This window comes from Shewanella maritima (assembly GCF_004295345.1).
In the GTDB taxonomy this organism is placed as follows: domain Bacteria; phylum Pseudomonadota; class Gammaproteobacteria; order Enterobacterales; family Shewanellaceae; genus Shewanella; species Shewanella maritima.
This window is the reverse complement of the sequence record NZ_CP036200.1, coordinates 3,864,215-4,094,900: the sequence shown is the minus strand read 5'-3', so window position 1 is coordinate 4,094,900 and position 230,686 is coordinate 3,864,215. Positions and strand designations below refer to the sequence as shown.

At 44.3% G+C, this 230,686-nt stretch carries 176 protein-coding genes, 10 tRNA genes, 1 other RNA gene and 5 pseudogenes (2 of these 192 cut by a window edge); 86 read left to right on the top strand and 106 right to left on the bottom strand.

Going from position 1 to position 230,686, the window contains the following annotated elements; translation table 11 throughout:
• Nucleotides 1–652 carry the 3' portion of a DUF6445 family protein gene (locus tag EXU30_RS17340; RefSeq protein ID WP_210147229.1) on the top strand. 80 nt of this gene lie to the left of the window's left edge, so 652 of the gene's 732 nt are visible here — the last part of the coding sequence; its start codon lies beyond the left edge, outside the window; its stop codon occupies nt 650–652.
• On the opposite strand, the gene EXU30_RS17335 is transcribed toward EXU30_RS17340, so the two are convergent.
• The 4 genes from EXU30_RS17335 to EXU30_RS17320 all read right to left on the bottom strand — a co-directional run bounded on the left by EXU30_RS17335 (nt 638) and on the right by EXU30_RS17320 (nt 3,932).
• On the bottom strand, nt 638–1,486 hold the full coding sequence (locus tag EXU30_RS17335; RefSeq protein WP_130602147.1) for a CPBP family intramembrane glutamic endopeptidase: 849 nt from the start codon (nt 1,484–1,486) through the stop codon (nt 638–640). The two genes, EXU30_RS17340 and EXU30_RS17335, sit on opposite strands and share 15 nt — an antisense overlap.
• Before the next feature lie 131 nt (nt 1,487–1,617).
• Nucleotides 1,618–2,634, bottom strand: a complete 1,017-nt coding sequence (locus EXU30_RS17330; protein ID WP_130602145.1) for a LytTR family DNA-binding domain-containing protein — start codon at nt 2,632–2,634, stop codon at nt 1,618–1,620.
• Nucleotides 2,635–2,770: 136 nt separating this feature from the next.
• Nucleotides 2,771–3,319, bottom strand: a complete 549-nt coding sequence (locus EXU30_RS17325) for a hypothetical protein (protein WP_130602143.1) — start codon at nt 3,317–3,319, stop codon at nt 2,771–2,773.
• Nucleotides 3,320–3,374: 55 nt separating this feature from the next.
• The gene (locus EXU30_RS17320) at nt 3,375–3,932 is read right to left on the bottom strand and encodes a tRNA-uridine aminocarboxypropyltransferase (protein WP_130602141.1); all 558 of its coding nucleotides are present in this window, start codon (nt 3,930–3,932) and stop codon (nt 3,375–3,377) included.
• Nucleotides 3,933–4,032: 100 nt separating this feature from the next.
• Here EXU30_RS17320 and EXU30_RS17315 point away from each other — a divergent pair, with 100 nt between their 5' ends.
• Nucleotides 4,033–4,725 carry a LysE family translocator gene (locus tag EXU30_RS17315; RefSeq protein ID WP_130602139.1) on the top strand — a complete coding sequence of 231 codons (693 nt, stop codon included), beginning with the start codon at nt 4,033–4,035 and terminating at the stop codon, nt 4,723–4,725.
• Between the two features lie 294 nt (nt 4,726–5,019).
• Nucleotides 5,020–5,583, top strand: coding sequence for a hypothetical protein (locus tag EXU30_RS17310; RefSeq protein WP_130602137.1), 564 nt, complete (start codon nt 5,020–5,022; stop codon nt 5,581–5,583).
• An 89-nt stretch (nt 5,584–5,672) separates the two neighbouring features.
• On the opposite strand, the gene EXU30_RS17305 is transcribed toward EXU30_RS17310, so the two are convergent.
• The 3 genes from EXU30_RS17305 to EXU30_RS17295 all read right to left on the bottom strand — a co-directional run bounded on the left by EXU30_RS17305 (nt 5,673) and on the right by EXU30_RS17295 (nt 10,824).
• On the bottom strand, nt 5,673–7,190 hold the full coding sequence (locus tag EXU30_RS17305) for a sigma-54-dependent transcriptional regulator (RefSeq protein WP_130602135.1): 1,518 nt from the start codon (nt 7,188–7,190) through the stop codon (nt 5,673–5,675).
• A gap of 44 nt (nt 7,191–7,234) precedes the next feature.
• The gene (locus EXU30_RS17300; protein ID WP_165399043.1) at nt 7,235–7,498 is read right to left on the bottom strand and encodes an Hpt domain-containing protein; all 264 of its coding nucleotides are present in this window, start codon (nt 7,496–7,498) and stop codon (nt 7,235–7,237) included.
• Nucleotides 7,499–7,620: 122 nt separating this feature from the next.
• A complete protein-coding gene (locus EXU30_RS17295; protein WP_242620253.1) occupies nt 7,621–10,824 on the bottom strand; it encodes a PAS domain S-box protein in 3,204 nt (1,067 codons plus the stop codon).
• A gap of 375 nt (nt 10,825–11,199) precedes the next feature.
• Here EXU30_RS17295 and EXU30_RS17290 point away from each other — a divergent pair, with 375 nt between their 5' ends.
• From EXU30_RS17290 to EXU30_RS17265, 6 genes are all read left to right on the top strand, one after another.
• Nucleotides 11,200–12,528 carry a fused response regulator/phosphatase gene (locus EXU30_RS17290; RefSeq protein ID WP_130602131.1) on the top strand — a complete coding sequence of 443 codons (1,329 nt, stop codon included), beginning with the start codon at nt 11,200–11,202 and terminating at the stop codon, nt 12,526–12,528.
• Between the two features lie 30 nt (nt 12,529–12,558).
• Nucleotides 12,559–12,948 carry an ATP-binding protein gene (locus tag EXU30_RS17285; protein WP_130602129.1) on the top strand — a complete coding sequence of 130 codons (390 nt, stop codon included), beginning with the start codon at nt 12,559–12,561 and terminating at the stop codon, nt 12,946–12,948.
• Nucleotides 12,949–13,334: 386 nt separating this feature from the next.
• A complete protein-coding gene (locus EXU30_RS17280; RefSeq protein ID WP_242620252.1) occupies nt 13,335–13,700 on the top strand; it encodes an STAS domain-containing protein in 366 nt (121 codons plus the stop codon).
• 47 nt (nt 13,701–13,747) lie between these two features.
• Nucleotides 13,748–15,043, top strand: coding sequence for a polysaccharide biosynthesis/export family protein (locus EXU30_RS17275; protein WP_130602127.1), 1,296 nt, complete (start codon nt 13,748–13,750; stop codon nt 15,041–15,043).
• A 10-nt stretch (nt 15,044–15,053) separates the two neighbouring features.
• A complete protein-coding gene (locus EXU30_RS17270) occupies nt 15,054–16,625 on the top strand; it encodes a GumC domain-containing protein (RefSeq protein WP_210147230.1) in 1,572 nt (523 codons plus the stop codon).
• Nucleotides 16,565–17,833: an O-antigen ligase domain-containing protein gene (locus tag EXU30_RS17265; RefSeq protein ID WP_130602125.1), complete on the top strand. Its 1,269-nt coding sequence runs from the start codon at nt 16,565–16,567 to the stop codon at nt 17,831–17,833. Before EXU30_RS17270 ends, EXU30_RS17265 begins: the two co-directional genes overlap by 61 nt.
• 1 nt (nt 17,834) lies before the next feature.
• Here the strand turns inward: EXU30_RS17265 and EXU30_RS17260 are convergent, their stop codons facing one another.
• Nucleotides 17,835–18,080 (bottom strand): hypothetical protein, encoded by a 246-nt coding sequence (locus EXU30_RS17260; protein WP_130602123.1) that lies wholly within the window; start codon nt 18,078–18,080, stop codon nt 17,835–17,837.
• Nucleotides 18,081–18,637: 557 nt separating this feature from the next.
• Between EXU30_RS17260 and EXU30_RS17255 the strand changes: the two genes are divergently transcribed.
• Nucleotides 18,638–18,994, top strand: coding sequence for a DUF4870 family protein (locus tag EXU30_RS17255; RefSeq protein WP_130602121.1), 357 nt, complete (start codon nt 18,638–18,640; stop codon nt 18,992–18,994).
• A 108-nt stretch (nt 18,995–19,102) separates the two neighbouring features.
• On the opposite strand, the gene EXU30_RS17250 is transcribed toward EXU30_RS17255, so the two are convergent.
• Entirely contained in the window at nt 19,103–19,471 is a 369-nt protein-coding gene (locus EXU30_RS17250) for a hypothetical protein (RefSeq protein WP_130602119.1), read from the bottom strand.
• Nucleotides 19,472–19,859: 388 nt separating this feature from the next.
• Here EXU30_RS17250 and EXU30_RS17245 point away from each other — a divergent pair, with 388 nt between their 5' ends.
• The 6 genes from EXU30_RS17245 (at nt 19,860) to EXU30_RS17220 (ending at nt 28,281) form a co-directional block, all read left to right on the top strand.
• On the top strand, nt 19,860–21,257 hold the full coding sequence (locus EXU30_RS17245; RefSeq protein WP_130602117.1) for an oligosaccharide flippase family protein: 1,398 nt from the start codon (nt 19,860–19,862) through the stop codon (nt 21,255–21,257).
• Nucleotides 21,254–22,312 carry a glycosyltransferase family 2 protein gene (locus EXU30_RS17240; protein ID WP_130602115.1) on the top strand — a complete coding sequence of 353 codons (1,059 nt, stop codon included), beginning with the start codon at nt 21,254–21,256 and terminating at the stop codon, nt 22,310–22,312. The genes EXU30_RS17245 and EXU30_RS17240 overlap by 4 nt, the downstream gene beginning before the upstream one ends.
• 385 nt (nt 22,313–22,697) lie before the next feature.
• Nucleotides 22,698–24,755: a WecB/TagA/CpsF family glycosyltransferase gene (locus EXU30_RS17235; RefSeq protein WP_130602113.1), complete on the top strand. Its 2,058-nt coding sequence runs from the start codon at nt 22,698–22,700 to the stop codon at nt 24,753–24,755.
• A 64-nt stretch (nt 24,756–24,819) separates the two neighbouring features.
• A complete protein-coding gene (locus tag EXU30_RS17230) occupies nt 24,820–26,292 on the top strand; it encodes a sugar phosphate nucleotidyltransferase (RefSeq protein ID WP_130602111.1) in 1,473 nt (490 codons plus the stop codon).
• Between the two features lie 47 nt (nt 26,293–26,339).
• On the top strand, nt 26,340–26,753 hold the full coding sequence (locus EXU30_RS17225) for an adenylyltransferase/cytidyltransferase family protein (protein WP_130602109.1): 414 nt from the start codon (nt 26,340–26,342) through the stop codon (nt 26,751–26,753).
• Nucleotides 26,754–26,877: 124 nt separating this feature from the next.
• Complete coding sequence (locus EXU30_RS17220) at nt 26,878–28,281, top strand: CDP-glycerol glycerophosphotransferase family protein (RefSeq protein WP_165399042.1); 1,404 nt, start codon at nt 26,878–26,880, stop codon at nt 28,279–28,281.
• 227 nt (nt 28,282–28,508) lie between these two features.
• On the opposite strand, the gene EXU30_RS17215 is transcribed toward EXU30_RS17220, so the two are convergent.
• From EXU30_RS17215 to EXU30_RS17200, 4 genes and pseudogenes are all read right to left on the bottom strand, one after another.
• Nucleotides 28,509–28,709 carry a tautomerase family protein gene (locus EXU30_RS17215; protein WP_242620251.1) on the bottom strand — a complete coding sequence of 67 codons (201 nt, stop codon included), beginning with the start codon at nt 28,707–28,709 and terminating at the stop codon, nt 28,509–28,511.
• A gap of 215 nt (nt 28,710–28,924) precedes the next feature.
• The gene (locus EXU30_RS17210) at nt 28,925–32,134 is read right to left on the bottom strand and encodes a DEAD/DEAH box helicase (protein WP_130602103.1); all 3,210 of its coding nucleotides are present in this window, start codon (nt 32,132–32,134) and stop codon (nt 28,925–28,927) included.
• 284 nt (nt 32,135–32,418) lie between these two features.
• Nucleotides 32,419–32,670 (bottom strand): hypothetical protein, encoded by a 252-nt coding sequence (locus tag EXU30_RS17205; RefSeq protein ID WP_130602101.1) that lies wholly within the window; start codon nt 32,668–32,670, stop codon nt 32,419–32,421.
• A 514-nt stretch (nt 32,671–33,184) separates the two neighbouring features.
• Nucleotides 33,185–35,139: pseudogene (locus EXU30_RS17200) on the bottom strand (monovalent cation:proton antiporter-2 (CPA2) family protein).
• A gap of 157 nt (nt 35,140–35,296) precedes the next feature.
• Between EXU30_RS17200 and dgcS the strand changes: the two are divergent.
• Complete coding sequence (dgcS, locus tag EXU30_RS17195) at nt 35,297–36,178, top strand: diguanylate cyclase DgcS (RefSeq protein ID WP_130602099.1); 882 nt, start codon at nt 35,297–35,299, stop codon at nt 36,176–36,178.
• Between the two features lie 71 nt (nt 36,179–36,249).
• Here dgcS and tilS read toward each other — a convergent pair whose 3' ends face one another.
• The 17 genes from tilS to rpsB all read right to left on the bottom strand — a co-directional run bounded on the left by tilS (nt 36,250) and on the right by rpsB (nt 56,443).
• A complete protein-coding gene (gene tilS / locus EXU30_RS17190) occupies nt 36,250–37,896 on the bottom strand; it encodes a tRNA lysidine(34) synthetase TilS (RefSeq protein WP_165399041.1) in 1,647 nt (548 codons plus the stop codon).
• Nucleotides 37,897–37,918: 22 nt separating this feature from the next.
• Entirely contained in the window at nt 37,919–41,395 is a 3,477-nt protein-coding gene (gene dnaE, locus EXU30_RS17185) for a DNA polymerase III subunit alpha (RefSeq protein WP_130602095.1), read from the bottom strand.
• A 198-nt stretch (nt 41,396–41,593) separates the two neighbouring features.
• Nucleotides 41,594–42,217 carry a ribonuclease HII gene (gene rnhB / locus EXU30_RS17180; RefSeq protein WP_130602093.1) on the bottom strand — a complete coding sequence of 208 codons (624 nt, stop codon included), beginning with the start codon at nt 42,215–42,217 and terminating at the stop codon, nt 41,594–41,596.
• An 89-nt stretch (nt 42,218–42,306) separates the two neighbouring features.
• Nucleotides 42,307–43,449 carry a lipid-A-disaccharide synthase gene (lpxB, locus tag EXU30_RS17175; protein WP_130602091.1) on the bottom strand — a complete coding sequence of 381 codons (1,143 nt, stop codon included), beginning with the start codon at nt 43,447–43,449 and terminating at the stop codon, nt 42,307–42,309.
• Nucleotides 43,450–43,458: 9 nt separating this feature from the next.
• Nucleotides 43,459–44,229 carry an acyl-ACP--UDP-N-acetylglucosamine O-acyltransferase gene (gene lpxA / locus EXU30_RS17170; protein WP_130602089.1) on the bottom strand — a complete coding sequence of 257 codons (771 nt, stop codon included), beginning with the start codon at nt 44,227–44,229 and terminating at the stop codon, nt 43,459–43,461.
• Nucleotides 44,226–44,687: a 3-hydroxyacyl-ACP dehydratase FabZ gene (gene fabZ / locus EXU30_RS17165; protein ID WP_130602087.1), complete on the bottom strand. Its 462-nt coding sequence runs from the start codon at nt 44,685–44,687 to the stop codon at nt 44,226–44,228. The genes lpxA and fabZ overlap by 4 nt, the downstream gene beginning before the upstream one ends.
• 97 nt (nt 44,688–44,784) lie before the next feature.
• Complete coding sequence (lpxD, locus tag EXU30_RS17160; RefSeq protein WP_130602085.1) at nt 44,785–45,804, bottom strand: UDP-3-O-(3-hydroxymyristoyl)glucosamine N-acyltransferase; 1,020 nt, start codon at nt 45,802–45,804, stop codon at nt 44,785–44,787.
• Between the two features lie 5 nt (nt 45,805–45,809).
• The gene (locus tag EXU30_RS17155) at nt 45,810–46,307 is read right to left on the bottom strand and encodes an OmpH/Skp family outer membrane protein (RefSeq protein ID WP_130603577.1); all 498 of its coding nucleotides are present in this window, start codon (nt 46,305–46,307) and stop codon (nt 45,810–45,812) included.
• Nucleotides 46,308–46,370: 63 nt separating this feature from the next.
• A complete protein-coding gene (gene bamA / locus EXU30_RS17150; RefSeq protein WP_130602083.1) occupies nt 46,371–48,854 on the bottom strand; it encodes an outer membrane protein assembly factor BamA in 2,484 nt (827 codons plus the stop codon).
• A gap of 31 nt (nt 48,855–48,885) precedes the next feature.
• A complete protein-coding gene (rseP, locus tag EXU30_RS17145; protein ID WP_130602081.1) occupies nt 48,886–50,250 on the bottom strand; it encodes a sigma E protease regulator RseP in 1,365 nt (454 codons plus the stop codon).
• Nucleotides 50,251–50,268: 18 nt separating this feature from the next.
• Nucleotides 50,269–51,459, bottom strand: coding sequence for a 1-deoxy-D-xylulose-5-phosphate reductoisomerase (gene ispC / locus EXU30_RS17140; RefSeq protein WP_130602079.1), 1,191 nt, complete (start codon nt 51,457–51,459; stop codon nt 50,269–50,271).
• 2 nt (nt 51,460–51,461) lie between these two features.
• Entirely contained in the window at nt 51,462–52,322 is an 861-nt protein-coding gene (locus EXU30_RS17135; RefSeq protein ID WP_130602077.1) for a phosphatidate cytidylyltransferase, read from the bottom strand.
• Nucleotides 52,323–52,356: 34 nt separating this feature from the next.
• The gene (gene uppS, locus EXU30_RS17130) at nt 52,357–53,175 is read right to left on the bottom strand and encodes a polyprenyl diphosphate synthase (protein ID WP_130602075.1); all 819 of its coding nucleotides are present in this window, start codon (nt 53,173–53,175) and stop codon (nt 52,357–52,359) included.
• An 81-nt stretch (nt 53,176–53,256) separates the two neighbouring features.
• Nucleotides 53,257–53,814 carry a ribosome recycling factor gene (gene frr / locus EXU30_RS17125; protein ID WP_130602073.1) on the bottom strand — a complete coding sequence of 186 codons (558 nt, stop codon included), beginning with the start codon at nt 53,812–53,814 and terminating at the stop codon, nt 53,257–53,259.
• Nucleotides 53,815–53,939: 125 nt separating this feature from the next.
• Nucleotides 53,940–54,680: a UMP kinase gene (gene pyrH / locus EXU30_RS17120; protein WP_130602071.1), complete on the bottom strand. Its 741-nt coding sequence runs from the start codon at nt 54,678–54,680 to the stop codon at nt 53,940–53,942.
• A 68-nt stretch (nt 54,681–54,748) separates the two neighbouring features.
• A complete protein-coding gene (gene tsf, locus EXU30_RS17115) occupies nt 54,749–55,600 on the bottom strand; it encodes a translation elongation factor Ts (protein ID WP_130602069.1) in 852 nt (283 codons plus the stop codon).
• Between the two features lie 114 nt (nt 55,601–55,714).
• Nucleotides 55,715–56,443: a 30S ribosomal protein S2 gene (gene rpsB, locus EXU30_RS17110; protein WP_130602067.1), complete on the bottom strand. Its 729-nt coding sequence runs from the start codon at nt 56,441–56,443 to the stop codon at nt 55,715–55,717.
• 364 nt (nt 56,444–56,807) lie between these two features.
• Here rpsB and map point away from each other — a divergent pair, with 364 nt between their 5' ends.
• The 3 genes from map to dapD all read left to right on the top strand — a co-directional run bounded on the left by map (nt 56,808) and on the right by dapD (nt 61,105).
• On the top strand, nt 56,808–57,620 hold the full coding sequence (gene map / locus EXU30_RS17105) for a type I methionyl aminopeptidase (protein WP_130602065.1): 813 nt from the start codon (nt 56,808–56,810) through the stop codon (nt 57,618–57,620).
• A gap of 77 nt (nt 57,621–57,697) precedes the next feature.
• The gene (gene glnD / locus EXU30_RS17100) at nt 57,698–60,271 is read left to right on the top strand and encodes a bifunctional uridylyltransferase/uridylyl-removing protein GlnD (protein ID WP_130603575.1); all 2,574 of its coding nucleotides are present in this window, start codon (nt 57,698–57,700) and stop codon (nt 60,269–60,271) included.
• Nucleotides 60,272–60,280: 9 nt separating this feature from the next.
• The gene (dapD, locus tag EXU30_RS17095) at nt 60,281–61,105 is read left to right on the top strand and encodes a 2,3,4,5-tetrahydropyridine-2,6-dicarboxylate N-succinyltransferase (RefSeq protein WP_130602063.1); all 825 of its coding nucleotides are present in this window, start codon (nt 60,281–60,283) and stop codon (nt 61,103–61,105) included.
• A 78-nt stretch (nt 61,106–61,183) separates the two neighbouring features.
• On the opposite strand, the gene EXU30_RS17090 is transcribed toward dapD, so the two are convergent.
• On the bottom strand, nt 61,184–63,667 hold the full coding sequence (locus EXU30_RS17090) for an ABC transporter permease (RefSeq protein ID WP_130602061.1): 2,484 nt from the start codon (nt 63,665–63,667) through the stop codon (nt 61,184–61,186).
• Nucleotides 63,667–64,422 carry an ABC transporter ATP-binding protein gene (locus EXU30_RS17085; RefSeq protein ID WP_130602059.1) on the bottom strand — a complete coding sequence of 252 codons (756 nt, stop codon included), beginning with the start codon at nt 64,420–64,422 and terminating at the stop codon, nt 63,667–63,669. The genes EXU30_RS17090 and EXU30_RS17085 overlap by 1 nt, the downstream gene beginning before the upstream one ends.
• Nucleotides 64,423–64,465: 43 nt before the next feature.
• Here EXU30_RS17085 and EXU30_RS17080 point away from each other — a divergent pair, with 43 nt between their 5' ends.
• From EXU30_RS17080 to EXU30_RS17065, 4 genes are all read left to right on the top strand, one after another.
• Complete coding sequence (locus tag EXU30_RS17080; RefSeq protein ID WP_130603573.1) at nt 64,466–65,044, top strand: arylesterase; 579 nt, start codon at nt 64,466–64,468, stop codon at nt 65,042–65,044.
• Between the two features lie 218 nt (nt 65,045–65,262).
• Nucleotides 65,263–66,330, top strand: coding sequence for a DUF3083 family protein (locus tag EXU30_RS17075; protein WP_130602057.1), 1,068 nt, complete (start codon nt 65,263–65,265; stop codon nt 66,328–66,330).
• Between the two features lie 420 nt (nt 66,331–66,750).
• Complete coding sequence (locus tag EXU30_RS17070; RefSeq protein WP_130602055.1) at nt 66,751–69,399, top strand: parallel beta-helix domain-containing protein; 2,649 nt, start codon at nt 66,751–66,753, stop codon at nt 69,397–69,399.
• A 138-nt stretch (nt 69,400–69,537) separates the two neighbouring features.
• Nucleotides 69,538–70,752 carry an SO2930 family diheme c-type cytochrome gene (locus tag EXU30_RS17065; protein WP_130602053.1) on the top strand — a complete coding sequence of 405 codons (1,215 nt, stop codon included), beginning with the start codon at nt 69,538–69,540 and terminating at the stop codon, nt 70,750–70,752.
• A gap of 98 nt (nt 70,753–70,850) precedes the next feature.
• Here the strand turns inward: EXU30_RS17065 and EXU30_RS17060 are convergent, their stop codons facing one another.
• From EXU30_RS17060 to EXU30_RS17050, 3 genes and pseudogenes are all read right to left on the bottom strand, one after another.
• Nucleotides 70,851–71,867 carry an AraC family transcriptional regulator gene (locus EXU30_RS17060; protein WP_130602051.1) on the bottom strand — a complete coding sequence of 339 codons (1,017 nt, stop codon included), beginning with the start codon at nt 71,865–71,867 and terminating at the stop codon, nt 70,851–70,853.
• 64 nt (nt 71,868–71,931) lie between these two features.
• Nucleotides 71,932–72,942 (bottom strand): protease SohB, encoded by a 1,011-nt coding sequence (gene sohB, locus EXU30_RS17055; RefSeq protein ID WP_130602049.1) that lies wholly within the window; start codon nt 72,940–72,942, stop codon nt 71,932–71,934.
• Nucleotides 72,943–73,105: 163 nt separating this feature from the next.
• Nucleotides 73,106–75,609, bottom strand: a pseudogene (locus EXU30_RS17050) (VolA/Pla-1 family phospholipase).
• Nucleotides 75,610–75,868: 259 nt separating this feature from the next.
• On the opposite strand from EXU30_RS17050, the gene EXU30_RS17045 reads away from it, so the two are divergent.
• Nucleotides 75,869–76,606 (top strand): YciK family oxidoreductase, encoded by a 738-nt coding sequence (locus tag EXU30_RS17045; protein ID WP_130602047.1) that lies wholly within the window; start codon nt 75,869–75,871, stop codon nt 76,604–76,606.
• Between the two features lie 124 nt (nt 76,607–76,730).
• Here the strand turns inward: EXU30_RS17045 and EXU30_RS20715 are convergent, their stop codons facing one another.
• From EXU30_RS20715 to pspA, 6 genes are all read right to left on the bottom strand, one after another.
• The gene (locus EXU30_RS20715) at nt 76,731–77,111 is read right to left on the bottom strand and encodes a ComEA family DNA-binding protein (protein ID WP_130602045.1); all 381 of its coding nucleotides are present in this window, start codon (nt 77,109–77,111) and stop codon (nt 76,731–76,733) included.
• A 330-nt stretch (nt 77,112–77,441) separates the two neighbouring features.
• Nucleotides 77,442–78,587, bottom strand: a complete 1,146-nt coding sequence (locus EXU30_RS17035) for a TIGR01620 family protein (protein WP_130602043.1) — start codon at nt 78,585–78,587, stop codon at nt 77,442–77,444.
• Between the two features lie 8 nt (nt 78,588–78,595).
• Nucleotides 78,596–80,023, bottom strand: coding sequence for a YcjX family GTP-binding protein (locus tag EXU30_RS17030; RefSeq protein WP_130602041.1), 1,428 nt, complete (start codon nt 80,021–80,023; stop codon nt 78,596–78,598).
• A 48-nt stretch (nt 80,024–80,071) separates the two neighbouring features.
• The gene (gene pspC, locus EXU30_RS17025; protein WP_130602039.1) at nt 80,072–80,464 is read right to left on the bottom strand and encodes an envelope stress response membrane protein PspC; all 393 of its coding nucleotides are present in this window, start codon (nt 80,462–80,464) and stop codon (nt 80,072–80,074) included.
• Entirely contained in the window at nt 80,451–80,690 is a 240-nt protein-coding gene (pspB, locus tag EXU30_RS17020) for an envelope stress response membrane protein PspB (protein WP_130602037.1), read from the bottom strand. The genes pspC and pspB overlap by 14 nt, the downstream gene beginning before the upstream one ends.
• A 17-nt stretch (nt 80,691–80,707) precedes the next feature.
• Nucleotides 80,708–81,391 (bottom strand): phage shock protein PspA, encoded by a 684-nt coding sequence (pspA, locus tag EXU30_RS17015; protein ID WP_130602035.1) that lies wholly within the window; start codon nt 81,389–81,391, stop codon nt 80,708–80,710.
• Nucleotides 81,392–81,565: 174 nt separating this feature from the next.
• Here pspA and pspF point away from each other — a divergent pair, with 174 nt between their 5' ends.
• From pspF to fabV, 7 genes and pseudogenes are all read left to right on the top strand, one after another.
• Nucleotides 81,566–82,645, top strand: coding sequence for a phage shock protein operon transcriptional activator (pspF, locus tag EXU30_RS17010; protein WP_130602033.1), 1,080 nt, complete (start codon nt 81,566–81,568; stop codon nt 82,643–82,645).
• 129 nt (nt 82,646–82,774) lie between these two features.
• Complete coding sequence (locus tag EXU30_RS17005; protein ID WP_130602031.1) at nt 82,775–84,436, top strand: ABC transporter substrate-binding protein; 1,662 nt, start codon at nt 82,775–82,777, stop codon at nt 84,434–84,436.
• Complete coding sequence (locus EXU30_RS17000) at nt 84,436–85,467, top strand: ABC transporter permease (protein WP_130602029.1); 1,032 nt, start codon at nt 84,436–84,438, stop codon at nt 85,465–85,467. The genes EXU30_RS17005 and EXU30_RS17000 overlap by 1 nt, the downstream gene beginning before the upstream one ends.
• The gene (locus EXU30_RS16995) at nt 85,454–86,344 is read left to right on the top strand and encodes an ABC transporter permease subunit (protein WP_130602027.1); all 891 of its coding nucleotides are present in this window, start codon (nt 85,454–85,456) and stop codon (nt 86,342–86,344) included. The genes EXU30_RS17000 and EXU30_RS16995 overlap by 14 nt, the downstream gene beginning before the upstream one ends.
• Before the next feature lie 2 nt (nt 86,345–86,346).
• On the top strand, nt 86,347–87,357 hold the full coding sequence (locus EXU30_RS16990) for an oligopeptide/dipeptide ABC transporter ATP-binding protein (RefSeq protein ID WP_130602025.1): 1,011 nt from the start codon (nt 86,347–86,349) through the stop codon (nt 87,355–87,357).
• Nucleotides 87,338–88,122 (top strand): annotated as a pseudogene (locus EXU30_RS16985) (peptide ABC transporter ATP-binding protein). Before EXU30_RS16990 ends, EXU30_RS16985 begins: the two are co-directional and overlap by 20 nt.
• 106 nt (nt 88,123–88,228) lie before the next feature.
• A complete protein-coding gene (fabV, locus tag EXU30_RS16980) occupies nt 88,229–89,431 on the top strand; it encodes an enoyl-ACP reductase FabV (RefSeq protein ID WP_130602023.1) in 1,203 nt (400 codons plus the stop codon).
• 111 nt (nt 89,432–89,542) lie between these two features.
• Here the strand turns inward: fabV and EXU30_RS16975 are convergent, their stop codons facing one another.
• Both EXU30_RS16975 and EXU30_RS16970 read right to left on the bottom strand, forming a co-directional pair.
• On the bottom strand, nt 89,543–89,989 hold the full coding sequence (locus EXU30_RS16975) for a tetratricopeptide repeat protein (protein ID WP_130602021.1): 447 nt from the start codon (nt 89,987–89,989) through the stop codon (nt 89,543–89,545).
• Between the two features lie 550 nt (nt 89,990–90,539).
• Nucleotides 90,540–92,315, bottom strand: a complete 1,776-nt coding sequence (locus EXU30_RS16970) for a flavocytochrome c (RefSeq protein WP_130602019.1) — start codon at nt 92,313–92,315, stop codon at nt 90,540–90,542.
• 369 nt (nt 92,316–92,684) lie between these two features.
• On the opposite strand from EXU30_RS16970, the gene EXU30_RS16965 reads away from it, so the two are divergent.
• The 3 genes and pseudogenes from EXU30_RS16965 (at nt 92,685) to EXU30_RS20710 (ending at nt 96,114) form a co-directional block, all read left to right on the top strand.
• Nucleotides 92,685–93,758, top strand: coding sequence for a porin (locus EXU30_RS16965; RefSeq protein ID WP_130602017.1), 1,074 nt, complete (start codon nt 92,685–92,687; stop codon nt 93,756–93,758).
• Nucleotides 93,759–93,980: 222 nt separating this feature from the next.
• Nucleotides 93,981–94,886 carry a LysR family transcriptional regulator gene (locus EXU30_RS16960; RefSeq protein WP_130602015.1) on the top strand — a complete coding sequence of 302 codons (906 nt, stop codon included), beginning with the start codon at nt 93,981–93,983 and terminating at the stop codon, nt 94,884–94,886.
• Nucleotides 94,883–96,114, top strand: a pseudogene (locus EXU30_RS20710) (DUF819 family protein). The gene EXU30_RS16960 and the pseudogene EXU30_RS20710 overlap by 4 nt, the downstream one beginning before the upstream one ends.
• Nucleotides 96,115–96,186: 72 nt before the next feature.
• On the opposite strand, the gene EXU30_RS16945 reads toward EXU30_RS20710, so the two are convergent.
• The 3 genes from EXU30_RS16945 to EXU30_RS16935 form a co-directional block, all read right to left on the bottom strand.
• The gene (locus EXU30_RS16945; RefSeq protein ID WP_130602009.1) at nt 96,187–97,164 is read right to left on the bottom strand and encodes a helix-turn-helix domain-containing protein; all 978 of its coding nucleotides are present in this window, start codon (nt 97,162–97,164) and stop codon (nt 96,187–96,189) included.
• A 196-nt stretch (nt 97,165–97,360) separates the two neighbouring features.
• On the bottom strand, nt 97,361–97,990 hold the full coding sequence (locus EXU30_RS16940; protein ID WP_130602007.1) for a hypothetical protein: 630 nt from the start codon (nt 97,988–97,990) through the stop codon (nt 97,361–97,363).
• A 93-nt stretch (nt 97,991–98,083) separates the two neighbouring features.
• The gene (locus EXU30_RS16935) at nt 98,084–100,054 is read right to left on the bottom strand and encodes an alkyl sulfatase dimerization domain-containing protein (RefSeq protein ID WP_130602005.1); all 1,971 of its coding nucleotides are present in this window, start codon (nt 100,052–100,054) and stop codon (nt 98,084–98,086) included.
• 214 nt (nt 100,055–100,268) lie between these two features.
• Between EXU30_RS16935 and EXU30_RS16930 the strand changes: the two genes are divergently transcribed.
• The gene (locus EXU30_RS16930) at nt 100,269–101,165 is read left to right on the top strand and encodes a LysR family transcriptional regulator (RefSeq protein ID WP_130602003.1); all 897 of its coding nucleotides are present in this window, start codon (nt 100,269–100,271) and stop codon (nt 101,163–101,165) included.
• A 229-nt stretch (nt 101,166–101,394) separates the two neighbouring features.
• Here EXU30_RS16930 and EXU30_RS16925 read toward each other — a convergent pair whose 3' ends face one another.
• The 9 genes from EXU30_RS16925 to EXU30_RS16885 form a co-directional block, all read right to left on the bottom strand.
• Nucleotides 101,395–103,266 (bottom strand): SurA N-terminal domain-containing protein, encoded by a 1,872-nt coding sequence (locus tag EXU30_RS16925; RefSeq protein ID WP_130602001.1) that lies wholly within the window; start codon nt 103,264–103,266, stop codon nt 101,395–101,397.
• A 206-nt stretch (nt 103,267–103,472) separates the two neighbouring features.
• Complete coding sequence (gene hupB, locus EXU30_RS16920; protein WP_130601999.1) at nt 103,473–103,745, bottom strand: nucleoid-associated protein HU-beta; 273 nt, start codon at nt 103,743–103,745, stop codon at nt 103,473–103,475.
• Between the two features lie 259 nt (nt 103,746–104,004).
• Entirely contained in the window at nt 104,005–106,356 is a 2,352-nt protein-coding gene (lon, locus tag EXU30_RS16915; protein WP_130601997.1) for an endopeptidase La, read from the bottom strand.
• 151 nt (nt 106,357–106,507) lie between these two features.
• Nucleotides 106,508–107,785, bottom strand: coding sequence for an ATP-dependent protease ATP-binding subunit ClpX (gene clpX / locus EXU30_RS16910; RefSeq protein ID WP_130601995.1), 1,278 nt, complete (start codon nt 107,783–107,785; stop codon nt 106,508–106,510).
• A gap of 125 nt (nt 107,786–107,910) precedes the next feature.
• A complete protein-coding gene (clpP, locus tag EXU30_RS16905; protein WP_130601993.1) occupies nt 107,911–108,522 on the bottom strand; it encodes an ATP-dependent Clp endopeptidase proteolytic subunit ClpP in 612 nt (203 codons plus the stop codon).
• A gap of 90 nt (nt 108,523–108,612) precedes the next feature.
• Nucleotides 108,613–109,917 carry a trigger factor gene (gene tig, locus EXU30_RS16900; RefSeq protein ID WP_130601991.1) on the bottom strand — a complete coding sequence of 435 codons (1,305 nt, stop codon included), beginning with the start codon at nt 109,915–109,917 and terminating at the stop codon, nt 108,613–108,615.
• A 305-nt stretch (nt 109,918–110,222) separates the two neighbouring features.
• A tRNA-His gene (locus EXU30_RS16895) sits at nt 110,223–110,298 on the bottom strand.
• Nucleotides 110,299–110,306: 8 nt separating this feature from the next.
• A tRNA-Arg gene (locus EXU30_RS16890) sits at nt 110,307–110,383 on the bottom strand.
• Between the two features lie 91 nt (nt 110,384–110,474).
• Nucleotides 110,475–110,551 (bottom strand) — tRNA-Pro (locus tag EXU30_RS16885).
• Between the two features lie 384 nt (nt 110,552–110,935).
• On the opposite strand from EXU30_RS16885, the gene folD reads away from it, so the two are divergent.
• Entirely contained in the window at nt 110,936–111,790 is an 855-nt protein-coding gene (gene folD / locus EXU30_RS16880; RefSeq protein ID WP_130601989.1) for a bifunctional methylenetetrahydrofolate dehydrogenase/methenyltetrahydrofolate cyclohydrolase FolD, read from the top strand.
• 414 nt (nt 111,791–112,204) lie between these two features.
• Here folD and cysS read toward each other — a convergent pair whose 3' ends face one another.
• Nucleotides 112,205–113,584 carry a cysteine--tRNA ligase gene (cysS, locus tag EXU30_RS16875; RefSeq protein WP_130601987.1) on the bottom strand — a complete coding sequence of 460 codons (1,380 nt, stop codon included), beginning with the start codon at nt 113,582–113,584 and terminating at the stop codon, nt 112,205–112,207.
• A gap of 149 nt (nt 113,585–113,733) precedes the next feature.
• Between cysS and EXU30_RS16870 the strand changes: the two genes are divergently transcribed.
• Both EXU30_RS16870 and EXU30_RS16865 read left to right on the top strand, forming a co-directional pair.
• Nucleotides 113,734–114,228: a peptidylprolyl isomerase gene (locus EXU30_RS16870; protein ID WP_130601985.1), complete on the top strand. Its 495-nt coding sequence runs from the start codon at nt 113,734–113,736 to the stop codon at nt 114,226–114,228.
• 3 nt (nt 114,229–114,231) lie between these two features.
• A complete protein-coding gene (locus EXU30_RS16865) occupies nt 114,232–114,951 on the top strand; it encodes a UDP-2,3-diacylglucosamine diphosphatase (protein WP_130601983.1) in 720 nt (239 codons plus the stop codon).
• Nucleotides 114,952–114,954: 3 nt separating this feature from the next.
• Here the strand turns inward: EXU30_RS16865 and miaE are convergent, their stop codons facing one another.
• Complete coding sequence (gene miaE / locus EXU30_RS16860; protein WP_130601981.1) at nt 114,955–115,725, bottom strand: tRNA isopentenyl-2-thiomethyl-A-37 hydroxylase MiaE; 771 nt, start codon at nt 115,723–115,725, stop codon at nt 114,955–114,957.
• A 417-nt stretch (nt 115,726–116,142) separates the two neighbouring features.
• On the opposite strand from miaE, the gene EXU30_RS16855 reads away from it, so the two are divergent.
• Nucleotides 116,143–116,739: a Yip1 family protein gene (locus EXU30_RS16855; RefSeq protein ID WP_130601979.1), complete on the top strand. Its 597-nt coding sequence runs from the start codon at nt 116,143–116,145 to the stop codon at nt 116,737–116,739.
• A 359-nt stretch (nt 116,740–117,098) separates the two neighbouring features.
• Nucleotides 117,099–119,105, top strand: coding sequence for a TonB-dependent copper receptor (locus EXU30_RS16850; protein ID WP_130601977.1), 2,007 nt, complete (start codon nt 117,099–117,101; stop codon nt 119,103–119,105).
• Between the two features lie 107 nt (nt 119,106–119,212).
• Here EXU30_RS16850 and glnS read toward each other — a convergent pair whose 3' ends face one another.
• From glnS to EXU30_RS16820, 6 genes are all read right to left on the bottom strand, one after another.
• Nucleotides 119,213–120,880, bottom strand: coding sequence for a glutamine--tRNA ligase (gene glnS, locus EXU30_RS16845; protein ID WP_130601975.1), 1,668 nt, complete (start codon nt 120,878–120,880; stop codon nt 119,213–119,215).
• A gap of 174 nt (nt 120,881–121,054) precedes the next feature.
• The gene (gene feoB, locus EXU30_RS16840; RefSeq protein WP_130601973.1) at nt 121,055–123,364 is read right to left on the bottom strand and encodes a Fe(2+) transporter permease subunit FeoB; all 2,310 of its coding nucleotides are present in this window, start codon (nt 123,362–123,364) and stop codon (nt 121,055–121,057) included.
• On the bottom strand, nt 123,357–123,596 hold the full coding sequence (locus EXU30_RS16835) for a FeoA family protein (protein WP_130601971.1): 240 nt from the start codon (nt 123,594–123,596) through the stop codon (nt 123,357–123,359). The genes feoB and EXU30_RS16835 overlap by 8 nt, the downstream gene beginning before the upstream one ends.
• 239 nt (nt 123,597–123,835) lie before the next feature.
• Nucleotides 123,836–124,372 carry a GNAT family N-acetyltransferase gene (locus tag EXU30_RS16830; protein ID WP_130601969.1) on the bottom strand — a complete coding sequence of 179 codons (537 nt, stop codon included), beginning with the start codon at nt 124,370–124,372 and terminating at the stop codon, nt 123,836–123,838.
• Between the two features lie 88 nt (nt 124,373–124,460).
• Nucleotides 124,461–124,739: a peptidylprolyl isomerase gene (locus EXU30_RS16825; RefSeq protein ID WP_130601967.1), complete on the bottom strand. Its 279-nt coding sequence runs from the start codon at nt 124,737–124,739 to the stop codon at nt 124,461–124,463.
• 140 nt (nt 124,740–124,879) lie between these two features.
• The gene (locus tag EXU30_RS16820) at nt 124,880–126,715 is read right to left on the bottom strand and encodes a DUF885 domain-containing protein (RefSeq protein ID WP_130601965.1); all 1,836 of its coding nucleotides are present in this window, start codon (nt 126,713–126,715) and stop codon (nt 124,880–124,882) included.
• A 73-nt stretch (nt 126,716–126,788) separates the two neighbouring features.
• Between EXU30_RS16820 and EXU30_RS16815 the strand changes: the two genes are divergently transcribed.
• Complete coding sequence (locus EXU30_RS16815) at nt 126,789–127,301, top strand: diguanylate cyclase domain-containing protein (protein ID WP_130601963.1); 513 nt, start codon at nt 126,789–126,791, stop codon at nt 127,299–127,301.
• A 270-nt stretch (nt 127,302–127,571) separates the two neighbouring features.
• Here the strand turns inward: EXU30_RS16815 and EXU30_RS16810 are convergent, their stop codons facing one another.
• From EXU30_RS16810 to EXU30_RS16765, 10 genes are all read right to left on the bottom strand, one after another.
• On the bottom strand, nt 127,572–128,816 hold the full coding sequence (locus EXU30_RS16810) for a tetratricopeptide repeat protein (RefSeq protein WP_130601961.1): 1,245 nt from the start codon (nt 128,814–128,816) through the stop codon (nt 127,572–127,574).
• Between the two features lie 10 nt (nt 128,817–128,826).
• Nucleotides 128,827–129,441, bottom strand: a complete 615-nt coding sequence (locus tag EXU30_RS16805; RefSeq protein WP_130601959.1) for an energy transducer TonB — start codon at nt 129,439–129,441, stop codon at nt 128,827–128,829.
• A gap of 1 nt (nt 129,442) precedes the next feature.
• Nucleotides 129,443–129,847, bottom strand: coding sequence for an ExbD/TolR family protein (locus EXU30_RS16800; protein WP_130601957.1), 405 nt, complete (start codon nt 129,845–129,847; stop codon nt 129,443–129,445).
• A gap of 14 nt (nt 129,848–129,861) precedes the next feature.
• Nucleotides 129,862–130,389 (bottom strand): MotA/TolQ/ExbB proton channel family protein, encoded by a 528-nt coding sequence (locus EXU30_RS16795; protein ID WP_130601955.1) that lies wholly within the window; start codon nt 130,387–130,389, stop codon nt 129,862–129,864.
• Nucleotides 130,389–131,744, bottom strand: a complete 1,356-nt coding sequence (locus tag EXU30_RS16790) for a MotA/TolQ/ExbB proton channel family protein (RefSeq protein ID WP_130601953.1) — start codon at nt 131,742–131,744, stop codon at nt 130,389–130,391. Before EXU30_RS16790 ends, EXU30_RS16795 begins: the two co-directional genes overlap by 1 nt.
• Nucleotides 131,744–132,526 (bottom strand): DUF3450 domain-containing protein, encoded by a 783-nt coding sequence (locus tag EXU30_RS16785; RefSeq protein ID WP_130601951.1) that lies wholly within the window; start codon nt 132,524–132,526, stop codon nt 131,744–131,746. The genes EXU30_RS16790 and EXU30_RS16785 overlap by 1 nt, the downstream gene beginning before the upstream one ends.
• 287 nt (nt 132,527–132,813) lie before the next feature.
• On the bottom strand, nt 132,814–133,455 hold the full coding sequence (locus EXU30_RS16780) for a TIGR02466 family protein (protein WP_130601949.1): 642 nt from the start codon (nt 133,453–133,455) through the stop codon (nt 132,814–132,816).
• A gap of 213 nt (nt 133,456–133,668) precedes the next feature.
• Nucleotides 133,669–136,539, bottom strand: a complete 2,871-nt coding sequence (locus EXU30_RS16775) for a TonB-dependent receptor domain-containing protein (RefSeq protein WP_130601947.1) — start codon at nt 136,537–136,539, stop codon at nt 133,669–133,671.
• A 631-nt stretch (nt 136,540–137,170) separates the two neighbouring features.
• Entirely contained in the window at nt 137,171–138,343 is a 1,173-nt protein-coding gene (locus tag EXU30_RS16770; RefSeq protein ID WP_130601945.1) for a porin, read from the bottom strand.
• A 220-nt stretch (nt 138,344–138,563) separates the two neighbouring features.
• Nucleotides 138,564–140,978, bottom strand: a complete 2,415-nt coding sequence (locus EXU30_RS16765) for a DNA polymerase II (RefSeq protein ID WP_242620250.1) — start codon at nt 140,976–140,978, stop codon at nt 138,564–138,566.
• Nucleotides 140,979–141,068: 90 nt separating this feature from the next.
• Here EXU30_RS16765 and dinG point away from each other — a divergent pair, with 90 nt between their 5' ends.
• From dinG to EXU30_RS16735, 6 genes are all read left to right on the top strand, one after another.
• Nucleotides 141,069–143,141 carry an ATP-dependent DNA helicase DinG gene (dinG, locus tag EXU30_RS16760; protein ID WP_130601941.1) on the top strand — a complete coding sequence of 691 codons (2,073 nt, stop codon included), beginning with the start codon at nt 141,069–141,071 and terminating at the stop codon, nt 143,139–143,141.
• Nucleotides 143,142–143,149: 8 nt separating this feature from the next.
• Nucleotides 143,150–143,923 carry a TSUP family transporter gene (locus tag EXU30_RS16755; protein WP_130601939.1) on the top strand — a complete coding sequence of 258 codons (774 nt, stop codon included), beginning with the start codon at nt 143,150–143,152 and terminating at the stop codon, nt 143,921–143,923.
• 16 nt (nt 143,924–143,939) lie between these two features.
• Nucleotides 143,940–144,617 carry a primosomal replication protein gene (locus EXU30_RS16750; RefSeq protein WP_130601937.1) on the top strand — a complete coding sequence of 226 codons (678 nt, stop codon included), beginning with the start codon at nt 143,940–143,942 and terminating at the stop codon, nt 144,615–144,617.
• Between the two features lie 9 nt (nt 144,618–144,626).
• Nucleotides 144,627–145,343, top strand: coding sequence for a DUF2057 domain-containing protein (locus EXU30_RS16745; protein ID WP_130601935.1), 717 nt, complete (start codon nt 144,627–144,629; stop codon nt 145,341–145,343).
• Nucleotides 145,343–146,254, top strand: coding sequence for a histone deacetylase family protein (locus EXU30_RS16740; protein ID WP_130601933.1), 912 nt, complete (start codon nt 145,343–145,345; stop codon nt 146,252–146,254). The genes EXU30_RS16745 and EXU30_RS16740 overlap by 1 nt, the downstream gene beginning before the upstream one ends.
• Nucleotides 146,255–146,368: 114 nt before the next feature.
• Complete coding sequence (locus EXU30_RS16735) at nt 146,369–146,665, top strand: late competence development ComFB family protein (protein WP_130601931.1); 297 nt, start codon at nt 146,369–146,371, stop codon at nt 146,663–146,665.
• Between the two features lie 78 nt (nt 146,666–146,743).
• Here EXU30_RS16735 and ffs read toward each other — a convergent pair.
• Nucleotides 146,744–146,840, bottom strand: an RNA gene (gene ffs, locus EXU30_RS16730) — signal recognition particle sRNA small type.
• Nucleotides 146,841–147,506: 666 nt separating this feature from the next.
• Here ffs and EXU30_RS16725 point away from each other — a divergent pair.
• The 8 genes from EXU30_RS16725 (at nt 147,507) to panP (ending at nt 161,366) form a co-directional block, all read left to right on the top strand.
• A complete protein-coding gene (locus EXU30_RS16725) occupies nt 147,507–149,681 on the top strand; it encodes an OmcA/MtrC family decaheme c-type cytochrome (RefSeq protein ID WP_130601929.1) in 2,175 nt (724 codons plus the stop codon).
• A gap of 287 nt (nt 149,682–149,968) precedes the next feature.
• The gene (locus EXU30_RS16720; protein WP_130601927.1) at nt 149,969–151,933 is read left to right on the top strand and encodes an OmcA/MtrC family decaheme c-type cytochrome; all 1,965 of its coding nucleotides are present in this window, start codon (nt 149,969–149,971) and stop codon (nt 151,931–151,933) included.
• An 89-nt stretch (nt 151,934–152,022) separates the two neighbouring features.
• Nucleotides 152,023–153,009, top strand: a complete 987-nt coding sequence (locus EXU30_RS16715; RefSeq protein WP_130601925.1) for a DmsE family decaheme c-type cytochrome — start codon at nt 152,023–152,025, stop codon at nt 153,007–153,009.
• Nucleotides 153,010–153,020: 11 nt separating this feature from the next.
• A complete protein-coding gene (locus EXU30_RS16710; RefSeq protein ID WP_130601923.1) occupies nt 153,021–155,108 on the top strand; it encodes an MtrB/PioB family decaheme-associated outer membrane protein in 2,088 nt (695 codons plus the stop codon).
• Nucleotides 155,109–155,421: 313 nt separating this feature from the next.
• Nucleotides 155,422–156,570 carry a sugar diacid recognition domain-containing protein gene (locus EXU30_RS16705; protein WP_130601921.1) on the top strand — a complete coding sequence of 383 codons (1,149 nt, stop codon included), beginning with the start codon at nt 155,422–155,424 and terminating at the stop codon, nt 156,568–156,570.
• 273 nt (nt 156,571–156,843) lie between these two features.
• A complete protein-coding gene (locus EXU30_RS16700) occupies nt 156,844–158,199 on the top strand; it encodes a GntP family permease (protein WP_130601919.1) in 1,356 nt (451 codons plus the stop codon).
• 18 nt (nt 158,200–158,217) lie between these two features.
• A complete protein-coding gene (locus EXU30_RS16695; RefSeq protein WP_130601917.1) occupies nt 158,218–159,375 on the top strand; it encodes a glycerate kinase in 1,158 nt (385 codons plus the stop codon).
• A 335-nt stretch (nt 159,376–159,710) separates the two neighbouring features.
• The gene (panP, locus tag EXU30_RS16690; RefSeq protein ID WP_130601915.1) at nt 159,711–161,366 is read left to right on the top strand and encodes a pyridoxal-dependent aspartate 1-decarboxylase PanP; all 1,656 of its coding nucleotides are present in this window, start codon (nt 159,711–159,713) and stop codon (nt 161,364–161,366) included.
• Between the two features lie 103 nt (nt 161,367–161,469).
• On the opposite strand, the gene EXU30_RS16685 is transcribed toward panP, so the two are convergent.
• Nucleotides 161,470–161,988, bottom strand: a complete 519-nt coding sequence (locus tag EXU30_RS16685; RefSeq protein ID WP_130601913.1) for a GNAT family N-acetyltransferase — start codon at nt 161,986–161,988, stop codon at nt 161,470–161,472.
• Between the two features lie 589 nt (nt 161,989–162,577).
• Here EXU30_RS16685 and EXU30_RS16675 point away from each other — a divergent pair.
• Nucleotides 162,578–164,068, top strand: coding sequence for an aminotransferase-like domain-containing protein (locus EXU30_RS16675; RefSeq protein ID WP_130601911.1), 1,491 nt, complete (start codon nt 162,578–162,580; stop codon nt 164,066–164,068).
• A 284-nt stretch (nt 164,069–164,352) separates the two neighbouring features.
• Here the strand turns inward: EXU30_RS16675 and EXU30_RS16670 are convergent.
• The 9 genes from EXU30_RS16670 to EXU30_RS16630 all read right to left on the bottom strand — a co-directional run bounded on the left by EXU30_RS16670 (nt 164,353) and on the right by EXU30_RS16630 (nt 170,501).
• Nucleotides 164,353–164,438 (bottom strand) — tRNA-Leu (locus EXU30_RS16670).
• A 48-nt stretch (nt 164,439–164,486) separates the two neighbouring features.
• Nucleotides 164,487–164,560 (bottom strand) — tRNA-Cys (locus tag EXU30_RS16665).
• Between the two features lie 2 nt (nt 164,561–164,562).
• Nucleotides 164,563–164,638, bottom strand: a tRNA-Gly gene (locus EXU30_RS16660).
• A 157-nt stretch (nt 164,639–164,795) separates the two neighbouring features.
• Nucleotides 164,796–165,344: a CDP-diacylglycerol--glycerol-3-phosphate 3-phosphatidyltransferase gene (gene pgsA, locus EXU30_RS16655; RefSeq protein WP_130601909.1), complete on the bottom strand. Its 549-nt coding sequence runs from the start codon at nt 165,342–165,344 to the stop codon at nt 164,796–164,798.
• Between the two features lie 44 nt (nt 165,345–165,388).
• Nucleotides 165,389–167,221, bottom strand: coding sequence for an excinuclease ABC subunit UvrC (uvrC, locus tag EXU30_RS16650; RefSeq protein WP_130601907.1), 1,833 nt, complete (start codon nt 167,219–167,221; stop codon nt 165,389–165,391).
• A 51-nt stretch (nt 167,222–167,272) separates the two neighbouring features.
• Nucleotides 167,273–167,917 (bottom strand): UvrY/SirA/GacA family response regulator transcription factor, encoded by a 645-nt coding sequence (gene uvrY, locus EXU30_RS16645; RefSeq protein WP_130601905.1) that lies wholly within the window; start codon nt 167,915–167,917, stop codon nt 167,273–167,275.
• Nucleotides 167,918–168,138: 221 nt separating this feature from the next.
• Nucleotides 168,139–168,561 carry a secondary thiamine-phosphate synthase enzyme YjbQ gene (locus EXU30_RS16640; RefSeq protein ID WP_130601903.1) on the bottom strand — a complete coding sequence of 141 codons (423 nt, stop codon included), beginning with the start codon at nt 168,559–168,561 and terminating at the stop codon, nt 168,139–168,141.
• 229 nt (nt 168,562–168,790) lie between these two features.
• On the bottom strand, nt 168,791–170,029 hold the full coding sequence (locus EXU30_RS16635) for an HlyD family secretion protein (RefSeq protein ID WP_130601901.1): 1,239 nt from the start codon (nt 170,027–170,029) through the stop codon (nt 168,791–168,793).
• A 381-nt stretch (nt 170,030–170,410) separates the two neighbouring features.
• A tRNA-Ser gene (locus EXU30_RS16630) sits at nt 170,411–170,501 on the bottom strand.
• A 545-nt stretch (nt 170,502–171,046) separates the two neighbouring features.
• Between EXU30_RS16630 and EXU30_RS16620 the strand changes: the two genes are divergently transcribed.
• Nucleotides 171,047–172,792, top strand: a complete 1,746-nt coding sequence (locus tag EXU30_RS16620; RefSeq protein ID WP_130601899.1) for a Lon-insertion domain-containing protein — start codon at nt 171,047–171,049, stop codon at nt 172,790–172,792.
• Nucleotides 172,793–172,886: 94 nt separating this feature from the next.
• Nucleotides 172,887–173,402, top strand: a complete 516-nt coding sequence (gene fabA, locus EXU30_RS16615; RefSeq protein WP_130601897.1) for a 3-hydroxyacyl-[acyl-carrier-protein] dehydratase FabA — start codon at nt 172,887–172,889, stop codon at nt 173,400–173,402.
• 131 nt (nt 173,403–173,533) lie between these two features.
• On the opposite strand, the gene rmf is transcribed toward fabA, so the two are convergent.
• The 5 genes and pseudogenes from rmf to rlmKL all read right to left on the bottom strand — a co-directional run bounded on the left by rmf (nt 173,534) and on the right by rlmKL (nt 180,816).
• Nucleotides 173,534–173,710, bottom strand: a complete 177-nt coding sequence (gene rmf, locus EXU30_RS16610) for a ribosome modulation factor (RefSeq protein WP_130601895.1) — start codon at nt 173,708–173,710, stop codon at nt 173,534–173,536.
• 744 nt (nt 173,711–174,454) lie between these two features.
• On the bottom strand, nt 174,455–176,374 hold the full coding sequence (locus EXU30_RS16605; RefSeq protein ID WP_130601893.1) for a DUF3466 family protein: 1,920 nt from the start codon (nt 176,372–176,374) through the stop codon (nt 174,455–174,457).
• Between the two features lie 24 nt (nt 176,375–176,398).
• Nucleotides 176,399–178,317, bottom strand: a pseudogene (locus EXU30_RS16600) (ABC transporter ATP-binding protein).
• Nucleotides 178,314–178,562 (bottom strand): glutaredoxin family protein, encoded by a 249-nt coding sequence (locus EXU30_RS16595; RefSeq protein ID WP_130601891.1) that lies wholly within the window; start codon nt 178,560–178,562, stop codon nt 178,314–178,316. Before EXU30_RS16595 ends, EXU30_RS16600 begins: the two are co-directional and overlap by 4 nt.
• Before the next feature lie 118 nt (nt 178,563–178,680).
• Nucleotides 178,681–180,816 (bottom strand): bifunctional 23S rRNA (guanine(2069)-N(7))-methyltransferase RlmK/23S rRNA (guanine(2445)-N(2))-methyltransferase RlmL, encoded by a 2,136-nt coding sequence (gene rlmKL, locus EXU30_RS16590; protein WP_130601889.1) that lies wholly within the window; start codon nt 180,814–180,816, stop codon nt 178,681–178,683.
• Nucleotides 180,817–181,118: 302 nt separating this feature from the next.
• Between rlmKL and EXU30_RS16585 the strand changes: the two genes are divergently transcribed.
• The 3 genes from EXU30_RS16585 (at nt 181,119) to EXU30_RS16575 (ending at nt 181,449) form a co-directional block, all read left to right on the top strand.
• Nucleotides 181,119–181,195: transfer RNA gene (locus EXU30_RS16585), tRNA-Met, on the top strand.
• Nucleotides 181,196–181,256: 61 nt separating this feature from the next.
• Nucleotides 181,257–181,333 (top strand) — tRNA-Met (locus EXU30_RS16580).
• Between the two features lie 39 nt (nt 181,334–181,372).
• Nucleotides 181,373–181,449: transfer RNA gene (locus EXU30_RS16575), tRNA-Met, on the top strand.
• Nucleotides 181,450–181,902: 453 nt separating this feature from the next.
• Here the strand turns inward: EXU30_RS16575 and EXU30_RS16570 are convergent.
• The 6 genes from EXU30_RS16570 to prmB form a co-directional block, all read right to left on the bottom strand.
• Complete coding sequence (locus tag EXU30_RS16570; protein ID WP_130601887.1) at nt 181,903–182,427, bottom strand: RNA methyltransferase; 525 nt, start codon at nt 182,425–182,427, stop codon at nt 181,903–181,905.
• Nucleotides 182,428–182,522: 95 nt separating this feature from the next.
• On the bottom strand, nt 182,523–182,798 hold the full coding sequence (locus tag EXU30_RS16565; RefSeq protein WP_130601885.1) for a YfcL family protein: 276 nt from the start codon (nt 182,796–182,798) through the stop codon (nt 182,523–182,525).
• Nucleotides 182,799–182,801: 3 nt separating this feature from the next.
• Entirely contained in the window at nt 182,802–184,043 is a 1,242-nt protein-coding gene (locus EXU30_RS16560; protein WP_130601883.1) for an ATP-NAD kinase family protein, read from the bottom strand.
• A gap of 103 nt (nt 184,044–184,146) precedes the next feature.
• Nucleotides 184,147–185,337 (bottom strand): MFS transporter, encoded by a 1,191-nt coding sequence (locus EXU30_RS16555; protein WP_130601881.1) that lies wholly within the window; start codon nt 185,335–185,337, stop codon nt 184,147–184,149.
• On the bottom strand, nt 185,338–186,432 hold the full coding sequence (aroC, locus tag EXU30_RS16550) for a chorismate synthase (protein WP_130601879.1): 1,095 nt from the start codon (nt 186,430–186,432) through the stop codon (nt 185,338–185,340).
• Between the two features lie 74 nt (nt 186,433–186,506).
• On the bottom strand, nt 186,507–187,451 hold the full coding sequence (gene prmB / locus EXU30_RS16545; RefSeq protein ID WP_130601877.1) for a 50S ribosomal protein L3 N(5)-glutamine methyltransferase: 945 nt from the start codon (nt 187,449–187,451) through the stop codon (nt 186,507–186,509).
• 76 nt (nt 187,452–187,527) lie between these two features.
• On the opposite strand from prmB, the gene smrB reads away from it, so the two are divergent.
• Nucleotides 187,528–188,058 (top strand): endonuclease SmrB, encoded by a 531-nt coding sequence (smrB, locus tag EXU30_RS16540; RefSeq protein WP_423213387.1) that lies wholly within the window; start codon nt 187,528–187,530, stop codon nt 188,056–188,058.
• Between the two features lie 146 nt (nt 188,059–188,204).
• On the opposite strand, the gene sixA is transcribed toward smrB, so the two are convergent.
• Nucleotides 188,205–188,675, bottom strand: a complete 471-nt coding sequence (gene sixA / locus EXU30_RS16535) for a phosphohistidine phosphatase SixA (RefSeq protein WP_130601873.1) — start codon at nt 188,673–188,675, stop codon at nt 188,205–188,207.
• A 165-nt stretch (nt 188,676–188,840) separates the two neighbouring features.
• Here sixA and EXU30_RS16530 point away from each other — a divergent pair, with 165 nt between their 5' ends.
• From EXU30_RS16530 to EXU30_RS16520, 3 genes are all read left to right on the top strand, one after another.
• A complete protein-coding gene (locus EXU30_RS16530; protein WP_242620249.1) occupies nt 188,841–191,633 on the top strand; it encodes an insulinase family protein in 2,793 nt (930 codons plus the stop codon).
• 287 nt (nt 191,634–191,920) lie between these two features.
• Nucleotides 191,921–196,231, top strand: coding sequence for an EAL domain-containing protein (locus tag EXU30_RS16525; protein WP_130601869.1), 4,311 nt, complete (start codon nt 191,921–191,923; stop codon nt 196,229–196,231).
• A 114-nt stretch (nt 196,232–196,345) separates the two neighbouring features.
• The gene (locus EXU30_RS16520) at nt 196,346–197,089 is read left to right on the top strand and encodes a hypothetical protein (RefSeq protein WP_130601867.1); all 744 of its coding nucleotides are present in this window, start codon (nt 196,346–196,348) and stop codon (nt 197,087–197,089) included.
• A gap of 258 nt (nt 197,090–197,347) precedes the next feature.
• Here the strand turns inward: EXU30_RS16520 and EXU30_RS16510 are convergent, their stop codons facing one another.
• The 3 genes from EXU30_RS16510 to fadI form a co-directional block, all read right to left on the bottom strand.
• Complete coding sequence (locus tag EXU30_RS16510; protein WP_242620248.1) at nt 197,348–197,557, bottom strand: hypothetical protein; 210 nt, start codon at nt 197,555–197,557, stop codon at nt 197,348–197,350.
• Nucleotides 197,558–197,861: 304 nt separating this feature from the next.
• Nucleotides 197,862–199,985, bottom strand: coding sequence for a fatty acid oxidation complex subunit alpha FadJ (gene fadJ, locus EXU30_RS16505; protein ID WP_130601863.1), 2,124 nt, complete (start codon nt 199,983–199,985; stop codon nt 197,862–197,864).
• Nucleotides 199,986–199,991: 6 nt separating this feature from the next.
• A complete protein-coding gene (gene fadI, locus EXU30_RS16500; RefSeq protein WP_130601861.1) occupies nt 199,992–201,302 on the bottom strand; it encodes an acetyl-CoA C-acyltransferase FadI in 1,311 nt (436 codons plus the stop codon).
• Nucleotides 201,303–201,564: 262 nt separating this feature from the next.
• Between fadI and EXU30_RS16495 the strand changes: the two genes are divergently transcribed.
• From EXU30_RS16495 to EXU30_RS16430, 14 genes are all read left to right on the top strand, one after another.
• Nucleotides 201,565–202,521, top strand: coding sequence for an AAA family ATPase (locus EXU30_RS16495; RefSeq protein ID WP_130601859.1), 957 nt, complete (start codon nt 201,565–201,567; stop codon nt 202,519–202,521).
• Nucleotides 202,522–202,525: 4 nt separating this feature from the next.
• On the top strand, nt 202,526–203,458 hold the full coding sequence (locus EXU30_RS16490; RefSeq protein ID WP_130601857.1) for a DUF58 domain-containing protein: 933 nt from the start codon (nt 202,526–202,528) through the stop codon (nt 203,456–203,458).
• A complete protein-coding gene (locus EXU30_RS16485; RefSeq protein WP_130601855.1) occupies nt 203,455–203,961 on the top strand; it encodes a DUF4381 domain-containing protein in 507 nt (168 codons plus the stop codon). Before EXU30_RS16490 ends, EXU30_RS16485 begins: the two co-directional genes overlap by 4 nt.
• Nucleotides 203,955–204,953 (top strand): vWA domain-containing protein, encoded by a 999-nt coding sequence (locus EXU30_RS16480; protein ID WP_130601853.1) that lies wholly within the window; start codon nt 203,955–203,957, stop codon nt 204,951–204,953. The genes EXU30_RS16485 and EXU30_RS16480 overlap by 7 nt, the downstream gene beginning before the upstream one ends.
• Nucleotides 204,950–207,016, top strand: coding sequence for a VWA domain-containing protein (locus EXU30_RS16475; RefSeq protein ID WP_130601851.1), 2,067 nt, complete (start codon nt 204,950–204,952; stop codon nt 207,014–207,016). Before EXU30_RS16480 ends, EXU30_RS16475 begins: the two co-directional genes overlap by 4 nt.
• A 20-nt stretch (nt 207,017–207,036) precedes the next feature.
• Nucleotides 207,037–208,635, top strand: coding sequence for a BatD family protein (locus EXU30_RS16470; RefSeq protein WP_130603569.1), 1,599 nt, complete (start codon nt 207,037–207,039; stop codon nt 208,633–208,635).
• Nucleotides 208,636–208,975: 340 nt separating this feature from the next.
• A complete protein-coding gene (locus EXU30_RS16465; RefSeq protein ID WP_130601849.1) occupies nt 208,976–209,539 on the top strand; it encodes a sigma-70 family RNA polymerase sigma factor in 564 nt (187 codons plus the stop codon).
• Nucleotides 209,532–210,239, top strand: coding sequence for a DUF3379 domain-containing protein (locus EXU30_RS16460; RefSeq protein WP_130601847.1), 708 nt, complete (start codon nt 209,532–209,534; stop codon nt 210,237–210,239). The genes EXU30_RS16465 and EXU30_RS16460 overlap by 8 nt, the downstream gene beginning before the upstream one ends.
• A gap of 312 nt (nt 210,240–210,551) precedes the next feature.
• The gene (putP, locus tag EXU30_RS16455) at nt 210,552–212,015 is read left to right on the top strand and encodes a sodium/proline symporter PutP (protein ID WP_130601845.1); all 1,464 of its coding nucleotides are present in this window, start codon (nt 210,552–210,554) and stop codon (nt 212,013–212,015) included.
• A 737-nt stretch (nt 212,016–212,752) separates the two neighbouring features.
• The gene (locus EXU30_RS16450; protein WP_130601843.1) at nt 212,753–214,009 is read left to right on the top strand and encodes an OmpP1/FadL family transporter; all 1,257 of its coding nucleotides are present in this window, start codon (nt 212,753–212,755) and stop codon (nt 214,007–214,009) included.
• A gap of 342 nt (nt 214,010–214,351) precedes the next feature.
• Nucleotides 214,352–215,542 (top strand): efflux RND transporter periplasmic adaptor subunit, encoded by a 1,191-nt coding sequence (locus tag EXU30_RS16445; protein ID WP_242620246.1) that lies wholly within the window; start codon nt 214,352–214,354, stop codon nt 215,540–215,542.
• 2 nt (nt 215,543–215,544) lie between these two features.
• Nucleotides 215,545–218,808 (top strand): efflux RND transporter permease subunit, encoded by a 3,264-nt coding sequence (locus EXU30_RS16440; RefSeq protein WP_130601841.1) that lies wholly within the window; start codon nt 215,545–215,547, stop codon nt 218,806–218,808.
• Between the two features lie 17 nt (nt 218,809–218,825).
• A complete protein-coding gene (locus EXU30_RS16435) occupies nt 218,826–219,056 on the top strand; it encodes a YgaP family membrane protein (RefSeq protein WP_242620245.1) in 231 nt (76 codons plus the stop codon).
• A gap of 25 nt (nt 219,057–219,081) precedes the next feature.
• Nucleotides 219,082–219,552 (top strand): rhodanese-like domain-containing protein, encoded by a 471-nt coding sequence (locus EXU30_RS16430; protein ID WP_242620244.1) that lies wholly within the window; start codon nt 219,082–219,084, stop codon nt 219,550–219,552.
• 256 nt (nt 219,553–219,808) lie between these two features.
• Here the strand turns inward: EXU30_RS16430 and EXU30_RS16425 are convergent, their stop codons facing one another.
• From EXU30_RS16425 to EXU30_RS16405, 5 genes are all read right to left on the bottom strand, one after another.
• On the bottom strand, nt 219,809–220,297 hold the full coding sequence (locus EXU30_RS16425) for a GNAT family N-acetyltransferase (RefSeq protein ID WP_242620422.1): 489 nt from the start codon (nt 220,295–220,297) through the stop codon (nt 219,809–219,811).
• Between the two features lie 70 nt (nt 220,298–220,367).
• A complete protein-coding gene (locus EXU30_RS16420; RefSeq protein WP_130601839.1) occupies nt 220,368–220,910 on the bottom strand; it encodes a YaeQ family protein in 543 nt (180 codons plus the stop codon).
• Between the two features lie 232 nt (nt 220,911–221,142).
• Entirely contained in the window at nt 221,143–222,054 is a 912-nt protein-coding gene (locus EXU30_RS16415) for a precorrin-2 dehydrogenase/sirohydrochlorin ferrochelatase family protein (protein WP_130601837.1), read from the bottom strand.
• A gap of 7 nt (nt 222,055–222,061) precedes the next feature.
• A complete protein-coding gene (locus tag EXU30_RS16410) occupies nt 222,062–222,421 on the bottom strand; it encodes a rhodanese-like domain-containing protein (RefSeq protein ID WP_130601835.1) in 360 nt (119 codons plus the stop codon).
• 136 nt (nt 222,422–222,557) lie between these two features.
• The gene (locus EXU30_RS16405; protein WP_130601833.1) at nt 222,558–222,875 is read right to left on the bottom strand and encodes a putative signal transducing protein; all 318 of its coding nucleotides are present in this window, start codon (nt 222,873–222,875) and stop codon (nt 222,558–222,560) included.
• Between the two features lie 596 nt (nt 222,876–223,471).
• Here EXU30_RS16405 and EXU30_RS16400 point away from each other — a divergent pair.
• Together EXU30_RS16400 and EXU30_RS16395 are read left to right on the top strand one after the other, a co-directional pair.
• On the top strand, nt 223,472–225,304 hold the full coding sequence (locus EXU30_RS16400) for a putative bifunctional diguanylate cyclase/phosphodiesterase (RefSeq protein WP_242620421.1): 1,833 nt from the start codon (nt 223,472–223,474) through the stop codon (nt 225,302–225,304).
• 129 nt (nt 225,305–225,433) lie between these two features.
• Nucleotides 225,434–226,081 (top strand): Type 1 glutamine amidotransferase-like domain-containing protein, encoded by a 648-nt coding sequence (locus EXU30_RS16395; protein ID WP_130601829.1) that lies wholly within the window; start codon nt 225,434–225,436, stop codon nt 226,079–226,081.
• Here EXU30_RS16395 and EXU30_RS20325 read toward each other — a convergent pair.
• Nucleotides 226,078–226,221, bottom strand: coding sequence for a hypothetical protein (locus EXU30_RS20325; RefSeq protein ID WP_165399039.1), 144 nt, complete (start codon nt 226,219–226,221; stop codon nt 226,078–226,080). The two genes, EXU30_RS16395 and EXU30_RS20325, sit on opposite strands and share 4 nt — an antisense overlap.
• A 48-nt stretch (nt 226,222–226,269) precedes the next feature.
• On the opposite strand from EXU30_RS20325, the gene EXU30_RS16390 reads away from it, so the two are divergent.
• Both EXU30_RS16390 and EXU30_RS16385 read left to right on the top strand, forming a co-directional pair.
• On the top strand, nt 226,270–226,530 hold the full coding sequence (locus tag EXU30_RS16390) for a hypothetical protein (protein ID WP_130601827.1): 261 nt from the start codon (nt 226,270–226,272) through the stop codon (nt 226,528–226,530).
• A 402-nt stretch (nt 226,531–226,932) separates the two neighbouring features.
• Complete coding sequence (locus EXU30_RS16385; protein ID WP_130601825.1) at nt 226,933–228,966, top strand: PhoX family protein; 2,034 nt, start codon at nt 226,933–226,935, stop codon at nt 228,964–228,966.
• 180 nt (nt 228,967–229,146) lie between these two features.
• Here EXU30_RS16385 and EXU30_RS16380 read toward each other — a convergent pair whose 3' ends face one another.
• Nucleotides 229,147–229,659: a peroxiredoxin family protein gene (locus EXU30_RS16380; RefSeq protein ID WP_130601823.1), complete on the bottom strand. Its 513-nt coding sequence runs from the start codon at nt 229,657–229,659 to the stop codon at nt 229,147–229,149.
• Between the two features lie 253 nt (nt 229,660–229,912).
• On the opposite strand from EXU30_RS16380, the gene EXU30_RS16375 reads away from it, so the two are divergent.
• Both EXU30_RS16375 and EXU30_RS16370 read left to right on the top strand, forming a co-directional pair.
• On the top strand, nt 229,913–230,341 hold the full coding sequence (locus tag EXU30_RS16375) for a hypothetical protein (protein WP_130601821.1): 429 nt from the start codon (nt 229,913–229,915) through the stop codon (nt 230,339–230,341).
• Between the two features lie 194 nt (nt 230,342–230,535).
• Nucleotides 230,536–230,686, top strand: the start of a protein-coding gene (locus tag EXU30_RS16370) for an acyl-CoA dehydrogenase C-terminal domain-containing protein (protein ID WP_130601819.1). The gene runs 1,640 nt beyond the window's last position; the window shows 151 of its 1,791 coding nt (coding positions 1–151); its start codon is at nt 230,536–230,538; its stop codon lies off the right edge, out of view.

Genomic DNA, 230,686 nt, shown 5'->3' with positions numbered 1-230,686 from the left:
TGTGATCATCATTGACGATTTTTGCCATGACTTAAGTTTGCTGCAACAAATAGCCGCAGATGCTCCGTTTGCACCCGACTCACATACTTTTTACCCAGGGCTGCGAGCACCGCTACCCAAAGATTACAGTATTGAAGTCATCAACTACCTGTTCCAAATGGTGTATGACGTTTATCGAATTCCGCACTCATTGCGCCTAACGCCGCAAAACCTGGTGTTTTCATTGCTGACTAAAACAGCAGACCAGCTGGCTCCAGCCCAGTGTATGCCGCACTTTGACACACCAAGCCCTTATTACTTTGCCATTTTGCATTACCTAAACGACAGCTCACACGGCGCGACAGGTTTTTTCCGTCATAAATCAACAGGTTTAGAGCGAATCGACCAGCAGAATATGCAGCATTACTTTAACCAGTTAGACAAAGAAAATGCGCAGCAAGCCCAGCGCAATGATTGCGAGCCAACCCCAGCCTACTGCACTAACAGCAATCACAGCTTTGAGCTCTACGATCAAATCGAGTACAAGCAAAACCGCATTGCCATCTATCCCGGCAATTTGCTGCACTCAACATTGGTAGACCCACAAACAGACATTGATGCCAACCCTGAAACGGGCAGACTCACTGCTAATTTGTTCTTACATTTTAAGTAAATGAGATGACTGACAACTGGAAGGTTTTGGTGAGGTGGTAGCGTCACAGCGTAAATAAGCTTTGTTAACCCAAAGATTTCTTGTTGTTATTTCACGCGGTTTGCCTTTGCGAATAAGCCAGCCAACATAAATTAAGCTCATGATAATCGCCATTGCGCGATACAGGTTTGCATCTAACTGCCCTACCGCACCACCTGACATTACAAAGAAGTTGTACGCTGCATTCATAAAGAGGTGCATCCACATCGGAAACCAAATTCGATAATTACACTCACAATATAGCCACGCAAACCAAGTTCCTCCGACAGCAGTAATGGCGAAGGCCAATAATGCTGATATTGCATCGTTACCTTGATAAATATGCGCTAAACCAAATACGCTGGCGCTGACCAATGCCGCTGGCACAAACCCGAGGCCACAATAGCGAAATAGCACACCAAATAACGCTGCGCGAAATATCACTTCTTCAAAAAAGCCCGCATACACCGAGCCAATCATAAAATCGACAAATGACGAGTTAATCTCGTGGCTGAGGTACCAGTATCCGGCAAACATAGGCAAACAACAAACGATAGCGGCCAGGCCATAATTTAGCACCCCGCGAGGTTTAAGGCCTAATATCTCAAGCCAACCTGCACGCTTAAACATCCAGTAAGCACATAACAACATAGGCCCATAAATAAAGGTAAGGATTATGGGTTTACGTAAGAGGTTTGTTTGGCCATCAATATTCAGCAGATATTCAGACCAATTTTCTCCCCATAGTTGCTTCATGAAAAAGTGGCACAGTGCGAATACCAAAATGAACAGAAGTGCTTTTGTATTTCTTGTCATAGCGAAAACCTTTTAACGTATATATTGAACACACGAAAAGGTTGTCACTTATATAGAGTGAGTTCGACAGCTAAGGGATAAACACTTAACTAAAGGGCTATTTGGCAGGTTTGAGGGACATATGACAAGACTCAAGGGCTGACTGACAATGCCGCTTTAATGTCATTAACATAACGCCGAGAGACTGGAACCGATAAATCACATGCATCTGTCTGCAATGATAAACCTGCAGCGTTACCTGAATATGCAGTCACTTGTTCAACATTAACTGCATAAGAGCGATGACAGCGCATCACTTTAACATCTGCCGGAGTTTGCTCGAGTAGTTTGGTCAACGAGGTTCTCAGTAATACACTTTGTTGCGATGCGGCTTTTTTCTCACTAACCTGGAGTTCGGGATTCTCGTCATATTGCAGTAAATAAACTACCTCACAATAATTTTCAGCTGCTTTGATATAAACAAGTTGAGATGCACTGATTTCTAGTCGCTCGGCTTTATTATCGCCAACGAGGGCGATTAGATCGCTTGACACAGACTTACTATGGGCCTGCTTAGCTAAATCAGAAACGGGATGGGTTGACTCATCGAGGTTCTCAGGCTGGACATCGTCAATACTCATTGAGCCTGCGTCAAGCTGTTGATTAGTTCGCTGATGCTTACTGTGATCAAGACTACTGTAATCTAGGTGACTGTGCTCACGATTACCGACCTTATTCTTACTGTTGTTGACTACCAAAAACGCGACTGGGAAAATCGCGACCGCTCCAACATACAAAAAAAACAATAGCTGATTTTGCCAATGCCAGGCACCAAGCACAGAAACGGCAAAATACCCGTGATTAAATATTGCCGCGCACGTAACGTACAATAAAGGCACAATCCAGAAACGATGGCGCTTATACTTCTCCAATTGAGTAAACGTTTGAGGATTAAGCAACATCAGTTCTAGCAGCCCAGCCAACACTATGGCGCAAAACGTTACTGCGCCATAACCAAATAGCTTCAAGTACTTATAGGAGATATCTGCCTCAAAAGTCCCGAAGGGCTGAAATACGAACAAAATCAGCAAAGTGATAGCGGCTACGAACAAGCCACTTTGAATAATGTCCTTATAAGGGTTGTTGCTCTTTTCTAATAACATCAACATAAGATAATACTAATCCATTAATATCTAATAATATTAGCATCTAGGTGTCAGCACGCAAATACTAGAGTGTGTACGGCAAGACGAACTTGAGCTTTAGCAGTAATTGACCGCTTTGTGCCTGTACGCTTCATCTATTTTAAGCTGCTGTATTAACAGATAATTTAAAGCGTCTACCAAGCAGTAAAACGATAATCAACGCGTACCCATCAAGCATCCAACCTTGCCCCAAGCTAAAATCTCCCACACTAAAGGCTAGTGCAATAGGCGCGCCGAGATAATCAGCCCATAGCCATTGCGGACGAGCAACCAAAAATAGAAAACCAAGGAAGGACAAACCTAGCAACCAGCTGATATAGAAATGAGTACCATGCCTTATGTTTTTTAAACCAGCGTTTTCTAGACTATTGTGTTCGTTAGAAGGGGCTTGTTGAACAGCAACAGCAATCATGCCTGCCCATGGCGTAAGACAATAACATAGCGCCATTAGACACAATAACCCAAGCTTGATATTACCTAGCGCCAAATAATCATCGATGGCACTAACAAGCATCAAAACACCTATGCCGCCATAAAGACCAAGACACACTACCATCATCCATTTGCCCACAGTCTGCACAGCGGTTAATGCTGGTTTATGTGGATTAAGCTGAGAACTGTTTAGTTGAACGTGTTTTGACGCTTTCATGTTTTCCTGAACATTCACTGTAAATTCATCCTGAAAGTAAAATAACTGCTAGTTTCTAAGCGTTAGGAGCTTGCTGCATCTTGGCAAGTTTAGCCAGTATGTTATCTGACGATTGTTGCTGACCAACGATAGCCAGCAAGTGCGCGGCGCACTCAGCAGTGCACAAACCGCCGTCAACCTGATTGCGCCTAAGCTGATATGACGACTCAGTTTCGCTCGCGATATATACGTGAGCTAAAGAGTGTAAATAAGGGCTTTTATTGTAGATTTTTCTCGCTTCTTGCCAGGTACTGTCAATAATCACCACGCCTGCAAATTCTTGCCATGATACTGAACTTGCAGCAACAGATTCTGTAATCGGCTGAATCGAGCGACTAACCTCACTAGGCTCAGCACCATTTTCTGCACTATGCTCTTCACTTGAACTAGCTCTATCATCCTTATATACCAGTGCATACTTGCCAGTTTGCAAGCGAGCCAATAAATTTTGATCAGGCTCTTTGCGCTGCCACTCAACGACCAAGCAATCGCAATACACTTCTGCGACCAATTTTCCGGTATTGCTTGGGCGCATTAACTCCCTTGAGTGAGTCAGCAAGATAATTTCAAACATAAGTTATATATGCCTTCGCCAATAGTTGATAGCTGGTTACTACAATTTAGGTGAAAATTTATTAGAGTAATGAATCAGTTAAGAGTGGTATTATACTTCAATGCAAGCCCATCACTACCTAAACTTATTTATCGCCATAATTACGCTAGCTGTCATTCCCGGCCCTTGCGTGCTCGCCATTGTATCTCGAGCAATGAGTCACGGCTTTGGTGCGGCTGCGTTAATGACGCTGGGCGTGGCGCTGGCTGATGTGGTATTTATTTTACTCGCCGTACTGGGGCTTAGCGCACTGGCAAGCATGTTGGGCAGTGCCTTTGTTGTGATTCAATATTGCAGCGCTGCTTATCTGATTTATCTAGGCGTAGGTTTAATATATGCCTCATTAAAAATGCAGCATGGAGTTGCAAGTATCAAACGCAAACAAGAGTGCCAACACCAGCGAGATGAAGATAAACCATCAACAAGCTCTGTAAAGGCAAATAAGCCTACAACTCACCTGCTAACTGGGCTCGCGATAGCCATGAGCAACCCTAAAGCAATAGTGTTCTATGTCAGTTTTTTCCCTGCATTTGTGCCAGTAACACAACTTGGCTATATGGACATTTTGGGGTTAATGCTGCTATCTATTGCTGGTTTTGGTGGTACCAACCTTTGTTACGCAGCTTTAGGAGCCAGCGCACAAAAGCTGCTAACATCAGCCAAAGCGGTAAAAATAATGCAGCTTGTATCGGGAATAATTATGCTCTGTGCAGGCTTTGCCATCAGCTTTGTTATAAGTCAAACAGCTCTCTAATCGAAAGTTCCCTTAACAGGTTTTAGCTCAACTTAGCTAATGAGCCAGATTCTCATAAACAAACACCTTATTAAGCAAAGGCTAAATTTGTTAACAAGTTAGATCATCAAGGTTAACCCGGTTGCAATTACGTACCGCGTCGCAACCTGCTTGTTAATCCTGAGTAGTATTTGCTCAATAACACCCGCCAATAAATGAACAATTTTTAGCTATTCGCTAGGCTAAGACTATCAATTAACCCGCTTGGGCATCCAAAAATAAAAGCACAAGTGGATTAGTCTAGATGGAGCGCATATGGCACTTTCAACATTAAATAGTCAAGCACAGGTTTCTGCGGCTCAGGCTTACCTGACCCAATACCAAACTGATAATAATCAGCAACAGGTGCAGTCGGTTAAAAAGGTCAACCAAACCAATGCAACTCGCTCAGCTAATGAAAGTGGCTACCAGGCGACCCGCGCTCAGCAGCAAGTTAAAAATCGCGAACTACCGCAACCTTCAACCTCAGTAGCCATCAGTAAGCAAGCACAAGAGAAGCTTGCCGCCGAGCTAGCGAGGGAAATAGACGAAAAACATGAAGAGTTTATCACTCCTCTTGAGCCTACCTTACCGAATGAAGGTGAGAAAATTGAAGACTATCTGGCATTCAAGAAAGGCATAAAGCAGTACCAGATATATGCAGACCTCGCCAATATTGCCACAGGCTCGAATCAACACATGTCAGCGTCCACAGCATACTATTTATCAAATAATGACGGAGCCCGTAACGCGACGGTTAACGTGATGAATAAGAATATGCAGATGGCAGCGATGCAAACCTACTATGACACGACTCAGGCTATTAACACTGAAGCCTAGCTTTCAGTCTGCTCATATACTCAATAAATGAAAAACGCCGCTTGATGATATTCAAGCGGCGTTTTTGCTATTTTTTACGACGAATCGAATTAAGACTCAGCAGCTTCCATTTCATCCCATGACTGCTTTTTACGATAAATCGTTGATGGGCTGATATCCAATAACGCTGCTGCTTTTGGAATATTGCCATCGCACATGGCAATGGCATGCTCAATCGTACGTTTCTCAGTTTTCCACAATGCCTCAATCTGCTCATTAGTAATGGATGAAACTTGTTGATTTGGCATTGCTTGCTCAGGCGTATTTTGATACTCACTTCCAACCTCTAGCTGAGCTTGGTCAGCAAACGGCTCGACAGGGTTAGCATGGGCCAGCTGCGTACTAACTTGCACTGTCTCACTTGCATTCGAAACAGGTTTAGCCGTTTGACTTAGTTGAGTTTTGACCTGCTGTGGCAGCATTTCAAATTCGACCTCAGGAGCATCATTTAACACCACAATCTGCCTGATCACATTTTGTAGTTGCCTGACATTGCCAGGCCATGGGTACTGACACAGTGCCGTTTGCACCTGTTTACTGAATCCTTTAAACGGCTTGCTCTCTTCCGTCGCATATTGGCGCAGCAATTTTTTAGCAATCAACAGCACATCTTTTCCGCGCTCTTTTAGCGGTGGCAGTTCTACTGGGATAACATGCAAGCGATAATATAAATCTTCCCTAAACTCGCCTTGTTGCACCTGCTGCCAAGGATCTTTGTTAGTAGCACTAATAAAGCGTACGTCTACTTTTTCATCTTTAGTTCCACCCACACGACGAAACACGCCGGTTTGAATAAAACGCAATAATTTACTTTGAAGCTCAAGCTCCATTTCGCAAATTTCATCAAGGAACAAGGTGCCACCATCGGCCTGGGTTGCTGCGCCATCACGCTGATTAACCGCGCCAGTAAATGCACCTTTGGTATGACCGAATATTTGACTTTCGATTAAGTCTTTAGGAATGGAGGCACAATTTAGCGCGATAAAAGGTTTTTCTGCGCGTTTACCTGCTTTATGAATCGCTTCTGCGCATACTTCCTTACCTGTACCACTTTCGCCGACAATGAACACTGATGCCTTACTATCAGCAACACAGTCAATTGTTTTATATACAGTTTGCATCGCAAGAGACTCACCTATAAAGCCTTGATAGTTAGCTTTAGGTAAGCTTTTTTCATAATCGCCAACTAGCTTCAACAAGCGTCTTTGTTTCAGTGCATTGCGCACGGTAATTGACAATCGTTTGCCATCAAACGGTTTAACTAAAAAGTCAAAAGCGCCAGCTCGCATGGCATCAACGGCTATATCTATCGAGCCATGGGCGGTGATCATAATCACTGTGATATCGGGATGGGTTTGCTGCACTTGGGCAAGAATATCCATTCCTGACATATCTGGCAGTTTAATGTCTAACACCAGTAAGTCCGGTGGTTGCCGATTAATTTCTTTAAGCGCCTCTTCACCTAGCTGGACTAGCTTGACATCACCACCTTCACTGCACAAAAACTCACTGTATAGCGCCCCTAATGACATACTGTCTTCAACTAAAATTACGCTAAATTCTGCCATTTACTCTGTCCTTAGCCTGTTATTCTTTTTCACTTACACGCAGCTTATTCGTTGAGTCGGAGCTTAAGCGCTTTAATACTCATTGTTGCGAGATGCACACATTCATCAATGGCATCCTTGCTTACCTGTTTATCTCTGGCTTGCTGCTCAAGTACTTTCGCTGATGCCGATAAGGCTTTGGCTCCAAAACTACCTGCGCTTGATTTAATAGTGTGGGCCTGCGTTTCAATTTGCTCAAAATCTTCATCATTCAAGCTAACACTGGCAAACTCACTTAAGGTGTTTGCACGCATTTGTGTCTCATCCATAAACACACCGAGCATTTTCGCGAGGCTCGAGACACCTATTGCTTGCTCTAGATCATAGATAATCGCTTCGTCTATAAGTTCATGATTTGGCTCATGAGTTATTTCCTTCTGGTCACTTTCAACTACTTGCGAGCTTTCAGCATCAACTGAAGAGCCTTCTGAGTTGGGTAAGTCCCCCTCAGAGCTAACTGTCTCCCCATGCTTTCTGTAGTTTGAAAAGCATCTGATGCATTACCCGTTAGCAATGAAGTTGATTCTTTTTGCTCTATATTCTCATCAGATTGCTCATTAGCAGCATTGATATCAAGAGACATTGCGGTCGTCATCGCCGCTTGCACTGGCTTTACATTAGCCCAGCGAGCCACGCTGGAAATCAAGTCATGACGAGTGACGGGTTTACCAATGAAGTCTTTCATCCCTACAGCCATGCAAGCTTCAATTTCTTCTTTAAAAACGTTGGCCGTCATAGCCAAAATAAGTTGCTGCGGCTTTTGTGCAAGAATACGCCGAGTAGCTTCAAGACCGTCCATTTCTGGCATACGAATATCCATTAAAATAAGGTCGTAATCTTTACTAAGCGCCATTTCCAACGCTATTGCACCATTATTAGCATACTCAATATCTGCGCCGTATTTATCTAACATGGCGCCTGCAACCATCTGATTTGCTGGGCTATCTTCTGCAAGCAATATGGTCAAGCCCTGAGGTAGACTTAGCTCCGACTTGGCTTCAGTGGTAATACTGGTTTGCGAAGTCGCGCCGCTGATTAAACTGAGCAACATAGAGCGACTGAGTGGTTTATTCACCACTTGCTCAATGCCCATTTGAGCTAAAACTGAAGATAACTCTGGATTGACACCATCACTCAACACAGCAAGTAAACCGCTATCAAAGACATAGTCATTGGTCAGCATTTGAATAGATTTATCATCCATTTCAGTCAGATTTGAATCATCAAGAAGTAATAGGTCAAAACGCCCTTTAACTTTTGATATTTTAAATACATCTTTAATATCAGTAACATAAATAGTACTTACACCATACTGAATGTACTGTTTCTTGACCATCTTACAAAGGGTTGGGTCTGGATGAACTAACAGCACGCGACTGTGCTCAGGCAAATGCACATGATGAGTTTGGCTGTCGCTACTTTCATCTAGGGTCACATACAAGTTAAAGCTACTGCCCTTGCCAGGTTCACTGCTGACCTCTATATCACCACCCATCATGCGTACTAACTCAGCGCAAATAGCCAGTCCTAACCCCGTACCCTTGTAGCTTGTACTGTGGGTATCATGGACTTGCGAAAACTCTTGAAACAGCTTTTGCTGAGCATCGCCACTGATCCCAATACCCTGATCGGTCACGCGGCAACACAGCTCCACTCTCGCTTGGTGGTTATTGGGGATCCACACTTCGACTGTGATGCAGCCCGAAGTCGAGAACTTAATCGCATTGTCCACAAGGTTATGGATCACCTGCCTAAGTCGCTGCGGATCGCCTACCAAAGATTGCGGCACATTGCGATTAATAAAGCTGGCTAAATGTACGCCTTTATCAGCCGCTTTAGTCGCCAAAATTTGCAGCACCTGTGCCACCAGCTTATCGGGCTCAAATTCGTGAGATTCAAGTACCATTTGCCCAGCCTCAATTTTAGAAAAATCGAGAATATCGTTAATTGTATTGAGTAGCGCATCACCGGCTTCTTTGGCTGTATTGGTGTATATTCGTTGCTCAGAACGCAACGGCGAGTCAAGCAGCAGCTCAACACTGCCCAGCACAGCATTAAGCGGCGAGCGGATTTCATGGCTCATGGTGGCTAAAAAGCGAGACTTAGCTTTACTGCCCGCTTCGGCTTGCTCTTTGGCTTGCTTAAGCTCTTCCTCTCGAGATTTTTGCTCGGAAATATTGCGCAAAAATGCGGTAAACAAAAGCTCATCACCCAGTTGAATTGGAATAACCCTAAGCTCAACTGGAAACTCCTTACCACTTTTATTCACCGCTGGCACTTCAATTCGCTTATTAAGCACCGGGCCTTCACCAGTGCGGCGATGGTGCTCCATCCCCTTACGGTGAGGGTCACGAAACCCGGATGGAATGATTAAATCTTCTAACATCTCACCAAGCGCTTCTTCGCGGCGGTAGCCAAATAACTCAACGGCTGCAAGGTTAAACTCTTGCACCCGCCCAGTGATATCAATCGAGATAAGCGCATCCTGGCTAGCTTCAAGGGTAGCCAGCAAAATCGACTCAGAGCGCGCGGCTTCTGCCTCGTTAGTTTTAATCTCAGATAAGTCTTTTACAAAGCCAAGGAAGAAGGTCTCGCCGTCTATCTCCATGCGAGAAACCGATAATTCAATTGGAAATTCTTGCCCAGATTTGGCTTCAGCAACTAGCTCTCGGCGCGTATCAACAACACGCTTTTCGCCAGTATCCAAAAAGCGTTTAATAAAACCATCATGTAAATGTCTGCCCGCCATCGGCGTTAAAATAGCAACATTCTCACCAATTAATTCATCATGTTGATAGCCAAACATCTGCGCAACGGCAGGGTTTGCATCGGTGATAATGCCGCTAACATCAATGATCACAAAGCCATCAATCGCTGATGCTAGTATGGTATTCAGGCGCACATTAGCAGATTCTAACGCTTGGTTGCGGGCATCTATATTTTCTACCATCTGGTTAAATGCCTTGGCTGTTTGTGCTAATTCATCAGTGCCAACCACCGGAATTTGCACCCCAGATTCACCATTTAAAATTCGCTTTGATGCCTGCTTTAACAAAGTAAGGTTTTTGGTGAGATACATACCCAACAGCCAAGAAAACAACGCCACGAGTATCATTTCGAGGCCGGCTATAGACAAAAACTGACGCGATGCTTTGGCTAAAAATGAGTCGAACTCACTGCGATCGAACCCCACTTCAATTGTCGCGATAGCTTGCCCATCAAACACAATCGGATTAGTAATGTTTAGAAGCGCGCTAGATGAGGTGTCGATAGTATGGGTCGCTTGCCCCCAGATTGGAGCGGCCATGCCCTTACCCATACCAACAAGTAAAACGTCATTGTGGTAGATATTGATATGGTTAATTTCGCTTTGGTGACTAAGCGTTTCAGATAACACCGTCAAACGCGTTTGGTCATCATTTTGCACGGCATCTTTTACCGCGAGTGAGAATATATTCGCGATATGACTGGCGCGTTTTTGTAGCTCATCCTGGTTGGACTGCTCAAGGTAGTCGATGCTGGTATACACCAACATTAACAGTAATATCCCCTCAATAATGGCAATTCCAACTATGGTTTTTAATCTAAAGGACAAATCCATTCTCCTTTACTGCTACCGTGATTAAATACACTCACAGCAGCTCATTATTTATTGTGAGACCCAAAGTGCTTTTAGCAAAAAGGTCTTTGTTACTCAGTACTTGGTTTCGAGTATTAAAATTAAAACAACTCGCAAATACAGCATGAAACATGCGCCAACTAAAACTATGAGCTAGGTCTTTGCATTTTGCAATTAAAATCAGATTGCAATGTTCGTTACTCATCCCCTAAAAGCTCACCTGTCGCTAACAAATTGATATTTATATATTAAGCCAACACGGCATACTCCTTGCTGCATCCTAATATTCGCGGCTTTTTTGCTCTCGCATTTTGCAATTAGCCAACGTTAAACTGCCAAGTAGGTGCTGCCATGACACTCGATAACTCGTTTCATATCCTGATTGTTGAAGACAGCAACAGTGAGCGCATGTTTATTCACTCGGTAATCAACGCCATCGAGTTTGAACATGGTGATATTCATATTCAAAGCTGTGCAGACGGCGAACAAGCTCTATCACTTTGTCAGCAAGCTAAGTTTGATCTGGTCGTAAGCGATTGGCGTATGCCAAAACTCACTGGTATCGACCTATGCGTTGCATTGAAGCAGCAAAAGCAGCAGCCTTATGTTCTATTGCTGACAGGTAATAGTCAGGACGACGATCTTGTGTTTGCAATGTCGTCTGGCGCAGATGACTACTTAAGTAAACCTTTCGCACCTAAGGTGTTGCAAATACGCGTCATTGCAGCTTTGAGGATAATTGTGTCGCAGCGCAGCTTGCAACTGCAGCAACGTCAGTTACAACACACACTCAACCTCAATCAAACTCAATTACAGAGTAAACAGTTAGAACTTCAGCAAGCAGCACAACTGCAACAATCACTGCTACCTGAGCACAGTTTCAAACATAATAATTGGCAAGCTCATCACTGCTTTATGGCAGCAAATGAACTTGCCGGAGACATGATGCAGTGCATTGCTATCGATGAGCAGCACCTTGGCTTTTTTATTGTTGATATCACTGGTCATGGCGCAGGGCCTGCAATGCTAAGTTTTACTCTGACCCAACAACTAAGTCCAAATCAAGTTGATTGGCAGAAAACGCCAGCAGAGCTAATGCGCCACCTCAACCAACGTTTTGTGGACCCAGCCGAACAAGGCACCTTTGCCACAGTACTGATTGGCAAGCTCAACACCCTTACCGGTGAGCTGCAGCTAAGCAATGCAGGCCATCCTCGACCTATGCTAATCACGCCTCATGGAACCGAAGAAATTAACATGCCATCTCATTTACCTATTGGCATTTGTGACAGCACCGAATACCGCAACTGGACCGGACAAATCAATGTGCAGGATAAGCTAATGATATTTTCAGACGGAGCTTACGAAGTACAGCATCAACGCCACGGCATGTTTGGCTTACAAAGATTAATTAAGCTATGCCAGGCTGCGGCAGCCGAAGCACCGGAGCAACTGTTGTCGCAACTTCGATATTACTGGAAGCTTTGGCAACAAGGTGAGCAGCAAGATGATATTTCCGTGCTGCTGCTTAGTCCCCTAGTAAAATCTGCTAGCTCTGAGCCTAAGCAGCATCCACATAGAACTGAGTCAAACGCAGAAAATCAAGCATTGCAGCAAATACCTGCAAAGCAAATTACGACAAAAGAACAACCGTTAAAAAAGCTACAGAACGCTAGTTAACCGTATTAGGCATACAAAGAGGATAAGATTATGAATACCTTACAATTAAGTCTTTCGGCAAAGCTACTAGACAATAGCTGTCATTTAAAAGAGCTTGAACAATTCATGTGCCTCAATGGCGTCAAAGAGGGGCAACGCTTTAAGTTGATCACCTGTACGATGGAAGGACTCAACAATGCATTAATGCATGGTGGAGATAAGCTAGAAAATATCATTTTGATGGCACATTGCAGCCAGGACAAAGTGATGATCGATCTTCTTAATCAAGATGATTACCAACCTCTACCTGAGGTCAATGATTACCCTAACCCTAATGATGAAGGTGGCCGCGGCCTATGGATTATGCTCAATTGGATGGATCAGGTCACCTACGAGCCCTCGGTGCTCGGCACTCATTTAAGAATGTGCCTGCTGCGCTAAAAGAACCTATGAAGATTAAGCTAAACTCTACGCTAGCATATCTAAGCCATTCATTCGCGCACCTCTCCTGTCCAAAATTTTTTGTTGGGCAGGAGCGCTCCCTTTAAAGCCACTTTTGCCAGCCTTCCTGACTGCTCGTCGACTCACAACTAGTTAATTTTGAGTCCCTACTTCACAAAAAGAATGTTCCCCGCTGTTCACTAATGCCAATTTGCAATCTGCAACTGTTCGACTTTCGATTTGCAACAACAGCAAACCTTTAACACTTACCACCTCACAACAATAACACCTAAACCCTTGATATAAAACAAAAATAAAAGTTGGCACGGCTTTCGCTTTATCCAAGTACGAGTACACTGATATCTAATCCACTAAGCGAGGCCATTATGATGAAATTTGAAGCAAAACCTAACATGCGTGCCAGCCTTGTTCGTCTTCCAGAAACAATGGTAATGGCTCAAACACCAACTTATCGTGCGGCAATTATCGATTATATCGACCGTGGTAATACCCGACTAGCCATCGATATGAGTGAGCTGCAATACATTGATTCGAGTGGTTTATCGATTCTTATCTCGGCTCGTAATCAAGTTAAAAAATACTGTGGGGAAATTGTACTGCTTAACCCTAACCCAAGTGTAATGGCGCTACTTGAGCTCACTCGTTTACATCACATCATGGATATTTATCAAGACGAGTCCCAAGCTTTGATCGACCTGAGATTTAGCAAGACTACCAAACAAGCAAGTTAGTTCGCAGATGTAGATTTTCAACAAAAACCAACAAACGGAGATGGCACATGAGCTTATTTAACCCACTAACCAAATCGCTATTTAAGCCAACATTGACCATCTTCGTTTGTATGGGATTAACAGCTTGCGTAACGCCAATGGTGCCGACCCAGAATAATATTTGTGAAGCAGACGATCAAAGCGCGACTCATATGACTGTCGCGAATTCACAAGTAAACACAGCCCACTCAAGCAACTGCCACTATTTTGGTCAGCACACGCCATACCTACGGACCCAAAGTGCGCAAACAGATAAACTAATCGCGCCGTTCGAGTCTGCAAAAACAACCGATTTACCCGTCACTGTGGTAACGACAAACTCACAAACAAGTCAAACCTTGACCTTATCGGCAGGTGATAAAATCGATATCAAAATCTTAAATGGTGAAGACTTTAGTCAAGCTGTTGAAGTTGATGCCGATGGCTTTATCTATCTACCCTACCTGCCAGCAATTAAGGCGAAAGACTTATCTATTGCTGAACTGAATCAAGCAATTAAACAAACCTTGATTAATGAAGACATGATGCGCGCCCACGCAATTCGCATCAGCATTTTACCTATCAGCTGGGCGCCGATTAATATCATCAGCTCAGGCGCACTGTTTGAGCCTGGTCAGCACATGATCAACAAAAAACTTCCCGTTGAAAACATCGATGATGGTAGTAACTATAGTGGTGATTTAGCCAGTAACCGCTCGATTGCAGCAGCGCTAAAATCATCTGGCGGTGTGCGCCCTGATGCAGACTTGTCTAGAGTGACGGTAACACGTGATGATAAGGTATTTTTACTCGACCTAAGCGGTATTTTATCGGGAGAGCAAACACAGGAATTCATGTTAGTGAGCGGCGATAGAATTCACGTGCCTAGCACTTATCGCTTTGACGACAAGCTAGTTAGACCATCACAAATCACGCCACCTGGTATTAGAGTGTTTATTTCTAATCTGACTCAGCCAGCAAGTTCAAACAGCCAGTCAGCAGTTGACCGTGAAGCCACTCGCTTTCCTTATGGTACCCGTTTATTGAATGGTGCTATCGCGGCGAACTGTGTTGGCGGCGCTCAATCGACTAATGCGTCTCGATACGTGATTTTGGTGACTAAAAACCCACTTTCAGACGAGCTAGATGTTGTTGAACGCTCAATAGACGACCTAATTCGTAACGCATGGCAACCCAATTTTAATCCTGTATTACTACCGGGCGATGGTCTTGCTTGCTATGACTCTAGAATAACCAATGGCCGCGAGATATTTAGAAGCATCACAGATGTTGTGATCCCTTCAAGCCTGCTAGGCTGGTTATAAGGAGGCGTAGATGAGTAAAACTAACAAACAAAATGATGCGCCAGTTCAAGATGCAACAACTCATGATACGACAACTAGTGATGCATCAAATAATGCGCAGTTATTCGACTTAAATGAGCAGCAAGCACAGAAAACAGATACCCAAAGCATCACAGAGCTAGCCTATCTTTTATGGCTAAAACAGGCTGTTGTTGAAGGTAGTAAGCTAACTCATGCCTCCCGTAAACGCCTGTATTTTCAAACAGCTGCCGCTGCGTTGCTTGTTATCTGGGTAGTAGCTGGCATGCTGATAATTATGGCGCCAACGAAATATGTCAGTAAGTGGACAGTGATTTTACCTGGCAATGGCGCTGGCGCTCTGGTTAATCTTGAAAGTTTAGGCCAGGCAACAACGTCATCAAGCTCACCTTATTTAAGCTCTGCCATCGACCCTAGGGAGAACTATAAAGCGATTGCTAATAGCGAACTACTGCTTATTCGTGCAGGCCAGCTTGCAGGGCTTGGCACAGGAAAAATTGAGAAACCAAAGCTTAAACTACCGACCCAAACAGGATTGATGGAGTTTAGTATTTCAGCCAAAGATCCAGCGACCGCTCAAGCAAAAGCGTGGGCACTATACCGTAGTTTACAAGCTATGTTGGATGATTTACGTGCTGATGAAGTTGCCATGCGTGAAAGCGGCATTCGCCGCGGTTTAAGTGGCTTTTCAAACAAAGTCGACTTAACTCAAAAAGCGATTTTGGACTTTCAATCAGACAAGGGATTAGTGTCACTAGACCAGTTTAAGGAGTTAGCAATCACTATCGAGCGTTTACGTCACAGCCGCGTAACGCAAGTCGCTAAACTAAATGGTTTAAAAGCAAAAGAAAGTGCATTGGCAACAAGGCTAAATACTGATGCAAAGCTTGCGGCTAAGCTATTGAAACTACACAACGACAAACTGATTGGTCAAATGGTCGCAAGTTATAACTTAATCCAGACACAGCGTCATGAAATGTCAGCGCATTATGGTAGTAACCATCCGCAAATGACAACCTTGGCCGCAGAGAAAGCTGAACTATATCAGGCACTAAATGATCAAGTTAACGCACTACTGGCAATATCTTCACAAGGGACTAGCAGCGCACAACTGGTTGATATACTCACCATTGATGATATTGATGGTCGTGCAGAGTTATTTGAAACCTTAATTGCAATCAATGCCGAGCGAGAAGGCCTAGAGCAAGAGCTTGACAAACTAGATCGTGAGATCCTTGAGTGGGAGCAACGTCTTGAATACAGCAATGACGATGCAGCTAAGCTTGAAGATTTGCACCGCGAGCACCAACTTGCCACTGCAATTTTAACTTCAGCGATCGCCAAAATGGATGTTAGCAAAGCGGACGTGTTTACTGCTTACCCTATGTTACAGTTGCTTTCGCCACCAACATTGCCTGCAAAGCCAAATAATCTAACTATGATTTTATTGGTTGTGGCAGCACTTGGCGCCTCATTAATGTCAATCACAGGACTGTGCATTTTATGGATACGCAAACCCTTACTCCGCAAAATGTTGACGAAAAAGCCGTCTATGGCGCAATAGTCTTCAGCCATGTGTTCTGGCTACTTGGAGCGCTTTACGCCATAGCACCAATTCTCGCGTGGTTGCTGTTTATAAAAATGGTCAGCGCTAAGATGTATCGCCAACCTCTTAAAGCGCTAACTGGCCTGCACTACCTATGGTTTGTTGGTATGTGCTTTATGTTACTGGCATTGGTGATTGGCCATCTTGAGCAAGGGTTAGGGATTGCCAAGTTAATCAAGTCCAGTATAGGTTGGGCTAAAGGTTGGGCGCTTTTGGCAATATTCCCAGCACTAAGTTGCCTCAATATCCGCGTAGAGATCATCTATCGCGCCGCATGTAAGGTGTGTAAATATACTGTCATGCTGTTGCCAGTATTCATTCTTGCCTGGCTAGTTGGCTTACCAAAGACGCTGTATGTCTCACCACTGAGTATCATTGGAGGCCCTGGCCCAGAGTTCTTTTCAGTCAGCTTGTATGAAATCGACCCTGGCAGTGGCTTACCACGCTGGCGACTCTTTACCCCGTGGGCACCAGCACTTGGCATGCTTGGCAATTTGTACTTTATCTTTGCACTGCAAGAGAAAAGCTACAACTGGCGCATGTGGGGTATCGCAGGCAGTTTATTGATGGTGTTAATGAGCGGCTCTAGGCTTGGTATTGTGTGTTACATCACCTTGTTTGGTTATTTTAGCTGCTTGCACTGGGTTCGCTCGCCTGTCATGTACTTTCTAATAAGCCCAGTGCTGTTGGCAGCAGGTGCTATTGGCGACAAAATTATTGAAGCAATCACAGGCACCATAACGGCTTTTAAGTCTGCAAGGGCTGACTCAAGCCGCGTACGTGAAGCACTTGCAGATATCGCAATTGAACGCTGGTGGAACGAAGCTATCTTTTTTGGTCACGGCATAGTACATCGCGGTCCCCATATGGTCGAATACATGCCAATTGGCTCCCACCACACCTGGTATGGTTTATTGTTCGTTAAAGGCATCGTTGGTGCAATCGCACTATTCGTGCCGATGATGCTAACCTTTTGCGCATTATTGCTGCGCATCTTCAACAGCCAAATAGCCAAGGTTGGGTTAGCTATTTTGATGCTACTAACTTTGTATACCTTTGGTGAAAACCTGGAGATCCTTGCTTACCTTTTCTGGCCAGGGTTACTGGTACTTGGTATGGCTTTTCATACGGAGTCAGACAATGAACAAACAATGGTAACTGGCTAACTTAGGATTGAATATTCATTTCCTCAAAGTAACTGTCAAGAGCAGATTTGAGCTTTACAGGATCAACTAAGTCCCCAAAACAAACCTTTAGCACTTTTTTACCATTTAAATTCTCATTAGACATAGAAATCGAAATGCGATGAAAACCACACATATAATCGCTTAAATCAAACATATCATCTACGTCATTCACAAACATGAATGCTTCACCGTCTTCGAAAAATAACTCATTGATTTTACTGTTCATGACTCCAACACTCGCTTTTAACAAACTCACTGTCTTCTGGATTTGGTTCAGGTCTATCTTAATATTATCATTTTCTCAACTGTATCATCAGCATCGCGTATTTTTAGCATATGGATTTTCACGTTTATCACCCTACCAATCAACGTTGTCAGTTTTATCCCTTATGTTGCTCTAAAGAGCATTGGCTCTTGTTCATATAAGTATCAACCATGATTTAATAGATAGGCTTAATTGCACCGGCAATATCACTCCAACGACACTCATACTTATTATCAACCTATGCGTCAGCTAACACTTTACAAAAAATCCCTTTACTTCATTAACATAGTGCTTCGCCGTAAAACCAAGGCCTAAATACCATACGGTAAATCAAGCTGCCAAAACTTCATCAAATGGTCACTTTTTCGCATTGCTTGAAGGTTTGTTCACTGCTAAGTTATTGATTGCTTGCCTAAGTTTCATCTAGCAGGGATAAATTTGGCGGCAGAGATTTTAAAGTAAAACAATAATTATTGCGCAACCATGGCTGCGCAAAGTAAAAACTTGTAGGAGATACAATGAGTGAAATAGAGGCAGGAAGCGGCCAAGAACAACTTAAAAACACCACCAAAATTGCATATATCTTATATTTGGTTAGCTTAGTGTTTGGTGTAACGAGCATTATAGGTGTTGTTATCGCGTACATTAATAAGGGCGAGGCAAAGGGCTATCTTGAAAGCCACTATCAGTTCTTAATTCGTACATTCTGGATTGGCTTTTTGTACATTTTCATCGGCACACTCACCGCCATTTTGATTATCGGCTGGTTCATTTTACTGTTTACCGCGATTTGGTTAGTCGTTCGCTGTATCAAAGGGCTTAAAGCACTTGATGCAAATCAGCCAATTGACAACCCAACTAGCTGGATGTTCTAAGGCGCTAATAGCAATTGACCATTAAGGCTAGTTGCAAAAGGCAAAAGGGCAATCATGATGATTGCCCTTTTGTATACTAGCTCATTTATCCGACTTTTAATCTTTCTGCTATTCAGCCATATGCACTTGCTTAGCAAGCATTTGTTGATGCATATAGTCACACCACTTGTCTGTGCCGCGCTCAGGTAATGAAGCATTTGACTGAATATCAAGCTTAAACTCAATTACGCCAAACCACTCGTCGCTACCAATGTCTGGGCCATGACCATGACCGTCTTGACTACTTAAACCTTGTTCAAGTTTCTCAAGAACCTCGTATGTACACGTAATGGGCTTAGCATTTGCCAGCAAACTAGGGTCGTCACTTATCGGAGAGCGCTTAATTATTGGCTCTTCACTACAACCGACCGTGAGCAGTGCTACCAATGCTAAGGTCAACACGATCGTCGTCACAAAAGTTAAATTTACAGATCTCAAATGTTACCCCTAACACCTTGCTTGCTTTGATCTTCGAAAGCGCTTAACAACCTCAGTCCTTCACAGTCCATGCAATTTGCAATTTGCGAACAATTTGCAATTTGTTTGCAACACTCAATATTTCTGGCTATTTGCAGCATGAAACCAAACGGCTTAAATCATCGAAAAACATGAAAATCTTTTTAAATACAATGCTTTGAATGATAAGCACCAATGTTGGCACGAAACATGATAACTCAATAGCATGTCACTAAGCTATTAGCAATAATCGTACAGTTTAAGTCATCAGCAGATTCATACAGCTTAAGCCTTTAACAACGTAGCTTTTGTGCCGGTCATCGTAAACCACAGATGCTAACAAGACTAATCGAGAATGTAAGGAATTGTTATGTTTTTAGCCTCAAAATGGCAAACTTGCCGCCAAACCAGTCGACGCGCGTATAGCCAGGCTATCGCGGGCTTTTCTGCACTTGGCAAAAGTATGCTTTGGTTAGGCAGCGCACAATTTAGTGGCCGACTAGTCCGGGTTGTTTCTAGCATTTTACTGGCGCGAATTTTTACGCCAGAAATCTTTGGTCAGGTTGCCATTATCGTCACCAGCTTTGAGCTCATCTGTACGCTTACCAGACGCATTACCTCGGTCACCTTAATCCGCATGAACGATGAAGATTTTGCTAAACATTTAAGTAGTGCCAATTGGGTCAACATCATCGTTTGCGTTTTTGCGTTGCTATTGATGGTCATCGTTGGCTTTGGGCTTGTTTACTATTACCAAATGCCGTCACTGCTTTGGCCCATGATCGTCATGTCAGCAAGTTTTCTATTGCTGCCCTTAGGGATGAATTACGCCACTCTAAACCTTCGCAACAACAATATGCGCATAGTTGGTCGCGCCAACCTTTGGCAAACAATATCCGATGGCGTATTAACCGCACTACTGGCCATAGCAGGCATGGGAATTTGGGCAGTTATCATACCGAAAGTGTTGGTCATTTTTGTATGGATAGCCGTTCATCGTTATCAAAATCCATTGCCCTCGCACGGCAATGCAAAGCGCAAGTTCCAGACTGGCTATTCAGCAGCCAAGTTCAATACTGCGAAGTCACAGTGCACTATGTTGCTTCGAACTGGTGTCCCTGTGGTATTAAGCGATGTCGTCATCGCCTTAAGACAGCATATTGACTACTTGCTAATTGGCTACTTTTTGGGGTTAGAAGCGCTGGGTGTCTACTTCTTTGTTTACAACATTAGTCTAGGAATAAGCCTTGGCCTAGTTAACAGTTTTGGCACCGCATTTTATAGCTATATCTGCTCACACAGCAAAAGCAAACTTCAGGCATTAAAGCCCGAAAATACGCAAGACTGTCAGCGCAGAAAATTCATCAATAGCAGCTTTGCCATCATGGCTGTCACCAGCGTCATTATTATTAGTCAAACGGCATTAGCTCCTTGGTATGTGCCCTTTATTTACGGTGACAAATGGTTAGCTACGGACGCCTTGAGCCTGTTTACTTTTTTATGCTTGAGCGGGCTTACAAGACCATTAGCAGAAGCGGCAAGCCAGCTGTTATTGGCAAACAACCTGGGCAAGCTCAACCTCAAGATCAACTTATTTTTAACAGCGACGCTAGCCGCAGCCATCATAGTAGGAGCACAAATATCCACGCTCGCGGTAGCGCAAGCTGTCATGCTGTGCTGTTTAACATTGATGCCAGCAGTGTTCTATTTCAGCTACAACAAGGTTTTTCGTACTAACGCTCACCTTTCGATAGGAGAATCATTATGAGTGCAAAAATTTCAGTGGTAATGCCAGTCTACAATGTAGAAAAATTCGTAAAACAAGCGATTATTTCAGTATTAGAACAAACGCTTACAGACTTTGAGCTACTAATCGTAAATGACTGTGCAACCGACAATAGCCTGAGCATTTGTGAGTCATTCTCTGATCCGAGAATTCGTATCATTAATCATCCTGTCAACCGCGGCTTAGCGGCAGCGCGCAACACAGGTATTCGCCATGCCATCGGTCGTTATGTCGCCTTTATCGACAGTGATGATCTATGGCATCCAACTAAGCTTGAAAAGCACGCCAAGCATTTAGATGATAACCCAAAACTTGGCCTTAGCTTCTCTCGCAGCGCGTTTATTACTTTTGACGGTGAGCCGATGGATTTTTACCAAATGCCAAAGCTAACCGATATTGATGGTGCGCACTTACTATGTCGCAACCCTGTGGGTAATGGCTCCGCACCAGTTTTGCGTCGCAGTGCATTAAATGACATTCGTTTTGCACATCATGGCAAGCAAGCATATAGCTGTTACTTTGATGAAGACTTCAGACAATCTGAAGATATTGAGTGCTGGTTTAGATTGATCACTACAACTAAGTGGAAAATGGAAGGCTTACCTGAGCCACTAACCTTTTATCGCTTAAACCATGGTGGTTTGTCTGCCAACTTATTAAAGCAGTTAAAGTCTTGGGAGCAAATGGTTGCAAGGGCAAGGATATACGCACCTAAAGTGCTAGCTAAGCATGAGCAAACAGCTAGAGCATACCAACTAAGGTATCTTGCAAGACAAGCCATTCGTATTAACGATGGCAAAATGGCTGCAACCCTAGTTACACGTGCACTTGCGACATCACCAAGAATCATCGTTGATGAAACTAGCCGTACCTTCACGACATTGTCGGCAGCATACTTACAATGGTTGTTACCTCAATTTTGCTACCAGTATTGTGAGCAACTAGGACAACGTATGATTGGTAGCTTGCAAAAGTATCGTATCAACCGCGAAGCCGGTACAAAAGTAACCAATTCGCTCGGTAAAGCAGATAGTTAAGTCAATAACTAAACCGATAACGAAGCACATTACTTGAATGATTACGACTATGGTTCTTTCAATCCTCACTGATACAAGCACTGTTAACTAAGTTAACCTAGATTTTAAGTTAACAGTGCTTTCTATCGTTCAACTTACTTTCATATATTGGTAAAGCAAGGTTCTTGCTTGTCGCAAATATTTTTTTGCATAGGCATATCTAAATTCGCAGCTTGCAAGATGCCTATCAAAACTATTCGCAAATTCAAAAACACTTCAATACCTTCAACTATCAGAAAGCATAAAAATCAAAATAAAATCAATAAAAACAGTGCATTAACAAACATGGCACATTCTTAGCTAATCTACTGTATCAAAGTACAACTACAGCTAAGCAGAGGTCATTATGCGTACTCATATTAATCAAATAGCCTTCAGCATTCGGGTATTTGAAATCATCAGCGCGATGATGCTTTTAATCGTGCTTAGCCCACTATTGATAGTCAAAGCACTTTACTTACTCGCTCGAGGAGAGCAGGTATTCGAACAAATCCAATTTCATGGTCACATGGATATGTTCAACCAGTATCAGTTCACGCGTGGCAGATTCTCAGGTATTTTGCATCTGCACAATGTCCTGACTGGTGACATGGGTTATGTTGGTAGTAGAGCTCAATATGCAGTGATTGAAGCAACGCCTTATACAGTGCGTCCTGGTTTGATGTCATTTGAGAAAATGCATCAACAGATGGGCATTTGTTACGACAAGTTTACTGACGATCCTCACCTAAATCACAGCATTAGCAACTACTTAGTCACTCTTGGTCGATGCATCATCGGCTACGCTCTAGCTTTAACCAAATCAAAGCTCAGCATTGAACCACAAGTCATGAATGAACCCAAAACGGATCCAAAGCCGGTTGAAAATAAGTTCGAGATATTTAAGGTTCGCATCGACAACCTGACGATGACGCAAGCCATCAACAGCGTAGTCAACACAGCAAAGGATAAGCAACCCAACATATTTGAAGGGCTGCGCTCAACCCCTAACCAATGTCAGCAATTTTGTTTCGTAAACACTGACTGTTTGAATACTGCATACAAAGATGATCCATACCGCCAAACGCTAGCTCAAGCCAACAAGGTTTTTGCTGATGGCAGCGGTATTCGCTTAGCGAGCAAGTTATTAGGGTTTACCGTCAAGGACAATGTCAACGGCACAGATATGTTACCGCTGCTATGCCAAAAAGCAGCCAAGCAACAACTACCACTCTTCTTACTTGGTGCTAAGCCAGGCGTTGCCCAGCAAGCCGCCAATAAGCTTGTTGCTGCCCACCCAGGGCTGGAAATCGCTGGCACTCAAGATGGATATTTTGATGAAGCGAAAATCGATGAAGTTATCACTACGATAAATCAATCCGGCGCGAAGATTCTTTTAGTTGCCATGGGCGCGCCAGTTCAAGATAACTGGATTGCTAAGTACCAACATCGACTGCAAGTACCTGTTGCCATGGGCGTGGGTGGGTTATTCGACTTTTATGCAGAGCGAGTTAGCCGTGCCCCCGTTGCAATTCGTCAAATTGGTATGGAATGGACGTGGCGCTTGATGCAGGAACCTGCCCGCATGTGGCGTCGCTATCTTATTGGTAACCCTTTGTTTGTTCTGCGAGTTATCGAAACAAAATTTAAACTGAAAACAGGTTTAGAAGCCGTCAGTAAAGCACTTAGTACAACAAGTACGCCGCAATCGGATGATGACAAAGTTGGCAACGCTATTGAAACCAACCCAATTGGTCACTTTAGTCACCACAAATTGAAATATGCTTCACGTCGTAAGCAGCGTTACTACTTAAAACTACTAGCAGCCAAAGTCGCAAAACGCAGCTTTGACATCGTCGCCTCCGCTATTTTGATGCTGTTATTAAGCCCACTGCTATTAATCACAGCACTGCTAATTCGTATTGAATCACCGGGCGCGATTTTATTTACCCAGACTCGTGCTGGGCTTAACAATCAGCCTTTTACCATGTGGAAGTTTCGCTCGATGTTTATTGATGCAGAAGCAAGGCTTGCCAAATTGCAACAGCAAAATGAAATGCGTGGTGGCGTGATCTTCAAAATGAAAAGCGATCCAAGAGTAACCCGTGTTGGACGTTTTATTCGCAAAGCCTCTATTGATGAGCTTCCGCAGCTTTGGAACGTATTTATTGGCGAAATGTCACTAGTTGGCCCAAGACCTGCACTACCTAGTGAGGTAAGCCAATATCAGCCTTCAGATCATCGCAGATTGCTAACTAAACCTGGCATCACTTGTATCTGGCAGGTTTCTGGACGCTCAGATATCCCTTTTGACCGTCAAGTAGAACTAGATGTTGATTACCTTTATAAACAGTCATTTACACAGGATTTTAAGTTGTTATTGAAAACCATACCGGCAGTTTTATTCGCCCGTGGAGCATACTAACTCAAGTAGAGCTTAAGACAATTCAATAACGTAGGCTGACTCATACTCACTAGGAGGTCGCATAATGCAAGCCATCATATTTGCAAATCGCAACGGCAATGAACTTGCTCCGCTAAACGATTACTTTTGCCCAGCACTTATGAAAGTGGCAAATAAAGCGGTTGTTGAGTACACCCTAGATAATTTGAAACAAGCAGGGTTTTCGCGCGCGACACTGGTAGCCGCTAATGACATCAGCAAACTAAAAGACCACTTACAAGACGGCAGCCGCTGGGGCATTGAGATTGACTATGTGCTGAGTAAACCCCAAGAGTCAGTCGCGTCCGTATTGAATAAACTCAAGCTTGATACTAACACCAAGAATTTATTGATCCGTGGCGACATGATTATCGCCGCCTCTATTTCAGAATATATAGAGTTGTGTCAGCACATGCCGAGCACCTTTATTAGCGCCAAGCTTAATGGCGCAAACCCCGGCATCTTGATGCTGCCTGCAGCGAAAGAGCATCTTTCAATGCTGGACTGGCCGTTGACAACTAACCATCAAGCAGCAGCGACTTGTGGGTCAACTGTAGAAAAAGCCAGTGTTAGCCAGATATTACATGGTGAGTGTTTCTACCTAGATAACTTCGCCAGTATCATCGCCGCCAATCGTTATATTTTGACGCATCCTCTAAAATTTACCTTATCAGGTAGGCAGGTAAACCCAAATAAAAACCAATGGCTTGAACATCAAGTGCATTTAACTTCACCGCAGCATTTCAATGGCAGTGTTGGTGCTTTTAGCCATATCGATGCCAACGCAAAAATCAGCGGTTATGTCAGCCTAGGACAACACACTTATGTTGGTGAATCGAGCATTAAAGACAGCATAGTGATGGACAACACCAGCATAGGTGACGGCCTAAATTTAGATAATATGATCGTAGTTGAAAACACCCTTATCAATGCAATCTCTGGTCAAGTTGTCACCATTCATGATGACAATATTATCGCAGCGGTTAACTCACCTACTCTACAAGGTCAACATCTTGCCCACCAAAACCTAACAGCTGCACATATCAATGGTGAGCAAACTGGGCTTAACCCAAGTCAAAGCGTCAGCGCAGGACAAAAGCTATGTTCATTAATGCTGCTGCTTTTAAGCTTACCGGTCATGGTAATAAGCATTTTTCAGGGCATAATGAAGGGTCAGCGCAATATTTGGATTAGCTACAAGGCTCAAGACAACCAAAGTGGCAGTATCAAAATGTTTGAGCTTAACTGCAAAAATCCTCTCGTGCGCCACCTTCCTAAGCTGCAACACGTACTAAGCGGCAAACTGCAACTGTTTGGCGCCGCTCCCGAATTAACAGACAAAGACGCAAGCTTTGATAGTTCAGCGCCGCAAAAACCAATCAAACGATACGGCGTTTTTGGTCCCGTACAGTTGTTTTTAAACAAACCACCTAAAGAAGAAGTAGATTTAATCGAGCTTGAATATGCCAATTTATCCCAATGGGGATACCTGCAAAAGCTGTTGGCAACCCGTTCTTAGGGCAAGAAAGACAAATCAGTTGCATTTAACCGTTTGAGGACAAGGCTATGAAAACTATTATTACCTACGGCACCTTTGATTTATTCCACATTGGCCATATTCGCTTATTCAAGCGCTTAAGCAAACTTGGCGACAAATTAATCGTTGGCGTATCAACTGACGAGTTTAATGCTATGAAGAACAAAGCGGCTTACTTTAGCTACCAAGAACGCCGAGAAATAGTTGAAAGCTGCAAATACGTGGACATGGTAATTCCAGAGCAAGACTGGCAACAAAAGCGCGGCGACATTATACGTTTAAACGCCGATATTTTTGCTATTGGAGATGACTGGCTAGGCAAGTTTGATGACTTAAGCGATATCTGTCAGGTCATGTATTTGCGCCGAACTCAAGCAATCTCCACTACAGAAATTAAGGCGTCACTAGCAACTTTTAATCCGGCTCAAGCCCTAAGCGCCTAAACTGGAAGTTATTAGACAGGGAATGCTTAAACGAAAGAGCTTGAGCAACAATAAACTATTGAACACTAGTCAAAAGGGACAGACTATGAGGTTTATGCAGCACATTCCAAGCAGCATAAAAACAATGATGACATTATCAAAGGCATCGCTTAAGTGCACTATTGTAACGGTTTGCCAAGCTTTAACCTGGATAATTCCACGTCAACACAAGGCTGTCTGCGGTTGTTATAAAAACAAGTTTGCTGATAACAGCAAGTACCTTTATTTGCACTGGCTGCAGCAAAAAAATATCAAAGCTATTTGGATTTCTGGCGACAAACAGTTGATACGTGAACTTAACCAGCAAGGTCTAACCGCCTACTACCGTTGGTCGTTATTGGGCGTCTTCCACTCGGTTACCGCTAAATACTATGTATATAACAGTTATATTGGCGATGTGAATCAATACCTTGCCAATGGTGCAGTTAAAATCAACCTATGGCATGGTTCTCCACTAAAGCGCATCGAGCACGATATTAACAATGGCCCGTTAAACCACGTATTTAAGCCGCGTAATTGGCAACAACACCTGATTGCTAGTGGCTTATACCATCAGCAACATACTAGACCTGATTTGATGTTAGCACCAAGCCCTTTGGTTGAAGCTCTATTCTCTAGTGCATTTGAAATAAATGCTGATAACTTTCTACGCTGTGGCAATCCCCGTACAGACTTTTTCCAGCGCTATTCTCACCTTAAAAACAAACAGCAAATGCCAGAAACGTTAAAAAGCATCATTGATGCGGGCACAGCAGCAAGTGCTGTTAAGCAACCTCAGTTAGTACTGTATGCACCATCATGGCGAGACAGCTTACTAGATGGCAATGGTTCCAACCCCTATCTTGCCGCGATAGACTTTAAGCAACTCAACCTGGCTCTTAAACAAAACAATCAGCTGATGCTATTGAGATTACACCCTAATGAGCAACATCTTGCCGCTGATTTTGGTCACCACGATCACATTATTGATATATCACACTGGCAAGATATTTATGCCATTTTGAATGACATTGACGTGTTGATTTCTGACTACTCATCAATCTTTATTGATGCACTCGCGAGCGACGCGCATTGTTGCTCTGCTGAAGTTGACGACTCACAAGTCGAGTTCGTGAATAAGAGAAAAACGGCCATTGCTTTGTTCAAGTTCGATGAGCAAATGTTCACTCAGGACTGCCGGTCACAATATGATTATGTTGCAAGCATGCCTGCGGTCGGCCCAACTTTAACGGATTTTGCGGCGTTAACTGAATATCTAGCACATGTAGCAAAAGCTAACTCAGAGGAGGAACAGTTACTAAACAAGAAGTTACAAGCTGAGCTAACTCAGATGTTCTGGCAGCATGGCAACATCTCAAGTTTCGAGGCTATAGACAATTGGTTAGCAAAGCAGCAAGGTCAAGCTCCAAGTTCTGAGACTCCCCCAAACTCCAGGTCTCGTTATCGCTCTAAAGGTAAGCGAGCCAAGTGGTGGCAAATTTACGGTTGAGCACTAGTAAGCTTTTAATTGTGTCACGCTAGAAACTGTGTAGCTAAGAGCTTAACGGCCAACCGTAATATAATTGCCAGCAACTTATGTCGTTACTGAGGTGCGGTATCGTCAAACGCCATTTCTAATTGAATAGGTTTTACTAACACCACCAAATATTGACAAGATTAATTAACCGTCAACGCATGAGTTTTTGTCACTACAAATAACCAAAGCACTTTATCTGGTCATTCTTGTTGTTTAAGCCAATCATCTGTGAGCATACCGGCAAAGCCCCAGTCTTGAGGTTCAATTTCCTGAATGACAATATGAGTATGCTGCGGCTTTTTACCTAATACCCGTTGCAAAGAGTCAGTAATATCTTTAACTATCTCAGCTTTTTGTTCGCGACTTGCACCTTTGGTGATCTGCACATTGACGTATGGCATGGCTTTCCCTTTCCTCATCGAATTAACGCTCGGTTCAAACATTGATTGAACTCAGGTTAAGCAGTTTTAAACCGCAATGGTCTCACTGTATATAGCACCAAGGGTGGAACTTGTCGTTGCCAACAAATTAATTCTGACGATTAGCAGATTTCCATAAAAACGCCGACATTAACGTCGGCGTTTATCAAACATGATTGGCACTATTCACCAAGCTATTAACTCAACAAAGATAGAAGGTCCTCAGCACTACCTTGCCACGGGCCTTTAGCGGTATCAGATAAAATTCTGTCTGCTAGCCCTTGCTTATGCACCTGCATCTCCTGAATCTTCTCTTCCACTGTACCTTGAGCAATAAGCTTGTACACAAATACAGGGTTTTGTTGCCCTATGCGATGAGCACGGTCTGTCGCCTGACGCTCTGCGGCTGGATTCCACCATGGGTCGAAGTGAATAACCGTATCTGCGGCAGTAAGGTTAAGCCCTGTGCCACCCGCTTTTAAGCTAATCAAGAACACTGGAATATCGCCATCTTGAAACGCGTCAATTTGCGGCTGTCTGTCCCGCGTTTGCCCAGTAAGCTTACTATATGGAATATTGAGCGCTTCCATCTCCTGCTCAATGTAATGCAGCATAGAGGTGAACTGACTAAAGATGAGGATTTTACGCCCTTCTTCTACCATCTCGGGTAGGTTTTGTTTAAGCCAAGTAAGCTTGGCGTTATCTTGCACTAATTGAGCTTGTTCAAGCTTAACCAGCCTAGGATCGCAGCACGCCTGACGCAACTTAAGTAGTGCATCTAAAAACTCAATCTGACTGCTAGACACGCCTTGTTTAGCAAACAGCTCGCGCAGCTTTTTCTCCATCACTAAACGAATAGACTCATAGAGGTTACGTTGATCTTTCTCAAGGGTTAGCGACTGCACAATTTCGGTCTTTTGTGGCAGCTCTGCCATCACTTCTTTTTTAGTGCGGCGCAGCATAAATGGCGCGACACGCTGAGTGAGTAACTTACTTTGCTCAATATCACCTTGCTTTTCAATTGGACCTCTAAAATGCTTCTGGAAGAAAGTTTGCTGACCAAGCAGCCCTGGCAGGCAAAAGTCCATTAACGATTTTAGCTCGCCTAAATGGTTTTCAAGCGGCGTACCTGATAAACACAACCTAAACTGACCGCGAAGGGTTTTGATCACCTGAGTCACTTTGGCTTGATCGTTTTTAATCAACTGGGCTTCATCCAGCACAATGTGCTCAAATACAATATGTTCGTACGACTCATAGTCGCGCAGTATTAGCGGATAAGTAGTAACAATGACATCAAATGATTCAAGGTTTTCTAAATACTGCTGACGCTTAGCGCCATGAATAACAGCAACCTTAAGCGATGGGGTAAACTTGTTCGCTTCTTTTAACCAGTTACCCACAAGGCTCGTAGGACATACAATGAGACTTGGTGATGTCTCGTGAGCGGCTTGCTTGTCACGCAGCAAAAACGCCAATGTTTGTAAGGTTTTACCTAACCCCATGTCGTCAGCCAAGATGCCGCCAAGTTGATACTCTCTTAAAAAGCATAACCAGTTGTAGCCTTGCTTTTGGTAATCGCGCAGCTCGGCATTCAAGCCTTGTGGCAATGGCACATCTTGCACGCCGTTAAACGACTTTAGCTTGGTGGCTAATTTTCGTACCCGTTCACCATTAAGCAATCTCACTTCGCTTTCTGATAATTCATTAAGCAAATGGGCACGGTTACGTGGCACCTCAAGCACTTCTTGATTGTGGCGTGTAAACAGCTCTTGAATGATAGAAACCAAAGGTTTAATCGCTTTGGCTTTGACCTTAATGAACTGACCATTTGGGCCTGGCAACAACAGGGCTTGCTCATCGTCAGGCTCACCGTTTTGCTGTAGCCAGCGCGCAACAAGCGCGAGCAGCGGCACGTTTTGCCCTTCGATATCAGCATTAAGTGACAGCGAGAACCAACCCGACTCATCTTCATCAACTAAATCGACATCAAGCTTGGCATCAATAATATTTAGGTCAAAAGCATCATCAAAGACCACTTCAACACCGATTGACTCTAGCCAGTCAACACCTTGATGAGATAACTCTGACCAAGCAAAAATCCACTCTGGAATATAACCCGCGGTGAACAGCAACCCTTGCTGATTTGATGGGTACAGCTTTTTATCGATAACGGTGAGCGAGTGCTCTAAAAACTGCTGAATGAGCGCTTGCTCTTCGGTAACATTGCGATGAATTTGGTATTGAACATTACCTTTTTTAACTAGAGAAATACGCTCTGAGTGCAAACTTGCAGCAACACTCACACCACCGTATTTAAAGCTTAATGCCAGCACAGGTTGCACTGTGTCATCGTTGCTTAACTTAGCCATGGTAAAAGTCGCTACAGCTTGCAACGGCTCATCAATCTCGTAAAACTCAATATCGCTTGGCACAGGCACTGTTTTAGGCGAAAAGTGGCGCAGCATTGTATGACTGATGCTTTCTAGCTGAGCGACAGGCACGGGCGGCATATGCTGCAATAACTTGAGTTTGTCTACGGTCAACTCGGTTTGAATATGCCCCATTTTTAGGTAATCAAGCTCAACAAACATTGCCGGCTCTGTGGCTACAAATTCCCAGTTTTCCAAACCTGGCATGCTCATTTGCATTTGCGTTTGTTTTTTATCTAACTCACACCAAACAAACTCTGGCGCGATGGCCGGGCTCCAGCTTATTGGCGTGCGGTTTTCTTCCCAAAACCCGACGCCCTGAGCAAGAATTTTACCTAAAGCAAGGTAAGCAAACTCACCTTCAAGATAAACCTTAGAGCCACTGCTGCCACCTAATAGTAAATGGATGATTTGCTTGTCTTCACTATCAACCCAGCTAGGAAGCTTCTGCTTTAACTCTAACAAAGGCAATTTACTGCCCTTGTTATACAAGCCTTTTTTATTCAATCGCGAGCGCTTAAATTCGACAAATACACCATGGGGATCACTTGAGAATATATAAATAACCCGGTCTAGCTCTTGCTCAAACTCAGCATCTTGTTGCTGCGCACTGTTAAGTTCATCAAGCTGTTTCAGCCACTGATTCAATCTTTGCTCTTCAACTGGCTTTTTATCGATTAACGCCAGCATCGCGGCTGCGACATGCTTACAGTTGGTGCGCACAGGACAAGTACAGTGTGAGCGCATCACCACCTTGTGGTTAACATTTACTAGGGTAATTTCTTGACGATAGGCTTCATCGGCTGAGCCTTGCACATAGGCTTCAATATTGTGATTACCTTTGCTGGCAGTGACTTCAAGCACTCGCCCTTGAATAAGATAATTTTGCGCTTTTTGAATTTGAATCGCGCTGAAAAGCTTTGCCACCAACTCATGTGACAATTTGATAGGAAGGTTGAACAGTTTTGCCGACATCTAAACACCAACACAAATGACGCAGTTACCCTGCTTGCGAAATCGACGGTCATCGACTCTCACAAACACAAAAAAATTTACGCGCGTCTGAAAAAGTTAACTATCCATTTTATGGAAGATGGCGTGCAATAGCTATAGCTAATATCCGCCTTCGCAATGATTTTGTGAGCTAAAATCGATAAATAGTTAAGTCTTTAAATTCATGAGAAAAGTACATAAAAAATGGACAGTTTTTATAACTGTCCATTAGTTGATCACGGCAATGAGTTAGGTACTGAAACGACTTAGCTCTTGAACTGGAACTTAGATAACCTCGCCATCGACACCGCCATCCACATCACTGCGCCGACCAAAATAAACGCCATTACCGCAGTTTGTGCTCCGTAAACAAAACTCAACATAGATAGCGCAACAATACTTAAACTTGAAGCGAGGAGTAATCTTACTGGCACTGTAAGCACTGACTCACGCTCTTTCATCACCCACACCGCAGCAAAACAAATTAGACTAGCTAACACTACAATTGAAATTTGCATATCGACCTCGGCTATTTAACTAGGGCGTGTTGATCTTTGCTGATTAGAATTTGTTCGAATTAAAAGTACTTTAATCGCGGCGTGAGCGATGACGTCTAGTCACCTAAACAAACTCGCTCACAACAAAGAGTAAAGTGCTTTTAAACGAACCGTTCCGGCAGCGCTTGTTGTCATTTCTACTGTGTTAACGACTTATCATGTGGAATAACCACACATCAAAGTCGTTGCCTTGTATAAATATCCAACAAGCAGCTGCAAAAATAATCTTGAAAGATCAACACGCCCTAGGCATGTAAATCTAAGTTAATGCCAGTAAATTACCTCAATAACGAAATAGATGCAAATGATAATGATTTTTATTTATGAAGGGTGGGCGTTAACAATGAAATCATAGAGACTGCCGATTAAAACAACTCCAAGTAAACTAGTTAATCAATGACAACATCAAAATCAACAACATCTAAAGCTAGCTGTCGCCAAAATAATTAATAGCAAGCACCATATCTGAACTGCACTAATTCTGTAATAGATACTCTTCAGCTTTTTCAATACTGCGGGGCTTGCCCACTAGCATCAGAATATCATTTTTGGCCAATACCCAATCTTTTGTCGGTGAGTTCACTTCCTCGCCGCGACGGCGAATAGCACGCAGTTCAACCCCAAGGCTGCGCCAAGGAATACTCGATAGCTCACGCCCGACAACAGTTGCCCCGAAGGTAATGGCACCGCGTGCATGGTGTCTAAAGTGAAATCTGTCTCAGCGCCAGTAAAAAATCCATGTAAATACTGGTAGTGATTGCGCCGCTCAGACTCCAAACGCTTGATAATACGAGGTAGCGGCACGCCGCATTTATACAAAACTTGCGATACCAACATCAGGCTGCCTTCAAGCGATTCGGGAATAACCTGAGTCGCCCCAGCCTCTTTTAACTCACCTAAGTACTCATCATCTTTGGTGCGCACCAGTATCTTCGTTTCTGGTGCGAGCTTGCGGCAAAGTGATAGCGCCTCTTCAGCTTGCCTTGGTTCACCAAACGTCACCACCACCAAATTGGCTTTACGGATCCCAGCTTGCTTTAGAATACTCATACGACAAGCATCGCCAAAATAGACTGGCTCGCCAGCGGCTTTGGCTTCACTCACCCGCTTAGGGTCGAGATCAAGCACTAAGTAAGGCACATCTTCAGTTTTCAGAAAGCGCGAGATTGTCTGACCGACGCGGCCATAACCAAGGATGATAACCAAGTCACTTTGCTGTTCAATAACTGGAAAGTCAGCTTGCTCTAACTGCTGATTTTGCTTCGCGATATGACCAACAAAGCGCTCGGCAATATCAATGCTGTGGCGCACTAGCCAAGGGGCGATAGACATAGACAGCACTGCCACCGCAACCAAAATAGTGCTGACTTCAGCGGCCAGTAATTGGTAGTTCACCGCAAGTGCTAACACAACAAAGCTAAACTCACCGACTTGGCCAAGGCTTAATGCTGAACTTAAGGCAACTTTGGCGTTCTCCCCCGCAAGACGCAGCAAGCCAAATACCACGGCAACTTTAGTAAATAACACTACAACTAAAGTCAATAAAATTTGCCACCAGTATTGGATTACCAAGCCAAAGTCCAGCAACATGCCGATGGAGATAAAGAATAAGCCCATCAGCAGATCACGAAACGGTCTGATGTCCGCCTCTAACTGACGGCGGTATTGACTCTCACCAAGTAGCATGCCTGCGATAAAGGCGCCCAACGCCATCGACAAGCCCAGCCATTGAGTAAAAGCACCAGTAACTAACGCAACCACCAAGGTTGATAACACAAAAAGCTCATTAGTACGGGAACGCGCAACTTCATCGAATATGCGAGGCAATACCCACTTACCAAAAGACATCAAGGCGATAAATGCCAAAATACCGGTAAATAGGCCCCAGGCGAGTTCTCTAAAGCTAACCTGAGAGCCATCAGTGGCGAGTAGTGGCAATAGAATAAGTAATGGGATAACCGCTAGGTCTTGAAATAGCAATACACTAATAGACAGCTCACCGTGGCGGCGACGCAGCCATCCTTGCTCGTTGAGCAGTTTCAATACAATCGCGGTCGATGACAGCGCGATAACAGAGCCAATTACAATGGCGGCAACCATGCCCTGCCCGACTAGCAACGCCATACCGCCAGCAATTAGCGCAGTAATGGTCATCTGCATGCTACCTAAACCAAATACAGTTCGGCGCATTGACCACAACTTAGGTACAGAGAATTCAAGGCCAAGGGTAAACATCAATAGCACCACACCTAACTCAGCTACAGAGTGCATTTGATGCTGGGTAAACCAATGGAACCCGGCTGGGCCACTGACAACACCTGTCAGTAAATAAGCAAGAATAGGCGGTAAACCAATACGACGAAGTAAGGCGATAGCAACAATGGCGATCACCAGCATGGCTAAAATATGAATGAGCAAGCCATGTTCCATGTCAGTCTACCTCCGTCAAAAATTCGCCATTGGTCACAGTAAGATTATTATCAAAAATACGCACAAATAACAAACTACTAATAAATATAGAAAAAACCTTTGTGGCACAAGATGTGCAAGTTTGTATCAAACCCCATGTGTTTTTCGGAGCATGATTATGGATTTTGCCTCAGTAACTGAACTTTACCCCGACGACCAATGGTATCGCGGCGACGTTTATGAGCAATTAACCCCAGAAATTGACCAAGTACAAATTATGCAAATGCTACATGCCAGCCTTGATCCTAGGACGGTATTTTCCTGCTTCGGCAACATTGTCGGACAGCATTTGCCGCTGTCTGGGGTTCAGCTAAATATCAACCAGCATCAATTTGCCTGGGGTCGTCGCCGTGGTATTGAATTTCAGCGCTCAGTTGAAGAGCATCAGACAAAGTACCAATTTATCTATCAGCTTACGCAAAAACTAAGTGCAGCTGACGTTAAAAAGCTCAAACAAATTGAGCAGTTAATGATCCAGCCTCTCAACAATGCCATTAAATACCAAGCCATGTCTAATCAGGCTATGTTTGATGACTTAACTAAGCTGGGCAACCGCCATTACTATCAGCAAGCAATCAAGCATGCGATTGCCAGAAGTGAACGCAAACTGGATGACATGACATTAATTGTGGCAGACCTAGACAGGTTTAAACAACTAAACGACAACTACGGTCACCAAATTGGCGATTGTATGCTGCGCAACTTTGCAGATTTATTACAAAACGCCACTCGAAGTACCGATCAGGCGTTTCGTCTCGGTGGCGATGAGTTTGTGATTATTACCCAGGGTGACATCAGTGCCGCGCAGATTATATGCCAGCGCATCATAGATGCTGCGGCTGAAGATACACAAATGTGTCGCTATGATGTGAAATGCAGTCTAGGTATTGCCCAGGCGCAACATAAGGTGAGTGCAGATATGTTATTTGATCGCGCTGATCGCGCTATGTACAGTGCAAAAGCAGCCGGTCGTAATACTTACGAGGTATTTAGTCACTAGCCAGCAAACAACTCGCTTGTCACTCTAATAGTGATAGCTATTGATGGATGTCCGCGATAATACCGATTGGGTTACTTATCAAGTAGCTCAATCACAATCCCCAACTCTTCATCTAAAGCGCAAAAGCGTTTATCGACCCACAAGCCCATTACCGCCACTAAATCGTTACCATAAAACACTATTGGCAGTTGATTGCGCCTCCATGGTGGCACTTGGCACTCTTGCCATAGTTTTTTAAGCTCACGGGGTTTATTACGATAACTATGAACAAACGCTGGCTGACACTTGAGCTTACCACTGGCGGCGCCGAAGCTCACTTCTACATTTTCGCCGTTCTTGGGTAACCTTAAGCGCGTACCTGCTGTGGCAATACTAAGTTGATAGTGAGATTCGCCAGCGACTTCATTTGTGGCATTCACTGCGACGTTATCTGAGGCGTAGGTTACGCCAGACACAGTTGCGGGATCGCACAGAGATGATAAATGCCCTGCGATTGCATTAGCCAGCTCACCCTGAGCTTGCCAGTTGAGCACATCATTACTCACCAAGTATGCGCAATGATTAAATCGTTTGATTACTGCGTTACCACATTGAATTTCAATATTGGCATCTTGCTTAGCCTGCGCTAACTGAGTTAACACTTGCGATAGCACCAGCTTGCTTGGCAATTCAGCACCTGTGTTTAACTGCTTAGCTTGGATAAATTGCCTTAAAATAGCGGCCTGCCATTGGGGTGTTTTCGCAAACAGCAATTCAAGTGATAAACCTTGATTTCCAAATAATGTGTCTTCGAGGCTTTGCTGAACGTTGCCACTCTGGTTGCTCAGCATGTGGTTTAGTCGCAGCTTAGCTTCATTCTCGATCATCTGCTGCTGCTCAGCACACAAGCTTGCACTGCGTGATGCGGTCACAGCAATACTAGGCCAGCGCGCTTTTAAAAGTGGGATAACTTGGTTGCGCAGAAAGTTACGGTCGAACTTATCATCACTGTTACTCTCATCTTCAATATGAGTGATGGCAAATGTTTGCGCGATTTGCTCAATATCATCCCGGCTCACATCTAACATTGGTCTTGCATGCCATATACACGCTCGCGCAGTATCTGGAGCTTGCAAAGCCTCAACAGCTTCGTTGCCTGCCGATATAGCAAGCGGCTGCAACTTCCCCATGGCCGCCAAGCCTTTTGGCCCCTGACCGCGTTTTAACGCAAGCAGCAGGGTTTCAAGTTGATCATCTTGATGGTGGGCGGTGAGTAATACATCACCTACATTGAGGTGTTTATTGATAGCTTGGTAACGGGCACTGCGTGCTAATGCTTCTAGGCTTTGCCTTGGCGCTTTAGTAATTGTGACTTGCTCAATTGCAATATCGAGCTGATAGTGCTGCGCCTTTGCTAAACAATGCGCCGCCCAGGTATCAGCATTTGGGCTTAGACCGTGGTGCACATGAACCAATTTGATTGGCACTGGGTAGATAAACTTAAACTTAGCAAGTACATAGCAAAGTACTTGTGAGTCCAGACCGCCACTGTAAGCCAGTACTAACTTATTACCTAGACCTGCGCTACACTCTTGCTCAGGGCTGCTTGTTTGCCCAGAGCATGACGACTCACCTGCATTATCAAGAAGCCCTGTTTGTTGACAAAGCTGTGCTATCTCACTGACTAACTGAGTAACTAGAGCCTCACCTTTGGTTGCCGTTTCCTTGCCTGTCGTCATGGTCATTTCGCTACAAGCTAGCCTAGTTAAAGGAAATTTTAACGTTCGCGGAGCCTACCAGAGTTTCTAAATCTAGCATTAACTCGTCAGTTGGGTTAACTCGCCATTGCTCGCCTAACTGCAATTGCCCCTGAGCACTATTTTGAGAGTAAGTGATCACTACCGGCACGGCGCCGCCACGCCAAGGTGTGAGGGTTTGTTCAAAGTCGGTTAACCACTTTGGGGTGACTTGCTCTGCTTGCAGGTTGATTTCAACGGCTTTTGCAAAGTGACTGCGGGCTTCGCCAATCTCGATAATATTGCGCGCGTTCATGCGATTGCCACCAGAGAAGTCATCAACGGCGACTTCACCCTCACAGATCAAGATTTTATCTTTTTCTAGCAGATGACCGAACTTCTCAAACGCTTCGGTGAATAACATCACTTCAAGGCGAGCACTTTTATCATCAAGCGTCACTAGCCCCATTTTTGAGCCACGTTTAGTCACCATCACACGTGTACCCACAACCAGACCAGCAACCTTAATGGTTTTACCGCGACCTGTCGGGTGCGCATCTTTAAGGCGCCCAGAAGTGTACTGCCTTAACTCTTTAAGATACTGATTAATTGGATGGCCGGTTAAATACAAGCCTAGGGTCTCGCGCTCACCTTCTAACCAAACCTTGTCAGGCCACGGCGTGCACTCAACAAACTGCTGCTTAGAATCCTCTGGCGTGTCGTTCAGTAGGCCAAACATATCACTTTGACCAATAGACTCAGCTTTTGCATGTTGCGCTGCGGCGCTTATTGCCTCTGGCAGAGTTGCATGCATTGCAGCGCGGTGCGGACCTAAACTATCAAGGGCGCCAGCGGCAATCAGTTTTTCAATCACGCGCTTGTTAAGCTTTTTAAGATCAATGCGGGCACAAAAATCAAATAGGTCTTTAAATGGACCGTCTTTGCGTGCTTCAAGGATAGAGTCAACCGGACCTTCACCTACGCCTTTAATCGCGCCGATGCCATAAACAATGTTCTGTTCATCATCAACGGTAAACTTGAATAAGCCTTTGTTCACATCAGGTGGAATAAGCGGTAAGCCCATACGCTCACATTCATCGACTAGGGTAACAATCTTGTCGGTGTTATCCATATCGGCAGACATTACCGCCGCCATAAACTCAGCTGGGAAGTGAGTTTTCAACCACAAGGTTTGGTATGAAACCAGTGCGTACGCCGCCGAATGCGACTTGTTGAAACCATAACCTGCGAATTTCTCTACCAGGTCGAAGATTTTCATCGACAGTTCGCCATCAATATTGTTATTGATCGCGCCCTCTTTAAAGGTACCGCGCTGCTTAGCCATTTCTTCTGGCTTTTTCTTACCCATAGCGCGACGCAACATGTCCGCGCCACCTAGGGTGTAGCCTGCCATAACCTGAGCGATCTGCATCACCTGCTCTTGATACAAGATAATACCGTAAGTTGGCGACAACAGCTCTTTTAGACACTCATGCTGATATTGCTGATCTGGATACGATACTTCTTCACGGCCGTGTTTACGTTCAATAAAGTTATCTACCATGCCCGACTGCAGTGGCCCTGGGCGGAACAGCGCTACCAGTGCGATCATGTCTTCAAAGCAATCTGGCTGCAGGCGTTTAATCAGATCTTTCATACCGCGAGATTCCAGCTGGAACACCGCTGTAGTTTCATAACGTTGCAGCAGTCTGAATGATTTGAGATCGTCCAGTGGAATCGCCTCAATGCGGACCGGCTCTTTCCCTTCACGCGCTAGGCGCGGGTTAATCATCTGCAGCGCCCAGTCGATAATGGTAAGTGTACGTAACCCTAAGAAGTCAAACTTAACCAGTCCCGCTGTTTCTACGTCGTTTTTATCAAACTGAGTAACTGGATTTAACCCTTCACTGTCGCAATAAAGCGGCGCAAAATCGGTAATGGTGGTCGGTGAAATAACCACGCCACCTGCGTGTTTACCCGCATTACGTGTCACACCTTCGAGGCGGCGACACATGTCGATAAGCTCGCGCACATCTTCATCTGCGTCATAAGCTTCAGGCAGTGATGGTTCAACCTCAAAGGCTTTGGCAAGTGTCATCCCAGGCTCTGCTGGGATCATTTTAGTTAAGCGATCAACAAAACCATAAGGATGCCCAAGCACCCTGCCCACGTCACGCACAACCGCTTTTGCAGCCATGGTACCAAAGGTGATAATTTGCGATACCGCATCACGGCCATATAGCTCAGCTACGTGGTCAATAACTTCATCACGTCTATCCATACAAAAGTCGACGTCAAAGTCGGGCATAGATACACGTTCAGGGTTCAAGAATCGCTCAAACAGTAAGTCAAATTCGAGTGGGTCAAGGTCAGTAATCTTAAGTGCGTAAGCAACCAAAGAGCCCGCACCTGAACCACGCCCTGGTCCTACGGGAATATCGTTATCCTTACTCCATTGAATGAACTCCATTACGATAAGGAAGTAACCAGGGAAGCCCATATCGTTAATTACTTTTAGCTCAATTTCCAAACGCTCATCATATTCAGGACGTTTTTCAGCGCGCTCTTGTTCATCAGGGAACAAAAACTCTAAGCGTTCTTGCAGACCTGTGCGCGACACTTCAACCAGATAATCATCAATCGAAAGATCACCAGTTGGAAAATCAGGTAGGAAGTACTCGTGTAATTTAACCGTCGCGTTGCAACGCTTGGCAATTTCGACAGTATTGCTTAAGGCTGATGGAATATCGTCAAATAAGGCGCACATTTCATCAGCTGTGCGTAGATATTGTTGTTCACTGTATTTTTTAGGGCGACGGGGGTCGGCTAGCGTAAAGCCATCATGAATCGCAACACGGATTTCGTGAGAATCGAAATCTTCTGCTTTTAAAAATACCACTTGGTTGGTCGCAACAACAGGCAAGCCCACTTCAGAGGCCAGCTCCACTGCCATTTGAATATAACGCTCTTCATCTGCTCGACCAGTACGAATAAGCTCAAGATAATAACGGTCAGCGAAATGCTGCTGATAGAACTCAACCAGCTCATGAGCCTGAGTCATATTGCCTTTAATTAGGGCCTTACCAATGTCGCCGTCTTTGCCACCAGATAGCAGTAAAATGCCGTCGTTGTATTTGCGCAGCCAGTCTTGATCAATAACGGTTTTACCGTCAATTTGCCCTCTTGAGTAGGCCTCACTGATCAGCAATTTAAGGCTTAAATAGCCAGCATCATTCATGGCAATGACAGTCAATGCACAAAAATCATTATCAAAGCCTGGCACCTGCATCCAAAAATCAGCGCCAATAATGGGTTTAATGCCTTTGCCATGACAACCGTCATAAAACTTCACTAACCCGCACAAGTTATTCTGGTCAGTTAACGCAATCGCTGCCATCTGTTGCTCTTCAGCGGCGGCCAAAATGGGTTTAACCTTGGCGACACCGTCTGACATGGAAAAGTCACTGTGAACACGTAAATGGACGAAACGAGGATCTGTCATGGCAATATTTTTGGATTCGTTATTTTTATTAAGCTTGGTGAATGCTGAACTAGAGATAATAAGTTCAGACAGATGGATTAGACTATCAAACTACGTGGGTAATAACCAACAAAGCCACAGCTATTTGTGGCTTTATTGTGCGCTATCACCAAGGCAAACAATTGGGGTAAAAAGCCATCTTTATGGCAATTCGAGTGTTTATTTTTCAAGCTGCTCTGCAACGGGTCTAAAGCTTTTTCTATGCTCATCGAGCACGCCGTATTGCTCTAATGCTTCAAAGTGCGCTTTGGTTGGGTAGCCTTTGTGATTAGCAAAGCCATATTGCGGGTAACGTGCATCAAGGGCTTTCATTTCTTCATCACGGGTGACTTTAGCAATAATCGATGCAGCACTAATCGCTGCGACCAAACCATCGCCTTTTACCACGGCGTGAGATGCAATACCGAAATCCGGACTGCGGTTTCCATCGACCAAGACTTTCTCAGGTTTAACACTGAGTCCTGCAACTGCGCGCTGCATCGCCAGCATAGTGGCATGAAGAATGTTCAACTCGTCAATCTCATGCGGCGAGCAGCGACCGACACTTATCGCAAGCGCTTTATCGCAAATCTCGTTATAAAGTGCCTGACGTTTTTTCTCGCTCAATTTTTTCGAGTCATTTAGCCCAGCAATCGGCTGGCTCGGGTCAAGAATAACGGCTGCAGTAACCACATCGCCTACTAACGGCCCACGGCCAACTTCATCAACGCCAGCAACTAATCCGCTAGACAAAAGCTCGGCTTGCTCAGGGGTAAGCCCTTTAATAACGGCAGGGAATTGCATGGTATATGGTTACTCTTTGGTTTTACTGTGCATTTTACGTTGCAACGCTTTTGTTGTGCAGCCGTGCTACGCCGCGATGATAATCGCTACTAGTCAACAAGCTCAATAACAGCCTTAGCGGCCTTGGCACTGGCGTCTTGTCTTAACTGCTTATGCAGTTCAACAAACTTGTCATACAATGGCGTAAAGTCACAATTCATTTGCTTAATGACGGCATCAGCTATGTTATCTGGTGTGCAATTATCTTGAATGAGCTCAGGAACAATAGTCTCGCCTGCAAGCAGATTTGGCAGTGAGTAATTACTAATAAGCATCATGCGCTTAGCAATATTGTAAGTAATTGGGCTAACGCGATATGCCACCACCATCGGGCGCTTAACCAGCATGGCTTCTAGCGTCGCTGTACCTGATGCCAGCAAAATGTAATCAGCAGCGGCCATCACTTCTCGAGACTGACCATCAATAAGCTCAATCTCCAAATCTGGGGCATATTGATTTAATGCTTCCAGGTACTGGTTTTTACGCGCTTCATTAACCAGTGGCGTGACAATTTTTACGTCAGGATATTGCTGCTTAACTAATGCTGCAGCTTGAACAAATGGCTCAGCCAGCTGTTTTAACTCACCACCGCGTGAGCCTGGCAATACAGCTAAATACTCAGCTTGTTTATCAAGTCCAAGCTGCTTACGAGCGGCAAGCTTGTCACTTTCAAGAGGGATATCATCAGCAAGTGTGTGACCAACAAAAGTACAAGGCACTTGATGTTTATCGTAAAACGCTTTCTCAAAAGGCAATAGCGACAGCACCATATTGGTTGCCTTGGCTATTTTGAAAATGCGCTTTGGACGCCATGCCCACACTGACGGACTGACATAATGAACCGTTTTAATTCCTCGGTTTTTAAGCTTAAGCTCTAAACCAATATTAAAATCTGGCGCGTCAATTCCGATAAAACAATCTGGTTTGGCAGCGACAATTTGCTCAATAAGGCTGGCGCGAACTTTTATCAGCCGAGGCAAGCGAGAGAGCACCTCAACAATCCCCATCACTGCTAGCTCTTCCATTGAGAATAAACTCTCAAATCCCTCAGCTTGCATACGTGGACCACCAATACCAATAAACTTGGCATCTGGGTAGGTTTGTTTCAGCGCTTTGATTAATCCAGCACCTAAAATATCGCCGGAGATTTCTCCGGCGACTAGAGCAAATACTTTTGCGTTGTTGGTGCTCATTAAAAGCCTTTAACGAATAATGCCACGGGAAGAGCCTTGTACGAAGTCGATCATCTTTTGAATATGCTTGTCGTGCTCAGCATCAACTTGCATTTCTGCAATCGCTTCTTCAACAGTAAGGTTCTTACGGTAAAGTGCTTTGTAGGCGCGGCGAATAGCGTGCTGAGTTTCTTTAGCAAAACCGCGACGTTTAAGACCTTCAGCATTTAAGCCGCGTGGAATAGCCGGGCTGCCAGACGCCATCACAAACGGGGGCACGTCTTGGAAAATAGTCGACGAGCCAGCAGTAAACGCATGATCACCAATATGAACAAACTGATGCACACCAGTCATGCCACCAAGAATAACTGAGTTACCAACGTGAACATGACCTGCAATAGAGGCGTTGTTTGCCATAATGACGTTGTCACCAACCACACAGTCATGAGCAATATGCACATAAGCCATAAACAGGTTGTTTGAGCCGATGCGAGTCTCGCTGTTGTCTTGCACTGTACCGCGGTGAATTGTGACTGACTCACGCACGATATTGTTGTCACCCATGATGAGTGTTGTTGGCTCACCGGCGTATTTCAAGTCTTGGCAATCTTCACCTACTGAGGCGAATTGGAAAATGCGGTTTCCTTTGCCGATAATACTTGGGCCTTTCACCACAACGTGTGAACTGATCCAAGTATCGTCACCGATTTCAACGCCTGCGCCAATGTAGCTCCAAGGGCCGATGGTGACATTGTTGCCAATTTTGGCATCAGGATGTACAAACGCGAGTTTATCTATCACTTTTCAATCTCTCTGCGTGCACACATGATTTCAGCAGAACAAACTAGTTCGTCATCTACGTATGCTTCACCTTCAAAAACGCCAATCCCGCGGCGTTCCTTGATCATTTTCACTTTAAAGTGGATTTGATCACCAGGACCAACAACTTGCTTAAAGCGCGCTTTGTCGATACCTGCAAAATAATATAGTACATTTGCCGATGGTTCAGTACTCATCGTCTTGAATGCCAATAGACCAGTAGCTTGTGCCATTGCTTCTAAAATCAACACGCCAGGCATGACAGGCTGCACTGGAAAGTGACCTTGGAAAAAAGGCTCGTTGATAGTGACATTCTTAATCGCATGTAGGCTGTCACCGACTTGGTAATCTAACACCCTATCGATCAATAAGAATGGATATCTATGAGGCAGATACTTCAAAATCTCTTGGATATCCATGGTGTTTAGTTCATTTGACACACTAAATCCTTTGGGAGCAATTCGCTCTACATCTTACAAAGTTTGTTGTTTAGCGCTCGCGCTGCTTCGTGCTAAACAAGCAAGCCTAATACTTGCTTTAATCTTTTAACGACTTCTCGATGGTTTTAACTCGAGTAAATAAGTCATCTAACTGGCGTAGCCTTACTGTGTTGCGACGCCATAGCTTATTATCGGTGGCAACTGTGGCTGAGGAATACACACCTTTCTCACGCACAGTGTGAGTAATATTGGTGCTACCAGTGACGTGTACACCGTCAGTAATGGTCAAGTGTCCTGAAATACAGCACCCACCACCAATCACACAGTACTTACCAATAGTAGTACTACCAGCAACAACTGTTGCGCCGGCAATTGCGGTATTTTGGCCAATCACCACGTTATGAGCGATTTGTACCTGATTGTCTAAAATCGCGCCATCGTGAATTTCAGTATGAGACAAAGCACCACGGTCGATACTGGCACAAGCACCAATTTCAACTCTGTCGCCAATACGTACACCACCAATTTGCGGAATTTTAATCCATTGCCCTTGCTCGTTGGCATAGCCAAAGCCATCCGAACCTATCACAGTCCCTGACTGCACTAGGCAATTCTGCCCCATATGGACATCATGGTAGACAGTAACGTTTGCCCACAATCTGGTGTTTGAACCTATGATTGAATCATTACCAATCACAGTGCCGGCGCCAAGTTGTACGTTCTCGCCGATAATGACATTGGCACCAACGACGACATTAGCCGCAATTGCAGCGCCAGCGCCAACCTGAGCTGTAGCATGGATCACTGCACTTGGGTGAATACCCGATTCTTCATCAGGTGTGGTATCAAGTAGCTGAGTCACCTTTGCAAACGCGACATAAGGGTCTTTTGCAATAATGGCATTGCCAGCAAAGCCTTGTGCATCAGCCTCTGTGAGTAAAACAGCGCTTGCTTTGGTTGCTTCTAACTGAGAGCGATACTTACTGTTGGCAAGAAAGGTGATTTGCCCTTCTACCGCATCAGCCAAGGTTGCAACAGCTGAGATAACAATTGACTCGTCACCTTTAACCGTTGCGCCTAAATGCTCAGCAAGTTGTTGTAACGTTACTGCTTGCATAAATCTTATTGGCCTTTGCTTAGTGCTTCAGCAACCTTGTTGCTAATGTCTGCTTCAGGCTTAACAAATACCACTGCACCACGTTGTAAAACAATGTCGAACTTTTCTTGTTCAGCAATCGTGTTAATTGCAGTTTGAACCTTGATCAGCAACTTGTTTTGCTCTTCACCTTGGCGACGACGCATGTCTTCATCAAGTGCCTTACCTTTTAGTTGTAGGTCAGCTTGAAGGCCTTCTAGTTCACGTTGTAATTCAGTCTTTTGAGCTTCTGACATAAGCGCGCCGTCACGCTGACCTTTTTCAGCTAGCGTGCGCATCTTCTCTTGCATCTGTTGCACTTCAGCAACACGGTCACCAAATTCCGATTTTAGTTGCTTTGAGATTTGCTCGCGCTGTGGCAACTGCTCAAAAACGGCGCCCATATCGACTACTGCAATTTTCTCTGCGTGAGCCATCATAGGTGCTGCAAGGAATGCCAGTGTAACTAAAGCGCGATTTACCATCTTGTTCAAAATAAACTCCTTTAAATTGTTATTTTTCAGCTCAAGGTGCTGAGTGTATTGATTTTAGAATGTTTTGCCAATATTAAACGAGAAGATCTCAGTTTCATCATCAACTTGTTTCTTAATTGGCCAAGCTAAGCTAAACACCATAGGTCCCATAGGTGAAAGCCACTGAACACTCATACCCCAAGAGGCACGAATACGGGTTGGGTCACTATAGTCCGCTAGCAGATCAAACTGCTCGGCTGGTAAGAAGCGATAGCTGTCATAGTCAAATTCAGTATCCCATACGTTACCGGCATCAACGAAGAAACTGGTACGTACTGAGTTTGAGTATGCTTCATCCAAAAACGGAGTTGGTACAATAAACTCAGCGCTTAAGGTCGCAATTGCATTACCACCAATCGAGTTACCGCTAGTGACTGTCACGCGATTTGGCTCACCCGGGATGCTACAACCGTTACCAGATGGATCTGGCGAACATGGCTCACTGCCGCGGAATAAGTAGAAAGATCGCGGACCAACTGAGTTAGATCTAAAGCCGCGTAGCGAGCTGCTACCACCTGAGTAGTAGTTTTCCCAGAAAGGCAGGATTTGATCGTTCTCATTAAACTTGCCATAACCATTACCGTAACCCAGACGAGCACGGGTTAAGAACACCCATTTATGGCTGCGGCTTAGTGGGAAGTAGAAATTAGTATCGAAATCTGCTTTAAAGTACTGAAGATCAGAGCCTGGTACCGTCATCTTACCGGTCAAGCGCTGCGAGGAACCTGCACTTGGGAAAGTACCACGGTTTAGACTACTACGGGACCACCCCAGAGATAGCTCAAAGTTGTTGAAGCTTAAATCCTGGTTCGGATCGTCAGTGCTGCGGTAGATGTTATAGAAGCGTACCGCCTGCTCGTACGATGAAATCTCAGAAATCGTATTGTGACGGAAGCCAATACCACCGTTAATACGGTTGTATTCATTAATTGGGAAGCCTGAGTTTAATGCCACACCGTAAGACTTATTCTTATAGCGCTCAAGGTTAGCTTCTTCTGCGTCAAACTCATTCCAGTAGATACTACCACCAAGGCTCACGCCATCTTTGGTAAAGTATGGGTCAGTGAACGACACGTTCGCACTCTTAGAGTACTTGTTGGTGTTAATACTGACACCAGCCTGGTTACCTGTACCTAAGAAGTTACTTTGTTGAACACCAAATTGCAGGCTCAGTCCGGACTCAGTACCATAACCCACACCAGCGTTAAATGAGCCTGATGGCTGCTCTTTTACGCTCACTTCAATATCAACCAGGTCATCACTACCTGGCACTTGAATGGTTTCAGTATCTACCGTTTCAAAATAACCTAGACGGTTAAGGTTAGCTTTTGACAATTCAACTTGCTGTGAGTTTAACCAAGCACCTTCCATTTGACGAAGCTGACGACGCATCACTTCATCTTTAGTGACCTGGTTACCGGTAAAGTTAATTGAGCGCACGTATACGCGCTTACCCGGATCGATATTAATGTTTAGGGTAACTTCTTTATTTTCATCATCGATTTCTGGGAAGGTTTTAACTTCTGGATAAGCATAACCAAAGCGGCCTAAGTATTTGCTGTACATTTCTTCAGCAAAAGTAACTTCACCACCGTTGTATGTAGTACCGCTCTTAATCGGTAAGATTGCTTTAAGCAGCTCTTCGCGGCCCATTAACTCACCAGTTAAGTTGACGTCCTTAACGGTGAATTTCTCGCCTTCATCAACGTTGATTGTGATGTAAAGGCCTTTACGGTCTGGTGTCATCGCGACCTGAGTCGACGTCACCTGAAATCGAATATAACCTTCGTTTTGATAATGCGTGGTAATGGTTTCTAGGTCAGCTTGCAGCTTTTGCTTTTGATAACGACGCTCACCGAAAATATCCCACCAAGCGACATAATCTTTTAGCTCAAGCATGCTGATAAGCTCTGAGTCTGAGAATACCGTATTACCTACCACGTTAATCTGGCGGATTTCAGCTGCTAAACCTTCTGTGAAGTTAAAGCGAAGCTCAACACGGTTACGAGGCAAGTTGATAATTTGCGCTTCAACCTTAGCGCCGTATTTACCCACACCGTAATAGAAATCTTGCAGACCCTTTTCAATGCCAGACAGCATGGTTCTGTCTAACGACTCGCCAACTTTCACGCCCGAGCCGTCAAGACTTTCTTGCAACTGCTCGTCTTTAATGTCTTTGTTACCTTCAAAGGTAATCGAGCTAATCGTTGCGCGCTCTTGTACTTGAACATATAGCACGCCATCTTCATGGCTTACACTGATCTGCTCGAAGTTAGTTGAGCTGTACAAGGTTTTAATTGCTTGTTGCAATCTTACCTGATCGACAGTATCACCCACTTTAATCGGGATATTAAGCAGTGCTGCACCAAGTGCAACACGCTGCAAGCCTTCAACCTGAATATCCTTGACTTCAAATGGCTCGAAAGGCTGCGCTAACGCGTTCCCTGAAAATGTGGCTCCGACGAATAACATCGAGGCAAAAAGTTTATTAAATCTCATAGAGCTCTTCTAATTATTTGTCTGTCCTTGCTCAGAGTCGGGCAAAATCGTTAAAGAGCGATAAGCTCATTAACATCAGCAGTAATACTGCCCCAATCCTGAATCCTACTTCCTGCACCTTTTCTGGCACAGGTTTACCTGAAATTGCTTCAAAGGTGAAAAACATTAAATGGCCGCCGTCCAAAACCGGCAATGGCAATAAATTAATAATGCCCAAATTGACACTAATTAGTGCGACAAAGCCTAAAAAGTATGCGAGACCAACATTGGCACTTGCACCCGCACCTTGGGCTATCGAAATTGGCCCACTTAAACTCTTAACCGACACATCACCAGTAAACAACTTGGCAATGGTAGAAAAAGTTAACGAGGTTAACTCCCATGTAGCTTTAAACGCTTCAGTAACCGAAGTAAGCGCGCCATATTGCAAATCAAATTGCATAGCTTCAGGCCATTGCCCTGCTGTTGGGCTAATACCTATCATTCCCACAGGTTTACCAGAAGCATCTTGTTTGGTTTGCGGGTAAACATCAAGCGATAATTGCTCGCCATTGCGAATAATATCAAGGCTAACCTTAGTATCAAGGGCGCGTTGTACTACCTCAACAAAGCTCGGCCAATTAACGTATGGTTGACCATTAATCGCAACGATTCTGTCGGCGACCTTTAAGCCTGCCACTTGTGCTGCACTGTCTTTGGCAACATTTGCGATAATAGGTTCAATATCAGGGCGAAATATCCCCAAACCAATGGCACCAATTGGCGATTGCTTGTCTGGATCGAAACGCCACTGGCTAATATCAAGCTGATATTGCTTACCTTGATAATTTGCCGGGCTATCTATCTCTCCGATACCAATTGACACCTCATTGGCGCCAATTTTGCCAACTAAGGCGAAGTTAACATCTTCCCAGGTGCGAACTTGTTTACCATCGACGCTGAGAATACGCTGCAAACCATCTACCTGTATCACACTAGCGGGCGAGCCATCACGGGTAGAATCGATAACAGGTAACAGTGACGGTACGCCAATTAAAAATTTAAGGTAGAGCGCAAAAAAAGCAAAAATAAAATTAGCTAAAGGGCCTGCTGCAACAATAGCAAAACGCTGCCACACGCTCTTGCGATTAAAAGCTTGGTGCTTTAATGACTCAGGGACATCTTCGACACGCTCATCAAGCATCTTAACGTAGCCACCAAGCGGTATAAGTGCGACGACATACTCAGTGCCATCTTTACCCACTTTACGCCAGATTGCTTTACCGAAACCAACTGAAAAGCGTTCGACCTTAACGCCACAGCGTCTCGCGACCCAAAAGTGCCCATACTCATGCACTGTCACCAACACACCTAGGGCGACAATAAAAGATGCTAAATTCCATAAAAAATCAAACATGCGAGTAGAGTTAGTTCCTTAAGTTAAGCAAGCGATCACTTGCTCTGCAACGTGCCGAGCTTTAGCGTCGAGTTCAAGAATGGCTTCAATGGTATCTAGCTTTTGCGCACTAACCTGCTCTAAGCTAGCACGATTTACTTTAGCAATATCGGTAAACGCAATCTGATTATCGAGAAATGCAGCTACAGCAACTTCATTAGCAGCGTTAAGCACTGTGGTGGCTTCTTGCCCTTGAGCACAGGCATCAATAGCCAGCTTTAAGCATGGGAAACGCTCAAAATCTGGTTCACAAAAATTGAGCTGACCCAACTTGAAGAAATCGAGCGGCTCAACCCCCGCCTTAATGCGTGCTGGATAGCTCATACAATGGGCAATGGGAGTGCGCATATCAGGGTTCCCCAGCTCTGCTATCACTGAGCCATCAGTATATTGCACCATTGAATGAATAACGCTTTGTGGGTGGATAACCACTTTCAGCTGTTCAGATTGAGTATTAAACAACCATTTAGCTTCAATATACTCCAAGCCTTTGTTCATCATAGTGGCAGAGTCAACCGAGATTTTCGGGCCCATTGACCAATTAGGGTGATTGCAGGCTTGCTCTGGTGTCATTGATGCAAGCGTAGCGATGTCAGATGTTAAAAATGGCCCGCCAGAACCTGTCAGTAAAATATGACTGATACCAGCTTGAGTTAAGTCACAATGGCCTAGATTATCTTGCACCGACTGTGGCATAGACTGAAATATGGCGTTGTGCTCACTATCAACAGGTAAAATTGTTGCCCCAGATTGTTTAGCTGCATCCATAAATAGCTGACCAGACATAACCAAGGCTTCTTTGTTTGCCAGTAGCACGCGTTTACCTGCTTTTACTGCAGCAAAAGTCGGCACTAAACCGGCAGCACCAACAATGGCGGCCATCACGGTATCAACTTCAGTCGAGGTCACTAGCGAAATTAATGCATTCTCACCTGTGGTAATTTGTGTTGTGAATGATTGCGGCAGACGCGCTTTAAGCTCTGCTGCAGCATTTTCATCAACCATGTGTGCCACAACTGGTTGATGAGTCGCGATCAGCGTAAGCATTTTGTCCACACTGGCATTGGCCACTAACGCATAAGCGTTAAATTGCTGCGGGTTTCTTGCAATCACATCAAGGGTGCTGGTGCCAATTGAGCCCGTTGCCCCTAAAATCACCATATTTTGCATGATTATGACATCCACATAGCGACATAGATAAAGGCGAATACTGGCAGTGCTGCAGTAAGGCTATCAATACGGTCTAAAATGCCGCCATGGCCGGGTAAAATGTTTCCTGAGTCTTTAATATTGGCGCTACGTTTGAACATGCTTTCAGACAAGTCACCAAATGCAGAAGCGACGGCTGTCACTAGCGTCACGGCAATCACTAAACCCAGCTCTTGCTCTGGAGATAAATACATCACACCAGCCACCACAACCATGGTGGTTAACAAACCACCTAATAAGCCTTCAATGGTTTTAGCAGGGCTAACATTCGGCATAAGTTTATGCTTACCAAAACTCTTACCTGCGAAGTACGCGCCGGTGTCAGTTGCCCATACGACAAGCATGACTAGAAACACTAGGCTACCGCCAAAGTATGGATCTACTTGATCGTTAACGGACTTAAGTGCAATTAATGCGGTAAAACATGGAATAAGGGTCAGTTGACCAAACATGGATTTAAATAGTGAGCTTTTTTGCCATAATTTGCCGCTATTTGGGTAAGTAAAGACCAGCAAGGTACTTGCCCCCCACCAAAGGACACCAGTTGCGATAATCGCTTCATAAATAGGATGTAGCCTACTGTTAAACCACAGTGAGTCGACAGGTACAATAATGTTTAATGCAACGAGAATAGCTGCAATGGTAAACGTGAAAGTCCATTGGGTAATGTTGCACTTACTATCAATGAGCCTACCCCACTCTTTTGCCGCTATCATAAAAATAGGCACAAGCGCCCAGGCAAAGTAGTTAGCAGGCAGCAGAAAAATGCCTCCCATCACAACAGGAATTAAGCATAGTGCGGTGATGATTCGTTGTTTTAGCAAAAGCTAATCCTCTTTAAGGTTTTTATTTTTATTATTAAAGTGCGCGAATTTGTTCAATTTGGCAGCCCGTTAAGCCAAAACGGCGCTGGCGGCTGGCAAAAGTAATTAACGCTTGCTTGAACACATCTTCGTCGAAATCAGGCCACAAGGTCTCAGTGAAAATTAATTCAGCGTAGGCAGCCTGCCATAGAATAAAGTTACTGATGCGATAATCGCCGCCAGTACGGATCATTAAATCCACCTCGCTTTGACCTTGCATACTCATTTGCTTGTTTAAGGCACCTTCGGTGACATCTTCAGCGCTCATTTCGCCGCTAGCAACTTTGGCAGCTAAAGCTTGTGCAGCTTGGGCAATATCCCAACGGCCGCCATAATTTGCCGCGACATTAAGCACCAAGCCTGTGTTGTCTTTGGTTTTAGCTTGCGCGGTGGTAATTTGCTTTTGCAGTCGCTCTGAAAACCGACTAATATCGCCAATAATATTCAGCCTGACGCCGTTTTTATTTAACAGTTTCAATTCACGCTGCAGCACAGTCATAAATAATTCCATCAATAAACTGACTTCTTTATCTGGTCTGCGCCAATTTTCACTTGAAAAAGCAAATAAGGTTAGCGACTCAATTCCCAACTGACTAGCTGTGCTTACCGCTCTTCTTACGGCTTTCACCCCAGCTTTATGACCACTTACACGGGCCTTGCCTTGCAACTGCGCCCAACGGCCATTGCCGTCCATAATAATCGCAACATGCTTTGGCAGTGACTGTTTGACCACATCTGAAAGCTCACAAGGTAGCGCTGTAGAATTTTCCAGCGACTCGCGAGGAGCTTGGTCAAACTCGGAGGGTGATGACATTAATTACGACCTTAAAATAAACAAACGCCGTGTAGTATACCCTTACACGGCGTGTTAACTCTAGTTTTAGAATTTAAGCGCTTAGACTTCCATCAACTCTTTTTCTTTAGCGGTCAAAACTTCTTCAATTGTTTTGATATTTGCGTCAGTATACTTTTGAATTTCATCTTCACTGCGACGAACGTCATCTTCAGTGCACTCTTTCGCTTTCTCAAGCTTTTTCACTTCGCTAATAGCGTCGCGGCGCACATTACGTACAGCAACACGGCCATTTTCAGCTTCAGCACGTACCACTTTGATGAAGTCTTTACGACGCTCTTCAGTTAGTGCTGGTAGTGGGATGCGCATGATGTTACCCGCAGTCATTGGGTTCAAACCTAAGTCTGAACTCATGATTGCTTTTTCTACTGCTTGAACCATAGATGGATCAAATACAGACACGGTTAAGGTGCGTGCATCTTCAATATTGATGTTAGCAACTTGCTTCAGTGGCGACATAGAGCCGTAGCAAGATACTTGAATAGAGTCTAGTAGGCTTGGGTGTGCACGACCTGTGCGAACTTTTGCCATTTGATTCTTAGTTGAATCAACACATTTGCCCATGCGCTCTTGCGCATCTAACATAATTTCATCAATCACAATAATATCCTTTTCGTCTCTTTCTTTAGAGTGCTTGGCATTAAGTTAAGGATGACATAAGCCCGATTTGAGCTCAATTACTTAATGCCAATTACGATAACTTAGTATCAAAAAAGCGCTAGCTATTAGCCTTCTTGTTTCTTATCGCTAATAATCGTGCCTTCTTGCTCACCCATGATCACGCGGCGCAGCGCACCAGGCTTATTCATGTTAAACACAAGTAGCGGCATTTGATGGTCGCGAGCCAGCGTAAATGCGGCTAGGTCCATCACTTTTAATTCGGATTCCAACACATCTGAGTAGCTCAACTGGTCATGCTTAACTGCATCAGGGTCTTTCATTGGGTCGGCTGAGTAAACACCATCGACTTTAGTGCCCTTTAGTACCACTTCAGCTTCAATCTCAATACCGCGCAAACATGCAGCAGAGTCTGTAGTGCAGAATGGGTTACCTGTACCCGCAGCAAAAATCACAACGCGGCCAGATTTTAATAAACTGATTGCTTCAGCCCAGTTGTAGTCGTCACAAACACCTTTTAGTGGGATTGCCGACATCAGGCGAGCATTAACATAGGCTCGGTGCAGCGCATCACGCATTGCTAGGCCATTCATTACTGTGGCTAACATACCCATGTGGTCACCAACAACACGGTTCATACCCGCGTTAGCTAAGCCTTCACCACGGAATAGGTTACCACCACCAATTACCACACCAACTTGAATACCGAGTTCAACAAGCTCTTTCACTTCTTGAGCCATGCGATCAAGTACTTTAGGGTCAATGCCGAAGCCTTCTTCGCCCATTAATGCTTCGCCGCTTAATTTAAGCAGGATACGTCTAAATGCTGGTTTTGGATTGGTGCTCATAATGTTTTTCCTGATCATAACAAAACCGCAGCGGATGCTGCGGCTTTAGGGTATTTAGAAATTCGCGATTAAGCGTTTTTAGATGCTTCGATTTGCGCGGCAACTTCAGCTGCGAAATCTTCTTCTTTCTTCTCGATACCTTCACCAACTTCTAAACGAATGAAGTTAGCTACAGAAGCGTTCTTCTCTTTTAGGAAGTCGCCAACAGTTTTCTTTGGTTCCATGATGAACGCTTGACCAGTAAGAGAGATCTCACCAGTAAACTTCTTCATACGACCAGTAACCATCTTCTCAGCGATTTCTTGAGGCTTACCTTCGTTCATTGCGATTTCAACTTGAAGAGTCTTTTCTTTCTCAACAACATCAGCAGGAACGTCAGATGGGTCAACATACTCAGGCTTAGAAGCAGCTACGTGCATAGCAACGTGTTTTAGTGTTTCTGCGTCAGCATCACCAGAAACAACAACACCGATACGGTCGCCATGACGGTAAGAAGCTTGAGTTGCACCGTCGATGTACTCAACGCGACGAACGTTGATGTTTTCACCGATTTTAGCAACAAGCGCAACACGAGTTTCCTCGAACTTAGCTTTTAGCTCTTCGATAGAAGCTTTAGATGCTACAGCAGCGTCTAGTACTTGGTTAGCGAAACCTAGGAAGTTGCTGTCTTTAGCAACGAAGTCAGTCTGACAGTTAACTTCTAATAATGCAGAGAAACCTTCGCCAGCTTTGATAAGGATAGTACCTTCAGCAGCAATGTTACCTGCTTTCTTAGCAGCCTTAGCAGCACCACTCTTACGCATGTTATCAATCGCTAGATCGATATCACCGTTAGTTTCAGTAAGTGCTTTTTTACAATCCATCATGCCAGCGCCAGTGCGGTCACGAAGTTCTTTAACTTGGGCAGCAGTAATTGCCATTGTTAAATCCTCTAATTAAATTCGACTAATATTGCATCTATAAAACAGGGGCCTACAAGGCCCCTGCTCACCAACTATTTATTGGCTAATAAGGGCGATAAATATCACGCCTTATTAAACAGCTTCAACGAAACCGTCTTGCTCAGCTTGTACAGCTAGATCTTGACCACGGCCAGAGTTAGCGGCAGCAGCAACAGAGCTAGTGTATAAACGGATAGCGCGCATCGCGTCGTCGTTACCAGGAACGATGTAGTTAACACCGTCTGGTGCAGAGTTAGTATCAACAACTGCAACAACTGGGATACCTAGGTTGTTAGCTTCTTTAATAGCGATATGCTCGTGGTCAGCACCGATTACGAATAACGCATCTGGTAAACCGCCCATGTTTTTGATACCACCTAAAGATTTCTCTAGCTTATCAAGCTCACGAGAACGCATTAGTGCTTCTTTCTTAGTTAGCTTGTCGAAAGTACCGTCTACAGACTGGCTTTCTAGCTCTTTAAGACGCTTGATAGATTGACGAACAGTTTTCCAGTTAGTCAACATACCGCCTAACCAGCGGTGGTCAACGTAGAACTGATCACAAGAAACAGCAGCTTCTTTGATTGCTTCGCCAGCGGCACGCTTAGTACCTACGAAAAGGATTTTGCCTTTCTTAGAAGCTACGTTGCTGATGAAAGCAAGTGCTTCATTGAACATTGGCACAGTATGCTCAAGGTTGATGATGTGAACACCGTTACGAGCACCAAAGATGAATGGCTTCATTTTTGGATTCCAGTAACGAGTTTGGTGACCGAAGTGAACACCAGCTTGTAGCATATCGCGCATTGAAACAGTAGTCATGATTTTTACCTTTTAAAAGGGGTTAGACCTCCACGCATCCCATTGTTTCGACCTTCGACTAAAAAGGCACCCCGAAAAATGTGTCGATACGTGTGTGATTTAGTATTTAAGTTAATTGCTATGTATAATAGCCGGCAAATTTTACGCCTTTAAGACAAACTATTTAAGCGACATATAAGGGATGAACACCCCAACTATGCACTTTAAGCCGAAAGTCAAATAAAGGGCTTAACCAACTAATTAAACATAACGGCGCGCTTTATACCATAATCAGCCTTTAAACACAAATTTTATAGTGTAAAATAGCCGTCAGATATCCGTTAATTTGCTAGTGCGTGACTAGCCAAAAAACAAAGAGAAATTCATGAGTATTGTCATTAAGACCGCTGAAGAAATTGAAAAAATGCGCGCTGCTGGAAAGCTTGCGGCTGAAGTATTAGAAATGATTGCGCCGCACGTAAAAGCTGGCGTGACCACCGATGAGTTAAATGACATTTGCGCTAAATACACAGAAGAGCACGGCGCGATTTCTGCCCCACTTAATTACCATGGTTTTCCTAAGTCAATTTGTACTTCAATTAATGAAGTGATTTGTCACGGCATCCCAAGTGCGCGCAAGCTCAAAGATGGCGACATCATTAACATCGACATTACCGTGATAGTTGATGGCTACCACGGTGATACCTCACGTATGTTCTACATTGGTGACGTATCTCCTGCTGACAAGCATCTGTGCACTATTACTCAAGAAGCACTTTACGAAGCGATTAAGATTGTTCGCCCTGGTACTAAGGTTGCCGACATTGGTGAAACTATCGAAAAGTTCATCAAGCTTAAAAACAAAAATCGTCCAAACAAATACAGCATTGTGACGGATTTTTGTGGCCATGGTATCGGCGCAGGTTTCCACGAAGAGCCTCAAGTGATGCACTACAAAGAAAAGTTTGGTAAACCAGACAAGCGCGTATTACGCCCAGGTATGTGCTTTACCATCGAGCCAATGATTAACGCTGGTAAAAAGCACTGTTATGTTGATGCCGATGATAATTGGACGGCATACACAAAAGATGGTAAAAATTCTGCTCAGTGGGAACATACCCTATTGGTCACAGAAACTGGCGTTGAAGTATTAACCTTACGTAGCGACGAAAGCTTACCTAGGCATATTAATCACTAAGTAATCACTTAGGCTTCAACGACTATGGTTTAATTTGTGCGCCTTTTGGCGCACTTTTTATGGAAGTCACAAAGCCGATGAATCAAGCGCTGGAAGCAAAACAACAACTTCAACAAATCACCGCGCATCTTGAATCCCAATTCCAGCAACAAGTGCCCATTGCTGAACTCATTAAACAACGCGCCATTGCTGTCGACGAACTACTGACTCAAGCATGGCTACACTATGGACTAGACGCGCTACCAATATCTCTAGTAGCGGTTGGCGGCTATGGCAGACAAGAACTACACCCTCGCTCCGATGTCGATTTATTGATTCTAACCGAAACCACGAATGTTTCGCCCAAAGCCCAAGCCGCGATTGGCGAATTTATTACTCACTTGTGGGATACCGGGCTTGAAATAGGTCACAGCGTAAGAAATGTTGAGCAGTCTATCGAACAAGGGCTTGCTGACATTACTGTTGCTACCAACTTAATTGAAGCTAGGCTAATTAGCGGTAATGAAGCAGAGTTTGACCGCCTTTATCAGCAAGTCAGACAAAAAGATTTTTGGTCATCCGCCGACTTTTACTTGCAGAAAAAGCAAGAGCAAGTCGAGCGCCACGCAAAAGCCAATGCCTTCGATCTTGAGCCCAATTTAAAGAACTGCCCTGGCGGACTGCGCGATATTCAAACCATTGCTTGGGTGACCATTCGTCACTTCAACGCGGCAAACTTGCACGAATTAGTTGAGAACTACTTTTTAGAACAAGCTGAGCTTAATGAGCTTATCGAATGTCGCGATTTTCTTTGGCAGATCCGCTTTGCACTGCACTCCATCGCCAACCGCGACGAAAACCGCTTACTGTTCGACCTACAACGGCAAGTAGCAGATTTTCTCGGTTATGAAGATAAAACTCAGCTGGCGGTAGAGCAGCTAATGAAGAAGTACTATCGCACCGTTCGCCGAGTGATGGAGCTTAACCAGATGCTATTGCAGCTGTTTAAGCGCGCCACTCTTGGGCATATTCAAGCGCTGCAAGTACAACCGATTAATAGCCAATTTCAACGTCGTGGCCGCTACATAGAATTGTTAGAACTTGGACTATTTAAAAAACAAACCTCATCAATCCTGACGTTATTTTTGAACGTCGCTAAAAACTCCAACATCCAAGAAATCTACGCACCAACGCTGCGTGAACTGCGAAATGCCCGCAGGCAACTGCAAGGCCCACTGCAAGATGATGCAGAATGTCGCAAGGTGTTTATGGATATTCTAAAACACCCTCGTGGCATCGCGGCGTTATCCTTAATGCACAAACACGGCATTTTATCGTCCTATTTGCCCGCATGGCGCAAAATTGAAGGCCAGATGCAGTTTGACTTGTTCCATGCCTACACGGTTGATGAACACACTCACAGGCTACTACTCAACATTGAGCGGTTTTCACAAAGCGATCAAAAAGATGAATTCCCGCTGGGCGCGGTGCTGATTAATCAACTGCCTAAAAAAGGCCTACTGGTACTCGCTGCGATTTTCCACGATATTGCCAAAGGTCGCGGCGGCGATCACAGTAAGCTTGGCGCAACTGACGCGCTGGAATTTTGTAAGTTGCACGGACTGAATGACCATGATGGTCGCCTGGTTGCTTGGCTAGTTGAGCAGCATTTAGTGATGTCGGTCACCGCGCAGCGCCGCGATATATCAGACCCAGATGTGGTATCAGACTTCGCCGATAAAGTACGCGATGCAGTGCATTTAAGCTACCTGTATTGCTTAACCGTGGCAGATATTTGCGCCACCAACAACAAAGCTTGGAATAACTGGAAAGGCTCACTGCTTAGAGAGCTATATTTCTCAACTCAAAGGGTGCTGGCGCGCGGTAAAGAAGTCCCTATTGATGCCGCTGAGCGCGTTGAAGAAGCGCAAGCAAAGGCTAAAAAAGAGTTACTACGCCGCGGCGTGCGCGAGAAAGATCTAGACACACTATGGCAACGCTTTAAGTCTAAGTACTTTTTGCGCCATCAGCCCAATCAAATTGCCTGGCACTCAGAGGCAATACTTAAACATAAATCGGATGAGCCACTGGTGTTAATCTCAAAGCACACCACTCGCGGCGGCACCGAACTGTTCATTTATAGTAAAGATAAGCCGAAACTGTTCGCCACTGTGATGACAGTGCTGGACAACAAAAACATCAATGTGCATGATGCCAATATCATGACCTCGAAAGACGACTATGCCCTCGACACTTTCGTGATCTTAGAGCAAGACGGCGAAGCGGTTACTCAGTTATCTCGTATTCAGAGTATCAAAAAAGCACTAAGCAAAGCCTTAGCCAATGAAAATCCAAAATTGCCTAAGTTCCGTAAGTTATCGCGGATCATGAAACCTTTTAATGTAGCAACCCATGTCAGTTTCTTAGACGACACCAACCGTGGTACAAGTATGATGGAGCTGCAAGCTCTTGACTCACCTGGACTACTGGCTAAAGTCGGCGAAACCTTTTTCCGCTGCCAAGTAAGGTTAATTTCAGCCAAGATCACTACTATTGGTGAACGCGCTGAAGACTTTTTTATTTTACAAACCCTTGATGGCCAAGCATTGAATGAAGCGCAGCAACAACAGCTGGCTCATGCGATGCAATTAGCCTTAAAGCAATCTAATTAGGAGTATCCAATGGAGGCATTACGCCAACGAATTGAAGCGGCTTTTGAAGCACGCCAAGATATCACCCCAGCCACAGTAGACCCGAGTGTTCGCGCTGACGTAGAAAAAGCGATCGACATGCTGGATAAAGGTGAAGCGCGCGTAGCCGAAAAGATTGACGGCGAGTGGCATGTGCACCAGTGGCTAAAGAAAGCAGTATTATTATCGTTCCGTATTTTCGACAATGAAGTTGTAGACGGCGGCGACACTAAATACTTCGACAAAGTCGCGCAAAAGTTCGCTGATTATGATGAAGCGCGATTCAAGCAAGAAGCTATCCGCGTAGTCCCACCAGCAACCGTGCGTAAAGGCTCATTCATCGGTAAAAACACCGTATTAATGCCATCTTACGTAAACCTGGGTGCATTTGTTGATGAAGGCACTATGGTCGATACCTGGGCAACCGTTGGTTCATGTGCGCAAATTGGTAAAAACGTTCACCTATCTGGCGGCGTTGGCATTGGCGGCGTATTAGAACCACTACAAGCAGGCCCAACTATCATTGAAGACAACTGTTTCATCGGCGCGCGCAGTGAAATCGTTGAAGGCGTTGTAGTTGAAGAAGGCAGCGTTATCTCAATGGGCGTATACATTGGCCAAAGCACTCGAATCTTTGATCGTGAAACCGGTGAAATCCACTACGGCCGCGTCCCTGCTGGCTCTGTGGTTGTATCTGGTAACCTACCTTCAGCTTGTGGCACTTACAGCTTGTATGCAGCAATCATCGTTAAAAAAGTTGATGCGAAAACGCGCGGCAAAGTTGGCATTAACGAGCTACTGCGTATCGTTGACTAATTGAAACAAAGTTAACGTGCAAGTACTAAAAAGAGGCCAATCGGCCTCTTTTTTTAATTTTACTTTTAAATTCAATCGTTAGCCCGCTTTTAGCAGATCAGCGCAGGATTGATTAAGTAACTGACGACACCGCCACATACCGAGTGTTGCAACAACGATTGCGCCAGCAAGCGGAGAAATCCCCCACCAAGGCCAGTGCATATAAACCACTAGCTCAAACACCTGGGTTTTCAGCATGTACAGGGCAAACTCAGCAACAATCACAGCCAACAGGCCTGCAATTGCGCCTAGCAGAGCAAACTCAAATCCGGTTGCGGTGCGCAGCAGCCAGCCAGAGCCGCCAAAGGTGCGCAGCACAGCAAGCTCACGTTGACGTGTTGCCATGCCAGCTTCAGTTTGCGCAATCAGTACTAAGGCACTTGCCAGTAATACTAATGCCAATACCAAAGACAATGACAACGATACCTGATCAATAATCTGCCGTAACTGCTCAACCATAGCGCCAACATCAATCACAGAGATAGTTGGGAATTGCTGAATAAGCTGCAATACAACCTGGTTAGCAGTCAGCTCACTGCCCTGCGCAGCTAACTTGGCATTGTCTAAATGAAAGCTCGCCATCGAAGTATATGAAAAATCCTGCAAGGCTTTAGGGCGGAAAATCATAAAGAAATTTGGCTGCAAGGTTTCCCACTGCACTTGACGGAAACTTGCTACTTTAACTTCGACTTTTTGATTTTCAAGACTGTAGGTCAAAGTATCACCTAGCTTCAAGCCTAAACGTTCTGCGACTTCTGACTCGACTGACACTTCATCATCAGCTTGATTCCACTTACCCTCAACAATGTCATTATTCGGCGGTAAGGTTTCTCTATAGGTAAGATTAAGCTCACGTGAGATCCCCACACGTCCTTCAACACCGTTTTTCTCTTGCTCGCGCGAAATAAGCTCTTCACCATTGATATGGGTTAAGCGTCCGCGGATCACTGGATAAATATCGGTGGCCAATATTTGATGCGAGTCTAAAAACTGGTTGAGCGGCTGAGTATCTTCCGGCGCAATATTAACCAAAAAATAGTTAGGGGCGTTTTCTGGTAGCTGCTTTTGCCACTCATTAAGTAAGTCCTGACGCAGCGCAAGAATTGTCAGTAGCAATACTAGTGCACTGCTAAAACCAACCAGCTGCACAGCGTTTTGCCGTGCGCGGCGTCTAAGCCCTGCCAAAGCTAGCTGCAATGGGTTTGTGGTTCGCATGCCCACACCATGCCCAAGCCTGATAAGTGCAAAGCCAAGCACACTCAACAATGCGCCTAGCAGCAACACAGCCGATACCACCGTCATAGTGAGCGGCCAACTTTGCGAGTATAAATACCCAAGTAGCGCCATTGCTGACAAGCTGAGTAACAGATGCAGCCACATGCCTGCCTGAATACCCTCAAGCTGATTTTGCAACACCCGTAGTGGCGGAATGGACAACAGCCTTAGTAACGGATAAGCAGAGAACATAAAGGCGCTAATTAGGCCGGTTGTCACGCCGAGTAACACTGGGCGCAGATAAGGCGGCGAGTAAGCAGCAATTTCTGCAGGCAAGAACCCATTAATGACACTATCAAGAATGAAGCCACCAATTAGACCTAACACCACACCAAGGGCTGTCACCAACAATAAGTGCATGGCAAAAATCTGCCTGATTTGCTTGCCCGATGCACCAAAGGTTTTCAGCATGGCAACCACATCATAATGGCGCTGACAATAACGCTGCGCCGCAATACCAATGGCGGCGCAGGCAAGTGCAATACCCAACAAACTGGCCAGTAATAAGAAGCGCTCAGCGCGTTTAACGGCGCTCGCGATAGGTGAGTCACCACTTTGTACATCTACCCAGCGCTGCGAGTTATTTAGCATCGGCTTAACGGCTGTTTCAAACTCTGCAAGCACCTCGGCATCACCACTAAACTGATAGCGATATGTCACGCGGCTACCAGGCTGAATAATACCGGTCGCAGCCACATCGGCTAGGCGAATAAGCAACACAGGAGAAGACGCAAACGGGTTAAATCCACCGTCTGGCAAACGGCTGATCTCTTCGCTCATAGCAAAGTTGACTTCACCTAGCTCGATTTGTTGTGGGTAACCTAACAGGCCACCAAGGCGGTTCTCATACCAGGCTTCTAGCTCAGCCGGTAAAGCTTGCGTCTCACCTTGAGTAAGTTCAATCGCGCCTTTAAGCGGGTATTTATCTCCAACTGCTTTAATCGTCACTAACTGAAAGTTATCGCCGGCATAAACCATGGAGTTAAACTCCATATTCGTCACATGCTCAAGACCTAACTCAGTTGCTTTAGTTAAAATGCTAGGGTCAATTTCAATTGGAGAATTAATAATGCGGTCAGCTGCGATAAAGTTTGCCGCTTCGCCATTAATTGCCACTTGCAAACGCTCACTCACGCGAGCAAGTCCGCTTACAGACAATACCGCCAGTGTAATCGCCAGCACAATCAACACTAACTGCCCTTGTGCTAGCTCACGTTTAAATAATCGCCATGCTAATTGCCACGCCATTACACCGCCTCCGCTGCAACAGCTTGCCCTGTCGTATCTTGCTCGTTTGCTGCTTGAGACTCGGTTGTTTCAGTCAACACGCCGCTATCCATGGTTAGCTGACGAGCACAACGCTTGGCAAGATGTAGATCATGGGTAACCAGTACCAAAGTGGTGTCAGACTCCTGGTTTAATGCAAACAGCATATCGGCAATTTTATCGCCATTAGCGCTATCAAGGTTACCTGTTGGTTCATCGGCAAATAACACCTTAGGCTCGCAAATAAACGCGCGGGCAATTGCCACCCTTTGTTGCTCGCCACCTGAGAGCTGTTTCGGTAAATGGGTTAATCTGTGCCCTAAGCCAACGCGCTCTAGCATTTGCTCAGCTTTAGTTTTGGCATCGTTAACGCCTGCAAGCTCTGCCGGCAGCATCACGTTTTCCAGCGCGGTTAGGGTATCGACCAGCATGAAAGATTGAAAAATGAAACTGACTTTTTGCTTACGCAATGCGGCTTTTTGCTCTTCATTAAGGTTAGAAAGCCCAACACCATCAAGCATAATCTCGCCTTCAGTGGGTGTGTCTAGGGCGGCAAGCAACCCAAGTAAAGTTGACTTGCCAGAACCAGAAGGGCCGAGAATCGCCACACTCTCGCCTTGCTTGACATCCATATTAATGCCCTTGAGGATAGTAAGCTCTCCCTCTTGGGTTTCTACAGATTTTTTGAGGTTAGTAACGCGAATGGCACTTGCAATTAACTCACTGTTAGTCGACATACAATCCTTCTTTGTTTTATCTATTAAGCGTTTAGCGCTGGCTATGGCTGTCATCTTAAGCCTGATAGCTCCAACCCATGCTGCCACGATTTTAATCTTAGGTGATAGCTTAAGTGCTGGATACGGCATCGATGAAGATCAGGGTTGGGTATATTTGTTACAGCAAAACCTACCTCAACATCAAGTCATAAATGGCTCGGTGAGTGGCGAAACAACGGCAGGCGGATTGCGCAGACTGCCTAGCCTGCTTGACTCTAGCCAAGTTGACCTTGTGGTCGTTGAGCTTGGAGGAAATGATGGCCTGCGCGGCTTCAACCCTAAACAACTGAAATCAAATCTTACAAAAATCATTGATACCTCAATTAACGCAGGTGCTGAGGTATTACTTACCGAAATCATGGTGCCGCCAAACTATGGGCCGCGTTACGCTAAAATGTTTAATCAGGTTTATCATCAATTAGCTGATGATTATGACCTAACACTGGCACCATTTTTTATGCAAGAAATAGCACCTAACAAAGATTTAATGCAGCGCGATGGCATCCACCCCAATGCCAGCGCTCAACCGCAAATCACCCAATGGATGCAGCCCTATATCGAGCAGGTACTTGAGGCTAAATAAGCTCAGGTCGTATGCAATTCCCCCTACTTTGCTTGAGTCACTTGCCTTATATTTTGGCCGTGATTCAAGTTTCAATTTTGTCATCAAGTTGTCAATATCTTTACAAAAGTCATATTATTTTAAGGTTAATCCAGTAACATACGCTTAGCTTTTATATTGCTACACAATGTTTCGGCTAACCCTCACGTACAAGGGTCTCACGACTAAAAGGAAATAACATGTCAGTCAGTCGTCAAAAGAAAGTCTATTTACCGACCACGGCGCGAAAGAATCAGTACATTACCGTTGGCTTCCCACTTACCGATGAATTTTTGAGTCACTATAAAAGTATTGATGACTGTTACCGTGAATTCAGCAACCTAGTATTTAGCAAAGCCGAAGAATTTGAGCTCTACAATGTCCACGTTGTGGCAAGCGATAAATTGCCAGTAGTGCGTTTTCATACTGACTCATACTACTTCTCAACCCCTGAGCAGCTCAGGTTGTTTTACAACCCGGCGCACCATGAGGCAAACCGTTTATATACCACGCCAAATCATCGCGCTAAAAAGCTCAAAGTTGTGTTTTTATCAACGGGTGAAGACTTACGTAACAATGCTGCGCGCTTCCACGCGAAAATCCAGCAATTTACTAAAGCACTGATGGCAGAGCTACCAACTGTGCAGCTTGCGACTAAAATCCGAGATCACCAACATATCTCTTATGATTTCTTCGCCAAAAATAAAGGACGTAAAGAAACGTACGCTTACAAGCTTAGAAAGCTCAACAGTCGTTATCAACGCAGAGAATGCCAGCTACCTGAAAGTGTTAGCAGTCTCAACTATGTGATGATTACCCTACCAGTTGACCGTAAAATCAAGCGTCAATTCGTCACCGATAACGTCACTGACTATAACGAAAGCTATCAGCTAGTGAGCGATAAATTTGTAGAAGCAGCCAAGTCAAAACAGCTTAATCGTGTGGCTGTGATAGCCAATGATAAATTCCCGTTAGTTCGTAACAGTAAATACGATGAACTAACTAGCACTGACGAATTGCAAATGATTGGTTTTGATCCAGCTGACAACAACCCTGACCCGGTTTGTCATTGGGACGGTAGCCAGCTCGTTGAAGCGTTACGTTTTGTGATTGTAGCGGGTAAGGATGACGTGATTGATGAAGGTTATGGCCGCTTTATGAATCAGGTTGAAGATGCTCTGCGCAAATTTATTGGCGAATTTGATTTCGACAAAGAGCACATCGACTTAACTGTACGTTTCCACCAGCACTTAAGTTACAAAGCTTAAAGTAATGGTGCAATAGCGGGCAACTTAGCCTGTAGGCTAAGCTAGTCGCGACAAGTTTGTAGTAATACGTTAGTCGCGATAAGAGCGTTGTGATTATCTTCAAAGCCGACCTACAAAGGTCGGCTTTTTGTTTGACTATCAGAAGTTTGACAAACGCGGCACGTCACCCATGTTTCCCCCTCGAGCCCACTACGATCTTGCAAGCTCCCCTCACATATTCGCCTGACATTTACCTCCTGACACACAACCCTTACAAAAAGTGTGGCCACTTTTCACATTGATCTAAATCACATTCCCAAGGCATGTTGTTACTTAAGTGTTAAATGGCATTTACCTGTGCCTGCAGCTTTAACATTGTCTCTCTACAAATAAAAACTAAAGCAAAAACAAATAGCAGATAATAAAAAAGCAGGAGATGCTATGTTCAACAATAAATTAGCCTGGCTAATACCTACCATGGTTGCCACGGCTGTCAGTGTGGGGCTGACAGGTTGTGGCTCAGATGATGACGATACGCCCAAAGTGGACACCCCTGTGGTTCAGCCACCAGTATCGGGTCCAACTTTCCCTGAAGGTGCAATTATGGTTGACCCTGGCGACAACCTCACCATCAGTATTCAAGAAGCATTGATTAACGCCCAGTCAGGCGATGTTATCGTACTGCCAAAAGGTAACTTCAAGATTGAGTCAACCTTACTGTTTGACGGTGATGTCGACGGTGATGGTACCTTTGCGAAAAACATTACCATTATGGGTTATGGTCAGGATGAGACGATTTTAGACTTCTCCGAGGCAAACTCTGGTGATGGTATCTTTGTGCAAAACGCAGTTAATATCATCATTCAAGACTTATCGGTAAACGAAGCGAAAAACAACGGTATCAAGCTTAAAAATACCAATGGCATTATTCTGCGCCGCCTAGCTACAATTTGGGAAGGTGAGCTTGATCAAGACAATGGCGCGTATGGTCTCTACCCAGTTGAATGTCAAAATATCCTTATTGAAGACACCTATGTACGTGGTAGTGCTGATGCCGGTATCTATGTGGGTCAATCTGAGTACATAGTCGTTAGACGTAATATCGCCAAAGAAAACGTCGCCGGCATTGAAATTGAGAACTCAAAGTACGCCGATGTTTACGACAACGAAGCCATGGGCAATACCGGCGGTATCTTGATTTTTGATCTACCGATTAACAACCATAGATACGGCTCAAGCGTCCGGATATTTAATAACAAGGTTTACGATAACAACACCTTGAACTTTGCTAACGCGTCGTCAAACCCTGCAGGGGTACACATTGTGCCACCGGGAACAGGCGTAATTGTACTATCGACTGATGATGTTGAGATCTTCAACAACGAAATAACTAACCACGATACGGTTGGTCTAACCGTTTCAAGTTTCTTTATTGCTGAGCCTGATATTAGCACCTTTGTCGGTAACTATGGCCAACCAGGTCAAGCCATTGAAGATGGCTGGCGCCCAACGCCGCGTAATATCTTTATCCATGACAATAAAATCGAGAACTATGGCAGCAAGCCAAAAGGCTATTTGATTGAAGATGTGATTAAAGCTTACCTGTTTACCCACGGCAGCATGCCAGGCATCTTGTATGACGGTCTAGGAGAAATGCTTTCCAATAACGGCACTGCCGCTTACCTTGGCCTACAAGAAATGCCATTTGCGCAAGATGGTAGCGAGAATGTCTGTGCGCAAAACAATGGTGATGTAAGTTATGGTCGCCTGTTTGCCAACAGTAATACTGACATGAACGTGCCTGATACCTTGTATGAGGCAAAGCAAGCAGAAATCATGAACTGCTCGCAAGTTAGCCTACCTGTTCATACCGTTACCTTCGGAGAGGAGATCTTTGGTTGCGGCGTTGATGATGATACCGAAGGCTGTGATGGTGGCGTACTTATTGGCGGTGGCGGCACCATTGGTGAAGGTGAAGGTGGCCTAGAGGGCGATGGCGACCTAAGCCTTTGTGAAACGACCGGTAGCGAAGTTAACTGGTCAGCACTGACTGGGGCAAACTGCCCGAAATTGTCAGACTACAACCTGTTTGCCGATGCGAGCAATCCAACTGCCGCGCCAAACTCAGGTGGCCTACCGTATGATTTGAATAGTCCGCTATTTACCGATCATGCATCTAAGTATCGTTTTGTATACGTACCTGATGGCCAAAAAGCGAGCTTTGACGCAAACGAGGCATTTGACTTCCCAGTTGGCACCGTCATTAGTAAAACATTTGCGTTACCTGTAAATACCAATAATCGCGGTTTTGCTAACGAAGATTTAATTGAAACTCGCTTGCTTATCCGCCGTGAAACAGGCTGGAGCGCATTGCCTTATGTTTGGAATGCTGAAAAGTCAGATGCCATGCTGGCAAAAGCCGGTGCGATTCAAGGTAAAACACTCACGCACAAAGGCGAAACTTTTGACTTTGATTACGTGGTTCCTAGCATGAACCAATGTAAGCAGTGTCATCAGTTCAAAGCCAATGAAGACAGCAATGCTGTGTTTATGCCGCTAGGGCCAAAAGCGCGTCATTTAAATCGCACATATGCCTATAGCGATGGCAGCATGAATCAGCTGAGTAAATGGCAAGCTCATGGGATTTTAGACGGTGTACCTGCGCTAGATACAGTAGATAAAGTACCTGAGTTCCTCGATGACACTATGCTTGATTACGCCTCTATGTCAGATGCAGAGTTAATGAACACAGCTAAAGGTTACCTAGATATCAACTGTGCTCACTGTCACCGCCCAGAGGGTAATGCATCCAACACAGGTCTTAAGCTTGAATACTTTAGAGCTTATGACGAGGATGCTGGTTTCTCTCACGGTACCTGTAAGTCACCAGTTGCATACGGCGGCGGCAGTTTAGGGTTTGATATCGTGCCGGGCAGCCCAGAGGAGTCGATTTTACACTTCCGTATGGCAAGCAATGACCCGGGTGATCGCATGCCAGAGATTGGCCGCAGCCTATCTCATGAAGAAGGCGTAGCGCTCATTGCTGAGTGGATTAAACGCCTACCAGCGGCGTCATGCTCACCGCAATAAAATAAATCACACTTGAGCTGACATAAGTGTTCGCAGCCGCCTTGTTTATCCCAACAAACTTGGCGGCTGCTTTTATTTAGTTGCAGTGATTTAACCACCTAACCCATTTCCTCAGCTTGATGCCTTAGGGATCAATATATGCAAAACCTTCAGCTAACTCGTTTTACCCTTTTAGTCACCCTCTCAATTGTACTCACAGGGTGTGGCGGAGGAGGCGATGGTACTGCTGACACGCCAAGCGCCGTCTCACCGCCAGACAACAGTGCGGGTGACAATAGCGGCGGCACCGGTAGTGGCAATAACAGCCTGTGTGATGTGAATGCGACTAGCGTTAACTGGCAAGCGCTGATGCAAGAAGACTGCGACAGTCTTGCAGGCTATGGATTATTTGCAAGCCCCATTGAAGTGACCAAGGCACCTAACGCACCTGGGCTCGCCTACAAGCTCACTACTGAGCTATTTTCCAATTACGCCAGCAAATATCGCTTTATCTTTGTACCAGACGGGCAAAGCATGCAATATTCGCCTAACTCAGTATTTGACATGCCCCAAGGCACAGTACTCGTTAAGACCTTCGCCCTCCCTTTCGACACCCAAAAACTAGGTGCAGACAATGAGGTCAAAATCGAAACCAGGCTGCTTATTCATCGCGATTCAGGTTGGCAAGCACTGGCATATCAATGGAATCAAGAACAAACTCAGGCCAATCTAACTGTCGCTGGCGCAAATGTCAGCCACACCATGAACCATCAAGGCCAACAACTTAGTTTTGACTACCATATTCCCAGTAAAGCTGAATGTAAGATTTGTCATCAATCTTCTCTGGGCGAGCAAAGTAAAATCATCCCTATTGGCTTAAAAGCACATTTGCTCAATATGAGTCTTGGGAGCAATCAGGAAAACCAGTTACTACACTGGCAACAAACTGGCCTGCTCGAGATGCTTCCTGACATAGCGCAAGTCGCGCAAGCTTACGGACTAGATGATGAGTCAGCCTCGCTAAGTAGTCGCGCAAAAGGCTACCTAGATGTTAACTGCGCCCACTGTCACAACCCAACAGGGTTTGCCAGCATCTCAGGCTTGCGACTGGGCTTTGATGTTGATCATACAAGCTTTGAATATGGCATTTGCAAACAACCTCCAGGCTGGGATGGCGGCCCAGATGGGCTAGCTTATGACATAGTACCCGGCAATGGTAAGCGCTCTATTGTTCATAACCGCCAGGTGTTGTCTGAACCTAAAGATAAAATGCCGCCCCTAGGACGTGAAATCGTGCATACAGAAGGCGTTGACTTAATTGAGCGTTGGATAGACAGTTTGTCGCCGTCACTGGGCAGCTGCGTTGATGGTTAGTGATTTGTAGTAGCATGGCACTAACAGCGTCTTGCTGCTGACATAAAGCGCTGTGCTGCTACCATTAAGCGCTATGTTTTCAGATAACAAAGGTGTGTTTACGAGTTTAGTCTCAAGAAGTGCCCAGGCGGTAATCCGAGCCAGTGTTTGAAGCTTTGACGAAAATGGCTAGGGTCACTATAGCCAAGCAGTTCAGCGATTTGCTCTACCGTGAGTTTATCTTCAAGAATGAGTTTTATCGCTTGCTGGCTTCTGGCTAGGTCAACTAACTTCTGGTAACTGCTACCAGCTTGAGCTAGCTTGCGCCTTAAACTTCGATCGCTCATGTGCAACTCAGTCGCTGCTTCACCTAGCGCAGGTATCGCACTAATATTGCCCTTAATTAAATAGAGCACCTCGTCGATAAGTGATGGCTCAAGCGAAGCTGCTGATTTATCCGGCGAAGCATTAAAGTCATAATTAAGCGGCGTATCTAGGGTGTTCAGCGCGACAGCCCACTCAAAAAACTCACAACCATGCTGCACCCTCGCCCCTGTATAATCCTTAAGAAAGTGATGCTCTAATTCTTGCTGGGCTAAATGAATATCGGTCAACTCGATGGGCACATCAACAAGCTGGCGCGCCAGTGAAAGCAACGAGCACACAGAGTGCTGAAACTGAAACGCAAATGTCTCGGTATCCGCCTTGCCCGTGTTTAACCAGCGACACCAAAGCTTACCTTGCTCGACTCTAACAACATAGTCGCTAAAACTGCCCACAAGCTCTGGGTGCTTGAGTGCAAAACCAAGGCACTCGTTTAAACGGGTAAACCCGCGCAAATGTGGCAACAGTACATCTAAACTTTCAACAGTATTGGCTGCACCAAGCCTAGCGCCAATATCAGTATCTTTACTCAAGGTTCTCAGTGCTTCAAGGGCATACTCAACTTGCCATACATAGACAAAATGCACACTGTTAAGCTCAGCAACGCCTAAACCAATTTGCTGATATACATCAAGTACAGCACTCTCACCAAGCTCGGTTTGAATAAACTGCATCAGATTTCGAAGCTCAAATGCGGGATAACATTGATCGCCAAGCATTTTATTCGCTTGATATCCGGCGGGTACAGGCATGAATAGTTCCTTGAAACTAGGCTGAGCAAGCTCAGCCTAAAGTAGGTAAACAGCACATTCAGACTTAAAGCGTGTTATTACGCTCTGCGAGTCGATTGAAAATGGCATTGATACTTAACGATGCTCCATGAGCAATCTTATCTGCCAGCTTCTTTTTAGTTTGATATTTGATGCGCAGCACTTGATGTGTTTTTGCAAATTTAAGCAATAAGTCGTCACTGGTTGCAATTTCATCCACAAGGCCAAGCTCAATTGCTTGCTGACCATACCAATGCTCACCAGTAGCCACTTTGGCAATGTCCATATCAGGGCGGTATTTACCCACAAACTCTTTAAACAGCACGTGGGTTTCTTCAAGCTCTTGCTGGAATTTGCCGCGACCTTCATCTGTATTCTCACCAAATACCGTTAAGGTGCGTTTAAAATCACCCGCTGTGTGCTGCTCATAGTCAATATCATGCTTTTTCAATAAGCGGTTAAAGTTGGGCAACTGAGCAACCACACCAATAGAACCAACAATGGCAAACGGCGCTGAATAAACCTTGTTAGCCACACAAGCCATCATATAGCCGCCAGATGCTGCTACTTTATCAATACAAATCGACAGTGGAATATCAGCACTACGCAAACGGTCAAGCTGACTTGAAGCAAGACCATAGCCGTGCACCATGCCACCACCACTTTCTACATTAACCAGAACTTCGTCGTCTTTGTCGGCAATGGTCAAAATAGCCGTAACTTCTTCACGCAACGATGCCACTTCGTGAGCATCAATACTGCCTTTAAAATCGACCACAAACAGTTTCTTGCGTGCTTCTTCCTGCTTATCTTGCGCTTTTTGCTCTTCCTTACGCTGTTTTTGGTACGCCTTGAATTGCTTCTTAGTTAATAACTCTTCTTTCAAGCCATCAGTTAACTCTTCAAGCTGCTCTGATACATCAGTGAGCTTCAATTCGCCCTTATCAGACTTTTGCTTAATACTTGATGCTAAAGTCACAATGACTACCGCTAATATAGCTACCACTACAGTCACGGCTTTCGCGAGAAACATGCCGTACTCTGATAAAAATTCCAAACTTGACTCCGTTAACTAATAATCATTTCTAATATCTGAACCAGCCGACATACTAGCAGCTATCACTAGGGACATAAATAATGGATACGTTTTGCAACAAAATAGTACCCTAGACACGAAAAAGCCCAGCATAGCTGGGCTTTTGATTATTGTGTTCTACGCATTAACCGCCACAACTTTGAAGCACGCTAGTATCGCTTACCACAACCGTCGCTGAACCTAAGCCAGCAGTTTGCGCGAAGCGTGAAACTTGCTGCTGCATTTCGATGGTAGCTGCTTCAGCTTTGCCATCTGTGACACCAGGGATTTCACTTGGGCTAACCAGTGAACTATGGTGACCTTTTGCAAAGCGTACTGCGCTTGAACCTGCAGCAGTGCTATCAGCACAACCTAAGCCTAAGCCTGAAATTAATGGCTCAGTACCAGATAGCGGGAAGCCTTCTACGCGATTAGGTAGAACTTGATCTGGTAGGTTAGTTGCATCACCCACTACTTCAATTAAGTGAACAGGAAGGTTAGTTGCCGCTAACTGAGTTGCATGGTTAATTGGATCTGCACCATCTACCGCAGTTTGCACTGCAAGTGCAAATGATGGGATAAAGCCAGCATACACTGCGTTAACCAAGGCTTCGTACTCAGGTGTGCCTGGTTGATAACCGGCAGTATTCGCTTCATCAACCAAAGCTTGGAACTCTGCAGTGCCTAAAACGGTTTGATAAAGGATAGGACCGAAGGTCTCTGAACCGACGAACGTACCTGCAAGGCCACCAGAAGGAGCAACTAATGATGCCGCATTAACTGCGTATGCATTTGGCAGTGCAGTACCCGTCGCAGGGTCAACTAGACCAGTACTTGCATAGGTAGAAGTTGTCGAGCCAACAATTGCACCTAAGCTAAGACCTTGCAGGCTAACTTTACCGATATCAAACATCTGCGGCGCACCGGCTTGCGCTAGTTGCTGATACAGACCTGTTAATAATAAACGTAGGCCTAAGTGATCCATTGTTGCTTGGCGGAAGTTATCACGTACAGTCAGCGTACTTGCGATATTGACGAATACTAGTGGGTTACCATTAGCAAACTCAGCTTCTTTACCAATACTTGCAGCAAACTCTGGTGACGTTGCAGACATTTCATAAATGCCGTCGCCATTAGCATCATAAGAGCGCTCGCCATGAAGCGGCATATCAATAGCAATTGTCGCTATACCTGCTGCTGCATACATACCCGCATAGGCTAGAGACATTTCTTTACCGCCGCCTAAACCGTGCATTGCGATGGTTGCAGGCCAGCCGTTTGTAGGTGCAGTAAATTGCAGGCTATTAGCTGTATTGAACGCCTCAACCTTAGCTGCATTTGGCATAGAGATAAGTACATTCACTTCTTCGTAGTGAGTCACTTTAGCTACTGGGTTGAATTTAGTCAGATGCTTAGTTGCATCGACTGGATTACCGTCATCTAATTGCCATTCATAACCGACTAACACTGCTGGGTTGGTAAGTGCCTCACTTGGGTCGATACCATAACCCGACGCTTGCTGGATGAAGTTTGACTGTGACAATGTGCCTGCTTCAAGCGCTGACAAAACGGCAATTGGGCTATCACCACGCGCCATCCAACGACCATTTGGTGCAGTTGGCGCACCATCTACAATCGGGATAACACAGTCAGTCGATGAACAATCACCATAAATTGGTAGATTGATTTTCGCTGTATACACATCAGCAAGATCCGACAATACATATGCTAGACCATCAGTTGGTGATAAACCTGCAGCTTGCGCCACGGTAACCACGCCACCAAAGCCGTTGTCCATCGGCATCGGAGGTTGAACAAATGAAGGTGTATAACGTGGATCGCCAGCCATTAGCAACTTAGTGGTTTCATACACATCTGCCACTGCTTGCGTGGTAAATAAACCAGCGTAAGTAATAGATGCAGCATCAACACCATGCGCTGCAGCCATGCCCTTTTCGTAACTGTTTACTAGACCTTGTAAGAACAACTGATCTGGCGTTTCAAGGGCTTAGTATCGATATCAAGCTTCAACAAGTTATAGGTCGTTGATGGCTCAATTGCGCGGCCAAGCGAATCTTCAATTAAGCGCGTCGTCGCATAGATATAAGATTGATTTGGTTTAAGCGCTTTTAGTGGAATAACGGCAATGGTGTCGCCCACAGCTTGCGTCACAAAATCAACGCCAAACTGCAGCTCGGCGCCAACTTTACACGCTGACACACTCAGAGCGCCGGTACACTCAGGGTCTGTTGATAATGGACCGCCAACGGTTGCTTCAAACATACGCACGGCACCAGGCTGTTCAACTGAGGCTTTGCTCAGTGTTAATGGCGTACCGTTATTGTCGGCTAAGTCCAATTCAATAGAGATTGGAGAAGTTGTCGACCAACCGTCAAGCGCACCAATTGCGAGTAAAGGGTCAAGGTAATCGGTACCATCTTCACCTGGCATGTTAATCGTGCCATCAGTGGTGCCGTTAAAAAGTAGGTCATTTGGAACGGGTAGTTCACTATTGGCAGGATCGAACACCATGTGAGAAGAAGGCACTAAGGTTTCAGTATTATTTCTTGCTTTGTTGAAACTGTCTTCTGAGCAGGCTGTGAGTCCAAGAGCAGATGTTATTGCAACACCCAACATGAGTCTTTTCATCTTTTTTCCCCAAATCTTGTTGTAATTGTTTTGTTTCCCCAAAAAATTGGTCACAATAGTGCAACTCTATGACCAAAAGGACATATTTTTATCCTTATTAGCACTCAAGTTAACGCAAAATTAGCGACTTAGCTACAAGTTTGTTACATAAGAACCGGCTTGCTGTGCTTTTTTATCAGTCATTTGTTTTAAACAGTTGTTTATCGCCATTGTAAATATAGATTTGATGGGCTTTTGAGCCCTTAGGAATGATTTGAAGATGTTGGAATTTCAAGCAACAAAAGATTTGTTAATTAATAAAACGATCCTAGTAACTGGCGCTGGCGACGGTATTGGTAAAGCCGCTGCGCTGAGTTATGCCAAATATGGTGCAACGGTTATCTTGCTAGGTAAAACAGTGAAAAAGCTTGAAACTGTCTACGACCAAATCATCGCTCAAGGCTCACCACAACCGGCAATTATTCCGCTCGATTTAAAAGGCGCAACTGAGCAAAATTATAAAGATATGGCTGAAACAATTGAGGAGCAATTCGGCCATTTAGACGGCGTATTGCATAACGCCTCACTGCTAGGTGCGCTTGGGCCATTTGAGCATCTAGATGCTAAGTCACTAGAAGATATTATGAAGGTCAATGTCACAGCGCCTGCCATTATGACCAAAGCATTACTGCCAGTGCTGCGTAAAGCGCCAAATGCATCAATTATCTTCACCTCAAGTGGTGTTGGCCGTAAAGGCCGTGCATTTTGGGGGCCATATAGTTTCTCTAAATTTGCCACAGAAGGCATGATGCAAGTACTTGCTGATGAATGTGATGAAACCTCGGTTCGCGTTAACAGCATCAACCCAGGCGCAACCCGCACCGAAATGCGCGCTAAAGCTTACCCAGCTGAAGATCCGATGGCACTAAAAACACCAGAAGACATTATGCGTACTTACTTGTACTTGATGGCAGATGACTCAAAAGCGGTTAACGGTGAGGCGCTAAGCGCTCAGTAACGCATATTCTCCTGCTGCATTTAGCGCTAAATTAAATGTACAAAACATAAAAAAACCGAAGCGATATGCTTCGGTTTTTTACTTGTTGGCAAATATAATTTGCTTAGCTTAACGCATATGCAAGCTACAAACTGATGCGCTGGGCATTTTGGGCGATGAGTTTCTCACCTATACCTTTCACCTGCGTGAGTTCTTGCTTACTCTTAAACTTACCGTGAGCTTTACGATACTCAACAATCGCTTTGGCTTTCGCTTCCCCAATCCCTTTTAGCGTTTGCAACTGGGCGACACTAGCCTTATTGATATTCACTGATGCAAGCTTTGCATCGTTAACTGCAGACTTCATCTCTTTGCTGGCATTGGCAGGCACTGCTGCTTGAGCTGATTTTTTGAGTTGCGTAGATTGAGTTGCTTGTTTCTCTAAGCCTGCTTGAACGCTGGCCGTATAAGTCATCGCGCAGCTTAAAGCTAAAGCCAGCGCACTAGTGATCAAAAGTGATTTCATTATGTCTCCTAATATCCTTTAGTTAACACTGCTCTGTAATCCTTATCCCTGAGCGGTGCAATTTTTATAGCTCGATAATTTTGAGCCAAAGTGAGTGAGCTGAACTGAAAAGCGTTATATTAAGCAAACACTAATACAAGCCAGCAGCAACTAAAGTTAGACGACATTTTTGAAAGTGCAAATTACCGCACTCCAAACTAAAAAAGATAAAGAACCTACCTTCCAAATAAGGTTGCTTTGCTTTACCCCACAAAAGGGGCCTAGTCTAACTGGCTTAAGTTATCATCTTGAGTTGCAAATTATTAAAGCAGCCATATATGGAAAGCTAAGCTAGCGCGCCAGCTTATCGCTATCAGGCTGCTTGTTATCCACGGAGCTCGTGGCAGATAAACTCTCTTTGGTAAAAGCTTTAAGTTCAGAAAGCAATTGCTGATAAACCTTACGCAGCTTGGGTCTTTTGTTTTCGCTAAACGCTACCGGTCTACACAAGCCCATTGCTTGATAGCCTAAACGCGCGGTAAGCAAGCCGCCACCTATGCCCTGCGCTACTCGTGTAGATAACTTACCAGTGACTTCCATTGACATCATTTGCGTGCCCAAATCGGTGACAACTTCGCTGGCACCCGCGTAAATAATGTTCGTCACAATGGCGCGAATAAGCTTAATACGGCTCCAGTAGCCTAACTCTATGCCATAGATTTGCGCGATTTGACTGATCATTTTCTGGTTGCGCCACAAAATAATTGCCATATCTAGCGCTGCAAGGGGGCTTGCAGCTAACAATACAGCGGCTTCTGCAGCAAAGCGGCTCACCACTTTAGATGCTTTGGCATCTCGTTCTTCAACTACTACTGATTCAAATAACGCGAGTTTTTCCGCATCATTATGCTCCGCGGAAATACTTGAGGCATATTTGCTTACCGCAGCAGACTGGCCATATTGCTTAAGTAATTTATTAATAAACTTATCTGCTTCGCCAGTTTGTACGCTTTGCGATAAACGCTGCGCAACTTGTTGATGTTGGTCGATATCACGTAGCTGTTTTAGCTTGCGATACTCAATCAAGGCTCCCCTTCCCGCCCAGGCTGAGACAATTGCGAGTACAAAAGCATAAAAGCCAAACAACCAAGGGCTTTGTGAAGCTGCCGTAACGAGCGCCAATACCGTTTGCACCACGACTAAACTGAGTAAGCTCAATAAGGTTAATTTAGTTAGTTTAGATACGCCCTTTACTGGCGTCACCACTCCAGGAGGGATGTGCTTATCTAGTGTTTCAATAAGTTGCTGCTCACTGACAAACTCATCGCCAGTAAATGCTTGTTGCGGCTTTAAGCTGTGATTAGTGTCAGCAGCTTCATCAGACATCAAATGACTTTTGCTCTCTGTGACTGAATTTGGAGAGGCTTTAGCTTTAGTTTCAGCCTCATCTAAAATGACCTGGTCATTGGACTCAAATACTTGTTGTTTTTTAATCATCGCTACACCTATAACAACTTGTCGCCGAGCAGGTACTCAAGTAAATGATCAAGACGAATGTGATCAAAGTGACCATCACTACTAGCAGGCTGCGGGTTAAACTCAGTAAAGTTGAAACCTTGCTGTTGCCAAAAGTCAGTCTTAGGTAACCGACTTGGCACCTCGCCCGGATACACTGTCAAACTTTGGTTATCTCTAGTGAATCCATTCACCACTTCTTGTTGACCATTTGCGGTTTTCACCATGCCATGTTTAGTGGCCTTAATGGCGCTAATCGCCATGGTTTCGACATCACAGCCCTCAAATGTCGCTAGGTGATGGCTCTGTTTTAGCATGTCATTGAGAAGCTTGAGCAGATTACCTTGTTGATCGCGCGTCACTCTATCCACCTGACTGGCGCAAAAAAGTAACTTATCAATTTTGGGTGAAAACAAACGCCGTAATAGGCTCGATTGACCAAACTGGAAACTTTGTAAAATGTGGTTAAGCGCCTGTCCCATATCATCAAATTGACCACGACCTTTATTTAACGCGCTCAAGCAATTGACCAAGACCACTTGGCGGTCAAACTTTGAAAAATAATCTTGATAAAACGGTTTCACCACCTGTGATACGTATTCCTGATATCGCTGCTTAAGCACTTGGTAATAGCTGTCGCTAGCGTATTCATTAGCCTTTTGATGCTCGCTATCGCTTAACGCTAACAATGGAACAAAGGCGAGTAATGGTGTGTTTTCAAACTCTCCCGGTAATAGCATTCTTCCTGGCTGCGCATTATAAAAGCCTTTGTTTCGCACCAGATCCACCAGCAAAGTTTGATACAACTCGGCAAGCTGCTTCAACACTTGTTCATCTGCCTGCTCATTAAGTGGTAATTGACTTGCCTGCTTGCTAAAGGCTTCATAATACTCGCTTTGCTTAAGCAGCTCAGTGCGGCTAGCCTGGGATAAACACCACTGACTAAAGCTTAGTTGCATCATAGGTAAATCAAGCAACCATTCGCCTGGATAATCAATAATGTCAACATACAAAGTCGCGGTATCGGTTAGCTTGGCTAATACGCCTTGCTCTGGGCGATAGCGAATAGCTAAACGCAGCTCAGTAATATTGCGGGTCGATGCTGGCCATAAAGGGGTATCTGATTGCAAACTGGTTAGCGCGCCATGATAATCAAAGCTAGCAATACCTAAATCTGGCTGCAGGGTTTTCTTAACCCCAAGCAGTCGTGACTCACGACTGACTTGCCAAAGCGGTAGCTTATTTTGTGAGGGGCCACAGCTATTAAGCATTTGATTGACAAGGCCAGTAATAAATGCAGTTTTTCCTGCGCCAGAAAGGCCTGTCACCGCAAGGCGAACATGGCGGTCTGTGGTGCGATTGATAAGAGATTGAGTTTGAGCAGTCAGTTTATTTAGCGAACGGTCAAGCAGACTCATTAAGATACCTATAAAAACAAAGGGCGGATAAACCGCCCATTAGAATGACTATAGATTGTCGATTTGCCGTTTTAGATCAAAGTTGTCTGAGGTGACATGTCGCTCTAATCTTTGTAGGCGGATCTCCAACTGTCTGAAATTACGATTAACATCAAACAGTGCTTTTTTTGCTGGTTCACCAGCTTGCCATACCTTCTTTTTTAACTCGATATCTGAAGCTTGCTTTGGCTGCGCCTCAGAGGGTTTGGTATCAAGTATCATCCACAATGCAATATAGATGATAAATACAAAGCCCGAACCACCTAATAAGAAGATAGAAACAGCTAATACGCGCACTAACCAGGTTTCAAAGTTGAAGTAGTCAGCAATACCTGCGCAAACACCGGCAATCTTCCCTGATGTCGGGTTACGGTAGAGTGTTCTACCATTAGTTGTGCTCATGTTTTGCCCTCCACTCTGGAGACTCAGAATCTAGAATCGCTTCTAATGTCTCAATGCGTTGACCCATTTTATCTGCTTGGTCAATTAGCTCGTTTAACTGTGCAAATTCTTCCTCTGTGAGTCCCTGGCTCACTTGTCGCTTACTGCGATAATGAAGAATCAACCAAATTGGCGCCACAACTACTAGAAAAATGATAATTGGGGCAATAAGTAGATCCAGATCCATAACTCACCTCGAAAAAATTAAGCTTCAGTTTTAGTTGATTTTTTAGATTTCACCTTGGCTTTAAGTGCTGCCAACTCGTCATTGATAGAGTCTTCAGCTTCTAATGCAGCAAACTCATCGGCTAAGGTGTTCTTCTTACCTACATCGTAAGACTCAACTTGCGCTTCTAAACCTTCAACGCGGCGCTCATATTGCTCAAACTTAAGCATCGCATCATCAATTTTGCTTGAATCAAGCTGCTTTTTTACTTCAAGGCGCGAAGTCGCAGTTTGATTACGCATAATGATGGTCTTTTGACGAGCACGCGCATCATTTAGCTTCTCTTGTAGTTGTGCAACTTCGTCTTTTAGACGCGTGATATGCTCTTCAACTACTTGTAGCTCCATTTCTAATGTTTCAAGCAAGGTTACGGTTTTTTGCTTTTCCATTAGTGCCGCTTTTGCTAAATCTTCACGGTCTTTCGACAGTGCTAGTTCAGCTTTTGCTTGCCAGTCTTGAACCTGCTGTTGCACTTTACCAATGCGGCGCAGTAGTTCTTTCTTTTCAGCTAACACTTTTGCTGAAGTTGAGCGTACTTCAACTAAGGTGTCTTCCATTTCTTGGATGATAAGGCGAACCATTTTTTCTGGATCTTCAGCCTTATCGAGTAAAGCGCTGATATTTGAATTTACGATATCTGCAAAGCGAGAAAAGATTCCCATAATAAGTTCCTCAGGTTATGTTGATGTCGTAAAACTTAATTCATTAACCGTGCCAAGTTTTAGTATTTAATTAAAATCAACATGTTAGGTGATATTTAAAGTTTTTCTTTCAATTGTACGGTTAGCCATCTATTATGATTTTCACCACTTATTAGCGTAAAAGACTAACACCCAGTGAGTAAACAATTTCAACAAGATAACCTCATCGGCCAGTCCAATGCTCTATTGGAAGTACTAGAGCATGTGTCAAAGATTGCCCCTCTGTCTAAACCCGTTCTGATTATTGGTGAACGTGGTACGGGTAAAGAGCTAATAGCAGAAAGACTACATTATTTATCAGCAAGATGGGATCAAAGTTTTATCAAGCTGAACTGTTCATCATTAAGCGAAAACTTACTTGAAAGTGAGCTATTTGGTCATGAATCAGGTGCGTTTACGGGGGCTAAAGGTAAACACGAAGGCCGCTTTGAGCGCGCTGATGGCGGCACGTTATTTTTAGATGAATTAGCAAACACGTCTGGTTTGATCCAAGAAAAGCTACTTCGGGTAATCGAATACGGAGAGTTTGAACGTGTTGGCGGCAGCAAAACAGTGCAAACTGACGTGCGCCTTATTTGCGCCGCTAACGAAGACTTGCCGTCACTAGCTGAAAATGGTGAGTTTCGTGCTGACTTACTCGACCGCCTAGCTTTTGATGTGATCACCTTGCCGCCGCTGCGTAATCGCACCGAAGATATTATGGAGCTTGCCGAATACTTCGCAATCAATATGGCACGTCAACTTGGATTAGACTTTTTTGGCGGATTTAGCCCGCTCGCCACTGAGCAGCTAATGATCCACTCGTGGCCTGGCAATATTCGTGAGCTTAAAAACGTCGTTGAACGCAGCGTTTACCGTGAAGGCTCAGAAGGGCAAGAGATCCAAAACATCGTCCTCGACCCTTTTGCCTCACCATATCGACCTAAAAAACGCGTTAAAACCATTGAGCGCCAAGCGCAAGTGCCAGTTGCAGTAACAGAAACCAACGAACCGGCTGCAACAACTCAAGAGCCAAGCGAAAAACAACAAGCGCCAGCAGCAGTTAGCTTCCCGCTGAACTTTAAAGAGCACACAGAGCAACAAGAAATAAGCTTACTGCAACAAGCCTTAGCTGAAGGACAATTTAATCAAAAGAAAACTGCTGAGTTACTGGGGCTAAGTTACCACCAACTGCGGGGTATTTTGAAAAAATACAACTTGCTAGATAAAGCATAACTGTCACTATCTATAACATTACACAACTGCAGCTTTTAACAGCAATAAGCAAATTAATATGGGGGCAATTGCCCCTATGTTGTTTACACTGTTAGAATAACTGCCTTAACGTATACAAAACGCACGCGCATGCTAAAGCTATTCAAACCTTGGTTGTTTTTTATTTCATCTGCCGGCCTGATGCTGACATCTGGCTGTAGTGAACCACAACTTCCTACGGGTATTGTTTATTGCAGTGAAGGTAACCCAGAGAGCTTTAACCCCCAGTTAGTGACCTCAGGTACAACGATTGATGCCACTTCACATCAAATCTATAACCGTTTAATTGGCTACAGCGCAACAACTAAAGAGTTTGAAAGCGAGCTAGCTACGCGCTGGCAAGTGTCAGATGACGGCCTCAGTTACCGCTTCTGGTTAAGAGAAAATGTCACCTTTCATGACAACAATCATTTCTCACCTAGCCGTTACTTCAATGCCGATGACGTATTGTTCTCTTTTGAGCGTGTTATCGACTACAACCACCCTTTTCATGATGTGAGCCGCACTGGCTACCCTTATTTTCAAAGTATTAATTTATCTGGCTTAGTCAGCCGCATTGAAAAAGTGAACGACTTTGAGGTGGTGTTTCATCTAAATCGCAGCGATGCCAGCTTTTTGTTTAACCTTGCCACCGATTTTGCGGTGATTCTGTCCGCTGAATATGGTCAATACCTACTGGATAATCAGCGCGCCGAAGAGCTCGATTTTTTCGCCATTGGCACAGGACCGTACAAATTACATAAATACGTTAAAAACGATCATATTCGCTTTAAGCCCCATGTGAGTTTTTGGGGTGAGAAGGTCGCTGCCGAGCAACTGGTGTATGACATCACCACAAATAGCACCGCGAGACTAACCAAGCTAATCACTGGTGACTGTAATGTCTCCGCGCTGCCAAAACCTGCTGAGCTTGCAGTGTTAAAACAGCAACAAGATATTCGCGTAGATAGCTCGCCAGGACTCAATGTGGCGTTTTGGGCGTTTAACACCCAAAAGCCGCCGTTTGATGATTTACGTGTGAGACAAGCGTTATCCCACGCAATTGATAAACAAAAAATCCTCGATTTGGTATACAACAACACCGCAGTTGAAGCGACCGGCTTGCTGCCACCTGCATCCTGGGCTTACTCAAAAATTTATGAGCCCAATGAGTACAACCCGCAAAAAGCCAAAGCATTACTAGATGAAGCCAACGTTAAACAACTTAGCATCGATATTTGGGCAATGCCTGTGGCACGAGCCTACAATCCCAATGCAGTTAAGATGGCAGAATTAATGCAAGAAGATCTGGCCCAAATTGGCGTTAGCACTAACATCATCAGCTATGACTGGAGCGTGTTTACCCAAAAACTCAGCGAGGCTAACTATGATTCCGTGCTGATTGGTTGGAACGCTGACAATAACGACCCAGATAACTTCTTTAGCCCAGTACTGAGCTGCAGCGCCCTGCGCTCTAATAACAACTATTCACGCTGGTGTGACAATGGCTTTGATCACCTGCTATCACTGGCAAGCAGCCTAACCAAGCAGCCAGACCGAAAAGTTTACTTTCAGTCAGCCGAAGCGATTATTGCAGATAGAGTACCGATTGTTCCTATTGCTCACGCGCAAAAAATGGTGCTACACAACAAAAGCATCACTAATTTACAGATAAGACCTTATGGCGGCATTTCGTTTGCCAATGCTAAGCAGCTCATGGTGCAAGAGCAGGACATTGTAGAGGAACAGCGTCTTGAGGAGGAACAGCAGTAATGTGGCGTTATTTGTTTAGACGCATCAATTTGTTTTTCGCGACTTCGCTAGTATTGCTCGGCGTGTTGTTTGTAGCTACTGGCTTGTTTCCTGTCGAAAAGCCAACTGCATTAAGCGGTATCACTGCACCTAATGCCGTGCAGCTTGAGCAAATAACCCATGACTACCAACTAGAAAGCGGCAGTTTAAACCAATTTATCGCTTACATTTCCCAGCGACTTTCTGGCAACCTTGGAGTGTCGGTTAACTCACAACAAGATGTAGCAGCTGAGCTAATTAGCGTGCTACCCGCTTCGTTTGAGCTTGCTTTTGTTGCCGGCCTCATTGCCATGGTGTTTGGCGTACCGCTGGGTATGTTCGCCGCACTGACCAAAAACAAATTACTGCAAAGATTGATTTTAACCCTTACTTTAACCGGCTACTCAGTGCCGGTGTTTTGGTTAGGTTTAACCCTGCTACTCTGGTTTGGCGTTAACCTTAATTGGCTGCCAACGTCGGGGCAAATCAACTTGCTTTACGATATTCCGCCAGTCACCGGCATCATGCTTATCGACACCTTATTGCTAGATAGCAACTATGCAATGGCGGCATTTAAAGATGCAGTGATGCATCTCATTTTGCCCGCTATCACCTTAGCGGTACTGCCCTTCACTATGGTAACGCGTATCACCCGTCAGGCGCTGAAAACCGTGATGGAGCAACCCTACATTCGCGCAGCCGAGGCGCGAGGCTTACGAACATCACGCATTCTTATTCGCCATGCGCTGCCCAATGCGCTCATTCCGGTACTCAAGAGTATTGGTCTCATGCTAGGCACCTTTGCCAGTTACGGCATTATTGTTGAGATGATTTTCTCCTGGCCTGGGGTTGGCAACTGGCTCATTTCTGGTATTTATCAGCGTGATTATACTGTCATTCAGGCAGGCATTTTGTCGGTATCGCTACTGATTATTGCTATGAGCATTTTGATTGAGTTTATCCATGCGGCGATTAACCCTGTAAGTCGAAAGGAGTTGTATGCGTCTAATTAGTCAACTCCATGAAGAGCGCAAGATGACGCCACTCGGGCGCATTTGGCAAGCCTTCGTTGACAACCCATTTGCACTGGTTGGCTTATGGATTGTTGGGTTTCTTGTTCTACTAACCATACTTGCGCCATTCATTGCGCCATACTCTCCTGAAGCGCAGCACTCACATGCTATTTTGATGCCACCATCGTGGGACCAAACAGGCTCAGTAGAGTTCTTTTTTGGAACGGATGATTTAGGTCGCGATATTTTTAGCCGCGTATTACACGGTGTGCAGCTAACCTTTGGTATGTCGTTACTCATAGTATTGGTATCACTCACTATAGGCTCCATTATTGGTGCTATTTCAGGCATGATGACCGGGCTTAAGTCGAGTATTTTAGGCCACCTGTTTGATGCACTATTGTCTATTCCATCACTTCTGATGGCGATACTGGTCGTTGCTGTAATGGGACCAGGGTTAACCAATGTGTTTTGGGCTGTGGGAATCGCACTCGTGCCGCAGTTTATCCGCGCAATTCATCAGGCGGTCCATGATGAACTACAAAAAGAGTACGTCACCGCAGCAAGGTTAGATGGTGCCAATACTTTTGAAATATTTTGGTATGTGATTATGCCCAACGTTTGGGACGTACTAATTATTCAAGTCACAATGGCAATCTCAGCGGCGATTTTGGATGTTGCCGCGTTGGGCTTTTTAAGCCTCGGCGCTCAAGCACCAAGCCCTGAATGGGGAGCAATGATGGCACAAGGATTAGATAACCTGTTACTGGCTCCTTGGACGATTACCATTCCAGGGGCTGCGATTTTAATTACCGTATTATCCATTAACCTGGTTGGTGACGGGCTTCGCTCGGCGCTGGCACCTAAAAGAAACTAGTTATGCCACTACTGGATATTCGCAACTTAACCATTGAGCTAGATACCGACGAAGGTGTGGTAAAAGTGCTCGAAAAAGTTAGCCTAACCTTAAACAATGGTGAGGTACATGGACTTGTGGGCGAATCTGGCTCAGGGCGCACCCTTCTCGCTAAAGCGATCCTTGGTGTGCTCAGCCCTAACTGGCGCATTAAAGCTGATCGCATGATGTGGAATGGCAACAATCTCATGGATATGAGCTCAAAAGAGCGCCGCATGTTAATGGGCAGCGAAATCGCCATGATATTTCAAGACCCAGTTGCCAGCCTTGATCCCATTCGCAGTGTTGGCAGCCAGTTACTAGAGGCTATCAAACCCAATAAAGCTCTGCCCTTTTGGAAACGCAGCAAGGATGTACAGCAGACCGCTGAAAAATGGCTACATAAAGTCGGCATTAAACACACTAAGAAGTTGATGAACAGCTTCCCTTGGGAGTTATCGGACGGCGAATGTCAAAAGGTCATGATTGCTATGGCAGTTGCTAACCGCCCTAAACTGCTGATTGCCGACGAGCCTACCAACTCCATGGAAGTCAGTATGCAGGCACAGATTTATCGCTTACTGTCACAGCTAAACCAACTGCAAGATGTGTCAATTTTATTGATCAGCCATGAGCTGGAAACGCTGACTAAATGGTGCGACAAGCTAACCGTACTTTATAGTGGTCAGGTCATGGAGTCTGGCCCAACACAAGCCATCGTTGACCAGCCATACCATCCATACACCTATGCGCTACTTAAGAATTTACCAGAGCATACAGGTAAAATGCGCCATAAAGCTTTACTTCCTAGCTTGCCAGGTTCATCTGCATCTTTGCACCATTTACCCGCAGGATGCCGATTAGGGCCGCGCTGCCCTGAAGCCCAGCGCAAGTGTGTGCAGCAACCTTACTTAAGCCATCAAAAAGATCGCTACTTTGCCTGCCATTATCCGTTAAACAATGAGCGTGATGAATATGACCAGCCCCTTACTTAAAGTCACTAACCTTAGCAAACAGTTTTGCACTGGGTTTAAGTGGTTTAAACGCCAGCACTACCAGGCACTTGAGCCAATCTCTTTCGAGCTTGGTCGCGGTGAAACGCTCGCCATCGTAGGGAAGTAGGCTCAGGTAAAAGCACGCTGGCGCGTATTTTAGTTGGCGCTGAGCAGCGCACCAGTGGTGAAATTGTATTTGAAGATGAATCTTTAGGCTCGCGCGATCTCAAGCAGCGCTGCCGCCTAATTCGGATGATCTTCCAAGACCCAAATACATCACTCAACCCAAAACTCACGATTGGTGATTTACTTGATGAGCCACTGAGGTTTAATACTGAGCTCAATGTGGCTGAGCGCCGCAAGCAGGTTATCGAAACCCTGCGTAAAGTAGGATTGCTACCAGAGCATGCCGACTTCTACCCGCACATGATTTCCGAAGGACAAAAGCAGCGCGTTGCGGTAGCAAGAGCATTGATGCTCAACCCTAAAATCATCATTGCCGACGAAGCATTAACCGCACTGGATTTATCGGTGCGCTCACAAATTATTAATCTACTACTTAAGCTGCAAAAAGACCTAGGTCTGTCATACATTTTCGTATCGCATAACCTCAGCATTATTCGTCATATTAGCGATAAAGTGATGGTGCTAAAAAATGGCGAGCTAGTCGAGAAAGCGCCAACAGAGCAGCTTTTTACCAATCCTCAGCACGAGTACACCCAAAAGCTTATTTTTGAGCAAACCCAGCGCTTACAAAGCCGCTAAACTGCTCCAACCACTGATGGAAACGGCTTGAAAAATCAAAAATTAGTGCCATTTATGTCACTAATTGCTTAACCTAGAGCCAATTTTAACGGGAACACTAAAAACTATGATTATTAAACCTCGCATTCGTGGCTTTATTTGTACCACAACGCATCCATTAGGCTGTGAAGCCAACGTTAAACAACAAATTGAAACCACCAAAGCGAAAGGCAAAATCGCTAACGGCCCTAAGAAAGTACTGGTTATCGGCTCATCTAGTGGCTATGGTCTTTCTTCTCGTATTGCTGCGGCATACGGCAGCGATGCAGCGACTATCGGTGTGTTCTTTGAAAAACCTGGCACAGAGAAAAAGCCAGGCACAGCTGGTTGGTATAACTCAGCTTACTTCGACAAGTTTGCAAAAGCTGACGGCCTATATTCTAAAAGCATCAACTGTGATGCATTCAGCCATGAAGCCAAAGACAAGGTTATTGAGCTAATCAAACAAGACCTAGGTCAAGTTGATATGGTGGTGTACTCACTAGCATCGCCAGTGCGTAAAATGCCTGACTCAGGTGAATTGATCCGCTCATCACTAAAACCAATTGGTGATAAGTACACAGCAACAGCGGTAGACACCAACAAAGATACAATTATCGAAACCTCTGTTGAGCCTGCAACGGAGCAAGAAATTGCCGATACCGTTACCGTAATGGGCGGCCAGGATTGGGAATTATGGATGTCAGCCCTAAGCGATGCTGGCGTATTAACCGACAACTGTAAAACCGTTGCTTACAGCTACATCGGCACTGAAATTACCTGGCCAATCTACTGGCACGGCGCACTAGGCAAAGCCAAAATGGACTTAGACCGTGCCGCAAATGCGTTAAACGACAAACTAAGCCAAACTGGCGGCAGTGCAAATGTTGCTGTTCTTAAGAGTGTTGTCACTCAAGCAAGCTCGGCTATTCCTGTTATGCCACTGTACATTGCGATGGTATTTAAGAAGATGCGCGAAGAAGGCCTACACGAAGGTTGTATGGAGCAAATCTATCGCATGTTCAATGAGCGCTTATACCGCGGTGACGGTCAAGCGGCAGAGGTTGATGATAGCAACCGCCTACGCCTTGATGACTGGGAGCTGCGCGATAATATTCAGCAACATTGCCGCGACCTATGGCCACAAGTGAACACTGAAAACCTAAGTGAACTAACCGATTACGTAGAATACAAAGAAGAGTTCCTACGCTTATTCGGCTTTGGTGTAGAAGGTGTTGATTACGAAGCTGACGTTAACCCAGAAGTGGATTTCGACGTAATTTCGCTGTAAAGCTGAGTGTTATGAATACAAAAACCAAGTGCTTGCACTTGGTTTTTTATTGCTTGTTGGTCAGAGAAGCGCATAGGCTCAACTAAATGACTTCAGTTAAGTAAAACACATCTAAATAATAAACTTTTCTAACGATTCTTTGGACTCAGCCATCTCATTTTTTGCAGATTCAATATAGTCTAGATAAACATCGACACTTTGTTGCCAATGTGGATTTAGCTTTATTGTCTTTAAAAAATACTCTTTTGCTTTCTCATATCTAGATTTATGGTAATAACATAAGCCTATATACCAATGTGCCTCAGCATTATTAGGCCGTTTTTTTAATAGTCTACGGCAATTTCGAAACAGCTTTTCATATTCAGCCTGCTCAACCAATACATCTGCATCCTCAAGCTCCGCAGGAACACAGTCTTTACCAAAGAACGATTTCTTCAGCATGGCAAAAACAACCGAAAAATACGTCCAACAAAGAAAAATGGTTATGTATGTCATCCATTTAGATAAACTCTCTACAGCCTCAACAAGAGCAGATAAATCACTTGATTCCACGCCCATCAAACACCCCTAGTTATAAACATAAGTTATTGATATAAAATAATTAGCAGTATCTACCAACGTTAATAAGTTATCAATACTGTAAAAAGCCAGAATGATGAGTTCTGGCTTTGCAGGAATATATGTATGGGTGAAACTCTTGAGGAAAAAGCGCCAGCTGATGAGGCTGGCCCTTTTGGGAGCAGGTTAAGCTAAGTAGATGAAGACTCAACTTAACCAAAACCGGTTATACCAATTAGCACAAGAATGTGCTCATTCTTGCTGGCTAAAATCGCTTATAACTTCGTTAGAAATTTTGTAGGTAGAACAACTAGCTAGCTGCAATTTCCGCCTTGTTCTAAGCAATTTTATCTGCGTAATCTCTGATCACTTATTTGTCCCAATTGGTATTACCAGGTTAAAAACGATGTGACACTACAATCCATTGTAGGTTTTAGTTTTAGTTTGAGACTGTAACTCATTTTGTATAACGATTTGGCTGACACCATTTGTATAGGGATAGATAAACAGTGCCAGCCCTATCGTTAAACCTTTACACTCGTTTCCGAGCTTACTTCTTCTCTAGTGCGAACTTAGCGGCGTTTTCACCGGCTTTACGGCCAAATACCACAGTATCTGCAATGGCGTTGCCACCTAAGCGGTTGTAACCGTGTAAACCACCCGTTACCTCACCTGCAGCGTATAAACCGTCCATTTTCCAGCTTTGTAGGTTTAATACGTTAGCGTCAGTATCAACTGCGACACCGCCCATAGTGTGGTGAATACCAGGAGCCACTTTCACTGCGTAGTACGGAGGCTTACTTAAGTTCAGCGGCATGTCTTCACGACCAAAAGCTTCATCTTTACCCGCAGCTTGATACTTGTTGTATGCAGCAGCGGTTTTCGGTAAGTCTTTCATGTTAGTGATTTTAGCTAGCTCTTCGATAGTGTTGGCTTTGCTTAGCATGCCTAAGTGCTCATAACCACGTACCATCTTTTTCTTCTTAACTAGCTGCTCATCAAACACTAACCAAGCATATTGATCTTTTTGCTTCAAGATAGCGTCAGATGCACGGTCACGGGTGGTTAGCTCACTGATAAAGCGCTGACCATCAGTGTTCACCATGATTGCGCCTACACCACGTACGGTTTCAGAGATAAGAATACGACTGTCTTTACCAATAGTTGGGTGGGCTTGTACCCAGTCAATATCAGTCATCGACGCGCCAATTTCTTTGGCAAGTAACACACCGTCACCGGTTGCAGTTACGTTGTTAGAACTTGTCATGTCTTTCATTGTTGGGCGGTAGTAAGCAACCATTTGCTTATTCATACCGTAGCCGCCTGTCGCAAGTACTACAGAGTCAGCAGCTACCATGTTGTAGCCAGAGTGGCGACCGTGAACAACAACACCCGCAATAGACTTATCGTCGTTTAACACAATTTTCTCAACGCGAGAGTTAACGCGTACAGGGATATCACGTTTGTCTGCCGCTTTACGCAAAGTATCGATAATGTGTGGGCCTACAGATGCGCCGCCAGATGGACGGTGAGTACGCTCAACACGTGCACCACCTGAACGTTTCAAGTCATCCATGTTGGCGCCTAAAGACTCTAACCAAGCCACAGCCTCAGCTGATTCTTCAGCAAGAATTTGCACAAGTTTAGGGTCATTTTGGTAACGACCACCTTTCATTGCATCTTCAGCGTACCATTTAACCTTATCTTCAATGCCTTTCTTCTTCTGTTGTGGTGTACCTACTGCGTTGATACCACCAGCAGCTAGCATTGAGTTACCACCTGTGTAAGGTGCCTTTTCAAATAGCACTACGTTGGCGCCAGCCTCTTTGGCACTGATTGCAGCATTAAAACCAGCTGAACCACCACCAACAACAATCACATCAACGGTTTCAACAGGGCCGCGCTCAATTGCTTTACGAATTTGTTCTTGGTTCCAGTCACCGTCCCACTTTTTCTTCGCTTTGCTATTAGCAAATGGCATTTCCATTTCGAAGTTATGGCAGTTGTTACAGGTCAACTCAGGCTTAGCGTGAGCTGTATGACAAGAAGTACAGTTGATTTCGCCAAGGTGAGATGTGTGCGGGTCAAAATGCAGTTTGTCATTCGCAAGCTCGCTATAACCGCCATGACAATCACGGCACTGCGCGTTTTCGTGAGTTTGGCTGTCAGTAATTGTCTTATTAATATCTTTTAGCTTGCCTTCAACGTGACACGATTGGCAGTCGCCCATATCGCTGTGGAATTTAGCTAGGTTAACGTCTTTCGCCATTGCACCACCTGATAACAGTACGGCGGCAATTGCTGACACTAAGTATGCTTTTCTCATATTGTGTGTTCCTTTGCTCATCAAAATAAAATTAGTTTTATTGTTCTTCGATGGCGGAAAGGTTACTCACAAAGGAGTATCAAAACTTGGGTGTAAATCACATTCGCCTTGTGGTTCAGCTTTTATGAAACAGTCTTAAAATATCCTTAAAACGGTACGATATCCGTTTTCGTGTGACACATGTTCAAAATATTTTTTCCATACATCTCTAACATTTACCCCAACAAACGCATCGAGCTTCCTGTCATCAGTGATAAGCCCAAAAGCGCTAAGGAAAACCATTTCTCTTGCCGTTGATGCAAAACACAAGACTTAAAACAAAAGGATCCTCATTAAGGGGTAATCCAATTTTTCAAAGTGGAGATGAGTATGAACAAGTCAATTAATCGAGTAGCGATTGCAGTAATTGGAGCACTAAGCGCTTTTTCAGGCGCAGCAATGGCAGACTCACCACAAATCTATGGCCGTATGGAAATTGCGGTCACCAATTCTGACAATGGCTTTACTACACAAAATGGTAAGTCGGGAACTATATTAGAAAACAACTTCTCGCGTCTTGGTGTCAAAGGCAGCGAAAAAATCTCCGATGGTTTAGAAGTGCTATATCGCATGGAATTTCAAGTAAATAGCGCGCACTTAGAAGGTGACAGCAAGGTATTTAAACCGCGTAACACCTATGTTGGATTAAAATCTGATGCAGGTACGGTCTTAATTGGTCGCAACGACACTGTGATGAAAACATCAAAAGGCACTGCTGAAGCATTTGCTTTAACCAACGCTGCTTACAACCGTATGATCGCAGGTCAAGACCGCAAAGCAGACGGCATTACCTATTACTCACCAAAAATTGCTGATCTTATTACCATTAATGCCACCTACTTGATGGATGATAACTACGCAGAATATGATGACAACGGCGCTCGTACTGATGTAAATGAAAAGCAATATGCTGTGAGCTTGGTTGGCGGTGACAAAAAGCTTAAAAAGCAACCGTACTACTTCGCTGCAGCTTATAACACAATTGGCGGCGTGGACGCATACCGTGGTGTTGCCCAGTACAAAATTGGTCAGCTAAAGCTCGGTGGTTTGTTCCAAAATACTAAAAGTCAAACCGTTGAAACTAAAGAAGGTAACTCTTACTTCTTTAGCGCAGTTTACAACCTTAATGGCGTTAACCTTAAAGCTGAAATCGGTAAAGATGAAGCAGGTTTTGGTAAGTACTTCAAAAACAATACCGCAACGACTAGTACCCAATATAACAATGCAACCGACGTAGACATTAACTCATTGGTGATTGGTGCAGACTACCGTATTGCGAAATCGACCATGATATTTGGTCACTATGCTCAATATGACGGTGAATATCGTGATACCAACACAGGCAATATGATTGAGCTAAAAGACGACAAAATCTTCACTGTTGGCGTACGTTACGACTTCTAAACTAAGTCTATAACCTCAGCCATTTCAGTGCTTAAAGACTTGCTGCTTGGCGGCAAGTCTTTCTGTTACTACTTTTTGTCACTACTTTCTGTCACGAATAGTACCAAAGCCTTAGTTTATTTACGTTTAATGACCTGGATTACAAAAATCCACATCCAATTACAGTTTGACTGCACCTTAGCGCTAAAATATTAACAACTCATAAAGTTAGCCATACAGCCCATGAAACTGACACTGAAACAACTTTCAATATTTAAAGCTATTCACCAACACGGCCAAATATCAAAAGCAGCCAAAAGCTTGCACCTTTCGGTACCTGCGGTAAGCATGGCATTAAAAGAGCTTGAAGGGTTTCTTGGCTGTCGGTTGTTTGAGCGTAACAGTAATGGCCTAACGATAAATGACAATGGTGCAGTTATGCTGCCCTACGCCAATGAGATGTTATCCAAAGGCTCGCAAATTGAGCAAATGTTTGCCAAGGGGCAAACCATCAGTGGCAGCATAAAAGTGGGGTGTAGTAAAACCGCAGGCAACTATGTGCTATCGCGCAAGATCCCTCAGTTCAAAAAGCGTCACCCATCGGTTGATATTAAGCTACACATACATCACAGCATTGATGTAGAGAAAATGGTTTCCGAAAGAGAGCTTGATTTGGGCTTTGTCGATGCCAAACCTGGACTTAAAAACTTGGCTCATGAGCACTGGATTGAAGATAGACTGTGTATTGTCACCAGCTGCGATAGTCCGCTTGTGTCAGAAAACATCACGCCAGAGCTGCTTTCGCAAGAACTGTGGGTGATGGACGAAACGATTTCAGTATCAAGACTGCGTAATATTCAACTGCTTCGCAGCGCAAAAATTACCATTAACCAAGAGCTGTCAATGAACACCATGGGCGCGATAAAACGTGCTATCGGCACAGGTATTGGCGTCAGCGTGCTACCTTACATCGCAGTGAAAGAAGAGATTAAACGCGGTGAGTTAGTTGAGCTAAAAGTCAATAATTGGGACTTTAAGCGTAAATACTGGTCGATTACTCGTGACGACGAGGCAAAATCTGAATTGCTTGAACAATTTATCCGCTTTTGCCAGCAAGAAGCCATTAACGAAACAAACGATATATCGTGATTACACAAGACCCTATTATTGTTGGCTTACTCGCAGCCTTAATTGGCGCAGTTTTTTACGCCAGTAAGTCCACTCATCCATACCTAGTCAAGTTCTTTAAAATCTTTCCTGTGATGGTGGTGTGTTATGTCCTACCTTCACTGCTAAATACCTTCGAAGTAGTCGACAGCTCAAACAGCTCACTCAATCAAGTGTCATCCAACTATTTAATGCCAGCCTGCTTGACCTTGTTAATTATTAGCGTTGATTTAAAAGCTATCTTACTGCTTGGGCCTAAGATTGTTGCCTTGTTTCTAATTGGTAGTTTTGGGGTCATTATTGGTGGCCCATTAACCCTATGGATAATGTCTCATATCGCGCCAGAGCACTTGCAGTGGCAAGGTGCAGGCGCTGCCTGGAAAGGCATGGCAACTCTTGCAGGTAACTGGGTAGGGGCACTGCAAACCAACTGGCAATGAAGCAGGTTTATCAAGTTGATGACGGCATTTTTGCTATTATGATTTCGGTGAATGTGTTGTTCTCAGCTATTTGGATGTCAATCCTACTTACCTTGTCAAAGCACAGTAATCGCCTTGACCATCAGCTCAAACTAGACACTCAAAGCCTACAACGACTGATCAATAAAACTGAACTGCAAGCGCCTAAAGCCAGTGTGATTCCTGAGCTTAATCACTACATCTATATCTTCGCAGTAGCTTTTGGGATGACTGGTATAAGTCATTACTGCGCAGATAAACTAGCGCCGTTTATTGCCAACCATTACCCACACTTGAGTAAATTCAGTTTGACCTCTGAGTTTTTCTGGGTGGTAATTAGTGTAACTACCCTATCGCTGCTGCTATCGACAACTAGGCTACGTAACCTGGAACACGCTGGCGCATCTAAAGTTGCCAGTATTATGCTGTACTTTCTCATTGCCAATATGGGATTGCAGATGGATCTCGCCATGATAGATGACTTCCCTATCTACTTTTTACTGGGATTCATCTGGCTAAGTATTCATATCGCATTTGTGGTCATTGCAGGGCTAATAATGCGCGCACCGATCGCCTACATGGCGCTTAGCAGTCAATGTTGTATTGGCGGCGCAGCTTCATCGCCTGTGGTTGCACTTGCATTTCACCGCTCGTTGGCACCAGTGGCTATTTTGTTTTCGGTATTCGGCTACGCCTGGGCAACCTATATGGCATGGTTATGTGCCGAGATGATGCGCCCTATCTCTCCCTAGATTAAAGTGTCTAAGACTAAAGTCCCCTAGGCAAAACTGCCTAAGACAAAAACACTTTGGGAAAAAGCCCCCCTAGAGAATTGGTAGCATAATGCGAACTAGCTGCTGAGCAACAGACTGACTCGGCTCAACCGGAGCAAGCTGCCGCTCAATTAGCTGCCTCTCAATTAGCTGCTTCTCAATCAGTAAAGGCAAGTTTGCCAATTGGCTGTACTTAGTTGCCTCTTTATACAAACAAGCAATCTTGCCGTGCAACAATTGCGGCAGAGAGTCATCCCAAACATGATCAATTGCTACAGCTCTTGTTACTGGAATACTGCTTTTGAAAAACGGCGCGGTGATATCAATATTGCGCTCAACTAGCGAGGCTAACTCATAATCTGCCATTGATGAAAACTGCGGTTCGCGCTGCAAACGTTCACTTTGCTCGGCAGTGATACTCGCGGCGATATCCACCTGATAAGCGTCGCTATGAACTAACGGCATTTGATAGCAAAAATTAAATGTACGACTCAGTGGCGGCAAAACCTGATGTTGTTTACGCCAGGCAACCATGGCATTAACGGTTTGAGCAACAAACTCTGACGGGCCTTGATGGCGAATAGCAACCAATGAGAGTTGTTCTAATTCAACCACATTTATCTCAGCACTGTAGTCATATGCTTGATGACCATTTTTAAGCGTTTCTAAGGGTTGCTGACGCGCAAAAAAACTTGCCCAATCAGGCTTTGCTCGAAAATCGCTAACGCTTTGACTTATCGCTTTAACAAAGGCTTGTTCAAAACACTTTTCATCTTGATAACCTGCCTCACTAGCAATTTGAGCATTGGTTAGACTTGGCTCGAAAGCAAGTTTCTGCGCTACATCCAATAGCCTTAACAGCGCAATATAATCTTCAACCTGGGTGTGAAATAAAGCGTAAAACAAGATATTAAAATGGCACTTAGGAATGTTAGCTAGGCGCGAGAGTAACCTAATATCAACTGGCTTATCTAGGTTATCGTCAATATAGGCTAAAGCGGGTTCAAATTGGGTTTCGAGTGAGGCCACTGCATATCCTTGAAACTGATTTCATGCAGCTAATCTAACATTAAACTTAGTGTAATTGGCACTGTTAGATGCGTAGTTATCGTTCGAACAGGAGTGGCGCAAAGCAAGCAGTAGACAGTGAATAACAAAGTGCTGGTGACGGAGTATTATTGTCAAAGTGCCAATAGCAAATGAGGAATGTGAACCACCCTAATGGTTAAATCGATGATTTTGCCAATAAAGCCTGATACTTCTCCTGAGCATCTTGCTCACCATTGATGGTCATCAAACCTAGCTCATCAACTTGCTGCCAACTAAGCTGACGCGAAGCAATTGCTTGCAATACGCTTAACTCAGTGATCACAGTGACTTTAGCCTGTGACTGCAACTGAGCGCGACTCGACCAACGTGATGACAATTGACTTGCCTTTGCCGCAGCATCGTCACTGTTTAACTGATGCTGGTGCTGACTCAAGCGATAAGTAAGCTCACCACTGCGGATACTAACATCTAGATAACGGCCTTGAATTGGCTCAAATAAGCGCACGCTTATGCCACTATCAGCAAGATTTAATGCATTGGCATCAAGCTTACCTTTGTTAAGCATCTCGGCTTCGACTCGCGTTCCTGTTTCGGCAGGCATTCCTGTTTCAACTAGCGTTCCATTTTTTCGAGCTTTAACGATATTAGCAAGCACAGTAAGCGAGCCTGGTTCACTACTTAATGAAAAACCAGTTTGCTGGTGCACGCCGCAAGCAATAGCACTTGAACTCACACTAGCTGACGCAATTAGCATGATGCCTGCGCTCAATGCTGAAGTGGCTATTGTTTTAAGATATTTGCTCATAAATCTGACCTCTTCAAAAACAGCAATTCATTAATTTAGAGAAACTATCAAAGGGGCAAAATGCCCCTTTGAAGTATTACTCATCGACCTGTATTAGCGGACGATTAGCATTAATTGCTCTGGCGTCATTGGCGTGTCAAAGTAGCTCATGAATCGACCGAAGTCTTTCATTTCACCTTGAGCAAAGCCAAACTCGTCAGCAACCATTTTCTCAGCAATCACCTTCTGCGCATTTGGTCCAGCCATCAAGATTTGATTAAGTACAGCTCGACTTGTTTCAATCTTAACGTCAGCGCTGTCTAACGCCTGCTCGTGTAACTGCACAATGCCGTTACGAATTTCCAGCGTAAACGCCTCTTTGGTGTCGATAAACTGATAGCTCATCGCCATATTTACATCAAGGGTTTTCTCTGCCACTAACGTTGATGTCATCATGTCGAAAATCTGCTTGCTAGGCAGCGCAGTTAATACATCGACTGATGCAAAGCTAATCATGTTAGAGAAATCACGTGTACCTTCTAGCTCAGCTGCAGCATTAAGCGCCCAGTTACGCCAGTTAATATTCACCTGCGCAGCAGCCCAAGCTTTATATGCGTCAGCTTTTAACTCGCGAGCTTGCATGTCTTGTTTGTTGACCGTAATTGGGTAAGACAAGATTTCTGCAGCAAAAGTGAAGTTATCAGCTTCAATTGCAGCTTTTGCGGTTTTAAGAATGTTGTCACGACCGCCCATGATTTCAACAAAAGCTTTTGCTCGCTGCTCATATGCCATCGGCTCTAGTTGCCAAGGGTCGCCTTCGAAGAATCCGTTGTAACCTACATAGATCTGTCTAACAGCGTGTGCGACTGTGCCATAGTGCTCACCTAACCAAGGGTGACTTGCTAGATGCTTAGGCAATTTCACTACTTCAACTAACTCATCAGGTGTCATCCCTTTATTCATGTAGCGGATTGTTTGGTCATGAGTAAATTGAATCGCATCACGGTATGCCGTGAGTACATTATCTACTGCCGCTTTACCTTCAACCGGACGACCATGAGAGTTAATCATCACTTCAGTGTCGAACTGACGCATTACATCAATACCTTTAAACCACATCGATGGGTCGCGGAATTTGGTGCCTCGAATGGTGTGCAAGTTAGGGAAATTCTCACCTTGCAATACTTCTGCTGCATGAAGAATTTTTTGCTCTGGCAGATAAACGACGACTTCATCTTTAGTTTCAGACGGTACGTTAACAATCTGCATTGGCACACCGGCAATCGTAATGTCGAGACGGTCTTTCAGAGTCACGTTTGGCTCAATGAACGAGATATCGCCTTGCATAAAGCGCGGACCTAAGCCGTCATTGACCGTGCCGTGTTCCCCCTCTTCCACATGCTTAGCACCAGTGTAAGACGTGCGATGACCAAACAAAGTACCAAGGTTTGATGACCAGTTAGCCACTGCCGCTGTTAAGCCTTCTTGTGCAATGATTTTGATTTCACCTGATGCGACTTGCTCATCTGTCGCCCAAGCACGAACACCAGAAATATGGTCGATATGGTTGTGCGAATAAATAATCGCTTTTACTGGTTTGTTGGTGATCTGTCTGAATTGCTGCTTAACCACTTCAGCCATTTGTACAGACTCACCCGGATCAACGATGATGATGCCATCATCGCCTTCAATCATTACAGGCGTATCTAGACCAAAGCCGTAGCCAAGGTAAACATTATGGTCAACTTTGATGATGGCTTGCGCCATCTTGCGACCGTGTTTAGTCAAAGCCGGATGCACATGGTCTGATTCCTGGGTGTAAGCTAAGGTTTCACCAGTCGTTGATAAAACCTTAATACGCTTACCTTCACCCCAAAATAGGTTTGATTCATGCTCAAACAAGGTTGAAGACGTGTAACGTTGCTCTAGCTGAATATTTTGATACTGAGCCGCCGCGCTGGTTTGCAGCTCTTGCCCAAGAGTAGATTGCGCCTGAGTAGTAGGTGTTGCAAGTGCATAACCTGAAGTAAATAAGGCTACTGATACCGCAAGACCTAGGCTTAATGGTTTAAATTGACTAATCATAATTTGCTCCCAACGGGTGACATCATTTGTTGATTAATAGATTAATCGCCATTAACATCGTAAAAAACTAGGCTTTACGATAATTAAGTATCGAATTTACGATAACACTTTGCAGCGCAGAATGACTTAGTCGCTTGGCTTGTAGTGACTAGCCCTTGCGAATTATGTGGTGCACGGAAGGCAAAGCCAGCGTAGATGAAAGGTGGGACAAGAGATGACACAAAAACCGACACTCAACCAACTTGGCGTATTTAGCGCGGTGATGTCTAGTGGCAGCTTCAGCCGCGCTGCAGAGCAGCTCAACACTAATCAATCAACAATCAGTACAAGTATTGCAAAACTTAAACAGGACCTTGGACAAGAGTTGTTCATCCGTCAAGGTCGCGGCATTGCACCAACGCGATTTGCCCAAAGCCTTTATGAGCAAATTAAACTGCCACTGGCACAATTAGACGATACTCTGCATAACATGAGTGAGTTTGACCCAGACCAGGGGCAGCATAAGTTTGTCATTACCGCGCCAGAGCATATGCACTGGTTGCTACTCAATAAATTTAGTGAGCTAAAACCCCACAACATTGAGATTTTTGACCAGCCAGATACAGATGAAGCACTATTAGATGGCCTGAACTCGCAACGTTTTGATGCCATGATTGATATCATGCCACCCAATAGCTCTGCAGTAGAAAGCTGTCAGTTATTTGATAGTGATTTTGTGATTGTTTGTAGCCAAGACCACCCACGTGTACAACAGAGCATTAGTCAAAAGCAATTTAATAGTGAGTCTCACGCAGTACTCGAGCGCACCCGTCAGCATTTACGTAGCCTACACCACTTTACCAATATCGACTTGAGCCAACGTAAAGTGGCTTATCATGGACGCTCGCTATTCAGTAATATGTTACTGTGCAGCCAAACTGAGTTAATCACCGCAATACCTGAGTTTTTAGCAAGGCAGTTTCAGTCACAACTAAACTTGCAACTTTTACCGCCGCCGTTTCCGTGCAAGCCCATCACCAACTATTTGATCTGGCTTAAAAAGCATCATCATGATCCCGCGCAAAAATGGCTGCGTTCACAGCTCATTGAGGCAACCCAGAGTTTTACTTAACTCAGTTGTTTGGTAACTAAAGTCTTTGGTAAATAAAAAGCTCTAGTTAACGTTTTGCTTCAGTCAAATAACAAATTGACTCCAATAAAAAACCCTCAATGCTCAACTATAAGGAGCAATGAGGGTTTATTTTTAACTGAATCTCTTTGTTCTAAGGGCTTAAACAACCCCTTGGCTTGAGCTATTCAGTTTTAGCTATTTCTTAACTAGTGCTTAGTTACTTTAGCAACTACTCGGCAACTGGGTATTCGACTGTCGCCTTAGCTTTCAGAGCACCAATCACAGATAAGTAATCGGCTTGGCTAAACTGTGACTCTAAACGTTGCTTAAGGCCTGCTACAAGCTCGTCAGTAATGCCAGTAGCTGCATTAACAGCATCAACCAACACAACAGCATAACCTTGTGCAAGCTCTGCAGTATCAATCGATACGCCGCCTTCAGCAGGTTTAGGCATCTTAAATGCTTTATCTACAATCGCTGGGTCTGTTTCTTGAGTGAAACGAGGCAATGCAGTCACTGTCGTAAGCTCAACGTCAACGCTGCCACCATCTTTAAGGGCAACCATAAACTCAGTCGCTTTAACTTTAGCAACCTGGTTTGCTTTGTCTTGCTTAAGACGTGCAACAATACCATCTTTCACTTCGGCGAAATCCATAGTGCCTGCAGCTTTGTGCTCTTTTAAGCGTACAACGACTACATGGTTTGGACCTAGCTCAACAACGTCACTGTTCATGCCATCACTGATCACTTGCTCTGAAAACGCTGCGCGGATGAAATCTGCAGTGTTAAACGGTGCAGGTACGTTGTTACGGCTAAATAGCTCGGTAGTCTTAACAGGTACATTCACCGCTTCTGACGTTTCAGCTAACGTATCAGGAATTTCATAGCTAGTGTCAGCAAGTTGTGACTGCAGACCAAAGAACACATCTAGTGCTTTCTTTTCTTGCAGCTCAGCTAAAATCTCAGCTTTCGCATCTTCAAAGCTTTGTACACCGCCTTCTTGTACATCAACAAACTTAACGATGTGGTAACCAAAGCTGGTTTTAACAAGATCTGAAGTCGCGCCTTTTTCAAGGGCAAACAGTGCAGTATCGAACTCACCTTCCATTACACCAGGCTCGAACCAATCTAGCTCGCCACCTTGCTCAGCGCTGAACTGATCATCAGAGTCTGACTTAGCTACAGCTTCAAAGCTCTCGCCAGCAGCAAGTTTAGCTAATGCAGCTTCACCGCGTGCTCTATCTGCATCTTCATCACCAGAGTCGTTGATAAGAATATGCGCAGCTAGACGCTTCTCAGCAGTGCGATATTGCTGCTGGTTCTCATCATAGAAAGTACGTGCTTCTTCATCGCTAACCGCTTCAGTGTTAGCCATATCTGCAGCGTTTAACTCAACGTACTCAAGGCTCACCATTTCTGGGCTGCTAAAGCGAACTAGGTTTGCTTCATAGTATTCATTGGCTTCTTCATCAGATACATTCGCCTCAGCAACAAACGGCGTAGCATCGACCGTTAGGTAGCGAATATCACGAGTTTGACCTTGAAGCTCAGCAAGCTCGTTAGCTTCACCCGGTAGAACAAACTCACTACCCAATAATGCCATCACTAGCTGACGACGTGTCATGTCAACGCGCATCATGTTTCTAAATGCAGCAGTTTGGTAACCAAGTTGACGCAGTACTGCTAAATAGCGCTCGTTATCGAACTGACCATCGGTGTGGAATGCAGGCTCGTTAACAATCGCTTGTTTAATCTGTTCATCAGATACGCGTAAACCAAGCTCGGCAGCGGCTTGGTCAACTAATTTCTCGGCAACTAAACGTTCTAGAACGTCTTTTCTGATCCCGGCCATGTAGCTTTCATCAGCACTTAGGGCATCAAACATTTCACCAAATTGTTGTTGTAAGCGACCTACTTCATTTTGCAGAGATTGCTCTAATTGTTCATTGGTAATTTCGTCACCATTGACGATAGCCGCTGGAGTACCCGTGTTTGAGCCTAGATAGCTACTCACACCAGCAAATGCAAATGAAAGGATAACAAGGACTAAGATCGACTTAGCGATAATACCTTGTGAGCCTTCACGAATTTTTTCTAACATCAGAATTCTCGCTAGTTGCGATGGATAAAAATAAAAAGACGCATCACAGTTTGGATGCGCCTTTTTTTGTAATTACTTTAGAGTTTCAAAAAGCTTTGGCTTTACTGTCACTCCCAATACCTCAAATGGTATTGCTTGTCGTAAAAAGCACTGCTATTGCAGTGCTTATCTTACGAGTGCCTTACAAAGGCAACGCTAACTAATTCTTAGTTAACAGCGTCTTTAAGCGCTTTACCAGCTTTGAACGCAGGAATGTTCGCAGCAGCAATCTTAATTTCTTTACCAGTTTGTGGGTTACGTCCAGTGCGCTCTGCACGTTGACGAACTTCAAAAGTACCGAAACCAACTAGAGAAATTTTTTCGCCTTCTTTAAGACCTTCAGTCACAGCAGCGATAAAAGAATCTAATGCACGGCCAGCTGCAGCTTTAGAAATGTCAGCACCAGTAGCGATTTTCTCGATTAGTTCAGATTTGTTCATGTCTTCCCCTTGAATGTTATTGTAGCGCCGTAACCATTTCCGTGTTTAGAGCGGTCGGCGGAGGCTTTTTAAAAAAGCTAGGTATCTGTCCTAGCCAAATATGAAACCAAATAAAATTGGATACAGCTCGAAGTCAATCACGCCAAAGGGCTTGGTGTGACTGACTCTCCACAAAACCTAGGCTACCACAGGATTGCGGTTTGTTAAGCCCTTTTTTGCAGTTTTTTTCGGATATAGAGCACTTTTTTTCACTATTTAGCTACTTTTTAACCACTTCAAAACCTTCTACAGGTCTTTCTAAGGCTAATTTGAGCACTTCATCAACCCAGCGTACCGCATGGATTTGCAAGTCGGCAATCACATTTGCTGGAATTTCTTCCAGGTCTCGCTCGTTCTCTTTAGGAATAAGCACATGTTTAATGCCGCCGCGATGCGCTGCTAACAGTTTCTCTTTTAAGCCGCCAATTGGTAGTACTTCACCGCGCAAAGTGATTTCACCTGTCATGGCAACGTCACTACGCACTGGATTACCCGTTAAGCTAGACACTAATGCAGTGCACATAGCTGCGCCTGCTGATGGACCATCTTTTGGAGTCGCACCTTCTGGAACATGCACGTGAATATCACGCTTTTCATAGAAGTCGCTGTTAATACCAAGTTGATCTGCACGGGCGCGAACCACTGTCATCGCAGCTTGAATCGACTCTTGCATAACATCACCAAGCGAACCTGTATAAGCAAGCTTGCCTTTACCGGCAACTGATGTAGCTTCAATCGTTAGTAAGTCGCCACCGACTTGTGTCCAGGCAAGGCCAGTAACCTGACCAATCTGGTTATTTGAGTCTGCTTTACCAAAATCATGGCGCTGCACGCCAAGGAATGACTTAAGGTTGTCGGCGTTGACTTCAACAGACTTAACCGATTTATCAAGCAGAATCTGTTTAACCACTTTACGGCAAATCTTAGACAACTCACGCTCTAATGAACGTACGCCCGCTTCGCGAGTGTAGTAGCGGATAATGCCTAAGATAGCACCGTCATCCACACTAATTTCTTTGGCTTTTAGACCATTGCGCTCAACCTGCTTAGGCAATAAGTGTTGCTTCGCAATATTAAGTTTCTCATCTTCGGTATAACCCGATAGACGAATGACCTCCATACGGTCTAGCAGTGGCCCTGGAATATCCATTGAGTTAGACGTAGCGACGAACATCACATCTGACAAGTCATAATCAACTTCCAGATAATGATCGTTAAACGCTGCATTTTGCTCAGGATCTAGTACTTCAAGTAATGCCGACGATGGGTCGCCGCGCATATCTGAGCTCATTTTGTCGATTTCATCCAATAGGAATAATGGGTTTTTAACGCCCACTTTCGACATTTTTTGGATAACCTTGCCTGGCATAGAGCCAATATAAGTACGGCGATGACCGCGGATTTCCGCTTCATCACGCACACCACCTAAAGCTACGCGCACATACTTACGGCCAGTTGCTTTTGCAATAGACTGACCCAGCGAGGTTTTACCCACACCTGGTGGTCCCACTAAACAAAGAATTGGCCCTTTGAGCTGCTTAACTCGGCTTTGTACCGCTAGGTATTCAAGAATGCGCTCTTTAACTTTCTCTAACCCATGGTGATCAGTATCAAGCACATCTTGCGCTTTCGATAAATCACGCTTGATTTTAGAGCGCTGCTTCCAAGGTACTGACGTCATCCAGTCTACATAACTACGCACAACGGTAGCTTCTGCCGACATCGGTGACATCATTTTTAGTTTATTTAGTTCAGCACTGGCTTTTTCTTTGGCATCTGCCGGCATGCCTGCGTCTTCAATCTTTTTGGCCAGTACTTCAAATTCATCATGGCTTTCGTCAATGTCGCCAAGCTCTTTTTGAATAGCCTTCATTTGCTCATTCAAATAGTACTCGCGCTGGCTCTTTTCCATTTGCTTTTTAACGCGGCTACGAATGCGTTTTTCAACTTGCAGTAAGTCGATTTCCGCTTCCATCATCGCCATCAAATACTCAAGGCGCTCGCCAACGTTGACCATCTCAAGCACAGACTGTTTGTCTTCAAGCTTTAGCGGCATGTGCGCGGCCATAGTGTCGGCTAGGCGCGCAGCTTCTTCGATACCCGTTAGCGAAGTTAGCACTTCAGGTGGGATCTTCTTGTTTAGCTTAATGTAACCTTCAAACTGCCCAATTGCGCTGCGAACAAGGACTTCTTCTTCCTTGTCAGTAAGTGGCGTTGAAGTTAAGTATTCGGCCTTAGCGACGAAGAAGTCTTCATCTTGGGTATACTGGCCGATCTTAGCGCGCTGACCACCTTCGACTAACACCTTTACAGTGCCGTCAGGCAGTTTGAGCAATTGTAAGATTGAGGCAACGGTGCCGATTTCGAAAATGTCGTCTTTAGTCGGCTCGTCAAGATCTGCATCGCGCTGGGCGACGAGAAGAATTTGTTTGTCTTGCTCCATTGCTGATTCTAAACAACGGATTGATTTTTCCCTTCCGACGAAAAGTGGAATTACCATATGGGGATAGACCACTACGTCTCTCAGTGGTAATACGGGGAGTTCGATCTGCGCTTCACGCTCTTGTGTCATGGCTCGATTCCGTTTGATGAAGATGAAAAGGCATATAAAAAAGCTTATACCTGAGTATATTGGGGCAGTGTTGAAAGTTTCAATGGTCAATACGAAAAAAGGAGCCCATTGGACTCCTTATTTAATTTTTGCGGTGCTAACAGATGATTAATTAATCGCCTGACGCCGCTTGTTGCTCGTTGTTTTCGTAAATCAAGATTGGATCTGACTCACCTTTAACAACTGACTCATCAACAACCGCTTTAACAACACCTTCAACTGACGGTAGGTCGTACATGGTATCAAGCAAAATGCTCTCTACAATTGAGCGCAAACCACGGGCACCTGTTTTACGTACCATCGCCTTATTAGCAATCGCTTTAAGCGCATCTTCGCGGAACTCTAACTCAACCTCTTCCATCTCAAACAAAGCAGCATACTGCTTAGTTAGTGCGTTTTTAGGCTGAGACAGAATTTGCACCAGTGCAGCTTCATCTAACTCAGTAAGTGTAGCAACTACAGGTAGGCGGCCGATAAATTCAGGAATAAGACCAAACTTAACTAAATCACCTGGTTCAACTTTACCTAGCGTTTGTGAAATCGTTTCTTTGTCATCTTCACCTTTGACTTCAGCGCCAAAACCGATACCAGTGCCTACATGAGCACGCTGCTCAATCACCTTCTCTAGGCCAGCAAATGCACCACCACAGATGAATAGGATTTTCGAAGTATCGACTTGCAAGAACTCTTGCTGAGGATGCTTACGACCACCTTGAGGCGGCACAGATGCTACAGTGCCCTCAATTAATTTAAGTAGAGCTTGCTGCACGCCCTCACCTGAAACATCACGAGTAATCGATGGGTTGTCAGACTTACGGCTAATTTTATCGATTTCATCAATGTAAACGATACCGCGCTCTGCTTTCTCTACGTCGTAATCACACTTCTGCAGTAGTTTTTGGATGATGTTCTCAACGTCTTCACCAACGTAACCGGCTTCAGTTAGCGTAGTCGCATCAGCCATGGTGAACGGCACATTTAATGAGCGCGCTAATGTCTCAGCAAGTAGCGTTTTACCACTACCTGTAGGGCCAATAAGCAAGATGTTACTCTTACCTAATTCGATGCCGTCTTTAGGGGTACCGTTACGTAACCGTTTATAATGGTTGTAAACCGCAACCGAAAGCACTTTTTTGGCTTTATCTTGACCAATGACATAATCATCAAGGTGCTCACGAAGCTCGTGAGGCGTTGGCAATTTATTGTCGTCTTGTTTTGGAGAAATCTCTTTGATTTCTTCACGAATAATGTCGTTACATAACTCGACACATTCATCACATACATATACCGATGGGCCAGCAATCAGTTTTCTTACTTCGTGCTGACTTTTTCCGCAAAAAGAGCAGTACAGCAGCTTACCGCTGTCACCGTTATTTTTGTTATCGCCCATTATTTTACCTCTGTTGGCAGCCTGCGCTACATCTTATGCTTTGACTTTTGTGTCTTACTACAAAGCATAGGCTACAAATTGAATTGCTACACAATAACCTAATGTAGCCTAAAGATCAGCAATGTTTAGCCACGCGTTGTTAACACTGAGTCAACCAAACCGTACTCAACGGCTTGTTCAGCGCTCATAAAGTTGTCACGGTCAGTATCACGTTCAACAACTTCAAGCGGCTGCCCTGTATGATCAGCTAACATTTGATTCAATTTATTCTTAATACCAAGGATTTCTTGTGCGTGGATTTGAATATCAGACGCTTGACCTTGGAAGCCACCAAGTGGCTGATGGATCATCACTCGTGAATTAGGTAAACAATGACGCTTGCCCTTTTCACCGCCAGCTAGTAGGAATGCACCCATACTTGCTGCTTGACCAATACATACCGTGCTCACATTTGGCTTAATGAACTTCATAGTGTCATAAATTGCCATACCAGCAGTAACTGAACCACCAGGTGAGTTGATGTATAGGTAAATATCTTTATCTGGGCTTTCTGACTCTAAGAACAATAGCTGCGCCACGATTAAATTAGCCATGTGCTCTTCCACTTGACCAACTAAGAAAATGACACGTTCTTTTAACAGGCGAGAATAGATATCGTAAGAACGCTCACCTTTAGCTGTTTGTTCAACCACCATAGGTACAAGAGCATTTAAAACTGATTCTGGCGCTTTATGCATTATTCAATTCCCTAAAATAAAAATGGCCCGCATGAGGAGCCTCATACGAGCCATTATAAATGGCTAAGTGCCATTTAAGTCAAGCTATGCTTACTGCTGAGCTTGCGCCTTGTTCATAAAATCTTCAAATTCAACGTCTTTAGTTGTAACTTTTGCAGATTTTAGTAGCTCTTCAACAGCTTGCTCTTCTAATGCAACATTACGCATGTTTTGCATTAGTTCTTTATTGCCGTTGTAGTACTCAACAACTTCACTTGGATCTTCGTAAGCTGAAGCCATAGAAGTGATTAGTGTTTGTACACGCTCATCTTCAGCTTCTAGCTTGTTAGCTTTGATAACTTCGCCAAGTAGCAAGCCTACTTTAACGCGACGCTCTGCTTGCTCAGTGAATAAGTCAGCTGGTAACTCAGGCATGTTTTCAGTTTGGCCACCGAAACGCTGCATTGCTTGTTGACGAAGTACGTTCACTTCACCGTCAATTAGTGCTTTAGGGATTTCGATTTCGTTAGCAGCTAAAAGACCTGTGATAACTTGCTCTTTTACGTTAGCTTTTAACGCTTGTTCAAGTTCACGAGTCATGTTCTTACGGATTTCAGCTTTAAGCGCGTCTAAACCGCCTTCAGCGATACCAAATAGTGAAGCAAACTCATCGTTAACTTCTGGTAGGTTAGCAGCTTGAACTTCGTTTAATGTGATAACGAACTTAGCAGCTTTACCTTTTAGGTTTTCAGCGTGGTAGTCTTCTGGGAAGTTAACTTCGATTTCGAACTCTTCACCAGCTTTGTGACCTTGGATACCAGTTTCGAAACCAGGGATCATACGGTTGCTACCTAGTTGTAGTTCGAAGTCTTCAGCTTTGCCGCCTTCAAACTCTTCACCGTCTACGCTACCTACGAAGTTAACTTTAACTTTGTCACCTTCAGCAGCTTCGCGCTCAGCAACTTCATAAGTCGCGTGTTGCTTACGTAGCGTTTCGATCATGTTGTCAACGTCAGCATCGTTTACTTCAGCTTGAGGTTGCTCAACTTCAATTGCGTCTAGACCAGTTAGTTCTACTTCTGGGTAGATTTCGAAAGTAGCGACAAACTCAAAGTTTTCACCTTCTACTTTACCTGGAGCAAAAGTTGGCGCACCTGCTGGGTTTAATTTCTCAGCCATGATTGCTTCAACAAAGTTGCGTTGCATTACTTCACCAGTCACATCTTGACGGATAGCAGCACCGTAACGCTTGTTGATTACAGATACAGGTACTTTACCAGGACGGAAACCCGGAAGACGAGCACGCTTAGCTTCACGTGATAAACTGTCTTTTACTAATTTCTCAATTTGTTCCGCAGGAACAGAAATAGTAAGGCGACGCTCTAGGCCTTGAGTTGTTTCAACAGAAACTTGCATTGTTTTACCTCGAAATATGTCTAACGTCCTTTCTAATAGTCGATTGGTTCAACTATTTAATTATTCGTTTCTTGATCATTGATTTTGACTAGGGTGTCCAACATAGCGAGAAAGAATAAAGACGCTTAATGGAACTAGCAACTCTAATGGTTATTTATCAAGACGCGACATTATAGCCACCGTTTTTAATAGAGTCGAGCATCAATAGTGGGATTTCAGGCATAAAAAAAGCGACCTAAGGTCGCTTTTCTATTGATTGGCGATTTTTTCGCAATCAACTTCCTCAAAATCTTGAGGGGAATGAGTGGGGTGACTGACGGGGATTGAACCCGCGACAACCGGAATCACAATCCGGGACTCTACCAACTGAGCTACAGTCACCACAAAAATGGTACGCCCGGCAGGATTCGAACCTGCGACCATCCGCTTAGAAGGCGGATGCTCTATCCAACTGAGCTACGGGCGCATGGCACAGCGTCAATGCTGTTCCTGTCTGGCTATGTGAGCTTACCTGCTCACTACTACTCGCTATCTTATGATAGCCAATAATTTAAATTTGGTCGGTGATAGAGGATTCGAACCTCTGACCCTCTGCTCCCAAAGCAGATGCGCTACCGGGCTGCGCTAATCACCGAGAGTTTGCCTAACATTTTGAGTCTCATAACGAGGGTTCCCCTCTGCTCCGCTCTTCACTAAGAGCCGTGATGCGCTGTTGGGCTGCGCTAATCACCGAGAGTGTTTCAAACAATAATTCTAAATTAACCGTGTTGCTTGAGAACGGGGCGCATATTAGCGAGTCACTTTGTCCTCGTCAACGGTTTTTTTGATGATATTAGTTATATGACGATTTTAACAGCGGTTCTGTCAGATTATCCCCCATTTATGAATAGAATATTTCTATATAGCGTTAAGCTTGAGCAATGACACTAATCGCCTTGCCTGTTAGAATAGCGCCCGAAAAAATCACTCACGGCCTAAACCTTCTTCTAGGCTCGCATGTAAAGGAACTCCTACTGTTATGACAGCTCAAATTATTGATGGCAAGGCAATCGCCCAATCAATTCGCAGCAATCTTAAACAACAAGTCGCCGAGCGCAAACAAAATGGTCAACGTGTACCAGGCTTAGCGGTAATCTTAGTGGGAAGCGACCCTGCATCTCAAGTGTACGTAGGTAGCAAGCGCCGCGCATGTGAAGAAGTTGGTTTTGAATCAAAGTCGTTCGACCTTGAAACCACTACCACAGAAGAAGAGCTGTTAGCTCTGATTGACCAGTGCAACGATGACCCTAGTATCGACGGTATTTTAGTGCAACTGCCACTGCCTGAGCATATTGAAGATTCAAAAGTTATTGAACGTATTCGCCCAGATAAAGATGTAGACGGCTTCCACCCATACAATGTTGGCCGCCTTGCCCAGCGTATTCCTGTGCTACGCTCATGCACGCCAAAAGGTATCATGACACTTATTCGCTCTACCGGTATCGATACCTACGGTCTAGATGCAACTATTGTTGGCGCATCAAACATTGTTGGTCGCCCAATGACGCTTGAGCTACTACTGGCTGGCTGCACAACTACCACCTGTCACCGCTTCACCAAAGACTTAGAGTCTAAAGTTCGTCAAGCTGACTTGGTCGTAGTTGCAGTAGGTAAACCAGGGTTTATTCCAGGAGAGTGGATAAAACCAGGTGCTATCGTCATTGACGTGGGGATCAACCGCCTAGAAGATGGCAGCCTAGTTGGTGATGTCGAATATCAAGCAGCAGCTGAGCGTGCAGCCCATATTACACCTGTACCCGGCGGCGTTGGTCCTATGACAATCGCAAGCTTATTAGAGAATACGCTGTACGCAGCTGAAGAATACCACGACTAAGCGTCTAGCGACTCGTATTCCAGAATGATGAAGCCTACCTAGTTGTAGGCTTTTTTATGCATTTTGTTTGAACAGAATAAAGTATTAGCCAACTAGGCTTTGTGTTAACTCCCTAGAAGGAAGCCTAGCCTAAACAGCCAAAGTTAAAGCATGTAGTTGCAATGACATTTAAAGCCGTTCAAAACATGGATGTTTTCATCGAGTCCACAAGGAAGTGTTCACGACGTGCTTTAAATTTCAATGCAACGTGAGCAAATTTAAGAAAGTTACCTGATCTGATGAACATTAGAAATTACAGGCAAAGCCTATTCGATGGTAACCACCTACCGAAGTTGGTGGTTTAGGGGTTGAAACAAAAACGGCAACCACTTTGGTTGCCGTTTGTTAATCAGCTTGCTTGCGCGTTTAAGTTAATTACTTTTTACGCCAAGTAGTACCGCTTGCGCCATCTTCTAAAATAACACCTAGCTCATTTAAACGATCACGTGCTACATCCGCTGCCGCCCAATCTTTTTCAGCACGGGCGCGGTTACGTTCAACAATTAACGCTTCAATCTCCGCCACTTCATCATCACTACCTTCACCTTTAAAGAAAGCATCGACATCTTGACTTGCGATACCTAGCACGTCACAAAGCGCTTTTAAGCTAACACCAAGCGCCGAGGCTGCTGCCATGTCAGTACCTTTAAGACGGTTAATCTCACGGACCATATCAAACAGCACTGAGTACGCTTCAGGCGTGTTGAAGTCATCATTCATCGCTTCTTTGAATTTAGCGACAAATTCAGTTGCATCGGCTGCTTCAACGGTTAAGTTGAGGTCTTTAAGCGCTGTGTAGATACGCTCAAGTGCCGCGCGCGACTGCTTCAAGTTATCTTCAGAGTAGTTCAGCTGACTACGATAATGGCCTGACAGCAGGAAGTAACGCACAGTCTCAGCATCATAGTGCTGTAGCACGTCGCGAATGGTAAAGAAGTTACCTAAAGACTTTGACATCTTTTCACGGTCAACCATCACCATGCCGGTGTGCATCCAGTAGTTAACGTACTGGGTGTCGTGGGCACAGCAAGATTGCGCGATTTCATTCTCATGGTGTGGGAACTGTAAGTCAGAGCCACCGCCATGAATATCAAAATGATTACCTAAATGCTTGCTATTCATCGCTGAACATTCAATGTGCCAGCCAGGACGGCCTAGGCCCCATGGTGATTCCCACGTTGGCTCGCCCGGTTTAGACATTTTCCACAGTACAAAGTCCATTGGGTTGCGTTTTGATTCTTCAACGTCGACACGCGCACCCGCTTGCAGTTGCTCAAGGTTTTGACCTGAAAGCTTACCGTAGTCAGCATAAGAGGTAACGCTAAACAATACGTCACCATTATCAGCCACATAAGCGTGCTCACGTTCAATCAGTCGCTCAACCAGCTCGATAATTTCTGCAATATGTAAAGTTGCGCGTGGCTCGAAGCTAGGACGCACCATATTTAGAGCATCAAAATCCGCATGCATTTCACCAATTAGGCGTTCAGTTAATGCTTCGCAAGATTCGTTGTTTTCAGCAGCACGCTTAATGATCTTATCATCAACATCGGTAATGTTACGTTGGAAGTTAACGTCATAGCCTATGTAACGCAGGTAACGGACAATCATGTCGAAAGATACAAAGGTACGACCGTGGCCAATGTGACACAAATCGTAAATGGTTACACCGCAAACATACATGCCGACTTTGCCGGGATTAATAGGTTTAAACTCTTGCTTTTCGCGGGTAACGCTATTGTAAATCTTCAACATTGATACTTCTCTTTGGAACTATTAATAAAGGTATATAAACAGTCGCTGAGTCTAGCATGACCTTAGGTGTTTTGAATACAACACTTTATGAAGCAATTTAGATAAGTTAAAATCCCGCCACGATTTTAGATCAACGCAAGGTAATGACCATGATCACACTACACACCAACCACGGCGATATTACGTTAGAGCTTAACGCTGAAAAAGCCCCTATCACTGTTGAAAACTTCATGAAGTACGTTAACGACGGTTTCTTTGACGGCACTATCTTCCACCGTGTTATCGATGGTTTCATGATCCAAGGTGGTGGTTTCACATCTGACATGACTCAGAAAACCACTAACGCAACCATCAAAAACGAAGCAAACAATGGTCTGTCTAACGAAATTGGTACTATCGCAATGGCGCGTACCTCAGACCCACATTCTGCGACAGCACAATTCTTCATCAACGTTAGCAACAACACCTTCCTTGACTTCAAGAATGAGTCAACTCAAGGTTGGGGCTACTGTGTATTTGGTAAAGTAAGCGCTGGTATGGACATTGTTGAGAAGATTAAAGGTGTTAGCACAGGTAATTATGGTATGCACCAGGATGTACCATTAGAAGCTGTTGTTATCGAAAGTGTCACTGTTGCAGAATAATCTGTGAGTACAGTTTTTATAGGCGATCTTCATTTAAGTGAAGATCGCCCTGACATCTCCAACGCCTTTATTCACTTCCTACAATCAGGACTTGATGATGTAGATTCGCTATACATCATAGGAGACTTGTTCGAAGTTTGGGTTGGAGATGATATCGCCCCGCCCTTTGCACTCGATATTGCGCGCCATATAGCTGCTGCAGCCAAAAAAACACCTGTTTACTTCATTCACGGTAACCGTGACTTCATGCTCGGCAAACAATATTGCAAACTTGCTGACATGCAAATCTTGCCCGAAGTGCACAAAATCAGCCTTTACGGTAAACCTACGGTAGTACTTCACGGTGACAGCCTATGCACCTTAGACAAGGCATACCAGAGATTTCGCAAGTTTCGTAGTATTGGTCTGTTTAGGTGGTTATATGCTTGCTTACCGAAACAGAAGCGTCTTAATATCGCAGCGAATATTCGTGGCAAAAGCGTTAAAGATAATCAGCGCAAAAGCTATCAAATCATGGATGTGGAACAAAGCGCGGTCGACGCCTTATTTGCTAAGACTGATAGCGTGCAGATGATCCACGGCCATACTCATCGCCCAAATATCCATACTCAAGCCGATGGCAATTGCCGCATTGTTGTGGGAGATTGGTACGACCAAGGCAGCGTACTTGTTGTTGATGAGGCTGGCGTGAAGCTGCAAAACCTCCCTTTAATGCCAGCTTGATTTTTATGCACCAATAGGCACGCCACTGTGAAAACAAAACGCCTCGTCAGGGCTAAGGATCAGTTGCGACTCAACATCTTTGAAATACGCCACCCGCTCATCAATATTCTCAGGCGAGACAGCTTGAGCAAGCGTTAAATAATCCTGGTAATGTCTGGCTTCTGAACGCAGCAGTGAAGTGTAAAAGCGCGCTAACTCGTCATCCAAAAACGGTGCTAACTTAGCAAAACGTTCACACGAACGTGCTTCAATAAACGCACCGATAATGAGTTTATCGACTAATGCATGAGGCTCAAAAGTGCGAACATGTTTCATTAAGCCTTTGGCATAACGACCTGCACGGCGGTTCTCGTAGAGAATACCCCGTTTGTGCATTATTTCCAGCACCTGCTCAAAGTGATGAAACTCCTCTTTCACCAAACGCACCATTTTATCGATTAGATCATCAGCTATAGCGAGTTGACCATTACTCGTTAGCTGACCTGCGAGCTCATTCTTTTTACCACTATTGGCAATAAATGATGCGATATCTGCCTGCTTGTTATAAACAAAGTCAGCATAAGGCTGTGACCATACAAGTAAGCGCTCGCCACTTTGTTTATCGACAGCATATTTACGGGTTAAAAATATCGCAGTCTGGGCGGCTTTCAACTCGCAGTTGCAATGGTCGATTAGCAAATCATTTAACTTATCTCGAGATGCCGCGAGCCTGATCCAACTATCTGGAGTTTCACAGCCAAGGAATTGATTAATAGGCGATAACAGTTCTTTCATAACTACAGAATATTAAAAATACTGCGGATATTGTAACTGCTATCACCATCATTAAGTAGGTTTAATCAGGGATTACACTTGACGAACAGACATATTTGTTCAATAAATAACTTAACACCTTTTTAACTTTGGGGTTATTTGCTAGGCAAGAATGCCAAATAGCAATGATAAAAGGGTGCACAATCACCTTAAGTGGATAAACTCTAGCGTTATAGAGTAAGTACTTAAAGTGGGGTTAGGTAGCTCAACAATTAAGAGCGCAGATTTAAAATGACTTACAACCAGTCACTGACAAACTGCAATCACCACCCATTTTTAATAAGTACCTGTGGGACTGATTAAGGCGATTGACATGCTGCGGTCAGTTCGTCGTTGTTTGGCGAGCTAGTCATATTTTGCTAAACAAGGATAATTATAATGATTTTGAATCACTTAATGGGGCTATACACTCATCCAAAACAAGAGTGGCAAACAATTGAACGTAACCATGAAGCACTGCGCAGCAGTTTAAGCCATGTGTTACTTATTGCTCTCATCCCTGCTGTGTGCTCATACATAGCAACTGCACATATCGGTTGGAATCCAGGTGCGGGCGATCCTCTCTACTTAACCAGTCAAAGCGCTATGTTCATGTCAGTAGGTATGTATTTTGGCCTCATCGGTGGCGTGATGGCGTTGGCATATCTCGCATTTTGGATGGGCAAAACCTTTGATGCCAACCCAACTTTCACCCAAGCATTAGAGCTCGCGTCCTATACGGCTACACCATTATTTATGGTTGGTTTCGCAGCTTTATACCCTGTGCTTTGGTTTATTATGCTAGTTGGCTTAGCGGGGCTCGCCTACTCTGTGTATCTGCTTTACGCAGGGGTACCGATTATTATGAACATACCTGAAGAAAAAGGCTTTATTTACGCGAGTTCAGTAGTAACTGCAGGCTTAGTATTACTGGTAGCGCTAATGGCATCAAGCGTTATTCTGTGGAGTTTAGGTTTTGGTCCTATGATGCAGTAACTTTAAGCGCCAAACCTTTGCCGTTGAACAATAGAACGTTGACCTATTAAGCGGAGAATAATGGAACGTTGAACACTGAAACGCTGAGCAGCTCGACAATTAAGTGAAACTAACCCCGACAACTTTAAGAGCTAATTTAAAGCACTCATACAGAACAACCCGTTTAACAACCAAACTAAAAGCGAGCTATAGGCTCGCTTTTTTATATGCTAACTGCGAGACCTTTGTTATATGTATGGTTTATCGTGACGAAAATCACGCGCGCATGTGACACATTGTCGCACTATGATGTTAATAGCTTGGCGGTATTAAGGAAGTTTGAGAAAAAGGCGTCAGAATAAAGAAGTAGGACGCTCAGGATGAACCTAAACAAAACTTTGATTGCGACATTTGTCACAGTCGCACTAACAAACCTAACTGCAATCTACGCAACTGCCGCTGAACAAAAACAGTTTGATACTCAGGCATGCGATGACTATATCGTGGTGACTGGTGAAGTCATGCGCGAGCCAAGCAAGGTCAACACAGATCCCAAGAAACCCCGCCTGCCCTTACCCGCTTATGATGGCTCAGGCTATTTAAAAACAATTCCGGGCTTTAGCGTTGGGCGTAAAGGCGGCGCAGGTGGTGACCCAAGCCTTCGAGGACTCGGGGGTTCACGGGTTAGTATTGTAGATGATGGTCAGCATGTTTATGGCACCTGCGGCGGACGTATGGACCCCCCTACCGCCTATATTTCCCCTGAATCTTACGACAATATTAGCGTGATCAAAGGGCCACAAACCGTAAAATACGGCCCTGTTGGATCAGCGGGCACCGTGCTGTTTGAAAAGGAGCGTCAGCAATTCACCGAAAGTGACGTAACTGGCAGAGCCAGTGCCACTGCAGGTAGCTTCGGTAGACAAGACTATTTAGTTGAGCTATCTGGCGGTGATGAGAATCACTATATCGACTTTGATGCCAACAAATCACAAAGCGATCATTACAGTGATGGCGACGGTAATAAGATTCAATCCAGTTACGATCGCAGTAACTTCAATTTAGCGCTTGGGTGGACCCCAGATGAAGATACTCTGTTAGAGATTGCCTATGGTACATCCGACGGCAGCGCAGAATATGCCGACCGAGCTAACAAAGCCCGCGAAATAAACAATGAAAATTTCACCTTACTTAGTCAATTTGTACTAGATGGCGACCTATTCACTAATACTGAGTTTCAAGTTTATGCCAATGAAAACGACCACATCATGGATCAGTTTGACCAGGGTAAAAATTCTGGCGTCAATGTACGGCGCGCGACAGCCGGCGGTCATCTATGGCTTGATATGAGTATAACTGACGACTGGAATGCAACCTTGGGCACTGACTATATGTTTAGTAAACATAAAGGCCGCTCTATTGACCCAACTGCTGACCATGGCTTAGATGACTTACTCAATAAACCCTTTAACGATAACCTGCAATACAACAACCTAGGTGTATTCATTGAGTCAGATTTTAAGCTTGATGCTACCGAAAAATCATCAAGTAAGTTGATGAGTGGTTTACGAGTGGATCAGTGGCAAACAGAATTATTTGTTGCCCAAAAAGGTAAGCGAGATGACACCTTAATCAGCGGCTTTGCTCGTTACGAATACAACCGAAACCATAGCCAGTACTACATCGGCGGTGGACACTCGCAGCGCATGCCCGACTACTGGGAGATAATGAAAGCATCTAGCGCAGGTTTATCTCAAAAAGCGTTTGATTTAGAAGCAGAGAAAACCTCGCAAATCGATTTAGGCTGGATTTACCAAAATGACATCGAGTTTTCTGCCTCAGTTTACTTTGGCAAGGTACAAGACTACATCTTGATAGATGCTAACTTTGACAAAACTGTCGCTTACAATGTAGATGCCACCATTTGGGGTGGCGAGGCAGCCTTGAACTACCCGCTTAACGATAACTGGTCCACGCAAACCACAGTCAGCTATAGTCATGGTCATAACGACACTCAAGATGTCGCCTTAGGTCAGGTTTCACCACTTGAAGGTCGTATTTCGATTAACTATGAAAACGATAACTGGACTGCAGGTTTATTCTGGCGTTTAGTAGCAGCGCAAGATCGCGTGTCGATTGGTCAAGGTAATATTTCTGGGCAAGATTTATCTGAGTCGAGTGGTTTTGGTACGCTCGCGCTCAATGGCTCGTGGAAACATGGCAATGCTGTGTTAATTAGCTTTGGTATCGAAAATATCTTTGACATCACCTACTCAGAGCATATTAGCCGCTCAGGTGCGGGGAACGACATTCCGGGCAGTGAACCTTTGTTTAAAGTCAACGAACCTGGGCGCACAGCTTGGGTAAAATTAGACTACACCTTCTAGCTTATTGTTTTATGTTTGGAGCATAAAAGAAATAGCCAAACCTAAGACACAAAAAAGCCTGCTAGCAATAGCAGGCTTTTGGACATCAAAGAACAGTTAAGGCTAGATTAAAATGACTCGCGCAGCGCAACCGTCATGTTAAATACTAGGCTATCAGCTTTAGAGTCTTTGTTATCAGCGCAGAAGTATCCTTCACGCTCAAACTGGTAGGCTTTTTCTGCTGGTGAATTAACAAGGCTTGCTTCAACAACACCTTGTTTAACCACTAATGACTCTGGATTTAGCGCCTCATCTACTGTATCAAACTCAGCTGGATTAGCTTGGCTAAATAGACGATTGTAGATGCGGAACTCAGCAGGTTTAGCAGTGCTTGCATCAACCCAATGGATCACACCTTTAACCTTGCGACCATCAGCAGGGTTCTTACCTAAGGTTTCATTGTCATAGCTACAATAAACCGTAGTAACGTTACCTTCACCGTCAGTTTCAAAGCGCTCAGCCTTAATAACATAAGCATTACGTAGGCGAACCTCTTTACCTAATACTAGGCGCTTATATTTCTTGTTGGCTTCTTCTCTGAAATCATCTGCATCGATGTATATTTCCTTACCAAATGCTAACTCACGCTTGCCCATCTCTTCCTTATTTGGGTGTGCAGGCGCGTTGATAATTTCAGGTTGCTCACTTGGATAGTTCTCAATCACAAGTTTAATTGGATTAAGCACGGCCATAGCGCGCGGTGCATTTTCATTTAAGTCTTCACGAATACAAGCTTCAAGCATGGCCACTTCAACCATGTTCTCTTGTTTTGTAATACCAATGCGCTGGCAGAACTCACGAATCGAAGCTGGTGTGTAACCACGGCGACGCAAACCGGCAATCGTCGGCATACGCGGGTCATCCCAACCGCTAACGATGTCGCGCTCAACGAGGTCGTTTAGCTTGCGCTTTGACATTAGTGTGTATTCGAGATTCAAGCGCGAGAATTCGTACTGACGGGTACGGTTAGGCGCTTGGAAATCATCAAGGTGATCTAACACCCAGTCGTATAAGCGGCGGTTATCCTGAAACTCAAGCGTACATAGCGAGTGAGTGATGTTTTCAATCGCATCCGAAATACAGTGAGTAAAGTCGTACATTGGATAAATGCACCACTTGTCGCCAGTTTGATGGTGATGTGCAAAGCGAATACGATAAATCACCGGATCGCGCATGCACATAAATGGCGATGCCATATCAATCTTAGCTCTAAGGGCGCACTCACCTTCTTTGAATTCACCTAGGCGCATTTTTTCAAACAGGCTTAGGTTTTCTTCAACACTAGTGTCACGGTATGGGCTTGGCTTGCCTGGCTCGGTTAGTGTGCCACGGTATTCACGGGTTTGCTCTGCATTTAGGAAGCAAACATACGCCAAGCCTTTGTTAATCAGCTCAACCGCATATTGGTGCAGTTGATCAAAATAGTTTGATGAATAGCAAATATCACCCGTCCAGTTAAAACCAAGCCACTTCACGTCTTCTTGAATTGAGTTAACGTAATCAATGTCTTCTTTCTCTGGGTTGGTATCATCAAAACGTAAGTTACACTGGCCCTGATAATCCTTTGCGATGCCAAAGTTTAGACAAATCGACTTAGCATGACCTATGTGCAAGTAACCGTTTGGCTCTGGCGGAAAACGAGTGTGCACGCTAGTGTGCTTACCACTGTTTAGGTCTTCGTCGATGATATTTCGAATGAAGTTGCTTGGGCGTACTTCAGTGTCCATATGGCTCATGGATTTCCTCTTTGGCACTCAATAGTAATATTTACGAAAGACAGATGATCCTATAGATCATACTCACTTACAACTACCCTATACATTATTTTGCGCAAGGACGCAGCTTTTTTGAGCAAATAAAAATAAACCCGGCATTTGCCGGGCTCATTCACTCACTAAAACCGCTGAAGATTACTCGGTAACCACTCTAACACCCGGAATAATCTGCTGCGCCTTGCGACCTTGCTTTTTCAACCACTGGTAAAATACCACTAGTGCAATTACAAACCCGCCAACCCATAAACTTGATTGCATTGGATGCGCAGCAAAGGTACCGACTTGATAAACCACGGTAGCACTGCCGTAAGCTAAACCGAATGTCCATAGCGCGGCAAAACGTGCCCATTTCATACCAAACTCACCAACTAATGCGCCCATAGCGGCTACGCAAGGAGTGTATAGCAGTACAAATAACAAGTACGCGAATGCGGCAATAGTAGTGGTAAAACCGGCTTTTAGAGCACTGAAAGTAGACGCATCAACCTCAAGCTCATCGGCAGCTGAGTCAATGGTTTCTATATCGCCAACATCTAATGACAATGGATCTTCTGGTGCAATACCGAATAGGTTCTCAGGGATAGTAGCTAGCGCTTCACTGAATGATTCACCTAGCGGTGCAAGCTCTTCTTCGGCGTCAGCTGGGTCACTGTATAAGCTATTTAGGGTGCCTACCACAGCCTCTTTGGCGAATATGCCAGTAATAATACCGACTGTCGCTGGCCAGTTGTCTTGCTCAACCCCCATAGGAGCGAATAATGGCGTCACTTGTTGACTCGCTACGCTCAGCACCGACTCTTTACTGTCTTCATGGCCAAAACTGCCATCTGTGCCGATTGAATTGATAAAGTTAAGTAGGGTCACAACAATAACAATGGTTTTACCTGCGCCAAAAATAAAGCTCTTGGTTTTCTTACCCGTGTTGCCCATTACTGTTTTAAATTTAGGCTTTTCGTAGCTTGGCAATTCCATCACTACCGCACTGCTTGAGCCTGGTAGCAAGGTGTTGCGCAGCATCAACCCTGTGCCAATTGCCGCTAAAATACCTATGATGTATAGCAAGAACACCAGATTTTGACCTGATTCAGGGAAAAACGCGGCAGCAAATAATGCATATACAGGTAAGCGTGCACCACATGACATAAATGGTGCCATCATGCCGGTTACAATGCGCTCGCGCTCACTTCCTAAAGTACGCGTCGCCATAATCGCAGGCACTGAGCAACCAAAGCCGACAATCATAGGTACAAATGCTTTACCCGGTAGGCCAATGCGGCGCATTAGGCCGTCAACCACGAAAGCTGCGCGCGACATATAGCCTGAGGCTTCAAGTACTGACAATGCCAAGAACAAAGCGGCAATAACCGGAATAAAGGTTGCTACGGTTTGAATACCTTGACCGACACCACCGGCGATAATGGTAACCAGCCAGTCAGGGCTACCAAGGGATGTCATCGCAGCGCCAAGATGATCAACGAATAATGCGCCCGCCGTAATATCAAAGAAATCAATAAACGAGCTACCCACATTGATGCTGAACATAAACATGAGGTACATAACGAATAAGAAGATTGGCACCCCGAGAACTGGGTGAAGCACTATGCTATCCAGTCTGTCACTGGCAGAAACATGCTCTTTCGCATCTACCGCACCTTGATACACCTGCTGCACAAAATCAAAACGGGTTGTGGCAACCATGACTTCGATATTGTCACCTTCTTGCTCACAATCTGTGGTGCAGCGACTTACGACTTCTTTCATCGCAGTATTTGCGCAACTACCACAACCGTGGCCATTACCCAACATTGCCAGTGCGCGGCCACGGCTGAGTTCACCTAACTGATTTGCTAACGAATATTCTTTTAACGCAGTAACACTGCGCTCAATTGACGGTAAATAGTCCAGCAATAAAGGCTCTTCGCTAACTTCACCGTTAAGCAATTGGGCGACCTGAACTTGAACGCGCTTAATGTCGCTCTCATCGCGGGCGCAAACAGCAATAACTGGGCAACCCAATTTGCTTGCCATCGCTTCAACATCAACCGTAATACCTAGCTTTTTAGCAGCGTCGATTTTGTTCAGTACCACAACCAGCGGAATACCCAGCTCACGCAGCTGCACGGTTAAGTACAAGTGACGCTCAATATTGGTTGCGTCAACTAAATTGATAATGCCATCGATACGTTGCTCAGCAATATACTGCTGCGCAATTTGCTCATCTAGCGAGCAATCACAAGTGCTACCCGCTGGCAGCAAATCATAAATACCAGGAAGATCAGTTAGATGTACTTCGGTGTCATTAAGCGTAAACTGACCGGTTTTCTTTTCTACCGTTACACCTGACCAGTTACCGACTTTTTGATTAGAGCCTGTTAGCGCATTAAATAGCGTAGATTTACCCGCATTTGGGTTACCGATTGTGACGCAGTGGAATTGTTTAGTCATTGATAACTTCAACCTCGATGATATCAGCAAGATCACGGCGCATACATAATTTGCTTCCACGCAAGTCTAGCTCTAGCCCTGAGCCCATAGGTGCACGACGAATTAAAGAAAACTGGGTATTTGGTGTAATGCCCATAGATAAAAGTTTACGTTTCACCGTTTGCGGAAGTGACAATTGCCCTATTTCAGCAATTGTGGCGCGATCTCCAGGATTGAGTTCACTGAGTTTCATCAAGCTTTCACCTTAACTTCTTTTTTGACTGACATATTCTATATGTGGGTACATTGAAAAAACTAAACTTGGATCAAACTTTGGCATCGAAACGAGAATAGTTTTCACTTATGTTTTGCATTATGTGATAAATATCGCCAACATCCTAGCGCTGCTGCCAAGATTTACATTGTGTTAGCATTTGTTAGGCACGGGGTTAACTCGCTTGATACTTCGTCTACCGAGTTGTTTGAAGCTTCTTAAACACGTTGCTTTGAAAGTAAACCAAAACACACATCATCATGTGCTTTACCATTGACCACAGTATGTTGCTTGAGTAATCCTTCTTGCATAAAACCTGACTTTTGTAGTACCCGTTGTGATTCAAGGTTAGCTGCTGCACAATGAGCGACAAACTTACGAATGCTAAATTGGTGTGCCCCCCAATCAATCACAGCTTCGAGACTTTCGCTAGCGAAACCAAGACCTTGAAACTCAGGTGCAATAACATAACCGACTTCAGCACGCTGACTTTGCGAGCAAGCACAGCAAAAGCCTGTAATGCCGACAAGCTCGCGGGTGCCGATACGCTCAATTGCCAAGGAGAACCATTCACCACTGTCAAACTCTGGTAGCTCTAGGCGCTGCTCAAACTTACGCCTAATCGTTTGTTCATCTTCAACATCCCTTATGTATTGGTTAACACTAGGGTTAGTTTGAATTGCGAGTACAAAGGGCCAATCACTTGCTTGCAAATTGCGTATTTTTAACCTGTCGGTATATAGGGCTATTTCCATTTAGCCTCCTCCTGGAATGGTGTAAAACTCATGAAATTAGGCAATAAAAAAGGCGACCTAAAGTCGCCTTCTCAATAGAAGGTAACAGCTAACCGCGGCTAGTCACTTCTAGTAAGTGATAGCCAAACTGAGTTTTAACTGGCCCTTGAACCACATTCAGCGGCGCACTAAACACAACCTCGTCAAACTCTTTAACCATCATACCGGGGCCAAACGAGCCTAGGTCACCACCTTGCGCACCAGATGGGCAAGATGAGTGGGCTTTAGCTACATCCGCAAAATCCGCGCCGTTGGCGATTTCAGTTTTCAGTGCCTCACATTGTGCTTCTGAATCTACCAGTAAATGTCTAGCAGTGGCTTGTACCATGTCGAGCTCCTGTTATTTATCACTCAGTCAATTGTCGGCCAATCTTTTTGACCAGCCTGTTATTTGCTAATTTCTACTCATCAACAATAAACACTGACATCATGACAACTTAATGACAAGTGCCAGTGCTTAAATTTACTTTATTTAGCTTGCTCAGCCTTGATCCAATCAGAAACCTTTTGCTCCATGACCGCCATTGGCAAAGATCCTGTTGTCAGGATTTGGTCATGGAAGCCCTTCAGGTCGAACTTATCTCCTAACTGTTGCTCTGCTTGCTCACGAAGCTTCAAGATGGTTAATTGCCCAACCTTGTATGAAAGTGCTTGCCCTGGGATAGCCATATAGCGCTCGACTTCAGCCTTGATATCAGACTCAGCCATCGGTGAGTTATCCTTCATATATTGAATCGCCTGCTCACGGCTCCAGCCCTTTGCGTGTAAGCCTGTATCAACAACCAGGCGCATTGCACGTAGCATTTCATCAGAAAGCTTGCCGAAGTACTGATATGGATCGGTAAATAAACCCATTTCAATACCAAGGTATTCAGCATAAAGCGCCCAACCTTCTTCAAAGGCGGTGTACCCCTTGAAACGTTGGAACTCAGGTACGCCCTCTAACTCTTGCTTAATGGCAATTTGGAAGTGGTGACCAGGAGCCGCTTCATGCAGTGACAAAGTCATCATTCCCCATTTAGGCTGCGCTTTTAGGTTGTAGGTATTGATGTAGAATACACCTGGACGTGAGCCATCGACTGCGGGAGATTGGTAAGACGCACCAGCTGCCGACTTTTCTCTGAAGCTTTCAACTGGCTTAACCACATAGTCAGCTTTAGGCATCACGTTAAAGTACTTAGGCAACACGGCATTGATCTCATCTTTTAGCGCCATGTAACCATCAACAAGATCTTGCTTTTCCGTAAAGAAATACTCCGGCTCTGATGACAGAGAAGCGAAAAATGCAGTTAAGTCACCTTCAAAGCCCACTTGCTCGCGGACTTTATCCATTTCTGACAAGATGCGTGCAACCTCGCTTAAACCAATTTGGTGGATTTCATCAACCGGTAACTCGGTTGTGGTGTGCTGGTTAGCGAGCATTTGATACCAAGCTTTACCGTTAGGTAACCCAGACCAACCATCGGTGCCACGAGCGTTAGGTAAATAGGTGTCTTTTACGAAATTACGCAGTTGAGTCAAGCTAGGAAGCAAAGATTGTTCGATAAGCTCGGCATATGCTTTGGTAAGTTCGACGCGCTCTTGCTCTGAAAATGACTCCGGCAACTTTTCAATTGGCGCAAAGAAAAGACTATCTTCTGCTTTAGCAACCAGCTGGGCATCAAGCTGCGGTACAATTCGCTCGACAAGGGTACGTGGCAAGACAACTTTATTGTCAATACCTTGCTGCATACGCTGCTGCGCTAACTCAATCCAACCAATAAAGCCTTTTAAGCGCGATAACCAATTACGATAATCTTCGACCGTATTGAATGGCTGAGCACTCTCACCAGAACCAAGCTGAACCATAGTAAATACAGTGCTATAGAATTGGTTAATAGGTAAGTAATAGGCAGGGTAAGCTTCGCTCTTTAGCTCTAAATCTCGGTCATACATAAACATGCTATGACTTAATTTTAAATCTGCACTTAGCTGTGTGGCGTCGATCTTTTTCGCTTGTGAAAGGTAACGACTGTTTAAATCATGACGCTGCTTTAGGTAAGCTTCGGTTAAGCTGCCACCAAACTGATCGTTATAATCATTAACCCCGACAAACGTTGCATAAATAGGCTCAAGCGCTAAAACATCTTTAAAATACTGATCAACCATATCGAGGTAAACTTGCGATTGAGTCACCTCTTGAGCTGTTTCTGTTGCGACCTGCTTAGTAGGTTGCTGCACGCTAACACTTGTCGATTCTTCTTTCGAACACCCTTGAAGAGCGATAAGCGACGCTACTGCTAACGCTATCGATGACCTTTTCATATTATTATTCCTTTTTCAGCAAGTACTTAAATTTGAATCTATAATTTGAATAGACTTATTGCGGAGTGCGTCCATGATCTATTCATTCAGAAACTCTAGCTTTCGTGACCCAGAAACTGGGGTATACAATCAAAACTATTTTATGGAAGTGTTTAACCGCGAATGGCATCGTCATTTACGCGAAAAACAAAGCTTGGCGTTATTGTATCTGTGCCCGCACATACATGAAACTGTTAAGCAACCTCATTTGTTAGAATTATTTACTAACCAAGTTGAAGAAGCATTGCTCAGAGCGACAGACCTCATCGCCAGGTTAGATACCAACCATTTCGCGCTAGGATTGTTTAATGTTGATGATGAGGGCACTAAAGTAGTTCTACAGAGAATTGATGAGCAGATTAATCAGTTCTTAGCAAATCACGCTAAAGACCACAAATTTACGATCGACTACAAGGTTGCTGCAGGCGTGTGTCAACCAAACAAAAATTTAAATATTGAAAAGCTGTTTGTTGATGTAGAGCAGCTATCAAGCGCATTGGACAACACGCATGATGATCAGCACCATAAAATGATAAGAGTTCAATAACATAAAAAAGCAGCTGCTACTCATTACTGTTTAGGACAAAGCTAAATAAGTTGCTTTGAGGGAAAGAGTCACGGCGAATGCAGAACAAACGCCATAAACTAAACCAACTCGTATGATGTTTTTACAGCGAAGAAAACATACAAGATATAGATAAAACAATTTTAGTCGCGATTTGACCCTATAAAGAACCTGAGACGAATTCTTCCCTCTACAAACACAAAAAAGCCCCAAATCTGGGGCTTTTTTAATGCTATCGCGTAGTATCTAATGTTACAAAGTAACGTTATGGATACGTGCTTTTTCTTTGATGTAAGAAATATAGCTGTTAGCTGAACGTTTAGTCTTGTTATCTTTAGCTGCTAGTACCGCACGTTGATAAGCAGACTTATATTGCTTCAACGTTAAGTGAGCTAACGCTAACTCAAACTGAGCTTCACCAGGATTATCAAGACCAGCATCAAGTGCTTTCTTGAGAACGGGGATAGCTTGTTTTTGCTTCTGATCAAGAACTAAAATACGCCCCTGCTTAAGCAATAACTCGCCATCATTATCGTACTCAGCCGCGATACCGTAGTAACTTGCCGCTTGCTTCAATTCTTTAGCAGAATGATAGAAACCAGCTAAGATGGTGTAGTTCTTTTTATTCTTCTCGATAAGACCTGACTTCATGTGCTTTTCGAAGATTTTAGCACCTTGATAAGGTGAACCTTTTTGAGCAAGAAGCTGCGACAAACGAGTAATGTTGCCAGCAGTCTCTAAGAAGCCATTCTTGTATGCAAGGTCATACGTCGCTAGTGAGCGGTCGTAATCTTCTGTCATCAAGTAGAACTGAGCTAACTGAACCCAAAGACGTTTATCGTCTTGGAATAACGGCACCATAGTTTCAAGGATCTTTACTGCTTGCTTATAGTTCTTCTGGTTAAAGTAAGCAGTCAGTTTCATCTGATATAAACCTTTGTCAGGTTTTTCACTCAGCTCGATACCTTTATCAGCAACTTTAAGCACTTTGTCCCATTCTTTTAGCTCGCTGTGCGCAATACCAATACGACGGTAAATTTGTGCTTCCTCTTTACATGTGAATTCCATCCACTTGTAATAATAAGGAATTGCCTCTTTAAAGCGCTTCTCTTGCAGCAGCAAATCAGCGTACAGACGTAACGTTGCACCATGGTCAGTACCGCCAAGAACATCAGCTTCAACAGCAGTCTTAAGGTACTTAACCGCAGTTTTCATTTGACCTTTTTCAGCGTAAAAGTTGCCCAACATTCGAGCAATATACGCTTTGTCAAAATCATTCTTTGGGTTTGCCTCTAGAAGGATCGCAATCGCTTCGTCAACATTTCCTTCAGTGTAGGCTTCAAAAGACTTTTGAACTTTCTTAGCAGCACTAGCCCCAACAGCTTTAGACTGACGCTTATCAATCGGACACTTCTCAGCAGCAGTAGCTGTAGTTGCGACCATAGAGCCACATAAAGAAAGCATTAATACGCTAGCTAATTTAGTAACTTTTTGCATTGTCGCCTCCTTATCCCTGACTCAGTGTGAAGTCTAGTTGAACTGTCATGCCAGGTTGTTTTAGCGGTTTGCCATCAACAATCTTAGGCTTGTATTTCCACTTTTTCAAAGCGCGAATCGCTTCACGGTTGAATAAGCGCTTTGGCTCAGCTTTGATAACTTTTACATCTTCAACGCCGCCGACTTCGTTAATGGTGAATGAAAGCTGTACCCAACCTTCTTTACCATCACGAGCTGCAGCAATCGGATATTGTGGCTCAATACGGACGATAGGTGTAGCGTCGCCATCACGAGTCATCATGTTACCCAGTTTGAATCCGGTGTTCACACCGCCTGAAGCAACGCTGCCCATGTTGAAAGACATACTAGTATCGATGTCTGACGAACTTTCTGGCGGAGGTGTGTCCGGCAAAGGTGGCTGCTCAGGTGGTGTAGGTGGCTTAGGTTTTACCCTAGGCTTATCCTGCACTTTCGTATCCTGCTGTTCCATACTGATCTCAATTACAGGAGTATCAGTAGAGGTGTCGGCGCGCTTAGCGCCGCCACCGACCAAGAAGGCCATGAAGACAAACAGGCCGAAAGTAACAGCAGCACCTATAATGAGTGATACTATTGCTCTCAACATATTAGTCTTTCCCCGCAGAAACCGAGATCTTGTCGATACCCGCTTTCTTCACGTTATCCATAACCTTGATAACAAGGCCATGTTCGGCTTCTTTGTCTGCTTCAATTAATACTGATGCTTCAGGTGACTCGGCAAGCATACGCTCAACGTTTGCAGTCACACGCTCGATATCAACCTGACGGTTTTCCATCTTGATGACACCAGTATTGCTTACACCGATAAAGATGTTTGCAGATTTTTGAGTTGTCGCTGTAGAAGCCTCAGGCTTCTTATAGTCAAGGCCAGATGGCTTGATAAACGACGTTGTTACAATGAAGAAGATCAACATGATGAATACGATGTCAAGCATCGGTGTCATATCTACTTGTGCTTCTTCTTCTACACTTGAGTGCTTTTTACGTGACATTTTAAATACTCTCTCTAGTGGTGAGGCAAGCTATCTTTTAGCTTTTCAATACTGATTTTCATTTTTGCGTCTAAACGTGTGCTAAAGAAAACACCCGATAGAGCAGCGACCATTCCTGCCATAGTCGGCATTGTCGCCATTGAAATACCAGCTGCCATCATACGAGCGTTACTCGTACCATGTACTGCCATCACGTCGAATACTTGAATCATCCCGGTTACGGTACCTAGTAGACCAATCATAGGACAGGTCGCTACTAGTGTTTTGATGATCAGCATACGAGCATTCATATCTTGCTTCGCTTGGGATACCCAAGCTTCACGGATACGGTGCGCATACCAAGAGGTTGAGTCCTCTCTGTTATTCCATGTTTCGATAATGTTTTTGTGAATTGATGGTGCTGTAAAGTTTACATACCAAAAACGCTCAAGCATTAGTACCCACATTAGGAATAGCACTGCCGCAACCAACCAGAGGACGTCGCCTCCGGTGGCCATGAAGCCCCTGACGGAATCCCAGATGTCCATCAGGTATAGCATCATTACGCGTTCCTCTTCTCAGCGTGCTCAGCAACCAAGCCGGCACTTTGCTCTTCTAGAACTTGAACAACAGACTTACTACGAGCGATTACGATTGCATGCATAAGCATCAATGGTAGTGCAGCAACAAGACCTTGTACGGTAGTCATAAGAGCCATAGAAATACCACCCGCCATTAGACGTGGGTCACCCGTACCGAACAACTGAATTGTTTGGAAGGTTGCGATCATACCGGTAACTGTACCTAGTAGACCCATCATTGGCGCGATAGCCGCTAGAACCTTGATAATAGAAATACGAGCTTCAAGCGCAGGTGTTTCTTTCAAGATAGCTTCGTCAAGTTTTAACTCAAGCGTTTCAACATCAACGTCTTTGTTATCTTGGTAAGTCTGTAAGATACGACCAAGTGGGTTGTTACCTGGATTTTCGATATCTTTACGTTGACGGCTAACTTGAGCACCAACTACGTATAGTTTGATTAGACGCTCAATAGCAATAAGTGCACCGAAGATAAGAAGACCGATAATGATGTAACCAATAGTACCACCCGCTTCGATACGCTCTTCAATCGTCGCTTTTTGAGTGAATACGCTTAGCAGAACACCGCGAGCCGGGTCAACGAATAGTTTTTCGTAACCAGAAGTCGCATTGTTGAAAGACTTAACGCTCGAAACTTGTTCTGCACCAGGCTGTTGAGAAAGCTCTTGGATTAGACCTAGGTCAGCGTTATATACAACGTATTGACCGTCAGCAAGTAGGTTGTAAGCACCAACACGAGTCACTTCGGTATTGCGAACACCACCGTCAAGACCAGTTACGTCAGCGTTGAATTTAACAACTTTACCCGATTGAACCATTTCGAAAAGCTGGTCTTCCCAGAATTTTTCTAGTTCGTGAATCTTAGGAAGCTCTTTACGTGCACCTAGCTCGGCGATAAAAGTATCACGACCTGGGAATTGTGCAGTTACATTTGAACCAACAAGCTTACCAGCGAAATCACCAGCTTCACCTTTAACAACACCGAACATTTCACCCAAGTCACCTTGAGCAATTTTACGGTCTTCTTCTAGTTGAGCAATTTTACGCTCGTTGTCGGTAAACGCTTGCGCAAGATCTTTACCACGTTGAACTTCAGCAGCTAAAGCCGCTTTTTCACGCTTTAGTAAAGCCGCTTTGTCACCACGTTCGTTTAAGAACTCAGCTTCACGCTTTTTATTGGTTTTGTTTGCATCTGCACGGTCTTTTTGAACTTGCTGCAATAGCTGATCAATTGTCTTAGGTGCATCTGCCGCACTAACCATACCTGAGGTTAGTGAAATAGTAGCAGCAACGATTGCTGTAGAGATAAACTTTTTCATTACTGTGCAGCCTCCGCAGCTGGGATAGGTAGAGCGAACATATCAGGTGCGCCTTGACCGCGAGCCTGCTTAATTGCTTTGCTTAAGTTACGAAGGTAAGTAGCTTCTAACTTGTCCCAACCTTTAGTTTCTGCGTTGTACATCCATGCAGATTTTTGATCTTGGCTTTGTGCGTATAGTGCGACACGACCGAAGTTTAAGAAGTCAACTAAGATTTCTTTACCATCGATATTAACCTGACCAGTTTGTGCATTTAGCTTGGTACCGTATTCACGCTCGATGTTGTAAGCATCTAGAATTAGACGGTATTTTTCAGCAAGTGTTACTTCTGCAGTGTTTAGGATGTCTTTTAGACGCTGAACACGCTCTTGACGAGTTTCTAAGTTAAATGGAAGGTCTAGTGCAATAAACTGCTCTAGCGCATCAACCATTTTAAACATTAGTGGTACAACGCCTTGACGCAGTTTATCAACGCCATCGATGTCGTCTTGGATAAGCTTCATTGTAGCTTCTTGGTCAGCCACTAATCCCGCGACATAATCGTTATAAGATTTTAGTGATTCGCGTTCATCAGCAACACTGCCGTACTCAAATAACATATCTTGAGCTTGGTCAAAATATTTATCTACTTTCTTCTGCGACGCAGCTGTAGATGCATGGATCTTGCTATCAGCTTTTTGCACGTCGGCAAGAGAGTTAGCAACTGCAAAGTTGCTGCCAGCAAGTGCCAGCGCGCCAACAAGTGCAGTAGCGATTTTTGTTCTATTGCTTACCTTGGACATAGTTCCCAACCAATTTGATGTGAATTATAAAGTTTAACTAAGGCTGTAACATTAACACCTACCATGTTAATAAATGTTAAATTCAGCTAAGTTTATCTTTCTCTTGTGATTGTTAGTTTTTCTTCCCTTTTCTATGCCAGCTAGGGCATAGACCCGCTCGCATCATTTCACAAATTGTTGACCTGTGTCAACAATTTGAACTGCTGAAAATTAACTAATGAGCCTTTGAATCAAAATTTAAACTATACCGCCCATTTTATAAACTAAACCTACGTGTGATTGAGCTTTTAATTTTGTACCCAACAGTTGGTAGCTACACATACTCGCTCTGAATCGCCATAATAAGGCGCAACTTCATGGGAAAGGTATGAGGGAAAAATAACTAACTCTCCTTCTTTTGGTTGCAAAGTTCGTAATCCTGACGAGTATGGCTGTACAAGATTGGAATTGGATGGGTCTCGATACATAGATAGTGCTTGATTAGGGTTAAAAAACCGTATAGCCCCTGAATCATTATAACGAGGGTCTGGGTTACCTGTACGCACATAGTAAACCGCTGACCAAGCTGCCATAGGGTGATTATGGGGGCCAATATATCCACGATCTCTAGTTATGTGAAACCAAGTATGATTCATAATTTGGCGGTAGTCAGAACGATCGTCACTTCTCTTGATGTTTTTTATGAATTGATATATTGACCCTAACATGTATTGCCGAAGCTCTTGAACTGCTTCATTTTTATGTGAAAACAAGTTCATTTCACTCTCAAATATGTTCCTTTGTATCGTAGGTGTGCCAATCACATTCCTATACTTATCTCCTTGCTCCTGAATCGATTTAAAATAACTGTAAAGAGCATCATTTAATTCCGTGGGTTTCTCTTTTTGACATCTAGCAACAGGCACGGCAAATAATGAGTTTACTTCCATAATTACTAACCTTCATAGTTTGTTACGACAACGCTTATCCCCTCGCCTCTGCGGCTACGCCTATATAAAATTACGTGAGACTATAAACACATTTCATTGTGCATTTTCGCTAGAAAAATTAGAACTATTGGCACAACTAGCAGAAACTTATAAATAAGCAGGCAAAAAAAAAGGCAGTATCAACTGCCTTTTTAAAAATTTACATCTTATCAATTAAAACTGAATGTTTGCTTGTAAATACCAACGACGACCAGCTAAGTCATAAGTATAAATGTCTGTATTAGAGTCGTTGTAGCTAACATAGTACTCAGGTTGAGTATCGAACAGGTTATTCACACCCAATTGTAGCTTAACATTCTCTAAAACATCATAAGATACTGACGCGTCATGATACCAAACTGCATCCAAGAATAGATTGTCTGGGTTAGCGTAAGCATTAATCTCAGCAGCACGCTCTTCAGGAGTTAGACCATTCAAAGAATTATCTTCTAGACTATGGATATAACGAATCTGGTAGTTCGCTGCCCAATTGTCACCTGATACGTTTAGACCAAGATTAGACTTCCACTCAGGAATAGAACCACCATTCGACGTCGCGAAACCGACATAATCAGTGTATTCACCAGCGCTATCAGTAGTAGAGTTTTCTTTAACCCAAGTAGTTTCCCAGTCGATTCTCCAATCTACGCTAGCAGCTTCAAAAGCGTATGCTACGTTAGCATCTACACCAGAAGTAACTTCTACGTTAGCATTCTCTTTAAGACGAAGCATGCCATCAACCTGGCCACCAGCATCACGAATGAAATCTTTACAGAATGGCGCGTCTGAACCAACACCGCCGCCCACAGCGCTGTAACACTGCTCAAGCTTGTAGGTTGCACCAATTGTTCCAATTGCATCTTCAATTTCAATATTGTAGTAATCTACTGTTAAAGATAGTCCATCAACAAGTGCACTTGCATCGTAAACAAAACCAACAGTGTAAATATCTGCTTTCTCAGGTTTCAAGTTTACGTTACCACCAACGATAGCACGTACTTGACCATCATCCTGCTCCGTAAAACCAGTACCTGCTAGGTCAGCTTCACAGTTAGCTTTGATAGTTGCATTTGGGTTGTTTTGGTAGTTGTTACAAACGTCGGTGTAGCCGTCAAATGAATCACTAGCACCTTGGTTTAAGTCGTTAATCGAAGGGGCGCGGAATGCTTGGTTAGTGTATTTACCACGAACCATCAAGCCTTCAATAATTGACCAAGTAGCACCAACGTTCCAAGTTGAATCAGAACCGAAGGTTGAATAATCAAAGTAACGAATCGCTGCACTTAAATCTAAACGTTCAACACCTGGTAAGTCAGCAAGAACAGGGATAGAAAGCTCTAAATAAGCTTCGTCTACACTGAAATCACCTTTAGTTGGTAGTGTAGCGTTACCGCCACCTGCACCATACTGAGATAACACATCAGGGTTGTAGAACCCTTCTTCAGCACGGTGTTCTATACCAGCAGCAACACCAAACCCACCTGCAGGCATGTCAAACAGCTCACCAGCGATATTTGCACCGTAGATTTCTTGAGTATTGAAACCAGTATCTACTTCGGTATAAGTAACATAGTTATTAGCGGCAGCTTGTTGCTCTGGAGTCATCCAACCTGTACCAAACCAGTTAGCACAAGGTACTTCATCAACACCGTTGCCACCCATTACACAAACATCTTTATCAATAGTTTCTGCAAATCTTTCTCTGTTAACTTGATTTTCAGTGTACGAACGACCATCGTTACGGCCATACTGGTAGAATACTTCCCAGTCAAATACACGCTCGCCTACTTCGAAGTTACCATTGAAACCAAACACAGCACGATAAGTGTCAGTGTTTTGCGAGAAAATACGTGGACCGATATCTGTCATACGACGAGTAGCGATAGTTACATCTTGAGCGTCGTCAGCATTCCAAACACCATCACCATTAACGTCATTAAAATAACCTTGATCAGCGAACCAACCATCAGGGTTAGTAGGGTTATAGTAGTAATCTGCTGCAGCTGTACCTAAATTATTCGGGCGAGTTGGAGCCATTTGCTGACTAGATGTACGTTTTGTGTACATAGCTTCAATAAATGTAGTAACGTTATCGCTTAGTTCATAAGTACCGTTAACATTCATTTGGAACTGTTTACGAGGCGTTTCTAAGTAACTTAACTCAGAATAGTTATATGAATCTTCAAAGAAGCTGTAAGGTTTGTAAGTTGGCTGACCAGGTTGCACAGGACCTAGAGTTTGTCCACCAGGAAGGTACTGTCCTAAATTACCTCGTCCACCGACTGTACCAGACGAACCACCACAGAATCGATCAAGTTTGCCGTCACCATCTAGATCTAAGAATTCAAAGATCGGACAGTTAGAAAACTCACGATCCGCTTGACGAATTTCTTCTTTATCCGTATATCCCATGTAAGCTGAGATATTACCTTTATCGAAGTTAGTACCCATGGTTAAAGAGATAGTCGTTTCTTTACCATCACTCTCAAAGGTTTGACCTGTTTGAGCATTAAACTCTAAACCTTCATAGTCATCTTTAAGGATAATGTTCACAACACCAGCAACTGCGTCCGAACCATAAACAGCTGAACCGCCATCTTTCAATACTTCAATTCGTTTAATGAAGCCTAGTGGTACGTTGTTCAAATCGACACTAGAATCAGCGCCGATACCAGAGTTAACCATACGACGACCGTTAACCAAAACTAACGTACGCGCTGCACCTAAACCACGAATGTTAACAGTCGCTTTACCACCACTACCGTTATTCACGTTAGTACCTAATGCAGCACCAGAAGACGCTGTCATTTGACGTAAAACGTCGTCAAGACGGGTAATACCCATCGCAGCTATTTGGCCCGCATCAATCACAGAAACAGGGCTTGAGGTTTCCATATCGGTACGCTTGATGCGCGAACCAGTTACTTCAATACGCTCTACTGAGTCTTCGGCTGCAACAGCCATAGTTGGTGCAGTGAAAGCAGCAGCTGCTGCACCGCTAATTAGCGCTAAACGCACCGAATTAGCTAAGATATTCTTATGCATTGTCTATCTCCCTGGACATTTTGTTTTTTATTAGCCATCCCTTAAGGGCTGGTCTAACGATTTGGCGCCGCTATCAACACCATCACGTCTCGGACACAATAGAATCACATATGAAACAAGTTCGCAACATCTGAAACAAAAACAGTTTACTACAGTAGAGTCAAACGTTTAAAAACTGTACACAAAACTAAACATGGAGCTGTATAAACCCTTCCCTAAAAGACAAAAAAGTCAAACTAAATCATAACGATGCTCAATCAAGCATGCATAATTAAATGCTCACAGCTCTGTTAACATTTTTTTAAAACTAGTTTCATAGAAAATGTTACTTTTTAAGCGATTCAAGATAAACAAGGCCGAATTTGGTCTAATAACTCATATGAAGTTACCCATCTAATCGATCTCTGGATAAGGTAAATTAGCTACCGCTAATTAGTGGGTGGAGGCAAGTTTAACTAACTAGAACCATTGCAAATTATTAAAGCTCCCAGACTTTACAAAAAGCCTAATCGATTGATAACCATTTACTTAAGAAGATGGTTGAGATGTTTAAAAAACAAAAAAGCCGCTAACTTTTGTTAGCAGCCCTTAATAACAACCGATACACAGTACCGTTGGGTTAGCTCATCAGTTACAAGAAGTAACGGATACCTAAACCTATACCATCGTGATCAGATTTTTTGTTAATTTCTTCTTGAGAGCCCGAGAAATCCGAGTTATCGAAACGACCCTCTAGGTATACGATAGTATTCTCATCCCAGATGTAGTGAGCACCAACAGCTGTAAATTGACGCTTAAACTTGTCACCGTTGTATAGTGCTTCATAAGTATCGCCCGCCTCAAGTACGTTGTGCGAAACAAGTAGACGGATGTCATTGTCGAAGCGGTAAGATAACATTGTTTCTAGACCTTGAGCTTCAGGGATAATACGGTTTGCACCATCAGTATCGTGGAACTCTTGCTTGTTGTAGTTAGCAGCGAAGTAAAAACCCTTTGCTTCCCACTGTCCCCACTGAACACCACCACCGTAAATTTTATCAGTTTCAGTAAACGCTTCACCGTTATTGGTAGTCGCGTCAAACTCACCCGTGTTGAAACCTGCTGTTAGCGTAAGCATATCGGTTGCAGTATAAGTTACAGCTAAACCGTAAGTATTCGAGTATTCAAGTGTTTTAAGTGACGTTATAGCTGCAGCAAGTGGAACTGCGTCTTGTTGCTCTTCAATATTAATCTCTTGTTGATTCAACTGAGTTTGCACTGCAAAGCTAAAGTCGCCAAAAGAATTGCGATATTGAATAGTATTATCACCACGGCCAGTACCATTCACTGAACCATCGCCCTTATTAAAGGTATATGTACCAGAGGCATCACCATCCCAGGTATGGACAAGGTTGGTCGCGCCTACAACATCATACCAAGCACCCCACAGTTTACCCCAAGCAAGGTGACCGTATGTGTCATGTTTTACTTCAATATAACCAAGACGATTTGCAAGGAAGTCGCCAGACTGTGCATGTAGCTTTCCGTCATTGCTATAGTTTAGTGAACTGTTGCCAAATGGATTGACACTCCACTCAAACTTTGCGTTAGCTTCCCAGCCGTTACCCATTTGACGATCAAAACCGAAGTTGATGCGAGAAGCGCCATTTGCCATTGTCGTTTCACCGTTACCATTATAGATACGGCCATCAATGTAACCACCGATAGAAACTGCGTTCTTTTCATCTTTGTATACTTCAATTGCAGATGCTGTTGGTGCAATCATCACTGCAGCTAATGCTGAGGCAACTAACGTCTTCTTCATTTGTACTTACCTTCTTTAGTTTCACATGCTGAAATAAGTGATTAAGTTATTCCGCATATATTTTTGATGCATTGAAGCCTAGCAAAAAAAAAAGCGACCATTCAAAAATAGTCGCTCATCGCTAGGCTTCTTAAACTAAAGTGACACACCTGCACAAGAAACATTGACACGCAAGGAACCAGTTTGTAACAAACTGTCACCATACGGTTTAATATTTACATTAAATTAACATCATTTGATTACTAAGAAGATCTTCAAAATTTTGCCCCAATAGAGCGAGTATCGGCTCAGCTATAGGCTTAATCTGCCGCTCTATATAATATTCAGCATCGACGTTTTCTGGATCTAATTGCACTGGATATGCTCCATGTAGGGTCATCACGTACTTTATCATTCTTCCTTTACGAGAATATTTCACGTCTTTTTTTTCTTCAGCCAAAATTAACGCTGCTTTTACATGGGGTGACGATTTCGCCGTATAATCCTCTGCATTTCGGCGCAGGCGCTTTTTAAATATTAAGTCTTCACTAAACTCCCCTGCACGCACCTGAGCAACAATTTGCCGTAAATACTCGATAACATCTTGCTGTTTAAAAAAGCGTGTATATAAAGCGAGCTGCACTTTTTTTGCTAACGGGCTCCAGTCACTCCTCACCTGCTCCATACCTTTAAATACGATATCCAAATCGCCCGCCACTTGCTTAGCCCCCACATAACGCTTCTTGCTGCCTTCGTCTGAGCCCCTTAAAGTTGGCATGATGAACTGCTGAAAGTGCGACTCGAACTCTAGCTCCAAAAAGCTGTCTAACTGATACTGCTCCTGACACCATTGTCGCCACTTGTTTGTCATCTGCTCTGCTAAGGTGCGCCCGACTTGTTTAACTTGCTCATCCGTTAGCTGCTGCTCGACCCACACAAAAGTAGAGTCTGTATCACCATATATGACCTTGTAGCCTAATTCTTCAATCCATTGTTTGGTAAGCTTCATTATTTGATGGCCGCGCATAGTAATTGAACTGGCAAGCTTAGCGTCATGAAACACACAACCTGTCGAGCCCAGCACGCCATATAAAGAGTTCATGATAATTTTGATTGCTTGCGACAAAGGCGCATTATTATCGCGCTTTGCTGTTTCACGTTTAGCTGCCAAGTTGGCGATTAAGTCTGGCAAAATCGGCTGTTTACGATTAAAGCTTGCGTTCAAAAAACCGGGGATGGCTTTTGATACATCGCTTAACTCCACCTCAGTAAACGCCTGAGCTTCAATCAAACCTTTTGGGTCAATGAGAAACGTGCGAATAATTGAGGGATATAGACTTTTAAAGTCCAAGACCAGTACGTTGTTATAATAGCCAGGTATCGAGTCCATTACATAGCCACCAGGGCTTTCCAAACCTTGACTAGCAGGAAACGCTGGCGCGACATAACCTGCGCGATGTAAATGTGGCAAATAAAGGTTATTAAATGCGGCGACCGATGCCCCAACTCGGCCAAACTCAAGCCCAGTCAACTTTGCTCGCTCAAGGGCAAACTCAAGCAATTCAGTTTTAACAAAAATATCCCAAACTAGCCTGCAATCAGTAATGTTATACCTAGCTAACGCTTGCTTATCTTGATGAAACAAACGAGTGATTTCATGGCCACGGTTATCAACATGGTCAATATCTTTCCCCTCCTCAAGCAAGGCTTGGGACACAAACTCAAGCGAGAAACTGTCAAACTGATAAAATGCGGCTTTTAGCCAATCAATACCATCGAGCACCACCCGCCCGGGTAGATTAAGTGTTTCAGGTCGATATTTATCTTCCACCTTCCATGACATTAAGGTTTGATTGCGCCCAATTCGCAGCGGCAACTGATATAGCGCACAACGCTTTGACAATAAGGCCAAATCAAACACCACAACTGCCCAACCAATAATGATGTCTGGGTCAAAATCAGCAAACCACTGAATAAGCGCTTGAAGCAATGAATACTCATCTTCAACCCAGACTATTTCAAGTGATTGTGCATCAACCTTAATATTGTCCACCTCCAAATCAGGTTTACCAACCATAATCACCAAATTGATCTGCCCTGCTTCACTTTGGCCGTACAAACCAACAGAGTACAGCTCACCTTGCATGCTGCACTCAAGATCGAGCGATACCATTTTCAGTTGACTAGCGGCAGTGCTCAATTGATTGGGCATTCTGGCATGAGTGGCAATAAACTCATTTTCGCTTTGATAAACACCTTTGAACTGGGCTTCTAATGCAATAAAACGCTCAAACAAAAAACGGTTTTCAGGCTTGATATCAGCTTCAAATAGACTCACCCCTAGGTCGTTAGCTAGCTTTATTAACATTCTGTGCTGCTGAGTAGACTTGCAATAGATGGCGCACACAGGTTGGTGACTGAAATTTTTAAGTACGACTTCTTGATAGCGAAACTTAGCCCCTGCTTTTATAAGCGCATCTACATTCTTGCGCTCACAAAAGCTCACCACTTCTTGACCTAACAGAGACACGCGTACAGGCCCATTGTCGGTTTGCAGATAGTAATGCAGCACTAACTGCCCTTGCTCGGTCACCGCATGGCGAGTTAACACTATCCCTAGGATAGTTTCTGAAGCTGATGATGATACTGGGGACACAAGTTTCCTTAAAAGATACTGCTTCTTAGCAAGCCATTTCACTGTTATTATGTACAGCATAATTTAGCTAAGCGAAATAACACAACACTAATGTTAACGGATAAAGTAAAAACCCAGGTTCGGGATATTTACAAACAAATAGCCAGTGCACTGCCAAATTTCCGCTCCCGCCGAGAGCAGAACTATATGGTGGCTGAGATCTCCAAAACATTAGCGGGTGACTATGACAAGCATCGCAAGATCATTGTTGTTGAGGCTGGTACAGGTATTGGTAAATCGCTTTCATATATCCTCGGCAGTATTCCACTAGCGCTCGCCAGCAAAAAGAAGGTGTGTATTGCAACCGCAACAGTTGCGCTGCAAGAACAGTTACTGCACAAAGACTTACCGTTTTTTCTGCAACAATCTGGTTTAGATTTTAAGTTCGGCCTAGTTAAAGGCCGTCAGCGATATGTATGCCTAGCTAAGCTAGATGCCATGATTGGCGCCGACGACTCACAGCTTGCTATGTGGCAAAGCAAACCCGATCAAAGCCAAATTGATAAGCTCAAAAAGCTTAGAGATGACTTTAAAGCGGGAAGCTGGAACGGTGAAATAGACACACTAAAGCAACCCATTGAAGATTTTTTATGGCAGCAGATATGTTGTGACAAACACAGCTGCCACAGACAAGTTGCCTCACATCACCACTGCCCTTTTCATAAAGCCCGTGAAGATGTTGAAACCTGGGACGTACTCATCGCTAACCACAGCTTGTTATTTGCTGATCTTGAGCTCGGTGGCGGCATCATTCTGCCCGATCCTGAAGACATGTTTTATGTCATCGACGAGGCGCATCACTTGCCCATCGTTGCCCGCGACTTCTCTAGTGCTCAGGCAACCTTGCGCGGCGCTAGCGACTGGATAGAAAAATCCACCAAAACCTGCAGTAAACTGCAAAGCCAGCTAAAAACTAATTTGATCATTAACCCAGTGCAACAAATGATCGACCTTAATGCAGAGCTAGTGGTACTACTCGATAAAGTCGCCCACTTTTGCGATACCCAAAATCACGCCTTTAATAATCCAGAGGGGCGCTGGCGTTTTGAACACGGTAAATTGCCAGCAACCTTAATGATGCTAGCGGAAGACTTAAACCTGGTATCTGGCAAAGCCGTTAAGCAATTTAGCAAAATTATCTCAATTCTGACTGAAGCAATAAAAGATGGCGAGCTAGCAAAGCACTTAGCCGAAGCCAACCTTGCTGAAACCGGCTTTATCTTGCAGCGTTTGGAAAATCTCAATAAATTGTGGCGCATGCTTGCCAAAGAAGATAACAGTAAATCAGCTCCCATGGCACGCTGGGTTGAGAGCATGACTGGCAAGCAAAGCGACTATTTATTTAGCGCATCGCCAATTGAAGTCGGCTACATGCTTGAGTCTATGCTTTGGCAAAAAGCCGCAGGTGTGGTGCTTTGCAGTGCAACCTTGCGGGCTTTGAATAACTTTAACCACTTTGCCCATCAAGTGGGGTTATCACTCAATGATGGTAGCCGTTTTGTGGCGCTGCAATCGCCATTTGACTACCAAAATAACGCCACCTTATTTATTCCTGAAATGGACAATGAGCCCACGGCTGAAGGCTACACCGAAGAGCTAGCATCACAAATCTTAGCTTTATTGGAAGGTGAAATGGCTACCTTGGTGCTATTTGCCTCATACTGGCAGATGGAAAAGGTCGCAGACTTAATTGAGCCTAAGCTCAAAGGCTTGCCGATGTTGGTTCAAGGCACTATGTCGAGACAGAAAATCCTTGAGCAACATAAGCAGCGCTGTGATGATGGCGAGCCGAGCCTGATATTCGGTACCGGCAGCTTCTCAGAAGGTCTCGACTTACCCGGCGACTATTTAACTAACCTTATTGTGACTAAGTTGCCATTTGCTGTGCCAACCTCTCCAGTGGAGCAAGCCCATGCTGAATACGTAAAAATCAAAGGCGGCAATCCGTTTTTACAGCTAACTATTCCGGATGCGTCCAGAAAATTAATTCAGAGTTGTGGTAGATTACTGCGTAAAGAGCAAGACTATGGCCGTGTGACTATTTTAGATCGCCGCTTAGTCACCAAACGGTATGGCAAATCACTACTTGATGCCTTACCTCCTTTTAGACGCGTCATCGAATAGGTTTTTCTTTGGATTTATTGTTAGAGCCCAGTCATTGGGGCTTGCTTGCACTAATCGGCATTGTTGCTGGCTTTATCGACGCTATTGTTGGTGGTGGTGGCCTATTGTCCATTCCAGCCTTACTATCTGTTGGCGTACCGCCACATCTTGCTTTGGGTACCAACAAACTTGCCGCCTGTTTTGGCTCTATTACCTCAGCGTATACTTATTATAAGCAGCAGCTTTTTACCCCTAAGTTTTGGCGCACCACAGCCATTACCACCTTTATTGGCGCCATCCTAGGAAGCTTGCTGGTATTTATGGTCGATGCCGCAAGCTTAGAAAAACTGTTACCGCTACTTATCATAGTCATAGCCATATACACCCTTATTAGTCCGCAGGCATTAGGGCAAAATATCACCTCTGTACCAAACCAAACTTCTAGTCACACCAAACAAAGCGCTCAAGGGATCATGCTAGGCGGTTATGATGGTTTTGCAGGGCCTGGAATTGGCGCATTTTGGACCGTTAGCTCAATAAAGCTGCATAAACTCCCCTTATTACACAGCTGCGGCCTTGCTAGAGCAATGACATCTATTAGTAACGTGACGGCACTAGTTGTATTTGCGTTACTTGATCAAGTGTATTGGGTATTGGGCTTTTGGATGGGACTTAGCATGATGGCTGGAGCAGCGATTGGTGCTAAAAGCGCGATCCGCTTTGGTATCCCATTTGTAAAACCTATTTTCATTATTATGGTTGTCGCCATTGCCGGGCACCTTAGTTGGAGCGCATGGGCATGAGTTGGAGCGCGTGGGCATGAGTAGCCATAAACTAAATACTACACAGCTTATCGATAAGCTCAAACAGCAGCTTAGGCAATTAGAGCAAGAAGCCCTGATACACGACGGTAACCTTGCACCAAACCATAGCAAGTACCTACAAGATATTGAGCGCTTTAACCAAAGCCTGTTTATTCAAAAAGGCGCTAAGCTCGCCCCTTGCATTGGGCAAATAAAAAAAGATATTAATCAACTAGAGAAATATTTGTCGCTGCGAATTGGCTTTTCGACTCTCGAACAACGCTGCCAGAACATTCAAGATAAGTTTACTGCGTTAAAGCGCGCGCTAGGCTCTACCAACATCAACATTAAAGCCGAGCAGCAACGACGAGCCAGTAACCGTGCTCGCTATGCAAAAAGGCGCAACCAACAACATGACAATTCAGGTTTTGATTGGATTGCCAACAGTGTGATGCAAAACAGTCATCAAATTTATCAAGAATTGAATAAACATCTCAATTGGGCTAAAAAGATTGAACTAAAGATTGCGCAGTTGGAACTAAAGCTTGAACAATGTCATCCGACTGACAAACTCAAGTTACAAAATGAAATTTTACAAATGCACAAGCGACTAGGAAAGTGCAGACAGGCCATTAGTTATATTGAGGAAAGGATCCAATATTTCGAACGGCCGAACAATCGATACAACCGCTAAGGAGCGACAATGAAGTCATTCATGACCACAAGTGCAGCAGCGATCACCTTATTAGCTTCATCCACTGCGCTAGCAGCCAATCTTTCAATCCCAATGGCGTTTGAATACCTTGCATTAGATGGCAAGGAAATCAACACCAATATGTTTACCCATAAGTCTGATCTTGAGCTCACCCAAGGCACGCATAAAATCGCTATTCGCTACCATGACATGGTTGAAGACGACTTTAGTGACGCGCAAACTTTTTATAAGTCTGCCCCTTTTATCGTGACATTAGAGGTTGATGGAGATCACGAATACCAGCTTCGTACACCAAGTGGTGATTACGCCAAAAACCCAAAGAGCTATGTTAAAAAGCCGCAGGTGATCATCAAACGCTCAGATAAAGGCAACGTGAACTATTCAGTGCAGCTAACAGATCTAAAAGAAGACTCATTCGTCGCCAACCTTTTCAACGGTGGCAAGAATGACAACTTCGATGAGCTTTCAGTACAAGCAACGTCATCATCTGCAGCTAAAGCACAAGCCGCAATGAAACCTGCGCCAAAAGCTGTAACACCCGTTGCTGCAGCCACAGTGGTGACCACAGCAACGGTTGCACCAGCTAAAGAAGTCGCCCCAGCTCAAACGGGCTCTCAAGCTGAGCAAATGCTACAGTACTGGTGGTTACAAGCTGATGAAGAAACTCGCAAAGAGTTTATGAGCTGGGCAATCAAACAGCTTTAATGACTTTTCCTTACGTCTATCACGCCAGCTATTCTGAGCTGGCGTTACCTGACAATCACAGATTCCCCATCAACAAATACCGTGACCTATATGAGCTTGGTTTAAAGCGAGGCATATTGGAGCAAACGCGGTGTGTCACTCCTGATGCCATTGACATCAATGAATTAAAACAAGTTCATTGCCCTGATTATGTCGATAGTTTTATCAATGGCACACTTACACAAAAAGCCATGCGCCGCATTGGTTTTCCATGGAGCGAGCAATTGGTCAGGCGCTCTCTTCATGCCGTTAACGGCACTAAACTCTGTGTAGAGCTTGCCTTGGAACATAACGTCGCCGTAAACCTTACTGGTGGTTATCATCACGCCCATTATGACTTTGGCAGTGGTTTTTGTATTTTCAATGATTTAGTCATCGCAGCTCACCACGCAATCAAACACTATCAGCTTGATAAAGTGCTAATTATTGACTGTGATGTGCACCAAGGCGACGGCACAGCCACCTTGTGCCAGTCTGTACCCGAGATAATTACCTGCTCTATCCACTGCGCGAAAAACTTCCCTGCTCGAAAACAAATATCAGATCATGACATCGAGCTTGAAAATGGCTGTAATGACAGCGAGTACTTGGCAATACTCAGCCAATCGCTGCCGCTACTCATCGCCATGCACCAACCTCAGTTAATCATTTACGATGCTGGTGTCGACATTCATCAAGATGATGACCTAGGTTATGCGGCAATCTCTACCCAAGGACTGATGCAGCGCGATCAACTTATTATGCAATTAGCGCAGTCACAGCAAATTCCGGTAGCTGCAGTCATCGGTGGTGGCTATAGCCGTAATAGGCAGCAACTTGCCGAGCGCCATTACCAGCTTTTATCTGCGATAAACACTACCTGCTGCGAATAAGATGTGCTAAAAATAACCTATAGGCATCAAGAAAAACGCCACGCCAAAATGAATAGGTTTACCTTAGGAATTGGCGGCAACAATAATCGCCAACAGGATTAAAGCGGAGCAATTATGCAACTCGATATACGTAACTACTATGAAGTGCTATTAATGGATGTACTGCGTGACGAAGGCTTGATTGACGAACTACCTGAAGACTATCTAGCAGACTTATGCTGTGTCACCCTCAATCAGCTACCCGTGCGTTATATTCGCCATCTAGTCGATACTTACTTTTTTGAAGACTACAACGAGCTACAAGAGATGCGCCGCGAGATATACAGCGCGCTTGAAAAATCACGTGCTTTCTTAAAAGCTAACTTGCAAAAAGAGTTGCAGCGACAGCAAGAACTTGAGGAACAAGAGTAACCGAGGGCTTGGCGCTCAAGACAAGAAAGATAGCTTATATAAGAAAAAATGAGAGATACTTGGGGAAGTTTGGAGGTTCCCCTAGAGCCACACCCCGGCACACGAGTCGCCTGCTGCGGTTGCTCCCTTCCGGGCCTGGCCGAGTTCACAAGTTATCGTTGCGAGGGGACCCTAGGGTCACCACAGATTTCAAGCCATAATTGCTTGAACGCGGTGGATTATCCACTACACTTTTAACTGAATCAAGCCCAATCATCAGATTTATTACAAATTCCCAGTCAAGTGAATATCAAATGAGCTAATAGCCACAACATCACCCTGTATTTTTAACCTACCAGTATTTTCTTATCGCTATAAAATTCAACCAAACGTATTCAAGCTACCTAATATGGCTTAGCACCTAGATTATATTGAGCGGACTATACCGCAAGACATTCCAACCCAAAAGGCTATAAAGCCACCTCAAAAAAACGTTTTTTACCCCAAAATCTCTTTGATTTTATCTCTGACCTAGCGATCAAGATCACAAAAATACAACACAAGCTAATAAACTTTTAGCTAATTTAGCGAAGGGAATGTTAAAAATTTTATTTATCAGCAACTTACACCGTAATTCTTACCGTTACACTTTAGTCTTACATACTGTTTACATTGTCAAAACTGTACTAAAATTGAGCAAAATAACCGTACAAGCAACTACTACTAAAGGAATAGTTCGACCTTAGTCACAACTATTGATTACATTCACTGATCTAATGCAACAGGTTTTATAAGATTAAGTTCGGTGTTAAGCCGCACACTTTATTTTTTAGAGTGATGACTAAAAAATTGCAGGGAAAATATGATGAAACATTTAACATTAAACAAAGCAACAAAAGCCTTGTTTAGTGCAGGTCTTTTGACTGTAGCACTAACGGGCTGTGGTAGTGACGGTAAAGATGGAGAAGATGGGAAAGATGGTCCAGTAGGCTCTCCTGTTGAGAATGCAACGTATATAAAAAGCACAATTACTAATGCAAGTGTTGATGAGAATAGCTATTTAAGCATCACATTTAGATTAGCCGATGCAAACGGCGCAGCACTATTTGGATTAACCCAACAAGATGTTGCAGCTATTTCTTTTGGTCGTGTCGGCAACGCTACCGAGCTAGGTGAAGACGAAATCGTAAACCCTAGTGTTGAGCGCCAAATTTGGTTGAGCTATTACAATAAAGACAAGGGTGATGGTTATTTTACTGGCTCTAGCTACTTTAATGGTAGCACGAGTGAATGTACTGATTGCTTTGTAGATAACAAAGATGGCACTTATACCATTACAGTTGACAAGGCAATTGATACCCTTGACAAGTATGAGTACGTGGCAGACACGACGAATGGTGTCTACATGTCAATTAAAACAACTAATGTTGCAGAACAAACATTAGTTGACAACAGCTTTTTCTACTGGATTCCAGCTACAGACTCCGTAGAAGAAAAGCCATTGCAAATTTTAGCTAACTCAGATTGTCAAACCTGTCACAGAGATGGACAAAATGGCGCACTTGCATTCCATGGAAGCAAGCATACGACCGAAGAAGCATGCTCGTTCTGTCATACTGATTACAACCGCTATACCAAACAAGACAAAGATGCTGATGGTAATCCTCTAGGCGATGCATATATCTTCGATGGTTCTATCAAAGCGATGGCACACAATATTCACAATGTGTCGAACTACAGCGATGCTGGTGTTTACCCTCAAATGACATCTAACTGTCAAACATGTCATAACCCGAATGAAGAGCTAAATCTTAGTGATAGCTGGAAAGCGGACATGGATACTACAGCATGTTGGAGCTGTCACTCACCTAGCCCTGCGGCAGAAGCAGCTGGTGTTCCTAAGTCACATAAACAAGGCGACAATTGTCTTGAATGTCACAGCGACTTTGCTCGTGGTGCAGAGGATGCTCACTATGTCAAAAATAGTAATAATCTAGCAACCCAAATCAAAGTTGTGTTCAACTCTATGGTGGTGGCTGAAGACAAATCAGATATCAAAGCTAACTTCACTGTGATGAATGGTGAGAATGTGGTTTCTATTAAGGAAATCGACTCTCGTCCATATAAATATAGCGGCTTTAACAGCGCAATTTTAATTAATGGTGTGTTAACTGATGACTTCTTAGTCAACTACCAAAAAGTCGGTTTCGACAAGTTCGTTGAACAAGCTGATGGCTCAATAACTGCTACAATTAGCGCAGCAGAATTCAACATTGCAACACTAATTAACGCTGGCTCTACAATTACGTTAAGTAGCCAAGTTCATGTATGTTCGCATCGTGGTGAAGTTACTGAGTGTACTTATGAGCCAGGTGACGACAATGGCACCCCGACTCCAGGTGATGGTACCCATAAGTATGACGTCTTAAACCAAGATGCTCCTTATGTTACATCCGATACTTACTATTTCAATCTAGACGGTACTACGGTTGATGCGTCTCCAAGAATGCAACATGCTGAGATGGCTGATTGTCAACAGTGTCATACAACGCAAATCACCCATCGTTACACTAATGACATTGATGGCTGTGCAACATGTCACAACGGCACCCGTGCAACGTCAGGTAATGACGCGTCCAATCTAGCGACTAAAGTTCACTCTAAGCACTATGTTTACGATTCAAGTGGAGAGTTGTTCTTCAAGAAGACGGAGTGTCAAGCTTGTCATGGTGAAGATGGCTTCTCTATCAGAAGTATTAGCGCTGACGCTGCACCAGTAGCATTTGGTAAAGATGACGACGGCTTGCTTGTTGTATCACCTCAAACTGCCGCTTGTGTAAGCTGTCACGTACCACCATATGGTTTAAGTTCAAGTACGATTAGCCATATTGAGTCTAATGGTGGCGTAGTTGGAACATTGGACCAACTTGGCATTCCTAAAGCAGAGTATGATGCTCTTAATGTTCAAGAGTCTTGTTCTACATGTCACAGTGATACCAACATATTAAATGCCCACTCAAACTGGGGTGGTCACTAAGTCTTAATGACTAAATAATACAGAGCCGCTTCATTGCGGCTCTGTATTTTATAGTTCGTTAGATAAGAAAGATTTAGCGTAAAAACTACCTAAAAAGAATTAGACAGATCTGCTTCACACATTATATGAGTGATTAAAGATTTATCTGACGATATTCAGTAGTCTTAGTAATAGGAATCTGTTCCAGCATTAGCTTAACTGAATTTTACAAAATAACCGCTGATTACGGTACTCGTTGCAGAAAATACTGCCAGTAAGCTCAATGTTTTACCTTTTGCAGGGAAAATATGATGAAGACACAATATACAAAAATCGCGATGTTAATCGCAGCAGCGTCAATGACCTTAGCCGGTTGTGGTAGTGATGGTAACGACGGGGAAAACGGTAAGCCTGGCGGCGAACCTGCCGAAGCCATCAACGTACTTAACCTTGATGTCACTAAAGTCACTTATCAAGATGGCATTCCTACCATTGAAGTGTTTGCAACCAATGAAGAAGACAAGCCTGTTATCGGCCTTGTTGATTTAGGCATTGTTGTTGCTCAGCTGACACCAGCGCACGCATCTGGGCCAGGTAACGCTGCATACTGGACACGTACTGCACGTGCATCTGGTAGCGACAACTACACAGACCATAAAGATGGCAGCTATACCTTTACTGTAGAACCAGATGGTTTCAACGCCGAGTTAACCCAGCGTTATAATGTGTACGCTGGCGGTAAAGACTCAACCTTAGCTGACGGTAAAACGTCTGTACCTCGCCGTGAAATTGTTGAAGATTTTGACGGCCAAGGTTACGACGCTAAATACACCAAGAACATTGTATCTCACGAAACATGTACTGCATGTCACACTGAAAGTGAGCCCCTAACTCGTCGCCATAGCAGTTACTACACACAAGAAACTTGTGCAACTTGCCATAGCAGCTCACTAAGCACGGAAAGCCAGTGGAATCATTTAATCCACAATATTCATAACCCAAATAAAACCTTTACTGACAAGTATGGCAATGAATATAACGGTACGCATGCACAAAGCCTTATCCAAGACAATTGCCAAGCATGTCACGTTGAAGACGAAAATCTAACTGAATGGCAAAACTGGACGCAAATGCCAACTATGGAAACTTGTACAAGTTGTCATACCGGTATCGACTTTGCGGCAGGTAAAGGTCACTCACAGCAACAAGACAACTCTAACTGTATTGCATGTCACAACGCGAGCTGGACTGAAGAAATTCACACCCAGAAGTTTGTTGATGCCAAAGACTTTATTGATCAATACGGTATGAGCGCGACATTGGTTGCAAACAAAGCTGATGACAACGACATGTCAGCTACGCTTTCAGTAACAATTCAAGACGCTAATGGTCAAGCTCTTGATGTGACAAACCTAGTGAGCAAACTACAACGCGTAGAAACTATCACTAACGTTGGTCCTAACTTCCCTATCATGGGCTATAACCCAAGCCCTGTTACAGGCTACAAAAAAGTCACTAAAGATTTAGTCAAATCTGGTGAACTGCAAGCTGACGTCACGATTGTTGATGGTAAGCTAACTTACGTTATCGATTCTCTACCGTTTGGCGCAGGCGATACTGATACCGCCTTTAGCTTTATCGGTCTTGAAATGTGTAACGAAGGCGGCGAAGCAGTTGACTGTGGTGAAGGTATTGCCACCAGCAGCATGAAAGCTGAGCTAACTCACGGTACATATTCTGGTGCAGAGCCAAGCTTCCGTCACATTGACTCAGTTAACTTCGACACCTGTCAGGGCTGTCATGGCGAAACCTTCGAGCTACATAAAGGTTATCATGCAGGCTTTATCATGACTGAGCAATTAGGCCGTGAAGTCGATGGTGTAATGACTGTCGGTATTGACGGTTGTGCATCATGCCACACGCCAGATGGTACTTACGCATCTGGTGGCAACCAAGGCGCGATTGAAATGAAGCTTCATAGCGTTCATGGTGAGCAAGCAATCATTCAAGATTGTGCTCAATGTCACAATGACTTTAACCTAGACGCATTCAAGGTAAAAGGCGCCCTAGCTACAGCGGCAGGCCAGTACACTACGCCTATCACAGCTACCTGTGCTTCTTGTCACGGCTTCGATGAAATTAAAGCTCACGCAGAAAGCCAAGGCGGCCTAGTTAATACTGGCTACCAAGAAGCTAATGACGCAGCACAACTTGAGTTCTGCTTGGGTTGTCATAAGCCTACTATCGAGAATCACACCGCGATTCAATTTTAATTTGCCGTAACTTTGTAGTAACTAAGGAGAAGCCATGCTTCTCCTTACAAAAGTTACCTAAATTACACGGACAAATTAGGTAAACAATTATGAAAATGAAACATAAATTGACACGCGTTTTCCCAGCCCTGCTCGCCGTTGCCGTACTTGCTTCAAGTGCAAGTTTCAATGCCAGCGCAGCAAAGTGGGATGAAAAAATGACCCCGGAAGAGATTGAAGCAACCCTAGATGCAAAATTTGCTGAAGGTAAGTATTCTTCAAAGGGTGCTGACTCTTGTTTAATGTGCCACAAGCGCTCAGAAAAGGTCATGGACCTATTTAAAGGCGTTCACGGTCAAATTGAGTCTTCAAAAAGTCCAATGGCAGGTTTGCAGTGTGAAGCTTGTCATGGCCCACAAGGCAGCCACAACCGTGGCGGTCGTGAACCAATGATTACCTTTGGTAAAGATTCAACCTTAAGTGCTGAAAAGCAAAACAGTGTTTGTATGAGCTGTCACACCGATGACAAACGTATGAACTGGGATAGCAGTCATCATGATAATGCTGATGTAGCATGTGCCTCTTGTCACAGCGTTCATACACCGGCTGATCCAATTTTGGATAAAAAGACTGAAAACCAAGTTTGTACTAGCTGTCACACTAAGGCAAAAGCTGATATGAACAAACGCTCAAGTCACCCACTTAAGTGGAACCAAATGACTTGTAGCGACTGTCACAACCCACACGGTAGCCTAAGCGATTCAGATCTTGTTAAACCAAGCATCAACGAAACCTGCTACTCATGTCACGCGGAAAAACGTGGTCCAAAACTTTGGGAACACGCGCCTGTGACTGAAAACTGTGTGACTTGTCATAATCCTCACGGCAGTGTCAATGAAGGTATGGTGAAAACCCGTGCACCTCAATTGTGTCAGCAATGTCACACTAGTGGTCACGCTCGCAACCCATACTTTGGTAATACTGGCCAAGGCTCAAACGTTAACGACAATGCCTACACTGGCGGAAGAAGCTGTCTGAACTGTCACAACCAGGTTCATGGCTCTAACCACCCGTCTGGCAAGTTACTGCAGCGCTAGGAGACAAGTTTATGAAAACAAAACTAAATCTAATTACCCTAGCCCTACTTGCCAACACTAGCTTTGCAGCCATGGCAGGCGGCTATGACATCGCTAACGCCAACACTGACAAAGTGAAATTCGACAAATGGAAGTGTAAAGGTTGCACCGTTGAAACAGGTTACACTGGCAGCGTAGGTGCAGGCGTTGGTTACAATAGTGAAAGCGACTTAAAGTCTGCCAACGCATTTGGAAGTAGCGAAGAATATGCAGGCAAAGTCGATGCAGATATTCGCTATACAGGCGAAACCGGTTATAAAGCGGACTTAAAAGCTGACAACCTAGGTAAAGACAATGGTCGTATGGAGTTGAATGTCGGTAAGGCTGGTACTTACAACATCAATTTTAACTACCGTAGCATCGCACACTATAAGTCAAATACAGCAACTTCGCCTTATTCAGGTATTGGAGGTAATAACCTTACTTTGCCTGACAATTGGGTACACGCTGGTACAACTGGTGGTATGACTGAGCTTGAAAATAGCCTACAAACCATAGAGCTAAAACAAGAACGTCAACGTGCTGGCCTTGGTTTTGAATATCAAACTGAGTCTAATTTAACGACCTTCGTTGACTTCCAGCGCGAAGAAAAAACCGGGACAAAACAAGCTTCAGGTAGCATTCACGACCGTTCTATGATGATTGCTGAGCCTGTCGATTACACCACTGATACGCTTGATGCAGGCGTTAAGATGGGCGGTGATAACTGGTTCGCGAGTTTAAACTACAATGGTTCAGTGTTTAAAAACCGCTACAATGAAGTCGTATTTGAAAGCGCATTTAGCCCAACCTTTGGTGCACAAACTCACGGCGTATTGTCATTAGATCCAGATAACGAAGCCCATACCATTTCCCTAGCGGGTATGTATAAGCTTGATGCTACCGTACTTAACGGTCGCATTATGATGGGTAAAATGAGCCAAGACCAAGAGTTCAGTACTATTGGTTATGGCTATGAGCTACCAACTGAGTCACTCGACGCCACGGTTGATCTAGTAGGCTTAAACCTTAAAGGCAACCACAGAGTCAACCGTGACCTGCGTATCACCGCAAGCTACGACTACAACGATCGCGCCAACAACAGCCAAATTCGTCCTTGGACTCAGGTCAGTGTTGATAATGTCACAGGTGTGACTGCGTATAATCCATCTTACGATTACACTAATCATAGATTTAAACTGGCAGCCAACTATCGAATCACTCGCGATATCAAGCTTGACGGTGGCTATGACTTTAAACGTGACGAGCGCAACTACCAAGACCGTGAGAAAACTGACGAAAACAATGTTTGGGCTCGTATCCGCGTTAACACCTTTGAAAAGTGGGATATGTGGTTAAAAGCGGATTATGGTCAACGTGACGGCTCTGAGTACCAAGCGTCAAAATGGTCTTCTTCTGAGCAAAATGAGCTGCTAAGAAAATACTACCTAGCCGACCGTAAACGTACTCAAGTTGAGGCACGCTTTAACCATAGTCCAATCGAATCACTCAACATTGATTTCGGTGTACGCTATGCCAATGATGACTACCACAACACTGAAGTGGGCTTAACTGAGTCGAAAGACACCAGTTACGACATCAACGCGCACTATGCCATCAATAAAGACGTGTCAGTTAACGCTTTCTATAGCTACCAAACGATTGATTCGGCTCAAGCTGGCAGCTCAAATGGCATCACAGCTAACTGGACCTCAGATGTTGAAGATAAGGTCAATGTTGGTGGCGTAGGCTTAATGTACGACAACCTAATGGACAGCAAGTTACGCCTAGGTATCGACTACACCTACTCTCGCTCTGACAGTAATACCCAGGTAACGCAAGGGATCACTGGTGACTATGGCAATTACTTTGCTGAAATCCATAACATCAATGCTTATGCTACATATCAGGCGACTGATAAGCTCGGCTTACGCTTTGACTACATTATGGAAGACTACTTAGATAATGACCCAGCCAATAGCATCAACCCAAGTCGTATAGACAATGTGTTGACCTTAGGCAGCAATAAACATGATTACAACGCTCACATGGTAATGTTGAGCATGAGTTACCAGCTCTAGCTCACTCTTAGTTTTCATACTGTCTAGATCACAAAGCCGGCACTTAAGCCGGCTTTTTACTTGAATTAAACACTTGTTTAACATATTATTAACAGGTGAATTATCTTGTGATGAATTTGGGCAGATGGAATTTGCCCTTTATTTTTTGCTTACCTTTAGATATACATTCGCCCACACTCTTCCTTTAGCTTACAAACCTTGCTGAAACGTATACTTACTTCAAAGTAAATCAGACAAGTCAACATCCCCTTATCGCTCGATGCTGATTTCGATTAAGATAGGCAATCTCTAAGCCCTATTTAAAGTCGACACTATGTTTGAAATTGACGCTATCACAGCCAACGCTATTGTAGAGCGTACTCGACATATCATTGAATTTAATATCAATGTGATGAATGCAAGCGGCGTCATTATTGGCTCAGGGGATAAACAACGGTTAGGTGAGACTCATGAAGGCGCTTTGCTGGCAATTAGCCAAAACCGCAATGTAGAAATTACCACAGGTAGCAGTCATAGCTTGCAAGGTGTCAAACCTGGCGTAAACCTGCCTCTGCACTATCGCGGGCGAATTATTGGCGTCATCGGCATAACGGGCGAACCAGCTAACACCCGCCACTACGGCGAGATGCTAAGAATGACTGCCGAGGTGATATTTGAGCAAGCAAACCATCAAGCGAATACTCAATGGCAGCACCGCCAGCAAGAAGAATTTATTCTGCAGCTTATTAAGGCCAAAGAGCATGACGTTCCGTCGCTCAGACAATGGGCGATTCAATTAGGTGTAGATCTTTCAATGCCAAGAGTTGCAGCTATTATCGAAGTTGAATCAGTGGATTCGAAACACCTGCAAGATAACCGCGCTTTAAAACAGATTGTATATTTACTGCAAAACCCCAATCGCGGTAACTTGATTGCCATGACCTCACTAAGCCAACTGGTGATTTTAAAACCGGCATTTCTTGACGGTGAAAGCTGGAACCCGGAGCTTGAAAGTGTACGTATCGATAAACTGCTAAAGCGTATTCCTAGTAACATGCAGCTAAAACTCAATATCGCCCTTGGCCATTACTTTGACGATGAACTATCGATTGCTAAGTCTTATCGCACCGCGAGGGAAACCTTGCAACTTGGTAAAAAACTGCACCCACAAATGACCAAGTACTTGTTTGAAGATTACAGCTTGCAGGTACTGCTATCTGGGCTAAAACATCATTGGCGCGGCGAAGCTTTGTCTGGTCCATTTCAAAAACTGCAAACAAACGATAAAGACGGGCAATTGGTAAAAACCTTCCACGCTTATATTAATAACCTAGGTGACTTAAAAAGCTGCGCCGAAAGTTTATATATTCACCGTAATACCCTGCGCTATCGACTCGATAAAATTTCAACGCTAACCAACACAGACATTAATAGTTTTGACGGTTTACTCAGCCTGTATCTGGGTAGTTTGATCTCGCACTAACTTCTCTTTTTAATTCTCAAATAATTGCAGCTTAAAACTCACCTAAATAGGGGGTAAAGCCCTAAGTGTGAAGTCGCGCACCTTGTCATGTGCATATGCACAAAAGATGCTCTTCACCCAACGACAAAATTGTTCACTCGCACAAAGTTCACATCTTGGAATTAGTCGATAATACCGTTACCAGCAAACTGCGTTGGCAGGAGCCGTGTAGTTTGTTGCAAATACTAAAAAGATTGCACTAACAAAAGACCAAATAATAATACGAGACCGCCCATGAGCATGCTATTGATCCTGATTGCAGTGATTGCCTTCATCGTAATCGCAACTGCAAAATTCAAGCTTCATCCGTTTTTAACCCTTATCCTCGCCTCTTTCCTTGCCGCTTTCGCCTATGGCTTACCAAGCGCCGACATCGCCAAAACTATCACTTCTGGCTTTGGTGGTATCCTTGGCTACATTGGTTTAGTCATAGTACTCGGTACAATCATAGGTACCATATTAGAGAAAAGTGGCGCCGCGATTACCATGGCCGATGTAGTCATCAAACTGCTTGGCAAGCGCTTTCCAACGCTAACCATGTCAATCATTGGTTATATCGTGTCAATCCCTGTATTTTGTGACTCGGGTTTTGTCATCTTAAACTCGCTTAAGCAATCTATGGCAAACCGTATGCGTGTATCTAGCGTGTCAATGAGTGTCGCACTAGCCACAGGTTTATATGCTACCCACACATTTGTGCCGCCAACGCCGGGCCCTATTGCCGCAGCAGGTAACCTAGGACTTGAGTCGCAGCTTGGTACTGTTATTGCTGTTGGTGTGTTTGTTGCTGCCACGGCAGCCTTTGCTGGTATGCTTTGGGCTAACCGCTTTAAAAATGAACAACCAGATGGTGAAGGCAGTGAAGAGCTACAAGTACAAGAAGACTACCAAAAGCTAAAAGACAGCTATGGTGAACTGCCATCAGCGCTCAAAGCCTTTGCGCCTATCTTTGTACCAATTTTACTCATTTGCCTAGCATCGATTGCTAAGTTCCCTTCTGCACCTTTTGGTGATGGTAGCTTATTCGAGATATTTAGTTTCCTTGGTCAGCCAGTGAACGCCTTGATGATCGGCCTGTTCCTATCAATTAGCCTGTTAAAGTCAGACGACAAAATCAAAGAGTTTGGTGAGCGTATTAGCCAAGGCCTAGTTGTTGCGGCACCTATCTTGCTAATTACTGGTGCTGGCGGAGCATTTGGCGCCATTCTAAAAGCGACTGAAATTGGCCACTACCTTGGCGAGAGCCTGTCAGCGCTGGGTATTGGTATCTTTATGCCATTTATCGTGGCAGCTGCGCTTAAATCAGCACAAGGTTCGTCAACGGTTGCACTTGTAGCAACCTCTGCACTCGTTGCACCATTATTAGGCGATATTGGCCTAGCAAGTGACATGGGCCGCGTATTGACGGTAATGGCGATTGGTGCCGGTGCGATGACGGTTTCTCATGCTAACGACAGCTTCTTCTGGGTGGTCACTCAATTTAGCCGCATGAGCGTTCAGCAAGCGTATCGCGCACAAACCATGGCAACACTGGTGCAAGGCTTAAGTGCAATGACACTGGTTTACATTTTAAGCCTAGTTCTACTTTAATTCGGAGTTGCATCAATCATGAAAATTGTTATTGCCCCAGACTCTTTCAAAGAAAGCCTAACTGCATTAGAGGTGGCAGAGGCCATCGAGCAAGGCTTTAAGCAAGAGTTGCCCGACGCGCAATACATCAAAGTACCCATGGCTGACGGTGGTGAAGGAACAGTACAAGCCATGGTTGATGCTACCCAAGGTTCAATCATTAAGGTGAATGTAAGTGGTCCATTAGGCGATAACGTCGAAGCTTTCTATGGCTTAATCTGCGATGAAGCTGGTGCCAATGATGAAAAAACCGCTGTTATCGAAATGGCGGCTGCATCAGGGTTGCATCACGTACAGCCTGAGCTAAGAAATCCTCTGGTGACCACCAGCTTTGGCACAGGGGAACTGATCAAACATGCGCTTGACAATGGCGTGACCAAAATCATTCTTGGGTTAGGTGGCAGTGCCACTAACGATGCTGGCGTGGGGATGCTGCAAGCGCTAGGTGCAAAGTTTTTCGATGCCAATGATCAAGTCGTCGCTCAAGGCGGTTTAGTGCTTAGAAACATCTCCTCGATTGATACCAGCAACTTGCACCCAGGCATAGATAATTGCCAGTTTTTAGTTGCCTGTGACGTCGATAATCCATTATGTGGCGAGCGCGGTGCATCTGCAGTCTTTGGCCCACAAAAAGGCGCAACTGAGTTGATGGTAGAGCAACTAGATGCCGCACTTGCTAACTTTGCTCGTGTTACAGCTGCGCACCTAAATCAGCAACACGATGTCGCAAGCCTTGCGGGTAGCGGCGCGGCAGGCGGTATGGGTTACGGGGTGATGAGTTACCTAAACGGCACCTTAAGCCCTGGGGTTAAAATCGTTACCCAAACCGTTAACTTAGCAAGCTACTGTAAAGGCGCTGACTTAGTTATCACGGGTGAAGGTAGGCTGGATGGACAAACCGTATATGGCAAAACGCCAATGGGCGTACTCGAAGTCGCTAATCAACTAAACGTGCCGACAATTGCCATCGCAGGCTGTTTGGGCGATAACGCCGAGGCGATAAAAAGCCAGGGTGCTAAAGCTATTTTCGCGGTAGTGAATCAACTTGCACCATTAGAAACAGTGCTAGCCCAAGCTAAGCATAACTTAGTGACAACCTCAGCAAACATCGCAGCTACGCTGAAGTTAAATGTGTAAGCAAAGCCTTCATCACTTAAACTGCGCATCCTAGTCAACCAAAGACGCTAAAACCTTAAGGGCACTCATGAGTGCCCTTAATTTTTATTAAAACGCCCCACCCTTCAACAACTAGCAAAACTGATGATTAAGGCTAGAATTCATCTCGTTAACTCGAACTCAATTGTGCGTGATTTGGCAGTAAAAAGTGTTAGCGCGAGTGATACCTGTCATCACATGGTAAAAACTTGATGCTAGCGAGTCCTTAAAGTAAAGTGGCAGGCTTGATCGCCGCGCTAGTCATTGAACGCACACAGCGACGGCGTAAATATAATAATTATGGCAAAAACAAATCAATGACCTTGAAACACTCACGCCAAGCACAAGCTTCTGAAGATAGCCTGCTACGGATTTTTACCGTGCCTGAGGATGAAACTTCAACACTCAGTATTATTGAGAAAAAGCTTTCAGAAGACTTAGCCGGCTTCCTAGGTGACAGTATTGCTGCACTAGAAAAGCCACTTGGCCTCATTGAGCAAGATTTTCTTGCCCACCAGATCCCAAGCAAGCCGAAGTATGTCTCCGACTATACCGATGAGATCATGCAAAACTTGGTGGCTCATTCGGTTCATACCGCAGCGCCAAGCTTTATCGGTCACATGACTTCAGCGCTACCTTATTTTGTACTGCCATTATCTAAGATGATGGTCGGTCTGAACCAGAATCTGGTAAAAATCGAAACCTCAAAAGCCTTTACCCCGCTTGAACGTCAAGTACTGGGTATGATGCATCATTTGGTTTACCAAAATGACCAAGGCTTTTATAAAAAGCTGATGCATAGCGCCGATCATTCACTTGGTGCAATGTGCTCGGGCGGCACAGTGGCTAACATCAGTGCGTTGTGGATAGCCCGCAACCGCCTGTTTAAAGCAGATGGTGATTTTAAAGGAATTAACCAACAAGGTTTACATCGCGCACTTAAGCATTATGGCTATGATGATGTGGCGATTTTAGTGTCAGAGCGCGGTCACTATTCTCTTGGAAAAGCCGCTGATTTACTTGGTATTGGCCGCGAAAGCATCATTAGTATTCCAACTGACGCCAACAACAAGGTCGATGTTGAATTAATGCGCCAAAAAGCCGCTGAGCTAAAGGCCAACAATACTCGCGTTATGGCGATTGTGGGTGTTGCTGGTACCACAGAAACAGGCAATGTCGACCCACTAGCCCAACTTGCACAGCTTGCACAAGAAATTGATTGCCACTTTCATGTTGATGCAGCTTGGGGCGGCGCGAGTCTACTATCAAATAAATATCGACACTTACTTGCGGGTATTGAACTTGCTGATTCAGTCACCATTGATGCCCACAAGCAAATGTACGTGCCAATGGGCGCAGGTATGGTGCTATTTAAAGACCCAGAACTAGCGCAATCTATTGTGCATCATGCCGAGTATATTCTTCGTGTTGGCTCTAAAGATCTTGGTAGCCAAACACTTGAAGGCTCACGCCCAGGCATGGCGATGCTAGTACACGCTTGCCTGCAAATTATTGGTCGTGACGGTTACGAGATTTTAATCGATAACAGTCTCGAGAAAGCGCGTTATTTTGCCGAGCTTATTGAGACTAATCCTGATTTTGAATTAGTAACTAAACCAGAGCTATGCTTGCTCACTTATCGTTACGTGCCAGCTAGCATCCAACCAAAATTGGCACTCGCTATCGAGCGCGGTGATACACAAATGGTTGAGCAAATTAATCATAAGCTTGACCTACTCACTCGCTTTATTCAAAAGCACCAGCGCGAACAAGGTAAATCGTTTGTATCGCGTACTCGCATTAAGCCCGCTAAGTATCATAGGCAAGTCACTACGGTATTTAGGGTTGTGTTAGCAAATCCCTTAACGAGTCAGGAGATTTTGCATCAAGTTCTGGCTGAGCAAGCTGAAATTGCCAAGCTGGATAAACAACACCTTCCAGCGCTCTTGAAGCTCATAGGCGAGTATCAATAATTAAGGTTAAATAAACAAAAAAGGCTACCTAGGTAGCCTTTTTACATGCTTAAAAATAGCTACCTGTGGCAGTCAATTTATAATTTACCGCGGCGATAATCTATTAAATATCGTTCAGTGAAATACGATATCTATCGACCTTGAGTCCATCTTCATAGTAATTGGTAAGGTAAGTAAGCCCTAACTTCTTTAGCACATTAACCGAACCTAGGTTTTCAGGTATCACATCGCCAAAGACTTCATCAAGCGGCATATGCGCTTTGGCATAATCAATACAAGCCTGATTCGCCTCAGTGGCAATGCCTTTGCCCCAATAATCTGGGTGAAGCCGATAGCCAATATCAACACCGTCAAAGCGCGTCTCTTGCTTGAAGCCACAAAAGCCAATGACTTGATTGGTCTCTTTGTACACCACCGCCCAGCGGGCAAAGCCATGCTCTGCATACTCTTTAAGCCAAATATCAGTAATGATATTTCTCGCATCCGCGAGACTGGTACACATGCCGGCATCGCCCGTATATCGGTTTACCTCAACTGGCTCATTAAAGTCATATACTGCTTGGGCATCATCAAGGTTAAATTCCCTAATTATCAACCTTGGAGTTTCAGTAATTATTTTCATTGCTTGCTCCATGTGTGAAGATTCAACAAGGATTTAATGAGGCTGTTACTAGGGCCTGTTGATCTTTCAAGATTATTTTTGCAGCTGCTTGTTGAAAATTTATACAAGGCAACGACTTTGATGTGTGGTTGTTCCACATGATAAGTCGTTACGCAGTAGAAATGACAACAAGCGCTGCCTGAAAGGTTCGTTTAAAAGCACTTTACTCTTTGTTTCGAGCGAATTTGTTTAGATGACTAGACGTCATCGCTCGCGTCGCGATTAAAGTGCTTTTAATTCGAACAAATTCTAATCAGCAAAGATCAACAGGCCCTAGGCATTAGTTAGCTACTCTCGACCACGCTCAGCAACTATATACAACTTAACTCCACCAGCTTGTAAGCTAAAAGTAAGCAGTTACTATCTGCATCTAGCAAGTTCTTGAGCTAGTTCTTGAGCTAAATCACGTGCTACCTCATCTTTTCCTGTTATTAACTTTTTTGTTTATTGATGTCACCGGCCAGCATTCATCTACAACTCAGCATAATTGACAGCTTAAAAACAAAACAGATACAGTTTCAACAAAAATAAACCAATACAGATTAATGCCATGACAAGTTTTAAGTACCGCAAACTAGTTCAAACTATTTGCGAGCAGATCGATTCAGGAGCGCTGCACGACAAACTCCCCTCAGTAAGACAAGCAGCAAAGCAATACCAGCTAGGAGTTTCAACCGTGGTTCAGGCGTATCAAGAATTAGAGCGCTTAGGCAATGTCATCGCCAAGCCCAAGCAAGGGTATTTTGTCGCTAAAGTGGCGTCAAAGCCGCTTATCGACCATGGTCAGTCGATTAACCGAGTAAAGGCAGGCCAGGCACTTGATATGGCGGTACAATACTCACTCAATGACCCTAATCTACTACCACTTTCGTGCACTGCGCCCAGCTCGGTACTGGACAACGAATTACTTTTAAATAAATTGCACCGCAAAGCGCTAGCAACGCGCCCCTATAAAATGCTGATGGATGATCCAGTAGAGGGCTTACCAGCCCTTAGAGCAAACCTAGCGAAACACTTGTCGTTTGCATCGCACCATTTACAGCCAAGCCAAATGCTATCTAATCAAACACTACCAAGGCATAAGCAAAGTGGACTATCCAGTAACGATATTTTGATCACCCATGGCAGAAAAGATAGTTTACTGGTTGCCTTAATGTCGACAAATGCACTTAGCCAGCCAATAGCAGTAGAATCGCCCATTTCATACTATTTGCAAGCGACACTCAAAGCAGTCAATGCAGAAGTAATAGAAGTGCCAATGCAAGCCAAATATCAAGATGAAATTGCCCTGCTAAGTGCTGTGCACGACAAGCAGGCTTTTAACGTTTATCTGGTAAATCCTAACTTTGCCGACCCCAATGGCCGTGTGCTTAGCACACAGGATAAGCTAGCGCTACTAGCTTGGGCAAAAGCGCGACAGGTGACTTTAATAGAGTACGACAGAGGTGAGTTATATTTTGGTAGCCAGAGACCGATATCATTGGCATTACTAGCGAAATCTTACCCAAGCTACAAGGTGATAAGCATAGGGGATTTTTATGACACCTTAAGCCCAAGTTTCAGCCTAGGTTACCTCGTCGCCATCAACGTTTTTCAGGAATGCCAGTTAACCAAACAAACCATCTGTGAAGAGCCAAGTATCGCTTTGCAGCAGATGCTCAATACTTTGTTTGACAACAAGCTGTACCATAAACATTGCGATAGGCTACGCGCGCAAATGCAGGTCAACCTTAACCGCAGCCTCGACATCTTATCCCCAACCCTCAACCGCCTCGCACCAAATGGTCTGCAGTGCAGCGAAATAACTGGTGGGCCATGCCTATGGTTTAAATTACCCGAGCATATCTCAAGTAAGACTTTATGGGACAGAGCCATAGCAAACGGCATATCCATAGCCCCCGGAGCAATGTTTTCATTTGATGAACGCTATGACAATTATTTCAGAATTACCTTTGCCCTGCCTTGGGATGAGCAAATGCAACAAGGCATAGAGACACTGGGACAACTATTAATCGAATTGATTGATAGCGATAATGGTTAGTCACTGCACGTACTATTTTGAAAACATGTGAGGGCTTGTTGATCTCAGAGCAATCAGGCTAAATCCCAAAAAAGCCCCAACTTTCGTTGAGGCTTTGTTACACCACTCTTAACAGAGTTAATCAAGGTACCCGAGGCCAGACTACTCTTTATAAACCAAAGTAGTACGACTTCTTTTTCATCTTTTCAACAAGAGCGCGAGGGGTTTTAAATCTCAGAGCTTTACTACCGGTCTAGACGCAAAAAAGCCTCAACTTTCGTTGAGGCTTTTTTACACCATAATAATGGTACCCGAGGCCAGACTTGAACTGGCACGCTTATTCAGCGAGGGATTTTAAATCCCTTGTGTCTACCGATTCCACCACTCGGGCAAAGTGTTGTTTTAACCGATGTAAATACATCCATTAAACACAATATTGTGGAGGCGCGACCCGGAGTCGAACCGAGATCGACGGATTTGCAATCCGCAGCATAGCCATTCTGCCATCGCGCCTTTGGAGCGACATATCGGGTTCGAACCGATGACCTAAACCTTGGCAAGGTTTCGCTCTACCAACTGAGCTAATGTCGCATATTGTAAACTTGGTTAAAGCAGCAACCTAATCAGTTATCGGCTAGTCCGTTGTCTACGAGGGAGCATTCTACCGATTTAACCTTTGCTGTCAAATGCTGATTTGGTGTTATTTAACTGTTTGCACAGTTATTAAACTTATTGGCGTTTTTGCGCGCTATTCTCTGGTTAAATCTTTCCAAGCTGCGGCAATGTAAGCAAACATAGACCAACAAGTTAAGATTGCGGCAAAATAAAATAGACCAAAGGCGACATTAGTTAACAGCTCATTTGGTTTCCAAATTAAGCCAATAATCGCCACCATTTGCGCAGCGGTTTTATACTTACCAATCCATGACACAGCGACTACACCACGCTTGCCAATCTCAGCCATCCACTCGCGTAATGCAGAAATCACAATCTCGCGACCAATCATAAATAATGCCGCAATGGTAATAAACAAGTTATCGTATTGCTGCACTAGCAACACCAACGCCGTTGACACCATAACTTTATCCGCAACGGGATCGAGAAATGCACCAAATCGAGTTGATTGATTCAGCTTTCTCGCTGCGTAACCATCAAGCGCATCGGTTACCGCAGCCAACCAAAATACAAATGCAGCAGCAAATGCCGACCAACTATGCGGCATATAGAAAAGAACCACGAATACTGGCAACAGCAGCAGTCGAAAGAAAGTTAGAGCAATGGGGATATTGAACGGCATTAGTAAAACCAATTGTATATAAGCTGCGCCATCTTGCCTTAATTTTACCCTGCCCGCAATGCGTCATGGATTGTTTGTGCCATTTCTAGGCTAATACCTGGCACTTTTGCCAATTCAGCCACACTGGCGCCTTTAACCTCTTGTAAACCACCTAAATGTTGCAGCAATGCTTTACGACGTTTTGGTCCAACTCCGGCAATGGATTCTAAGGTTGAGGTGTTACGTGTCTTTTGACGTTTATTTCGATGGCCGGTAATCGCAAACCGGTGAGACTCATCCCGAATATGCACCATCAAATGAAATGCTGGCGAGTCATTTGGCAGCTCAAACGATTGTTCCGTGCCACCAATTAAAAAGGTTTCTAGCCCCATCTTGCGTCCCTCACCTTTGGTTACACCAATGAGTAATGGCGGCTTATCCAAATTTTGACATTTATCGTCAACCACTTTTTGGGCAATTCTGAGTTGGCCAATACCACCATCAATAAACAAGATATCAGGTACCTTGCCAGAGTTATCGATTTTATCGAAGCGCCTAGATATGGCTTGCTGCATAGCGGCGTAGTCATCACCTGCTGTGATACCACTAATGTTATAGCGACGATAATCTGCTTTATGCGGCCCTTCACGATTAAATACCACACATGAAGCAACCGTGCTTTCACCCATGGTATGAGAAATATCGAAACACTCCATACGACCAATGGGCGTTGACAACTCCAACGCTTCTTCCAGCAGAGCAAAGCGCTGCTCGACCGTATTTTTATGTGACAGTCGAGTCACAACCGCGTTGTGCGCGTTAGTTTCAGCAAGCGCTAAAAACTTAGCTCTATCGCCTCTTACTTGAGTTTTAATGGCAAACTTTTTCTCTAGTGCGGCCTCAATAGATTCTTGCAGTGACTTAAGTTCAGCAAATTGATGATTAATGATCACTTCTTTAGGCACTGTGCGCTGAATATCAGCGTTTAAATAAAACTGACTGATAAACGCACTTAATACTTCATCAAGCTCAGTCTCTGCTGGTACGCTCGGATAGTAACTGCGTGAACCAAAGATTTTGCCTTCACGCACAAACATTAAATGAAAACATGCAATACCCGACGCATAATGCACGCCAATCACATCCATATTACCGCTTTGGTTTGACACTTCTTGCTGCTCAGCAACCCTTCTTAACGCGGCAATTTGGTCTCGATAACGAGCTGCAGCTTCATATTGCATATCAATGGCCGCCTGCTCCATTTTAGCAACCAAAGTACTGATGACTTGTTTGTCCTTACCTTTTAAAAACAAGGTGGCAAGCTTAACCTGCGCTTGATATTCCTCATCAGACACAATGCCAACACAAGGCGCACTGCATCTATCTAACTGATACTGCAAACATGGACGCGAGCGAGATTTATAATACACGTCCTGACATTGGCGGATGGGAAACAGCTTTTGCATCAGGTGCAAACTTTCACGCACCGCGCCACCATTAGGGTAAGGTCCAAAATACTGGCCTTTTTCGCGACGTGCGCCACGGTGATAGGCTAGCCGAGGGTGTTTGTGACCGCTTAGCAAGATGTAAGGATAGGATTTATCATCACGCAGCAATACATTGTATTTAGGCATGTATTGCTTGATGTAGTCGTTCTCTAACAGCAGAGCGTCAGTTTCACTGTGAGTGACTGTGACATCGATATTGGCAATGTTTGATACTAGCGCCTGCGTTTTAACATTAGGCAGATTAGCGCGGAAATAGGAGCTTAAACGCTTTTTAAGATCTTTCGCTTTACCAACATAGATCACCTGCTGCGCGTTATCATACATACGATAAACGCCAGGGGCGGAAGTGACAGTTTTTAAGAAGGCTTTAGGGCTAAAACTATTAGGCATGGTGACACCGTTTGGCCGCAGCAAGTTAGGCGCTGCAGCCTAAAACGAAACTTAGAATGAGCTGGTGTCGAGCATTTTATAACGAATTGCTAAACGAGTTAACTCGACGTCGCCACTGATATCAAGCTTGGCAAACAAGCGATAGCGGTAACTGTTTACTGTCTTCGGGCTTAGATTGAGCTTCTCAGAAATATCATTGACTTTTTCGCCGCTGGTGATCATCAACATAATCTGCAGTTCACGCTCCGACAAACTGGTAAATGGGTTTTCATCAGTATGACTAAACTGGCTCAGTGCCATTTGCTGGGCAATTTCTGGTGAAAGGTAACGCTGACCACGAGATACCTGAGTAATCGCACGTAACACTTCAGGAGAGGTTGAGCCCTTCGTAAGGTAACCTGAAGCTCCTGCTTGCATCACCTTAGTTGGAAATGGGTCTTCTGTTTGTACTGTGAGTACGATGATTTTTGCTTCTGGCTGATAACGCAAGATTTTACGGGTAGCTTCAAGGCCGCCCATTCCCGGCATATTCATATCCATTAAAATCACGTCAGCCTCATTCTGGCGCGACCACTGCACGGCGGTTTCGCCATCAGGCGCCTCACCTACCACTTTTATGCCGCGTTCATCTTCAAGAATGCGCTTAATACCGGTTCTAACCAGTTCGTGATCATCAACCAAATATACAGAAATCAACTTCATCCACCTATGTAATATGCGGTAAATGCCTTCTACCGAGGCTTATCACACTAGCTATTGTGGGAATTAACCATTAACTAGCTAACTGAATCTAACATTAATCAGAAGAACGCTACAATAACCGACTGCAACAATTCTCAACATCATTATCTCTAATTGCTGCATAATCAAACAATTATGCTTAATAACAACCCTGAATCATCAATTGCCGTTAATCGCTAAACTTCGCCATTCAGTGTAATCACTAACTGCCGTGAGCCACCATGATTACGATGCTCACATAAATAAATGCCTTGCCAAGTACCTAGGTTTAACTGTCCTTGGGTGATAGGAATACTATGACTCACGCCGATAATAGTGGATTTAATATGCGCGGGCATATCGTCACTACCTTCATAGGTGTGGCGATAGTAAGGTGCATCTTCTGGTACAAAGTGATTAAAGTGGCTTTCGAAATCCTGACGCACTGTAGGATCAGCGTTCTCATTTAGCGTCAATGATGCCGATGTATGTTTGAGCAGTAAATGCAATAAACCCATTTTCACATTCGCAAGCTCAGGGATTGCACTTAATATTTCATCATCAATTAAATGAAATCCCCTTTTTCTCGGCTTCAAACTAATTGTCTTTTGTAACCACATATCCTTTCCTTTCTACAGATGACAACGTAAGGCGTATCTCATCACTAATTTGCACCATAGCATAAGTGCTATGGGCTTAAATACGTATGGCTTTGAAACACAAAAAACCGAGCGCCGCTGCACTCGGTTTAGTTAGACTCACATCTGTGATGAATAAACTGTGATATGTAAAGCTAACGAATATACGAGGCTAAACTGCGAAGCTTAAACCACAGCTCACCAAGGGTGTTCATGATCCCTGGCTCTGGGTATATACAATGACATCGACCTGCCCGCCAACTTTAAGCACATCTTCAGCGACATTCGGTGCAACCTTAACCATAACCGGGAAATACTGAGGCTCAGCCAACCAGCTTGATTCGAGCTTGGTGTTGTTGGGTGCTTCTACACCTACATGAACGCCATAATCGACATAAGCGACTTCACCATCAAAGACTTCACCAGGTGCAAAATCGAGCGCAAACTGTACTTTGTCACCACTATTGATATTGCCTAGATGATTCTCTTTAAAGCTTACTTCCACCCATACAGCATCTGATGCCAGAAAATGACTGATTTTGTCGCCAGTAGCAACGTAAGCGCCGTTTTGAATATTTAGCTGAGTAACATAGCCATCTGCTGGTGCGGTGATCTGCGTACGCTCAAGATTCAACTGAGCTTGCTCAAGGTTTATCATCGCAGACTTAACATTATTGTTGCTGCCACCTTCGTCAGTAAATTTTTGCTTGGCGGCCAAAAATCGCTCGGTTGCAGCAGCAAGGTTTGACTCAGCCACACTGAACTCTTGCTTGATATCAGCACTTTGTGCCTCTGGAATCTCACCATTTGCCACTTTATCCAAGGTAGTATTTAGCTCTGCTCTGGCTTGCTCGAATACAACTTGCGCTTGCTTAACATCGTTTTGAGCAACACGTAACGCCTTTGAAAGCTCGCCAATGTTTTTACCAGCAACAGTTACTTGTTCCTCAGCCTGGCGCAATGCCAGCTCGAAATCAGTTGAGTTTAACCTTGCTAGTACATCACCCTGGCTCACCTTCTGATTTGGGCTAACTAAAACTTCAGTAACCTCACCTGCGACTTGCGGCGAGATAGCGACAACTTCACCTTTAACTTGGCCCAACTCAGAGATGGGCACTGTACGTTGACCAACAACATTTAGGCAAACGGCGCCAAGGGCAACTATCGCAGCACTTGTAGCCCAGCGTTTATAATTTAAAGAAGAACGGGTTTCGCTACCACCTTGGTTACTCGAAGTACTAGCTTGATTGAGTGTCGACTCGTTAGGATTGGTGCCATCTGAGCTTAAATTTGTTGACGTATCCACCGCATGAAGATGAATATCAGCCACTTTAGCGTTATCTTTTTTAGACTCTTTGAGATCTGCCGTATCACTGCTTTTAATATCAGGGCTATTGGTATCGGGGTTAGTCACTTTAGGGTCAGCTGCTTTATTATTGTCATTATTCATTGACTACTCATTCCTTAGAGTCAGTTTCAGTAAAATGTGTCCACATATAACTTCAATTTGAAAAGGCGATGTACACATATTCACCACCATCAAAACCTCAAACTTAACATTCTACTAACATTAACAAATAAGTCTACTTGTCGATAAACCTAAACCAAAACTGAGCTTTAGCGATTAACCGTACAAAAATGAGTGTTGGTATCTGCAACAAAGCCCTAGCCGTTTACACAACACGCAATATAAAAATGAGAAAATGAAAACGTAGTAAACAAAGTTGTGATTAACGAATGGGCTAGACTCACAGATTCGAGTAAATTGGAATAGATTGACCCATAAAGCAAAAATCCCGCTTAACTTTCGTTAAGCGGGATTCTCTAAATATGGCGGAGAGATAGGGATTTGAACCCTAGAGGGGCTACAAACCCCTGCCGGTTTTCAAGACCGGTGCATTCGACCACTCTGCCATCTCTCCGAACGCCGCGAATAATATGACAAGCTAACGGGCGTGTAAAGGGCTAATTAAAAAAAACTGTTCAACTGTGTATTTTACAACCAAAATTAACATTACACGCTGCACTATCGTCTTACATTACTCGTTGTGCCTTGCTCGTTTCTCTAAGCTCATTAGTGATACTTTGGTAACAACGAGTGAAACTAAAGCTAAACAAACCAAGCTTGCAGTAATTAGACAAGGGCCTGTTCATCTTTCAAGATTATTTTTGCAGCGGCTTGTTGGAAATTTATACAAGGCAACGACTTTGATGTGTGGTTGTTCCACATGATAAGTCGTTAACACAGTAGAAATGACAACAAGCGCTGCCTGAAAGGTTCGTTTAAAAGCACTTTTCTCTGCGTTGCGAGCCACTTGTTTAGTCGGCTAAACGGCATAGCTCGCATCTTGATTAAAGTGCTTTTAATTCGAACAAACTCTAATCAGCAAAGATCAACAGGCCCTAGCTGTTTATGCTAAAATCCACTGCAATATCGAATACATAGCATTCAATTAGACCGAAATATATGACACAGACTAAGTTAGCTAGTGCAACGCTTGCCCCGCAATACCATATTCCAAGCCAGTTACCCGCAATAAGCTACCCAAGCCATTTGCTTGTCGGACAAGAGAAATTAGTCGACAGTTTCAACCTAGCTAGTGGCATCGAAGCGCAGCAACTATATATTGCAGACTACACAGGGATTGACCGCATCGCCTTGTTTGATGCCTTAACCCTGCAAGCAAACACACCTAGCGACACATATTTAGTTGCAGTTAAACGCACTGATAACACCGTTGCATTTGAGTGGCAGCAGCAATTGCCTAACGATAAAGTCGGCACTATAGCGTCACAAACTAAAAGTCATATCTACCTCAATGGCCGCATCACGCGCCAACAACTACTGGGTAAGGTGGTTAATAAAGGTAGTGGCAGTCAATACTTGCCTGGAGCGCTAGCACAGCATCACTATGTCTATATCTGCGCAGAGTCTTTGTATAAACGAGAAGGTATGTGGGAGCTCGTGATGCAAATTCTTGATAACCGCAAGTATCGAGTCAACAGAGAACTTGCAGAGATCCCACTTAATAGCAAAATTGTTCTGGTTGGCTCAGGTTTGTTGTTCAGCCATATGCGCCAAGAAGACAGCGTATTTGCCGAGCATTTTCCAATTTTAGCGGAAATGAGTCATGAGCTGGATCTGACCAAATATAAAGAATCTCAATATATACAATGGCTACAACAACTCGCTAAAAAACACCACGTTGAGCTAGATCAATCAGCTATTTTACCGCTGTTTTGGTACAGCGCTAAGTTAGTCGAACATCAACAGCGACTCAGCCTAAACATGTTGGCCATGTCACACCTTATGGCTCAGGCGCAATATTTCGCGACCAGTAATAACAGCTCGATGCCCACTAAAGTTGGTGCAACCGCGATTGCAACCGCGATTAACAAACAAATTGCCCGCCACAACACTTCTGAAGAGTTTTCCGCTCAAAGCTTTGACGACAAGTTCATAAATCTCGCCACCGACGGTGAACTCATAGGTCAGGTTAATGGTTTAACCGTTATCGATACTGGAGACTATAGCTATGGCGAGCCTGCGCGCATTACCACTAGTGTGCACTACGGCGACGGTGAAGTGGCTGATATTGAGCGAAAGTCTGAGCTTGGCGGTAACATTCACGCCAAAGGCATGATGATCCTTTCTGCATGCTTATATCGTATCTTTGGGCGAGACGCGCCTTTGCACCTTAACGCCAACATTGTTTTTGAACAGTCTTATCAGGAGATTGATGGTGACAGTGCTTCACTAGCTGAATATTGCTGCCTAATGTCTGCCATTGCCGAAAAGCCCATTAAGCAGTCCATTGGCGTCACAGGTGCATTAGATCAATTTGGCAATGTTCAGGCTATTGGTGGCATTAACGAGAAAATTGAAGGCTTTTTCAACATTTGTCGCAGACGAGGGCTAACGGGTACTCAAGGCGTCATTATGCCTTCTGCAAACGTACTGCAATTAAACCTTAATCCAGAGGTGATAAAAGCAGTCAACGATGGTCTATTTGCAATCTATGCCATCGACCATATGGACGACGCAATAGAGCTATTGATGCAAATACCAGCTGGCGAGCCAGATGACAACAATACGTTTGCACCAGACTCACTCTACGGTTTAGTTCAGCAGCGCCTTGACCGCCTCGCAGGACACGAAGAAGTTGAAGAGTTGTCGCTTTTAGGGCGCATATTACAAAAATTTAATCGATAATCGGCATGAGAATATAGTGATCGGAGTTGTTTAGCTTACACGTGTTCGCTATCTTGTTGCCATCAAAATTCACACTAGAGTGGTATCAAGTTAAATGGAACGAGCAAACAGCTTTACAAAAGAAGAACTAATAGCCTGTGGTCATGGCGACTTATTTGGCCCAAACAGCCCTCGCCTGCCAATTGATAACATGCTAATGATCGACCGTATTACGACTATCAATGCTGATGGTGGTGAATTTGGTAAAGGCGAGATTGTAGCTGAGCTTGATATCAACCCGGATCTTTGGTTCTTCCAATGCCACTTTGCGGGCGACCCAGTAATGCCTGGCTGTTTAGGTCTCGATGCGATGTGGCAACTTGTTGGCTTTTACCTAGGCTGGGAAGGCGCTGAAGGTAAAGGTCGTGCATTAGGGGTTGGTGAAGTGAAGTTCACCGGACAAGTGTTACCCGAGGCAAAAAAGGTGACCTACAAGCTTACATTGAAACGTAAAATTCACCGTAAGCTGGTTATGGGTATTGCCGATGCTGTAATGGAAGTGGATGGCCGTGAAATTTACAGTGCGACAGATCTAAAAGTTGGTATTTTTACAGATACTTCAACGTTCTAAACCAAAGTGTTTTATATGCAGTTCTAGGCGGTAAGTTTGCCGTGTTAATTATCGTGCTTTTCTAGACGTTTTCTTTTCAATGCCCTCCCCTTTGCAAGTGAGAGGGCATTTTGTTATAAGTTAAATCAAAACTATTTGTTAAATAAACCCGATAAGCGACCGTCTACGCCCTCTCGCCAACCACCAAGCCATTGTGACCGTGAATCTAAGTTGGCATAAGGACAATTCTCTTTAGAGCGCCCTCCAATCCCTGCTTGAAATCCTTTTGAAAAAGCTCTATCTAAACGATCTCTTTTTTGTCTTTTCATGCAAAACGTCCTCTTAAAGTTGTCCATGAAATATCAGTCTCTCAAGCAACATCAGGACTCGATATAAACAAGGGTGACCCACTAATATCGACGTTAACGCTAGCATTGCACTAATCGCTTTTTTCGCTGCTCATTTACTGTATTTCGACACTATGAATAGATCGTTTTTTCGCCAAGATCAATCGAAAAAAACGATCAGTTTAACGATCATTTATTAAACTATTGAGAAGCCTTTCAAAAAATATTTTTACTATTTTCACTGGATTTTTCGTGGGATTGAGCTAGGCAGCCTGAACAACTTGGTAAATACACATTCAAATTTAATCAAACTTAATCAAACTTAATCAAACTTAATCAAACTTAATCAAACTTAATCAAACTTAATCAAACTTAATCAAACTCAATCAAACCTAACCAAATCTAATCAAACTCAATCGAGGTATATCTAGGTTAATCGAGCTAGGTTTTCATTAAGTCGTATTCTTTTCCGGCCAAGACAGCCATCGAGGCAAGGCACCCTCCTGAATAACCGTCATATGCTGACCAAGAAGACTGTTACCAAAAATCTAATAAAGGTAACGATAGTATGCCGATGATCGTCTGAGCTTTAAGTCACCACTCAATTTTATACTCATCCACAACTTACATACTTTTAATGGTCTTTCTCACATCATATTTCACACGCCACAAACAAAAGCGCCGTAGTATTTACCACGGCGCTTTAATCTATTTATGCTTGAAATGTTACTTGAAGAAACGTCTTCTCAGTAACACTAAAGGTAATGCTAACAGCCATACTAAGCTAGCAGCACCTTTTCGCTCATATGGCTTGTCTTCGTTATCATCTACCACTGTACAAGCTTCAGCGCCACTTGCAGGCTTTAACACAACCATACGTGGAATGTTAGTCGTTAACGGGTTACCGTTACCATCTAGCGCGAAGTATGGGCGGTTGTTCTCACCAATAATTAGATTACCTTCATCATCATATTGATACTCAGGCTTACGAACAAACGCGGTACCAACAATGGTGCCATCTTCAGCGACACTGTTAGCTTCAACAAGGTAAAAGCTAGATTCATAAGTTAATTGTTTACCATCACCATCGGTAATCGTAACCTTATGACGTTCCCAGTTATTGTCATCGTTACGCTTATAGCCTTTTGACTCACAGGTAAGCTGGTTATTTAAGTTAACAAAGTCACCATCGTTGTGGTTATACAAGAAAGCAGCCTTAGCACGTGGCTTATCTTTCTCGTAAGTCACTTCAATGTTACCAACGACCATACCGGCATTGTTAATGTCTTTTGGATACGAACTGAGCTCAGATAGGCCATTAGCAAAGTCGTTTGGTGTCGTCACCTCTGTATCACCAGAGTTAATGTCGTAAATAAAGAACTTATTACGCTGATACCCTTGTATATAACGCTGGTAGTAACCCACCATCAAACCATCGTCATTAATATCGTAAGCAAGGCCGAAATACTGATCATTGTTTAAAGGTGCACGATGATGCTCATACACACCCTCATCATTTTTCACCCAATAAGCAGGATCTTGATACAAGGTATCGCTGCCGGTGCGGTAGGTGTGGGAGCGACCAACAACAACACCGTTATTGTTAACACCTAGCCCTTGTGCCACGTACGTTGCGGTCGAGTTTTCTTCAGGCTCCAAGCCTAACGGAAGCTCGGTAAAGGTAGGCGAGCCGTTGGCGTCAAGTGTCGCTAAGTCCCATACACCAGCTCGAATCTGGTATTGAATATAGATAATGCTATTCGAGTTAGGATATTGGTTATTTTGAATACAAGCTTCAACTGGTACAGGTGAATCAGTTTCTGCAGAGCTTGCCGCTTGCGTAACACAGTTATTAATGGTCGACTTACTGGTCTCTGCAATATCAGTAGATACATAACCTGCAGCTAAATTGTTATTACTCACAGCGGCAAGTAGTGAGTAACCACCTAGCTCAACATCTTGCTCTGGCAATTCGTCCGTCGCTTCAAACGTATAAGTCGTATAAGGCGGAATGAGATCATGCTCAGTACCGGCAACTACAGCTACACCACGTTGCTCAAAATCGCGGTAGTACCAAAACTCTTGCTCTTCATCAGTCCCTTCATATGGCAAAGTTTTTTCTACACCAGAGCGAGAACCAACTTTGGTATCATTGTTATTTAAGCCATACAAATAGGTATCAATCGAATTAACGACCAATTCACCTTCATCATCACGCTCAGATGGCGGTGTTGTACCTGCAATACTAAAAAATGTAGGCGTCCAAGCGTCGACAGGATCGTTTTCTTGAGCAGTAAAAGTAAAGTTATTAGCTTGTATAGGGCTTAACACAGAATAGGTAAGCGTTTCTTCAGGCTGTAAACCATCTTCAGGGTTAATGATACCGCTGTTAATATCATCATCGGTCAACAGCTTTTTACCCTTAGAAATACCAATAAGCTCATTATCAGCATTCAGCCCCATACCATAACCGTTACGGGTATTTTCAAGCGTACCATTCAAGTCGACTTCAACTAGGCCTGTCTCGTCGTTAAGTACTTCAGTGATATTTTGGATTTCGTACACTGGAGCCGCGTGAGCAGAGCTAAGCGAGGCCAACACACCCGCAGCCACTAACGATAAGGCTTTGTCCAACTTTAACTTCATTTAGTTAATTCCTGTTATTGTTATTTACTGCTTAAGCGACTCGAGTTCTTCCCAGCGCTCAAAACAGGTCTCTAATTCTTGTTCTTTATTAGCAAGTGACGTCAAAGTGTCATTTACTGCTTGTTGATCTTGGTTATAAAAATCAGCACTGCTAACGGCTTGTTGCATTAACTCGAGTTCTTGCTCGAGCTGTTCCATCTTTGCAGGTAGCGCTTCTAACTCACGCTGCAATTTGTAAGAGAGTTTTTTAACAGTCTTTTCAGCTTGCTTTGCTACCTTGGGCTTAACTGCCTCTGGCTTTTCGACAACAGGATCAGCTTCAGGTTCCTCAGAATAGAATTTTGCTCCTTGAGAAACCGCGTCCTGATAGCCACCAACAAATTCGCTCCAGTGACCATTACCTGCAAACCACCAGCTACTTGTGACCGTGTTATCAATAAACTCACGGTCATGGCTCACAATCAGCAAAGTACCTTGGTACTCAGTTAATAGCGACTCCAGCAGCTCAAGTGTTTCAATATCGAGATCGTTGGTTGGCTCATCGAGAATAATTAAGTTTGCCGGGCGCAATAATAAGCGCGCTAATAGCAGGCGGTTTTTCTCTCCACCAGACAAGGCTTTTACCGGCGTTCTGGCTCGCATCGGCGAGAATAAAAAGTCCTGCAAGTAACCTAAAATATGACGGTCTTGACCGTTTACAGTAACCGTACTCTTGCCTTCACCAACGTTCTCTTCGACCGTCTTTTCTGGGTCAAGGGCTTCACGATACTGATCAAAATAAGCAACTTCAAGCTTGGTACCGACTTTAATTTCACCTGACTGAGGCTCAAGCTGCTCAATCAAGAGTTTGATTAGCGTTGACTTACCACAACCGTTAGGACCAATCAGTGCAATGCGGTCGCCGCGCATAACAGAAGTCGTAAAGTTTTTTACCAAAGATTTTTCAGGAATTGAGTAGTTAATATCTTTCACATCAAACACTAACTTACCTGAACGCTCAGTATCGCCCACAGACATTTTTGCGTTACCTTGACGCTCAAGACGAGCTTTACGCTCAACCCTTAATGCCTTAAGTGCCCTTACCCGCCCTCATTACGGGTGCGGCGAGCTTTAATGCCTTGACGGATCCAAGCTTCTTCTTCAGCCAACTTTTTATCAAAATGGGCATTTTGCTCAGCCTCGACTCGCAGCCACTCAGCTTTACCTTCAAGATAAGCTTTGTAGCTGCCGGGCCAAGAGGTCACCACGCCGCGATCTAAATCAACGATGCGCGTTGCCATGCGTTGAATAAAACCGCGGTCATGGCTAACAAACACAATCGCACCTTTGTAGCTCAGTAAAAACTGCTCTAGCCATTCAATGGTGTCGATATCTAAGTGGTTAGTTGGCTCATCGAGCAATAACAAATCAGGCTCGCTCACCAAAGCGCGAGCAAGTGCGACCTTGCGTTGCCAACCGCCAGAGAGTTCTGACAAAGATTTGTCTGGGTCGAGGCCTAAACGTTTACTGTTTTGATTAATGCGGGTATCAAGCTGCCAACCATTGTTGTGATCAAGAGTTTCTTGCAGCTGCTGCATTTGCTTAAGCATTTTATCCATCTGCTCAGGCGCAGCATCCGCCACAGCAACAGATAACTCGTGATAACGCTCAAGCATCTCGCCGATTTCTTGCAAGCCACCTGCAATAAACGAATACACAGTGCCTTGCTCGGCTTTAGGTGGGTCTTGCTGCAAACGACTAACTGCAATGTCGTTAGCAATATTGAACTCGCCATCATCAAGCTTAATGTCACCGGCAAGCACTTTCATTAAACTAGATTTACCCGCTCCGTTACGGCCGACAATACAGACTCGCTCACCCTCTTCAATGGTGAAATCGGCATTTTGCAGCAGTGGAGTATAACCATAGGCCAGCGAGCCATTATTAATTCGAACTAGACTCAAACTGAGCTCCCTATAAATTGTTGTAACTGCTCAAGGTCAAAAGGCCAATTTAGATCGCGTTGGCCATCACTAAATACTGGGATACTTGTGCCATATTTATCGGCTAAAGTTTGCTGGTCACAAATATCAATAAGCTGATACGAAACCTGTGCACCTTCAAGTAGTGCTTGCTCTATAAGTGCTTGAGCAAGCTCGCACAAGTGGCAGCCATCGGTGTGATAAAGGCGAAACCTGTTGTTATTCATTGACCTTGTCTTGTTATTATTTTGCGTTGTGTTTTCTAGGCTAGCGCGTTGACTATCTTGCTCAAGCGGCTAGCCACTAGTGTTTAAGTTATTTCTGTTCAAGCTACTTCTATTCAAACTACTTTGCGTGAGTCAAACGCCACACATTATGGATCTGTGGGTTACGCTTAAAGTCTTGCGGCAAACACTGACTATCGATGTTCTTTACGTCAATACCAATGGCATTCAAGCCATCAATATCCATCTTAAATTTACGCTTGTTGTTAGAGAAAATAACCTCACCATTTGGCGCCATCAGTTTGACCAAGTCAGTCAGCATGGCCAAGTGGTCACGTTGTACGTCCCAACTGTCTTCCATACGTTTAGAGTTTGAAAAGGTTGGCGGGTCGATAAAGATCAAATCAAACGCTTGGTGATCATTATCTTTAATCCATTGCAGGCAATCGGCTTGCACAAATTGGAACTTTCGATCGTTTAATCCATTGAGTGCAAAATTCTCTTTTGCCCAGTTCAGGTAAGTATTAGACATATCGACCGTAGTGATTGACGATGCGCCGCCCAACGCTGCATGCACTGACGCTGAGCCTGTATACGAGAACAAGTTAAGTACGCGCTTGCCCTGAGACTTCTCACCGACTAATTTACGGGTGACACGGTGGTCGAGGAACAAACCTGTATCAAGGTAACCGGTCAAATTAAGCTTAAAGCGCGCATTGTATTCTTGGGTGATCACCTCAAGCTTTTGTGAGTCTAGCTTTTCATACTGATTCGTACCCTTTTGGCGCTCACGGGTTTTCAACGTGATATTGTCAGGGTTAATACCCAAGGCATGTGGTAGCGCTAAAAGCACATCACTAATACGCCTCTTTGTTACCGCTTCTGGAATAGATGACGGCGCAGCATATTCCTGGATCACGACATAATCGACATACTTATCGATAGCGACATTGTATTCAGGCAGGTCGGCGTCATAAATTCTGAAGCTATCAATATTCTCGCGCTTAGCCCACTTAGTCAGCTGCTTCATGTTCTTTTTAATGCGATTGGCGAATGCTGGGGCGATATCTGCCACATCGACACCTTCGGGTAACTCTGGCGCACTGCGACGGGTGCTTTTCGCATGTAAAGTATAAAGGTTAAAGGCACATTCTAACGCACCATTAAACATCTTCATTTGCTTGTCAGCTTTTAGCTTTAGCGAAGAAAGTAACTCAATATCGCTACAAAGCATGGCAACCTTCCAGCCACCAAACTCCTTCTTAAACTTGTCGCCAAGCTGATAGTAAAGCTGCAGTAGCTCTGAGATATTACCTAAACGCTCACCGTAAGGAGGGTTAGAGATTAAAAAGCCCTCGGCAGCTGGCGGAGCCACATTCAGCGCGTTCGCAACATTAAACTCAATAAGGTCGGCCACACCTGCATTTTGCGCATTGCGTTTAGCCAGCGCAACTAAGCGAGAGTCGATGTCTGAGCCGTAGAACTTAACTTCGCAGCGAGTTTTACCTAACGATGCGCGTGCTTTTGCCTCTTCAACCACCTCTTGCCACACAGCTTTGTTGTGGCTGCGCCAGTGCTCAAAACCGAAACGTTGACGCTGCAAACCAGGAGCAATATCTGCGGCAATCAGTGCCGCTTCAATCAATACCGTACCACTACCACAAAATGGGTCTAACAAGGTAGTTGGCTCATTTTGCCAACCACAGCGCGCGAGCATGTTGGCAGCTAAATTTTCTTTAAGCGGCGCTTCACCAGTAGTTGAACGGTAACCACGTTGGTGCAGCGCTGAGCCTGAGAAGTTGATAGCAATGGTAATTTGGCCATTACGGTAGTGTGAATCGATACGAATATCGGGATTGACTCGCGACACATCTGGGCGCGACTCACCATCATCACGGAAACGGTCTACAATGGCGTCTTTAATTTTAAGCGCGCCAAACTGAGTGTTATTGATGAAGCCACCCGTGCCGTGGAAATCAATACTAAATGTGCTGCGATTAGAGAAGTGCGACGGCCAGTCAATACAATATGCAGCGTTATACAATTGCTCAGGCGAGTCACATGGGCCTTTGTAGATAACCAATACAATACGGCTAGCGAGGCGAGTCCACATGGTAATGCGGTATGCCAGCTCTAGCGGAGCCGAAAAGTACACCCCTGCCACACTCTCCTTGACTTGTTCTGCTCCAAATCCTTTAAGCTCATTAGCCAGACTGTATTCAAACCCTTTTGGGGCTGCAGCAAAAAAATTAAACATGTATCTATCAATCGCCTTCTCAAAATTCAGTCGGACATTATACCTGCTAGGCGACTTATACCCAATGACTTATCTGCTTTGATTAGGGTAAAAGCCTATCTATTTGCAGAAACGACAATAACTCGCTGACAAATCAATCAAGTTGGATAAATAATCGCAAAACCGTACATTTTCACAGCAAACGGTGACACTTTTATGATTTATCGCTTGCAAAGGTTCTGAGGTATCGTTATAGTTCGCCCCGCTTTGAAGGACAGCACATATCGACTAGAGAGTGTGAACTTTGAAGACAACAATACGGACGCGGGATGGAGCAGCTTGGTAGCTCGTCGGGCTCATAACCCGAAGGTCGTCGGTTCAAATCCGGCTCCCGCAACCAATTTTTTGGTATGTTCGTAGCATTCTTGCCTAAATAGAATTAAAACAATTTAGCATCCGGACGCGGGATGGAGCAGCTTGGTAGCTCGTCGGGCTCATAACCCGAAGGTCGTCGGTTCAAATCCGGCTCCCGCAACCAATTCTTTCTAAATAGAATCAAAACAGTTTAGCATTCGGACGCGGGATGGAGCAGCTTGGTAGCTCGTCGGGCTCATAACCCGAAGGTCGTCGGTTCAAATCCGGCTCCCGCAACCAATTCCCCTTCTTAGATTTACCTATTATTTTTTAAATAAAAATCCCAGGCTTAAATATCAAACGTACTTTAGCTGTTATGTGATGAATCACCTTGGTAGCTCGTCGGGCTCAGCTCTTATAAACACCGGGCGAAGGTCGTCGGTTCAAATCCGGCTCCCACAACCAATTTTCCCTCTTAGATTTACCTATTATTTTCTAATTAAAATCCCAGGCTTAAATATCAAACGTACTTTAACTGTTATGTGATGAATCACCTTGGTAGCTCGTCGGGCTCAGCTCTTATAAACACCGGGCGAAGGTCGTCGGTTCAAATCCACCTCTAACTCCCTCTTAGTTTTAATAAACACTATAGCTGTCACATAAAACCCAATGCTATTTGATATGTCAGCTAAGTATCTTCTTACGGGAAAACCTTATAAACACCTTCATTTGGGTTAAGACATTTCCCCAAGACTACTTAAGCCAGTGCTTTACTCTTGTGCGATTATTAGTATCTCGGCTTTGTTTAATCAGCTCATCATCAGCGGTCACTGAAGATTTAGCTAAGCGATCATAAAGCAGCACATTGGCACTTGCGGCAAGATTCATGCAACCAACAGTTGGCACATAAACCACTTCGTCTGCTGCATCGATTATTTGCTGAGGAATGGTGCCATCTTCTGGGCCGAAGATATAAAAGGCATTTTCAGGGTGAGTGAACTCAGGTAGTGGCGTGGCGCCAACAACAAGATCAACGCAAACAATCTTTGCTTGTTCAGGCACAGATTCAAGTAATTCTTCAACGCGAGTGAGTGGGATCTTAGCCGCAACATTTTGAGTGTCAACTTCAAACTGACGTTCTGCCCGTTTGGCATAATCATAACGATTACCGGTATAAAACACCTGAGATGCTTGATAACAACCACAAGCGCGCATCACGCCATTTACGTTAGTTGGTGTTTTTGGGTTGATCAGTCCAATTGAGACCTGATTTTTCATCGCACTATGCCCTGTAAAGTAACAAACCCCAATGAGTTTTTAAGCGACTCATTAGGGTTTGATAAAATTTAAACGTTAAATGCCGAAATTAATTTTTAAATTGCAGCGACAATACGCTCTCGTAATTGCTGCCAAGCGTTGTCAATCAGCGCGTAATCGGATTGATTAAGCTCATCATCAGCAAGCGCCAAACAATCAACCATCTTTGCATCTAATGCAGCTAGGTCTTGTTGCTCCTGCGCTTCTAATTCCGACAACACAACAGCAATGTGTCCTTGCAGGTAGCCACTGGCAAATAAAGCATCATCATCACCATGGGCAACAGCCTCTTCAATCCAGCTTTCTACTGTTGCATCAATTTTTTCTAACATGCTTTACTCCGCTTTACTTAATTCTTCGCTTGGTAGAGGTGCAGCTACATCTGCATCCACAAGATCTGGGTTGGCTACTGGATACATAACATAATCTCGATACCCAGTAATGACCTTAAAGTAGCCAGTTAAGGCTTTATCTAATTCAGGGTCGCCACTATCCACAATTAGTGGCCGACCTTCAAGGGCTTTTAACTTAGTTTTTGTGGCAACCAATAAAATATTGTCTTTTCCTAACTGTTTAATCAATGCAGGAGACAATTGCTGGTTACCGCGGCCTAATATGTGCCCTTGGCCACCAATTAAGGTGATCACCAATTTACAAGCATTGTTAGCTGCTAGCTCGAGTAGCGCTTTGGCATCTAAATCTTGACCCACTAGTTGCTCGTGTTGCACGGCATCAACGCCAAGTAATGTGTTCTCTAACCCAAGCTCTTCCATGACGGCTTCGACAGTGCTGCCCGAGCCCATAATGAATAGCTCGTCATCCATTTGCTCAATGACTTCTGCTGCAATATCAGCAAGCACTAGCTCATCACTTTCTTTGCCACCCATTTTGACAGCTTGTACGTATCTTGGCTCAGCAGGTACCTGCATTTCCCCATAGCGCTTAGCTTTCACCACGCCTAGCCTGAATAAGGTTTCATCTATATCCATGACATCAGCAGACATTAAGCTGACTAGCTCACCTTCAAGTAGCATTTTAACTACCGTGCCTGCTGCATTTGGAGTGATGCCGTATACACCAGAGTGAATTTTCACACCAGCGGGTACACCTAAAACTGGCAGCTTGTCATCAACAACGGCATAGATATCGCGCGCGGTGCCATCACCTCCAGCAAACAGCAATAAATCGAGGGTTTCAGACAGCATCGCAGTCGCGGCATTTTTAGTATCTTGTGCGTGAGTCTCTTGGGCATTAGTCTCTTGGAGGGGACTCGAAGCGATACTAACTCTTGAGTTATTCTCGACGTTTTCATCAGCGCCGCAGCGATAAACAACTTCAGTGTTAAAACCCATTTGCCGACAAAGCGTTTCGCCCATATCACCGCTACAAGTCTTAATCGTAATGTATTGCTTAAAAGGCAATATCACGCTCAGTGCTTGCTGCATTCTTAACTGCGCTTTAGGCTCAGCGCCTTTAGCAATAGCTTTGGCAGCAACGCCATCCGAGCCCTTTAACGCTACGCTCCCACCTAACCCAGCAAGTGGATTAATGATTAAACCAAGTCGAAATTGCTTCACTTATATTCCTTGAACTTGAATTCCTTGAACTTAAATTCATTTAGAGTGTTTCTGATTTCCAGCCTATCAAAGCATGCTAAATACCCTTTGCAAATATGTTTGGCTAGGTAGATGCGTGACTTTGAGTTAGCTCATGCTGATGAGGCTTATCCATATTTATCGCCAGTACAACCAGCGCCGAGATTATCGCGCAAATTGCCGCAAAAACCCACACTAAAGCACTGCTACTACCATCCCCCCAGATGATCCCAGTAAGCCAAGTACCTAGTGCACCGCCCACGCCAAAACTGATGCTCGCATACAATGCCTGACCGCGACTACGATGGGCTTTGGGGAATTGCTGATAAATAAACTGAATCGACACGGCATGGGTTAACCCGAAGGTAAATGCGTGCAGTACTTGGCTTAAACACACTAAAGATAAATTTTGCGGATACCAAGCTAAAACAAGCCAGCGCAATGCTGTGAGCGCGGTGCTGATAATCAACAACAGCTTTAGGCCGAACTTTTGAATAAGCCAAGGCGCTTTTATAAATATACCAATTTCTGCTAGTACCCCCAACGCGACTAACACGCCAGCGAGCGTTTCGCTGTATCCGACTTGCTTTAGATAAAGTACGAAAAAACCATAAAACGGCCCAACACTCATTTGCATTAACAGAGCTGACAGTAAAAATAGCGATACTGAGGCTGAAAGCTTAAGTGGCGTAATGGCGCGTTTTTGTGCCTCATCAACATTAGCTTTGGGTAAAGGTAAAGTGCACAGTGCTAACAGCAAAAACAATCCCATACCTAGGCTTGGCAAAATTTCTGCACCATAGCGGTCAATTGCCGCACCTGCAGCTATTACCAATACGATGTAACCAACACTGCCCCAGCTACGGATTTTGCCATATTGATGAGCATTTTCACCTAATGACTCTAATGTGACCACTTCCAGCTGCGCCAAAATCGAGTTCCAGAAAAAGGTGTAAATCACCAAGCTCAGGGCTAGGTACAGCATAGAGCCATGATAGAAAAAACTAACGAAGCTAATTGCAGCGCCAATGGCACCGAGTTTAATCAGCTCGGTTCGATAACCGGTTTTGTCGGCAACCCATGCCCACACATTAGGCGCGATAATTCGCGTACCTAATACAATTGCTAACAGAAAACCAATTTGCTGCGGGTTAAAACCGCGTGACTCGAAGAAGACCCCAAGATACGGGACGAGCAAGCCTAGGATGGCAAAGAAAAAGAAGTAACAGGCTCTAAGCCAGGTAAACGTGTGCTTAGAGCCAAAGTTGTGTGGCATTTAACGCATTCCAATCACAGGAGTTGGTGATACAACGTCCTGATTTTGCGCTCGATGTCTAAGCAAGTGATCCATCAATACAATCGCTAACATGGCTTCAGCAATTGGTACCGCGCGAATGCCAACACAAGGGTCATGACGCCCTTTAGTCACCACATCTGCAACCTCACCTTGTACTGTCATACTTTGCCCTGGCACGCTAATACTCGATGTTGGCTTTAAAGCCATGTGCGCAACGACTGGCTGCCCTGACGAAATGCCACCTAACACACCGCCTGCATGGTTAGACTCAAAGCCATCAGGCGACATTAAATCACGACCTTCTGAGCCTTTTTGCGTTACCACGCCAAAGCCATCGCCAATCTCGACACCTTTTACCGCGTTAATCCCCATTAACGCATGGGCAATGTCTGCATCGAGGCGATCAAATACTGGCTCACCTAGGCCTACCGGTACATTGGTTGCTACTACTGATACCTTAGCACCAACCGAGTCACCTGACTTTTTAAGCTCACGCATGTATTCATCAAGCGCATCTAGCTTGCTGGCATCAGGGAAGAAAAACGGATTTTGCTCCACCTGATCAAAATCAATTGTTTCAGCACTAATTGGGCCTAGTTGTGAAAGGTAGCCGTGGATTTCAATACCATGCACCGCTTTTAGGTACTTTTTCGCTACCGCGCCAGCGGCTACACGCATCGCTGTTTCACGAGCAGATGAGCGCCCACCACCGCGATAATCACGCATACCGTATTTTTGTTGGTAAGTGTAGTCAGCATGTCCTGGACGGAATAAGTCTTTAATATTGGAGTAATCCTGGCTGCGCTGATCGGTATTTTCGATCAGCAAACCAATAGAAGTACCTGTCGTTTTCCCTTCAAACACGCCAGATAAAATTCGCACTTCGTCGGCTTCTCGGCGCGCCGTGGTATAACGTGACGTACCAGGGCGACGTCGGTCAAGGTCGACTTGCATATCCTCAATACTTAACTCAAGCCCTGGAGGACAGCCATCGATAATACAACCTAGCGCCACACCATGACTTTCACCAAAGGTGGTCACAACAAAGTTTTGTCCAATACTATTTCCCGACATGCGTACAACTACCCTTTTACGTAATTCAGTTAGATTGTGTAATGCTACACTATTACAGCATTAACATTCACTACCTATTCACCATCTTTATATATGGCAAACAGTGATTCATTTTCAACTAATTGATCACGGGTTAATACAAACACACCGTCACCACCAAATTCAAAATCAACCCAAGTGAATGGCACATCAGCGAATTGCTCCATTAAGTGCACCATAGAATTACCTACTTCAACCACTAGCACGCCGTCTTCAGTTAGGTAATCAGCAGCATTAGCTAATATACGTTTGGTTAGATCCAAGCCATCACGACCAGACGCTAGACCAATTTCAGGCTCGTGATGGTACTCATCTGGCATATCGCCAATGTCTTCTTCATCCACATAAGGTGGGTTAGACACAATTAAATCGTACTGCGGCCCTTTAGGGATAGATGAGAAAATATCAGACTGGATTGGGAATACTCTGTCCATCACTCCAAGCGATTCGATATTCACCTGAGCCACTTCCAGCGCATCTTCGCTAATATCTAGCGCATCAACTTCAGCACCTTCAAAAGCATAAGCACAAGCGATTGCAATGCAGCCGCTACCGGTGCATAAGTCCATTACTCGGTTAACTTGCTTGTTGTATAACCAAGGGCTGAACTGGTTGTTAATCATCTCGGCAATTGGCGATCTTGGCACTAGCACACGCTCATCAACGTAAAAATCAAGACCAGCAAAACGTGCCTTGTTAGTTAGGTACGGCACAGGTAAACGTTCGCGTACTCGACGAATGATTAACTCGACGATTTTGTGTTTCTCACTGCTGGTTAAGTTGCTCAGCAACACTTGCTGGCCAATCTCTTCTGGTAAATGTAAGGCATGAAATACTAGAGCAATCGCTTCGTCCCATGCGTTGTCAGTGCCATGGCCATAATAAATCTCGGCATCGTTAAAGCGGCTCACCGCCCAACGCAGCATATCGCCAATGGTTCTTAGCTCTGTGACAGCTTCATCTACAAATATTTTATCCACAACACGCTCCTAGTATTCTGTTCGCCGCTATTGTAACTGATGTCTACCATGCTGGACTAGATTTCCATATAATATGCTGATGAAAGATGATAAAAACCTTGCAGGCGGCGACTTTGCAGCGCTTTTTGCTGATGTCAAACCCATAGAGCAGCGCGCGCATCACTTTAAACAACAAGTGAAAGCCAAACAGACGCTTGAAACTGCCAGCCAGAAAGTTTACGCCGATAGCTATTTCTCTGATCAATATCAGCCTTTATTGCCTAGTGAAGGTCCAATGAAGTGGATTAACGAGGACGTTGATAAGTTAGAGCTAAAGCGTTTAAGGCGTGGTGATTATGTACCAGATCTGCTGTTAGATTTACATGGCATGCGTCAGGCAGAAGCTAAGCTGGAAATTGTTGCGCTTATCCAAGCGACGATGAAACAGCAAAGCCAATGTTGCTGCATTATGCATGGTCACGGAACAGGTATTTTAAAGCAGCAAGTGCCTATGTGGCTTGCACAGCACCCAAGCGTTAAAGCCTTCCATCAAGCGCCTAAAGAATGGGGCGGAGATGCTGCGCTGCTGGTGTTACTTGATATTGGCGACCAACCTTTTCGCCGCTAGTTTTTAGCAGTTAGTGCTTTACAGCTGATGTCGAGCAGCGGTTTTACCAGTAAAGAAATGCAAAAAAAGCCTCATGGTTTGAGGCTTTTTGTGTATTTGAGCTTTTTGTCTACGACCATATGGCCGATTCACGGCAGCGCCTTTTGTTAGGCTACATTTTGCGGTGTGTACATGCCTTCGAAGTTAGCCACCTCACCTTGACTATCAATTTTTGCAATGGCTGATGTTGCGAAAATCGGTGGTTCAATACTGGTATCAAATTCATGCACCATAAAACCTACGATTGGCATGTGCGAAATCACTAATACTTTCTCAGCGCCGAATTGCTCGGCGTAGGCTTTAATCGCATCGACTCCATAACTTGGGTCGGCATTTGGCGTGACATCATCAAGTGTCACAAAATGGCCAGGCTCAGGCAGTGACTTACTCACCTCTTGCCAGGTTTGCTGAGCACGAAGATACGGGCTTACAATCACTAACTCGAATTGGTCTGCGTGCTTGCTTAGCCAATTTGCCATTAAACGGGTTTGATAACGTCCTGTATCGGTTAACTTTCTTTCTCTATCTGACGGCGCATCAAATCCGGCTTCACCATGGCGCATTAAAAACAGCTGCATACTACTCTCGAGGCAATTTTTGTTGTTAGTCCAATAATTGTACCGTGATTTAAAACGCTACAAAACAAACTTTCGTTATTCTTTAGTCGATAATGTCATGAGTTATTTGCCAAAAACTCTGAAGCAGATCAATATATAAAGAGTTTTGTTATGTGGAGCTATTCCTTGTCTGATTTTCCACCAGTAATAAAGAGCCCAAACGACCATCGCCAGTATCAATACCTAACTCTGGATAACCAGCTGCGGGTATTGTTAGTCGAAGATAAACAGGCGACTCAAGCTGCAGCCTCTATGGCTGTAGGTGTTGGGCATTTCGACGATCCAATAGAACGCCCGGGCATGGCGCACTTTCTCGAACACATGTTGTTTTTAGGAACAGAGAAGTTTCCAGATGCCGGTGAGTACCATGCTTTTATCAACCAGCATGGTGGCAACAACAATGCCTGGACAGGCACCGAGCACACCAACTTCTTTTACAGTATCAACGCCAATGTGTTTGAAGAATCTCTAGATAGATTTAGCCAATTCTTTATTGCGCCTAAATTTGACCTGGACTTGGTCGACCGTGAACGTCAAGCGATTGAGTCTGAATACAGCCTAAAGCTTAAAGATGACGTTAGGCGTATATATCAAGTACAGAAAGAATCCATCAACCCAGCGCATCCGTTTTCAAAATTCTCAGTCGGCAACTTAAAAACCCTTGCTGGCACGCAGCAACAAATGCGTGATGAACTCGTCGACTTTTATCAAACTCATTACAGCGCCAACCTTATGACCTTGTGTTTAGTAGCGCCGCTAACACTAACTGAGCTTAAAGCTCTGGCTACTCGCTACTTTGGCTCAATTAACAACAATAAAATTGCCAAACACTATCCTGATGTACCTTTTATTGATGAGGCGCAAAATCAACGTCAGATTAATGTTAAGCCGCTGAAAGAACAGCGCAGAGTTTCCATTAGTTTTTGCCTGGATGGTATCGACAAATACTATCAACGCAAACCGCTCACGTTTATCAGTCACCTGCTTGGTAACGAAGGTCCTGGAAGCTTATTGGCCTATCTAAAGGAGCAAAATTGGGCGAACAACTTATCAGCAGGTGGCGGCGTTAACGGCTACAACTTTAAAGACTACGCAGTCATGATCCAGCTAACTGAGTCTGGCTATCAGCAACTTGATGACGTGATTAGCTGTGTATTTGAATATATCGCCTTAATAAAACAGCACGGCCTTGAACAATGGCGCTATCAAGAGCGCGCGAGCTTATTGCAAACCTCATTCCAATTTCAGGAACAAATTAAGGTATTAGACCTAGTGTCGCACCTCAGCATTAACATGCATCACTATCATGCGGCTGATGTGGTCTACGGTGACTATCGCATGGACGAGCTTGATATTGCTGAGGCCAAAGAACTACTTGATGCATTTAATGTCGACAACATGCGTATTCAACTGGTTTGCAAAGAGGTAGAGACAGATCAAGCTGCAGACTGGTATCACACCCAATATAAAACTAGTGCGATTAACAAAGAGCGCATCGAAAAGTGGCGCAGCGCTACTCAACCAAGACAGGAATTAGTCCTTCCACCTAAAAATCCATTTATTGTGGATAGCCCAACGACTCGACCGAGCGATAATGTCAGTCAAGTACCTGTTATTGTGTCTAAAGGCGATGGCTACCGTATCTGGCATAAAAAGGATGATGAGTTTAATGTCCCTAAAGGACACATGTTCCTATCGATGGACTCGGCAAAAGCCTCACCGACACCAAGACACGCAGCTCTGACTCGTTTGTATGTCGAAATGGTTTTAGATTATTTATCTGAAGCCACCTATCAAGCTGAGGTTGCTGGGTTGAATTATCATATTTACCCTCATCAAGGCGGCATTACTCTTCACCTGACTGGCTACAGCGGTAATCAAGAAACGCTACTTGCACTAATCATCAATAAGGCACGCGAGCGTAACTTTACGCCTGAACGCTTTAAGTTAATCAAAAAGCAGATCCTGCGCGGTTGGCACAATGCGGTTCAAGCAAAACCCATTTCACAATTATTTACCTCGTTAACTGTAACCTTGCAAAAGCGCAGTTATGAACCCGCAAGGATGGCTGAAGAGCTAGAAGATATTACACTTGAAGATCTCCATAACCATGTCAGTGATTTTTACGAGAAGATTTATCTTGAGGGTTTAGTTTATGGTGACTGGTTAGCCGAAGAAGCGCAAAGTTTGGGCGCCAGACTGCAAGCATTACTGTCGCTGGTGACTAAGCCAAGTGGTGAATCATCGCGAGAACTTGTTGACCTTAGAGGCCACAGTACCCTGCTGAGGGAAAAGTCTATCCCCCACCAGGACAGCGCAATCATTGTTTATTACCAGTCTCCAGAAACAACGCCAGATAGAATGGCACTGTTTAGCTTGCTTAATCACACCATGTCATCAAGCTTTTTCAATGAGCTACGAACCAAACAGCAATTAGGCTATATGGTTGGCAGCGGTTACTTACCGCTGAACAGACACCCAGGGATCATTTTCTATATCCAATCACCAAGTGCAGGACCACGTAAATTACTTGAAGCAATCGACGAATTCATTGCAGATTTTAGCTACGCAGTAATGCAGATCACCAACGAGCAATGGCAAATGACCAAGCAAGGCTTGATCAACCAAGTAATGGAACACGATGCCAACCTTAAAACGCGAGGCCAACGTTACTGGGTGAGCTTAGGTAATCGTGATTATGAATTTAATCAACGTGAAAAAGTTGTGGCTGAAATTACTAAACTCACACGTGCTGACCTCATCAAGCTGATCATGGAACATATGCGCAGTAGAACCTGCGATCGCCTTGTGCTATTTAACCAGGGTGAAGCCCACCTCACCGAAGAGTCATTGCATAACGACAACATGATTGAAAACCTAAAGCAGTTCAAAGCTCGCGCCAATAAGTTCGAGTTTTGATAGTTAGACAGCGAGCAAGCCTGACGACAACAATTGTGAGAAATTGTATTTGCATACAAATCCGCGGACTAACCGCGGATTTAACACGAACGACTAAAATTCACTATACACACGATAAAATCGACTACAATTTAGGCTGGTAACAGTAAAAAAGTCATATTGAAACGGTTAAAAATCTGTCACTTAGCACATCTTGAATAACATAATTTTGACAACGGGATGCCTTTCTGAAAAAGTAGTATTTTTAACAACTTTTACTCGGCATCTTCAAAAAAAGTATAATACCTATGCCTCGATTTTTACTCGGATGTTTTCTGCTCTTCTCAGTACTACTCAGTACATTTTCTTATGCTGACTTCAGCATCGACTCATCTACGAGTCAGTTCGATATCCAGCTTAACTATGACAGCTATTCAGTTGCAGATGGTTTGTCGCAGAACACCGTATCATCGTTTGTCGAAGACAGCGAGGGTTACATATGGGTCGGCACTATCAATGGACTAAATCGTTTTGATGGTAACGAATTCAAGCAGTTTCATGCCAACAAAGATCATCCACATCTAGCAAGCTCCTTCATTCGCCAACTACTTATTGACAGCCAAGGGAGAATGCTTGTTGGTACTGATCGCGGTTTAAGTATATTTAATCAACATACAGAAACTTTTCACAATAGCTCTCAACATATGCTAATAGGAGAAAGAGCTATTTGGTCTCTAGATGAGCAAGATGGAGAGCTTTTGCTAGGGTTTAACAACGAAGTACTCATATTAAATAGCGGTGACCACCATTTATTAAATAAATTCACCTCTAATGATTTCAAAGAAGTAAAAAAAATAATCAAGTTGAATGGAGGGTATTACATTCGTAACTATGATGGCATTGTTTTTAGAGTAGAAAATAACACAATCAAGCGAGTTATTGACAACACAAACGATATAACTAAATTAAATGACCAACTACTTATCACTTCTCAACGAGGTACTTTCACATTAACCCAATCCAATGACCTTACGAAAATAAGCAATCAAGAATTCGAAACCTTCGACAACAGGACTAACAAAGGCATCAACTTCGACTTTGTAATTGCAACGAATCACCGCAGCGTTTTTAAAATCAACAGGAACTACGAAGTTAATAAAATTGGAAGTACAAATGCAAACATTGAACGTACAACAGCCTTATATATTAACGAAAAGAATAACTCCATTATAATAGCCAACTATGACGAAGGCTTTGTTTTTATATCTAAAACAAATAACCTAGTAAAAAATGTTGCACCTCAACTGACAAACATTTGGTCCGTCGTAAGCAATGATAATACTTTATATATTGGTACAAGTGATGAGTCGATACATACTCTTGACGAGAATTTAAACATTAAAGACAGCATTGTTTTTAAAGGAGTGATAGGTCCTAAATTTTTGGCTTTTGATAACAGCGATTTATATGTAGGAGGAAAGCAAGGCCTGTATGTTAAAAGTGAAAATGGTGAAATTTCACGACTGACTGATAAGCATATTACTCATTTAAAGGCATTTAAAAACACGATTATCGCTGGCACGTTTTCTGGAAAGATACTTGAATTTGAGAATAAAAATCTTGTAAGGGAGTTTAATTCAAAACAACAGTACCCGATATTTGACACACTTATTTCTAGCTCCAAAACTTGGGTCGCGAGTCAGAAAGGCTTGCATTCCATAGACAGAAAATCTGGTGAAGTAAGAACAATATTTGATGAAGATATTGCAACCAGCCTAAAACTTGATAACAACAAACTATATTTTGGCACAAGGACTTCTTTACTAAGCGTTAATATAGAAAAGCCTGAAAGAATTTCAGAGGTTTTCAGTAATGATAAGGTTATCTATTCAATAGATCAATACAACACCTTTTTATTAACATCTTCAGCTTATGAGATAAATGTAATCAGTGCAATAAAAAACTCACATATTCGTTTAGGGAAAAACAATGGCGCTTTAGGTGATTACGCGGTCAGTTCCTCCCTTAGTATTGGCGAGAATATTCTATTTGGTGGCACAGAAGGGTTGAGCCTAATCAATACGAATGAAATATCTTCCGAGCTAAACAAGAAAGTAAACATAAAAACCAACTTAAAGGAACTGCTACTATTCAACTCCCCAGTAAAAATAGACGGGACAATTTTATCTTCAACTTTAAACCATCAAGATAGAATTAAACTAAAATACTCGGACTATCCGTTTAGTATAAAATTTAATGCTGTCGGCCGAGCCTCAAATACAGTTGATTTTAGATATAAATTGCTAGGTCTAGATCAAGAGTGGATCGCAGCGCAAGGTGTAAATTCTGCAACCTACACTAACCTATCTCCTGGAGACTATATATTTACCATAGAAGCGGTGGATAAAGTTTCAGGACATTACGGGCCAGAGAGACGCCTAGCAATAACCATTACTCCACCTTGGTGGCTCACGGTACAAGCCAAGCTTGTCTACGCCCTAATCGTACTCATTATTGCATCGCTTATATCACGAGCAGTGATGAAGCGCCGACAAATTCAACGTCAAGTAGCCTTGAGTGAAGAACGTCTTAAACTATCACTTTGGGGAAGCGGCGATGAAATGTGGGACTGGGATATTGAATCAGGTCATATTTATCGTTCCAATATTTGGGGTACGTTAGATTTCCCTCGTGACGGTCGCCGCTCAGGCACTGAAGGAGAACAAAGTAATATCCACCCTCATGACCAACATAGGGTACAAAAGGCACTGAACGATCATTTCAGCGGCCTAACCGACCATTTTGAAATCACCTATCGAGTAAAAGGTAGAGACAACCAGTGGAACTGGATCCTTGACCGAGCCAAGATAGTGGAGCGAGATCAAAAAGAGCGTCCAGTTCGTATGACGGGCACAATTAAAGATATTAATAAGATCAAACAAACGGAAGAGCAACTCAGACTGTTTGCCCGCGCAATCGAAAATATCTCAGAAGGAATGTTTATCCTCGATGAAAACTACTTTTTCGTTGAAGTAAACGATGCCTGTTGTGACATATCCGCAAACTCAAGAGAAAAATTTGAAGGCATTCAACTTGAGTTTGACCGCTACCCTACCCAATATTCTGAGCAGGTAAGAAGCCTACTCAAACAGCAAGGTCGCTGGGCAGGCGAAGTTGAAGCTAGCCGCGGCGATGGCGAGCACTTCTTGATGGAGTTAACCATTGATGCCATCTATAACGAGCAAGGCGATACCAGTCACTACGTGGGCGTATTCTCTGACATTACTCGTCGTAAACAACAAGAAGAGGAACTTAGAAAACTAACCAATAACGACATTCTTACTGGCCTTCCTAACCGTTCGAGCTTACAAGTAACCTTAAGCAATCTTGTAATGAAGGACGTTCATCACACTCTTATGGTGCTCGATGTCGATAACTTCAAACGAATAAACGACTCACTTGGTCATCAGATTGGTGATGACTTACTTATTGGTATCGCTGAACGGATTAAGATGTCGGTGCCAAACGTGGCTTCACTTTATCGCCTTGGTGGAGATGAGTTTGCTTTGCTCATCGACCAAACGCCTGATATTGGCTCCTGCGCTGCTATCGCATCCAATATCATTCAAGCACTCAACCCAGCCTTTGAAATAGGAGACGAATCCTTAGTAGTTGGTATCAGCATCGGCATCGTACTTTATCCTGAAGACGAACAGAGCGAGCAAGCACTGTTACGCAAAGCAGATATTGCTATGTACCATGCAAAATCTGCCGGCGGCAATCGCTACCAATTCTACTCAGAATCGCTCAACCAAAATGCACTTAAGCAACTAGAAACAGAAAACCTAATTCGTGAAGCATTAAAAGATGATTTATTCGAGGTTTACTATCAACCTAAGGTTGATGTTAAAAATGACTGCCTAGCCGGCATGGAAGCACTAGTACGCTTGAAGCACCCGCAAAAGGGGCTTATTCCACCTAACGTATTTATCCCACTTGCTGAAGAAAATGGCCTAATTGTAGAGATTGGTGACGTTGTACTTCGAAAGGCCTGTTTTGCTGCAAATAAATGGTTAGATGAAGGCGTGTTTTCTGGACGAGTTGCTGTCAATTTATCGTCACGTCAGTTTGCGCTACCGGATCTTCAGCAGAGAATTGAGTCAATTTTACGTCTTACAAAGCTACCAGCCAAACACTTAGAATTGGAAATCACTGAAGGGACAGTAATTAAAAACCCTGAAAATGCCATAAAGGTGATGCTACAACTATCAAAAATGGGGGTTAGCCTTGCATTAGATGACTTTGGTACAGGTTATTCATCATTATCATACCTAAAACGCTTTCCAATCAATTGCTTAAAGATAGACAAAAGTTTTGTTGACGACATCGATAAGTCTGATAGGGATCTCAAGATGGTCGACTCGATTATTACGATTGCGCACAACATGGGGCTATCAGTAGTTGGAGAAGGTGTTGAACAAACGGCGCAGCTCAACATCTTAAAAGCACTTAATTGTGAAGAAATTCAAGGTTATATATACAGTAAACCCATACCAGAAGCAGACTTCACACTATTACTTGAATCTGACACGCAACGCAAACTGCAGAAAGTAAACTAACTGAATAAATATTTTTTTCATCATTAGCAGAACATTGGCATAGCATCTGCAAAACCTCTCTCAGATAACAAAAATCAGTCTTCGTACTAAATTTAACCTGAGAGAGATGAAAAAATGATTAAAGGACTAATTGCCCTAAGTGTAGCCGCCGCTTTAACTAACCCTGCTGTTGCATTTGACACTAAAAAAGATAGCTTTCAAAATATCAAGCTATCTGAGCAACAACTTGCTAGCTTTCCCAACATCAAGCTTTCAGAGCAGCAATTAGCTAGCTTCCCTAATATCAAGCTTTCTGAGCAGCAATTAACTAGCTTCCCTAACATCAAGCTATCTGAGCAGCAATTAGCTAGCTTCCCTAATATCAAGCTATCTGAGCAGCAATTGGCTAGTTTCCCTAATATCAAGCTATCTGAGCAGCAATTGGCTAGTTTCCCTAATATCAAGCTATCTGAGCAGCAATTAGCTAGCTTCCCTAATATCAAGCTATCTGAGCAACAATTAGCTAGCTTCCCTAATATCAAGCTATCTGAGCAGCAATTGGCTAGTTTCCCTAATATCAAGCTATCTGAGCAGCAATTAGCTAGCTTCCCTAATATCAAGCTATCTGAGCAACAATTAGCTAGCTTCCCTAATATTAACCTTTCGGAACAACGGCTTGCTAGCTTTCCTAACATCAAGCTTTCGGAACAACAACTTGCTAGCTTCCCTAACATCAAGCTAACTGAGCAACAACTTGCTAGCTTCCCTAATATCAAGCTATCTGAGCAACAACTTGCTAGCTTCCCTAACATCAAGCTATCTGAACAACAACTTGCGAGCTTCCCAAACATCAAACTTGCTAACGCGCAAACAGCTTAATTAAGAGGTAATTACTATGTTTAAATCACTAAAAGTTGCTTTAGGTCTAGCTAAGCCAGCAAGAAAACAAGTTAAATTGCCTGAGGGCTTAGATCATTTAGAAGTTATCCCAGCCAAAGCCTGGTGGAAATAACGATTAGATAAGACGAAAAGGGAGCCATATGGCTCCCTTTCGCTTTATGTGCAGTACTACTCTTCTGGCGAAACTATCCTCTAACGAGCTTCACACTACCTCAGCTTCAATATTAGATCTAATTGCTAGAACTTAGACACTACCGCCTGAGATGCATCTAGCTTTCCTTGAGCGATACGCTTATGAGCATTAAATAGAGGATATGCGGCAGGTCCTAATATAAACCCTGCACAAGCCCAGCGCTTTACCGCTAAGCCTTGGTAAAACGCGCTATTACCAATAAGCAAGCCACTGGCAACCCACACTAAAGCCATCAATAACCAATCAATTTGCAAAACTGAAACCTCAAACTTCTTCAGAAACAACGCAACAAAACAGCGCTAGGGTAATCGCTAACTTTTCTGCTGAACAGCTCAACTAGGCAAAATACAACTAAATATCTAGCTTGCTGACTACTTCACCTAGACCTTATTACTAGCGAGGCGCGCAAATATACACCAAAAAACCACTAAAATCGAACAATAATCAGGCAAAAGTCTTCCTTGCAGGCAAAAAAAAACGGCAACAATATGCCGTTTTTTTAAACAAATGTAACTCATTCATGCAATTGCATGACACAAAATCTTTAGATAATGACCATTATGAGTAAAAAGATTTACCCTCAGCCGCCATATCTTTGAGCATTTGAGCCGGAGCAAAACGCTCACCGTACATAGATTGATAACGCTCTAAAGTAGCCACCAGGTTTGCAGCGCCTAATGAATCAATATACCTAAATGGCCCGCCCAGGAATGGTGGGAAGCCAATACCGAAAATAGCACCAATATCACCATCACGTGGCGATGCGATGATCTTCTCTTCTAAACAGCGCACCGCTTCATTTAGCATTTGCACAACGCAGCGCTCAGCTACCTGCTTGATATCTTTATCTGAGCCAGCTTGAATACCTAACACGCCATACACAGACTCATCTACCTGCTTACCTTTCTTGGCCTTAGCACCATAAAGATAGAAGCCCTTACCGTTCTTACGACCCTTACGGTCATCAGCAAGAAGTTGATCAAACGCTTGAGGAGCTGAGAAACGCTCGCCTAGCTCTTTCTCAAGAATAGGAGAGATCTTAGCACCAACATCAATGCCCACTTCGTCAAGCAAGGTCATAGGCCCAACAGGGAATCCAAACTTAACCAAAGCTTTATCAAGGTGCTCAACACGTTGCCCCTCTAGCAACCACTGAGCAGCTTCGTTCATATAAAGCGCTAAAATGCGGTTAACATAAAAACCAGCACCATCTTGCACCACAATTGGTGTTTTACCTTGCTTGCGAGCAAAGGCTACGGTTGTGGCAATAGTTTCTGGAGACGTTGTTTTGTGCGCAATTACTTCAACCAGAGGCATTTTTTCAACCGGAGAGAAGTAATGCAGGCCGATAACGTTTTCTGGGCGTGATGCAGCCTGTGCAATTTGACCAATAGGAAGTGATGAAGTGTTAGACGCAAAGATAGTATTCTCACCACATTCACGCTCAACATCTTTTACCATTTGATGCTTGAGGCTTAAATCTTCAAATACCGCTTCAACAACAATATCGGCATCTTTAACGCCTTTATATTCGGTTGTTGTAGTCATTAGCGCCATTAAATTATCGCGTACAGCTGGCGTCATATGGCGGCGTTTTACGCCTTTAGCTAACAACTTGTAAGCGTATGCCAGTGCATTGCTTAAGCCTTGCTCTGAAATATCTTTCACGCGCACAGGCACTTTTGCCTTGGTGGTCGTAACCGATGCAATACCGCCGCCCATCAAGCCACCGCCAAGAACCATGGCCTTGTTAATATCGCGTGGCTCAGCGCCCTCTGCGCCGGTTTCTTTTTTCATCTCAGTGGTTGCAAAGAAAATACTGCGCAGAGCTTCAGACTCTTTTGACATAACCAGCTCAGCAAAGTGGCTTGCTTCAACTTCTAAGCCTTTTGTTAGGCCTTTGTTCAAGCCTTGGCGAACACAGTCAATAATTTTAGCTGGCGCAGGATAATTACCATGAGTCTTGCTCTCAACTTGCTTGCCTGCTTGTTTAAATACCACATCACGCGTAAATGAAGTTGACTCAAGCACCTTATTCACCAGAGTAGGCTTGACCTTATTAGCAGCTTTTTTGCCTTTTTTAGCCAGCTTAATGGCCGCTTCGAGCAAAATAGAACCTGGCACCATGTCATCTACCAAACCCATTTTAAGTGCCTTTTTCGGGCGGATTTGCTTGCCGGTTAGCATCATATCCAGTGCGGTTGTCACACCAACCAAGCGAGGTAGCCTTTGAGTACCACCGCCGCCTGGAAGTAAACCAAGCTGAACTTCAGGTACACCCAGCACGGTTTTCTTATCGTCAGTACATACTCGCAAATGACACGCAAGCGCCAGCTCTAGGCCACCACCTAAACATGCACCATTAATTGCTGCCACAACAGGAATCTTTAAGTTTTCAAGCTCGTTGAAAACAACATGACCTTGTTGGGATAGCTCCTTTGCGGCTTCAACGCTGGTGCAGGCATCAAGCATAGTGATGTCAGCACCTGCTACAAATGAGTCAGACTTGCCAGAAATAATCACTAAGCCTTTGATAGAAGTGTCTTGCTTAACTTCGCTAAGAATTTCACTGATCTCAGGACCAAACTCAGCTTTAAGGGTATTCATGGTCTCGCCCGGCACGTCCATGGTTAAAATAGCAATACCATCTTCACGGCGAGTTAATTCAAAAGTCTTTTCCATGTTCTATTACTCCACTTCTACAATCATTGCTGCACCTAAACCGCCTGCGGCGCACGCAGTCGTTAGGCCTGTACCGCCGCCGCGACGCTTAAGCTCGTTACACACTTGAGTGATCAGACGAGCGCCAGTTGCAGCAAAAGGATGACCATAAGCAAGCGAGCCACCTAATACGTTGAACTTATCCATGTCGATTTCACCAATGGCGCGATTGCGACCTAGCTTTTCTTCAGCAAACTTTTTCGAACCAAACATCTTCACATTTGACAGTGCTTGCGCAGCAAACGCCTCATGCATTTCAATCAGGGTAAGATCTTCAAGCTCCATTCCTGCACGTTTAAGCGCCAGTGGCGTCGCGTAAGATGGCCCCATCAACATGTCTTCCCACACGTCAATAGCGGTAAACGCATAACTCTTGATATAGCCAATAGGGTCATAACCTAAGGCCTTGGCTTTGCCTTCACTCATTAGCAAAATGGCTGATGCACCATCAGTTAGTGGTGTACTGTTCGCTGCGGTAACACTGCCGTGCTTGCGGTCAAATACAGGACGCAATTTGGCGTATGACGCTAGCTCTGAGTTTTCACGAATATTGTTATCGCGGTCGATAAACTGCTTGTATGGCGGCACGTGGGCAGCCATCACCTCATTTGCGAGATGACCAGAGTTCCAGGTTTGCGTTGCTAGCGTGTGTGAACGGTGCGCTAATGCGTCTTGCTCTACACGGGTAATACCATGGCTTTTAGCCATTTGCTCAGCGGTTTGTCCCATCGAAAGGTTGGTAGAGTACTCGGCAACAGCTGGAGGCACTGGTAGTAAATCTTTAAGTCCAAGACGTCTGAAGATAGCGAGCTTCTGGCCAAAAGTGCGCGCTTTAGTTAAATCAACAAGCGCATGGGCAAGCTTAGTCGACACACCAATAGGTAAAACGGAAGAAGAGTCCGAACCACCAGCAATACCAATATCAATGTTGCCAGTCATGATTGATTCAGCAACGTTAACCGTTGATTGGAAGCTAGTCGCACATGCACGAGTCACACTGTATGCATCAGTATGAATATCCATACCAGTGCCAATCACAATTTCACGTGCAATGTTTGGTGCTTTTGGCATTTGCACCACTTGGCCATATACCAACTGCTCAATTAATTTTGGGTCAAGCTCTGAGCGAGATAACAACTCATTGACGACCATCTTGCCCATATCTAATGCCGAAACACCATGAAAGGCGGTCGCCTGTTTTGCAAAAGGCGTACGTAAGCCTGCGACAATCGCAACGCGCTCCCCTTTAGCATTGGTTACTTGCTGTCTATCACTCATTGGTCACCCTCTTCTTTATATCAACTGCCAACTGGCATGCTTGAAATCCATTTTGCCCAACCTTGCTGGTCAGACCATTAAAGTGTGATCTGATTCTAACTTTTTATTTTGCAGTTTTAAACACCCGTTTACCAATATCTAAAAAGCCAATGTAAAAGCAACGAGTTAAAATCTGTTAATGCTACTAGCCAAACACCACTAGAACCCATACCATAAGTCGCTATAAACTGTTTTTTACAATAACAATTATTGAGTAAGTTCAATGCCTTTAAGTCGCTTCCACTCCCTAAGAGGCTATCTAGATAAAGTCGTCTTAGGCCAACCTGTATTAACTGAAAACCTGCTTATCGCACTGATCGCCGATGGTCACTTATTAGTTGAGGGTCCTCCAGGTTTAGCAAAAACGCGCGCAGTAAAAGCCTTATGTGATGGCGTTGAAGGTGATTTTCACCGTATTCAATTTACCCCCGACTTATTGCCAGCAGACTTAACTGGTACCGATATTTACCGCCAGCAGACAGGTAGCTTTGAGTTTGAGGCAGGGCCAATTTTCCATAATTTGATCCTGGCAGACGAAATCAACCGCGCTCCAGCAAAAGTGCAATCAGCACTGCTAGAAGCCATGGCTGAAGGTCAAGTTACCGTGGGTAAAACCAGTTACCCGCTACCAAAGTTATTTTTGGTAATGGCGACGCAAAACCCGCTAGAAAACGAAGGTACTTACCCGCTACCTGAGGCGCAGCTGGATCGTTTCTTGATGCACTTAAATCTTGATTACCCAAGTGCTGACACTGAGTTTGAGATTTTGCGTCAATCAAGAAGTGAAGCCATCACTCACGAGCTACCAAAAATTGAGCCGATTGCTCAAGCTGATATTTTCGCTGCGCGTGAACAAGCTTTAGAGATCTACCTTGCTGAGCCGCTAGAGAAATACATTGTAGAAATAGTCATGGCGACGCGTGAGCCACAGCGCTATTCAGATGAGCTTGCATCTTGGCTTGAATACGGCGTGAGTCCGCGTGCCACCATTTCACTTGAGCGCTGTGCTCGCGCTAGAGCCTGGTTACATCAACGCGACTTTGTCTCACCTGAAGATGTTCAAGCAGTTGCGTTTAATGTACTGCGCCACCGCTTATTATTAAGCTATCAGGCGCAAGCCGAAGGTGTGAACGCAGATAAAGTGATCAGCCAAATTCTTAACCTAGTAGCGGTGCCTTAGAGTAATGAGCTCGGTTAAGTTTCCTTTATTTGCCGATGGCATCAATCTAAACGAGCAAGAACTGATTGCTTGTCAGGCAATTTCAAAAGCGATTCCTGATAGAAAATCGCGCGCCAAAGCCGCGTTAGCAGGTCATCGTAGTAGCCTAATCAAAGGTCGCGGCATGGAGTTTGCTGAAGTACGTCATTATCAAAATGGTGATGACGTCAGAACCATTGATTGGCGAGTCACTGCACGCACTGGTGTCGCCCATACCAAGTTGTTTGTTGAAGAGCGTGAGCGCCCTATCCTGCTGTTTGTCGACTTGAGCCACAGTTTATACTTTGGCTCACAGCTGCTTTTGCAGTCGGTGCAAGCAAGCCACCTCGCGGCAACGCTGGGTTGGAACGCAATTAATCACGGTGACCGCCTTGGCGGGCTTATTGCCAGTGAAACCGCGCATGTAGAATTGAAACCTCGCAGCCGCCAGCAAGGTATTTTGCAACTTACCTCAGGGTTAATTGAGGTGCATAGCAAGCAACTTAAACAATTTGAGCAACTAGACAAAGACCCAGACCACTTATTTAAAGCTTGTCAGCGACTACAACGTATCGCTAAGCCCGGCTCACTGGTATGGATTATCACCGACGGACAACACTTTTCTGATAAGTGTTTAGCACCACTAACTGAGCTTGCTCGCCACTGCGATGTCGGCGCCTTTGTGGTAACCGATCCGATCCGTCAAGGCACAGCTTCGCTTCCTAAACAATTCAACTTGCCTGTTAAAGATGGTAACCGTAAGTTAATGCTTAACCGCCAAAGCTATGAGTTTTGGCTTGCCAGTCAAAAGGCGCAGCAAAACAAATTTATCGACCTAATGCAGCAGTTAAAAGTAAGACCAAGGTTTATTGACTCAGCGCAGCCTTTAAGCCAACAACTGGACAAGTTACGTTCATGACACCTCAATCTCCACTTGCACAAATGCACGACATAATGTTGCCAGAGCCAATTCATAATTGGCCGATTGCATATGGCTACTGGATTGTCCTCGCAATCATTATCACTGTGCTTTGTTATCTTATTCTTGCATGGCGTAAAAAGCGTAAGCTTAATGCCGCTAAAAAGCAGACACTTGTGCTACTTAGCCAACTTGACGACAGTGCTGTAGACTATCCACAACAGGTTAATGCTTTACTTAAACGCCTAGCATTGAGCTATTTACCCCGTGAGCAAGTGGCAAATCTAAGCGGCGCAAAGTGGACTGAGTTCTTAGATGCTCGTATGGCGCCAGCACAACAAGGCCAGCTTGGTAAATTGCTGAACATGCGCTATCAAAAACAAGGTTTGAGCACTGAGCAAACACTGCAGCTCAAGCAACTTGCTACAAGCTACATTACCAGCAAAGCGCTATTTAGTATTCCAACAGATACCATGCCAAAACATGGAGCAAAGCTATGCTAACCTTTGCTTGGCTCTGGCTGCTGGTTTTACTGCCTTTACCCCTGCTCATTCGCTCAAAACACAAACAAGCTCAAAGTGGCCACTTATCGCTGCCTGGTATCGAGTCAAATCAGGCGATTGAGTCGACCCATGCCAAACATCGTCAACCTAAACTGGCCTGGATATTATGGCTGCTATTGCTAAGTGCGCTTGCACGACCGCAATGGCTAGGCGAGCCAATCGAGATCCCCGCAAGCGGTCGAGATTTAATGGTAGCTGTCGATTTATCTGGCAGTATGCAAATTGAAGATATGACGGTAAATGGTCGCAAAGTTGATCGCTTTACCCTAATCCAGCACGTATTGGGCGATTTTATCGAGCGCCGCCAAGGCGACCGTATTGGTCTAATCCTGTTTGCCGATCACGCCTATCTGCAGGCGCCAATGACGCAAGACCGACGCTCAGTAGCGCAGTTTTTACGCGAAGCTGAAATTGGCCTAGTGGGTAAGCAAACTGCTATTGGTGAAGCCATTGCACTGACCGTAAAGCGCTTTGAAAAGCTAAAAGAGAGTAACCGAGTACTGGTGTTACTTACCGACGGCTCCAATAATGCTGGCAATATTGACCCAGTAACAGCGGCTAATATTGCCGCCGAGCGCAACATCACCATATATACCGTAGGTGTAGGCGCAGAAGTGATGGAAAGGCGTACAGTGTTTGGCACCGAACGAGTGAATCCATCATTCGACCTTGATGAAAGCCAACTTATCGAGCTGGCGAAAATGACTAACGGTCAATACTTCCGCGCCCGCAACGCTCAAGAGCTAGATCTTATTTATCAAGAAATCGACAAGCTTGAGCCTGTTAGCCGCGAAAGTTTGAATTACCGCCCAAAGACCGAGCTGTTTTATTTACCTCTGGGTTTATTAGCAATCCTAAGCTTTTTACAAGTATTACTCCCTAATTTGCAGCGCTTGCGCCGCAACTCATACAAGGGAGACAAAGCACTATGATCCACTTTATTCGCCCAGAATGGCTGTGGGCACTTATCCCTGCCATTGCCGTTTTCATCTACGTTTCAAAAGCGGTGGCAACGTCATCAGCCTGGGATAACTATATTGCGCCGCACTTAACCCAAACTCTTATCGGCGACAACAAACTCGAAACGCGCAAGCCCAAATGGCTGATGCTCGCGACCTGGATTATTGCCATCGTGGCGTTATCAGGCCCGGCAGTCACTAAACAATCACTGCCAGTATTTGCTAAAGAGCAAGGGCGAGTCATTGTGCTTGATATGTCACTGTCGATGTACGCCAATGATTTAAGTCCAAACCGTTTATCGCATTTACGTTTTCGCGCGACCGATTTGGTTGATGCGTTAAATGAGGGTGACACAGGGCTGATAGCCTACGCAGGTGATGCCTTTGTGATCAGCCCGCTCACTCAAGATAAAGGCACCATTCTTAACTTGTTGCCGACGCTCGCACCTGAAATTATGCCAGTGCGCGGCTCAAATCTCGCTGCTGCACTTGAACAAGCTCAGGCCTTGTTGCAACAAGGCGGACATCAAAAAGGCGACATCATAGTGCTAACTGATGGTGTATCGTCAAATCAGTTTGACGATGCCTACAACAGTTTACAATCGCCTTATCGCCTAAGCATTATGGCCATTGGCACTGAGCACGGCTCACCAATTAAACTGCCTGATGGCCAGTTTTTAAGAGACAGTACAAATGAGGTAGTCGTCGCCAAAACTGACTTTAGCCTGCTAAACAAGCTAGCCCAACACAATCGCGGCATTCTAGTGCCAATGCAAGCCGATGGCTCAGACATAAGCACCATTAAAGATTGGCTTGATACTGGTGGTGAAGCCAGCGAAACTGAGTTTTCAGGCGAAGCCTGGGAAGATCTCGGCCCTTATATAGCGCTGCTGTTATTGCTACCTTTGGCGATTAACTTTAGGCAACGATTATTTCAGCTATCACTGCCGTTAGCGACAGCCACGCTTTTAAGTACATCGCTATTCATAAGCCATGATGCTCAAGCAAGCCTTTGGGATGACCTCTGGCAAACTCGCGACCAACAGGCACAACAAGCCTTTGATGCCGAGGATTACCAACAAGCTGCTGATAAATTCAGCTCAAGTAACTGGCAAGCGAGTAGTCAGTACAAAGCAGGAAATTATGAGCAAGCCCTGTCACTGTTTGAGCAAGATTCTTCTGCCAACGGTTTATACAATCAAGGCAACAGCCTAATGCAGTTGGGTAAGTATGCAGATGCGATTGGCCGCTATGAGCAAGCATTAAAGCAACAGGCAGATTTTGCGCAGGCTCAGCAAAACCTTGAGCTAGCCAAGTCTTTGCTAGAGCAACAACAGGCTTCAGACGACCAGCAATCTAGTGACGGCGGCGATAACCAAGAGCAAAGCGATGGTGATCAACAGAACCAACAAAACGGTCAAAACCAAGACAATCAAAGCCAAAGTGATCAGAGCCAAAGCGACCAGCAACAACAAGGTCAGGATCAGCAGTCACAACAACAAGGTCAGGATCAGCAGTCACAACAACAGCAATCTGAACAAAACCAGTCTCAACAAAGCGACAATGATGAACAAAGCGATGAACAAAGCGGTGACGCCCAGCAATCCAACGAATCGCAAGCAAATAACGAGCAGCAAACTGGCTCATCAACAGGCTCACAAAAGAGTGGCTCGCAAGGCGCTAATGAGCAAACTGATAATGAAGCGCAGATGCAAGCAAATGCTGAGCAACAAGATGACAGTCAAAGTAAGCAACAAAGCGCAAATCAAACTCAGTCTGAACAATCAGAAAGCGAGCAACAGGCAGCTCAGTCAACACAAGCGAATGCCCAGCAAGCTGAGATGAACGAAGATGGTGAGAAGCAAGCTGCAGTAAGCCCAATTATTGCTGATGAAAACGCCATGCCAGCTGAAATGGAGCGTGCATTACGTGCGGTTAGCGAAGACCCACAAGTGCTCATTCGCAATAAAATGCAGCTGGAATATCAAAAACGTCGTCAAAACCGCCAATTACCAAAGGAAACACAACAGTGGTGAACAGAATCGTTTTAAGCCTGATGTTATTTGCAGGCAGTTTGTTTATCAGCCTACAAGCCCATGCTGTCACTCAAGTACAAGCAAGCGTTGACCGCAATCCAGCCGTTGTTGGTGAATATTTTGTACTCACGGTAACAGCTGACGATGACTTGAGTGCTGGCGCTTTCGACCCGTCAATTTTGCTCGACAACTTTATCGTTAACCGCACTAGCGTTGGTCGAAGCACTAAAATGATTAACTTTAAAACCAGCAAAGAAACTCGCTGGCAAGTGATCTTATCACCGAAGCAATCTGGCCAAGTTACCATTCCTGCTTTCACCATCAATGGCGTAAGCTCACAACCCATTGAGCTAACAGTCGCCTCACCTGGTACGCAAACTGATGAAGTGCAAGACTTATTTATTCGCGCTTCGGCAAGCGTTGATTCTGCCTATGTGGGCCAATTAATCACCTACAAAGTGAAGCTGTACCTTGCTGCTGAGTTGCAACGCGGTGCAATCAACTCTCCACAAGTTGAGGGTGCTCAGGTAAAGCAAATTGGCGAAGATGCAGACGGCACAGAAATTATCAATGGTCGCCGCTTTCGAGTGATTGAACGTACCTACGGCATTATTGCTGATCTGCCGGGCCCACTTGAGATCAAAGGCGCCAGCTTTAACGGCGACATTTTGGTGGAAGCGCCAAGACGCGGTGGTATGTTTGGCTTTAACGAAAGCAAACCGATGCGTAGCCAAGCAGATGACATGCAAATTGACATTAAGTCTGCTCCAGCTAGCTATCAAGGTGAATGGTTAGTGGCAGATATTGCCGTGTTGCAAGAAGAGTGGCCAACCGACGGCGACTTTAGTGTAGGTAGCCCAATCACTCGTACCATTACCCTCACGGTAACAGGCAGTGATGACTCAAGTATTCCAGATATCGACATGCCTTTGCCATCTGGCCTAAAAGCGTACCCTGAAAAGCCAGTACGCCACTCATTTGTTAGGCAGGGTCAGGTGGTTTCGCAATACAGTATAGCCACCGCTATTGTGCCAACCAAAGCAGGCGAATTTACCTTGCCAGAAGTTGTGGTGCCTTGGTGGAATCCACAAACTCATAAGCAAGAGTATGCTCGTCTTCCGGCAAAGGTCGTCACCATTAAAGCGGGTGATACCTCAGCACCATTGACCCCAATTACAAATGTACAAACTGAGCAAGTCAGTGCTGGTTACTGGCCTTGGGTAAGTGCAACCTTTGCCCTGATGTGGTTGATTAGCACTGCACTGTGGCTCAATGCCCGTAAGCAACAACCATCAGCTACGCCTCCAAAACTTGATAATGAGCAACACAGTCAAGCTGATTTACTGGCACTGACCAAAGCCTGTAAGCAACAAAACGCCAGCCAGATTTTACGTGCCTTGCAACAATACTTTAGCGCCATGCAAGACAAACCTGTGACACTAAATCAGATCAGCGCCCTTTCACCAGAGCTAAAAGCCGCTATAGAACAACTGCAAGCAGCCAAGTATTCAGCGACGCCGCAAGGTATTGATACTCAAAAACTGATTAACGCAGTAAAAGGTTATAAGTCTAGCGAGCGCCGCATAACTGCTAGTGCCGTCGCGCCGCTTAACCCTTAAGCGCGTTAACTGCTCATTTGCAGAGCATTTACACAAGAGTAAGCTAGCGTAAGTCCAATTTACGCTAGCTTGCTAAAGTTGTTCGAAAAGGTTATTCGAGAAAGTTATTCGTGAGAGCTGTTTGATAAACTTACTGACTACAGTTTCTCACAGTAGTTACTTACGATAGTTTCTCGTATTAGTTCCTCACGATAGTTCCGTGCGATAGCGGGAACTCTTTACAAAGTACCTAAACCTCTTAAATACTCAGCCCCACACCGTATCTTTTAACAAGTTTTACTTGCTATTAACCACTTTCGTTTTAAGCTAACCAACATCTTGCTTTTAAAATAATTAAAAAATGTTCGATAGTTTGCGAAAGAAAAAGACAGATGCCTCGGTCTTATCTGACATGGTAAGTAAACAACGACGATACGATAGCCTTGTCAGGGCACTTCATGGCGACATTTACCGCTACGCTTATTGGCTTTGTGGTGATAAACAGGTCGCAGAAGATATCACTCAAGAAACCTTTCTTAGGGCTTGGCGTGCTTTAGACTCTTTAAAAGACGACAAGGCGGCTAAGTCCTGGTTAATCACTATTTTGCGCCGTGAAAACGCTCGCCGTTTCGAGCGCAAGCAATTTGACTATAGTGATGTCGAGCAGGAACAACTCGAAGATGTATTTTCATCGACTAACGAGGAACAAACGGAGCAATACTGGTTGCGTAAGCAAATTGGTAAACTTGACATTGAATATCGTGAACCTTTGCTATTGCAGCTTATTGGTGGCTTTAGCGGAGACGAAATCGCGCAGATGTTAGAACTTAACCGAAATACGGTGATGACTCGATTATTCAGAGCCCGTAACCAATTGAAAGATGCGCTAGAACCAACAGAAGTAAGAGGTAAAGCCAATGGATGATCTACAATTTCGACGCCAAGCCTATGGTGATCCTAATGATCAATCACAGGACTTTATCGAGCACCTAAATAACAACCCTGACGACGCCAAGCTAGTTCAGGACCTAAAAGCACTCGATGCCAAACTCGATGCTGCGCTTAATATTGATGTGCCGGACGATTTAGCTGAAAAGCTGATTTTGCGCCAGCAGCTTAACACTCACCAAGAGACGAAAAAGCGTACTCGCTACCTAATGGCAATGGCTGCGTCTGTGGCATTTGTTGTCGGCCTTAGCTTTAGCATGTTGAAGTTCACTCCAGTAAATCTGGGTGATCATGCCATAGCCCATGTGTACCATGAGCCAAAGGCATTGGTTTCTGAGCGTGATATTAATTTCAACGACATTAACTTTAAGCTGGCAAGCATTTCAGGGTTAGAGCAAACCAAATTTACCGACCAACCAGGGCGAGTGTTTTATACCACCTTTTGTGACTTTCAAGGTGTGAAATCATTGCACTTGGTAATGGATGACAATCAAGGCAATAAAGTGACCTTGTTTATAGTACCGGTTGAAAATCGCATGCAGCTGCAAGAGAAATTTGCTGATGACAAGTATCAAGGTATGGGCTTTGAGTCTGCCGACGCATACATGTTACTTGTGGGCGAACAAGGCAGTGACTTGAAGCAAGTTCAAAAAGAGATTGAGCAAACCTTCATTTAATACCAATTAGCACAAGTATTTGATCATTCTTACTGGTTAAAACCACTTATAACTTCGTTAGAAATTTTGTAGGTAGAACAACTAGCTAGCTGCAATTTCCGCCTTGTTCTAAGCGATTTTACCTGCGTAACCTCTGATCACTTATTTATCCCAATTGGTATAAGCCATAAACAAAGCTTGATAACGTCAACTCGATTAAACAGCCGCTCACTTGAGCGGCTGTTTGTTTTTATGTCACCTATTGGCGCAAAAGTGTGAACTGCGACTAACTTCTGCTAGCATGGCAGCAATTCCCACAAAAACGAGAACAATATGGAAATTCAAGCGCCTATCCTTATAACCTTTATTGGTTATCTCGCCCTCATGATTGGTATTGGCTTTTGGGCATACCGTAAGACAGATACTGTTGACGATTACATCCTTGGTGGCCGCCAAATGGGTCCAGCGGTAACTGCACTAAGCGTTGGCGCATCTGACATGTCAGGTTGGTTATTGCTGGGATTACCCGGCGCTGTGTACCTAGGTGGCTTAGGCGAAGCATGGATTGGTTTTGGATTGGTTTTTGGCGCCTGGCTTAACTGGCTATTTGTAGCAAAACGCTTACGTATTTATACCCAACTAGCTGACAACGCCCTCACCCTACCCGACTTTTTCGAGAATCGTTTCCATGACAGCAAAGGTCTATTAAAGGTTGTCGCTGCTATCACAATCTTACTATTTTTTACCTTCTACACGTCATCAGGCATGGTCGGCGGCGCAATTTTATTTGAAAAAGTCTTTGGCCTTGATTACACCTTAGCCCTGCTCATTGGTTCAGTCATTATTGTGGCATATACCTTCGTTGGCGGTTTCTTTGCGGTAAGCTGGACTGACTTTTTCCAGGGTTGTTTAATGCTGGTCGCCTTGTTAATCGTGCCAGTCGCCATCTTTTCAGAGCCCAAAGTACAAGAGAACCTAACTCAATTAGACCCTGCGATGCTGAGCTTTATTAGTGATGAAACCACCATCATAGGTCTGGTTTCACTATTAGCCTGGGGCTTAGGTTACTTTGGTCAACCGCATATTTTGTCGCGTTTTATGGCAATTGGTAGCGCTAAAGATATTCCTGTATCTCGCCGTATAGCCATGAGCTGGATGGTGGTATCACTAATCGGCGCATTGGCTACCGGTCTGGCTGGTACCTTGTATTTTGCAGACTCTGCACTGGAAAACCCAGAAACCGTATTTATTCACTTGGCTCATGCAGCATTTAACCCTTGGATTGGCGGTATCCTCATCGCAGCGATTCTGTCAGCAATTATGAGCACCATCGACTCACAGCTATTAGTTTGCTCAAGCGTGATCACAGAAGATGTGTACCGTAAATGGATCCGCCCACAAGCTAGCAATAAAGAACTGATGCTAGTTGGGCGTTTTGGCGTAATTGCCATCGCAATTATCGCCGTGATTATCGCCTTAGACCCTCAAAGCAGCGTACTTAGCTTAGTGAGTTATGCCTGGGCAGGATTTGGCGCAGCATTTGGACCAGTGGTCATACTTGCACTGTTTTGGCAGGGTTACAGCCGTAACGGCGCTGTGGCAACCATTGTAATTGGTGCCATTACTGTGGTGGTTTGGAAAGAACTAAGCGGTGGTATCTTTGAGCTTTACGAGATTGTTCCAGGCTTCATCCTAGCAACCCTTGCGGGTGTTGTTGTAAGTAAGCTGTCTCCAGCTAATGAGCAGGTGAGTCAGTCATTTAACCAGTTCAATGAATCATTGAAGCAGCATAACTAGGTACGGGAGCTGATTAACACCCAGATGTTGATATGTGCAGATACATAGAACCTCTCGTATTTGGCACCTTGTAGGTTTGATACCTTGATTGTTTAAACCTTAACAATTAAAAAAACGAGCGCTACTTAAGTAGCGCTCGTTTTATTTTTGCATTGTGGGCAACCAGATACAGGTATCCTTAGGATAGCTATCGCGGCAATTGATAATTGGTACTGGTGAGTTCAGCCAAAGTACTAACTCAATAGTAATTTCACCTATTGAAGGCAACAACTTACGTCGATGAACATAGTGAAAATTAGCTCTTTCAACACCTTGCTTAACCCTGTATCTAGCCACATCTATATCAGCCACACCTTTATAAGCCCAAATTAAACCAGCACTCGCTACAATACGCTAAGTGATTGAGTTTAGAGTAAAAGCACTAGAATTAAGAATAAATTTTTACGTTTTTTTACTGTTGGAATTTTAGCCTGTGTTCACATTTTATCAACAGAGGCATAAATCGCCTTACGCATGTAAGTCGCGGTTTTAAGTCAGATTTTATTGTAGTTTGAAACTAGAACTTATTTTTTAATCAATCTACCTCAGTTAATTAACTGAATTTTAACAAAATTAACCACTGGTCGGACTTGATCGAGTCAATGCGGTTACCTAAGATGCGCTCAATTAAAAAGTGTCAGCATCAAAGCGACTACGCAATCAGACTGACACATTATTATAAAACGGTGAGAAGTATCATGACCAAATTCAACAAGACTCTGCTTGCGGCTGCTATTACATTAGCAAGCACGCAAACTTTCGCGGCTGGTTTCCAGCTTAACAGCCAATCAGCTACTGGCCTAGGCCGTGCTATGGCAGGTGACGCAGTCATCGCAGACAATGCATCAGTACTTGCTCGCAACCCTGCAGCAATGGCACTATTTGACTCGACAACCGTTTCTGTTGGCGCAACCTACGCAGATGTTAAAGTTGAAGTCACTGACGTTCAGTATGGCGACACCCACCTAGGTAGCCTAGACAATGCTGCAAGCGGCAAGTTCATTCCAAACGGTTACTTCATCATGCCTGTAAACGACAAGTTTGCATTTGGTTTTGGTGCATTTAGTAACTATGGTACCGGTACAGATTTATCACCGCTTAACGCCAACCAAGACGTTAACACGCCTATCGATCTATTAGGTAACACTGAAGTCACTACAGTTAACCTAAATGCGAGTGTGTCTTACCGCATTAACGACGCCCTAAGCCTAGGTGCGGGTATCGATATCATTCGCGGTTCAGGTAAGCTGACTCGAAATGGTGAAGTAAACCTTGGTCAAGGCGCTATGCCAATCAACCTAGTTGATGTAGATGCAGACGGTTATGCATTTGGCGGTATTCTTGGTCTAACTTACGAGTTTAACGATGACAACCGCATTGGCTTAAGCTACCGCTTTAGCCCAACCATGAAAGCCTCTGGCGACATCATGTACAACCCACTACTAGTTGCACCAGAGAACTTCGACGAAATCGAAATTCCAATGGCTGACATTGCACAACTTGCTGGTTACCACAAGCTAACTGACAAGTTCGCTATTCACTACACAGCCCAGTGGACTCAGTGGAGCGCGTTTGACAAAATCTCTGTAACTGGTGGTGACGGCCTAGTTGGTGAAGCAGCAATCAAGCAATACAACTGGAAAGACTCTTGGTTCCTAAGTGTGGGCGGTACTTACGAGCTTAGCGACAACTGGACATTGCGCGCAGGTATCGCAAGTGACCAAGGTGTAGTAGGTGAGATTTCATCACTGTCTATCCCTGATTCAGACCGTATGTGGTACTCGGTTGGTGCTAGCTACCATATCAACGACAAGTCTTCTATTGACCTAGGTTACACCCTAGTGAAAGGCGAGAAAGTTCACGTTATCGAAACAAGTGCACTTGTTGGTCAAACTAGCGCTTATACAGAATCTGGTGCCAACTACTTCGGTCTTCAGTACAGCCATAGCTTCTAATTCATAGCTAAGTAAATCGAATTTAAAAGCCGCTTGCCACCGCAAGCGGCTTTTTGTTTTTTACCCCGCAGATCTTCTGCAACAGTTAAATCTTTTCATCAACTCAGCTCTCAGCAATGCCTTGATTCGTCATTGTTTATATAAGTTAAGTCTTATTCTGTTGATAGAACCTACAACAAATCCTTTGTAAATTCTCATAAAAACAATACGCTACAACCAAATCTTCAATCATCACTCACAAGTCCATTAGATTTTTCTCATAAATTAATTGCAGCGACCTTTAAAGTCTATTAGAATTTTCTCATGGACTTTAAACAAGTAATCAAAGTTAGGTAGGCCATTATGCAGCAGTCAAATACTCGTTACGTCGTTGACCAAGAGCAAATGACAGCGAGCGCAATCGAACATGCAAATAACAAACTATCGAGCCAAAACCCATTACCAGGGCTTGCACGGTTGAGCTTTCCATTGTTGCTAATTGTGCTTGCTGCATTCACAACGCTATCAAACAGCGTTGTCGCCAAGCCACTCGCTATCTGGACTGTCAAAGAGGTTGAAATAACTAAACCGGTTTATTTCAATGCACAAGTTGAGGCAACAAAAGCGGCGACGGTATCTGCACAAACCTCAGGACGGGTTATTGCGGTACATTATGATGTTAACGATCGAGTTGAGGCGGGCTCACCACTGCTTGAAATCACCAGTGAAGAGCAAGCTGCTGAGCTTGGCACAGCCCAAGCAGAACTTGCTAAAGCTAAGGCCATTAACCAAGAAGCTCAGGCGACATTAAAACGTTTTGACAAACTGTTTCCTCAAGGCGCTATTTCTCAAGGGCAAATGGATGAAGCCATCGCAGCGGCTAATACCGCTGAGCAAGCTGTATCTGCAGCTAAGGCGCAGCTTGTTAAGGCAAAACAAAGCCTAAATTACACAACTGTTTCAGCGCCCTTTAGCGGCCGCGTCACCCAAAGACACGTGGAACAAGGCGAAACCATTGCTTATGGCCAAGCATTATTTTCTGGCTATGATGACAAGCAGCTTAGGGTTAGCTTCTACGTACCTAACTCTCAACTCTCTGAGCTAAAACAAGCCAAAACCATTGAAATTATCCTTGGTTCACAACTAACAGCCAACAAGCAAACGACCATAACTACTAACAACTTCAACGTGTTTGAGTTTTCCCAAGCGAACCAACAACATCAGGTGCGCGCTAACTTCAATGTAAATAATGCAGCACAAAATCAAGTTCACTTAGGGCAATGGCTTAAAGCGGGTTATCGCAGTGCAGCTCAGCAAGTGATCAGCATCCCTAACTCGGCAATTCATCAGGTCAATGAATTAACAGCAGTCTATTTAAAAGTCGGCGAGCAAGTATTGCTTACTCAAGTACGTTTGGGTGAGCCGCTAACTTCAGCGCAGGGTGAAACCAAACCTAATCAACGCATGGTTATTTCTGGACTAAAGCCGGGAGATCAAATCATTGAAGACGCGTCCGCTTATTTATTGCAACTAGCTGCGCGCAAAGGAGAGTAACCATGCAAGATGCCAATGCAAAAATGGGGATTTCCGGCAAAATCGCCAGCCTATTTCAGCTAAGTGCAATTACACCGCTACTTGCGCTAATCGGTTTGTTACTTGGCGTATTTGCGGTGCTAGTGACACCAAAAGAAGAAGAGCCGCAAATAGACGTTACCTTTGCAGATGTATTCATTCCATATCCGGGCGCAACACCAGAGCAAGTTGCCAACCAGGTCACTTTGCCGGCAGAGAAACTGATCTCAGAGATAAAAGGCATCGATACCTTATATTCGTTTTCTCAACCCGATGGTGCATTAATCATCGCTATTTTTGAGGTGGGCATTCCACGTGATGAAGCCATCATCAAAATTTATAACCAACTGTATTCAAATAAGGACAAATTCAACCAGGCTGCTGGTATCGGCGAGCCTTTGATCAAACCGCGCGGCATTGAAGATGTACCAATCTTTGGTTTAACTCTGTGGTCGAAAGACCCAAGCGTCAGCGCGCAGCAATTATCTGATGTTGCTAAGGTTGTTGAAACTGAGCTCAAGCGTATTCCTGGTACGCGCGAAATCTACACTCAAGGGCTAGCCGAGCAAACACTAAATATCAAACTTGACCCAAACAAGCTGCGCCAGCACCAACTGGCTTTTAACGACATCGCGCAAGTGCTGCGAGTAAACAACCAGATTTCAACTCACGGCGAATTTACCCAGGACAATCAGGTTATTCAATTGCAAACGGGTGAGTTTTTGCAATCTGTTGATGATGTCAAAAACCTACTTATTTCGGTCACGCAAAGCACTGAGCACCCATTGGCTAACGGCGTCTATCTAAAAGATCTCGCCGAGATCACCCTGCGCCCAGATACGCCAAAACAACTTGTCATCCATGCCGATAAAACTGGGCAATATAATGCGGTAACCATCGCCATAGGTAAGCAAGTAGGAAAAAATGCTGTCGATATTACTGGTCAAATCAAGCAACACTTAACTGCTATCGACAATGTGTTGGTGCCAGATAATATCAATATGGCTATATCACGAGATTATGGCGCTACCGCCGGCGATAAAGCCAATACGCTGATCTTCAAACTGATTTTTGCCACAGCTGCAGTTGTGCTGTTAGTGCTGCTAACCATGGGCGCCCGCGAATCTGCCATTGTTGGTGTTGCTATTATCATTACCCTTGCTCTTACTCTTTTTGCGTCAATGGCTTGGGGTTTTACCTTAAATCGTATCTCACTGTTTGCACTGATTTTCTCAATCGGTATTTTGGTTGATGATGCCATTGTCGTGGTTGAGAATATTCATCGCCACATGGCACTGAGTAACGAGCCGTTAAGTAAACTCATCCCTAAAGCTGTGGATGAAGTTGGCGGCCCGACCATTCTTGCTACCTTTACCGTTATTGCGGCGCTGTTACCTATGGCGTTTGTTTCTGGCCTCATGGGCCCATATATGAGTCCTATTCCAATTAACTCAAGTATGGGGATGTTGCTGTCATTGGTTATTGCCTTTGTTATGACGCCCTGGCTAAGTAACAAGTGGCTTAAACCCCATCAGCATCAGGGCGAGCAAAATCTAATTCACAAACAAAATCAGCATCACGAGCAACAAGCACCCGATACAGCATCAGGCAAAATGCTTACGCTATTTAGCAAACTAATTAGCCCATTTTTGCATCCAAAGTACGGCAAAACAGCTCGAAAACTAATGGCAGGTGCAATTGTGCTACTTATCGCCATCGCAGTCTCTCTGCCTTATATGCAAGCTGTGGTGCTTAAAATGCTGCCTTTTGACAACAAGTCTGAGTTTCAAGTGATTGTTGATATGCCAGAGGGAACTAGCGTCGAGCAAACGCAACGTTTAATGCAAGAACTTGGGCTGTATTTAACACAGGTTGAAGAGGTTGAGCACCTACAGCTTTATAGTGGTAGCCACTCGCCGATTAACTTTAACGGCTTAGTCAGACATTACTTTTTAAGACAAAGTCAGGAGCTGGGAGACATACAGGTTAATCTTGTGGCAAAAGACAAGCGTGAACGTAACAGTCATGACATTGCGATGTCAGTACGCGAGCCACTGCAACAAATTGGTAAGAGCTATAACGCCAATATCAAAGTTGTAGAAGTGCCACCAGGGCCGCCAGTTTGGTCGCCTATTGTCGCTGAAGTTTATGCCCCAACCGCTGAGCTGCGCGAGCAAGCTGCAAATATGATTTACCACGGTTTTAAACAAACCGAGCATGTAGTCGATGTCGACATCTATCTGCCAGAAATGCAGCAGCGCTGGCAGCTAAGTATTGACCGCAACAAAGCCGCGCTGCTGGGCGTATCGATTGCAGATGTGGTGAATACGGTAGATAGCGCGATTAATGGCAATATAGCCAGTTATTTATATCAAACAGAGCGCAAACAACCGACGCCTATCAAACTGCAATTAACCGATGCAGATAAAAGTGACTTTGCGCGCGTGCTAAACCTGACGGTCAACAATAATAAGGGGCAAGCAATCTCTATAGCTGAGGTTGTTAGCATCAACCAAGGCAATATCAATAACACCATTATTCATAAGAATATGCGCCCTATGATCATGGTTGTGGCGGATATGGCGGGCCCTACTGGCAGCCCACTTTACGGCATGTTTGATATGGTCGGTCAGCTGAATGATCCACAAAAATCTTTCTCTATTGAGCAGCACTTTGCTAGCCAACCACAGGGGCTAACCGAAGTTGCTGTGCTATGGGATGGCGAATGGAAAATAACCTATGAGACTTTCCGCGACATGGGCATTGCCTACGCTGTTGGGATGATAGCCATTTATCTGTTAGTGGTCGCTCAATTTAAATCATACTCGGTGCCGCTTATCATCATGGCGCCGATTCCGCTGACTGTCATTGGTGTGATGCCTGGTCATGCTCTGTTAGGCGCACAGTTCACTGCGCCGTCAATGATCGGCATGATCGCCCTCGCTGGCATTATTGTGCGCAACTCTATCTTGCTGGTCGACTTTATCCATAGTCAGCAACAAGCTGGCGTCGCGCTAGAACAAGCAGTGATCAACGCAAGTGCAGTAAGAGCCAAGCCAATTATGCTCACTGCCTTTGCCGCTATGATTGGCGCATTATTCATTATTGACGACCCAATCTTTAACGGTCTGGCGATCAGTCTGATCTTCGGCATATTCGTTTCAACAGTTTTAACACTCATTGTTATTCCAGTGTTGTATTACGCCTGGATGCATAAACGAACTAACAACCAAGCAAAACAATCCTAATGAATAAGGGGAACACTATGAGTTACAAGCTAAACCTTGAACAAAGCATCATGGCCTTTGCTGCATTAATGATATTGCTTTCTGTAGCATTAACCGTGTGGGTTCACCCACTTTTTGTATGGTTCACAGTATTTGTTGCCGTTAACTTACTCCAAAGTGTATTCACAGGGTTTTGCCCTGCAGCAATGATAATGAAAGCGCTTGGAGTTAAACCCGCAGCACAAATAGCAGCCACAAAACCGGAATAACAAGCTCAGCTATACAGATAAAGTAATGGTCAAACATCAGGCTGATGCGATAAAGTATTACCCAATTGGACGTAGCAACTTTTGGATTAAGTTAATGATGTTATTTAAGCAATCTCTCAACACTCGCATATTTGCAATCCTTGCATGCGTACTGTTAATCATTTGGGCTAATCTTGCACAAGCATCTGAGCCCAGCAGAGAGTTACAGGCTTGGGATAAAATTGCTAATGGCGCTATGGTCATTGATGTAAGAACCGCAGAAGAGTTTGCAGCAGGTCACCTTGATAATGCGATAAACATTCCATTTGAGTTTATTGTGTCTCGCTTGGCCAAACTCAATGTCGCTAAAGATACCGACATAGTGCTTTATTGTCGCAGCGGACGTCGAAGCGGTATCGCCCACAATGAACTAATCAAAGCTGGGTTTACCAATAGCCATAATGGCGGCGGCTACATGCCGATGCTAAAAGTAAAAGCCAGTACGCTTAAACAATAGCTTTAAGAACAAGCACTCATCTGATTTATTACAAATCATGACAAAGCCAAGCTAACTGCTTGGCTTTGTATTTTTAATACCAATTAGGATAAATAAGTGATTAGAGGTTACGCAGAAAAAATCGCTTAGAACAAGGCAGAAATTGCAGCTAGCTAGTTGTTCTACCTACAAAATTTCTAACAAAGTTATAAGCCATTTTTACCAATAAGAAGCAACCAGTAAGAATGATCACATTCTTGTGCTAATTGGTATAAGTTCAATCACTTAACTGCTTGTGCATTGGAATACAGGCAAGGTCAAATCCACGGGGAGAGTGATAAATGCTTTGCTGCTCACCTTTAAAACCACAGCGACGATAGAACCCAGCAGCATTTAAGGTGGCATCAAGTTGTAAGCGTTTAATACCTAGCCCTTTTGCCAGCGCCTCTAAGTGCATCATCATTTGAAATCCTAAGCCTGTGCCTGTGTAGTTTGGCTCAGTAAATATCGCATCAATTAAGCCGATGTCTGTTTCATCAGTCTTCGCCACCAGCATGCCAGACACTAACACTTTTGCTTGTTTCGCATCGGTCAGCACATAGCCATGGGCTGCTAAATCAGCAATAAACTGCTCTGGCAAATCACCAGATGTCCAGCGCTGCATCAACTCAACTGGATACGCCTTGGTACATAACGCCATAATAGCGCGGTTACGAATATCAAATACCGCTGGCGCGTCCTCTCGAGTTGCTTTGCGAAATATCACATCCAATTTGTGCTCCTACGCTAACCTACTAGCTAACTTAAAGTTGAGCTAAAGAACCTTAATGCAATGACTACTCGGCTTTCAACACTTCCAGTTCAACAGACAAACTATGTTCAGCATTTGCTAACAAGATTTCATCTTCAGTGATGGTGACGCTTAACTCGATATTGCGGTCTACAAACTGCGCCATTGCCGTTACCGCATCTTCTGGAATGTTATACACCTTGAGGTTTTGATAGCGTGCTAATGCCGCCTGATTTTGTTGCCACCAAACTGGTACGCTGCGCCCTCCATAGGTGTATAGCACCACAGACTTAGCTCTACCAGCCGCTTTACGCAGCCATTTCTCATCGCTTTGACCAAAGGCAACCCAAAGGTCGACCTCACCAGAGAGACTCACGTCCCAAAGCTCTGCTTCATCATCAACACAAAGCCCTTTGCTAAAGCTCAATGTCTCAGAGGCATTTAACGCAAAAGCCAGCAAGCGCACCATCATGCGCTCATCAGTTTCTGAAGGGTGCTGTGCCAACGTCAAACTATGATCGCAATAATAGTGACGTACCATATCTGCGATTTGTAGAGATACTTTGAAAACAGTGGATTTTAATGCCATGAAGATCCTAAACGGAGAAAGATGAAAAACTTGAACCAATGATACCGCGAAGTGCCCAATTGGGCTAACGGTAAAGTTAGCCAAGGGTCTGAATTAGCGGGTTAGCAGGTGGAAGGATTAAACGGTTTCACATAACTGCCTAAAATACTAACAGCCCCCAAAAAAAGAGAGCGCCCAAAATAATGAGAGCGCCTAAGAACGCTCTAACATTTGGGGAAGTCATTTTAAAAAACTAAATCAGGCCTGGACGTATATGCTTAGCTTCTGGGAAGTGAGCAACTAACTCTTTAATGACTTGCACATCGGCAATAATTAACAAACGCTCACCTGAAGCTAATCGCGCGCTAATATCACTTTTGAGCAATAATTCGCTGCGCTCAGCATCCCGGCGAAACAACTCATTAAGCCCTCCTGGAATGACGCTATCGCAGCAAACGATATCAATACGCTGCAATAATGGCATTGCCGCCATCGGTAGTAGATCTGCAGGGGCATCGATATCAACTAGCAACAATTCGCCTGCCGCGCTTAAATCATCAAACGCGGCGTCAAAATGGTAAGGAGTTTGCTCATCAAAGCGCTCTTGATTGAGTTTAAAGAACCGTTCCCAAAACAAACGCCGCGACTTGCCTTCAGGTAACGCCAGTTGCACCTGTTGGCGCTTACTGGCAACAAAATCAAATAAAGGTGCCAGCGAGCGCGGCAACATGGCTTCTAGTTTAGCGCGTATGGTGCGGGCAAATACTGGCGCAGCGCCTGACGTGCTAATCGCAACCGTGAGCTTCCCTCTATCGACGATTGATGGCGTAATAAACTGGCAATATTCAGGATTATCAACCACATTCGCCCAGATTTTGCGCTGAGCAGCGATTATAGATAGCTGGCAGTTCAGGGCATTATTTGCGGTAGCAAGATAAACTAAATCTACATCGTTAATGTCAGCCTCAAGCACCTCGCGCTCTATAAGCTCAATTCTTCCTTGGCGATGATATTGACGTATCTCGTTACTAACATCAGGCGCAATCACTAAAATACTGACTTGTGAACGAGCCAATAAATCTATCTTGCGACTGGCCACATCACCCGCACCAACCACCAGCACCTTAAGCTTGCTAGTATCAACAAACAGTGGGAAATACTGCATTTGCAGATTACTCCGTTACCACATTTAAGCCTGCGGCTACAGCGCCTTTATAACCGCCAACAAGCGATTTAACCTGGCTATAGCCCATCTTGTTTAAATGATGAGCCGCCATCACCGAGCGGTGACCACCACCACAATAAAGGACAATTGTTTGCTCGGTATCTGGATACAAGCGCTCAATATCTCGTTCAATAATACCGCGGCCAAGATGCACAGCATTTGGTAAGCGCCCTTGTGCCCACTCATGATCTTCTCGTACATCAATTAATAATACTGAAGCGATAGCATTGAGTTCATCATGCGTCACTTCAGTAACTAGGGGGCGAATTGATTCTACAAGTGCGACAAAACCTGGAGAGTGCTGCATATTTTTGACCTGCAATAGTAATAAACGGGGAAGATTAGCATCTTGGAAATATCTGAGACTTAGCTTGAGTTAGCAACTACTAACTACAGAGCCTCAGCTAGCAACAATAGCCTCATTTAGGAGTAAAGCTCAGTCGCTAATTACAAACCTTTGGCTTAGGCGCGCTGCATTGCCAGCACAGCTCAAAATTACCTTGATTAAGCTCTTGGCACTGCACGCATTTCCATTGTGGACGCTCAACTTGATGATTTTCAAGCAATGACTGCGCGGCTTCTAAGTGAGCGGCCTCGACCCATAGCTCAACATTTTGCATATCAACGGGCAATTCGCCCACACCACCAAGTAGCGCCTCACCTTTGAGTTCAACTGCAATCCCACGGGTTTCAAGCAAGCCTTTCCATGTGTGTGCTTGAAGTAGATTCCCGCCTGTTAACAAGACTTTTCTGTTTTCCATTTGTTATCCTAACTGCATTGCTCTTATTGGCAAATTTTGTTCATCCTAACCGTCTCGATTGCTGCTGTCGAGAGTCTGATGTTGATTTACAATACTCAGCAGGTACGATTTCCGAACGGTAAAGTGCACAAAAATCAGCCAGTAAAACTATTTGCAAGCAATTACCGAGAAAAATACAAATCTAATCCATACGTTTGTAAAAGAAGTCCTTCCTCCTCGACTCCCCATCAATTAGACCGATATCAAAATTAACATCTGTATCAACCGCAATATGGATACTAAAGGGAAAACAGCTACAGCTATTATCAATGCTAGATATCGTAAACCTAGCCGATTAGGGGAAATTGATACATCTTACGATTAACAAATCCAGCCAAGAACATTTAACATGTTTTATTAAGTTTAAGGCATCAACAAGTCAATTGAATTGGCAAAATGGTTAATCTATAATTCTTTTACAGTCAAAGTGTTAACTATTTCTCAACACAAACACAACTTCAGTGATTATTATGATGCGCACCTCTAAAACTCTGCTGAGTGTATTTAGCGCCATTGCAGCCGCTTATTTCATTTTCGTCCTGGCCTTCAGCCAAGGAATGAGCGTGTTACAAAACAAAGATTACCATCCTAAAATTCAACGTGTAGATCTCAATCAAGTAGAGAAAGTTAATTCTGAACTGGTAGGATTTTTCCTGCTGGATTATGACATTGTAAAAAACAATCATGGCTTTTATGCAGTGTTGGACAAAAGCCAGCAAGGTGTTGTTGATGCGGTTAAGCTAAGTGATATTTTAAAAGAAGTAATGATGTTTAGTAATATTCCGCTGTTACTGTTTATCATTATTGGCTTTGCTGTGCCGTTTTATATTAATGCGCAAACCTCCCGCAAACTTAACTCCTCACTGAAACAAGTAAACGAGCAAGCTGACAAACTACTCGATATTTACAAAATTGAACTGGCGCCTATCCAGCTACAAAACCCTATCGCCAAGCTGAATCAATCTCTGGTTGAAATCCACAAAAGTGTGCTGACCAGTATGCAGCAAAATCAGATCAGTATTTTTCAAGACAAATTAACCGGCCTTGCCGACCGTCACGCCTATCTTGAGCATTTAGAAACAGAACTTGCTGACGCGCAAAAATTCAACCGTCGCCAAGCATTGCTGTTCATTGACCTCGACGGCTTTAAGCAGGTAAATGACTCTTTCGGTCACTCATTTGGTGATGAAGTATTGATCCAAGTTGCCGAGCGCCTAGCAACTGTAGTGCGCAACCATGGCTTGAGCAAAGTAAGTCCTGTCACTCAACTTGAGCTAAACCTATCACGACTCGGTGGCGATGAATTCTCGATTTTTATCCAAGATATTATTGATGATAAAGGTGTGGTTGAAGTCGCCACCAATGTGCTGCAAGAAATTGAGCGCGACTTTGTGCTAGGAAATAAAACCATCAAAATTGGTGCAAGTATCGGTATTGCGGTATACCCAGATAGCGCGTCAAACCCCAATGCCCTGCTGCAAATGGCAGACGTTGCTATGTACCGAGCCAAATCAGATGGTCGCGGAATTTTCCGAGTATATTCTCCTGAGATGGGCAGTAAAATCCGCCGCTACCACTACTTACTTGAAGAATTGCGCCTAGCAATGGCAAGCCAGAACTTTCACCTGTCTTTTCAACCCATCGTGCGCGTTGAAGATTGCAGCATTGATTATTTTGAATGCCTACTACGCTGGAATCACCCAATTGAAGGCTCCATTTCTCCAGCCGAGTTTATCCCCATTGCCGAGGAGTCTAACCTTATCCTTGAGCTAGGTAACTGGATTTTGTTTGAAGCCTGTCGGCAGATGTCGGCATGGCATGCAGCCGGCATGAACAAGGTACGCATGTCGATCAATATTTCGGGGGTCCAGCTCAAACACTTACCATTACATAGCTGGGTAATGGATACCCTTAATAAAGTCGGCTTGCCACCACGCGCTTTGCTGCTGGAGATCACCGAATCCTGCTTTATTGATGCTTCTGAAGACGTCACCAACAACCTACAAAAACTGCGCGATGAAGGCGTGCAAATCGCTATTGATGATTTTGGTACTGGCTTTAGCTCGCTATCAACACTGGCAAACTTGCCGGTTGATGTGATCAAAATTGACCGTCTGTTCATCGACCAAGCCAACATTAACCCTAAATATCAAAAGATCCTTAATTCTATTAGCGAACTGGGCAAAAACTTAGACCTAAAGATTGTTGCCGAGGGTGTTGAGCTTGCCTCGCAGTTTCAGTTAGTTAAAAAGCTTGGTATTCATTGTGTGCAAGGCTATCTCATCAGCCGCCCAGAAACCTCACATCAGGTTGGTGCTAATGTGATCAGCAAAAACCTTGGTCACCTAGCACTGACTGGGACTAGCGTAGTAAGGCCTAAAGAGCTTTAATCGCTAACAGTTGATTCGTGTACTTTGATTAAGAGCTTTGTTTTAAAAGCATAACCCTGAGCGTTACCTAACAGGCAGTAACTGCTCTGCCTGTAACACTATCTAAGACGACATAATGAAAGGACTCAAATGTACTTAGCGCTACTCAGCCAAAACACCTCAACAAACGGCAAACAAGCTATCGCCCAGCTTATCCAGCACTTAAGTAAAAATACAGATAAGCGCATATCTGAGCTCAAGTTGACTTATATCGCCTCTGCACCAGATGCTACAAGGCAATTTTTCGCCCCAGCAGCTGAGTTCTATAAAAGCGTTGGGATAAATCACATTGAGTACCTTGAGATTGAGCAACCTCTGAATGAAGCTGCGTTGGCAATGCTGCATCAGGCTGACATAGTTCATCTATCTGGTGGTGATACGTATCGTTTTTTACACTGGCTAAAACAGCAAAACTTACTGCCTATGCTGCGAGAACTGGCTAATAATGGCACATGTCTGATTGGTGTCAGTGCGGGTGCGATGATCATGAGTCCAGACATAGCGCAAGCCAGCTTATGTGGCGATGAAAATAACATAGGGCTTCAAGATACTTGCGCCCTAGGTTTAATCGACAAGCTCTTTAGCCCTCACGCAAGCAAAAGTCTCGATGAACAAACTCAGGCCAAAGCGTTTACGAAACAACTAAGTCACCCGGTGGTATTGTGTAGCGACGATGATGCAATAGTGGTGACCAATGACACTGTGAGTTATTTTGGCCAGCCGATGATCATTGGCTAAGCGCAGTCCTTATCTATATTGAGAGCTGAATTCAGACCTGAATTTATGCATCTTTGCTGATTAATACCTGCTTCACCAATACCGTTGCCAGCTAATTTACCCATGCTTTGCTCAAGGGTATAATGGCGTTTATATGGCAATGAGACATTCCTTAACGACTCAACTCAAATCGACAAGTACCCTACTCAATGAAAAAATTTAAGTTTACCTTTGTTATATTATTTGCCGCCCTGGGCATGTATATCTACAGCATTGTGACCGCCCCCATTCCATACAGTGTTATCGACCAAGACAACTCAGGTATTGTGTCATTAGACGAAATTAGTGAGCTAACTAACTTAAAAGTCAGAACCCTGATTAAAACCGGAGAAATCTGTCGCCAATATTATTGGCAACATCCTGATGACACAGTGCATCAAGTGTGTGAGCCAAGCACGGCTTCAAATTAATCGTACTTTTGGTCCTCCTGCGTCATACCTCTTAGTTCGCTTTCCTAGCTAACCTTCATAGCTTTACCAATTAACTCGCGCATCTTAGCTGCATTCCTGCACGCTAAGAGCGTAGCTAAGAGGTAGATTGCAACATTGAATGGTTTTTTAGTTAATCTGAGCAACCGTTATCCGTCTTTCAACAAATCCTCTCCACAAACCGCAATGACTCAATGTGGTATCGATATCTCATTTTTAGCAAACCTATGACTGCGCTAGCTATTTCAAGCCATTTAAAAAATCTGACATAAAAACACCCTATTAGTGACATAAATCCATCACTTGCTTGTCATTTAGCTAAATTAACTTAGCCGCACTCTATTTAATTCAAATAAAGCAAACGCAGAGTCTTAGGAGAGCGCAGTGAGTAAGGAAATATTTAATCCAACTCGTTTCAACAAGAGTGATAACGTGGAATTTGACAAGGTATTAGCAGCACACCTTAGTCGTCGTAGTATTCTAAAAAGTGGCCTAGGTTTAGGTGCGATGGCAACATTTGGCACCTTTGGTCTAGCGGGCTGTGGTTCAAGCTCTAGTGACAACCCTATTGCCGACATCAAGCTAGGTTTCGAGTCAATTGTTGGTTCTAAAACTGATGCGGTCTCAGTACCTCAAGGCTACACGGCGCAAGTGCTAGCACCTTGGGGACAACCAATCACAGCGAATGGTTCACAATGGCAAGCCGATGGCAGCAATAACGCTGTTGACCAAGACAATGCCATGGGTATGCATCACGACGGCCTGCACTTTTTCCCACTGAATGACTCAGAAACAGACGGTCTTTTGTGTATCAACCATGAATACATCGACCAAAACGCCCTGCACCCTAACGGTAGTGACAAAGATGAAAATGGTATCCGCTCTAGTGTCGATCAAGTACGCAAAGAAATTAACGCCCACGGCGTAGCTGTGGTTCGCGTACAACTTGACGATAACGGTCAATGGAATGTGGTTGATAACGACCCATTAAACCGCCGTTACACTGGCTTAACCACTATGGATATTTCAGGCCCTCTAGCTAACTCAGCTAAGTTAGCTACGCCTTTTTCACCTGATGGTAGTCAAGCTCGCGGCACACTAAACAATTGCGGTAACGGCTATACCCCTTGGGGTACTTACCTAACGTGTGAAGAAAACTGGCCAGGCTACTTCATCAACACAGGTGAAACGACTGAGGAGCAAGAGCGCATCGGTATCGATACTTCAGGTACTACGCGTTATGGCTGGGAGACACTAGCAGGTAATGCCGAAGAGCAAAACGATGAGTTTACTCGCTTTAATGTGACGCCAACGGGTAACAGCGCAGCAGAAGACTACCGCAATGAAGCAAATGGTCACGGTTATATCGTTGAAATTGACCCGTATACTGCTAATTCTCGCGCAGTTAAACGTACAGCACTAGGGCGTTTTCGTCACGAAGGCTGCACGTTCGGTAAACTAGAAGCAGGTAAACCGATTACCTTCTATTCTGGTCACGATTCACGCTTTGAATACATGTACAAGTTTGTGTCAAAAGAAGTGTGGAATGAAGCCGATGCCAATGCCCAAGACCGCATGGCAATGGGTGATAAGTACATGGACCAAGGTACCTTGTACGTGGCTAAATTTGACGCAGACGGCGTAGGTAGTTGGTTGCCACTTGCTCTTGATGCCATGACAAAAGATGGCGGCACGCTTGCTGATCACTTTGCCAGCCTAGAAGATATTATTCTTAACACCGCAGGTGCAGCAGACCTTGTTGGTGCAACGCCAATGGACCGCCCAGAGTGGTGCGCTGTCGACCCATACACAGGTACTGTGTACCTTACGCTAACTAACAATACTAAGCGCGATGAAGCAGCAGGCACTAACCCTGCAAACCCACGCTTGAACAACAAATTTGGTCACGTTATTCGCTGGGATGAAGGCGAAACGGCAACTGAATTTACCTGGGATATTTTTGTATTCGGCTCTGACGCAGCAGGTGACGCGCAAACTAACCTATCTGGCCTTAACGAGTTCAACCAGTTTGCCAGCCCAGACGGTCTTGCTTTTGATAAGCGCGGCATCATGTGGATCCAAACCGACAATGGCGCTGAAGAAGTGACCAACTATACCAACGATCAAATGCTTGCGGTAATTCCAGTAAAACTTACCGATAGCGATGGTAACCTAGAGACGATTAACTCTGAAAACCAAGGTGAGCTGCGCCGCTTCTTCGTTGGTCCAAACGGCTGTGAAGTCACAGGTTTTACCATCACCCCTGACTACAAAACCATGTTTGTTTCTATCCAACACCCAGGCAACTGGCCATACAGCAATGATGCTGCAGAAGCGACGCCAGCAGGCATGACAGTGCGCCCACGCGCATCGGTTGTCGCAATCCGCAAAACCGACGGCGGCGAGCTTGGCGTCTAAAAACACTAAATTGGGTCAGAGTAAAACGTTAACCTCTTGACTCTATTTACAATTAATTTGAAATAAAATGACAAAGGCAGGGTTATCCCTGCCTTTTTATTTGCTCACTCTTGCACTTCGGAGTTGAATTCAGGCCTGTTAGTAACGCAATTACTGCTGCAAGCTTGGTACTACAGCATGCTATTCGCGCAATAAAAACTCCACCGCTTTAGCTAGGTTAGGGTCGTTAGGATCAGATATATTGGTTTTCCAAATAATTTCGCCATCACGATTAATAAATACCGTGGTTGGCGTGCCGCGCACCTCATAGGTATCGGCAACCTCCTCTCCCTCTAGCAAGGTCATAAACTCAATGCCGCGCTCACTCAGCACTTTTGCTGGCTGCGCCCCTTCATCTTCGCGAATACTAATCCCCAGCATAACTAAGTCAGTGTCTTTATGCTGCAGGCGTAATTGCTCTAACCCGGGCTGAAGTTTTTTACAATAAGGGCACCAGGTCGCCCAAAAGTGGATCACCATAGGACGCCCTTTAAATTGCATCAACGACACAATTTCACCCTCTGCATTTGCTAACTGAAAATCAGGTGCCTTGGTGCCATTACTCGCAGCTGACTGCGCATGCTTAGATAGCCCAATTAAGGCGCTAAAAGATACAACTAAAATCAATAACGTCAGTTTGATGTAATTTGGCATAAGAATTCTCTTCATTTGTTAGCGACTGGATACTAGTTACCAATAACAGACCTGACGAGTTAACGTTTGTATTCAGCAAAAACAAAACTAAATTAAAAACTCACAGCAAATTAACCCGAAAGCATGATAACCAAGGGAAACTGCCATCCATTTGCTACAGTTAACAGTAAATAGCAATAACTAAGGCATAAGCCTTTATCTACTGCGCTTAAGCCTTGCCTTAGCAAGCCTTTCAACACACAGGAGGCTCCGTATGTCTACCTATTCCCAACGTTTAAAGCTGGTGCAACTAACTGCGATATCTAGCCTTTTGTTTGCGCTAATCGGCTTTAGCTATAACGTCTGGCGCATGCAAGCCTCTGAGCACAATGCCAATATTCGCGATGCCAGTTTTGAGATGTTGCTGCAACTCTCTGAATTAGAACTCATCATTTATGCAGGTCATTACGATCAAGACAGCAAGCTAGGCTCACCTCGAAAAGGCTGGGTAAAAGTGGGGCTCATTAATGATTTGAGCCTGATCACCACACCTAGCGTACAAAGTAGTGCCAAGCAGCTAAAACAAACATGGCAACAACATTGGCAAAATTACCAACGGCAGCAACAATCAACCAATGAAATCGTTGCGCAAATTGATCAAGTAAGAGCGGAAGTTAGACTCCTGCTTAAGGATTTAAACTAGCGTTTGAATAAAGAGGTAAGCAAATGAAATTTAAAGAATATATTTCTACTCTATGTTTAGCAAAAAACGGCTGTTTTTATTAACAAACTTAAGTACAGTAATGACTATGGTTAATGCTTGAACAAGATTAACCACTGCATAATAACGAACTCATGCGCAAAGCACGCAAGGACAAACAACTAAGGACAGCAGCTATGCCTACATATCAAGCACCCATTCGCGACTATCAATTTATTCTCAATGAACTGCTCAATGTTTATCAGTACACAGACCTCAAAGGATTTGATGAATTTGATAGTGAACTAGTTGATGCCATCTTACAAGGCGTTGCAGACTTCACCACAG

What these genes read in the sequence shown, in the direction of transcription:
- EXU30_RS16410 (WP_130601835.1), bottom strand. Translation starts at nt 222,421, where the DNA reads ATGCAGCACTCTCCAGGTTTTGTCGCACTTGTAGAATCAATTCGCCCC.
- EXU30_RS16780 (WP_130601949.1), bottom strand. Translation starts at nt 133,455, where the DNA reads ATGGAAGTAAACTCATTATTTGCCGTGCCTGTTGCTAGATGTCAAAAA.
- EXU30_RS16965 (WP_130602017.1), top strand. Translation starts at nt 92,685, where the DNA reads ATGAACAAGTCAATTAATCGAGTAGCGATTGCAGTAATTGGAGCACTA.
- EXU30_RS17235 (WP_130602113.1), top strand. Translation starts at nt 22,698, where the DNA reads ATGCGTACTCATATTAATCAAATAGCCTTCAGCATTCGGGTATTTGAA.
- EXU30_RS16395 (WP_130601829.1), top strand. Translation starts at nt 225,434, where the DNA reads ATGTACTTAGCGCTACTCAGCCAAAACACCTCAACAAACGGCAAACAA.
- rmf (WP_130601895.1), bottom strand. Translation starts at nt 173,710, where the DNA reads ATGAAAAGACAAAAAAGAGATCGTTTAGATAGAGCTTTTTCAAAAGGA.
- clpP (WP_130601993.1), bottom strand. Translation starts at nt 108,522, where the DNA reads ATGCATAAAGCGCCAGAATCAGTTTTAAATGCTCTTGTACCTATGGTG.
- clpX (WP_130601995.1), bottom strand. Translation starts at nt 107,785, where the DNA reads ATGGGCGATAACAAAAATAACGGTGACAGCGGTAAGCTGCTGTACTGC.
- fabA (WP_130601897.1), top strand. Translation starts at nt 172,887, where the DNA reads ATGGAACGAGCAAACAGCTTTACAAAAGAAGAACTAATAGCCTGTGGT.
- EXU30_RS17240 (WP_130602115.1), top strand. Translation starts at nt 21,254, where the DNA reads ATGAGTGCAAAAATTTCAGTGGTAATGCCAGTCTACAATGTAGAAAAA.
- EXU30_RS16995 (WP_130602027.1), top strand. Translation starts at nt 85,454, where the DNA reads ATGCGTCTAATTAGTCAACTCCATGAAGAGCGCAAGATGACGCCACTC.
- EXU30_RS16740 (WP_130601933.1), top strand. Translation starts at nt 145,343, where the DNA reads ATGACTTTTCCTTACGTCTATCACGCCAGCTATTCTGAGCTGGCGTTA.
- EXU30_RS16700 (WP_130601919.1), top strand. Translation starts at nt 156,844, where the DNA reads ATGAGCATGCTATTGATCCTGATTGCAGTGATTGCCTTCATCGTAATC.
- EXU30_RS16605 (WP_130601893.1), bottom strand. Translation starts at nt 176,374, where the DNA reads ATGAAGTTAAAGTTGGACAAAGCCTTATCGTTAGTGGCTGCGGGTGTG.
- EXU30_RS16710 (WP_130601923.1), top strand. Translation starts at nt 153,021, where the DNA reads ATGAAAACAAAACTAAATCTAATTACCCTAGCCCTACTTGCCAACACT.
- EXU30_RS16570 (WP_130601887.1), bottom strand. Translation starts at nt 182,427, where the DNA reads ATGAAAAATCAGGTCTCAATTGGACTGATCAACCCAAAAACACCAACT.
- EXU30_RS16445 (WP_242620246.1), top strand. Translation starts at nt 214,352, where the DNA reads ATGCAGCAGTCAAATACTCGTTACGTCGTTGACCAAGAGCAAATGACA.
- EXU30_RS16870 (WP_130601985.1), top strand. Translation starts at nt 113,734, where the DNA reads ATGATCACACTACACACCAACCACGGCGATATTACGTTAGAGCTTAAC.
- dinG (WP_130601941.1), top strand. Translation starts at nt 141,069, where the DNA reads ATGTTAACGGATAAAGTAAAAACCCAGGTTCGGGATATTTACAAACAA.
- EXU30_RS17210 (WP_130602103.1), bottom strand. Translation starts at nt 32,134, where the DNA reads ATGTCGGCAAAACTGTTCAACCTTCCTATCAAATTGTCACATGAGTTG.
- EXU30_RS17335 (WP_130602147.1), bottom strand. Translation starts at nt 1,486, where the DNA reads ATGACAAGAAATACAAAAGCACTTCTGTTCATTTTGGTATTCGCACTG.
- dnaE (WP_130602095.1), bottom strand. Translation starts at nt 41,395, where the DNA reads ATGACAGATCCTCGTTTCGTCCATTTACGTGTTCACAGTGACTTTTCC.
- EXU30_RS16800 (WP_130601957.1), bottom strand. Translation starts at nt 129,847, where the DNA reads ATGTCACGTAAAAAGCACTCAAGTGTAGAAGAAGAAGCACAAGTAGAT.
- EXU30_RS17320 (WP_130602141.1), bottom strand. Translation starts at nt 3,932, where the DNA reads ATGTTTGAAATTATCTTGCTGACTCACTCAAGGGAGTTAATGCGCCCA.
- EXU30_RS16805 (WP_130601959.1), bottom strand. Translation starts at nt 129,441, where the DNA reads ATGTTGAGAGCAATAGTATCACTCATTATAGGTGCTGCTGTTACTTTC.
- EXU30_RS17270 (WP_210147230.1), top strand. Translation starts at nt 15,054, where the DNA reads ATGAGTAAAACTAACAAACAAAATGATGCGCCAGTTCAAGATGCAACA.
- EXU30_RS17045 (WP_130602047.1), top strand. Translation starts at nt 75,869, where the DNA reads ATGTTGGAATTTCAAGCAACAAAAGATTTGTTAATTAATAAAACGATC.
- EXU30_RS17310 (WP_130602137.1), top strand. Translation starts at nt 5,020, where the DNA reads ATGGCACTTTCAACATTAAATAGTCAAGCACAGGTTTCTGCGGCTCAG.
- EXU30_RS16990 (WP_130602025.1), top strand. Translation starts at nt 86,347, where the DNA reads ATGCCACTACTGGATATTCGCAACTTAACCATTGAGCTAGATACCGAC.
- EXU30_RS16930 (WP_130602003.1), top strand. Translation starts at nt 100,269, where the DNA reads ATGACACAAAAACCGACACTCAACCAACTTGGCGTATTTAGCGCGGTG.
- EXU30_RS16770 (WP_130601945.1), bottom strand. Translation starts at nt 138,343, where the DNA reads ATGAAGAAGACGTTAGTTGCCTCAGCATTAGCTGCAGTGATGATTGCA.
- EXU30_RS16925 (WP_130602001.1), bottom strand. Translation starts at nt 103,266, where the DNA reads ATGTTAGAAAAAATTCGTGAAGGCTCACAAGGTATTATCGCTAAGTCG.
- EXU30_RS16775 (WP_130601947.1), bottom strand. Translation starts at nt 136,539, where the DNA reads ATGCATAAGAATATCTTAGCTAATTCGGTGCGTTTAGCGCTAATTAGC.
- EXU30_RS17215 (WP_242620251.1), bottom strand. Translation starts at nt 28,709, where the DNA reads ATGCCATACGTCAATGTGCAGATCACCAAAGGTGCAAGTCGCGAACAA.
- EXU30_RS16940 (WP_130602007.1), bottom strand. Translation starts at nt 97,990, where the DNA reads ATGAGCAAATATCTTAAAACAATAGCCACTTCAGCATTGAGCGCAGGC.
- EXU30_RS16380 (WP_130601823.1), bottom strand. Translation starts at nt 229,659, where the DNA reads ATGCCAAATTACATCAAACTGACGTTATTGATTTTAGTTGTATCTTTT.
- EXU30_RS17245 (WP_130602117.1), top strand. Translation starts at nt 19,860, where the DNA reads ATGTTTTTAGCCTCAAAATGGCAAACTTGCCGCCAAACCAGTCGACGC.
- EXU30_RS16375 (WP_130601821.1), top strand. Translation starts at nt 229,913, where the DNA reads ATGTCTACCTATTCCCAACGTTTAAAGCTGGTGCAACTAACTGCGATA.
- EXU30_RS16685 (WP_130601913.1), bottom strand. Translation starts at nt 161,988, where the DNA reads ATGAAAATAATTACTGAAACTCCAAGGTTGATAATTAGGGAATTTAAC.
- bamA (WP_130602083.1), bottom strand. Translation starts at nt 48,854, where the DNA reads ATGAGATTTAATAAACTTTTTGCCTCGATGTTATTCGTCGGAGCCACA.
- EXU30_RS16620 (WP_130601899.1), top strand. Translation starts at nt 171,047, where the DNA reads ATGACACAGACTAAGTTAGCTAGTGCAACGCTTGCCCCGCAATACCAT.
- EXU30_RS17070 (WP_130602055.1), top strand. Translation starts at nt 66,751, where the DNA reads ATGTTCAACAATAAATTAGCCTGGCTAATACCTACCATGGTTGCCACG.
- EXU30_RS16725 (WP_130601929.1), top strand. Translation starts at nt 147,507, where the DNA reads ATGATGAAACATTTAACATTAAACAAAGCAACAAAAGCCTTGTTTAGT.
- EXU30_RS16420 (WP_130601839.1), bottom strand. Translation starts at nt 220,910, where the DNA reads ATGGCATTAAAATCCACTGTTTTCAAAGTATCTCTACAAATCGCAGAT.
- EXU30_RS16720 (WP_130601927.1), top strand. Translation starts at nt 149,969, where the DNA reads ATGATGAAGACACAATATACAAAAATCGCGATGTTAATCGCAGCAGCG.
- EXU30_RS16485 (WP_130601855.1), top strand. Translation starts at nt 203,455, where the DNA reads ATGACACCTCAATCTCCACTTGCACAAATGCACGACATAATGTTGCCA.
- rlmKL (WP_130601889.1), bottom strand. Translation starts at nt 180,816, where the DNA reads ATGTTTAATTTTTTTGCTGCAGCCCCAAAAGGGTTTGAATACAGTCTG.
- EXU30_RS16970 (WP_130602019.1), bottom strand. Translation starts at nt 92,315, where the DNA reads ATGAGAAAAGCATACTTAGTGTCAGCAATTGCCGCCGTACTGTTATCA.
- cysS (WP_130601987.1), bottom strand. Translation starts at nt 113,584, where the DNA reads ATGTTGAAGATTTACAATAGCGTTACCCGCGAAAAGCAAGAGTTTAAA.
- ispC (WP_130602079.1), bottom strand. Translation starts at nt 51,459, where the DNA reads ATGCAAAATATGGTGATTTTAGGGGCAACGGGCTCAATTGGCACCAGC.
- miaE (WP_130601981.1), bottom strand. Translation starts at nt 115,725, where the DNA reads ATGAAAGAACTGTTATCGCCTATTAATCAATTCCTTGGCTGTGAAACT.
- EXU30_RS16435 (WP_242620245.1), top strand. Translation starts at nt 218,826, where the DNA reads ATGAGTTACAAGCTAAACCTTGAACAAAGCATCATGGCCTTTGCTGCA.
- EXU30_RS16440 (WP_130601841.1), top strand. Translation starts at nt 215,545, where the DNA reads ATGCAAGATGCCAATGCAAAAATGGGGATTTCCGGCAAAATCGCCAGC.
- EXU30_RS16850 (WP_130601977.1), top strand. Translation starts at nt 117,099, where the DNA reads ATGAACCTAAACAAAACTTTGATTGCGACATTTGTCACAGTCGCACTA.
- EXU30_RS16835 (WP_130601971.1), bottom strand. Translation starts at nt 123,596, where the DNA reads ATGAAACTCAGTGAACTCAATCCTGGAGATCGCGCCACAATTGCTGAA.
- EXU30_RS16935 (WP_130602005.1), bottom strand. Translation starts at nt 100,054, where the DNA reads ATGATTAGTCAATTTAAACCATTAAGCCTAGGTCTTGCGGTATCAGTA.
- EXU30_RS16450 (WP_130601843.1), top strand. Translation starts at nt 212,753, where the DNA reads ATGACCAAATTCAACAAGACTCTGCTTGCGGCTGCTATTACATTAGCA.
- EXU30_RS17030 (WP_130602041.1), bottom strand. Translation starts at nt 80,023, where the DNA reads ATGAGTCTGCTTGACCGTTCGCTAAATAAACTGACTGCTCAAACTCAA.
- EXU30_RS20715 (WP_130602045.1), bottom strand. Translation starts at nt 77,111, where the DNA reads ATGAAATCACTTTTGATCACTAGTGCGCTGGCTTTAGCTTTAAGCTGC.
- dapD (WP_130602063.1), top strand. Translation starts at nt 60,281, where the DNA reads ATGGAGGCATTACGCCAACGAATTGAAGCGGCTTTTGAAGCACGCCAA.
- EXU30_RS16390 (WP_130601827.1), top strand. Translation starts at nt 226,270, where the DNA reads ATGAAAAAATTTAAGTTTACCTTTGTTATATTATTTGCCGCCCTGGGC.
- EXU30_RS16745 (WP_130601935.1), top strand. Translation starts at nt 144,627, where the DNA reads ATGAAGTCATTCATGACCACAAGTGCAGCAGCGATCACCTTATTAGCT.
- lpxB (WP_130602091.1), bottom strand. Translation starts at nt 43,449, where the DNA reads ATGAGCACCAACAACGCAAAAGTATTTGCTCTAGTCGCCGGAGAAATC.
- feoB (WP_130601973.1), bottom strand. Translation starts at nt 123,364, where the DNA reads ATGACTAAACAATTCCACTGCGTCACAATCGGTAACCCAAATGCGGGT.
- EXU30_RS16400 (WP_242620421.1), top strand. Translation starts at nt 223,472, where the DNA reads ATGAGCGTGTTACAAAACAAAGATTACCATCCTAAAATTCAACGTGTA.
- EXU30_RS16465 (WP_130601849.1), top strand. Translation starts at nt 208,976, where the DNA reads ATGTTCGATAGTTTGCGAAAGAAAAAGACAGATGCCTCGGTCTTATCT.
- EXU30_RS16855 (WP_130601979.1), top strand. Translation starts at nt 116,143, where the DNA reads ATGATTTTGAATCACTTAATGGGGCTATACACTCATCCAAAACAAGAG.
- hupB (WP_130601999.1), bottom strand. Translation starts at nt 103,745, where the DNA reads ATGAACAAATCTGAACTAATCGAGAAAATCGCTACTGGTGCTGACATT.
- fabV (WP_130602023.1), top strand. Translation starts at nt 88,229, where the DNA reads ATGATTATTAAACCTCGCATTCGTGGCTTTATTTGTACCACAACGCAT.
- EXU30_RS17225 (WP_130602109.1), top strand. Translation starts at nt 26,340, where the DNA reads ATGAAAACTATTATTACCTACGGCACCTTTGATTTATTCCACATTGGC.
- sixA (WP_130601873.1), bottom strand. Translation starts at nt 188,675, where the DNA reads ATGCAGCTGTTTTTAATGCGCCATGGTGAAGCCGGATTTGATGCGCCG.
- EXU30_RS16480 (WP_130601853.1), top strand. Translation starts at nt 203,955, where the DNA reads ATGCTAACCTTTGCTTGGCTCTGGCTGCTGGTTTTACTGCCTTTACCC.
- EXU30_RS17000 (WP_130602029.1), top strand. Translation starts at nt 84,436, where the DNA reads ATGTGGCGTTATTTGTTTAGACGCATCAATTTGTTTTTCGCGACTTCG.
- glnD (WP_130603575.1), top strand. Translation starts at nt 57,698, where the DNA reads ATGAATCAAGCGCTGGAAGCAAAACAACAACTTCAACAAATCACCGCG.
- EXU30_RS17085 (WP_130602059.1), bottom strand. Translation starts at nt 64,422, where the DNA reads ATGTCGACTAACAGTGAGTTAATTGCAAGTGCCATTCGCGTTACTAAC.
- EXU30_RS16695 (WP_130601917.1), top strand. Translation starts at nt 158,218, where the DNA reads ATGAAAATTGTTATTGCCCCAGACTCTTTCAAAGAAAGCCTAACTGCA.
- EXU30_RS16960 (WP_130602015.1), top strand. Translation starts at nt 93,981, where the DNA reads ATGAAACTGACACTGAAACAACTTTCAATATTTAAAGCTATTCACCAA.
- EXU30_RS17280 (WP_242620252.1), top strand. Translation starts at nt 13,335, where the DNA reads ATGATGAAATTTGAAGCAAAACCTAACATGCGTGCCAGCCTTGTTCGT.
- pspC (WP_130602039.1), bottom strand. Translation starts at nt 80,464, where the DNA reads ATGAGCACAACTAATGGTAGAACACTCTACCGTAACCCGACATCAGGG.
- uvrC (WP_130601907.1), bottom strand. Translation starts at nt 167,221, where the DNA reads ATGCCTAATAGTTTTAGCCCTAAAGCCTTCTTAAAAACTGTCACTTCC.
- EXU30_RS16790 (WP_130601953.1), bottom strand. Translation starts at nt 131,744, where the DNA reads ATGAAAAAGTTTATCTCTACAGCAATCGTTGCTGCTACTATTTCACTA.
- tig (WP_130601991.1), bottom strand. Translation starts at nt 109,917, where the DNA reads ATGCAAGTTTCTGTTGAAACAACTCAAGGCCTAGAGCGTCGCCTTACT.
- EXU30_RS17255 (WP_130602121.1), top strand. Translation starts at nt 18,638, where the DNA reads ATGAGTGAAATAGAGGCAGGAAGCGGCCAAGAACAACTTAAAAACACC.
- EXU30_RS17265 (WP_130602125.1), top strand. Translation starts at nt 16,565, where the DNA reads ATGGATACGCAAACCCTTACTCCGCAAAATGTTGACGAAAAAGCCGTC.
- EXU30_RS16595 (WP_130601891.1), bottom strand. Translation starts at nt 178,562, where the DNA reads ATGAATAACAACAGGTTTCGCCTTTATCACACCGATGGCTGCCACTTG.
- EXU30_RS16715 (WP_130601925.1), top strand. Translation starts at nt 152,023, where the DNA reads ATGAAAATGAAACATAAATTGACACGCGTTTTCCCAGCCCTGCTCGCC.
- EXU30_RS16975 (WP_130602021.1), bottom strand. Translation starts at nt 89,989, where the DNA reads ATGGGCGTGGAATCAAGTGATTTATCTGCTCTTGTTGAGGCTGTAGAG.
- EXU30_RS16405 (WP_130601833.1), bottom strand. Translation starts at nt 222,875, where the DNA reads ATGGAAAACAGAAAAGTCTTGTTAACAGGCGGGAATCTACTTCAAGCA.
- EXU30_RS17065 (WP_130602053.1), top strand. Translation starts at nt 69,538, where the DNA reads ATGCAAAACCTTCAGCTAACTCGTTTTACCCTTTTAGTCACCCTCTCA.
- EXU30_RS17260 (WP_130602123.1), bottom strand. Translation starts at nt 18,080, where the DNA reads ATGAACAGTAAAATCAATGAGTTATTTTTCGAAGACGGTGAAGCATTC.
- EXU30_RS16830 (WP_130601969.1), bottom strand. Translation starts at nt 124,372, where the DNA reads ATGGAAATAGCCCTATATACCGACAGGTTAAAAATACGCAATTTGCAA.
- EXU30_RS17230 (WP_130602111.1), top strand. Translation starts at nt 24,820, where the DNA reads ATGCAAGCCATCATATTTGCAAATCGCAACGGCAATGAACTTGCTCCG.
- putP (WP_130601845.1), top strand. Translation starts at nt 210,552, where the DNA reads ATGGAAATTCAAGCGCCTATCCTTATAACCTTTATTGGTTATCTCGCC.
- EXU30_RS16470 (WP_130603569.1), top strand. Translation starts at nt 207,037, where the DNA reads ATGTTATTTGCAGGCAGTTTGTTTATCAGCCTACAAGCCCATGCTGTC.
- EXU30_RS17300 (WP_165399043.1), bottom strand. Translation starts at nt 7,498, where the DNA reads ATGGATGAGACACAAATGCGTGCAAACACCTTAAGTGAGTTTGCCAGT.
- EXU30_RS16460 (WP_130601847.1), top strand. Translation starts at nt 209,532, where the DNA reads ATGGATGATCTACAATTTCGACGCCAAGCCTATGGTGATCCTAATGAT.
- EXU30_RS17275 (WP_130602127.1), top strand. Translation starts at nt 13,748, where the DNA reads ATGAGCTTATTTAACCCACTAACCAAATCGCTATTTAAGCCAACATTG.
- rseP (WP_130602081.1), bottom strand. Translation starts at nt 50,250, where the DNA reads ATGTTTGATTTTTTATGGAATTTAGCATCTTTTATTGTCGCCCTAGGT.
- EXU30_RS17315 (WP_130602139.1), top strand. Translation starts at nt 4,033, where the DNA reads ATGCAAGCCCATCACTACCTAAACTTATTTATCGCCATAATTACGCTA.
- tsf (WP_130602069.1), bottom strand. Translation starts at nt 55,600, where the DNA reads ATGGCAATTACTGCTGCCCAAGTTAAAGAACTTCGTGACCGCACTGGC.
- EXU30_RS17090 (WP_130602061.1), bottom strand. Translation starts at nt 63,667, where the DNA reads ATGGCGTGGCAATTAGCATGGCGATTATTTAAACGTGAGCTAGCACAA.
- EXU30_RS16555 (WP_130601881.1), bottom strand. Translation starts at nt 185,337, where the DNA reads ATGCCACACAACTTTGGCTCTAAGCACACGTTTACCTGGCTTAGAGCC.
- EXU30_RS16735 (WP_130601931.1), top strand. Translation starts at nt 146,369, where the DNA reads ATGCAACTCGATATACGTAACTACTATGAAGTGCTATTAATGGATGTA.
- rnhB (WP_130602093.1), bottom strand. Translation starts at nt 42,217, where the DNA reads ATGCAATTCCCTGCCGTTATTAAAGGGCTTACCCCTGAGCAAGCCGAG.
- EXU30_RS16415 (WP_130601837.1), bottom strand. Translation starts at nt 222,054, where the DNA reads ATGCAGTATTTCCCACTGTTTGTTGATACTAGCAAGCTTAAGGTGCTG.
- EXU30_RS17155 (WP_130603577.1), bottom strand. Translation starts at nt 46,307, where the DNA reads ATGGTAAATCGCGCTTTAGTTACACTGGCATTCCTTGCAGCACCTATG.
- EXU30_RS16675 (WP_130601911.1), top strand. Translation starts at nt 162,578, where the DNA reads ATGACAAGTTTTAAGTACCGCAAACTAGTTCAAACTATTTGCGAGCAG.
- rpsB (WP_130602067.1), bottom strand. Translation starts at nt 56,443, where the DNA reads ATGACTACTGTTTCAATGCGCGATATGCTACAAGCTGGTGTTCACTTC.
- EXU30_RS17305 (WP_130602135.1), bottom strand. Translation starts at nt 7,190, where the DNA reads ATGGCAGAATTTAGCGTAATTTTAGTTGAAGACAGTATGTCATTAGGG.
- EXU30_RS16495 (WP_130601859.1), top strand. Translation starts at nt 201,565, where the DNA reads ATGCCTTTAAGTCGCTTCCACTCCCTAAGAGGCTATCTAGATAAAGTC.
- pyrH (WP_130602071.1), bottom strand. Translation starts at nt 54,680, where the DNA reads ATGAGCACCAATCCAAAACCAGCATTTAGACGTATCCTGCTTAAATTA.
- EXU30_RS16705 (WP_130601921.1), top strand. Translation starts at nt 155,422, where the DNA reads ATGTTTGAAATTGACGCTATCACAGCCAACGCTATTGTAGAGCGTACT.
- EXU30_RS17290 (WP_130602131.1), top strand. Translation starts at nt 11,200, where the DNA reads ATGACACTCGATAACTCGTTTCATATCCTGATTGTTGAAGACAGCAAC.
- lpxD (WP_130602085.1), bottom strand. Translation starts at nt 45,804, where the DNA reads ATGCAAGCAGTAACGTTACAACAACTTGCTGAGCATTTAGGCGCAACG.
- EXU30_RS16785 (WP_130601951.1), bottom strand. Translation starts at nt 132,526, where the DNA reads ATGTCCAAGGTAAGCAATAGAACAAAAATCGCTACTGCACTTGTTGGC.
- glnS (WP_130601975.1), bottom strand. Translation starts at nt 120,880, where the DNA reads ATGAGCCATATGGACACTGAAGTACGCCCAAGCAACTTCATTCGAAAT.
- lon (WP_130601997.1), bottom strand. Translation starts at nt 106,356, where the DNA reads ATGACACAAGAGCGTGAAGCGCAGATCGAACTCCCCGTATTACCACTG.
- tilS (WP_165399041.1), bottom strand. Translation starts at nt 37,896, where the DNA reads ATGACGACAGGCAAGGAAACGGCAACCAAAGGTGAGGCTCTAGTTACT.
- fadI (WP_130601861.1), bottom strand. Translation starts at nt 201,302, where the DNA reads ATGAGTGATAGACAGCAAGTAACCAATGCTAAAGGGGAGCGCGTTGCG.
- pspA (WP_130602035.1), bottom strand. Translation starts at nt 81,391, where the DNA reads ATGGGAATCTTTTCTCGCTTTGCAGATATCGTAAATTCAAATATCAGC.
- map (WP_130602065.1), top strand. Translation starts at nt 56,808, where the DNA reads ATGAGTATTGTCATTAAGACCGCTGAAGAAATTGAAAAAATGCGCGCT.
- EXU30_RS16640 (WP_130601903.1), bottom strand. Translation starts at nt 168,561, where the DNA reads ATGTGGTTACAAAAGACAATTAGTTTGAAGCCGAGAAAAAGGGGATTT.
- EXU30_RS17325 (WP_130602143.1), bottom strand. Translation starts at nt 3,319, where the DNA reads ATGAAAGCGTCAAAACACGTTCAACTAAACAGTTCTCAGCTTAATCCA.
- fadJ (WP_130601863.1), bottom strand. Translation starts at nt 199,985, where the DNA reads ATGGAAAAGACTTTTGAATTAACTCGCCGTGAAGATGGTATTGCTATT.
- EXU30_RS16750 (WP_130601937.1), top strand. Translation starts at nt 143,940, where the DNA reads ATGAGTAGCCATAAACTAAATACTACACAGCTTATCGATAAGCTCAAA.
- EXU30_RS16815 (WP_130601963.1), top strand. Translation starts at nt 126,789, where the DNA reads ATGATCTATTCATTCAGAAACTCTAGCTTTCGTGACCCAGAAACTGGG.
- EXU30_RS17285 (WP_130602129.1), top strand. Translation starts at nt 12,559, where the DNA reads ATGAATACCTTACAATTAAGTCTTTCGGCAAAGCTACTAGACAATAGC.
- EXU30_RS16635 (WP_130601901.1), bottom strand. Translation starts at nt 170,029, where the DNA reads ATGAATAATGACAATAATAAAGCAGCTGACCCTAAAGTGACTAACCCC.
- EXU30_RS17205 (WP_130602101.1), bottom strand. Translation starts at nt 32,670, where the DNA reads ATGCAAATTTCAATTGTAGTGTTAGCTAGTCTAATTTGTTTTGCTGCG.
- EXU30_RS16795 (WP_130601955.1), bottom strand. Translation starts at nt 130,389, where the DNA reads ATGATGCTATACCTGATGGACATCTGGGATTCCGTCAGGGGCTTCATG.
- EXU30_RS17220 (WP_165399042.1), top strand. Translation starts at nt 26,878, where the DNA reads ATGATGACATTATCAAAGGCATCGCTTAAGTGCACTATTGTAACGGTT.
- pgsA (WP_130601909.1), bottom strand. Translation starts at nt 165,344, where the DNA reads ATGCCGTTCAATATCCCCATTGCTCTAACTTTCTTTCGACTGCTGCTG.
- EXU30_RS16490 (WP_130601857.1), top strand. Translation starts at nt 202,526, where the DNA reads ATGAGCTCGGTTAAGTTTCCTTTATTTGCCGATGGCATCAATCTAAAC.
- uppS (WP_130602075.1), bottom strand. Translation starts at nt 53,175, where the DNA reads ATGTCATCACCCTCCGAGTTTGACCAAGCTCCTCGCGAGTCGCTGGAA.
- EXU30_RS17060 (WP_130602051.1), bottom strand. Translation starts at nt 71,867, where the DNA reads ATGCCTGTACCCGCCGGATATCAAGCGAATAAAATGCTTGGCGATCAA.
- EXU30_RS17080 (WP_130603573.1), top strand. Translation starts at nt 64,466, where the DNA reads ATGGCTGTCATCTTAAGCCTGATAGCTCCAACCCATGCTGCCACGATT.
- EXU30_RS16525 (WP_130601869.1), top strand. Translation starts at nt 191,921, where the DNA reads ATGCCTCGATTTTTACTCGGATGTTTTCTGCTCTTCTCAGTACTACTC.
- dgcS (WP_130602099.1), top strand. Translation starts at nt 35,297, where the DNA reads ATGGATTTTGCCTCAGTAACTGAACTTTACCCCGACGACCAATGGTAT.
- EXU30_RS17035 (WP_130602043.1), bottom strand. Translation starts at nt 78,587, where the DNA reads ATGATTAAAAAACAACAAGTATTTGAGTCCAATGACCAGGTCATTTTA.
- EXU30_RS17005 (WP_130602031.1), top strand. Translation starts at nt 82,775, where the DNA reads ATGCTAAAGCTATTCAAACCTTGGTTGTTTTTTATTTCATCTGCCGGC.
- folD (WP_130601989.1), top strand. Translation starts at nt 110,936, where the DNA reads ATGACAGCTCAAATTATTGATGGCAAGGCAATCGCCCAATCAATTCGC.
- EXU30_RS16825 (WP_130601967.1), bottom strand. Translation starts at nt 124,739, where the DNA reads ATGGTACAAGCCACTGCTAGACATTTACTGGTAGATTCAGAAGCACAA.
- EXU30_RS17330 (WP_130602145.1), bottom strand. Translation starts at nt 2,634, where the DNA reads ATGTTGATGTTATTAGAAAAGAGCAACAACCCTTATAAGGACATTATT.
- EXU30_RS17075 (WP_130602057.1), top strand. Translation starts at nt 65,263, where the DNA reads ATGTCAGTCAGTCGTCAAAAGAAAGTCTATTTACCGACCACGGCGCGA.
- EXU30_RS16565 (WP_130601885.1), bottom strand. Translation starts at nt 182,798, where the DNA reads ATGTTAGAAAAAATTGATGCAACAGTAGAAAGCTGGATTGAAGAGGCT.
- EXU30_RS16430 (WP_242620244.1), top strand. Translation starts at nt 219,082, where the DNA reads ATGGTCAAACATCAGGCTGATGCGATAAAGTATTACCCAATTGGACGT.
- EXU30_RS16520 (WP_130601867.1), top strand. Translation starts at nt 196,346, where the DNA reads ATGATTAAAGGACTAATTGCCCTAAGTGTAGCCGCCGCTTTAACTAAC.
- aroC (WP_130601879.1), bottom strand. Translation starts at nt 186,432, where the DNA reads ATGTCGGGAAATAGTATTGGACAAAACTTTGTTGTGACCACCTTTGGT.
- panP (WP_130601915.1), top strand. Translation starts at nt 159,711, where the DNA reads ATGACCTTGAAACACTCACGCCAAGCACAAGCTTCTGAAGATAGCCTG.
- EXU30_RS16810 (WP_130601961.1), bottom strand. Translation starts at nt 128,816, where the DNA reads ATGCAAAAAGTTACTAAATTAGCTAGCGTATTAATGCTTTCTTTATGT.
- pspB (WP_130602037.1), bottom strand. Translation starts at nt 80,690, where the DNA reads ATGGATCTGGATCTACTTATTGCCCCAATTATCATTTTTCTAGTAGTT.
- EXU30_RS16820 (WP_130601965.1), bottom strand. Translation starts at nt 126,715, where the DNA reads ATGAAAAGGTCATCGATAGCGTTAGCAGTAGCGTCGCTTATCGCTCTT.
- EXU30_RS16475 (WP_130601851.1), top strand. Translation starts at nt 204,950, where the DNA reads ATGATCCACTTTATTCGCCCAGAATGGCTGTGGGCACTTATCCCTGCC.